This is a genomic window from Plantibacter sp. lyk4-40-MEA-4, assembly GCF_030209415.1.
In the GTDB taxonomy this organism is placed as follows: Bacteria; Actinomycetota; Actinomycetes; order Actinomycetales; family Microbacteriaceae; genus Plantibacter; species Plantibacter flavus_A.
Genome location: NZ_JARVSA010000001.1, coordinates 166,237 through 390,341, shown reverse-complemented (window position 1 = coordinate 390,341; position 224,105 = coordinate 166,237). Strand labels below are relative to the sequence as shown.

At 70.0% G+C, this 224,105-nt stretch carries 212 protein-coding genes and 3 tRNA genes (1 of these 215 running past the window's edge); 115 read left to right on the top strand and 100 right to left on the bottom strand.

Going from position 1 to position 224,105, the window contains the following annotated elements:
• The 9 genes from hemQ to QRN44_RS01860 all read left to right on the top strand — a co-directional run.
• Positions 1-474, top strand: partial view of a hydrogen peroxide-dependent heme synthase gene (hemQ, locus tag QRN44_RS01900; RefSeq protein WP_064294913.1) — the 3' portion only. Its footprint begins 249 nt before the window's first position; only the last 474 of its 723 coding nucleotides appear in the window; its start codon lies off the left edge, out of view; it ends in the stop codon at positions 472-474.
• Positions 474-1,724 carry a ferrochelatase gene (locus tag QRN44_RS01895; protein ID WP_064294912.1) on the top strand — a complete coding sequence of 417 codons (1,251 nt, stop codon included), beginning with the start codon at positions 474-476 and terminating at the stop codon, positions 1,722-1,724. Before hemQ ends, QRN44_RS01895 begins: the two co-directional genes overlap by 1 nt.
• Complete coding sequence (gene hemC / locus QRN44_RS01890) at positions 1,721-2,668, top strand: hydroxymethylbilane synthase (protein ID WP_121292111.1); 948 nt, start codon at positions 1,721-1,723, stop codon at positions 2,666-2,668. The genes QRN44_RS01895 and hemC overlap by 4 nt, the downstream gene beginning before the upstream one ends.
• Positions 2,665-3,489: a uroporphyrinogen-III synthase gene (locus tag QRN44_RS01885; RefSeq protein WP_071260454.1), complete on the top strand. Its 825-nt coding sequence runs from the start codon at positions 2,665-2,667 to the stop codon at positions 3,487-3,489. The genes hemC and QRN44_RS01885 overlap by 4 nt, the downstream gene beginning before the upstream one ends.
• A gap of 61 nt (positions 3,490-3,550) precedes the next feature.
• Positions 3,551-4,558: a porphobilinogen synthase gene (gene hemB / locus QRN44_RS01880; protein WP_285038146.1), complete on the top strand. Its 1,008-nt coding sequence runs from the start codon at positions 3,551-3,553 to the stop codon at positions 4,556-4,558.
• Positions 4,555-5,970, top strand: a complete 1,416-nt coding sequence (hemL, locus tag QRN44_RS01875) for a glutamate-1-semialdehyde 2,1-aminomutase (protein ID WP_071260452.1) — start codon at positions 4,555-4,557, stop codon at positions 5,968-5,970. The genes hemB and hemL overlap by 4 nt, the downstream gene beginning before the upstream one ends.
• A 108-nt stretch (positions 5,971-6,078) precedes the next feature.
• Complete coding sequence (locus tag QRN44_RS01870; protein WP_064294907.1) at positions 6,079-6,426, top strand: hypothetical protein; 348 nt, start codon at positions 6,079-6,081, stop codon at positions 6,424-6,426.
• A gap of 239 nt (positions 6,427-6,665) precedes the next feature.
• Positions 6,666-7,076, top strand: a complete 411-nt coding sequence (locus QRN44_RS01865; protein ID WP_121292115.1) for a DUF4190 domain-containing protein — start codon at positions 6,666-6,668, stop codon at positions 7,074-7,076.
• Positions 7,077-7,187: 111 nt separating this feature from the next.
• Complete coding sequence (locus tag QRN44_RS01860) at positions 7,188-7,478, top strand: hypothetical protein (RefSeq protein WP_064294905.1); 291 nt, start codon at positions 7,188-7,190, stop codon at positions 7,476-7,478.
• A gap of 267 nt (positions 7,479-7,745) precedes the next feature.
• Here the strand turns inward: QRN44_RS01860 and QRN44_RS01855 are convergent, their stop codons facing one another.
• The 6 genes from QRN44_RS01855 to trhO all read right to left on the bottom strand — a co-directional run bounded on the left by QRN44_RS01855 (position 7,746) and on the right by trhO (position 13,413).
• Entirely contained in the window at positions 7,746-8,762 is a 1,017-nt protein-coding gene (locus QRN44_RS01855; RefSeq protein WP_285038145.1) for an MDR family oxidoreductase, read from the bottom strand.
• 100 nt (positions 8,763-8,862) lie between these two features.
• Complete coding sequence (locus QRN44_RS01850) at positions 8,863-9,687, bottom strand: ABC transporter permease subunit (RefSeq protein ID WP_285038144.1); 825 nt, start codon at positions 9,685-9,687, stop codon at positions 8,863-8,865.
• Positions 9,684-10,589 carry an ATP-binding cassette domain-containing protein gene (locus QRN44_RS01845; RefSeq protein WP_121292121.1) on the bottom strand — a complete coding sequence of 302 codons (906 nt, stop codon included), beginning with the start codon at positions 10,587-10,589 and terminating at the stop codon, positions 9,684-9,686. The genes QRN44_RS01850 and QRN44_RS01845 overlap by 4 nt, the downstream gene beginning before the upstream one ends.
• Positions 10,590-10,803: 214 nt before the next feature.
• Complete coding sequence (locus QRN44_RS01840; RefSeq protein ID WP_064294901.1) at positions 10,804-11,757, bottom strand: L-lactate dehydrogenase; 954 nt, start codon at positions 11,755-11,757, stop codon at positions 10,804-10,806.
• Between the two features lie 186 nt (positions 11,758-11,943).
• Positions 11,944-12,417, bottom strand: coding sequence for an SRPBCC family protein (locus tag QRN44_RS01835; RefSeq protein WP_121292124.1), 474 nt, complete (start codon positions 12,415-12,417; stop codon positions 11,944-11,946).
• A gap of 12 nt (positions 12,418-12,429) precedes the next feature.
• Positions 12,430-13,413 carry an oxygen-dependent tRNA uridine(34) hydroxylase TrhO gene (trhO, locus tag QRN44_RS01830; RefSeq protein ID WP_082915982.1) on the bottom strand — a complete coding sequence of 328 codons (984 nt, stop codon included), beginning with the start codon at positions 13,411-13,413 and terminating at the stop codon, positions 12,430-12,432.
• A 150-nt stretch (positions 13,414-13,563) separates the two neighbouring features.
• On the opposite strand from trhO, the gene QRN44_RS01825 reads away from it, so the two are divergent.
• From QRN44_RS01825 to QRN44_RS01805, 5 genes are all read left to right on the top strand, one after another.
• Entirely contained in the window at positions 13,564-14,745 is a 1,182-nt protein-coding gene (locus tag QRN44_RS01825; protein ID WP_121292126.1) for a thiolase family protein, read from the top strand.
• Between the two features lie 33 nt (positions 14,746-14,778).
• Positions 14,779-15,558 carry a 3-hydroxyacyl-CoA dehydrogenase gene (locus tag QRN44_RS01820; protein WP_071260445.1) on the top strand — a complete coding sequence of 260 codons (780 nt, stop codon included), beginning with the start codon at positions 14,779-14,781 and terminating at the stop codon, positions 15,556-15,558.
• Between the two features lie 49 nt (positions 15,559-15,607).
• Positions 15,608-16,432 carry an enoyl-CoA hydratase/isomerase family protein gene (locus QRN44_RS01815; protein ID WP_285038143.1) on the top strand — a complete coding sequence of 275 codons (825 nt, stop codon included), beginning with the start codon at positions 15,608-15,610 and terminating at the stop codon, positions 16,430-16,432.
• On the top strand, positions 16,429-17,253 hold the full coding sequence (locus QRN44_RS01810) for an SDR family oxidoreductase (protein ID WP_064294896.1): 825 nt from the start codon (positions 16,429-16,431) through the stop codon (positions 17,251-17,253). The genes QRN44_RS01815 and QRN44_RS01810 overlap by 4 nt, the downstream gene beginning before the upstream one ends.
• Positions 17,254-17,433: 180 nt before the next feature.
• Complete coding sequence (locus QRN44_RS01805) at positions 17,434-17,766, top strand: helix-turn-helix domain-containing protein (protein ID WP_285038142.1); 333 nt, start codon at positions 17,434-17,436, stop codon at positions 17,764-17,766.
• Positions 17,767-17,851: 85 nt separating this feature from the next.
• Here QRN44_RS01805 and QRN44_RS01800 read toward each other — a convergent pair whose 3' ends face one another.
• Positions 17,852-18,313, bottom strand: coding sequence for a hypothetical protein (locus QRN44_RS01800; protein WP_285038141.1), 462 nt, complete (start codon positions 18,311-18,313; stop codon positions 17,852-17,854).
• 270 nt (positions 18,314-18,583) lie between these two features.
• Here QRN44_RS01800 and QRN44_RS01795 point away from each other — a divergent pair, with 270 nt between their 5' ends.
• The 8 genes from QRN44_RS01795 (at position 18,584) to QRN44_RS01760 (ending at position 28,553) form a co-directional block, all read left to right on the top strand.
• Positions 18,584-20,107, top strand: coding sequence for an MmgE/PrpD family protein (locus QRN44_RS01795; RefSeq protein WP_285038140.1), 1,524 nt, complete (start codon positions 18,584-18,586; stop codon positions 20,105-20,107).
• Between the two features lie 31 nt (positions 20,108-20,138).
• Positions 20,139-21,038, top strand: a complete 900-nt coding sequence (gene prpB / locus QRN44_RS01790) for a methylisocitrate lyase (protein ID WP_064294892.1) — start codon at positions 20,139-20,141, stop codon at positions 21,036-21,038.
• Between the two features lie 124 nt (positions 21,039-21,162).
• A complete protein-coding gene (locus QRN44_RS01785) occupies positions 21,163-22,287 on the top strand; it encodes a bifunctional 2-methylcitrate synthase/citrate synthase (protein ID WP_121292140.1) in 1,125 nt (374 codons plus the stop codon).
• A gap of 69 nt (positions 22,288-22,356) precedes the next feature.
• Positions 22,357-24,183, top strand: a complete 1,827-nt coding sequence (locus QRN44_RS01780; RefSeq protein WP_285038139.1) for a hypothetical protein — start codon at positions 22,357-22,359, stop codon at positions 24,181-24,183.
• An 84-nt stretch (positions 24,184-24,267) separates the two neighbouring features.
• Positions 24,268-24,699: a hypothetical protein gene (locus QRN44_RS01775; RefSeq protein WP_285038138.1), complete on the top strand. Its 432-nt coding sequence runs from the start codon at positions 24,268-24,270 to the stop codon at positions 24,697-24,699.
• A 126-nt stretch (positions 24,700-24,825) separates the two neighbouring features.
• Positions 24,826-25,377 (top strand): acyl-CoA thioesterase, encoded by a 552-nt coding sequence (locus tag QRN44_RS01770; protein ID WP_175118066.1) that lies wholly within the window; start codon positions 24,826-24,828, stop codon positions 25,375-25,377.
• A 139-nt stretch (positions 25,378-25,516) separates the two neighbouring features.
• On the top strand, positions 25,517-27,466 hold the full coding sequence (locus QRN44_RS01765; protein ID WP_285038137.1) for a hypothetical protein: 1,950 nt from the start codon (positions 25,517-25,519) through the stop codon (positions 27,464-27,466).
• Between the two features lie 91 nt (positions 27,467-27,557).
• The gene (locus tag QRN44_RS01760; RefSeq protein ID WP_240555582.1) at positions 27,558-28,553 is read left to right on the top strand and encodes a DNA-3-methyladenine glycosylase family protein; all 996 of its coding nucleotides are present in this window, start codon (positions 27,558-27,560) and stop codon (positions 28,551-28,553) included.
• Positions 28,554-28,582: 29 nt separating this feature from the next.
• Here QRN44_RS01760 and QRN44_RS01755 read toward each other — a convergent pair whose 3' ends face one another.
• Positions 28,583-30,367: a phytoene desaturase family protein gene (locus QRN44_RS01755; RefSeq protein ID WP_285038136.1), complete on the bottom strand. Its 1,785-nt coding sequence runs from the start codon at positions 30,365-30,367 to the stop codon at positions 28,583-28,585.
• Between the two features lie 249 nt (positions 30,368-30,616).
• On the opposite strand from QRN44_RS01755, the gene QRN44_RS01750 reads away from it, so the two are divergent.
• On the top strand, positions 30,617-34,378 hold the full coding sequence (locus QRN44_RS01750) for a proline dehydrogenase family protein (protein WP_285038135.1): 3,762 nt from the start codon (positions 30,617-30,619) through the stop codon (positions 34,376-34,378).
• An 87-nt stretch (positions 34,379-34,465) separates the two neighbouring features.
• On the opposite strand, the gene QRN44_RS01745 is transcribed toward QRN44_RS01750, so the two are convergent.
• Together QRN44_RS01745 and QRN44_RS01740 are read right to left on the bottom strand one after the other, a co-directional pair.
• Complete coding sequence (locus QRN44_RS01745) at positions 34,466-34,816, bottom strand: GntR family transcriptional regulator (RefSeq protein ID WP_079003587.1); 351 nt, start codon at positions 34,814-34,816, stop codon at positions 34,466-34,468.
• A gap of 89 nt (positions 34,817-34,905) precedes the next feature.
• On the bottom strand, positions 34,906-35,343 hold the full coding sequence (locus QRN44_RS01740; protein WP_064294884.1) for an Lrp/AsnC family transcriptional regulator: 438 nt from the start codon (positions 35,341-35,343) through the stop codon (positions 34,906-34,908).
• A 162-nt stretch (positions 35,344-35,505) separates the two neighbouring features.
• Here QRN44_RS01740 and ddaH point away from each other — a divergent pair, with 162 nt between their 5' ends.
• The 3 genes from ddaH to QRN44_RS01725 all read left to right on the top strand — a co-directional run bounded on the left by ddaH (position 35,506) and on the right by QRN44_RS01725 (position 37,625).
• Positions 35,506-36,387 (top strand): dimethylargininase, encoded by an 882-nt coding sequence (gene ddaH / locus QRN44_RS01735; protein ID WP_350310084.1) that lies wholly within the window; start codon positions 35,506-35,508, stop codon positions 36,385-36,387.
• Positions 36,388-36,518: 131 nt separating this feature from the next.
• Entirely contained in the window at positions 36,519-36,752 is a 234-nt protein-coding gene (locus tag QRN44_RS01730; RefSeq protein WP_064294883.1) for a hypothetical protein, read from the top strand.
• A gap of 114 nt (positions 36,753-36,866) precedes the next feature.
• Complete coding sequence (locus QRN44_RS01725) at positions 36,867-37,625, top strand: polyprenol monophosphomannose synthase (protein ID WP_121292152.1); 759 nt, start codon at positions 36,867-36,869, stop codon at positions 37,623-37,625.
• Between the two features lie 31 nt (positions 37,626-37,656).
• Here QRN44_RS01725 and QRN44_RS01720 read toward each other — a convergent pair whose 3' ends face one another.
• Positions 37,657-38,325, bottom strand: coding sequence for an NAD(P)-dependent oxidoreductase (locus tag QRN44_RS01720; protein ID WP_285038134.1), 669 nt, complete (start codon positions 38,323-38,325; stop codon positions 37,657-37,659).
• Between the two features lie 328 nt (positions 38,326-38,653).
• On the opposite strand from QRN44_RS01720, the gene QRN44_RS01715 reads away from it, so the two are divergent.
• The 3 genes from QRN44_RS01715 to QRN44_RS01705 all read left to right on the top strand — a co-directional run bounded on the left by QRN44_RS01715 (position 38,654) and on the right by QRN44_RS01705 (position 46,210).
• Positions 38,654-40,375: a YncE family protein gene (locus tag QRN44_RS01715; RefSeq protein WP_285038133.1), complete on the top strand. Its 1,722-nt coding sequence runs from the start codon at positions 38,654-38,656 to the stop codon at positions 40,373-40,375.
• 182 nt (positions 40,376-40,557) lie between these two features.
• Positions 40,558-40,932: a DUF3060 domain-containing protein gene (locus tag QRN44_RS01710; RefSeq protein ID WP_175118058.1), complete on the top strand. Its 375-nt coding sequence runs from the start codon at positions 40,558-40,560 to the stop codon at positions 40,930-40,932.
• Between the two features lie 67 nt (positions 40,933-40,999).
• Positions 41,000-46,210: a CLIPPER-2 domain-containing protein gene (locus QRN44_RS01705; RefSeq protein WP_285038132.1), complete on the top strand. Its 5,211-nt coding sequence runs from the start codon at positions 41,000-41,002 to the stop codon at positions 46,208-46,210.
• A gap of 234 nt (positions 46,211-46,444) precedes the next feature.
• On the opposite strand, the gene QRN44_RS01700 is transcribed toward QRN44_RS01705, so the two are convergent.
• The 6 genes from QRN44_RS01700 to QRN44_RS01675 form a co-directional block, all read right to left on the bottom strand.
• Complete coding sequence (locus QRN44_RS01700; protein ID WP_079003581.1) at positions 46,445-47,785, bottom strand: alpha-hydroxy acid oxidase; 1,341 nt, start codon at positions 47,783-47,785, stop codon at positions 46,445-46,447.
• On the bottom strand, positions 47,778-48,614 hold the full coding sequence (locus QRN44_RS01695) for a FadR/GntR family transcriptional regulator (protein ID WP_285038131.1): 837 nt from the start codon (positions 48,612-48,614) through the stop codon (positions 47,778-47,780). Before QRN44_RS01695 ends, QRN44_RS01700 begins: the two co-directional genes overlap by 8 nt.
• A 121-nt stretch (positions 48,615-48,735) precedes the next feature.
• Entirely contained in the window at positions 48,736-49,668 is a 933-nt protein-coding gene (locus QRN44_RS01690; RefSeq protein WP_121292165.1) for a 2-hydroxyacid dehydrogenase, read from the bottom strand.
• A 9-nt stretch (positions 49,669-49,677) separates the two neighbouring features.
• Positions 49,678-51,141 (bottom strand): rhamnulokinase, encoded by a 1,464-nt coding sequence (locus QRN44_RS01685; RefSeq protein ID WP_285038130.1) that lies wholly within the window; start codon positions 51,139-51,141, stop codon positions 49,678-49,680.
• A complete protein-coding gene (locus QRN44_RS01680; RefSeq protein ID WP_175118046.1) occupies positions 51,138-53,177 on the bottom strand; it encodes a bifunctional aldolase/short-chain dehydrogenase in 2,040 nt (679 codons plus the stop codon). The genes QRN44_RS01685 and QRN44_RS01680 overlap by 4 nt, the downstream gene beginning before the upstream one ends.
• A gap of 178 nt (positions 53,178-53,355) precedes the next feature.
• Complete coding sequence (locus QRN44_RS01675; protein WP_121292171.1) at positions 53,356-54,114, bottom strand: DeoR/GlpR family DNA-binding transcription regulator; 759 nt, start codon at positions 54,112-54,114, stop codon at positions 53,356-53,358.
• Between the two features lie 212 nt (positions 54,115-54,326).
• On the opposite strand from QRN44_RS01675, the gene QRN44_RS01670 reads away from it, so the two are divergent.
• Positions 54,327-55,118, top strand: a complete 792-nt coding sequence (locus QRN44_RS01670; protein ID WP_121292173.1) for an SDR family NAD(P)-dependent oxidoreductase — start codon at positions 54,327-54,329, stop codon at positions 55,116-55,118.
• Positions 55,119-55,194: 76 nt separating this feature from the next.
• Here QRN44_RS01670 and QRN44_RS01665 read toward each other — a convergent pair whose 3' ends face one another.
• Both QRN44_RS01665 and QRN44_RS01660 read right to left on the bottom strand, forming a co-directional pair.
• Positions 55,195-56,520 (bottom strand): MFS transporter, encoded by a 1,326-nt coding sequence (locus QRN44_RS01665; RefSeq protein ID WP_285038129.1) that lies wholly within the window; start codon positions 56,518-56,520, stop codon positions 55,195-55,197.
• Between the two features lie 153 nt (positions 56,521-56,673).
• Positions 56,674-57,264 carry a TetR/AcrR family transcriptional regulator gene (locus QRN44_RS01660; protein WP_285038169.1) on the bottom strand — a complete coding sequence of 197 codons (591 nt, stop codon included), beginning with the start codon at positions 57,262-57,264 and terminating at the stop codon, positions 56,674-56,676.
• Between the two features lie 148 nt (positions 57,265-57,412).
• Between QRN44_RS01660 and QRN44_RS01655 the strand changes: the two genes are divergently transcribed.
• Positions 57,413-58,246, top strand: coding sequence for an alpha/beta fold hydrolase (locus QRN44_RS01655; protein ID WP_064294873.1), 834 nt, complete (start codon positions 57,413-57,415; stop codon positions 58,244-58,246).
• A 163-nt stretch (positions 58,247-58,409) separates the two neighbouring features.
• Here QRN44_RS01655 and rhaI read toward each other — a convergent pair whose 3' ends face one another.
• On the bottom strand, positions 58,410-59,576 hold the full coding sequence (gene rhaI / locus QRN44_RS01650; protein WP_175118044.1) for an L-rhamnose isomerase: 1,167 nt from the start codon (positions 59,574-59,576) through the stop codon (positions 58,410-58,412).
• Positions 59,577-59,658: 82 nt separating this feature from the next.
• Positions 59,659-60,018, bottom strand: a complete 360-nt coding sequence (locus QRN44_RS01645; RefSeq protein ID WP_217485399.1) for an L-rhamnose mutarotase — start codon at positions 60,016-60,018, stop codon at positions 59,659-59,661.
• A gap of 217 nt (positions 60,019-60,235) precedes the next feature.
• On the opposite strand from QRN44_RS01645, the gene QRN44_RS01640 reads away from it, so the two are divergent.
• Positions 60,236-61,528 carry an MFS transporter gene (locus tag QRN44_RS01640; RefSeq protein WP_121292178.1) on the top strand — a complete coding sequence of 431 codons (1,293 nt, stop codon included), beginning with the start codon at positions 60,236-60,238 and terminating at the stop codon, positions 61,526-61,528.
• An 18-nt stretch (positions 61,529-61,546) separates the two neighbouring features.
• Here QRN44_RS01640 and QRN44_RS01635 read toward each other — a convergent pair whose 3' ends face one another.
• Complete coding sequence (locus tag QRN44_RS01635) at positions 61,547-62,416, bottom strand: NAD-dependent epimerase/dehydratase family protein (protein WP_121292180.1); 870 nt, start codon at positions 62,414-62,416, stop codon at positions 61,547-61,549.
• Positions 62,417-62,455: 39 nt separating this feature from the next.
• Between QRN44_RS01635 and QRN44_RS01630 the strand changes: the two genes are divergently transcribed.
• The gene (locus QRN44_RS01630; protein ID WP_175118036.1) at positions 62,456-63,064 is read left to right on the top strand and encodes a DNA alkylation repair protein; all 609 of its coding nucleotides are present in this window, start codon (positions 62,456-62,458) and stop codon (positions 63,062-63,064) included.
• 47 nt (positions 63,065-63,111) lie between these two features.
• On the opposite strand, the gene QRN44_RS01625 is transcribed toward QRN44_RS01630, so the two are convergent.
• The 3 genes from QRN44_RS01625 to QRN44_RS01615 form a co-directional block, all read right to left on the bottom strand.
• The gene (locus tag QRN44_RS01625) at positions 63,112-64,554 is read right to left on the bottom strand and encodes an L-fucose/L-arabinose isomerase family protein (RefSeq protein ID WP_285038128.1); all 1,443 of its coding nucleotides are present in this window, start codon (positions 64,552-64,554) and stop codon (positions 63,112-63,114) included.
• A gap of 101 nt (positions 64,555-64,655) precedes the next feature.
• Positions 64,656-65,717 (bottom strand): LacI family DNA-binding transcriptional regulator, encoded by a 1,062-nt coding sequence (locus QRN44_RS01620; protein ID WP_285038127.1) that lies wholly within the window; start codon positions 65,715-65,717, stop codon positions 64,656-64,658.
• A 130-nt stretch (positions 65,718-65,847) separates the two neighbouring features.
• Complete coding sequence (locus QRN44_RS01615) at positions 65,848-66,777, bottom strand: aldo/keto reductase (RefSeq protein ID WP_121292188.1); 930 nt, start codon at positions 66,775-66,777, stop codon at positions 65,848-65,850.
• 48 nt (positions 66,778-66,825) lie between these two features.
• On the opposite strand from QRN44_RS01615, the gene QRN44_RS01610 reads away from it, so the two are divergent.
• Positions 66,826-67,239 (top strand): PLD nuclease N-terminal domain-containing protein, encoded by a 414-nt coding sequence (locus QRN44_RS01610; RefSeq protein WP_285038126.1) that lies wholly within the window; start codon positions 66,826-66,828, stop codon positions 67,237-67,239.
• A gap of 33 nt (positions 67,240-67,272) precedes the next feature.
• Here the strand turns inward: QRN44_RS01610 and QRN44_RS01605 are convergent, their stop codons facing one another.
• The 5 genes from QRN44_RS01605 to QRN44_RS01585 form a co-directional block, all read right to left on the bottom strand.
• Positions 67,273-68,343: a hypothetical protein gene (locus QRN44_RS01605; RefSeq protein WP_285038125.1), complete on the bottom strand. Its 1,071-nt coding sequence runs from the start codon at positions 68,341-68,343 to the stop codon at positions 67,273-67,275.
• A gap of 126 nt (positions 68,344-68,469) precedes the next feature.
• Positions 68,470-69,531 (bottom strand): rhamnose ABC transporter substrate-binding protein, encoded by a 1,062-nt coding sequence (gene rhaS / locus QRN44_RS01600; RefSeq protein WP_064294864.1) that lies wholly within the window; start codon positions 69,529-69,531, stop codon positions 68,470-68,472.
• Positions 69,532-69,601: 70 nt separating this feature from the next.
• Positions 69,602-70,702, bottom strand: coding sequence for an ABC transporter permease (locus QRN44_RS01595; RefSeq protein ID WP_121292194.1), 1,101 nt, complete (start codon positions 70,700-70,702; stop codon positions 69,602-69,604).
• Positions 70,695-71,747, bottom strand: a complete 1,053-nt coding sequence (locus QRN44_RS01590) for an ABC transporter permease (protein ID WP_079003567.1) — start codon at positions 71,745-71,747, stop codon at positions 70,695-70,697. The genes QRN44_RS01595 and QRN44_RS01590 overlap by 8 nt, the downstream gene beginning before the upstream one ends.
• Complete coding sequence (locus tag QRN44_RS01585) at positions 71,744-73,297, bottom strand: sugar ABC transporter ATP-binding protein (RefSeq protein WP_285038124.1); 1,554 nt, start codon at positions 73,295-73,297, stop codon at positions 71,744-71,746. Before QRN44_RS01585 ends, QRN44_RS01590 begins: the two co-directional genes overlap by 4 nt.
• 197 nt (positions 73,298-73,494) lie before the next feature.
• On the opposite strand from QRN44_RS01585, the gene QRN44_RS01580 reads away from it, so the two are divergent.
• The 3 genes from QRN44_RS01580 (at position 73,495) to QRN44_RS01570 (ending at position 76,943) form a co-directional block, all read left to right on the top strand.
• Complete coding sequence (locus QRN44_RS01580) at positions 73,495-74,199, top strand: response regulator transcription factor (protein ID WP_285038123.1); 705 nt, start codon at positions 73,495-73,497, stop codon at positions 74,197-74,199.
• Between the two features lie 4 nt (positions 74,200-74,203).
• The gene (locus QRN44_RS01575) at positions 74,204-75,637 is read left to right on the top strand and encodes a sensor histidine kinase (protein ID WP_121292201.1); all 1,434 of its coding nucleotides are present in this window, start codon (positions 74,204-74,206) and stop codon (positions 75,635-75,637) included.
• A 274-nt stretch (positions 75,638-75,911) separates the two neighbouring features.
• On the top strand, positions 75,912-76,943 hold the full coding sequence (locus QRN44_RS01570) for a LacI family DNA-binding transcriptional regulator (protein WP_199687180.1): 1,032 nt from the start codon (positions 75,912-75,914) through the stop codon (positions 76,941-76,943).
• An 18-nt stretch (positions 76,944-76,961) separates the two neighbouring features.
• Here QRN44_RS01570 and QRN44_RS01565 read toward each other — a convergent pair whose 3' ends face one another.
• Together QRN44_RS01565 and QRN44_RS01560 are read right to left on the bottom strand one after the other, a co-directional pair.
• Positions 76,962-77,393, bottom strand: a complete 432-nt coding sequence (locus QRN44_RS01565) for a type II toxin-antitoxin system VapC family toxin (RefSeq protein ID WP_064295723.1) — start codon at positions 77,391-77,393, stop codon at positions 76,962-76,964.
• A complete protein-coding gene (locus QRN44_RS01560; RefSeq protein ID WP_285038122.1) occupies positions 77,390-77,716 on the bottom strand; it encodes a FitA-like ribbon-helix-helix domain-containing protein in 327 nt (108 codons plus the stop codon). The genes QRN44_RS01565 and QRN44_RS01560 overlap by 4 nt, the downstream gene beginning before the upstream one ends.
• A gap of 262 nt (positions 77,717-77,978) precedes the next feature.
• On the opposite strand from QRN44_RS01560, the gene QRN44_RS01555 reads away from it, so the two are divergent.
• The 4 genes from QRN44_RS01555 to QRN44_RS01540 all read left to right on the top strand — a co-directional run bounded on the left by QRN44_RS01555 (position 77,979) and on the right by QRN44_RS01540 (position 81,062).
• A complete protein-coding gene (locus QRN44_RS01555; RefSeq protein ID WP_285038121.1) occupies positions 77,979-78,908 on the top strand; it encodes a C40 family peptidase in 930 nt (309 codons plus the stop codon).
• A gap of 134 nt (positions 78,909-79,042) precedes the next feature.
• Positions 79,043-80,458 (top strand): carboxylesterase family protein, encoded by a 1,416-nt coding sequence (locus tag QRN44_RS01550; protein ID WP_285038120.1) that lies wholly within the window; start codon positions 79,043-79,045, stop codon positions 80,456-80,458.
• Between the two features lie 80 nt (positions 80,459-80,538).
• A complete protein-coding gene (locus QRN44_RS01545) occupies positions 80,539-80,802 on the top strand; it encodes a type II toxin-antitoxin system Phd/YefM family antitoxin (protein WP_285038119.1) in 264 nt (87 codons plus the stop codon).
• Positions 80,803-80,810: 8 nt separating this feature from the next.
• Entirely contained in the window at positions 80,811-81,062 is a 252-nt protein-coding gene (locus QRN44_RS01540) for a type II toxin-antitoxin system RelE family toxin (protein ID WP_175118017.1), read from the top strand.
• Here the strand turns inward: QRN44_RS01540 and QRN44_RS01535 are convergent.
• Positions 81,050-81,637, bottom strand: coding sequence for a TetR/AcrR family transcriptional regulator (locus QRN44_RS01535; protein WP_285038118.1), 588 nt, complete (start codon positions 81,635-81,637; stop codon positions 81,050-81,052). The two genes, QRN44_RS01540 and QRN44_RS01535, sit on opposite strands and share 13 nt — an antisense overlap.
• A 44-nt stretch (positions 81,638-81,681) precedes the next feature.
• Here QRN44_RS01535 and QRN44_RS01530 point away from each other — a divergent pair, with 44 nt between their 5' ends.
• Complete coding sequence (locus tag QRN44_RS01530) at positions 81,682-82,050, top strand: DUF952 domain-containing protein (RefSeq protein ID WP_121292213.1); 369 nt, start codon at positions 81,682-81,684, stop codon at positions 82,048-82,050.
• Between the two features lie 9 nt (positions 82,051-82,059).
• Complete coding sequence (locus QRN44_RS01525; protein WP_285038117.1) at positions 82,060-82,728, top strand: hypothetical protein; 669 nt, start codon at positions 82,060-82,062, stop codon at positions 82,726-82,728.
• Between the two features lie 46 nt (positions 82,729-82,774).
• Here the strand turns inward: QRN44_RS01525 and QRN44_RS01520 are convergent, their stop codons facing one another.
• Complete coding sequence (locus tag QRN44_RS01520; protein ID WP_285038116.1) at positions 82,775-83,335, bottom strand: TetR family transcriptional regulator; 561 nt, start codon at positions 83,333-83,335, stop codon at positions 82,775-82,777.
• 77 nt (positions 83,336-83,412) lie between these two features.
• Between QRN44_RS01520 and QRN44_RS01515 the strand changes: the two genes are divergently transcribed.
• Both QRN44_RS01515 and QRN44_RS01510 read left to right on the top strand, forming a co-directional pair.
• Positions 83,413-84,306, top strand: coding sequence for an SDR family oxidoreductase (locus tag QRN44_RS01515; RefSeq protein WP_285038115.1), 894 nt, complete (start codon positions 83,413-83,415; stop codon positions 84,304-84,306).
• Positions 84,303-84,539, top strand: a complete 237-nt coding sequence (locus QRN44_RS01510; RefSeq protein WP_121292220.1) for a putative antibiotic biosynthesis monooxygenase — start codon at positions 84,303-84,305, stop codon at positions 84,537-84,539. The genes QRN44_RS01515 and QRN44_RS01510 overlap by 4 nt, the downstream gene beginning before the upstream one ends.
• On the opposite strand, the gene QRN44_RS01505 is transcribed toward QRN44_RS01510, so the two are convergent.
• The 4 genes from QRN44_RS01505 to QRN44_RS01490 all read right to left on the bottom strand — a co-directional run bounded on the left by QRN44_RS01505 (position 84,533) and on the right by QRN44_RS01490 (position 88,799).
• Positions 84,533-84,793, bottom strand: a complete 261-nt coding sequence (locus tag QRN44_RS01505; protein ID WP_056010787.1) for a Txe/YoeB family addiction module toxin — start codon at positions 84,791-84,793, stop codon at positions 84,533-84,535. The genes QRN44_RS01510 and QRN44_RS01505 overlap by 7 nt on opposite strands.
• Positions 84,790-85,041 (bottom strand): type II toxin-antitoxin system Phd/YefM family antitoxin, encoded by a 252-nt coding sequence (locus QRN44_RS01500; protein WP_121292222.1) that lies wholly within the window; start codon positions 85,039-85,041, stop codon positions 84,790-84,792. The genes QRN44_RS01505 and QRN44_RS01500 overlap by 4 nt, the downstream gene beginning before the upstream one ends.
• 63 nt (positions 85,042-85,104) lie before the next feature.
• Positions 85,105-86,118, bottom strand: coding sequence for an LLM class flavin-dependent oxidoreductase (locus QRN44_RS01495; RefSeq protein ID WP_285038114.1), 1,014 nt, complete (start codon positions 86,116-86,118; stop codon positions 85,105-85,107).
• A 5-nt stretch (positions 86,119-86,123) separates the two neighbouring features.
• Positions 86,124-88,799 carry a family 78 glycoside hydrolase catalytic domain gene (locus tag QRN44_RS01490; protein WP_285038113.1) on the bottom strand — a complete coding sequence of 892 codons (2,676 nt, stop codon included), beginning with the start codon at positions 88,797-88,799 and terminating at the stop codon, positions 86,124-86,126.
• A 247-nt stretch (positions 88,800-89,046) separates the two neighbouring features.
• On the opposite strand from QRN44_RS01490, the gene QRN44_RS01485 reads away from it, so the two are divergent.
• From QRN44_RS01485 to QRN44_RS01465, 5 genes are read left to right on the top strand one after another with little or no spacing between them, the layout of a single operon-like run.
• Entirely contained in the window at positions 89,047-90,345 is a 1,299-nt protein-coding gene (locus QRN44_RS01485; protein ID WP_285038112.1) for a Tm-1-like ATP-binding domain-containing protein, read from the top strand.
• Between the two features lie 2 nt (positions 90,346-90,347).
• The gene (locus QRN44_RS01480; protein ID WP_064295733.1) at positions 90,348-91,172 is read left to right on the top strand and encodes a phosphoenolpyruvate hydrolase family protein; all 825 of its coding nucleotides are present in this window, start codon (positions 90,348-90,350) and stop codon (positions 91,170-91,172) included.
• A gap of 45 nt (positions 91,173-91,217) precedes the next feature.
• Positions 91,218-91,658, top strand: coding sequence for a cupin domain-containing protein (locus QRN44_RS01475; protein WP_064295734.1), 441 nt, complete (start codon positions 91,218-91,220; stop codon positions 91,656-91,658).
• Positions 91,658-92,053, top strand: a complete 396-nt coding sequence (locus QRN44_RS01470; protein ID WP_071260405.1) for an AraC family ligand binding domain-containing protein — start codon at positions 91,658-91,660, stop codon at positions 92,051-92,053. Before QRN44_RS01475 ends, QRN44_RS01470 begins: the two co-directional genes overlap by 1 nt.
• Positions 92,054-92,063: 10 nt before the next feature.
• Complete coding sequence (locus tag QRN44_RS01465) at positions 92,064-92,927, top strand: NAD-dependent epimerase/dehydratase family protein (protein WP_285038111.1); 864 nt, start codon at positions 92,064-92,066, stop codon at positions 92,925-92,927.
• 246 nt (positions 92,928-93,173) lie between these two features.
• Here the strand turns inward: QRN44_RS01465 and QRN44_RS01460 are convergent, their stop codons facing one another.
• Entirely contained in the window at positions 93,174-93,890 is a 717-nt protein-coding gene (locus QRN44_RS01460) for an NADPH-dependent F420 reductase (protein ID WP_121292232.1), read from the bottom strand.
• Between the two features lie 137 nt (positions 93,891-94,027).
• Between QRN44_RS01460 and QRN44_RS01455 the strand changes: the two genes are divergently transcribed.
• Positions 94,028-94,333, top strand: coding sequence for a DUF3072 domain-containing protein (locus QRN44_RS01455; RefSeq protein ID WP_064295746.1), 306 nt, complete (start codon positions 94,028-94,030; stop codon positions 94,331-94,333).
• A gap of 14 nt (positions 94,334-94,347) precedes the next feature.
• Positions 94,348-95,604, top strand: coding sequence for an NAD(P)/FAD-dependent oxidoreductase (locus QRN44_RS01450; protein WP_121292234.1), 1,257 nt, complete (start codon positions 94,348-94,350; stop codon positions 95,602-95,604).
• On the opposite strand, the gene QRN44_RS01445 is transcribed toward QRN44_RS01450, so the two are convergent.
• The 5 genes from QRN44_RS01445 to QRN44_RS01425 all read right to left on the bottom strand — a co-directional run bounded on the left by QRN44_RS01445 (position 95,582) and on the right by QRN44_RS01425 (position 103,148).
• Positions 95,582-98,641, bottom strand: coding sequence for a glycoside hydrolase family 2 TIM barrel-domain containing protein (locus tag QRN44_RS01445; protein WP_121292236.1), 3,060 nt, complete (start codon positions 98,639-98,641; stop codon positions 95,582-95,584). The genes QRN44_RS01450 and QRN44_RS01445 overlap by 23 nt on opposite strands.
• A 193-nt stretch (positions 98,642-98,834) precedes the next feature.
• Entirely contained in the window at positions 98,835-99,839 is a 1,005-nt protein-coding gene (locus tag QRN44_RS01440; protein ID WP_121292677.1) for an aldo/keto reductase, read from the bottom strand.
• 34 nt (positions 99,840-99,873) lie between these two features.
• Positions 99,874-100,818 carry a carbohydrate ABC transporter permease gene (locus QRN44_RS01435; protein WP_285038110.1) on the bottom strand — a complete coding sequence of 315 codons (945 nt, stop codon included), beginning with the start codon at positions 100,816-100,818 and terminating at the stop codon, positions 99,874-99,876.
• 4 nt (positions 100,819-100,822) lie between these two features.
• A complete protein-coding gene (locus tag QRN44_RS01430; RefSeq protein ID WP_064295739.1) occupies positions 100,823-101,704 on the bottom strand; it encodes a carbohydrate ABC transporter permease in 882 nt (293 codons plus the stop codon).
• A gap of 127 nt (positions 101,705-101,831) precedes the next feature.
• Positions 101,832-103,148: an ABC transporter substrate-binding protein gene (locus tag QRN44_RS01425; RefSeq protein WP_079003547.1), complete on the bottom strand. Its 1,317-nt coding sequence runs from the start codon at positions 103,146-103,148 to the stop codon at positions 101,832-101,834.
• 301 nt (positions 103,149-103,449) lie between these two features.
• Between QRN44_RS01425 and QRN44_RS01420 the strand changes: the two genes are divergently transcribed.
• From QRN44_RS01420 to QRN44_RS01410, 3 genes are read left to right on the top strand one after another with little or no spacing between them, the layout of a single operon-like run.
• Positions 103,450-104,199 carry an SDR family NAD(P)-dependent oxidoreductase gene (locus QRN44_RS01420; RefSeq protein WP_121292238.1) on the top strand — a complete coding sequence of 250 codons (750 nt, stop codon included), beginning with the start codon at positions 103,450-103,452 and terminating at the stop codon, positions 104,197-104,199.
• An 11-nt stretch (positions 104,200-104,210) separates the two neighbouring features.
• On the top strand, positions 104,211-104,705 hold the full coding sequence (locus tag QRN44_RS01415) for a carboxymuconolactone decarboxylase family protein (RefSeq protein WP_199687187.1): 495 nt from the start codon (positions 104,211-104,213) through the stop codon (positions 104,703-104,705).
• Positions 104,706-104,759: 54 nt separating this feature from the next.
• Complete coding sequence (locus QRN44_RS01410) at positions 104,760-105,797, top strand: LacI family DNA-binding transcriptional regulator (RefSeq protein ID WP_121292242.1); 1,038 nt, start codon at positions 104,760-104,762, stop codon at positions 105,795-105,797.
• 12 nt (positions 105,798-105,809) lie between these two features.
• Here QRN44_RS01410 and QRN44_RS01405 read toward each other — a convergent pair whose 3' ends face one another.
• From QRN44_RS01405 to QRN44_RS01395, 3 genes are all read right to left on the bottom strand, one after another.
• Complete coding sequence (locus QRN44_RS01405; protein ID WP_285038109.1) at positions 105,810-106,736, bottom strand: SMP-30/gluconolactonase/LRE family protein; 927 nt, start codon at positions 106,734-106,736, stop codon at positions 105,810-105,812.
• A gap of 29 nt (positions 106,737-106,765) precedes the next feature.
• The gene (locus QRN44_RS01400; protein WP_064295749.1) at positions 106,766-107,197 is read right to left on the bottom strand and encodes a hypothetical protein; all 432 of its coding nucleotides are present in this window, start codon (positions 107,195-107,197) and stop codon (positions 106,766-106,768) included.
• Between the two features lie 103 nt (positions 107,198-107,300).
• On the bottom strand, positions 107,301-107,741 hold the full coding sequence (locus tag QRN44_RS01395; RefSeq protein WP_121292244.1) for a GNAT family N-acetyltransferase: 441 nt from the start codon (positions 107,739-107,741) through the stop codon (positions 107,301-107,303).
• 157 nt (positions 107,742-107,898) lie between these two features.
• On the opposite strand from QRN44_RS01395, the gene QRN44_RS01390 reads away from it, so the two are divergent.
• From QRN44_RS01390 to QRN44_RS01360, 7 genes are all read left to right on the top strand, one after another.
• Positions 107,899-108,840: an aldo/keto reductase gene (locus QRN44_RS01390; protein ID WP_064295751.1), complete on the top strand. Its 942-nt coding sequence runs from the start codon at positions 107,899-107,901 to the stop codon at positions 108,838-108,840.
• A 155-nt stretch (positions 108,841-108,995) separates the two neighbouring features.
• Entirely contained in the window at positions 108,996-109,514 is a 519-nt protein-coding gene (locus tag QRN44_RS01385) for a hypothetical protein (protein WP_285038108.1), read from the top strand.
• Entirely contained in the window at positions 109,504-109,917 is a 414-nt protein-coding gene (locus QRN44_RS01380; protein ID WP_285038107.1) for a hypothetical protein, read from the top strand. The genes QRN44_RS01385 and QRN44_RS01380 overlap by 11 nt, the downstream gene beginning before the upstream one ends.
• 173 nt (positions 109,918-110,090) lie before the next feature.
• Positions 110,091-111,794 carry a circularly permuted type 2 ATP-grasp protein gene (locus QRN44_RS01375; protein WP_121292247.1) on the top strand — a complete coding sequence of 568 codons (1,704 nt, stop codon included), beginning with the start codon at positions 110,091-110,093 and terminating at the stop codon, positions 111,792-111,794.
• Positions 111,788-112,717, top strand: a complete 930-nt coding sequence (locus QRN44_RS01370; protein ID WP_064295753.1) for an alpha-E domain-containing protein — start codon at positions 111,788-111,790, stop codon at positions 112,715-112,717. The genes QRN44_RS01375 and QRN44_RS01370 overlap by 7 nt, the downstream gene beginning before the upstream one ends.
• Positions 112,714-113,559, top strand: a complete 846-nt coding sequence (locus QRN44_RS01365) for a transglutaminase family protein (protein ID WP_064295754.1) — start codon at positions 112,714-112,716, stop codon at positions 113,557-113,559. Before QRN44_RS01370 ends, QRN44_RS01365 begins: the two co-directional genes overlap by 4 nt.
• A gap of 225 nt (positions 113,560-113,784) precedes the next feature.
• On the top strand, positions 113,785-114,597 hold the full coding sequence (locus QRN44_RS01360; protein ID WP_285038106.1) for a CPBP family intramembrane glutamic endopeptidase: 813 nt from the start codon (positions 113,785-113,787) through the stop codon (positions 114,595-114,597).
• A 200-nt stretch (positions 114,598-114,797) separates the two neighbouring features.
• Here the strand turns inward: QRN44_RS01360 and QRN44_RS01355 are convergent, their stop codons facing one another.
• Positions 114,798-115,091, bottom strand: coding sequence for a DUF4287 domain-containing protein (locus QRN44_RS01355; protein WP_175117998.1), 294 nt, complete (start codon positions 115,089-115,091; stop codon positions 114,798-114,800).
• Positions 115,092-115,218: 127 nt separating this feature from the next.
• On the opposite strand from QRN44_RS01355, the gene QRN44_RS01350 reads away from it, so the two are divergent.
• Entirely contained in the window at positions 115,219-115,599 is a 381-nt protein-coding gene (locus QRN44_RS01350) for a DUF3054 domain-containing protein (RefSeq protein ID WP_064295756.1), read from the top strand.
• 34 nt (positions 115,600-115,633) lie between these two features.
• Positions 115,634-116,563 carry a methyltransferase family protein gene (locus QRN44_RS01345; protein ID WP_285038105.1) on the top strand — a complete coding sequence of 310 codons (930 nt, stop codon included), beginning with the start codon at positions 115,634-115,636 and terminating at the stop codon, positions 116,561-116,563.
• 115 nt (positions 116,564-116,678) lie between these two features.
• Here QRN44_RS01345 and QRN44_RS01340 read toward each other — a convergent pair whose 3' ends face one another.
• The 3 genes from QRN44_RS01340 to QRN44_RS01330 form a co-directional block, all read right to left on the bottom strand.
• A complete protein-coding gene (locus QRN44_RS01340; RefSeq protein ID WP_079003538.1) occupies positions 116,679-118,094 on the bottom strand; it encodes an MFS transporter in 1,416 nt (471 codons plus the stop codon).
• A 5-nt stretch (positions 118,095-118,099) separates the two neighbouring features.
• Positions 118,100-118,552: a MarR family winged helix-turn-helix transcriptional regulator gene (locus tag QRN44_RS01335; RefSeq protein WP_229939713.1), complete on the bottom strand. Its 453-nt coding sequence runs from the start codon at positions 118,550-118,552 to the stop codon at positions 118,100-118,102.
• 113 nt (positions 118,553-118,665) lie between these two features.
• Complete coding sequence (locus tag QRN44_RS01330; RefSeq protein WP_064295772.1) at positions 118,666-119,724, bottom strand: magnesium and cobalt transport protein CorA; 1,059 nt, start codon at positions 119,722-119,724, stop codon at positions 118,666-118,668.
• A 309-nt stretch (positions 119,725-120,033) separates the two neighbouring features.
• Here QRN44_RS01330 and QRN44_RS01325 point away from each other — a divergent pair, with 309 nt between their 5' ends.
• From QRN44_RS01325 to QRN44_RS01310, 4 genes are all read left to right on the top strand, one after another.
• Positions 120,034-120,918 (top strand): alpha/beta hydrolase, encoded by an 885-nt coding sequence (locus tag QRN44_RS01325; RefSeq protein WP_285038104.1) that lies wholly within the window; start codon positions 120,034-120,036, stop codon positions 120,916-120,918.
• 91 nt (positions 120,919-121,009) lie between these two features.
• The gene (locus tag QRN44_RS01320; protein ID WP_285038103.1) at positions 121,010-122,428 is read left to right on the top strand and encodes an NAD(P)/FAD-dependent oxidoreductase; all 1,419 of its coding nucleotides are present in this window, start codon (positions 121,010-121,012) and stop codon (positions 122,426-122,428) included.
• A 57-nt stretch (positions 122,429-122,485) separates the two neighbouring features.
• Positions 122,486-123,535 (top strand): lipoate-protein ligase LplAB, encoded by a 1,050-nt coding sequence (gene lplAB, locus QRN44_RS01315; protein WP_121292256.1) that lies wholly within the window; start codon positions 122,486-122,488, stop codon positions 123,533-123,535.
• 91 nt (positions 123,536-123,626) lie between these two features.
• The gene (locus tag QRN44_RS01310; RefSeq protein ID WP_079706438.1) at positions 123,627-124,172 is read left to right on the top strand and encodes a HEAT repeat domain-containing protein; all 546 of its coding nucleotides are present in this window, start codon (positions 123,627-123,629) and stop codon (positions 124,170-124,172) included.
• Between the two features lie 72 nt (positions 124,173-124,244).
• Here QRN44_RS01310 and QRN44_RS01305 read toward each other — a convergent pair whose 3' ends face one another.
• From QRN44_RS01305 to QRN44_RS01295, 3 genes are read right to left on the bottom strand one after another with little or no spacing between them, the layout of a single operon-like run.
• Positions 124,245-124,745 (bottom strand): hypothetical protein, encoded by a 501-nt coding sequence (locus QRN44_RS01305; RefSeq protein WP_079003533.1) that lies wholly within the window; start codon positions 124,743-124,745, stop codon positions 124,245-124,247.
• Between the two features lie 41 nt (positions 124,746-124,786).
• Positions 124,787-125,707, bottom strand: a complete 921-nt coding sequence (gene ppk2 / locus QRN44_RS01300) for a polyphosphate kinase 2 (protein ID WP_285038102.1) — start codon at positions 125,705-125,707, stop codon at positions 124,787-124,789.
• Positions 125,708-125,766: 59 nt separating this feature from the next.
• Entirely contained in the window at positions 125,767-126,060 is a 294-nt protein-coding gene (locus QRN44_RS01295) for a GNAT family N-acetyltransferase (RefSeq protein ID WP_071260637.1), read from the bottom strand.
• A 70-nt stretch (positions 126,061-126,130) separates the two neighbouring features.
• On the opposite strand from QRN44_RS01295, the gene QRN44_RS01290 reads away from it, so the two are divergent.
• On the top strand, positions 126,131-126,997 hold the full coding sequence (locus tag QRN44_RS01290) for a DNA-methyltransferase (protein WP_121292262.1): 867 nt from the start codon (positions 126,131-126,133) through the stop codon (positions 126,995-126,997).
• Positions 126,998-127,075: 78 nt separating this feature from the next.
• On the opposite strand, the gene QRN44_RS01285 is transcribed toward QRN44_RS01290, so the two are convergent.
• From QRN44_RS01285 to QRN44_RS01270, 4 genes are all read right to left on the bottom strand, one after another.
• Positions 127,076-128,089 (bottom strand): LacI family DNA-binding transcriptional regulator, encoded by a 1,014-nt coding sequence (locus QRN44_RS01285; RefSeq protein ID WP_502928505.1) that lies wholly within the window; start codon positions 128,087-128,089, stop codon positions 127,076-127,078.
• A gap of 137 nt (positions 128,090-128,226) precedes the next feature.
• Complete coding sequence (locus tag QRN44_RS01280) at positions 128,227-129,675, bottom strand: GH1 family beta-glucosidase (protein WP_285038100.1); 1,449 nt, start codon at positions 129,673-129,675, stop codon at positions 128,227-128,229.
• A 304-nt stretch (positions 129,676-129,979) separates the two neighbouring features.
• Entirely contained in the window at positions 129,980-131,776 is a 1,797-nt protein-coding gene (locus tag QRN44_RS01275) for an MDR family MFS transporter (RefSeq protein ID WP_071260631.1), read from the bottom strand.
• A 109-nt stretch (positions 131,777-131,885) separates the two neighbouring features.
• On the bottom strand, positions 131,886-132,980 hold the full coding sequence (locus QRN44_RS01270; protein WP_285038099.1) for an alpha/beta hydrolase: 1,095 nt from the start codon (positions 132,978-132,980) through the stop codon (positions 131,886-131,888).
• Positions 132,981-133,061: 81 nt separating this feature from the next.
• Here QRN44_RS01270 and QRN44_RS01265 point away from each other — a divergent pair, with 81 nt between their 5' ends.
• A complete protein-coding gene (locus QRN44_RS01265) occupies positions 133,062-133,919 on the top strand; it encodes a M15 family metallopeptidase (protein ID WP_285038098.1) in 858 nt (285 codons plus the stop codon).
• A 160-nt stretch (positions 133,920-134,079) separates the two neighbouring features.
• On the opposite strand, the gene pgm is transcribed toward QRN44_RS01265, so the two are convergent.
• From pgm to QRN44_RS01250, 3 genes are all read right to left on the bottom strand, one after another.
• Positions 134,080-135,699, bottom strand: a complete 1,620-nt coding sequence (gene pgm / locus QRN44_RS01260; protein WP_285038097.1) for a phosphoglucomutase (alpha-D-glucose-1,6-bisphosphate-dependent) — start codon at positions 135,697-135,699, stop codon at positions 134,080-134,082.
• Between the two features lie 28 nt (positions 135,700-135,727).
• Complete coding sequence (locus QRN44_RS01255) at positions 135,728-136,024, bottom strand: PIN domain-containing protein (protein ID WP_285038096.1); 297 nt, start codon at positions 136,022-136,024, stop codon at positions 135,728-135,730.
• Between the two features lie 201 nt (positions 136,025-136,225).
• Positions 136,226-137,794, bottom strand: a complete 1,569-nt coding sequence (locus QRN44_RS01250; RefSeq protein WP_121292274.1) for an alpha/beta hydrolase — start codon at positions 137,792-137,794, stop codon at positions 136,226-136,228.
• Between the two features lie 289 nt (positions 137,795-138,083).
• Between QRN44_RS01250 and pheA the strand changes: the two genes are divergently transcribed.
• A complete protein-coding gene (gene pheA / locus QRN44_RS01245; RefSeq protein ID WP_175117986.1) occupies positions 138,084-139,046 on the top strand; it encodes a prephenate dehydratase in 963 nt (320 codons plus the stop codon).
• 26 nt (positions 139,047-139,072) lie between these two features.
• Here pheA and QRN44_RS01240 read toward each other — a convergent pair whose 3' ends face one another.
• The gene (locus QRN44_RS01240) at positions 139,073-139,741 is read right to left on the bottom strand and encodes a GntR family transcriptional regulator (protein WP_285038095.1); all 669 of its coding nucleotides are present in this window, start codon (positions 139,739-139,741) and stop codon (positions 139,073-139,075) included.
• Between the two features lie 93 nt (positions 139,742-139,834).
• Between QRN44_RS01240 and QRN44_RS01235 the strand changes: the two genes are divergently transcribed.
• The 5 genes from QRN44_RS01235 to QRN44_RS01215 all read left to right on the top strand — a co-directional run bounded on the left by QRN44_RS01235 (position 139,835) and on the right by QRN44_RS01215 (position 146,926).
• Positions 139,835-141,124 carry an MFS transporter gene (locus QRN44_RS01235; protein ID WP_436278720.1) on the top strand — a complete coding sequence of 430 codons (1,290 nt, stop codon included), beginning with the start codon at positions 139,835-139,837 and terminating at the stop codon, positions 141,122-141,124.
• A 203-nt stretch (positions 141,125-141,327) separates the two neighbouring features.
• The gene (gdhA, locus tag QRN44_RS01230; RefSeq protein ID WP_285038167.1) at positions 141,328-142,668 is read left to right on the top strand and encodes an NADP-specific glutamate dehydrogenase; all 1,341 of its coding nucleotides are present in this window, start codon (positions 141,328-141,330) and stop codon (positions 142,666-142,668) included.
• 171 nt (positions 142,669-142,839) lie between these two features.
• Positions 142,840-144,132 carry an NAD(P)/FAD-dependent oxidoreductase gene (locus QRN44_RS01225; protein WP_285038094.1) on the top strand — a complete coding sequence of 431 codons (1,293 nt, stop codon included), beginning with the start codon at positions 142,840-142,842 and terminating at the stop codon, positions 144,130-144,132.
• The gene (locus QRN44_RS01220) at positions 144,129-145,355 is read left to right on the top strand and encodes an FAD-dependent oxidoreductase (protein WP_285038093.1); all 1,227 of its coding nucleotides are present in this window, start codon (positions 144,129-144,131) and stop codon (positions 145,353-145,355) included. Before QRN44_RS01225 ends, QRN44_RS01220 begins: the two co-directional genes overlap by 4 nt.
• Entirely contained in the window at positions 145,352-146,926 is a 1,575-nt protein-coding gene (locus tag QRN44_RS01215; protein WP_285038092.1) for an ABC transporter substrate-binding protein, read from the top strand. The genes QRN44_RS01220 and QRN44_RS01215 overlap by 4 nt, the downstream gene beginning before the upstream one ends.
• Positions 146,927-147,221: 295 nt before the next feature.
• Here the strand turns inward: QRN44_RS01215 and QRN44_RS01210 are convergent, their stop codons facing one another.
• The 6 genes from QRN44_RS01210 to QRN44_RS01185 all read right to left on the bottom strand — a co-directional run bounded on the left by QRN44_RS01210 (position 147,222) and on the right by QRN44_RS01185 (position 154,519).
• A complete protein-coding gene (locus QRN44_RS01210; protein WP_175117982.1) occupies positions 147,222-147,854 on the bottom strand; it encodes a HutD/Ves family protein in 633 nt (210 codons plus the stop codon).
• Positions 147,851-149,047: an imidazolonepropionase gene (gene hutI, locus QRN44_RS01205; protein ID WP_285038091.1), complete on the bottom strand. Its 1,197-nt coding sequence runs from the start codon at positions 149,045-149,047 to the stop codon at positions 147,851-147,853. The genes QRN44_RS01210 and hutI overlap by 4 nt, the downstream gene beginning before the upstream one ends.
• Positions 149,044-150,513 carry a formimidoylglutamate deiminase gene (locus QRN44_RS01200; RefSeq protein ID WP_285038090.1) on the bottom strand — a complete coding sequence of 490 codons (1,470 nt, stop codon included), beginning with the start codon at positions 150,511-150,513 and terminating at the stop codon, positions 149,044-149,046. The genes hutI and QRN44_RS01200 overlap by 4 nt, the downstream gene beginning before the upstream one ends.
• Positions 150,510-151,727 (bottom strand): allantoate amidohydrolase, encoded by a 1,218-nt coding sequence (locus QRN44_RS01195; RefSeq protein ID WP_285038089.1) that lies wholly within the window; start codon positions 151,725-151,727, stop codon positions 150,510-150,512. The genes QRN44_RS01200 and QRN44_RS01195 overlap by 4 nt, the downstream gene beginning before the upstream one ends.
• The gene (hutU, locus tag QRN44_RS01190; RefSeq protein ID WP_121292294.1) at positions 151,724-153,394 is read right to left on the bottom strand and encodes a urocanate hydratase; all 1,671 of its coding nucleotides are present in this window, start codon (positions 153,392-153,394) and stop codon (positions 151,724-151,726) included. Before hutU ends, QRN44_RS01195 begins: the two co-directional genes overlap by 4 nt.
• Positions 153,395-153,550: 156 nt before the next feature.
• On the bottom strand, positions 153,551-154,519 hold the full coding sequence (locus QRN44_RS01185; RefSeq protein WP_064296871.1) for a diacylglycerol/lipid kinase family protein: 969 nt from the start codon (positions 154,517-154,519) through the stop codon (positions 153,551-153,553).
• A 57-nt stretch (positions 154,520-154,576) separates the two neighbouring features.
• Here QRN44_RS01185 and serS point away from each other — a divergent pair, with 57 nt between their 5' ends.
• The 7 genes from serS to QRN44_RS01150 all read left to right on the top strand — a co-directional run bounded on the left by serS (position 154,577) and on the right by QRN44_RS01150 (position 161,287).
• Complete coding sequence (serS, locus tag QRN44_RS01180) at positions 154,577-155,842, top strand: serine--tRNA ligase (RefSeq protein ID WP_121292296.1); 1,266 nt, start codon at positions 154,577-154,579, stop codon at positions 155,840-155,842.
• Positions 155,839-156,663, top strand: a complete 825-nt coding sequence (locus QRN44_RS01175) for an HAD family hydrolase (protein WP_079003514.1) — start codon at positions 155,839-155,841, stop codon at positions 156,661-156,663. The genes serS and QRN44_RS01175 overlap by 4 nt, the downstream gene beginning before the upstream one ends.
• Before the next feature lie 147 nt (positions 156,664-156,810).
• Complete coding sequence (locus QRN44_RS01170) at positions 156,811-158,058, top strand: LCP family protein (protein WP_079003513.1); 1,248 nt, start codon at positions 156,811-156,813, stop codon at positions 158,056-158,058.
• 96 nt (positions 158,059-158,154) lie between these two features.
• Positions 158,155-158,239, top strand: a tRNA-Ser gene (locus QRN44_RS01165).
• A 140-nt stretch (positions 158,240-158,379) separates the two neighbouring features.
• A complete protein-coding gene (locus tag QRN44_RS01160; protein ID WP_285038088.1) occupies positions 158,380-159,684 on the top strand; it encodes a hypothetical protein in 1,305 nt (434 codons plus the stop codon).
• Positions 159,685-159,744: 60 nt separating this feature from the next.
• Positions 159,745-161,085, top strand: coding sequence for an LCP family protein (locus QRN44_RS01155; protein WP_285038087.1), 1,341 nt, complete (start codon positions 159,745-159,747; stop codon positions 161,083-161,085).
• A 113-nt stretch (positions 161,086-161,198) separates the two neighbouring features.
• A tRNA-Ser gene (locus QRN44_RS01150) sits at positions 161,199-161,287 on the top strand.
• A 199-nt stretch (positions 161,288-161,486) separates the two neighbouring features.
• Here QRN44_RS01150 and QRN44_RS01145 read toward each other — a convergent pair.
• Complete coding sequence (locus tag QRN44_RS01145) at positions 161,487-162,170, bottom strand: hypothetical protein (protein ID WP_121292299.1); 684 nt, start codon at positions 162,168-162,170, stop codon at positions 161,487-161,489.
• A gap of 209 nt (positions 162,171-162,379) precedes the next feature.
• On the bottom strand, positions 162,380-162,628 hold the full coding sequence (locus tag QRN44_RS01140; protein ID WP_147427149.1) for a DUF2795 domain-containing protein: 249 nt from the start codon (positions 162,626-162,628) through the stop codon (positions 162,380-162,382).
• Between the two features lie 81 nt (positions 162,629-162,709).
• Here QRN44_RS01140 and QRN44_RS01135 point away from each other — a divergent pair, with 81 nt between their 5' ends.
• The 3 genes from QRN44_RS01135 (at position 162,710) to QRN44_RS01125 (ending at position 165,493) form a co-directional block, all read left to right on the top strand.
• The gene (locus QRN44_RS01135) at positions 162,710-163,642 is read left to right on the top strand and encodes a hypothetical protein (RefSeq protein ID WP_285038086.1); all 933 of its coding nucleotides are present in this window, start codon (positions 162,710-162,712) and stop codon (positions 163,640-163,642) included.
• Positions 163,643-163,716: 74 nt separating this feature from the next.
• Entirely contained in the window at positions 163,717-164,658 is a 942-nt protein-coding gene (locus tag QRN44_RS01130) for a putative RNA methyltransferase (protein WP_285038085.1), read from the top strand.
• 91 nt (positions 164,659-164,749) lie between these two features.
• Positions 164,750-165,493, top strand: coding sequence for an RNase H family protein (locus tag QRN44_RS01125; RefSeq protein WP_064296863.1), 744 nt, complete (start codon positions 164,750-164,752; stop codon positions 165,491-165,493).
• A gap of 132 nt (positions 165,494-165,625) precedes the next feature.
• Here QRN44_RS01125 and QRN44_RS01120 read toward each other — a convergent pair whose 3' ends face one another.
• Positions 165,626-166,336: an endonuclease/exonuclease/phosphatase family protein gene (locus QRN44_RS01120; protein ID WP_064296862.1), complete on the bottom strand. Its 711-nt coding sequence runs from the start codon at positions 166,334-166,336 to the stop codon at positions 165,626-165,628.
• A 102-nt stretch (positions 166,337-166,438) separates the two neighbouring features.
• Positions 166,439-168,676 (bottom strand): HelD family protein, encoded by a 2,238-nt coding sequence (locus QRN44_RS01115; RefSeq protein ID WP_121292307.1) that lies wholly within the window; start codon positions 168,674-168,676, stop codon positions 166,439-166,441.
• Between the two features lie 180 nt (positions 168,677-168,856).
• Here QRN44_RS01115 and QRN44_RS01110 point away from each other — a divergent pair, with 180 nt between their 5' ends.
• Positions 168,857-169,369, top strand: coding sequence for a DUF4190 domain-containing protein (locus QRN44_RS01110; RefSeq protein ID WP_285038084.1), 513 nt, complete (start codon positions 168,857-168,859; stop codon positions 169,367-169,369).
• A gap of 26 nt (positions 169,370-169,395) precedes the next feature.
• Here the strand turns inward: QRN44_RS01110 and QRN44_RS01105 are convergent, their stop codons facing one another.
• A complete protein-coding gene (locus tag QRN44_RS01105) occupies positions 169,396-170,286 on the bottom strand; it encodes an alanyl-tRNA editing protein (RefSeq protein ID WP_285038083.1) in 891 nt (296 codons plus the stop codon).
• A 126-nt stretch (positions 170,287-170,412) separates the two neighbouring features.
• Between QRN44_RS01105 and QRN44_RS01100 the strand changes: the two genes are divergently transcribed.
• Positions 170,413-170,787, top strand: coding sequence for a hypothetical protein (locus QRN44_RS01100; RefSeq protein WP_175117968.1), 375 nt, complete (start codon positions 170,413-170,415; stop codon positions 170,785-170,787).
• Positions 170,788-170,885: 98 nt separating this feature from the next.
• On the opposite strand, the gene QRN44_RS01095 is transcribed toward QRN44_RS01100, so the two are convergent.
• The 7 genes from QRN44_RS01095 to QRN44_RS01065 all read right to left on the bottom strand — a co-directional run bounded on the left by QRN44_RS01095 (position 170,886) and on the right by QRN44_RS01065 (position 177,998).
• Positions 170,886-171,914, bottom strand: a complete 1,029-nt coding sequence (locus QRN44_RS01095; protein ID WP_121292315.1) for a YdcF family protein — start codon at positions 171,912-171,914, stop codon at positions 170,886-170,888.
• Between the two features lie 73 nt (positions 171,915-171,987).
• Entirely contained in the window at positions 171,988-173,568 is a 1,581-nt protein-coding gene (locus QRN44_RS01090) for a cation:proton antiporter (protein ID WP_064296856.1), read from the bottom strand.
• 145 nt (positions 173,569-173,713) lie between these two features.
• Positions 173,714-173,884, bottom strand: coding sequence for a hypothetical protein (locus QRN44_RS01085; RefSeq protein ID WP_153303529.1), 171 nt, complete (start codon positions 173,882-173,884; stop codon positions 173,714-173,716).
• 571 nt (positions 173,885-174,455) lie between these two features.
• Positions 174,456-175,295 (bottom strand): class II fructose-bisphosphate aldolase, encoded by an 840-nt coding sequence (locus QRN44_RS01080; protein WP_285038082.1) that lies wholly within the window; start codon positions 175,293-175,295, stop codon positions 174,456-174,458.
• Positions 175,292-176,242, bottom strand: a complete 951-nt coding sequence (locus QRN44_RS01075) for a 1-phosphofructokinase family hexose kinase (protein ID WP_121292319.1) — start codon at positions 176,240-176,242, stop codon at positions 175,292-175,294. Before QRN44_RS01075 ends, QRN44_RS01080 begins: the two co-directional genes overlap by 4 nt.
• The gene (locus tag QRN44_RS01070; RefSeq protein ID WP_285038081.1) at positions 176,239-177,117 is read right to left on the bottom strand and encodes an ROK family protein; all 879 of its coding nucleotides are present in this window, start codon (positions 177,115-177,117) and stop codon (positions 176,239-176,241) included. The genes QRN44_RS01075 and QRN44_RS01070 overlap by 4 nt, the downstream gene beginning before the upstream one ends.
• Entirely contained in the window at positions 177,114-177,998 is an 885-nt protein-coding gene (locus tag QRN44_RS01065; RefSeq protein WP_285038080.1) for an SIS domain-containing protein, read from the bottom strand. Before QRN44_RS01065 ends, QRN44_RS01070 begins: the two co-directional genes overlap by 4 nt.
• A gap of 175 nt (positions 177,999-178,173) precedes the next feature.
• On the opposite strand from QRN44_RS01065, the gene QRN44_RS01060 reads away from it, so the two are divergent.
• The 5 genes from QRN44_RS01060 (at position 178,174) to QRN44_RS01040 (ending at position 183,704) form a co-directional block, all read left to right on the top strand.
• Positions 178,174-178,962 carry a DeoR/GlpR family DNA-binding transcription regulator gene (locus QRN44_RS01060; protein WP_064296851.1) on the top strand — a complete coding sequence of 263 codons (789 nt, stop codon included), beginning with the start codon at positions 178,174-178,176 and terminating at the stop codon, positions 178,960-178,962.
• Between the two features lie 288 nt (positions 178,963-179,250).
• The gene (locus QRN44_RS01055) at positions 179,251-180,483 is read left to right on the top strand and encodes a Gfo/Idh/MocA family protein (protein ID WP_285038079.1); all 1,233 of its coding nucleotides are present in this window, start codon (positions 179,251-179,253) and stop codon (positions 180,481-180,483) included.
• 23 nt (positions 180,484-180,506) lie between these two features.
• A complete protein-coding gene (locus tag QRN44_RS01050) occupies positions 180,507-181,841 on the top strand; it encodes an ABC transporter substrate-binding protein (protein ID WP_254628459.1) in 1,335 nt (444 codons plus the stop codon).
• Positions 181,838-182,782, top strand: a complete 945-nt coding sequence (locus tag QRN44_RS01045; RefSeq protein ID WP_079003469.1) for a carbohydrate ABC transporter permease — start codon at positions 181,838-181,840, stop codon at positions 182,780-182,782. Before QRN44_RS01050 ends, QRN44_RS01045 begins: the two co-directional genes overlap by 4 nt.
• Complete coding sequence (locus QRN44_RS01040) at positions 182,775-183,704, top strand: carbohydrate ABC transporter permease (RefSeq protein WP_079003468.1); 930 nt, start codon at positions 182,775-182,777, stop codon at positions 183,702-183,704. The genes QRN44_RS01045 and QRN44_RS01040 overlap by 8 nt, the downstream gene beginning before the upstream one ends.
• Before the next feature lie 137 nt (positions 183,705-183,841).
• Here the strand turns inward: QRN44_RS01040 and QRN44_RS01035 are convergent, their stop codons facing one another.
• From QRN44_RS01035 to QRN44_RS01005, 7 genes are all read right to left on the bottom strand, one after another.
• A complete protein-coding gene (locus QRN44_RS01035; protein ID WP_285038078.1) occupies positions 183,842-185,041 on the bottom strand; it encodes an acyl-CoA dehydrogenase family protein in 1,200 nt (399 codons plus the stop codon).
• The gene (locus QRN44_RS01030; protein ID WP_285038077.1) at positions 185,038-186,219 is read right to left on the bottom strand and encodes an acyl-CoA dehydrogenase family protein; all 1,182 of its coding nucleotides are present in this window, start codon (positions 186,217-186,219) and stop codon (positions 185,038-185,040) included. Before QRN44_RS01030 ends, QRN44_RS01035 begins: the two co-directional genes overlap by 4 nt.
• Positions 186,216-186,881, bottom strand: coding sequence for a methionine ABC transporter permease (locus tag QRN44_RS01025; RefSeq protein ID WP_071260563.1), 666 nt, complete (start codon positions 186,879-186,881; stop codon positions 186,216-186,218). Before QRN44_RS01025 ends, QRN44_RS01030 begins: the two co-directional genes overlap by 4 nt.
• Entirely contained in the window at positions 186,874-188,058 is a 1,185-nt protein-coding gene (locus QRN44_RS01020) for a methionine ABC transporter ATP-binding protein (RefSeq protein ID WP_285038076.1), read from the bottom strand. Before QRN44_RS01020 ends, QRN44_RS01025 begins: the two co-directional genes overlap by 8 nt.
• Positions 188,059-188,158: 100 nt before the next feature.
• On the bottom strand, positions 188,159-189,139 hold the full coding sequence (locus tag QRN44_RS01015; RefSeq protein ID WP_064296846.1) for a MetQ/NlpA family ABC transporter substrate-binding protein: 981 nt from the start codon (positions 189,137-189,139) through the stop codon (positions 188,159-188,161).
• A gap of 330 nt (positions 189,140-189,469) precedes the next feature.
• Positions 189,470-189,697, bottom strand: a complete 228-nt coding sequence (locus tag QRN44_RS01010; RefSeq protein WP_285038075.1) for a hypothetical protein — start codon at positions 189,695-189,697, stop codon at positions 189,470-189,472.
• A gap of 121 nt (positions 189,698-189,818) precedes the next feature.
• On the bottom strand, positions 189,819-191,090 hold the full coding sequence (locus tag QRN44_RS01005) for a coiled-coil domain-containing protein (RefSeq protein WP_121292336.1): 1,272 nt from the start codon (positions 191,088-191,090) through the stop codon (positions 189,819-189,821).
• Positions 191,091-191,232: 142 nt separating this feature from the next.
• Here QRN44_RS01005 and QRN44_RS01000 point away from each other — a divergent pair, with 142 nt between their 5' ends.
• Positions 191,233-192,615 carry an MFS transporter gene (locus QRN44_RS01000; RefSeq protein ID WP_285038074.1) on the top strand — a complete coding sequence of 461 codons (1,383 nt, stop codon included), beginning with the start codon at positions 191,233-191,235 and terminating at the stop codon, positions 192,613-192,615.
• 27 nt (positions 192,616-192,642) lie between these two features.
• Here QRN44_RS01000 and QRN44_RS00995 read toward each other — a convergent pair whose 3' ends face one another.
• A complete protein-coding gene (locus QRN44_RS00995; protein WP_285038073.1) occupies positions 192,643-193,134 on the bottom strand; it encodes a MarR family winged helix-turn-helix transcriptional regulator in 492 nt (163 codons plus the stop codon).
• Positions 193,135-193,172: 38 nt separating this feature from the next.
• On the opposite strand from QRN44_RS00995, the gene QRN44_RS00990 reads away from it, so the two are divergent.
• Together QRN44_RS00990 and QRN44_RS00985 are read left to right on the top strand one after the other, a co-directional pair.
• Entirely contained in the window at positions 193,173-193,415 is a 243-nt protein-coding gene (locus QRN44_RS00990; protein WP_064296841.1) for a hypothetical protein, read from the top strand.
• 80 nt (positions 193,416-193,495) lie between these two features.
• Complete coding sequence (locus QRN44_RS00985) at positions 193,496-194,533, top strand: DUF418 domain-containing protein (protein WP_285038072.1); 1,038 nt, start codon at positions 193,496-193,498, stop codon at positions 194,531-194,533.
• A gap of 58 nt (positions 194,534-194,591) precedes the next feature.
• Here the strand turns inward: QRN44_RS00985 and QRN44_RS00980 are convergent, their stop codons facing one another.
• Positions 194,592-195,389 carry a Rossmann-fold NAD(P)-binding domain-containing protein gene (locus tag QRN44_RS00980; RefSeq protein WP_285038071.1) on the bottom strand — a complete coding sequence of 266 codons (798 nt, stop codon included), beginning with the start codon at positions 195,387-195,389 and terminating at the stop codon, positions 194,592-194,594.
• Between the two features lie 79 nt (positions 195,390-195,468).
• On the opposite strand from QRN44_RS00980, the gene QRN44_RS00975 reads away from it, so the two are divergent.
• From QRN44_RS00975 to QRN44_RS00960, 4 genes are all read left to right on the top strand, one after another.
• Positions 195,469-195,882 (top strand): winged helix-turn-helix transcriptional regulator, encoded by a 414-nt coding sequence (locus QRN44_RS00975; RefSeq protein WP_175117952.1) that lies wholly within the window; start codon positions 195,469-195,471, stop codon positions 195,880-195,882.
• A gap of 39 nt (positions 195,883-195,921) precedes the next feature.
• Positions 195,922-196,323 (top strand): MmcQ/YjbR family DNA-binding protein, encoded by a 402-nt coding sequence (locus tag QRN44_RS00970; protein WP_285038070.1) that lies wholly within the window; start codon positions 195,922-195,924, stop codon positions 196,321-196,323.
• Positions 196,324-196,531: 208 nt separating this feature from the next.
• On the top strand, positions 196,532-197,926 hold the full coding sequence (locus tag QRN44_RS00965) for a hypothetical protein (RefSeq protein WP_285038069.1): 1,395 nt from the start codon (positions 196,532-196,534) through the stop codon (positions 197,924-197,926).
• Between the two features lie 23 nt (positions 197,927-197,949).
• A complete protein-coding gene (locus QRN44_RS00960) occupies positions 197,950-199,332 on the top strand; it encodes an LLM class flavin-dependent oxidoreductase (RefSeq protein WP_285038068.1) in 1,383 nt (460 codons plus the stop codon).
• 270 nt (positions 199,333-199,602) lie between these two features.
• Here the strand turns inward: QRN44_RS00960 and QRN44_RS00955 are convergent, their stop codons facing one another.
• From QRN44_RS00955 to QRN44_RS00945, 3 genes are all read right to left on the bottom strand, one after another.
• Positions 199,603-200,844 carry an acyl-CoA dehydrogenase family protein gene (locus QRN44_RS00955; protein WP_285038067.1) on the bottom strand — a complete coding sequence of 414 codons (1,242 nt, stop codon included), beginning with the start codon at positions 200,842-200,844 and terminating at the stop codon, positions 199,603-199,605.
• A gap of 134 nt (positions 200,845-200,978) precedes the next feature.
• Entirely contained in the window at positions 200,979-202,241 is a 1,263-nt protein-coding gene (locus QRN44_RS00950; RefSeq protein ID WP_175117948.1) for an acyl-CoA dehydrogenase family protein, read from the bottom strand.
• Positions 202,238-203,713: an LLM class flavin-dependent oxidoreductase gene (locus QRN44_RS00945; RefSeq protein ID WP_285038066.1), complete on the bottom strand. Its 1,476-nt coding sequence runs from the start codon at positions 203,711-203,713 to the stop codon at positions 202,238-202,240. The genes QRN44_RS00950 and QRN44_RS00945 overlap by 4 nt, the downstream gene beginning before the upstream one ends.
• A 191-nt stretch (positions 203,714-203,904) precedes the next feature.
• On the opposite strand from QRN44_RS00945, the gene QRN44_RS00940 reads away from it, so the two are divergent.
• The 4 genes from QRN44_RS00940 (at position 203,905) to QRN44_RS00925 (ending at position 205,762) form a co-directional block, all read left to right on the top strand.
• Entirely contained in the window at positions 203,905-204,441 is a 537-nt protein-coding gene (locus tag QRN44_RS00940) for a TetR/AcrR family transcriptional regulator (RefSeq protein ID WP_285038065.1), read from the top strand.
• Positions 204,438-204,800 carry a DMT family transporter gene (locus tag QRN44_RS00935; RefSeq protein ID WP_175117945.1) on the top strand — a complete coding sequence of 121 codons (363 nt, stop codon included), beginning with the start codon at positions 204,438-204,440 and terminating at the stop codon, positions 204,798-204,800. Before QRN44_RS00940 ends, QRN44_RS00935 begins: the two co-directional genes overlap by 4 nt.
• Complete coding sequence (locus tag QRN44_RS00930; RefSeq protein WP_071260538.1) at positions 204,797-205,123, top strand: DMT family transporter; 327 nt, start codon at positions 204,797-204,799, stop codon at positions 205,121-205,123. The genes QRN44_RS00935 and QRN44_RS00930 overlap by 4 nt, the downstream gene beginning before the upstream one ends.
• A gap of 120 nt (positions 205,124-205,243) precedes the next feature.
• On the top strand, positions 205,244-205,762 hold the full coding sequence (locus QRN44_RS00925; protein ID WP_285038064.1) for a hypothetical protein: 519 nt from the start codon (positions 205,244-205,246) through the stop codon (positions 205,760-205,762).
• A 163-nt stretch (positions 205,763-205,925) separates the two neighbouring features.
• On the opposite strand, the gene QRN44_RS00920 is transcribed toward QRN44_RS00925, so the two are convergent.
• The gene (locus tag QRN44_RS00920) at positions 205,926-207,644 is read right to left on the bottom strand and encodes a hypothetical protein (protein WP_285038063.1); all 1,719 of its coding nucleotides are present in this window, start codon (positions 207,642-207,644) and stop codon (positions 205,926-205,928) included.
• A 339-nt stretch (positions 207,645-207,983) separates the two neighbouring features.
• Here QRN44_RS00920 and QRN44_RS00915 point away from each other — a divergent pair.
• A tRNA-Arg gene (locus QRN44_RS00915) sits at positions 207,984-208,056 on the top strand.
• Between the two features lie 143 nt (positions 208,057-208,199).
• Here the strand turns inward: QRN44_RS00915 and QRN44_RS00910 are convergent.
• On the bottom strand, positions 208,200-208,976 hold the full coding sequence (locus QRN44_RS00910; protein WP_285038062.1) for an HNH endonuclease family protein: 777 nt from the start codon (positions 208,974-208,976) through the stop codon (positions 208,200-208,202).
• A gap of 299 nt (positions 208,977-209,275) precedes the next feature.
• Between QRN44_RS00910 and fdhA the strand changes: the two genes are divergently transcribed.
• The 9 genes from fdhA to QRN44_RS00865 all read left to right on the top strand — a co-directional run bounded on the left by fdhA (position 209,276) and on the right by QRN44_RS00865 (position 216,015).
• Positions 209,276-210,496: a formaldehyde dehydrogenase, glutathione-independent gene (fdhA, locus tag QRN44_RS00905; protein ID WP_071260517.1), complete on the top strand. Its 1,221-nt coding sequence runs from the start codon at positions 209,276-209,278 to the stop codon at positions 210,494-210,496.
• A 336-nt stretch (positions 210,497-210,832) separates the two neighbouring features.
• Complete coding sequence (locus QRN44_RS00900) at positions 210,833-211,867, top strand: helix-turn-helix transcriptional regulator (RefSeq protein WP_285038061.1); 1,035 nt, start codon at positions 210,833-210,835, stop codon at positions 211,865-211,867.
• Between the two features lie 167 nt (positions 211,868-212,034).
• Positions 212,035-212,454 carry an Asp23/Gls24 family envelope stress response protein gene (locus tag QRN44_RS00895; RefSeq protein WP_064296822.1) on the top strand — a complete coding sequence of 140 codons (420 nt, stop codon included), beginning with the start codon at positions 212,035-212,037 and terminating at the stop codon, positions 212,452-212,454.
• A complete protein-coding gene (locus QRN44_RS00890; protein ID WP_064296821.1) occupies positions 212,451-212,639 on the top strand; it encodes a DUF2273 domain-containing protein in 189 nt (62 codons plus the stop codon). Before QRN44_RS00895 ends, QRN44_RS00890 begins: the two co-directional genes overlap by 4 nt.
• On the top strand, positions 212,636-212,989 hold the full coding sequence (locus tag QRN44_RS00885; RefSeq protein ID WP_064296820.1) for a hypothetical protein: 354 nt from the start codon (positions 212,636-212,638) through the stop codon (positions 212,987-212,989). The genes QRN44_RS00890 and QRN44_RS00885 overlap by 4 nt, the downstream gene beginning before the upstream one ends.
• On the top strand, positions 212,986-213,561 hold the full coding sequence (locus tag QRN44_RS00880) for a hypothetical protein (RefSeq protein ID WP_285038060.1): 576 nt from the start codon (positions 212,986-212,988) through the stop codon (positions 213,559-213,561). The genes QRN44_RS00885 and QRN44_RS00880 overlap by 4 nt, the downstream gene beginning before the upstream one ends.
• Positions 213,561-214,163, top strand: a complete 603-nt coding sequence (locus tag QRN44_RS00875) for a hypothetical protein (protein ID WP_159875968.1) — start codon at positions 213,561-213,563, stop codon at positions 214,161-214,163. The genes QRN44_RS00880 and QRN44_RS00875 overlap by 1 nt, the downstream gene beginning before the upstream one ends.
• Before the next feature lie 84 nt (positions 214,164-214,247).
• On the top strand, positions 214,248-215,600 hold the full coding sequence (locus QRN44_RS00870) for an Asp23/Gls24 family envelope stress response protein (RefSeq protein WP_285038059.1): 1,353 nt from the start codon (positions 214,248-214,250) through the stop codon (positions 215,598-215,600).
• A 1-nt stretch (position 215,601) separates the two neighbouring features.
• Positions 215,602-216,015: a hypothetical protein gene (locus QRN44_RS00865; protein ID WP_192019202.1), complete on the top strand. Its 414-nt coding sequence runs from the start codon at positions 215,602-215,604 to the stop codon at positions 216,013-216,015.
• A 71-nt stretch (positions 216,016-216,086) separates the two neighbouring features.
• Here the strand turns inward: QRN44_RS00865 and QRN44_RS00860 are convergent, their stop codons facing one another.
• The 3 genes from QRN44_RS00860 to QRN44_RS00850 all read right to left on the bottom strand — a co-directional run bounded on the left by QRN44_RS00860 (position 216,087) and on the right by QRN44_RS00850 (position 219,721).
• Positions 216,087-216,377, bottom strand: coding sequence for a DUF1905 domain-containing protein (locus tag QRN44_RS00860; protein ID WP_285038058.1), 291 nt, complete (start codon positions 216,375-216,377; stop codon positions 216,087-216,089).
• Between the two features lie 331 nt (positions 216,378-216,708).
• Entirely contained in the window at positions 216,709-218,244 is a 1,536-nt protein-coding gene (locus QRN44_RS00855) for a CoA-acylating methylmalonate-semialdehyde dehydrogenase (RefSeq protein WP_285038057.1), read from the bottom strand.
• Positions 218,245-218,362: 118 nt separating this feature from the next.
• Positions 218,363-219,721: an aspartate aminotransferase family protein gene (locus QRN44_RS00850; protein ID WP_079003416.1), complete on the bottom strand. Its 1,359-nt coding sequence runs from the start codon at positions 219,719-219,721 to the stop codon at positions 218,363-218,365.
• A gap of 26 nt (positions 219,722-219,747) precedes the next feature.
• On the opposite strand from QRN44_RS00850, the gene QRN44_RS00845 reads away from it, so the two are divergent.
• Positions 219,748-221,310: a PucR family transcriptional regulator gene (locus QRN44_RS00845; RefSeq protein ID WP_285038056.1), complete on the top strand. Its 1,563-nt coding sequence runs from the start codon at positions 219,748-219,750 to the stop codon at positions 221,308-221,310.
• A 166-nt stretch (positions 221,311-221,476) separates the two neighbouring features.
• Here QRN44_RS00845 and QRN44_RS00840 read toward each other — a convergent pair whose 3' ends face one another.
• The 3 genes from QRN44_RS00840 to QRN44_RS00830 form a co-directional block, all read right to left on the bottom strand.
• Positions 221,477-221,896 (bottom strand): helix-turn-helix domain-containing protein, encoded by a 420-nt coding sequence (locus QRN44_RS00840; protein ID WP_121292393.1) that lies wholly within the window; start codon positions 221,894-221,896, stop codon positions 221,477-221,479.
• Positions 221,897-221,944: 48 nt separating this feature from the next.
• Complete coding sequence (locus QRN44_RS00835) at positions 221,945-222,154, bottom strand: type II toxin-antitoxin system HicA family toxin (protein ID WP_285038055.1); 210 nt, start codon at positions 222,152-222,154, stop codon at positions 221,945-221,947.
• 458 nt (positions 222,155-222,612) lie between these two features.
• Positions 222,613-223,992, bottom strand: coding sequence for an NAD-dependent succinate-semialdehyde dehydrogenase (locus QRN44_RS00830; protein ID WP_285038054.1), 1,380 nt, complete (start codon positions 223,990-223,992; stop codon positions 222,613-222,615).
• Positions 223,993-224,105: the final 113 nt, after the last annotated feature.

Below are 224,105 nucleotides of genomic sequence, written 5' to 3'. Positions count from 1 at the left end.
GGCGACACCGCCGAGGGCCTGCAGGCCGGTCTCCGCGAGCTGCGCCGCACCGCCATCCTCGGTTCGCTGGCACCCACCTGGAACGCCATGGGCGTCCACCGCGACGCCGAGTTCAACCGGCAGCACGTCCCCGGGTTCCTCCGCGGCATCGAGCCGAAGGGCTGGCTCTGCCTGTACCCCTTCGTGCGCAGCTACGAGTGGTACCTCCTGCCGGAGGAGGAGCGTCGCAAGATGCTCGCCGAGCACGGCCGTCAGGGTGCGGCGTTCACGGGTGTGCTCGCCAACACCGTCGCCTCCTTCGCCCTCGGCGACTACGAGTGGCTCCTGCCGCTCGAGGCCGACGACGTCGTCGAACTCGTCGACCTCATGCGCGACCTGCGCAACACCGAAGCTCGCCGCCACGTGCGCGAAGAGGTGCCGTTCTTCACGGGCCGCCGTATCACGCCCGCCGAGGCATTGGAAGTGGTGCGCTGATGGCAGCCATGAACCTGGGGAGCACCGGAGCCGAGGCCCCCGAGCGCATCGTCCGCGGCGCGACCGACGCCGCAGCGGCCGGTCCTGAGCACGTCTCCGAGCCGACGGACTACGACGCCATCCTCCTCGCCGGCTTCGGCGGGCCCGAGGGCCAGGACGACGTCATCCCGTTCCTCCGCAACGTCACGCGCGGGCGCGGGATCCCCGAGGAGCGTCTCGAAGAGGTCGCCCACCACTACCGCCATTTCGGCGGCGTCAGCCCCATCAACGACCAGAACCGTGCGCTCAAGGCGGCCCTGGAGCTCGAACTCGCGTCCCGTGGCATCGACCTCCCGGTCCTCTGGGGCAACCGCAACTGGGATCCGTACCTGCGCGACGCGCTGACCGAGGCGCACGAGCGCGGCTTCACGAAGCTCATCGCGATCGCCACGAGCGCCTACTCCTCGTACTCGAGCTGTCGGCAGTACCGCGAGGACTTCGCGATCGCCGTCGACGAGACGAACCTCCAGGGCGAGATCCAGATCGACAAGGTGCGTCAGTTCTTCGACCACCCCGGCTTCGTGACCCCGTTCATCGACGGTGTCCGTGAGGCGATCGCCGAGTACCTGCGCGAACAGCCCGAGCTCTCCGCCGAGACGGAGATCGAGGTGCTCTTCGCGACGCACTCGATCCCCACCGGCGACGCCGCGCGCTCCGGCCCCGACTTCCGCGGCTTCGGCGACCACGGGGCGTACGAGGCCCAGCACCTCGCGGTGGCCGAGGTCGTCATGGCGAACGCCATCGACCAGCTCCGTGAGGCCGGTGTCCTCGGTGGCGCGGTCGGCAGCGGCGTCTCGGTGCCGTGGCAGCTCGTCTACCAGTCCCGGTCGGGCCCGCCCAGCATGCCGTGGCTCGAGCCCGACATCAACGACGCGATCGCCGAGCTGCCCGCCGCCGGCCGCAAGGCGATCGTCATCGTGCCGCTCGGCTTCGTGAGCGACCACATGGAGGTCATGTGGGACCTCGACAACGAGGCCATCGAGACGGCCGGCGAACACGGCCTGGCCGCCGTCCGCGTCCCGACGCCGGGCACCGCCGCCGCCTACGTCAAGGGACTCGTCGACCTCGTCCTCGAGCGCCGCGACGGCACGCCCGTCGAGGAACGACCGCACATGACCGACCTCGGCCCCTGGTACGACGTCTGCCGCCCCGGGTGCTGCGAGAACGCCCGGCTGGGCTTCAAACCGGCGTTCTCGGGGATCGCCCCATGACCCTTCGTATCGGAACCCGCGGCAGCGCCCTGGCGCTGGCGCAGACCGGTCATGTGGCCGACGCCCTCACGGCGGCCACCGGTGAGGATGTCGAGATCGTCACCGTCACGACGCAGGGCGACACGAGTCGTGAGTCGCTCTCGACCATCGGCGGGACGGGCGTGTTCGTCAACGCGCTTCGCGACGCCCTGCTCGACGGCGCGTGCGATCTCGTCGTGCACTCCTTGAAGGACCTCCCGACGGCTCCGGCCGAGGGCTTCACGATCGCCGCCATGCCGATGCGCGAGGATCCACGCGACGCCCTGTGCGCCTCGGACGACCGCTCGCTCGACGAGCTGCCGCAGGGGGCCAGGATCGGCACCGGCTCACCGCGTCGGATCGCTCAGCTGAAGCGCATCCGGCCCGACCTCGAGGTCGTCGACATCCGCGGCAACATCGACACCCGCCTGCGCCGCATCGACGACGACCTCGACGCCGTCGTCCTCGCGGCCGCCGGTCTCACCCGCCTCGGACGGCTCGACGCCGTCACCGGGCTCTTCGACCTCGACACCTGGCCGACCGCGCCGGGGCAGGGGGCGCTCGCGATCGAGTGCCTCGACGACGACGAGTCGTCCATCGCCGGTTCCATCGCGCTGCTCGACCACGCGCCGAGCCGATGGCAGGCCACGGCGGAACGGGCCGTGCTCCGTCGACTCGAGGCCGGTTGCTCGGCTCCCGTCGGCGCCGCAGCGTGGCTCGACGACGAGGACCTTGTGCTGCAGGCCGCCGTCTACTCGCTCGACGGCACCGAGATGATCCACCGGGAGAGCCGCGCGGAGGGGTTCTCCGGCGACGGACACGGGCGGGAGCTGCTGCAAGCGGCCGACGCGCTGGGAGTCTCGCTCGCTGACGAGCTCATCGAGGCCGGCGCAGCCGACCTCGCCCCGCTGGGAGGCGCTGCGTGAAGGACTGGACGAAGTCGAACACCGTTCCCACCGCCACCAAGCCGCTCGGCGGGTGGCGCGTCCTCGTGCCGCGCGGCGGTCCGTGGGGCGACTCGGTGGCCGGGACGGTCCGTGGCAAGGGTGGGTCGCCCGTCGTCGCCCCGATGATCAACTTCGCCAGCACGGACGACCCGGAGACCCTCGGGACCGCGCTCGCGGCGCTCGAGGCGGGCGAGTTCGACTGGCTCACCGTGACGAGCGCGACCACGGTCGACGTGCTGTCCTCGCAGCGGATCCGGATCCCCGAGACGACGAGGGTCGCCGCCGTCGGCGAGACCACCGCTGCCGCACTCACCGCCGTCGGCTACAGCGTCGACCTCGTGCCGGCGAAGGACAACTCCGCCAAGGGCATGGTGCAGGAGCTCACGGCGCTCGAACCGCACCCGAAGCGCATCCTCACGCTCCGCTCGGCCATCGCCAAGCCGCTCCTCACGGAGGGCCTGATCGCGGCCGGGCACGACGTCCAGTCCGTCGTCGCCTACCGCACGGTCGGTGTCCCGGTCGCCGAGAAGATCGTCGCCGACGTCGCCAGCGGCCGGGTGCGTGCCATCCTCGTCACCTCGGGCAGCGTGGCGGAGCAGGTCCGTTCGCAGTTCCCCGAGATCCCCGAGAGCACCGTCATCGCCGCGATCGGACCCCGCACGGCTCGTGACGCCCGAGGCTACGGGCTCCGGGTCGACGTCGTGGCGGAGCAGCAGACGGTCGACTCGCTGATCGAGGCGATCGTGTCCGTGGCGCTCAGCCAGAAGCGCGACGAGGACGCCGGCGACGAGAACCGCTGACCGGCTTCACGCCCTGCGCGAACCGGGAGGGCGGGTCGGTAGCGGCGCGTAGGCTGGACGGGTGAGCATTCCCGAGACCCGTCCCCGTCGTCTCCGGCAGCAGCCGGCCATCCGTCGCCTCGTCAGCGAGACGCGACTCGACCCGGCGGAGCTGGTGCTCCCCATGTTCGTTCGGGAGGGCGTCTCCGAGCCGGTCGAGATCTCCTCGATGCCGGGCGTCCGGCAGCACACCGTCGACAGCGCGAAGCGCGCCGCGGCCGAGGCGGCCGCGGCCGGCATCGGTGGGGTCATGCTCTTCGGTGTCCCGGCCGAGCGCGACGCCGTGGGTTCCGGCGCGACGGACCCCGACGGCATCCTCAACGTGGCCACCCGTGCGCTCGTCGCCGAGGTGGGCGACGCCCTGGTCGTGCAGACCGACCTCTGCCTCGACGAGTTCACCGATCACGGACACTGCGGCGTCCTCGACGATCGCGGGCGCGTCGACAACGACCGCACGCTCGACCGTTACCGCGACATGGCGCTGGCCCAGGCCGAGTCGGGTTCGGCCCTCCTCGGGCTCTCGGGCATGATGGACGGCCAGGTCGCCGCCGTCCGCGAGACGCTCGACGCCGCCGGGTTCGACGACACGATCATCCTCGCCTACTCGGCGAAGTTCGCATCCGCGCTCTACGGGCCGTTCCGCGAGGCCGTCGACTCGCAACTGCAGGGCGACCGCCGCACGTACCAGCTCGACCCCGCCAACCGTCGTGAGGGTCTGCGCGAGGCCTTCATCGACGAGGCCGAGGGCGCCGACATCGTCATGGTGAAGCCCGCGGGGAGCTTCCTCGACGTCCTGGCCGACGTGGCGGACACGGTGTCGATCCCGGTCTGGGCGTACCAGGTGTCCGGTGAGTACGCCATGATCGAGGCCGCCGCCCGGCAGGGCTGGATCGACCGTCGACGCGCGATCGAGGAGTCGGTGCTGTCCATCAAGCGCGCCGGAGCCGAGGTCGTCCTGAGCTACTGGGCCGTCGAACTCGCCGGTTGGTTGAATGAGGCGCGCGGCCTGCGTGCAGGAGGAACCCGATGAACGACGCAGCATTCGTCAGAGCCCAGCGATCGATCCCCGGCGGGGTGAACTCGCCCGTCCGCGCCTTCCGCTCCGTCGGCGGTACGCCGCGGTTCATGGTGTCCGCGACCGGCCCCTACATCACCGACTCCGAGGGCGTGCAGTACGTCGACCTCGTGAGCGCGTGGGGCCCCGCACTCCTGGGACACGCGCACCCGCAGGTCGTCGAGGCCGTGCAGGCCGCTGCGGCCCGCGGTCTCTCCTTCGGCGCGTCCACCCCGGCCGAGACCGAACTCGCGGAGCTCGTCAAGGAGCGCGTCCAGGCGTCCGGTGTCGCGCCGATCGAGAAGCTGCGCATGGTCTCCACCGGCACCGAGGCGACCATGACGGCCATCCGCCTCGCGCGCGGTGCCACGGGTCGCAGTCTCATCGTGAAGTTCGCCGGTCACTACCACGGCCACTCCGACGGCCTGCTCGCCGAAGCGGGATCGGGCGTCGCGACCCTCGCCCTGCCGGGGTCCGCCGGGGTCACCGCCGAGACGGCCGCCCAGACGATCGTCGTCCCGTACAACGACCGGTCGGCACTCCGCGAGGTCTTCGCCGAGCGGGGCCAGGACATCGCCGCGATCATCATGGAGGCGGCCTCCGCCAACATGGGCGTTGTCCCGCCGGCTCCGGGGTTCAACGCGAGCGTCGTGAAGCTCGCGCACGAGTACGGCGCGCTGGTCATCATCGACGAGGTGCTCACCGGGTTCCGCGTCTCCTCCGCCGGTTGGTGGGGACTCGACAACCGCGGACTCGCCGCCGTCGCGCCGGGCACGGAGCCCGTCCCGGGTGCCGAGGCCTGGGAGGCCGGCAACCACGCCGTCGCCAACTCGACCGGTGCCATCAGCATCCCCGTCGGTGTGTACCAGCCCGACCTCTTCACCTTCGGCAAGGTCATCGGCGGCGGCATGCCCCTCGCCGCGCTGGGTGGACGCGCCGAGCTCATGGATCTGCTCGCGCCGACCGGCCCGGTCTACCAGGCCGGGACGCTCTCGGGGAACCCGGTCGCCCTCGCCGCCGGCATCGAGACGTTGCGCCTCGCCGACCAGGACGTCTACCGTCGGGTCGACGCGGCGGCCGCGATCGTGTCCGAGGCGACCTCGAACGCACTCACGGAGGCCGGGGTCGCGCACACCGTGCAACGCGCCGGGAACCTGTTCTCCTTCGCCTTCAGCGAGACGGCACCGACCGATTACGCCGCGGTCCTGCGGCAGGACGCCTTCCGGTACCCGGCCTTCTTCCACCGCATGCTCGACGCCGGGGTGTCGCTCCCGCCGAGCGTGTACGAGGCCTGGTTCGTCTCCGCGGCGCACGACGACGAGGCGATCGGACGCATCGTCGACGCCCTGCCCGCGGCGGCCCGCGCGGCTGCGGCGGCCATCCGCTGAGTCGGACGGTCGCCCCGCCGCCGACGTCGGCCGTCGCACAGGGCATGCGTTACCGCTTTGTGAACTTCCGGCAACGCGAACGTCGGTGGGGGTTGGCAGACTAGAGGCATGGCCTCCTTGCGTCTGCACCCCGACCGACTGGAGATCGAGCTGTCCGCGTACGACAAAGCGCTCTCGCTGCGTCGGAGCAACGTCGTCGTACCACGGTCGAGCATCCGTTCCGCCACCATCACCGACGACCCGTGGATCTGGGTCCGGGGCATCCGAGCGCCCGGCACCGCGATCCCGTTGACGCTCGCCATCGGCCAGTGGAAGTTCCACGGTGGCATGGACTTCCTGGTCATCAAGGGCACCAAACCGTCGGTCGTCATCGATCTCGAAGACGCGGAGTACTCGCGGCTCATCATCACGACCCGTCGCAGCGCCGAGCTCATCGCGGCCCTCGACCTGCACTAGGACGAGCTGCCGGACGCACGGCGGTCTCGGCCGGATCCGTATACGGATCCGTGTCCGGATCCGTGTCCGGATCCGGATCCGTGCCCGAACCGGATCGTGGGCGCGGTGCCAGCGCATCCTGGCGCTGATCAGGGCCGTTCGCAACCATTTCCCTCGAACAGGGCACAAAACGACGTCTGACCGGTATTCTGGGCGCGCTCGAACCTCCGCAGATCCGCCTGTTCGAAAGGACCACAGCCATGTCGACTCCTCCTCCCGGTGAGTACCCCGGCCAGCCGCCGCAGGCTCCCCAGGCGCCGCAGCCCCCGAAGGATCAGTACGGCTCCGCTCCCGCGTACTCCGGCGGCGCAGCTCCCTCCGGCGACGCGACCGCCGGCAAGACGCTCGGCATCGTCGGGCTCGTGCTCGCCTTCGTCGCGACGCCGGTCGGTCTCGTCCTGAGCATCGTCGCGCTCGTGCAGTCCAAGAACGCCGGCGTCAAGAACACGCCCGCGAAGGTCGGCCTCATCCTCTCCATCGTCTTCATCGTGCTCGGCGTCATCGCGATCATCGCCGGCATCGCCATCGGCGCAGCGGCGTTCAACGAGGCGTGTGCGTCCCTCGGGAGCGGTGTCCACACCGACGGCACGACCACCATCACCTGCCCGTAATCCGATGACATCCGGGCGATTGGGGAGTTGTCCCCATCGCCTGTCGGGTACCTAACCCACTACTGTTGGCTCGCGCCCGTGGCGCATCTACCATCCTCGAGAGGAACCATCATGACCAACGCACCCCAGTACAACGCCCCGCAGCAGCCGGGCGGCGCCCTGCCCGCCGACTACCCGGGCAAGACGCTCGGCCTCGTCGGCCTCATCCTCGCGATCGTCGTGCCGCTCGTCGGCCTGATCATCAGCCTCGTCGCGCAGAAGCAGTCGAAGGACGCCGGCTACCCGAACCAGCTCGCCAAGATCGGTGTCATCATCGGCATCATCCTCGTCGTGCTCGGCATCATCGGCGGCATCTTCTACGCCGTCGCGCTCGGCTCGGTCATGTCGACCGCCGGCTACTGAGTCTCAGCAGTCCCGTCGGCAGCGGCCGGTCGCCTTCGGGCACCGGCCGCTGTCGCGTTCCTGCGTTCACAACTCAGGAGCGTTCCGGTGTGTCGGCCGTGGATCGTGTGACCAGCCGAGTGACACGCCGGGTCCGTCCTGAGTTGTGAACGCGGAGAAGACTCACCTCCGGCTGTTCGCAATTCAGGAGCGTGCCGGTGTGTCGGCCGTCAGCGACCCGACCTGGGGCGTGACACGCCGGGTCCGTCCTGAGTTGCGAACGCGGGATCAGGCGCGGACGTCGACGACGATCCGGCCGTGGACCGAGCCTGCGAGGACCCGCTCCGCCGCATCCGTCGCGTCGGCGAGGGGGACCGTCTCGGTCAGGGTGTCGAGGACATCGAGGTCCAGCGCGGTGGTAGCGCGCTCCCAGGCGGCCTGCCGCAGGGGGAGCGGTGCCTCGACGGAGTTCACGCCCGCGAGCGTGACTCCGCGGAGGATGAACGGCATGACCGACGTCGGGAGATCGGACCCACCGGCGAGACCACAGGCGGCGACCGTCCCGCCGTACTCGACCTGCGACAGGACCGTCGCGAGCGTCTGACCGCCGACGGAGTCGACGGCTCCCGCCCAGCGCTGGCTGCCGAGCGGGCGACCGGCCTCGGCGAACTCGGCGCGGTCGACGATCGACGTCGCACCGAGCCGCCGCAGGGCGTCACCCAGCTCGTCGACCCGCCCCGTCGAGGCGGTGACCTCGAAGCCGGCGGCGGCCAGCAGTGCGATCGCGATGCCTCCGACGCCGCCACCCGCTCCCGTGACGAGCACGGGGAGCCCGCCGACGCGGACGGCCCCGGAGGTCGCGCTGCCGTGCTCGAGCGCGAGCACGGCGAGGGCCGCGGTGTACCCGGCTGTGCCGATCGCGGCGGCCTGTGCGCTCGAGACGTGGTCGGGGACGCGGACGAGCGCATCGGAACGCACCTTCGCCCGCTCGGACAGCCCGCCGTACCGGGTCTCGCTCAGGCCGTCGCCGAACAGGGCCACGCGGTCGCCGACGCTCCAAGCGGGATCACTCGACGCCGCGACGACACCGACGAGGTCGATGCCCGCGACCATCGGGAACGACCGCACGACGCCCGGCTTCCCGGTGAGGACGAGGGCGTCCTTGTAGTTGATGCTCGAGTACTCGACGTCGACGGTGACGGCGGCGTCGGGCAGCGAGGCGTCGGGGAGGTCGCGGAGGTCGACCGTCCGGGTGGGTTTGCCACCCTCGTGCTCGACCTGCTCGACGAGGTATGCGCGGCCCATGGTGCTCCTGTCTCCGGTGCGGTGACCGGTCGGTGGCTGTCCGTCGAGCCTACGCCTCCCCGCCGAGGGGCCGCCTGGTGCGAGCCATCGCGCGCCGTGCCTAGGTGACGTCGCGGCGCCAGGTCGTGGCGTAGCCGATGAGCGCGACGACGACCCCGATACCGAGGAGGACGAGTCCGCCCTGCCACCAGGTCAGCGCGTCCTGCTGCGCCGACATCATCGTGTAGAAGCTCGGCCCGACGAGGGCGTCCGTCGCAGCACCCGGCAGGAACCGGCCGATGGACGCGGTGACCTCCGAGAACGAGGAGGCGAGGCGCAGCAGCGGCTCGACGAACTGCGTGAAGGCCAGCACGACGATGATCGCGCCCACCTGGCTCGGCAGCACCGCCCCGAGACCGACACCGATCGCACCCCACAGGGCCATCGCGAGCACCGCACGGCCGATGAGCGCCCAGGTGTCGGAGTCGGCCAGCATCGGATCGATGCCGCTGATCGCCAGGGCGCCGCCGCCGAGACCGACGGACGCAACAAGCGCGATCACGCCGTACAGTGCGCCGACCCCGGTCAGCGCCAGGACCTTGCCGACGAGGACGTGACCGCGGTTCGGGTTGGCGAGGAACGTCGGCGTCAGGCTCTGATGCCGGAACTCGCCGGTCGTGGCGAGCGCACCGAGCAGGACGGGGAAGACGTAGCCGATGCTCGTCGCGAAGCCGTAGATGAGACCGGGTTGGGTGAGCATCTCGCTCGTCGCCTGCGCTCCGGCCCCGCTGGACTCGGCCGCGCCCGGGACGTTGGCGAAGAGGAGTGCGGCCCCGGCCGCGGCGAAACCGACGTACACGAACAGGATGAGCGCGAGGCCCCACCACACGCGGGTGGTGAACACCTTGAGGAACTCGGAGCGGATGGCTGCCAGAAGTGAGGTCATGCGTGGTCCTCCCCACCGCTGACGAGCGCGAGGAACGAATCCTCGAGCCCTGATCGATGCCGCGACAACGCACTGAGTGGAATGCCGGCGGCGAGCGCGACCCGGCCGATGTCGATCGCCTCCACGTCGTGCACGATGAGCCCTGCGCGAGCCTGGTCGAAGGTGTACCCCGCGGCGGTCAGCGCCGTGGCGAGCCGCTCGTGCTCCGGCGAGTTCACGACGACGCGGAGGGTGTCGGCGGCGTCGAGGCTCGCGAGGGTGCCCACGTGCGCGAGCCGCCCCTTCGCGATGATCACGACCTCGTCGACGGACTGCTGCACCTCGCTGAGCAGGTGCGAGCTGATGAGGACGGTCCGACCCTCGGCCGCGAGCGCGGTGAGGAAGCCGCGGATCCACTTGATCCCCTCGGGGTCGAGCCCGTTGATCGGCTCGTCGAGGACGAGCACACCGGGGTCGCCGAGGAGCGCGGTCGCGAGGCCGAGCCGTTGGCGCATGCCGAGTGAGTACCCGGCGACGCGTCGGTCCGCGACGTCGAGCAGCCCGACCTGCGCGAGCACGACGTCCACTCGGTTCGCCGGCAGACGCGCTGCCGAGGCGTGCACGCGCAGGTGGTTGCGGGCGGTGCGGCCGGGGACGAAGCTCGCCGCCTCGAGAGCCGCGCCGACGGTCGCGGCAGGCACCGGCAGCTTGGCGTAGGGGACGCCGCCGAACGTCGCGCTCCCGGACGTCGGTTGCACGAGGCCGAGCAGCATACGCAAGGTCGTGGTCTTCCCGGCGCCGTTCGGGCCGAGGAAACCGGTGACCTTGCCCGGTTCCACGTGGAACGTCAGGTCGTCGACCGCCTGCACCGCCCCGAAGGATTTCGAGAGTCCGTCGAACTCGATCGTCACGCCAGCGGTCATCCGGTACCTCCCCAGGGGCGCGGCCGGATCCGCGCCTCGTCCCGCAACGCTATCGGGGCCGAGACCGGTTGCGCATCGGCCGCTCGGGGGAGATCCCGGTGCAGGCGCCTGTGGCCCCGTCTCAGGAGATGCCCGGCGTGGCGGGCTCGCATCGGGGCGACGCGCCGCACCTTTCCTGAGACAGGGACGGCGGAGCCGAGGACGAGGTCGGCTGCTACAGCCCGAGCGAGTCGAGCGACGCGCGGACGGCGGCGGCCGAGTCGGCGAACTGCTGTTCCTCGCGCGGCGACATCGCGACCTCGACCACCGACCGCACGCCCGAGCGGTCGACGATGCTCGGCACCGACAGGGCGACCCCGCTGACACCGTGGTACCCGTCGAGCACGGTGCTCACCGGCAGGATGGCGTGCTCGTCGCCGAGGATGGCCTCGACGATGCGTGCACCGGAGAGCCCGATCGCGTAGTTCGTCGCGCCCTTGCCCTCGATGACGCGATAGGCGGCCGTCCGGACGTCGACCGCGATCTCGTCGAGCTGCTGCTCCGTGAAGCGCGATCCGTCGGGCAGCTCCCAGTCGAGGATCGGGACGGGGCCGATGGTCGCCTGCGACCACAGCGGCAGTTCGCTGTCGCCGTGCTCGCCGACGATGAGTGCGTGGACCGCCGAGGTCGCGACACCCGCGTGCTCAGCGAGCAACCAGCGCAGCCGGGAGGTGTCGAGGACGGTGCCGGAGGAGAAGACGCGTTCGCGCGGCAGCCCCGTTATCTGCTGGGCGGCGACGGTGAGGACGTCGCACGGGTTCGTGACGAGCATGTAGACGGCGTCCGGCGCCTGCTCGACGAGTTTCGGGAGCAGCTGCTCGAGGATTCGGATGTTCGTTCCAGCGAGGTCGAGTCGGGTCTGGCCGGGCTCCTGCTTCGCGCCGGCCGTGATCACGACGACGTCCGCGTCGGCCACGACCGAGATGTCGTCACCGCCCGTGATGCTGCTCGACCCGGTGAACTGCGTCCCGTGGGCGAGGTCGAGGACCTCGGCCGAGGCGCGCTTGCCGTCGATGTCGTAGAGCGCCACCCGCCGGGCGCTGCCGCGGATGAGCGAGGCGTAGGCGAGGGACGAACCGACGCTCCCCGCCCCGATGATGGCCAGTTTCGACTTCGTGCGAGCACCCATGGCTCCATCTTGGCAGGGGCGGATGTGCGCGGTCAGGGCGCGGCACGACGGGTGTCGGGTTGTCTCGATGTCGAGGTATCCGCCCTTCGACAGGCTCAGGGACCGGACCGCCACACCCTCCGGTCACTGAGCCACCCTCTGCGGTCACTGAGCCGCACCTTTCGGTCACTGAGCCGCACCTTTCGGTCACTGAGCCTGTCGAAGTGCCTCCGCCAACCACCGGTTCCGCGACTCGATGAGCCGTCGCAGGTGCCGGGTGAGCGCGACGTGTTCGGCCACGAGGCCGAGCGGACCGAACGGCGCCGAGAACGTGACGTCGTCGAGCATGATGGTCCGCGCCGTCCCCATCGGTCGCTCGAGTGGTTCGAAGAGGTGGACGTGGCGGAACGTCCGGAAGGGACCGGACACCTGTTCGTCGGTGAACCGGTGGGGTTCCTCGAACGCGGTGATCCGACTCGTCATCGTCCACGACACACCGAAGTGCCTCGCCCGCCAGGTGACGGTCTCGCCGGGACCGATCAGCCCGGAGGTCACGCCGCCGACCGCCCGTTCACCGGTGTCCGCCATCGAGCCGAGGTGGGCGTCGATCGACCGCGAGAGGTCGAAGGCCTGCTGCATCGTCCCGGCGAGCTCGGTGCGGAGGCGGAAGTGGGCGGTCATGACGGTGGCGGATCAGGCGGGCTGGCCGGTGCGAGCATCGGTGGAGGCGTCGGACCCTGCGTGCACGGCGCATCGCGGGCCGCCGTCGGGCCCGTCCGCGTGCGCCTCGCACACGACCAACTGCGTCTTGCAGGAGGGGTCCGCGCAGTTCTGCAGGTGCTTGGTCGACGCGTCGCAGACGACACAGTGCCCGATGACGGCCGCGTGATCGCTGAACTCGAGCGAGCCACGCTTGTCGAACACGTACAGGGATCCCTCCCACAGGCCGTCGTCGCCGAACTGCTCGCCGTACCGGACGATGCCGCCGTCGAGCTGGTACACCTCGCCGAACCCTCGCGATCGCATGAGTCCGGAGAGCACCTCGCAGCGGATGCCGCCCGTGCAGTAGGTGACGACCGGCTTGTCCTTGAGGTGGTCGTACTTGCCGCTGTCGAGCTCGGCGACGAAGTCCCGGGTGGTCGCGACGTCGGGGACGACCGCGCCGGCGAACCGACCGATCTCGGCCTCGAACGCGTTCCGGCCGTCGAAGAACACGACGTCGTCGCCGCGCTCCGCGACGAGCTCATGCAGTTCCGTCGGCTGCAGGTGGACCCCGCCGCCGGTGACGCCGTGCTCGTCCACCACGAGCTCGCCGGGGGCGCCGAAGGACACGATCTCCTCGCGCACCTTCACGCTGAGCTTCGGGAAGTCGCTACTCCGACGCCAGGGCGCGGGCCGGTGCCTGGCCGTGCGGACGGGGTCGTCCTCGTCGAAGCCGGAGCCGTCGCTCCACTTCACATCGAGGTCGCGGAACGCTGGGTGCTCCTTCGTCTTCCGGACGTAGAGCTTGCAGGCGTCGAGTTCGCCGCCGACGGTGCCGTTGATGCCGTCCTTCGAGATGAGGATGCGACCACGGAGACCGAGCGACTCGCAAAGGTCGCGCTGCCACAGCCGGATCGCCTCCGGGTCCGCCAGGGGAGCGAACGCGTAGTAGAGGAGGATCTTCGGGTCGGCCACCGCTCAATCGTACGTGGCGCCGACCGCGGATCGTCGGGCCGGTCCAGCGGACACGGACGTTCCGGCCCCTCGCTTGTCGAAGGGCCACAACTGCCGCCTTCCGCGCAGGCGCCAGGCCTAGGGTGGACGCAGACCTCGAAGGAGATGGCCATGCGCACTGCAGTGATCGTCGACGCGATCCGGACGCCGTCCGGCCGGGGCAAACCGGGCGGTGCGCTGAACGCCGTGCACCCGACGGACCTCCTCGCCGGCACGATCCGCGCGCTCGTGGAGCGGACCGGCATCGATCCCGCGGTCGTCGAGGACGTCTACGCCGGCTGCGTCACCCAGTCCGGCGAGCAGGGGCAGAATATCGCGCGGAACGCGGCGCTCGCCGCAGGCCTCCCGCAGGAGACGCCCGGCACCACCATCGACCGGCAGTGCGGCTCCAGCCAGCAGGCCACCACCTTCGCCGCCCAGAGCGTCATGTCGGCGGGCAACGACGTCGTCATCGCCTGCGGGGTCGAATCGATGAGTCGAGCGCCGATGGGCTCCAACGTGCAGGGCGCAGACCCCTTCGGCTCCGCCCTCCGAGCCCGCTTCCCCGATGGCCTCGTCGGCCAGGGCGTCTCCGCCGAACTCATCGCCGCCCGCTGGAACCTCAGCCGCGACGAGCTCGACGCCTTCGCCGCCCGCTCCCATGAGCGCGCCGCCGCGACCTGGGCGTCCGGCGGGTTCGACGGCGAGGTCGTCGCCGTCACCCTCCCCGACGGTTCCGTCGTCACGACCGACGAGACGGTCCGTGCCGGGACGACCCCCGAGGCGCTCGCCGGACTCCCCGCCGTCTTCCGCGACGAGCGGCTCGCGGCGCGCTTCCCCGAGATCGCCTGGCGGATCACGCCGGGGAACGCCTCACCGCTCACCGACGGCGCCTCCGCCGCGCTCATCATGAGCGAGGTCCGGGCGCTCGAGCTGGGGCTGACGCCGCGTGCGCGCTTCGTCTCCTTCGCCGCGGTCGGGAGCGACCCGATCGAGATGCTCACCGGCATCCTCCCCGCGACCCGCCGCATCCTGGAGCGCAGCGGGCTCGACATCGACGACATCGACGCGTTCGAGGTCAACGAGGCGTTCGCCTCCGTCCCGCTCGCGTGGCAACGCGAGTTCGGGGTGGACGACGACCGGCTCAACCCGCGTGGCGGGGCGATCGCCCTCGGGCACCCGCTCGGCGCCTCCGGGACGAAGCTCCTCGCCACCCTCCTCGGCCAGCTCGAGGCGACCGGCGGCCGCTACGGTCTGCAGACGATGTGCGAGGGCGGCGGTATGGCCAACGCGACGATCATCGAGCGACTCTGACGGGCGCGCCCACCAGGTGAAGGGAACCACGACATGGATGTGACCGGCAGCTCGGCGATCGTCACCGGCGGCGCCTCGGGACTCGGATTCGCGACCGCGACGCGGCTGGCCGGCGCCGGCGCGCGCGTCGTGCTCGTCGACCTCCCCGGCTCACCCGGGGCAGAGCGGGCCGAGGAACTCGGCGGGTTCGCGACCTTCGTGCCCGCCGACGTCACCGACGGTGAGCAGGTGCAGGCGGCGGTCGAAGCGGCGGTGTCGCGTGGACCGCTGCGGGTCGTCGTGAACTGTGCCGGCATCGCGCCACCGGCGAAGGTGCTCGGCCGCGACGGCCCGGCGGACCTCGGGGCCTTCGAACGCGTCCTGCGCGTCAACGTCCTCGGCACCTTCAACGTCATCCGGCTCACCGCCGACGCGATGCAGCACAACGACCCGGACGGCGATCCCGTCGACGGCGCCGGAGACCGCGGCGTCATCATCAACACCGCGTCCGTCGCAGCCTTCGACGGACAGATCGGCCAGCCCGCCTACGCCGCGTCCAAGGGGGCGGTGCACTCGATGACGTTACCGATCGCCCGCGAGCTGGCGCGCTTCGGGATCCGGGTCGTGACGATCGCACCCGGCATCATGGAGACGCCCATGCTCGCCGGACTGCCCGAGGCGGCGCAGGAGTCCCTCGGGCACCAGGTGCCGTACCCGGCCCGCCTCGGCCGTCCCGACGAGTACGCCGCACTCGCGCTGCACATCGTCGAGAACGGCTACCTCAACGGTGAGACGATCCGCCTCGACGGCGCGATCCGGATGGCGCCGAAATGACCGGCTCTCCGATACCGACGAACCCATCCACCGACCAGGGAGCCACTCCGTGACCAGCGACGACACCATCCTCTTCGAGGTGGGCGACGGCCTCGCGCACCTCACGCTCAACCGGCCCGCGAGCCTCAACGCGATCGACGACCGTGCGGCCAGACGGTGGCGCGACCTCGCCCTCGAGATCGCGGAGCGCGACGACGTCCGGGCGGTCCTGTTCGACGCCAACGGACCCGCGTTCTGCGCGGGCGGCGACGTCCTCGCGATGTCGCGGATGGGTGACGGCAGCGCAGGATCGACGGGCGCCTTCGTCACCGAGCTCGCCGACATCATCCACGAGGGCCATCGGACGCTGCAATCGGTCGCGAAGCCGATCGTCGCCGCCGTCCAGGGTGCCGTCGCCGGCGGCGGACTGGGGTTCATGCTCGTCGCCGACGTGATCGTCGCGTCCGACCGGGCGAAGTTCGTCAGTAAGTACGCCGACATCGGCCTCACGCCCGACTGCGGCGTGAGTACCCTGTTGCCCGAGGCGGTCGGCATGCGTCGGGCGCTCGAGCTCACCCTCGGGCCGCGGATGCTGAGCGCGGACGAAGCACTCGACTGGGGGCTCGTGACCGAGGTGGTCCCCGCCGAGCAACTCGACGCCCGTGCCCGCGAGGTGGCCGCGTTCTGGTTGACCGGAGCCACGGCCGCGTTCGGTCAGGCGAGGCGACTGCTGCGCGAGAGCGTCGGCCGCGGCTACCAGGACGCCCTCGACGACGAAGCCCGCACGATCGGTGCGGCGATCGAGACACCCGAGTCGGTCGCGCGCGTCGCGGCGTTCGCCGCCGCGTCGGCGAAGCGCGCCGCCACCACCACCCCGAAGGAGCCCACCGCATGACCACCCTCGCCGGCAAGACCATCCTCATGTCGGGCGGCAGCCGCGGCATCGGCCTCGCGATCGCCCTGCGTGCCGCCCGCGACGGTGCGAACGTCGCGATCCTCGCCAAGACCGACACCCCCGATCCCCGTCTCGAGGGGACGATCCACACCGCAGCGGACGCGATCCGCGAGGCCGGTGGGCAGGCGCTCCCGATCCTCGGTGACGTCCGGAACGACGACGACATCACGCGGGCCGTGTTCGAAACCGCCGGTGAGTTCGGCGGCATCGACATCGTCGTCAACAACGCGAGCGTCATCAGCCTCGCTCGGACCCTCGATCTCGACGCGAAGCGGTACGACCTCATGCAGGACGTGAACGTGCGTGGCACCTTCATGCTGTCGCGGGCGGCCATCCCCATGCTGAAGGACGCGGAGAACCCGCACATCCTGTCGCTGTCACCGCCGCTCAACCTCGACCCGAAGTGGCTCGGCGCGCACACCGGCTACACACTCGCGAAGTACGGCATGTCGATGGTGACGCTCGGTCTCGCGGCCGAGTTTGGACGCGACGGCATCGCCGCGAACACGCTCTGGCCGAAGACGACGATCAAGACGGCGGCGGTGGGCAACATCCTCGGCGGTGAGGCCCTCCTGGCGAAGAGTCGCACCCCGGAGATCTACGCTGACGCGGCATACGAGGTCCTGACGGCGTCGGCGCGTGAGCTCACGGGTCGGTCGCTCATCGTGGAGGACGTCCTCGCGGAGGCCGGGGTCACCGACCTCGCGAAGTACTCACCGGGCGTCGACGAGTCGGAGCTCTACCCCGACATCTTCCTGTAGCGGTGCCCTCGGCATCGGTCCCTGAGTTTGTCGAAGGGCGGGCGTGTCGGTCCCTGAGCTTGTCGAATGGCAATGCTGTCCGCTGACGGCAGAACGCGTGCTCCCCGAGCCTGGCCGACCCGCGCCTACAGTGAGAGCACGCGGTCACGGAGCCCGCGCCCGCAGCCGGAAGGAGTCGCCATGTTGTACCGCGAAGCCCTCGGTGCGGCCCTGCGCACGCGTCGACTCGAACAGGGGCGCACCCTGCAGGACGTCGCGACCGCCGCAGCCGTCTCGACGCCCTACCTGTCGGAGATCGAACGCGGCCGGAAGGACGCCTCCTCCGAGGTGGTGGTGACCATCGCCGACGCGCTCCGCACCCGCCTCGACGCGCTCATGTTCGACATCGCCGACCGCTTCGAGACCGCGGCGGCTCCGATCGTCGTCGAGCTGCCCCTCGCCGAGGACGTGCTCGCCGACGCGACGATCACCCCGCTGCGACCCGCGGCCGACCCGCAGCTGCTCGCCGCCTGACGCCGACCGTCGGCGATCGTCCGGACACGGTGCTTCGTCCCGTCCGGTAACTGCCCGTCGCTCGCTCGGCCCACCGCTCCCTCCGTCAGCCGCGGGCGAGTGCCTCGAAGGTCTCGTTGAGGAGCGGCTCGGCCGTCTCCCACGTCGTGTCCGCATCCCAGGCACCGAGGTCGGTGACCTCGGTGTGGCGGCCGGCCTGGTGCTTCGGCTCGGGATCGCCCGGGAGCCGCAGCCGCTGGGTGAACCCTCCGGTCGTCCGGTCGAAGTCGAGCACGTGGAAGGCGACGTTCCGGTTCCAGTCCTCGGACGGCCACGAGATGAAGTTCACGCGCACCCGCTCAGCGCACAGCGGCCCCTCGGCGACGTAACTGCCGGGGTGGTCCTCGCCCGGCGACAGGATGCGGTACGCGCCGTTCGAGCAGTACAGCAGCAGGGCCGGCACGAACGGCTTCTCCGCGAACAGTTCGGTGTAGTGGAGCGCCTCGGCTCGAACCACGTCGCCGAACAGGTGCGGGGTCTGCGGTGCCCCAAGGGTGTGCATCGGCACGGTCGTCTCCTTCGGTTCGTCAGGGGTCGGTATGCGTGTCACTCTGGCCGCGGCCGCCGTATGCGCGGTGTACGCGGGCTGGGTGGATGCGCAGAACGACGCTGGTATTCCACGGTGCCAGGAGATCGGCGCGACAGCAGGACCGTTCCACGCGAAATGTCCTGTTCCCGGGCGGTTCTCCTGCTGCGGCGCGACGGACCCGCGGGCGTAGGCTGGAGGATGCGACGCCCCGCAGCACACTCGGACGGGCCGCACCCGAAAGGAACACCCGTGATCCAGCACCACCTGCGCGTCCATCGCAGCGACGAGAACCTCGCCCGTGAAGGACAGCTCGCCTGGCAGCTCGCCCGCGTCGCGACCGATCCGGTGGAGGTGACGCCCGAGGTCGTCGACATGATCATCAACCGGGTGATCGACAACGCCGCCGTCGCAGCCGCCTCGCTCACGCGCCGACCCGTCTCCTCGGCTCGCGCCCAGGCGCTCAGCCACCCCGTCAGCACGGGCGGCGACGGTGCCACGGTGTTCGGGCCCGACCTCGCCCGCCGCGTCTCCCCGGAATGGGCGGCCTGGGCCAACGGCGTCGCCGTGCGCGAGCTCGACTTCCACGACACCTTCCTCGCCGCCGAGTACTCGCACCCGGGCGACAACATCCCGCCCATCGTCGCGGTGGCCCAGCACGTCGGCTGCACGGGCGCCGACCTCGTCCGAGGGATCGCGACCGGCTACGAGATCCAGATCGACCTCGCGAAGGCGATCAGCCTGCACCGACACAAGATCGACCACGTCGCACACCTCGGCCCGAGCGCCGCCGCCGGCATCGGCACGATGCTCGGCCTCGACCAGGCCACCATCCACCAGGCGATCGGCCAGGCACTCCACACCACGACGGCCACCCGCCAGTCGCGCAAGGGCGAGATCTCCACCTGGAAGGCGCACGCTCCCGCGTTCGCCGGCAAGATGGCGGTCGAGGCCGTCGACCGGGCGATGCGCCGCGAGACCAGCCCGTCACCGATCTACGAGGGCGAGGACGGCGTGGTCGCCTGGCTGCTCGACGGCCCCGACGCCTCCTACGACGTCCCGTTGCCCGGCGCCGGTGAGCCGAAGCTCGCGATCCTCGACTCCTTCACGAAGGAGCACTCGGCGGAGTACCAGGCGCAGGCGTGGATCGACCTCGCCCGCAAGCTGCACCACGAGCACCCGGAGGTCCTCGTGCCCGGAGCCGTGGACCGCATCGTCCTCCACACCTCGCACCACACGCACTACGTCATCGGATCCGGCGCGAACGACCCGCAGAAGTACGACCCGACGGCGTCGCGCGAGACGCTCGACCACTCCATCCCCTACATCGTCGCGGTGGCGCTGCAGGACGGCGCGTGGCACCACGTCGACTCCTACCGTCCCGAACGTGCCACCCGCGCCGACACCGTCGAGCTGTGGCACCGGATCTCGACGGCGGAGGACGCTGAGTGGACGCGCCGCTACCACTCGCTCGACCCGGCCGAACAGGCGTTCGGCGGGCGCATCGAGATCACGCTCACGGACGGGTCGACCATCGTCGACGAGATAGCCGTCGCCGACGCCCACCCGCTCGGAGCCCGGCCGTTCGCACGCGCCGACTACGTCCACAAGTTCCGCACGCTCGCCGCCGACGTCCTCGATGCGGAGGAGATCGAGCGTTTCCTCGCGCTCGCCGAACGCCTCCCGGAGCTCGACGCCGACGAGGTCAAGCAGCTGAGCATCCAGGCCGCCTCCGGGGTCCTCGCCTCGGCACCCCACCCGGCCGGCCTGTTCTGATGCCGGCCGACCTCCAGAAGGGACCGTGCTGATGCTGTACAGCGAGACCACGCCGGCAGAGAAGCGCCGGCTGTTCCGGGAGCGACTCGCCACCGGTGAGCTGCTGCGCTTCCCGGGCGCGTTCAACCCGCTCTCGGCGAGGCTCATCGAGCAGAAGGGCTTCGACGGCGTCTACATCTCCGGCGCGGTGCTCTCCGCCGACCTCGGGCTGCCCGACATCGGACTGACGACCCTCACCGAGGTCGCCGGTCGCGCCAAGCAGATCGCCCGGATGACCGAGCTGCCCGCGATCGTCGACGCCGACACCGGCTTCGGGGAGCCGATGAACGTCGCGCGCACCGTCCAGGAGATCGAGGACGCCGGGCTCGCCGGGCTCCACATCGAAGACCAGGTCAACCCGAAGCGCTGCGGCCACCTCGACGGCAAGCAGGTCGTCGACACCTCCACCGCACTCGGCCGGATCCGTGCCGCCGTCGACGCCCGGCGCGATGCGAACCTGCTCATCATGGCGCGCACCGACATCGCCGCCGTCGACGGGCTCGACGCCGCGATCGACCGGGCCAAGCAGCTCGTCGACGCCGGAGCCGACGCGATCTTCCCCGAGGCGATGCGGTCGCTCGAGGAGTTCGCCGCCGTCCGCGACGCGGTCGACGTGCCGATCCTCGCCAACATGACGGAGTTCGGCAAGAGCGAGCTGTTCACGAGTCAGCAGCTCGCCGATGTGGGCGTGAACCTCGTCATCTGGCCGGTGTCGCTCCTCCGCATCGCGATGGGCGCCGCGGGTCGCGCGCTCGACACGCTGAACGACGAGGGCTCGCTCACGAGCAAGCTCGGCGAGATGCAGCACCGTGCCGACCTCTACGAACTGATCGACTACGAGGGCTACAACCGCTTCGACACCTCGGTCTTCAACTTCACCATCGACCGGTAGGCGTCCCCTCACCGGTGAACACCACCTGGGTCTCCGCTCCCCGAGCTTGTCGAGGGGCGAGCCGGGTGCCAAGCTCGACCGACGCGCGCAGGACGCGCGCAGGCAGTACGCAAAGGAGCAACGCATGACCGAAGCGACCAGCGACATCAAGAAGGGTCTCGCCGGCGTCGTCGTCGACGTGACGAGCGTCTCGAAGGTGAACCCGGAGACGAACTCGCTGCTCTACCGCGGGTATCCGGTCCAGGAGCTCGCCGAGCACTGCAGCTTCGAGCAGGTCGCGTACCTGCTCTGGAACGGTGAACTGCCCACGGGGGCCGAACTCGCGGAGTTCACGTCGTCGGAGCGGGGCCAGCGCGCTCTCGACGACAACGTCAAGGCGGCCATCGACCTCCTCCCGACGACGAGCCACCCGATGGACGCCCTCCGGACGGCGGTCAGCGTGATCGGTGCGAACGATCCGACCGCCGAGACGAACACCCCCGAAGCCAACGGGGTGAAGGCCGCTAGCCTGTACGCGAAGCTGCCCGCGATCGTCGCCTACGACCAGCGCCGCCGCCACGGCCTCGAGCTCGTCCCGCCGCGCGACGACCTCGGCTACAGCGCCAACTTCCTCTTCATGACCTTCGGCGAAGAGGCCGATCCGGTCGTCGTCGAGGCGTTCGACGTCTCGATGATCCTCTACGCGGAGCACTCCTTCAACGCTTCGACGTTCACCGCCAGGGTCATCACCTCGACCCTCAGCGACCTGTACTCGGCGGTCACCGGAGCGATCGGCGCGCTCAAGGGCGCCCTGCACGGTGGGGCGAACGAGGCCGTCATGCACGTCTTCGACGAGATCGGGACGGCTGACCAGGCCAGCGCCTGGCTTGACGCGGCGCTCGCCGAGAAGCGCAAGATCATGGGCTTCGGACACCGGGTCTACAAGAACGGCGACTCGCGCGTGCCGACGATGTTCAAGGCGCTCGAGCGGCTCGCCGAGCACTACGGCAAGCCCGAGATCCTCGAGCTGTACACGACGCTCGAAGCGGACATGGTCGCGCGGAAGAACATCAAACCGAACCTCGACTACCCCTCGGGCCCGGCGTACAACCTGATCGGGTTCGACACGGCCACGTTCACGCCGCTGTTCGTCGCCGCTCGGATCGTCGGGTGGACGGCGCACATCGCCGAGCAGCTCGCGTCGAACGCGCTCATCCGTCCGCTGTCCGAGTACGTCGGGCCCGACGAGCGGCACGTGCCGACCGACTGAGGGACGAGTTCTCCACAGATTCGGCGGCAGCCCCCACGGCGATATTCCAGGTGAGTAGCCTCGGTCCTCGTGACTGCTCTGATTCGTCCTCCGCGCTCCTTGCTCCTGCGATCCACGCTTTCGGCCCTAGCCGCTGCGACCATCCTGCTCACCGCGGTGGGAGCCCCGGTCCCGGCGTCCGCCGCTCCGCCCGTCGGTTCCATCGCCGACCCCCAGGAGCACGACGACGGACCCCGTGACGCGTTCGGCACCGGGGACGTCCCCGGTGCGCCGGACGCCGTGGCCCCTTCGGCAGGCACCTCGAGGGTGATCGGGAAGCTCGTCCTGCAGAACCGGTCCAGTGGATCCTCGGCGTACGTCGGGCTCTCCGCGCCGGAGTCGGGTCGGAACGTCCAGCGGCTGTACTCGTCCTCGGTGGGCGGAGCGGCGTCGCTCGCGGGAACGTATTCCCTCCCCGCCGTCGGTGCGGCCGGGCCGATCGCCGGCGTGGGAACCTCCTCGACGCTCTGCCTGACGCCCGCCGGCGACGGCTCCCGGGCGTTCGTCGCAGCCCGGACGTGCACCGGTTCCCCGTCGCAGGACTTCGAGTGGCGCTACGTCTCGAACACGTGGGTCGCCGGCTACGCGCTGTACCCGGTGTCGAGTCGGTACTCCCTGGGTGGGACCGACACCGACACCTTCGTCGAGCTCACGATGGACGCGCTCACCGACGTCGTCGTGGAGTCGCAGCTGGCCCCGATCGAGCCGTTCGAACTGCGTACGCCGGCGATCGGCGCCACGGTGGACACGCCGTCCCCCACGTTCAGCGGTATCGGGCAGCCCGGATCGTCCATCTCGATCCGCACCGACGCGCAGGCTCTGCTCGCGAGCACCAGTGTCCCCCTGGACTCGACGTCCTGGTCGGTTCCGTCGATCCAGCTCGAGCCCGGCCGCTACACGGGCACCGCGACCCAGAGTGGGACCGGTTCGGATGTCCAGGTGCGTTTCGACTTCACGGTCCCGTCGCCGCTCGCGCCCGGCGCCTCGATCCCCACACCGACGCTCACCCCCGGTCAGTCCGTGGAGGTGGAGGCGACGTTCAACGCCGATGCCGGTGGTCAGCGCATCGACGTCTACCAGCCGGCGAACACGCGGATCACCGCGGTCGACCATCCGGCCTTCACGCTCGACGCGTTGGGCATCGGAGGCACCCTGCCGGTCGGCACGAACACGCTGAGGTTCACCCTGCGGGCGAATGACGACGCTCCGATCGGCGAGGCCACCGGTGGCAAGGTCGCCTACGGTTCCTCCCGCATCACGATCTCCGACTTCGCAGCGAACATCGTCAGGGCACCGGACGAGCCGATCGCCCCGCTGGTGGTCCAATCGCCGAAGCGCGGCGAGACGATCACTGAGACGACCCCCGTCTTCCGAGGGACCGGTGAGCCGGGGTCGCGGATCGAGATCCGTGGTGCGTGGGGGCGTGTCCTCGGCTCAGTGGAGCGCGTGGACGCGAGCGGTGCTTGGTCGATCACGTGGAACAAGAGTCTCCTCCCGAGCCGCTATGTCGGAGGAACCGTGAAGCAGTTCGTGAGCGGTGTCGCGACGCACACCTTCGTCTACGACTTCACCCTGGTGCAGCCGCAGCTCGTCGTGACGTCGCCGACGTTCGGCGACACGATCACGGGAACCCGTCCAGTCTTCACCGGTACGGCGAACCCCGGGGCGCGGGTGCGGATCACGGGCGCGTGGAGCACCGACCTCGGCTCCGCGATCGCCGACGAGCGCACCGGTGAGTGGACCATCACCTGGCCGCGCGACTATCAGCCGGCGCGCTACTTCGGCGGCACCGTGACCGAGACGGTGGGCGGGAAGGTCATCAGCTCGACCGGATACGACTTCACCCTCGCCCGCTGACCCACCTGGCCGCCGGCCCGGTGTCGCTGCACCGGGCCGGTGGCTCCTCCCTCCCTCCACCGAGTCCCCGAAGGAAGATCCATCTTGAAGCACCTCACCCTCCTCGCCGCCGCGGGCCTCACCATCGTCGCCCTCGCCGGATGCACCGACGCGGACGCGTCGTCGATGTCGAGCGCATCACCGACGGCTGCCGCCGAACCCACCACCGATTCCGAGTACACGATCCCCGACGTCACCAGCGAGTGCGTCGACGGCATGGCGACCATCGTCGACGACAGCTCGAACGTGACCATCGACGGTGACTGCGAGAACGTCGTCGTCGAGGCCTCCAACAGCATCGTGACCGTGACGGGAGCCGTCGTGAACCTCTCGCTCAACAGCTCCATCACCCTCGTGAACGTCTCGACCGTCGACAACGTCGCGTTCGTCGAGGGAGCCAACGGCAACAAGGTCGCGACCTCGTCGGCGCCGGTCATCACCGACAGCGGGGAGGGCAACATCGTCGCCGCTGACTGACGGCCGGCGAGTCCCGGCCCAGGTGTGTCGGACGCCACACGTCGCCAGGCGTCGCAGGACCCAGGTGTTGTCGAGTCAGGACAACCGTGGTGCGAGACGTCGTGCCGGCGGGGTACGGTCGCATCCGTGCACCTCATCTTCCGCACCATCGCCGTGCTGCTGCAGTCCCGCCGTCGAGCCCGTCGTGGTGAACGTCCGGGTGTCTGGGACGTCGGTCGGATCCGGCTCCGCGTGCTCCCGACCGACCTCGACGTGCTCGGGCACATGAACAACGGCGTGTACCTGTCGATCTTCGATCTCGGCCGACTCGACCTGCTGATCCGGAACGGACTGTGGGATCGCTTCAAGCACCTGGGCTGGTACCCCGTGGTGTCGAGTGAGAGCATCACCTTCCGGAAGTCGCTGCAGCCTTGGCAGCGCTTCAGCGTCGAGACCCGCGTGACGGGCTACGACGACAAGGGGGTCTTCATCGAACACCGCGTCGTCGTCGGCGGCGAGATCTACACGCAGGCCATCGTCCGAGGGCGCTTCCTGAAACGGTCGGGCGGCGTGGTCCCGCTCGCAGAGCTCCTCGAGCTCACCGGCCCTGCCCCGACCGACCTCCCGGCGTGGCAGGCGCAGTGGGCCCGCGACGTCGCGCTCCCGCCCACGAAGGCGCCGGCCCCCAGTGACTGGTGACTCCGGGTCGGTCGACATACTGGATTAAGCAACTGGAATACTTGTAGGCTGACCGGGTTCGTCTTCGAACCCTCACCGGTGCGTCCGGGTGGCTCCTCAACCTCCCGTCCGCGCCCTTGCGAAAGGTCGCCTCGCTCCGATGAAGCTCCTCATCCCCGTCTCCCTCCTGAACCTGGTCGGCATCACGGCGACCCTGCTCGGCGGTCCAGCCGCGACCGACGCCGATCCGTCGGCAGACGCCCCGCCCAGCGCAGCTGTCGTCCAAGGCCGATTCATCGGTCAGACGTTCCCCACGGGCTCGGGCTCGTTCTTCGCGGTCGGCGCCTCGACCGATGTGCTGAATCCGGTCAGGGCGACGACGCACGCCACCCTGCAGGACGCGCTGGCCGCTTCGGAGCGCTGGACGTTCCCCTCGGCGGACGCGTCCGGACCGGTGACGACCGCGGCCGGAGGCGTCACCCGCTGCCTCCAGCCCGACCCGTCGCAGCCGTACAAGTACGTCTACCCCGCCGCCTGCAACGGATCCACCGCGCAGCAGTGGGCCTGGGAGTCCTTCGAGAACGGCCGGGTCGGCGGGTACGGTCTCGTCTCCAACGGCGGATCCGGTGGGTTCCTGCGCCAGTTCGACGGTCGTCTGGCCGTCGGAGGGTACGGGGTCGCCGCCGATGCCGACCGCGTGCTGCCCGAGGGCGTCGATCCGGTCCCGGCCGGAGAACCGGTCACACTCGAGTCGCCTGCGCCAGGTTCCGTCGTCAGGGAGCCTCGACCCGCGTTCAGCGGCCGGGGCACGCCCGAGGCCGACATCCAGGTCCTCGACTCGGCGGGGGCGCTGCTCGCCGCGGCGACCGTCGCCCCGGACGGCTCATGGACGGCCGTCCCGTCGCGCGACCTCGCACCCGGAGCCCAGTCCGGCACGCTTCATCAGCAGTCCGACCAGTCGACGGCGAACTGGTCGCTGACGTACCTCGTGGTGGCCCCCGTGGTCGTGCAGGCACCCGCGCTCGACGCCACGGTCGACGTCCCCCGTCCGCAGTTCTCCGGCCTCGGCGAGCCCGGCGGTCAGGTGACCGTCGTCGACGATCGCACCGGCGTGACACTGGTCGACGTCGAGGTGGACGACACCGGCGCGTGGAACCAGCGATCGTTGCGGACGCTCGAACAACGCGCCTACACTGCGACCGCGACACAGGTGTTCGACGGGCAGCGCACGACCGCTCCTCTCCGCTTCACCTACACCGACCCGACCCCTGAGCCCGGCCCGGTCGAGGACGTGACCCTGCGCTCGCCCGCCCTCGGTGAGGTCGTCGAAACGCCGGTGCCCGTGTTCACCGGCCGTGGCGAGCCCGGAGCGACCATCCGGGTGATCGGTGCATGGAACACGGAGATCGGTTCCGCGAGAGTGGGCGACGACCACGTCTGGACGGCGACGTTGAACAAGACGCTGAGCCCGGGTCGCTACCGCGGCGGAACGGTGCGCCAGGAGATCGGCGGGACCGAACAGTCGCGGGTGCCGTACGACTTCACCGTGAGCGCCGGCGCCACCATCGCTCCGCTCGTCGTCGAGACGCCGAGCGTCGGTGGCTTGGTCTCGTCGTCCGTACCCGTGTTCAGCGGGAAGGCTCAGCCCGGTGCGCGACTCGAGATCTGGAGCGCGTGGGGCGATCTCGTCGGGAAGACCGAAGTCGTCGCGGCGAGCGGGAACTGGTCGATCATGTGGAACAAGTCACTCCTTCCCGCTCGGTACCGGGGTGGCTGGGTCAGGCAGATCGTCGGCGACGTCGAGACGCATCGCTCGGTGTACGACTTCACGATCGCGTCGGAGCTGAAGGTGACGTCGCCGAAGATCGGCGACACGCTCACCGGCACTCGGCCGGTGTTCACCGGGACGGCGACACCGCTCGCCGAGATCGAGATCATCGGCCTGTGGGGCACGCGACTCGGGACGACGAAGGCCGACTCCTCAGGTGCGTGGACCATCCAGTGGGGCCGGGATTACCTCCCCGGTCGCTATCAGGGAGGACGGGTCGAGCAGCGAGTGAACGGCACGTTCGTCGATCAGGTGGGATATGACTTCCGCCTGGTGCGATAGCGGATCGTCGGCGGCTGGTGAGGCATCCTCACGATCCTCAGCCGCCGTCGGCGTCGCCGGATGTCGGTGGTCACCACGTAGGGTGACCACCATGTCCGCCTCTGCATCGTTCGCCGCTCCATCACTGTCCTCCGTCGAGGCCGCGCTGCAGCCGACCGGATCGGTGTCGCGCGAGGCGGAGCCGATGCGGACGGTGTACCGTCCCAGCGGTCCACTCGACGTCCATGGCACCCTGCGGCTGATCGCCCGGGGAGGCGACGGACCCTGCTACCGCCGTACGCCTGGCGGGGTCTGGCTGACAGCGCGCACACCGCACGGTGGCGCGACGCTGTACGTCTCGACGGTCCGCGACGGCAGGGTCGAGGCGACCGCCTGGGGTCCGGGAGCCGAGTGGATGATCGCCGGCGTGCCTGAGCTGCTGGGGCGCGACGACGACTGGTCGGAGCTCGACGTGAGCCGGAGCCCGCTCCTCACCGAGGTGTCCCGACGGAACCCGGGGTTGCGGTTGAGCCGCAACCGGCTCGTGTTCGAGATGCTCGTGCCGTCGATCCTCGAGCAGAAGGTGACCGCACTCGAAGCGTGGCGTGCGTGGCGCCTGCTCGTGCGGCGACACGGTGACCCGGCGCCGGGGCCGGCACCCGAGGGCATGGTCGTCGCGCCGTCCGCCGAGACCTGGCGGATGGTTCCGAGCTGGGAGTGGCACACAGCGGGTGTCGGGCCGCAACGGTCGGAGACGGTCGTGCGGTCGTCGCGACTCGCCGCCGCGATCGAGCGGACGATCGACGAGCACCCCGATGACGCGTCACGGCGCCTCCAGAGCCTGCCGGGCATCGGCGCATGGACGGCCGCCGAGGTGACGCTCCGAGCGCACGGCGACCCCGACGCCGTGAGTGTCGGCGACTACCACCTCGCAGCCTCGGTGGGTCAGGCGCTCACCGGCTCACCCGTGGACGACGACGGCATGCTCGAGCTGCTCGCACCCTGGGCTGGTCACCGGCAGCGGGTGCTGCGGCTCATCGGCCGGAGCGGCATCCACAAGCCGCGTCGCGGCCCGAAGATCACCATCCAGGACCACCGCCACCACTGAGCGCGGTAGCGCGCTCCACGGCGTGCGGGTCAGGCGTCCAGGACGGCCATCGCCGCGTTGTGCCCGCCGAGCCCGCTGACCGCGCCACCGCGTCGGGCCCCGGCGCCGCAGAGCAGGACGCGCGGGTGCGCCGTCGCGACGCCCCACCGCTCGGCCGCCGTCGACCGAGGGGCGTCGTCCTCCAGGAACGGCCACGACAACGGGCCGTGGAAGATGTTCCCGCCGGGCATCGCCAGGGAGCGCTCGAGGTCGAGCGTCGTCCGCGTCTCGATGCAGGGCCGCCCCTCGGCGTCGCGCAGCAGCAGGTCCTCGATGGGTTCCGCGATCACCGAGTCCAACGATCGCAGCACCGCGGCCTGCAGCGCGTCGCGGAAGGCGTCGTGGCCGCCGGGGACCGCGTTCGCAGCGACCGCGAGCCGATGCGGCACATGGAGGCCGAACACGGTGAGCGTCTGCGCCCCGGACGCCTGCAGCTCCGGCGACAGGATGCTGGGGTCGCTCAGGGTGTGGCAGTAGATCTCGCACGGCAGCGGGTCGGGGATCCGGCCGGCCTCCGCCTCGAGGTACGCGTGCTCCAGCTGGGCCCAGCCCTCGTTGATGTGGAAGGTGCCGCCGAACGCCGCCGCCGGATCGACGGCCGGGTCGAGGAGCTTGGGGAGCCTGCGCAGCAACAGGTTCACCTTCACCTGAGCGCCCTCGGGATGCGGGACACCGTCCCCCGGCGCTGGCGCCGTGCCGAGGATCGCGTCGGCATCACGCCACTGCACCGGCGTCCCCCGCGCTGCCGACCACGCAGCGTACGAGGTCGCGGCCGCCCGCTGCTCCGCCGCCGGGTCGAGGAGGCGCTCCAGCACCGCCGGGGCAGCGCCCGACAGGATCCACTCGCCGCGGACGACGACCCCGGGGCGAGGCCGGAACCGATCCTGCGCCGCCGGTTCGGACGCCTCGAGCTCCGCTTCCGCAGCGAGGTCCACATACGCGACGAGCCCGTGCTCCGATTGGATGGACGTCACCTCGGCGAGCGTCCGGATCTCGGCACCGGCCTCTTCGGCGGCTCGGCGCAGTGCGTCCGTGACCGCACCCATGCCGCCGACCGGGACGTCCCAGTCGCCCGTCCCGCCGCCGATCAGGTGGTAGAGGAAGCAGATGTTCTGCTGCAAGGTCGGGTCGTCGGCGCGGGCGAAGGTGCCGATGAGCGCATCCGTGAAGACGACACCTCGGACGAGGTCGGAACGCGCGGCGTCCTCGATGGCACGGCCGATCGGCTCGTCGAACACCGCCGACCAGATCGACGCGACCTCAGCGGCCGGCACCCCGAGGTCCGCGGCGGCGGCGATCGCCGCGTCACGCGCATCGGAACGGCTGCGGAGCGGCTCGAGCACCGTCGGCCAGAGCACCGAGGCCAGGTGACCGATCCGACGGTGCAGTTCGGCGATGCCCGCGGCGTCCTCCGGATGCCCGATGGATGCGAACGACGCGACGGTGGCGTCGTCGTCACGGTTGTCGATCAGGAGACCCGTGCCGGGGTTCGCGGGGTCCGGCGTGTACGAGGAGAAGCGGCGCCGGACGAGCCGGACGTCGAGCCCGAGCTCGTCGATGATCTGCTGGGGAAGCAGGCTGACGAGGTACGAGTACCGGGACAGGCGTGCGTCCACACCGGGGAACGGACGTTCCGAGACGGCTGCTCCACCCGTATGGTCGAGGCGTTCGAGGAGCAGGACGCGCTTGCCCGCGCGTGCGAGGTAGGCGGCGGCGGTGAGGCCGTTGTGTCCGCCGCCGACGATGACGGCGTCGTACTGCTCGACGGAGTGCATGACCACACCCTATTCGCAGCCGCACTTCGACAGGCTCAGTGACCGGGGTGGGGGTGCTCAGTGACCGGGGGTGGGGGTGCTCAGTGACCGGGGGGCGGGGGGCTCAGCGACCGGGGGAGGCGCACCGCGACGTCGCCCACCGGTCCCTGAGCCTGTCGAAGGGCGGTGACCGGCCGGGGTGCTCAGCCGCCAGGCGTGTACTCGCGAGCCTCAGCTGGGATCACCGGATCGGCGCATAGGCTGAGCAGCATGGCGAACGTTGCGAACGAGGGTCCCACCGAAGCGGTCGGACTCGCGGATCGTGCGATCGCCCTCGCGTCGAAATGGGTCGACGAAGGGGCGGAAGCTCCGACCGATCCCGCCGCCGAGCGGCTCGCCGGCGTGCTGCGCGATCCCAACGGTCTCGAGTTCACCGTCGGGTTCGTCGACGGCGTCATGCGCCCGGAGGACCCGCTCGTCGCCGGCAACGCCCTCGCCGCCCTCGCGGGTCGGACGCCGCGGTTCCTGCCCTGGTACGAGCAGGCCGCCGTCCGCACGGGTGGTCTGGTCGGTCCGGTCCTGCCCTGGGTCGTCGTCCCCGCCGCGCGACGCGTCCTCCGGGGCATGGTCGGCCACCTCATCGTCGACAGCCGTCCCCGTGAGCTCGGCAACGCGATCGCGAAGCTGCGCGCCGACGGTTCACGGCTCAACTTGAACCTCCTCGGGGAGGCCGTCCTCGGCGAGGGCGAGGCGGCGAGACGGCTCGCCGGCACCCGCGAGCTCCTGCAACGCCCCGACGTCGACTACGTGTCCATCAAGGTCTCGTCGATCGCCAGTCAGCTGTCCATGTGGTCGTTCGAGCAGGTCGTCGACCGCATCGTCCGTCGCCTCGTGCCGCTCTACGAGGAGGGGCTCGCGACCGGCACCTTCATCAACCTCGACATGGAGGAGTACCGCGACCTCGACCTCACCATCGCGGTCTTCACCCGACTCCTCGACCAGCCGCAGCTGCTGCACTACCAGGCCGGCATCGTCATCCAGTCCTACCTGCCCGACGCCCTCGAGGCGATGATGCAGCTCACCGCCTGGTCGAAGCAGCGCGTGGCCGCCGGTGGCGCGCCCATCAAGGTGCGGCTCGTGAAGGGCGCGAACCTCGCGATGGAGCGGGTCGACGCGGCGATCCACGGCTGGCCGCTCGCGACGACCGGATCGAAGCGCGAGACCGACACCAACTACAAGCGCGTGCTCGACTGGGCGCTCACGCCGGCGCACACGGACGTCGTGCGGGTCGGGGTCGCCGGGCACAACCTCTTCGACATCGCCTACGCGTGGCTCCTCGCGGGCGACCGCGGTGTGCGCGAGCGGGTGGACTTCGAGATGCTGCTGGGGATGGCGACCGGTCAGGTCGAGGCCATCAAGCGGGACGTCGGGGCGGTGCTGCTGTACACGCCCGTCGTGAACCCGAAGGAGTTCGACGTCGCGATCTCCTACCTGGTCCGCCGTCTGGAGGAGAACGCCAGCGAGGAGAACTTCATGTCGGCGGTGTTCGAGCTCGCCGAGAAGCCAACCCTGTTCGCACGCGAGCGACGTCGGTTCCTCGCCTCGGTCGACGCCCTCGGAGAGACCGCCGGGCAGGTGCCGACCCCCAACCGGACGCAGGACCGCGCCGCGGAGGCCCCGGAGGCACCGCTGTCCGACAACGACGGGGACGACCGCTTCCGCGATCCTGCGCAGGCGCCCGACGCCGGACTCACGCAGCAGGTCCTCGGGCTGGAACGCGGATCGAGCGGCGGCGAGGACCGCTTCCACGCCGACCCCTCCTCCGCGTACGTCGAGACGGCGGTCTTCTCCCGTTCGGAGCGTGGTGGTGTCGTCGACGGCGCCCCGGGCTTCGAGAACACCGCAGACACCGACCCGTCGCTCGCGGCGAACCGGGCGTGGGGAGCGTCGATCCTGGCGCGCGTCCCGCAGTCGACCCTCGGTGGCTCCGCGGTCGCGGCCGCAGCCATCGACGACCCACGTGTCCTCGAACGCACGATCACGATGGTCCGCACCGCCGGTGAGCGATGGGGAGCCCGCCCTGCCGCCGAACGGGCCGCCGTCCTGCACGCTGCAGCTCGGGTCCTCGCCTCCCGTCGGGCATACCTCATCGAGGTCATGGCGAGCGAGACCGGCAAGACGATCGCCGAGGCCGATCCCGAGGTGAGCGAGGCCGTCGACTTCGCGCACTACTACGCAGCCAACGCACCCCTGCTCGAGAGCGTGCACGGGGCGAGCTTCGTCCCCTCCGCGCTCACGGTCGTGACGCCGCCCTGGAACTTCCCCGTCGCCATCCCGGCCGGAGGCGTCCTCGCGGCGCTCGCCGCCGGCAGCGGTGTGATCATCAAGCCAGCTCCACAGGCGAAGCGATGCGCGGCCGTGGTCGTCGAGGCGCTCTGGGACGCCGGGGTGCCGCGCGACCTCCTCGTGCTCGCCGACGTGGCGGAGGGTGACCTCGGTCGTCGGCTCGTCTCCCACCCGGCCGTCGACCGGGTGATCCTGACCGGCTCCTTCGAGACGGCGCAGCTGTTCCGTGGGTGGCGTGCCGACCTGCCGCTGCTGGCGGAGACGAGCGGGAAGAACGCGATCATCGTCACGCCCAGTGCCGACCTCGACCTCGCCGTCGCCGACATCGTGAAGAGCGCCTTCGGGCACGCCGGGCAGAAGTGCTCGGCCGCGTCGCTCGTGATCCTCGTCGGCTCAGTGGCACGATCCGACCGCTTCCTGCGGCAGCTCGAGGACGCCGTCCGCTCGCTCCGGGTCGGCTGGCCGTCCGATGCGCGGACGCAGATGGGGCCGATCGTCGAGCCTGCGGGGGAGAAGCTCCTCGCCGGGCTGACCGAGCTGCGCCTCGGCGAGAAGTGGCTCGTCGAGCCGAAGCTGCTCGACGACTCCTCGGTCAACTTCGGCCGGCCGAGCGAGCGCCTCTGGTCGCCGGGGGTCCGCACCGGTGTCCAGCCCGGCTCGCCCTTCCACGTGACCGAGTACTTCGGACCGGTCCTCGGTGTCATGCAGGCCGCGAACCTCACCGAGGCGATCGCCCTGCAGAACGCGACCCCCTACGGACTGACCGCGGGCCTGCACACCCTCGACCCGGTCGATCTCGGGGAATGGCTCGACACCGTCGAGGCGGGCAACCTGTACGTCAACCGCGGCATCACCGGAGCGATCGTGCAGCGCCAGCCCTTCGGCGGGTGGAAGCGTTCGTCGGTCGGGACCGGCACGAAGGCCGGCGGGCCCAACTACCTGTTCGGGCTCGGCGAGTGGCGCCCTGATCCGGGATCGGCGAGCCGCAGTCTGCACCTCCGCGGGCTCGACACCCGCATCGTGAAGCTCATCGAGTCCGCCCAGCCGTCGCTCACCTACGAGGCCTTCGACGTGCTGCGACGGTCGGCGCTCAGTGATGCGATCGCGTGGGGGAACGAGTTCGGCGAGGTGAAGGACGTCTCGCAGCTCGGCGTGGAACGGAACCTGCTGCGCTACCGGCCGGTTCCGGTCGCGGTGCGGGTCGCGTCGGGGGCCGACCTGGGCGACGCGCTGCGGGTCCTCATCGCCGCGGTGCGGTCGCGGTCGCGGTTCACCGTCAGCCTCGGTGGGCGGCTGCCGCGCGAGGTGCGCGACTGGCTGTCGGAGCTCAGCATCCCGGTTTCGCTCGAGACCGACGAGCAGTGGCTGACCCGGATGGCGGCACGCGGGTCGATCGACACGGGCGAGCTGGGCCAGGAGCCACCGGTCGCGACCCGGGTGCGGATCGTCGGTCCGCGTCCCGAGACGGTTGCGGAGGCGGAACCCGGAACGGAGGCCTCCGAGCCTGAGCCGCTCGCGAAGCGACTCGCTGAGGTGCTCGGCGGCGATCCCGAGATCGCGATCTGGGGTGGACCGGTCACCCAGGCCGGACGGGTGGAGCTCCTGCCGTTCCTGCGTGAACAGGCGATCTCGATCACCGCGCATCGGTTCGGCAACCCCGATCCGTGGTCCCAGAGCGTCATCTGACCCTGACCCTGACCCTGACCCTGAGTCCGTTCCCCGGTCCCTGAGCCCGTTCCCCGGTCCCTGAGCTTGTCGAAGGGCGAGCCGCCGTCAGGCGCGGAGCGCGGCCTCCACGAGCGCCACGGCGTCCTCCGGCGAGACGCCGAGGTCCCGGATGCGGTCCGCGTACGCAGCCGCCGCCAGCTGCGCTTGCCGGTCGATCGCGTCGCCGTGCGCTGACACGAAGGTCCCCGCGCGTCCCCGGGTCTCGATGACCCCGTCGGTCTCGAGCAGCCGGTACGCCTTCGCGACGGTGTTCGGTGCGATCCCCAGCTCGTCGGCCAGACCGCGCACCGTCGGGAGCTTCGCGCCGGTCGCCAACCGCCCGTCGCGGACGGCCTCGATCACCTGCGTCCGCAGCTGCTCGAACACACTGGTCCCCGCCTGAATCGTCCACTCCATTCGCCCATCCTGCCCGCGAACGGTCACGAATGGCGACTTCGGACGAGCCGCACTGTGCGTTGGTGACCGTTCGCGGGCCGGGGGAGGGGTCAGTCGATGTGGCGGTGGATGAGGCGGGTGAGGACGATCGCACTGCGGGTGTGGTCGACGTTGGGGGCGATCCGCACCTTCTCCAAGGCATCCTCGAGGGCTGGGATGTTCCGGGCCCGCATGTGCACGATGGCGTCGGCGCTCCCGGTGACGGTGCCGGCGTCGACGACCTCCGGGACGCCCGACAGGATCCGCAGCAGCTCGTTGGGGGACACGGTGCCGCGGCAGAAGAGTTCGACGTAGGCTTCTGTCTGCATGCCGTCGACCGTGGGGTCGACCTGGATCGTGAACGATTGGATGACCCCGTCGGCGACGAGGCGGTCGACGCGTCGCTTCACCGCTGAGGCTGACAGGCCCACGACCGCGCCGATGTCGCCGTAGCCGGCGCGTGAGTTCTGTCGGAGCAGGTCGATGATGCCGCGGTCGAGGTTGTCCATGAAACTCAGTGTAAGCGCAATCATTGCGCGAAAAGCTGCCACTTCGCAGCATTCCTGCGCCAAACTCCGTGAAAACGCTGCGAATCGCGTGCCATGATGAAGATGGCGTGCCCCCGGGCCCCTGGACCTCGTCCGCCGACCCTCGCTCGTTTGGAGGCCGACGTGTCGTCGACGCTCAACCACCCCACCCCCACCACGCAGGACGCCACGACCGGTATCCGCGTCGCGAACCGTCGCCGGTACCTCATGTGCCGGCCGGACCGCTTCACGGTCAGCTACCGGATCAACCCCTGGATGAACCCGGACGACCCGACCGACACCTCGCTCGCGGTGTCGCAGTGGGAGCAGCTGCACCAGGCCTACCTCGATCTCGGCCACCGGATCGACCTCATCGACCCGCTCGACGGCCTGCCGGACATGGTGTTCGCGGCGAACGGCGGCTTCACGCTCGACGGCACCGCCTACGGGGCGAAGTTCACCTACCAGGAGCGCATCCCCGAGGGGCCGGCCTACATGGACTGGTTCGAGGCGAACGGCTTCCGCGTCGAGCGCCCCGAGTTCGTGAACGAGGGCGAGGGCGACATCATGCTCGTCGGCGACACCATCCTCGCCGGGACCGGCTTCCGCACCGATCCCCGCAGCCACGACGAGGTGCGGCGCATCTTCGACCGCGAGGTCGTGACCCTCAACCTCGTGAACCCGAGCTTCTACCACCTCGACACCGCGATCGCCGTGCTCGACCCGGTGGCTCCCGCCGACGGCTCGCCCGCGAACATCGCCTACCTGCCGACCGCGTTCGACGAGGCGAGCAACCGCATCCTCGAGCAGCGCTACCCCGACGCGATCCACGTGAGCACCGAGGATGCAGCCGTCCTAGGCCTCAACTCGATCTCGAACGGTCGTGAGGTCGTCATCGCCGCCCGGGCCGTCGGGTTCGAGCGTCAACTGCGCGAGCGCGGCTACACGCCGATCGGCGTCGACCTGTCCGAGCTGCTCCTCGGCGGCGGCGGCGTGAAGTGCTGCACGCTGGAGCTGCGCGGCTAGCCCTTCGACAAGCTGAGGGACCGGACCGGGGCTGTGCGGTCTCAGGGGCCGGGGTCGATGTCGAGGGGTTGCGGGTGCCGGTGGCGCGGCGTATACCTGCACTGACCGCTTGAACCCGAGGAAGGGCACCCATGGACGCCGGAGAACGACGTGACCACGAACGCGCCGACGCAGGACGCTCCGGCACCCTGAGTGATGCGACGGGGTTCTGGGTCGTGATCGCCTTCGCCCTGTTCGCCGGCGGCATGTGGGCGTTCGGCGAGGCGTTCCGCACGGACGTCCTGCAGGCCGTCTGGTTCATGGGTGGCATCCTCATGATCGCGCTCGCGATCTTCATCCCGGCGCATTTCGCCAGCAACAACTGATCCCTGGCCGGACGTTCGCCGACCGTTTCCTGAGCGTCCGGCCGTCCGGTCGGAGGCCGCCGATACGGTCCTGTTCAGCGCGCTACGCTGGCTGAGCAGACACGAGGACGGCACATGGATTCCACGGTGGTCATCATCCCCACCTACAACGAACGCGAGAACCTGGAGAGGATCATCGCGCGCGTCCGTGCCGCTGCACCATCCGTCGAGGTGCTCGTGGTCGACGACAACTCACCCGACGGCACCGGAGCGATCGCCGACCGTCTCGCCGCCGAGGACGACGCGGTACACGTGCTGCACCGCACCGGCAAGGAAGGGCTCGGCGCCGCCTACAAAGCCGGCTTCGCCTGGGCGCTCGGGCGCGGATTCGGCAACGTGGTCGAGATGGACGCCGACGGATCCCATGCCCCCGAGCAGTTGCCGGCGCTCCTCGCGGCCACCGCGGAGGCGGACGTCGTCCTCGGGTCGCGCTGGGTCCCGGGCGGCACCGTCGTCAACTGGCCCAAGCATCGCGAGGCCATCTCGCGGGTCGGCAGTGCCTACGCCCGGTTCGCGCTCCGGCTGCCCGCGCGGGACGTGACCGGCGGCTACCGTGTGTTCAGTGCTGACGCATTGCGGCGGCTGCAGCTCGACGAGGTCCACAGCCACGGCTACGGCTTCCAGGTCGACATGCTCTGGCACGCGAACCGCGCCGGTCTGCGGATCGTCGAAGTGCCGATCACCTTCACCGAGCGGACGCTCGGGGCGTCCAAGATGACGAGCGGCATCGTCGTCGAAGCCATGCTCCGCGTCACCTGGTGGGGCGTCTGCGAACTGACGGACCGCATCATCGGGCGTCGTCCCGCAGCGTCACGGGCGGCCGCCGGTTCCTGAGTCGCGATGGCGCCCGTCGGCGGGCGCGTCGTCAGCTGCGGCGCGGCCCTGACGAGATGACCGGGGTAGAACCGATGAGGTCCTCGTCGTCGACCGCATCCACGAGGTATGCGGCGACGTCGCAGCGAGGGATGCGGAGCGAGCTCGGCCAGCTCCCCGGTGGTGAGGACACGACCGGGCGTCGGGCGTCACTGGGGGAGAGCACGGTCGGGTGCACGATGGTCCAGTCGAGTTCCGAGCGGCGGAGGAACGCGTCCGCCTGCTCGTGATCGGCGTAGACGGTGCCGAGTCGGAGGAAGTGCGTCGCCCACCGCAAGCCTGCTGGGACGCTCCGGACCGACTCGCCGGCGCCGAGCGCGGAGAGGAGGACGACTCGCCGCAACCCACGCGAGCGCATCGCGTCCGTGGCGACTCGCACGGCGTTCGAGATGAGGTCGGGAGGGCTGACCTGGCGCGCCCACGGCCAGTCGGACGAGCCGATGTTGCTGAGGGCGATGATGACGGCCTGCGCGCCACGCATGGCCTCCTCGACGTCCTCACTCCGCAGTGGAGACCCCTGGACGACCGTCAGGCGGTCGCCGGGGACGACGGCGGCGGGGTCGCGGACGAGCGCGGTGACCGAGTGGCCGCGGCGAAGTGCCTCGCCGATGATGAGCCGCCCGGTGCGGCCGCTCCCACCGATCACGAGGAGGTGTGCCACCGTCGCCTCCCGATCGTCGAACACCGGCCCGACGGCGCAGGTGCTGCGACCGTCCGGACGGATCCATCGTCCCCGACGGAGCGACGGAGGGCATCGGGGACAACCCGGGGAGGGCGGTGTGATGGTGTGAGCGCGCGAGTCCGGCCCGAGCGACCGGCGCTGGCCGATTTCCGCGACCGGTTGTCGGTGCGGTCCCGTGACCGCTATCCTCACCAACAACTGTCGCGAAGTCGCCGCAGAACTGATCCTCGCTCAGGCGATCGGTCGGTGCGGTCCGGACTCCTCGACGATCTCGGTGGGGGGAGTGGCTCGAGCGATGGGGTGGCGTATGCCCGTGATTCGGAAGGTCGTCGCCGCGGTGATCGCGGTTGCGGCGATGACCATGTCGGTCGGCCTGCCGCAAGCGGCGTCGGCGGCCGCGCCGGAGTATCAGGCGAGCCGCGTCCTGACACTCGACGCTCGACCGTACGGGGTCGCCGTCGATCCGAACCGTGGGCTCGTCTACGTGTCGGGCCGGACGTCGAACGTCGTCTGGGTCTACGACGCCGACACGCTGGAGCGGGTGACGACGGTCGCCGTCCCGAACCTGCCATCACAGATCGCGGTCGACCCGGCGAGTGGCTACGTCTACGTGTCGCAATACACCGGCAACCTGCTGCAGGGGTCCCTCGCGGTCATCGATCCCGTGTCCGCGTCGGTCGTGGCCAGCGTGCCCGTCGGAAACGCGCCGACGGGCGTCAGCCTGAACCTCTCGACGAAGCAGATCTACGTGGTGAACTCCGCCTCGGCCTACCTCTCGGTGCTCGACGCTTCGGATCCGGCGGCTCCGGTCCCGGTCACCACCTGGTCGGCTGTGACCGGGATGCAGGAGGTCACCGTCGACGCCGCAGGAACCACCGCGTACGCCGTCGCACCGAACAACGACCAGGTGCTCGTGTTCGACACCGCGGACGGGACGCTGCGGACGAGCTGGTCGACGAACCGCGTGCCGCAGAGCCTCCTCCTCTCCTCGGACGAGACGAGCGCCTTCGTCACGGCGCAGCTCGGCCCGACGGCGACCGTCCACGACACCTCGACCGGGGCGGTGTCCGGGTCCATCGACGTCACGAACACCTACTTCACCTCCGCCGACCGTGCGCTCGAGTCGGCCTTCCTCACGTCCCCGCAGTCGAACGGCGGAACGGTCGTGGTGGTCGATGCGGCCACCGGCGCCCGTGTCCAGGACGTGCCCGCGATCGGCGCGTTCCAGATCGCGACCGACCCGACCCGCCATCGGACCTTCGTGACGAGCATCCGGAGCAACAACCTGACGGTGATCGATCCCATCGCCACGGCACCGTCCATCGTCTCCGATCCGGTCGATCAGCGCGTGGCTGCCGGCGGTGATGCGACCTTCGAGGCCCAGGCCTCGAGCGTCGAGGCGACCACCGTGGTCTGGCAGGTCAGTACCGACGGGGGCGCGACCTGGAGTGATCTCGCCGATGAGACCGCACCGTCGCTGACGATCGAGGCGGCGACGGTCGATCAGTCGGGCCAGCGATACCGTGCGGTCTTCACGAACTCGGTCGGGTCGACGCCGACTGCGGCAGCGACCCTGACGGTGGATCCACCGGCACCGACGATCGCACTGGATCCCTTGGCCGATCGGAGCGACCGGTCGGGGGATGCGGTCTCCGTCGCCGCGAACGCGACGACGTCGGACGGCTCGGCCGTCACCTACTCGGCGGTGGGATTGCCCGGCGGCATCGGTCTGGACCCGTCGACGGGCGTGCTGCAGGGGATCCCGACCACCGTCGGTGTCTTCGCCGTGACCGTCTCGGCGACCGCAGGCGAACTGGTCGCTTCCACGACGTTCACCTGGACGATCACCGCTGCGACGGTGGTCGTTCCGCCTCCGACCCCGATCGATCGGTCGTCCGAGGAAGGGTCGCTGGTCCGGACGGGGGCCGACTCCGCGCCGTTCGCACTGGCGGCGATCCTGATCCTCGCCGGGCTCGGGTCCTCCGCGATTGCGATCGCGATCGCGTGCGCGCGGAGGAGGGTGGGGTAGGGGCGGAGCCCCAGGCACCGACGCGCACGCAGCGCATCCGACGGAACGCGCGGCCCTGAGGGGTCGCGCGTTCCGTCGTTGTGTCGGCTTGCGCTCTTGGGACCGCTTGTATATCACTCATTCGTCGGCTAGTATTTCACGTGTAGAATCAGACATTCGGAAACCGACCGGAGATCTCCCCCATGAAACCAGCCGTCCTCGCCGCCGTGACCCTTGCGCTCGCCGGCACCCTCGTCGCCTGTACGTCCGCACCGATCGCCAGCGTTGCCGAACCTGCCGTCACCCAGTGCACCGGCCGTGATGTCACCATCGGCTCGGACGGCGCGAACGTGCGCCTCATCGGCGACTGCGGTGCCGTGACGGTGCGAGCCGACGCCGTCACGCTGCATGCGGACTCGGCGACCTCGCTCACGGTCGACGGCGACGACAACACGATCAGCATCGACTTCGTCGAACGTGTCGACGTCGTCGGATCCGGCAACGACCTCACCTGGCTCGACGGCGCCGAGCTCACCGAGGACGCCTTCCCCGGCAACACCCTGGCGCCGGCTCAGTGACCACCCTCCCCGACATCCCGTCCCCGTGCGGCCGCCCGGCCGCAATCGTTCTCTCGAAGGAAACAGCATGAAACCCCCTCGCTGGCGTTCGCGCCTGCAACTCATGGCCGGCACCCTGGCCATCACGACCGCGCTCGGTGGTGTGCTCTCGGCGCCGGCTGCGGCGACCACCGACCTCCAAGCCGTCGGCTCGTTCACCGAGTTCAAGCTCTCGATCACGGACGACGGCATCGTCGGCACGCTCGACCCGGCTGCCGACAACGGACTCATCGCGACCGGCTCCTCGGCGATGTTCGCCTGGTCGCTCGGAAGCGACGGACTCACCGACGGTGTCGCCTCGCAGACCCTGCCCGAGGGGTGGGTCTGGGACGAATCGTCCCTCATCAAGTTGAACAACGACTCTCCGACGTTCACCTCCCGCTACGTGCTCGAGGACGGTGGGCGCACGCTCCGTGCGACGATGTCGATCCCCTCGGGGTCACTCGTGACGGTCGACGGTCTCACCGCGACGATGAACGGATTCACGACGGCCCCCGGCACGGTGTACGACGCGACGGTCGTCTACGAGGACGGCACGGGCGCTCGAGAGGCGTCCGGCGGGACGCTCACGACCGTGGGTGAGTACCGGTCGGACCTCACGCCGGTCGGTGGCCAGTCCAACGCGCTCGGCCAGTACGACTTCGGGAACGGTCTGGAGGATGCGATTCCGCTGTCCATCGGCGTACAGCTGACCTCGTTGCTCGAAGCCGGACAGCGGCGGCCCATGGAGATCGACCTCCCGATCGACGTCACCCTGACGTACGACGGTCCCACCGCCGGTGGCGTCGAACTCGAGAGCGACCTTGCGGAAATCGTCTCCGTCGACGGCAAGGAGATCACCCTACGGATCACCTCCCTCCCGATCAGCGACGTGGCTCCCACCCGCCTGGCCATCCGGCCGACCCTCTGGTACCCGAAGGACGACGTCCCTGAGAAGGCGGCCGATGCCATCGTGATCCCCTACACCCTGACGGGTCCCGATTGGACCACCAACGGTGGCTCGACCATCGTCGGTGCGATCGGTGGTCAGTCCTCAGCGCGTCTGACGCAGAACCTGAAGGACGACGAAGAGGGCGGCTGGGTCCTCGCTCCGCCGACGGCGGGCATCTCCGCAGCACGCTACATCTCCGGAACGCCGAGCTATCCGCCGCTCAACGCGTCCCGCTGGACGAGCGTGAGCAACAGTCTGGTGTCGCCGGACGCCGAGCTCTTCTCCGAGGGGACGGTCACCCCGCCGACCCGAGCGGAGTCCGGCCAGACCCGCAGCCAGGGGCTGACGAACCTGGTCACCCACCAGTTCTGGAATCCCGAGGAGGCTCAGTTCGTCCTCGACACCCCCGCCGTGGCTTTCGGTGTCGTCCGCGACAGCACCCTCCAGCAGCAGCCGGCCGACCGGTTCCTCGTCCAGTACACGAACGGAACCGATCAGCAGGACCCCGAGAGCAACGCCTGGTTCGACACGCCGCAGGAGGCCGGAGGCCCCACGGCGATCACCGGAGTGCGCGTGCAGTACCTCGGAGAGAGTTGGCAGAAGGACGTGATCGGGCGTGTTGCCGACTTCAAGCTGTCCGTCCGTGTCCCGTTGGAGGCGCGTGCGCCGGTCGGATCCTGCATCACGATCAACCACACCTGGACGGCGGACGAGACCGGTGCCCGCGGACAGCGGACGAGCACCTGCGTCGAGCTGTTCACCACGAACCACTCGCTGGCAGCGGGTTCGGCCTCGGTCGTCGGCGGCAACTCCGTCGACCAGATCGCGCAGACCGGTCTGGTTCGACCGGCCGGCGCACGCCTCGACGCTGCGCCGATCACCTTCGACGCGGTCCGCACCGAGGTGCGACTCGACTCCGCGGTGACGGCCTTCGACGTGTCGCGCCTCGACCCGGCGTGGCGAGTCGTCGACGTGCGCGAGGCCGACCTCGGCCCCGATGGCCTCCCCGGCACCCGCGACGACCGCGCTCCCGCCTACGTCACGCTCGAGAGCACGGCCCCGGTCGTGCTCGGTGCGTCGTCCACGTCGCTCAAGCCCGTTCGCATCGGCACGACGGTGTCGGTCCAGCGGCCGGTCAAGCCGAACGGTTGGACCAGCGGGACCAACGGCACCCTGTCCACCTTGAGCACCCTCTCCGGCATCGGCGACACTACGCTCCAGGCGTCCTCGCGTGTCAACGTCGTGCAAGTGGACACCCTGTCGCTGAGCGGCGCCGCGGGGAAGCCGCAGATCGAGTCCGACGACACGTCGATCGACTTCACGACCTATTGGTACAACTTCACCCGGAGCAACTACGAGGGCAACGTCGTGTTCCTCGACGTCCTGCCGTACAACGGCGACGCCCGCGGCTCCAGCTTCTCGGGGACCGCCACGCTCCAGAGCCTTCGCCTGTTGGGCGTCGAGCCGGCGACCGTGCAGATCACGACCGCCGATCCTCGCCTCATCGGCGATGCACCCGGCGACGAGGTCGAGTGGGTCGATCTCGCCGAGGACGCCGATCTCTCGTCCGTCACCGCTGTGCGTGTCGTCTACGTCGGGTTCGACTCCACGGCCGCGGGTGGCCTCCGTCTCGACCTCTCGGTGGAGGGGCAGGAGGCGGGAGACGTCTACCAGAACAGCGCCGACGCCTTCTTCGGATCGAACTCGGTCCGTCTCCGGACGCCGAACCAGACGTCCGAGGTCGTCGGCTCCACGGTAAGCGGTGTCGTCTTCGACGACCGGAACGGCGACGGCGTGCAGCAGGCCGACGAGCCCGGCCTGGCCGACGTGAGGCTCGACCTCCGTCCGGCCGGCGGCGATGCGATCGAGCAAAGCTCGACCGCATCGGACGGGACGTTCTCGATCGACGGGCTCGTCTCCAGCCAGGAGTACGAGGTGGTCGTCGACGGCACGACGCTCCCGGCGTCACACCTGCAGACCGCCGGTTGGCAGGATCGCCGAGACGACGTCGCCGGTCCGTTCACGGTCCCGATGGGAAGTGGTCGCGACGACCTCGTGTTCGGGTACCAGACCGTCGACTCGAGCATCGTGCTCGACAAGCGCGCGACGTTGCCCGAGGGTGATCTCAAGGTCGGCTCGGTCATCGACTACACCTTCGTCGCCACGAACAGCGGGCAAGGAACCCTCAGCGACGTCCAGTTGGACGACGACCTCCGGGGCCTGAGCGACCTCACCTTCGACTGGCCCGCCGAATCCGGTGTGCTGGCTGCCGGGGCGACCGTGCAGGCGACGGCGAGCTACACCGTGACGCAGTCCGACATCGACCGTGGTCACCTGACCAACGATGCGACCGTCGCCGGGACCGACGCGCTGGGAAGCGCTGTCAGCGATGACGACAGCATCACCGTCGATCTCGTCACGGGGGCTGCGGTGAAGGTGTCGATCGTGGGCAGCGTGCGCGACGAGGTCGCGGTCGGTGCCGCGGTGGACTGGACCGTCACCGTCGAGAACGCCGGCTTGCCGACGCTGCGTGATGTCGAGGTTCGCGATGGCGAACAGTCGATCGGCAGCTGGGACACCCTCGCGCCCGCGGCGATCGAGATCACCACGTTCGAGACTTCCCTGATCCAGTCCGACATCGATGCCGGCCTGGTATCCCGATCGGTGGAGGTGGAAGGGTTCCACGCTGCGGACGGTTCGTCGGTGACCGATGAGGACAGTGCGGAGGTGCCGCTGGACGTGGCCGGTGCGGTGTCGATCGAGGTGTTGCTGAACGGAGAGGATGTCGTTTCGGCTCCTGGTCCTGAGGTGACGGTCGGCGAGTCGATCGAGTGGACGTACGTGGTCACCAACACCGGTATCCGCACGCTTGCCGACCTGTCCGTTTCGGATTCGTTCGGGTCGGAGCTGGCGGTCATCGAGACGCTCGCCCCTGGCGAGAGCACGGTCATCACGGTGTCGTCCAACGCCGTGTTCGACGAGCAGCTCGTTCGTGCCGTGGTCTCCGGCGTTGAGGCAGGCGATCGGCCGGTCGGTCCGGTGCGTGCTGAGGACGTCAGCTGGTATCAGGGTGTGATCGACTCCTCGATCACGGTCGACGAGCGGGCGATCCTGCCTGACGGCGACCTGGTCGTCGGCTCGGTGATCGAGTTCGAGCTCACCGCGACGAACACGAGCGCCGGCACGGCGCTGACGGAGGTCCAGGTCCGCGACCGGTTCGCGGGCATGGGTGAACCGGACGTGGTGTGGCCGGGCGAGCCCGGGACCTTGCAGCTCGGCGAGTCCGCGGTCGCGACGGTGGAGTACACGCTGACGCAGGCCGACATCGATCGAGGGTCCTTGACCACGGATGCGGTCGCGTCCGGTGTCGACCTCGCCGGTGAGACCGTCGAGGATCGCGACTCGGTGACGATCGATCTGGCAACGGGTGCGGCGGTGGCGGTGTCGATCGTGGGCAGCGTCCGCGACGAGGTCGCGGTCGGTGCCACGGTCGACTGGACCGTGACGGTCGAGAACGCCGGCCTGCCGACGCTGCGGAACGTCGAGGTCCACGACGACGAGCAGACGATCGGGACCTGGGAGTCCCTGGCCCCCGGCTCGATCGAAGTGACCACGTTCGAGACCACGATCACGCAGTCGGACATCGACGCGGGCTTCGTCTTGCGCGAGGTGTCGGCGTCGGGAGCACATGCTGCCGATGGATCGCGCGTCTCCGACGACGACCTGGCCGAAGTGCAGCTGCCGACCGCCGGTGAGATCAGCGTCGAGGTGCTGCTGAACGGCGAAATCGTCGAGGAGGCTCCCGGGCCGGAGATCCTGGCTGCTGACGGCATCACGTGGACGTACATCGTGACGAACACCGGTCCGCGGACACTCACGGACGTCGTCCTCGACGACGGCATGGAGCCCCGGTCAGCCTTGTCCGTCGACGGTGCGCTGGCACCAGGTGCGTCGGTCAGCGTCGATCTCGAGGAGCGCGCCGAGCTCGGCGCACACCACCGGGTCGTCGCGGCGACCGCGGAAGACGGGTCTGGATCGTTCGACGACGGCGTGCAGCCTCGCTCGCTGGTATCCGCCTCCACCGAGTCCTGGTACGTCGGAATCGTCGTACCGGAGACGCCCGAACCGAACACGCCGGCACCCGTCGTCTCGTCCGGATCGACGGACGGTCCGCTCGCGAAGACCGGAGCCGAGGGCGCCTTCCTCGGAGGCGCAGCGGCACTCGCGCTGCTCGGGATCGCCCTGGGCTTCGGCCTCATCGTGCGCCGCCGTCAGCGTGAGGAGGTCGGCTCGGACCTGACGGAATGACGAGACGGTCCTGCCCGGGGTTCGGGCAGGACTGATCGGCCCAGGCCGGCGGCGGGGTCGTCTCATGCGGAAGCGTGAGGCGGCCCCGTGCTCGCGTCGTGCGGCGTTCCGTCTGGCGAGAGCGCGGGACGGAACTGTGCGCCTGCGAGGACGTCCAAGGCCCCGGTCACCAAGCGTGTCGACAAGGATCCTTCGACGCGCGCGGTGACCGGGGCCGGTCGAGTGAGGAGGCGGTTACGCCTTCGCGGCTGCGGGCTTCCGCGCCGGAGCCTTGCGGGCGGGCGACGTCGCGGGCTTCGCTGTTGTGGAGCGTCCGGCACTCAGTGTCGACTGCTCGGGCAGCGGCTGCAGGGTCGTGAACCGCGACAGCTGCGTCACGTGGTGAGGCTGCAGCTCGTCGAGCGACGCGACACCCAGCAGCTTCATCGTGCGCACGATCTCACCCGAGAGGATCTGGATCGCACGATCGACGCCCTCGCGTCCACCGGCCATGAGCCCGTACAGGTAGGCGCGGCCGATGAAGGTGAAGCGCGCACCGAGCGCGACGGAGGCCACGATGTCGGCGCCGTTCATGATGCCGGTGTCGAGGTGCACCTCTGCGTCCTTGCCCACCTCGCGCACGACGCTCGGCAGGAGGTGGAACGGGATCGGCGCGCGGTCGAGCTGGCGGCCGCCGTGGTTGGAGAGCTGGACGGCGTCCGCACCGAGGTCGACGGCGAGCTTCGCATCGGCGACCGACTGGACGCCCTTGACGATGAGCTTGCCCTTCCACTGCTCGCGGATGTACTTGACCTCGTCCGGGCCGACGGTCGGGTCGAACATCGTGTCGATGAGCGCCGCGACGGTTCCCGACCAGCGGTCGAGGCTCGCGAAGGCCAGTGGCTCCGTGGTGAGGAAGTTGATCCACCATGCCGGGCGGGGGAGCGCGTCGACGATGGTCTTCGGGGTGAGCGACGGCGGGATCGTCATGCCGTTGCGGACGTCGCGCAGGCGGGCGCCGCCGACCGGGGTGTCGACCGTCACGACGAGGGTGTCATAGCCCGCCGCGGCCGCGCGATCGACGAGCGCCATCGACCGTTCGCGCTCGCTCCACATGTACAGCTGGAACCAGTTGCGCCCACCGGGTGCCGCCGCCTTGACGTCCTCGATCGAGGTCGTGCCCATGGTCGACAGGGTGAAGGGGATGCCCGCGGCCGCGGCGGCGGAGGCTCCCGCCCGTTCGCCCTCGGTCTGCATCATGCGGGTGAAGCCGGTCGGCGCGATGCCGAAGGGGAACGCGACACGCTCGCCGAGGACGTCCCAGCCGGTGTCGACGTTCGCGACGTTCTTCAGGACGGCCGGGTGGAACTCGATGTCCTGGAACGCCTGCCGTGCCCGAGCCAGCGAGATCTCGCCCTCGGCGGCGCCGTCGGTGTAATCGAAGGGCGCCGTCGGCGTGACCTTCTTCGCGATCGCCCGGAGGTCGCTGATGGTGGTGGCGGCCGCCAGGCGTCGCCGGCGAGCGTTGAACTCCGGCTTCTTGAACTGCATGAGCGGCAGGAGGTCATGGGGCTTGGGGATGCGGCGTTCAACCATGGTCTGTCTCTTCTTTCCGCGAACTGTCGCTTGAGGTGGGTGTCGAGGGGTGCGGACTGTCGTCTTCTGACAGTTCGCGAGCCTGGTAGTAGTTGGTGATGTGGGAGCGGACGGAATCGCGGGCCAGCGGGGCGTCGGCGTGGCGGATCGCCTCCACGATGCCCCGGTGCTCGGCGCGCAGGCGGTCGGCGGTGGCTGACCACGACGCCAGTTGCGGGACACCGGCCAGGACGTAGCGCTCGATCGAGTCGCGGAGGCCGGACATCGTGGCGACGAGGACCTGGTTGCCCTCCGCCTCGGCGAGCGACAGATGGAACTGCGCGTCGAGGGCGAGGAACTCGGCCTCCGTGAGCGTCGACTGGTCCATCGCGTCGAGCAGAGCCTCGGGGTGTGTGAGATCGGGGACGGTCGTTCCGGCGCGCGACGCGAGACTGTGGACGACCGCGGTCTCGATCACGAGCCGGGTGTCGACCACGTCCTGGACGGCGAAGCCTTGCGCGGCCACCTGGAGCCGCATGAGGGTGGCCATGCCGCCGGACGGCGTGGCGACGATGATCGCGCCGGCGGTGGGGCCGGATCCCGTGTGGGTGCGGATGAGTCCCAGGACCTCGAGGACCCGGATCGCCTCGCGGACGCTGGACCGACCGACGCCGAGGTCGATCGCGAGCTGTCGTTCGCCGGGCAGGCGGTCACCGGGGGTGAGGACACCGCTGAGGAGGTCCGACTCGATGCGGGCGAGCACGACCTCCCAGGCCCGGGGCTCCGCCGCTGGGGTGGCGGGCTGCGTCGCCGGGGCCGCGGCCGGCGCGGCCGTCGCTGGTGCGTTCATCGATCCTCCTTCGACACTGCGGTGTGGTCAGACCACAAACCCTACCTCTTGAACCGATTCAACGCGAGCCCTTCGCGCAGATTTCTCTGCGAGGGGGTTTCGGCGGATATCGACGCCCGTCTCAGGTGCGGAGGACGATGTTCTCCGGCTCCTCGTCGGCCAACAGATGTTCGATCTGCCGACGCAGGAGACGCGCCATCCGCGGCAGCATGGCGCTCGTCGCACCCCCGATGTGTGGGGAGACGAGCACGTTCGGCAGGGACCACAGCGGGTGGTCGGCGGGCAGTGGTTCGGGGTCGGTCACGTCGAGCGCCAGTCGGATGCGACCGCTCGTCGCGTGCTCCACCAGGGCGTCGGTGTCGGCGACGGGGCCGCGGGCGACGTTCACGACCAGGGCGTCGTCGGGCAGTGCCGCCAGGAAGTCGTCTCCGATCAAGCCGCGGGTGCTGTCGGTCAGCGGGACGACGACGATGACGATCTCCGCGTGCGGCAGGAGTTCGGGCAGCTCGTCGATGCCGTGGATCGGCCCCCGCTCGTCCTCCCGCGCGCTCGACGCCACCCGGGTGACCTCCACCTCGAACGGAAGCAGGCGCTCCTCGATGGCCGCGCCGACCCCGCCGTACCCGATGAGGAGCACGCGGCGGTCGGCGAGGCTCGGGCGCTGGCTCTGCAGCCATTCGCCCGTCCGCTCGGCTCGCACGAAGTCGGGGATGCCGCGCTGCGAGGCGAGGATGAGCCCGACCGTGAGCTCCGCCGTCGAGGCCTCGTGGACGGTCGCAGCGTTCGCGAGGGTGATGCCCTCCGGGAGGAGGTCCGCAAGGCCGTCGTAACCGATCGACTGCACCTGGACGAGCTTCGGCGTCACCGCGCCGACGTTCGCGAGCGGTTTGTTCGAGCCGAGGTACACGGGCACGACGAGGTCGATGTGCTCGACCGGCGGTTCGGTGCGCAGATCCCATTCGACGAACTCGACGCCCTCGGGGAGGGGTCCCTGCGACAGCACCTCCTCGCGCAGGTCGGAGGGCAGGCTGACGATGAGTGGAGAAGCGGTCATGCTGCGACGCTACCGGCTGACGGTCGTGGAGCCGGCAGGCTTGCGCGGCTCGTAGCGGGTCGGCTCGAAGGAACGGGCGACGAGGGCGCGCAGGGACTCGAGGTCGCCGTCGATGATCCCCACCGCCCTCGCCTGGACGAGGACGTTCCCCAGTGCCGTCGCCTCGACGGGGCCGGCGATGACGGGGATCCCCGCACGGTCGGCCGTCAGCTGGCAGAGGAGCGTGTTCTGGGATCCGCCGCCGACGACGTGGATCGCGCGCACCTGGACCCCGGACAGCTCGGAGGCCGTGTGGACGGCGTCCGCGAACGCCTGCGCCAGGCTCTCGATGATGCACCGGACGAACTCGGCACGGGACTGCGGGACCGCCCGCCCGTGCTCGGTGAGGAACCCGGCGATGCGCGCCGGCAGGTCACCGGGGGCGAGGAACCGGGGGTCGTTCGCATCGAACACCGAGACGGGTGCGTCGACCGCGGCGGCCTGGGCGATGAGCCCGGGGAGGTCGATCGTCTCGCCCCCGCGCTCCCAGGTGCGCACCGACTCGCTCAGGAGCCAGAGTCCCATCACGTTGTGCAGGAAGCGGGTGCGTCCGTCGACGCCGCCCTCGTTCGTGAAGTTCGCCGCTCGACTCGCCTCGGTGAGGACCGGGCGTTCGAGCTCGACCCCGACGAGTCCCCAGGTGCCGCAGGAGATGTAGGCGGCATCCGGGGTCGTCATCGGGACGGCGACGACCGCTGACGCCGTGTCGTGCGAGCCGATGGCGGTGACGGGGGTGGAGGAGGCCAGGCCGACCTCGGCGGCGACCGCTTCGAGGAGCGTCCCGATGCGATCGCCCGGCTGGACGATGGGCGGGAGGATCGTCGCCGGGATGTGGAGCCGGCCGAGGAGCTCGGTGTCCCAGGCGGTCGGTTCGCCGGCGCGGACGAGGCCGGTGGTCGACGCGTTGGTGGCCTCGGCGACACGGGCACCCGTCAGCCAGTGCGCGATGAGGTCGGGCACCAGAAGCGCGGTGTCGGCGACGTCGAGCATGCCGGCGTCGCGCTCGGTCGCGAGTTGGTAGACGGTGTTGAACGGCAGGAACTGCAGGCCGTTCACGCGGTAGAGGTCGGCGAACGGGACCGTTCCGTGGACCGCCTCGACACCTGCAGCCGTCCGTTCGTCGCGGTAGTGGAACGGTGCGCCGAGGAGGCGCCCATGCCGGAGGAGGCCGTAGTCGACCGCCCATGAGTCGATGCCGATGCTCGCCAGGTGCGGCTCCTGCTTCGCTGCGCCCGACAGCCCCGCGATGATCGAGCGGTACAGCTCGAGGATGTTCCAGTGCAGGCCGTCCGGCGTGCGGACGGGCGTGTTCGGGAACCGCGCGACCGGTACGAGGCGCAGCTCGCCGGGGCCGACGTGGCCGAGCATGACCCGCCCGCTCGTGGCCCCGAGGTCGACCGCCGCGACGGTGCCGCTCCGGCCTGCCGCGCTCATCGCAGGAAGGCTGCGGCCACGCCCGCGTCGACGGGGATGTGCAGTCCGGTCGTGTGGCTGAAGTCGCTCGTGCAGATCGCGAAGACCGCGTTCGCGACGTTCTCGGGGACGACCTCGCGCTTGAGGATGGTGCGCTGCGCGTAGAACTTGCCGAGGTCCTGCTCGTCGATGCCGTACGTCTTCGCGCGGTTCGCACCCCAGCCCGAGGCGAAGATGCCGGAGCCGCGGACGACGCCGTCGGGGTTGATGCCGTTCACCTTCACACCGTACTCGCCGAGCTCTGCGGCGAGGAGGCGGACCTGGTGAGCCTGGTCGGCCTTCGTCGCGGAGTAGGCGATGTTGTTCGGGCCGGCGAACACGGAGTTCTTCGACGAGATGTAGACGATGTCGCCGCCGAGCTTCTGGTCGATGAGCACGCGTGCGGCGGCCTTCGAGACGAGGAACGAGCCCTTCGCCATGACGTTGTGCTGGAGGTCCCAGTCCGCCTCGGTGGTTTCGAGGAGCGACTTCGACAGCGACAGACCGGCGTTGTTGACGACGAGGTCGAGCCCGCCGAAGGCCAGGACCGTCTCGTCGATCGCGGCCTGGACGGCGGCCTCGTTCGAGACGTCGGCGGCGATGCCGATCGCGACGTCCGTGGTGCCGAGCTCAGCTGCCGCGGCCTGCGCCTTCTCCAGTGAGAGGTCGGCGATCGCGACGACCGCACCCTCCGCGACGAGACGCGTCGCGATGGCCTTGCCGATGCCGGATGCGGCACCGGTGACGAGCGCGATGCGGGTCGCGAGCGGCTTCGGTTTCGGCATCCGCTGCAGCTTCGCCTCCTCGAGCGCCCAGTACTCGATCGCGAACTTCTCGGCCTCGTCGATCGGCGCGTAGGTCGAGAGTCCCTCGGCGCCGCGCATGACGTTGATGGCGTTGACGTAGAACTCGCCGGCGACGCGGGCGGTCTGCTTGTCCTTGCCGAAGCTGAACATGCCGACGCCCGGGACGAGGACGATGAGCGGGTCGGCACCGCGGATCGCCGGGCTGTCGGCCGTGGCGTGGCGGTCGTAGTAGGCCTGGTAGTCCTCGCGGTACGCCTCGTGCAGCGTGCCGAGACGCTCGATGACCTCCTCGACGGTCGCCGTGGCGGGCAGGTCGACCGTGAGTGGCTTCACCTTGGTGCGGAGGAAGTGGTCGGGGCAGCTCGTGCCCAGCGCGGTGAGGCGTGGGTGCTCAGCCGAGGCCAGGAAGTCGAGGACCTCGGGGCTGTCGGTGAAGTGGCCGACGACGGGGCGGTCGGCGGAGGCGAGCCCGCGGATGGTGGGTGCGAGGGCCGCCGCCTTCGCACGACGCTCGGCCTCGGGGAGGGCCGCGTAGCCGTCGAGCGCCGGGCCGAACGGCTCGGGGCGGGAGTTCGCCTCGATGTACGCTGCCGCGGTGTCGATGATCCACAGCGAGTTGGCTTCGGCCTCCTCGGAGGTGTCGCCCCAGGCGGTGATGCCGTGCCCGCCGAGGATGGTGCCGACCGCCTGCGGGTTGTCGGCCTTGATGGCGGCGATGTCGAGGCCGAGCTGGAAGCCGGGGCGACGCCATGGGACCCACACGACCTTGTCGCCGAAGATCTTCGCGGTGAGTTCGGGGCCATCGGCGGCGGTCGCGATGGCGATGCCGGAGTCGGGGTGCAGGTGGTCGACGTGGGCCGCGTCGACGAGGCCGTGCATGGCGGTGTCGATCGACGGGGCCGCGCCACCCTTGCCGTGCAGGGTGTAGTCGAAGGCGGCGACCATCTCGTCTTCGCGGTCGAGGCCGGGGTAGACGTCCTGCAGGGCGCGCATGCGGTCGAGGCGGAGGACCGCGAGACCCTCGGGCTTGAGCGTGCCGAGGTCGCCGCCCGATCCCTTGACCCAGAGGAGCTCGACCGGCTCGCCCGTGACGGGGTCGATCTCGGTGCCCTTGGCCGAGGTGTTGCCGCCGGCGTAGTTGGTGTTCTTCGGGTCGCTCCCGAGGCGGTTGCTGCGGGCGATGAGCTCGGCAGCGGTTGGGTTCACGGACATTCGCACTCCTTCGTCGGGGCACGTCCGTGCCCAGTGTTCGATCGTGTTAAGTGTCACACGAAGTGACAGATCTCGCAATGGCGGATGTCCCGATCTCAGGAGGGCTGTGGCGCGTTACGATCGTCGCGGAGCGACGCGCGGGGTGACTCCTGAGAACGGGACGTGTGGGGCCGGGTGCTCAGAGGAGTTCGACGGCGTCGCGGTAGGCGTCGAGTGCAGGGTCGGTGGGGTCGAGTTCCGTGACGAGGAGGTCGACGTCCGCCAGGGCGAAGCCGACCGCCATCGCGCGCTGTCCCAGCTTCGAGGACGCGGCGACGAGGATCGTCTCGTCCGAGGAGCGGGCGAAGGCCTGCTTGACCTGCGCCTCCTCGAGGGTGACCTCCGAACTGCCGACGGTCGAGTCGATCGCGGCGGCCGACAGGAAGAAGCGCCGGTAGAGCACCGACGACGCCGCCTGGCAGGCGATGGGGCCGATGAAGCTGTCGGTGCGCGGCTCGGCCTGGCCGCCGACGAGGATGGCCGTGATCTCGCGGTTCGCGCCGGCGAGGAGGAAGTTCGGGTAGGAGTTGGTCGCCACCGTGAGCGTCGACTCGCCGAGCAGTCGACTGATGCCGCCGGCCGTGCTGGAGGCGTCGATCGCGATCGCGCCGTCCGTCGGGATGAGTGACCGGAGCTTCTCGACGATGGCACCCTTCTCGCGGACGCCCGTCGCGGACCGCTCGGTGAAGGTCCTCGGGCGCAGGGTCGGTATCGCCCCGCCGCGGACGCGCCGCACCAGGCCGAGCTGCTCCAGGTCGGCGAGGTCGCGTCGCACGGTCATCGAGGACACGTCGAGCTCCGCAGCCGCGTCGTCGAGGCGGATGCTGCCGTCGCGTTCGAGGATCGCGGTGAGCCGGGTCCGCCGTTCCTCGGCGCCGAGCGTGCCGGTCGTGGCCATGCCGCCCCCTGTCCTTCGGTGTCGGACGTGTCCGTTCGTGTCCGTGTGAACAGGATGTCACAGCGGGGGAGGATGCCGAACGGTTCCTAACTCAGGAGCACTCCGGCGCGTCGCCGATATGAACCGGCGTGGCGTGCGCGGCGCGCCGCGAGCGTCCTGAGTTACGGACGAGTCAAAAATATATGAGCTTCTGGAACTTCTAGACTGGCGCCATGGAAACCACACACGAACCAGTCCTCGCCGGTCGCACGGCGATCATCACCGGAGGCGCCCGTGGGCTCGGGCTCGCGATGGCCACGGCGCTCGCCGAGGCCGGCGCCCAGGTCGCCCTGCTCGACCGTTTGGAGTCGGTGGCCGATGCCGCGTCGGTCCTCGATGCGCAGGTCTCGCCCGGGGTGATCGGGCTCCCGGTCGACGTCACCGACGAGGGGTCCGTGAACGCCGCGCTCGACCACGTCGCGGATACCCTCGGGACGCCCGACATCCTCGTCAACAGTGCCGGGATGACGCACGGCGTCCGCGCGATCGACACCGAGGTGGCCGATTGGGACCGACTCTTCCGGGTGAACGTCACCGGGACCTTCCTCGTGTCCCGGCAGTTCGCGCGACGCTTCGTCGCCGACCGTCGCGACGCGGGTCACCTCGCGAGCATCGTGAACGTGTCCTCGATGTCCGCCTTCGCCGTGAACGTGCCGCAGACGCAGGCCGCATACAACGCCTCGAAGGCCGCCGTCTCCATGCTCACGAGCAGTCTCGCGATCGAGTGGTTGCCGCTGGGGATCCGGGTCAACGCCATCGCGCCGGGCTACTTCGCGAGCGACATGACGCGCGACTTCGTCGCCGCCAATCCGGACATGGCCGAGGACTGGGTGTCGCGGATCCCGGCCGGCCGGATGGGTGAGCCGGACGAGCTCGGCGACCTCGTCGTCTACCTCGCCGGAGAGCGCTCCTCCTACGTCGTCGGGCAGAGCTTCCGGATCGACGGCGGATACACACTCGTCTGACGGGCGGTGACGGCGACGGCCCGGAGTGCATCGGAGGGATGCGCGCCGGGCCGTCGCTGTGTCGGGCCGTCCTGGCTCAGTGCTGCGACACCGTCGGGATGCTCCGCGTCGTCTCCGCCTTCGCCAGGGCGTCCTGGTCGACCCGCATCAGGAACGTCACCGCGAACCCGACGAGATAGGTGCAGGCGAGCGCGATGACGGTCGCCGTGGTGCCGAAGGACGTCCAGAGCAGGGTGACGAGCAGCGACCCGACGAACTGGGAGAGTCCGGCGGAGAGGTTGAGGAGTGCGACCGCGCCGCCGCGGTGGTTCGGCTCGAGCGCCGGCATGAGCGCCGATAGCGGGACGTAGGCCGCGACCGCGAACCCGAACATGACGACGCCGATCCCCGTGAGCCAGGGGTTCGGCCCGACGACGAGCGGGATGAAGTAGAGCAGGAGCGTGGACGCGAACATGCCGAGGCTCCCGAACCAGCGGACGGTGCGGATCCAGCCGATGCGGTCGCCGAGGATGCCCCAGAGGAGGTTCGTGAACACCGTCACGATGTAGACGAGCCCCCACAGCTGCAGCCAGGTGCCCTGCTCGAAGCCGATGTCGCGGACGAAGACGATCGGCAGCATGACGATGAATCCGTAGAGCGAGATCTGGTTGATGACGCGCTGGAGCATGCCGTAGGCGAGCTGGACGTTCCGGAACGGGAGGCCGAGTGTGGTCACGAGGGTCTCGCCCAGGCCGCGGAGTGTGCGGGGCTCGGAGGTCTCCGGTCCCTTGCCGCGCACGAGGACGGCCGCCAGCACGCCGCCCACGGCGATGAAGGCGATCGCGCCCCACATCGTCTCGACGGCTCCGAACGCCGGGATGGTGAAGCTCGGCAGATAGGACCCGAACACGCCGACGCCGATCGAGTACGAACACCAGAACCAGCCCATCGCGGACGAGAGTTTGTCCTGCGGGGCGGCGTAGGAGATCCACACGACGAATCCGAACACGAACAGCGGGTAGGCGACGGCACGGATGGCGTACATCACCAGCATCATCGCGAAGTCGTGCTGCATGATGCCGAAGTACACGAAGCCGGCGTGGAAGACGATCCACCCCGCGGCGGCGGCGATCATGACGCGCCGCGGTCCGAAGTACTCGGCCAGCACACCGGAGGCGAACGCACCGATCGCGACGATCAGGCCGTAGACGGTGAAGAGCGAGCCCACCTGGTCGGTGCTGAAGCCCTCGCTGGTGACGAGGAAGTCCGAGAGGAACGCCTGCTCGAGTCCGTCGCCGGTCATGAAGAAGGCGATCGCGACGTATCCCCAGAGCAGCGGGCCGGACAGGCCGAGAAAGGCCTTCGGTGGTCGGGTGCCGGGGGATTCGATGCTGGGTGCAGGTGTGCCGTTTGGTGAGGACATGCTCTCTCTCCATTGAGGTGGGACGCGACGATGGCGCGGGGAACCAGGGGGAAGTCTGAGCAGAAAATATATCAGAGTGTGGCCTGACCACAGCCGTTCGCCCCTTTCTGGGCAAACGAGGTTTCGTTCGCCCGGAAATGGGCAAACGAATCGCTAGGCGGCGGCGTCGATGAGCGTCTCGGCGGCGCGACGAGCGTGCAGCGCAGCCTCGGGGGAACCCGTGATGGCGGCGGTGGTCTGGGCGCCCTCGGCGAGGATCGCGAGCTGGGGTGCGAGTGATGCCGGCGCGCCGGCGTCGGCGACGAGGTCGGCGACGTAGTCCTGGAAGGACGCCTTGTGTTCGCGGGTGATGGTGGCGACCGCCGGTGAGACGCCCCCGAGCTCCCCGAAGGTGTTGATGAATCCGCAGCCGCGGAACGAGTCGTCACTGAACCAGCCGGCCAGATAGTCGTAGATCGCGAGGAGGCGGTCTCGGGGCGTTTCGGCGTCGTCCACGAGGGCGCTGACGCCGGTGGTCCAGATCTCGTGCCGGTGCTCCATGACCGCGAGGACGATGTCCTCCTTGCTCGGGAACTCCGAGTAGAGGCGCTTCAGCGATACGCCTGCCGCCGAGCGCAGCTCGTCCATGCCGACGGACTGGATGCCCTTCGCGTAGTACAGGCGGTCGGCGGCGTCGACGATGATGTCGCGCACGGAGGCCGGCGCAGCGGGTGCGACCGCCGGGCTCGGCGACGCGATGGTCATCGTCTGTTCGCTGGTCATTCCATCAGTGTACTTGCATTGAGAACGATCGTTCCCTATGCTGAGGGACACCGAAGAGAACGCTCGTTCTCAATTCGGGGCGTGGAACCGGGCGACGAGTCCGGACGCCGAAGACGAAAGGAATCGAACCATGTCGTTCATCACCGTCGGAACCGAGAACAGCACCTCCGTGGAGCTCTACGTCGAGGATCACGGCAGCGGCCAGCCCGTCGTCCTCATCCACGGCTACCCCCTCGACGGCTCGTCGTGGGAGAAGCAGACCGCGGCGCTCCTCGACGCCGGCTACCGCGTCATCACCTACGACCGCCGCGGTTTCGGCAAGTCCTCCAAGCCCACCGAGGGCTACGACTACGACACCTTCGCCGCCGATCTCAAGGCCGTCGTCGACGGGCTCGACCTCCACGACGCGGTCCTGGTCGGCTTCTCGATGGGCACCGGCGAGGTCGGCCGCTACCTCGGCACCTACGGCTCGGAGCGCGTCGCGAAGGCCGTCTTCCTCGGATCGCTCGAGCCGTACCTGCTGCAGACCGATGACAACCCGACGGGCGTCCCGCAGGACGTGTTCGACGGGCTCCTCGCCGCCGTCACCGACGACCGCTACGCGTTCTTCACGAGCTTCTTCGAGAACTTCTTCAACACGGACGAGAACCTCGGCTCGCGCCTGAGCGAGGAGGCGCTGCGGGCCAACACGCAGCTCGCCTACAATGCGTCGCCGTACGCGTCGGTCGCGGCGCAGCCGACCTGGCTGACCGACTTCCGGGCCGATGTCGCGAAGATCGACGTCCCGTCGCTCATCGTCCACGGCACCGGCGACCGCGTCCTGCCGATCGACTCCACCGGTCGCGTGTTCGCGAAGGCGCTGCCCTCTGCCGAGTACGTCGAGATCGAGGGCGCCCCGCACGGCATGCTCTGGACCCACTACCGCGAGGTCAACGAGCAGCTGCTCGCTTTCCTCGCGAAGTAGTCGGCTCGGTCGGCTCGCAATTCAGGTCCGTTCCGGCGCGTCGGCGAACTCGGCCGGCGCGCCCGTGGTGACACGCCGCGCGCGTCCTGAGTTGTGAACGTCCGGATGTGGATGAAGCCCCGCGACCGGGTCGGTCGCGGGGCTTCATCGTGCTCGGGTGTGCCTAGGCGCCCCAGCTCGCCTGCGTCCCGCCGACGCGCTCCTCCGCGATGTGCTGCTGGTAGCCCGAGGCCAGGTAGGCGCCGAACGGGTCGGCGGGCAGGCCGCGGCTCTCGCGCCAGGCGGCGAGCGGACCGCGGACGTCGGTGTAGAACGCGTCCATGAGGATGCCGTTGGCGCCGAGGACGTCGCCGGCCTCCTGTGCCGCCGTCAGTGCGTCGCGGTCGACGAGCAGTGCGCGCGCGGTCATCTCCTGCACGTTCAGCACCGAGCGGATCTGACCGGGGATCTTGTCCTCCACGTTGTGGCACTGGTCGAGCATGAACGCGACCGGCGAGTCGTCGTCGAGGCCGCCGCCGCGGACGACCTCGTAGAGGATCCGGAACAGCTGGAACGGGTCGGCTGCACCGACGATGAGGTCGTCGTCGGCGTAGAAGCGCGAGTTGAAGTCGAACGAGCCGAGCTTCCCGAGACGCAGGAGCTGGGCGACGATGAACTCGATGTTCGTGCCAGGCGCGTGGTGGCCGGTGTCGAGGCAGACGAGGGCCTGGTCGCCGAGCTGGGCCACCTGGGCGTAGGACGTTCCCCAGTCGGGGACGTCGGTGTGATAGAACGCCGGCTCGAAGAACTTGTACTCGAGCACGAGTCGCTGCTCCTCGCCGAGGCGGGCGTAGATCTGCTGGAGCGAGTCGGCCAAGCGGTCCTGCCGGCCGCGGATGTCCTGCTGGCCCGGGTAGTTGCTGCCGTCGGCGAGCCAGATCTTGAGGTCCTGCGAGCCGGTCGCGTGCATGACGTCGATGCAGGCGAAGTGGTGGTCGATCGCCTTCTGACGGATCACCGGGTTGCTGTGGGTCAGGCTGCCGAACTTGTAGTCCTCGTCCTGGAAGGTGTTCGAGTTGATCGTGCCGAGCGCGACGCCGTGGTCCTCGGCGTAGCGACGGAGCGCGCTGAAGTCGTCCACGAGGTCCCACGGGATGTGGAGTGCGACCTTCGGCGCGAGGGCGGTGAACTCGTGCACCTTGGCGGCGTCGGCGATCTTCTCCTCGGGCGTCCGCGGGGTGCCGGGCGTCGTGAACACCTTGAAGCGGGTGCCGGAGTTGCCGAACGCCCAGGAGGGGAGTTCGATCGCCTGCTTCTCGAGCAGGGGGGTGATGGTGTCGAAACTGGTCATGGTCACTTCTCTGTGCGTGTTCCGGTGGTCTTGGGCGCGTTCACGGCGCTGACTGCAGCATACGTGAATCGTTTCAATGATGCTACTCGTGCAGGGCGGCGAGCTGGTCCTCGAGGTGGAACACCTCGGTGAGTCGAAGGAAGCCCTGGTCGGGTGGCAGGTCGAGGTCGACGAAGAACTCACCCATCTCGGCCTGCCAGCGCGCGTTGACCTCGGTCTCGGCCATGCCGGCCTGGGCCGCTTCAAGGGAGGCCGTCTCGAAGTACCCGATGAGGAGGCCGTCGTCGCGGACGAAGAGCGAGTAGTTGTGCCAGCCGGTGTCGGCGAGGGCCCGCAGCATGTCCGGCCAGACGGCGGCATGGCGTTCGCGGTACTCCGCGAGGCGCTCGGGTTTGACCTGGAGCTGGAAGCACACGCGGTGCAGGGGTCGGGCACTCGTCATCGAGGCGCACCTTTCGGTTCGGTTCACGGACACTCTGAATCGATTCAGAGGATCGCAAGCAGCGTATCCGGGCGATCGGCCGCGGGTCAACGGACCGGCTGACCGGACGTCTGAAGATCTGGACAGGGTGCATCGACCGTTCGGCGTTCAGGGCGTGCCCGTCGTCCGCGACGATCACCCCTGGACACCCCGGAGCGAAGTCCCTAGCGTGGAACGCATGGCTGCCGACGACGCGCCACCCGATGCACCCACGATCGACGGTTCCGACGGTTCGGAGGAGACGACCGTCGCCTCGGAGAGCCCGCACTGGCGTCGCGACGTCGCGGTGTTCCTGTCCGGCCAGACGGTCTCGCTGTTCGGCTCGATGCTCGTGCAGTACGCGATCATGTGGCACCTCACGCTCGAGACGAAGTCCGGTGTGGTGCTCGCGTTCGCCGCCGTCGCGGGGTTCCTGCCGCAGGCGATCGTGTCGATCTTCGGCGGGGTGTGGGCCGACCGCATGAACCGCAAGCTGCTCATCATCGCAGCCGACGGCTCGATCGCCATCACGACCCTCGCGCTCGCGATCTTCCTCATCAACGGCGCCGCCGAGCTCTGGCTCATCTTCCTCACGCTCGCGATCCGCTCGGTCGGCGCGGGCATCCAGATGCCGGCGGTCTCCGCACTCATTCCGCAGATCACGCCGACCGACAAGCTCATGCGGGTCAACGGCATCAACGGCTCCATCCAGTCGGCCATGATGCTCGTCGCACCGGCTGCGGCCGGCGCGCTGTACGCGAGCGCGTCGCTCGTCGCGATCTTCTTCGTCGACGTCGTCACGGCCGCCATCGGGATCGGGTTGCTGCTGCTCGTGCCGGTGCGGACGCTCGTCCGGTCGGGCGAGCGCCCCGGCTACTTCGCCGACCTCACCGAGGGTGTGCGCTACGTCTGGCACCACGGCTTCGTGCGCTGGTTGCTCATCCTCTTCGCGATCGTGTTCCTGCTGATCGTCGCGCCGTCCTACCTCACGCCGCTCATGATCGCCCGCTCCTTCGGTGACGAGGTGTGGATGCTGACCGTGAACGAACTCGCCTTCAGCGTCGGCATGGTCGGCGGGGGAGCGATCATCGCGATCTGGGGCGGCACCAGGAACCGCGTGCTCCTCATCGTCGGCTCCTCGGTGGTGTTCGGGGCGCTGTCCATCGGCCTCGGACTCTCGACGAACCTCTGGGTCTTCTTCGGCTTCATGTTCCTGCTCGGGCTCGCGGTGCCGTTCTTCTCGACGACGTCGATGACCCTCCTGCAGGAGCGCGTCCAGCCGGAGCGGCAGGGTCGCGTGTTCGGGTTCGTCGGCATCGTCATGGCGGTGTCGATGCCGCTCGGGATGATCGTGTTCGGGCCGCTCGCCGACGTCGTGTCCGTCGAAGTGCTCCTCGTCGTCGCCGGCGTGCTCACCTTCGTGGTGCTCGCCGTCGCCGTGCTCGTGCCGTCCGGGCGACGGGCGATGGCCGAGGTGACGAAGCAGCCGTGATCCGCTCCGGTCGTCCGGTCAGGGGAGCTGCGCCGAGTAGCCCTCGCGATAGGTGGGATAGCGGTAGGTGAATCCGGTGTCGCGGAGGGCGACCGCCGTGATGCGCTTGCCGCGGTGCGGTTCTTCCGGGGTGCGTCCGGCGTCGTCGAGCGTCGGGGGAGCGACGCCGAGTCGATCGGCGAGGAAATCGGCGACCGTCGACAGCAGGACCGGCTCCTCGTCGATGCCCGCCACGACCGGCGGGAGCGATGCCGCCGGCAGGTCGAGCAGGTGCACGATCACGGCAGCGGCGTCGTCACGGTGGATGCGATTGGTCCAGCCGGACGGCCGGGTGACGCGGCCGTCGCGGACCTGGTCGACGAACATCGTGGCCGTCGGGCCGTAGAGACCGCCGAAGCGGATGGTGCTCGCCTCGGGCACGGCGGCGAGGACTGACTCCTCGGCCGCGAGCAGGGCGCGTGCGGTGCCGGTGGTCGGGACGGCCGGCGTGGTGTCGTCGATCGTCTCCCCACCGTCCTCGCCCCACACCGCGGTCGACGAGACGAACAGGATGCGGGGTGGGGTGCCGGGGAGCGCGGCTACGGCAGCGAGGAGGTGCCCGACACCGTCGCGGTAGAGGGCGTCATAGGCCTCGACCGAGCGTGCCCGGGGCGCAAGGGCCACCACGATCGCCGTCGTCTCCACAGGGAGATCGGGGGCGGAGGTCGTGAGGTCGCGGAGCTGGAGCGTGAAGCGCCCCTCGACCGAACCGGGCGCTGGGTTCGGCTCGGGGGCCGGGTTCGACTCGGGCGCCGTGCGCTTCACGCCGACGACGTCCTCCCCACGGGCCAGGAGCCTCCCGGCGACGTCCGAGCCGAGCTGTCCGAGTCCCACGATCACGACGGTCATCGCTCCACCGTACCCGGCGCCAGGGGTGAGAATGGTGGGATGAGTGCTGCGGGGGAGTTCATCGACGCGGCGCTCCAATACGAGGGCGACGGCTATCGCGCAGCGGACGTGGCCGAGCGGCTGGGCGACGGACTTCAGTCCTACGGGTCCTCGGTCGGTGCGGTCCGCGGCACCGTGCGGGACGCGCTCCGGAAGTTCCGCGGGCTGGAGCACGACGAGCTGACAGCCCTCGCCTCGGAGCTGTGGGCCGTGCCGGTCTTCGAGCGCCGGCTCGCCGCGATCGTCCTGCTGCAGTCGAGCGTCCCGGTGCTCAAGCACACCGACCTGACGCGGATCGAAGGTTTCGTCCGCGCCGGTCGGGTGCCCGAGCTCGCCGACCCGCTGGCCGCCGACGTCATCGGACCGCTCCTGGAGCGCCTCGACGGGACGCCCCGGACCAAGGCCGAGAGCGTCCTCGACCGCTGGATGCAGGACGAGCCCTGGTTGCGACGTGCGGCGCTGCTCGCCCCGATCCGCGAGCTCGGTGCGGGTGGAGGCGATGTCGATCGCGCCACCCGTCGGCTGGCCGTCGCCCTGGACGGCTTGCAGCGGCCGGCGCCGATCGCCGTGGTGGAGCCCGCGATGGAGCGTCTTCGCGCCGTGCTCTGATCCGTCCTGTCGCGAGGTCCGCGTTCGACTCAGAGACCGACGGCGCCTCACACCTGGCGGAAGTCGATCCCCAGGAGGCTGGCCGCAGCCCGGTAGTCCGCCGCCCGGTGCCCGAGCGACAGCGACCAGTGGTGCCCGATACCGGTCGCGCTCCACTCGTCCACCCAGACCCCCGGGTCGCGCCCGAAGTCGACGCGGCTCGTCGTGTTGCCGATCGCGAGCAGTGGGCCGGGGACGACCTCGCCCTCTGATGCGACGAAGGCGAGCGAGCCGTCGCGGTCCTGCCCCAACCCCAGCAGCGTGACCGGCCCGTGCCGCACGTCGAACTCGACGCTCACACCCCAGCCGCGCTTGCCGTGGTAGACCCCGAGTCCGCGCAGCAGCGGGTCGCGGGAGCTGACGGCGAGGTGCGCCGGTCCGTCGTGTCCCATCTCGACGACTCCGTCCTCGAAGTCCAGCGCCTGGATCTCGCAGAACGACCCACCGGCGCCGACGACCTGGGTCGCGAGCTGTGCGACCGTCGTCCGCAGCTCGTACTCGCCGGTCGTGGGGACACCGCGAGCGGTGAGGAGGGACGCGCCGAGGATCATGCCGGCGCCGAGTCGCTCGTGCTGTTCGCCGTCGCGACCCCGGTGGTAGTAGGCGAGGCTGTCGAGCGCGAACTCGTCGACGAGCCGGTCGAGCCCGACCGACACCTTCGCTCCCCACGCGAAGTCGTCCTCGATCACCGTGTCGTCGAGGGTGAAGATCTCCCTGGCGAGGGCCATGCGGTCGGCGACCTCGGCATCGGTCACCTCGTCGACGAGGACCCGGAGGTCGTCGAACTCCACGACCTCGACGTGCGAGCCGAAGGTGGTCGGCAGGAGGGTGAGGTCGGTGGAGACGTCGAGCATGCCGGGGTAGACGTGGCCCATGAGGCCGTGGCGGGCGTGACGGAGGGCTGCGCGGACGTGCGCCGCCTGGATCCACTGCGAGATGCGGTCCCACGCCGACTCCTGACGCAGCCACCCCGACACCGAGCGGAACGGGATGCCCGCCCGACGGAAGACGTTGCCGACCTCGGGCACGGGGCACTGCCCGCAGTAGGCGAGCCAGGCGCCGGTGTCGAAGCTCGCGTGGTCCATCCGCTCGGTCGGCTGCAGGTCGACGACGAGGACCGGGGTGTTCGCGCGCTGGGCGATCGGCAGGACCATCGAGGAGGTGAGGTAGGTGGTGAGGAACAGGACGATGAGGTCGCAGTCGCCCTGTCGGAGCTGTTCCGCCGCGGCGTCGCCCTCCTGCGCGTCCGAGATGAAGCCGACGTCGACGACCTCGGCATCCATCTGCTGGAAGCGTTCCGAGACGTACCGGGCCGATTCCTGGAGCTGGGGGAGCAGCTCCGGGAACTGCGGCCAGTAGGTACCGAGGCCGCCGGCGACGAGGCCGATGCGGGGCTTCCGCCGTGCCTTCGGAGTGAGGAGCGGGTGGACGGCTGCTGCGGTGTGGGTCATCGTCGATCCTTGGATGGGTGCGGGTACGGGATTATTTAATCGATTAAATACTGGTGACGACTGTACCCGGGCGTCACCGCCGCGTCCAGCCTCGCCGCTGCTCAGGCAGGCAGGGGAGCGGACTCGCGGACGACGAGATGCGGCTCGAGCGTCCGCGTGACGTGCTCGTGTGCCGCGCGGTCGGCGCCCAGCTCGGCCAGGAGGATCTCGACGGCCATGCGCCCGAGCTCGTCCTTCGGCTGCTCGACCGTGGTGAGTGGCACCCGCCCGTCGGCCGCGAGCGCGAGATCGCCGTAGCCGACCACCGACACCTCGTCGGGCACCGCGAGACCACCGTCGTTCAACCCCCTGATGACGCCGAGCGCGAGCTGGTCGTTCGTGCAGAACACGCCGGTCGGACGCGGTGTCTCTGCCGCGATCCGACGGCCCGCGATGCGCCCCGAGTCGACGGTCATCTCGTCGACGGTGACCTCGCGGAGGTCGTCGGGGTCGAGACCGGCCGCGACGAACGCGTTCCGGGCACCCTCGCGTCGATCGGCGCACTGCGGGATCGCCAGGTCGCCGTTCACGAGCACGATCGACCCGTCGGCGAGGGCGGGAGCATCGCGTCCGGCGGACACTCGGGCGGGATCGGCGAGCAGGTGCGCGACCGCGAGCTCCCCGCCGTGCACGTCGTCGATCGCGACCGAGCAGCCGGTGCCCTCGGGGGCGGTGCGGTCCATGAGCACGAGGCGGCTGCCGACCCGTCGCAGCTGGGCCAGCCGGGAGGCGTCGGCCGTCAACGGAGCGACGAGTGCGCCGGCAGCCCGGTGCTCGGCGAGCATCTCGAAGTGCCGGAGTTCGAGGTCCGGGTCGTCATGGCTCACACAGAGCGCGACCGTGTAGCCGTGCTCGGCCGCGGCCTCGGTGACCCCGCGGGCGATCGCCGAGTAGAACGGGTTCGCGATGTCGGGGATGACGAGGCCGATGAGCCGGTTCGTGCCCTGCCGCAGGGTGGCGGCGGCGCGGTTGGGGACGAAGTCGAGTTCCTCGATCGCGGCGAGGACGCGCTCGCGCGTTGCGGGGGCGACGATCTCGGGGCGGTTGAGCGTGTTGGAGACGGTCGCGTTCGAGACACCGGCGAGTCTGGCGACGGCGGCGAACCCGATGTCGTGCTTCGCCATGCTGCCCTCCGATTCCACTCCGAGCGTACCCGGCGCGACCCTCGTCCCGTTCTCAGGACTCCTCCGGTGTGGTGGGACGATCTCCACCCGACACGCCGTGGAAGTCCTGAGAACGGTCCGGAGGCGACCGCTACGGGAGGGTGTGGCCAGCGGCGGTGAAGAGGCGGTACCACTCCTCTCGCGACAGGGTCACGTCGGAACCTGCGGCCGCTTCCTCGACGCGCGACGGCTTGGTGGTGCCGAGCACGACCTGGATGTTCGCGGGGTGCCGGGTGATCCACGCGGTCGCGATGCCGGACGGCGTCACGCCGTGTGCGGCTGCGAGCTCGTCGAGCACGTCGTTCAGCTCCGCGTAGTGCTCGCGGTCGCCGATGAACACGCCCGTGAAGAAGCCTGCCTGGAACGGTGACCACGCCTGCAGGGTCATGCCGGTCAGGCGGCTGTAGTCGAGCATCCCGTTGTCGCGGTCGATCGACTGGTCGAGGCCCGCCATGTTCGCGGCGACGCCCGACGCGATGATCGGGGCGTGGGTGATGCTCAGCTGCACCTGGTTGACGATGAGCGGCTGCTCGACGGAGCCCTTCAGCAGCTCGACCTGAGCCGGCGTGTGGTTGGAGACGCCGAAGTTCCGGACCTTGCCCGAGGCCTGCAGGGCGTCGAACGCCGAAGCGACCTCCTCCGGCTCGACGAGGCTGTCGGGGCGGTGCAGGAGCAGGAGGTCGAGGTAGTCCGTCTTGAGGGCGGCGAGCGACTCGTCGACGGTGCGGAGGATGTGCTCCTCCGAGAAGTCGAAGAAGCCCGGGCGGATGCCGACCTTCGACTGGATGAGCACCTGCTCGCGCTCGGCGGCGGTGAGGGTGACGGCATCGCCGAAGCGGCGCTCGCAGCCGTGACGCTCGGAGCCGTAGATGTCGGCGTGGTCGAACACGGTGACGCCGGCGTCTCGTGCGGTGTGGAAGAGGGTGCGGATCGCCTCGTCGTCGAGGGGCTCGATGCGCATGAGGCCGAGGACGATGCTGGACGCGGTCAGGTCGGTCTGGGGCAGGGGGATGGTCTTCATCCGACCATCCTGGCCGAACCCACCGATGGTCTGCCTAGGATTGACGACATGTTCGTGTTGTCGCTGCTGCTCATCGTGCTCACGATCATCGCGCTCATCGACGTGGTGGGTCAGCCTGAACCGGTCGTGCGCAACCTGCCCAAGATCGTGTGGGTGCTGCTCATCGTCTTCATCCCGCTCATCGGGGTCGGACTGTGGTTCCTGCTCGGCAAGGACTGGTCGAACAGCCGCATCAGGTTCCCCGAGCGTCGGCCGCGCAGTGCGTCCCGTTCGACCGGCTCCTGGGGTCCCGCGGCATCCTCGTCACCCTCGCCGTCGCAGCCCGACCGCGCCGTCAGCAGCACCGAGGAGCAGCTCGCGGCCCTCGAGCGCGAGATCCAGGCCGCCGAGGACGCCGAGCGCATCCGCAAGCTGGAAGCCGAGCTCGCGAGGGACGACGACCGTCGCGACGAGCCCCGCTGACCGCTGCTGCGCACGACGCGGTCCGCACGACGGTCAGTCGAGGACGGCGACGAGGATCTCGGCACCGACGACGAGTCCGGCGACCACGAGGACGGGGACGAGCACCCAGTTCCGGCTCGGACGCAGTCGCGCCCCACGGGTGGTCCCCGCGTCGAAACGCGACGGACGCGGGGTGACCGGACTCATGCGGGCGATGCGTCCACCGAGCTTCGGGACGACCAGGTCGATGAACCGGAACAGCCGCAGCATCTCCGACGCGTCCCAGAGCCGGAAGCTCCCGCTCGTGGTGACGAAGAGGTTGTCGTCGACGATCTCGATGTCCCAGCGCCGGCCGTGGTCGATGAGGAGCGCCATGACGTCCGGGGTGAACACCTGCAGCGCCTCGACCTGGAAGTCGCGGGGGACGTAGAGGGCGAAGTGCCGGTCGAAGTCGCCTTCGAGGGAGACGAGCTGTTCGTGTTCGACGGTGCGTGCGATCCCGCGACGCGCGCCGCCGTTGTTGGCGACACCGTCGAGCAGCAGGTGCGGTGATCGCGTGGGCAGGGAGACGTGCACGAAACCGACCGAACCGCGGGTCTTGCCGGCACCGCCCGAGGCCGAACGCTCCGAGAGGGTCGCGTCGCCGATCGTCACGCCGACCATCGCCGGCCCGGTCCGTCCGCGGATCCGTCGCCCATCCGGACTGCGCAGCTGGTTCGCGACCGCGATGTGCAGGCCCGTGCCGAAGACGACGCCGACCGGTGGGGGAGGCGCACCGTTGGCCCGGTACTCCAGACCGTTGTCCGCGGCGAAGCGACGAACGCGGAGGAGGCGACGCTCGGTGAGCGGTTGCGTCAGGAGGAAACCGCCGAGGACGACCGCCAGCACGGCGACCACGGCGACGATGCCGGCGACGATCTCGATCCCGCTGCCGAGGCCCTCCCATCCGTCCGGGAGACGCAGCGGCAGGCTCGTGGCCGCCCACCAGAGGTACAGCCCGCTCGCGACGACCACGCCCGCGCCGACGGCGGCGTCGCGGAAGACCCAGGGCTGGTCGGCGACGACCTCCTTCCACGGGAGGTGCCGCGTCAGCTCGGTCGTGTCGGGCTCGGCGGTCGGAGGCACAGCGTTCACGATATCGCCGCCATCGGATGCACGTGCGGTTCACAATTCAGGACGCGAACGGCGCGTCGCCCCCGGATCCGAGGGTCCGGGGGCGACGCGCCGAGGCCGTCCTGAATTGCGAACGGGTCAGAAGTCGTACTTGTCGATGTTCGACGCGTCGAAGGTGGTCGGCGGGCCGACGATGACGGTGCCGTCGGCGCCGACCTCGCGCTCACCGAGGTCGCCGGCCTCGAAGGTGTCGCCCTCCTTGCCCGTGATCGTGCCCTCGGCGAGTGCCTTGCCGGCGAACGCGGCGACGTAGCCGAGCTGAGCCGGGTCCCACAGCGCGAACGCGGTGACGGTGCCGTCCTTCACGAACGGACGCATCTCGTTCGGGAGGCCGAGGCCGGTCAGCGCGACCTTGCCCTTGTACTCCGAGGTGGAGAGGTAGCGGGCGGTCGCGGCGATACCGACCGTCGTGGGCGAGATGATGCCCTTGAGGTTCGGGTGCGCCTGGAGCAGACCCTGGGCCTCCTGGAACGACTTCGTGTCGTCGTCGTCACCGTAGACCTTGGCGACGAGCTTGATGTCCTTGTAGTCCGGGTTGGAGGCGAGCTCCTCCTCCATGTACTTGATCCACTCGTTCTGGTTCGTCGCGTTGGCCGTGGCCGAGAGGATCGCGATCTCGCCCGAGCCACCGATCTGCTCCGAGATGAGCTTCGTCTGGATCAGGGCGACGTCCTTGGCGACGACCTGTGAGATGAAGACGTCGCGGCAGTCCTTGCTGGTGTCGGAGTCGAACGCGACGATCTTCGCGCCGCCGTCGCGGGCCTCCTTGAGGGCGGGGCAGACGGCGTCGGGGTCGTTCGCCGCGATGACGATGACGTTCGTGCCGGCCTGGGTCTCGGCGTTGATGAACGACACCTGGCTGGACGCGCTCGCCTCGAGCGGGCCGACGACCTCGGTGGCGCTGAAGCCGGCCGCCTTCGCGCCGTCCTTGCCGCCGCCGAGCACGACGTCCGTGTACGGGTTGTTGAGCTGCTTGGGGATGAAGGTGATGCTCTCCGCGGCACCGCCGCCACCACCTGATCCCGCGGAGTCGCCGGTGGCGCACCCCGTCGCGATCAGCGCGAGGGAGGCTGCTGCGGCGATGAGGGCCGCTGCGCGACGGGCCGGACGGCCTGCTGCGCGGTTTCGAATCGACTGCATTGTCTGTTCCTTTCTGGATACGCCTGGTGCTGTGGCGTGGGGTGCCCCGAGGGCTGCGCCGATCGGGAGATCAGTGCTGGGGCAGGCTGCGTCGGATCCGTCGGTGGTGGTTCCACTGCTTGACGGATTCGAAGATACTGGGGCCGACCACCGAGGCGATCAGCAGGGTCCCGGTCACGATGATGAGGACGACGTCGGAGACGCGGCCGAGCCGGAGCGCGTAATTGATGGTGCCGATGAGCAGCACACCCGCGACGACGCCCGGGATGGAACCCCTACCGCCGAAGATCGAGACGCCGCCGAGGAGCACTGCCGCGATGACGGCGAGTTCGAGCCCGGAGGCGTTGTCGCTGCGGGCGCTCGAGTAGCGGAGCGTCCAGAACACCCCCGCGAGGGCGGAGACGCCGCCGGTCGCGACGTAGAGCCAGAACTTCGAGCGGGCGACCTTGATGCCGACGAAGCTCGCCGCCTCCGTGCTGTACCCGAGCGCGTAGAGCCCGCGGCCGAAGGGGGTCAGGTGCAGGATGACCCCGAAGGCGAGCACGACGACGAGGACCCCGACCATGACCACGGGGATGCCGGTCGAGCCGATCTTCGACGTGAAGAACGCGGTGAGCTCGGGTGGGAAGTTCGCGACCGCGTTGTCGCCGATCACGACGAGCGCGAGACCGCGGAACAGCGCGAGCGTGCCGATCGTCACCGCGAGCGACGGGAGTCCGACCACCGCGATGAGGAAGCCGTTGAACGCGCCGGCGACGACTCCGACGAGCAGCCCGATGAGGAGGACGACCCCGATGTCCATCCCGCCGCCGGCCCACAGCACACCGATGACGGCGCTCGTGAGGCCCGCGGTGCTCGCGACGGACAGGTCGATCTCGCCGGTGATGATCACGAGCGTCATCGGCATCGCGATGAGGAGGATCGGGATGACGTCGAGGAGGAGGAAGCCGACGGTGACAGGGGAGGCGAACCGCGGGATGAGCAGGCAGGCGCCGATGACGACGACGAGCAGCGCGTAGATCATGATGGCGTCGCGGCCGAGCAGGATGCGCGAAGCGCCGGTGCGGCCCTTCGGTTCGGCCACGAGCACGCCGGTGGTGTCGGTGCCGAGCGGGCCGGAGCCCTTGGTGAACGGAGCCTTCGGGGCTGCCGGGGTCTTCAGATCAGACATCGCGTGCCTCGCTCATTCGCAGTTTCTTGGCCGTACGGAGGCTGGCGACGCGGTCGATGACGATCGCGGCCAGGATGAGGATGCCCACGATCGCCTGCTGCCAGAACTTGTCGACGCGCAGGGCGGTGAGGGCGCTCGTGATGGTGGTGAGGAGGATCGCGCCGATCGCGGCCCCGGCGACGGAGCCGCTGCCGCCGAAGATCGCGACACCACCGACGACGGCCGCTGCGACGACGTCGAGCTCCATGCCCGACCCGGTGGTCGCGCCGACCGAGTTGAAGCGGGAGGCGTAGAGCACGCCGGCGAGTCCGGCGAGCAGGCCGTTCGCCAGGAAGGCGAGGAACACGCGGCGGCCGACCGGGATGCCGAACAGCTTCGCGGCGTCGGGGTCCGACCCGATCGCGTAGAGGTCGCGGCCGGACCGTGCGCCGGCCATGTAGACGGCGACGACGACCACGACGAGGATCGCGATGAGGGTGATGACCGGGAAGCCGAGGACGGTGTCGACGGACAGATTCCCGAACGCGTCGGGTCGGTCGTCCGCGAAGTACTGCGTGCCACCGGCCCACGCGTTGTTCAAGCCTCGGTAGATGTAGAGCGTGCCCAGGGTGATGACGAGGGCGGGGACCTTCGCGATCGTGACGAGCGCACCGTTGATCGCACCGAGCACCGCGCCGAGCAGCATCGCGATGGCGAACACCGCGATGATCGGCAGCTGCGGCATCGTCGCGAACATCGTGCCGGTCGCAAAGGCGACGAGCCCCAGGATCGAGCCGACGGACAGGTCGACGTTGCGGGTGATGATGACGAGCGCCTGACCGACGGCGAGGATGATCATGATCGTCGCGTTGAGGAGGAGGTCCTTCACCCCCTGCGCCGACAGGAACAGCGGGTTCGCGAGGTAGGTCACGAGCACGAGGACGACGAGGGCGACGGTGACCGGGAGTTCCCGGAGTCGCACGATCGACGCGATCGGGTTCGTCGTGCGCTCGGTCGCGACGGTGACGGGGCCGCCGCCTCCCGGCTTGGTGGTGGTGTCGGTCATCGTGCGCCTTCCAGGGAACCGGTGGCCGCGTGCATCACGGTCTCCGGGGTCGCTTCTTCGCGGGTGAGCTCGGCGGTGATCCGGCCCTCGTGCATGACGAGGACGCGGTCGGCCATGCCGAGGACCTCGGGCAGTTCGGAGGAGATCATGAGGATCGCGATGCCGCGACCGGCGAGCTCGGAGATGAGGCGGTGGACCTCGCTCTTCGTGCCGACGTCGATGCCGCGGGTGGGCTCGTCGACGATGAGGAAGGTCGGCTCGGTGGCGAGCCACTTCGCGAGGACGACCTTCTGCTGGTTGCCGCCGGAGAGGGTGGAGACCGCGTACTCCTGGGAGCCGGTCTTCACCTGGAGGCGAGCCGACCATTCCTCGGCCGCCTCGCGTTCGCGGCGGCCGGAGATGATCCCGAACCGCGCGAGCCGGTGGCGGAGGGTGAGGGTCGCGTTGCGGGCGACCGACAGGTCCATCACGAGACCCTGCTTGCGGCGGTCCTCCGGGACGAAGCCCATGCCGGCGTCGATCGCCGCCTGCGGGTCGCCGGCCTTGACCGGCTTGCCGTCGAGCGTGACGCGTCCGGTGTCGTAGGGGTCGATGCCGAAGACGGCGCGGGCGACCTCGGTGCGCCCGGCGCCGACGAGTCCCGCGAGGGCGACGATCTCACCCGAGCGCACCGTGAACGAGATGTCGGAGAAGACACCGGCGCGCGACAGCCCGTCGACGGTGAGGACCGCGTCGCCGATCTCCGCGTCCTGCTTGGGGAAGAGGGCGGCGATGTCGCGACCGACCATCTGCCGGACGATCGCGTCGACCGTCGTCTCGCTCGTGACGTGCGTGGCGATGTAGCGGCCGTCGCGCATGACCGTGATGCGGTCGCACAGCGCGAAGACCTCCTCGAAGCGGTGGGAGATGAACAGGATGCCGGCGCCCGCGTCGCGCAGGGAGCGGGCGACCTGGAAGAGGCGGTCGACCTCGACGCCGGAGAGCGCGGCGGTCGGTTCGTCCATGATGAGCACCTTGGCGTCGAGCGAGATGGCCTTCGCGATCTCGATGATCTGCTGGTCGGCGATCGACAGGCCTTCGGCGACGCGGTCGGGGTCGATCTGGACGCCGAGGCGGTCGAACAGGGCGCGGGCGGCCTTCCGCATGGCGCCCGTGCTGATGAGGCCGAGGCCGTTCTTCGGCTGGCGGCCGATGAAGATGTTCTCGGCGACGGTGAGGTCGGGGAACAGGGTCGGCTCCTGGTAGATCACGGAGATGCCCGCGGCCTTGCTGTCGGCGACCCCGCGGAACGCGACGGGCTTCCCCGCGAGGGTGAAGTCGCCGGCATCGGGGGTGTAGAGCCCGGCGAGGATCTTCACGAGCGTGGACTTCCCGGCGCCGTTCTCACCGACGAGCGCGTGGATCTCGCCGGCCTCGATCCGGATGGTGCCGTCGGCCAGGGCGACGACGGGGCCGAAGGTCTTGGCGGCTCCGATGAGGGAGAGCGCCGGCTGGGCGCTGCGCCCGGCGGGCTCGGTGCGCGTCGGCTGCGCTGGATGGTCGATCGTCATTGAGGGTCCGTTCCTCCACGGTGAGGGGCTTGCTCCCGGCGAGATGTGAATCGATTCAGGGTCGGGAGCACCTGCACTGTATGGCCGCCGGATCGCGGGCGGCAAGGCGAAGCGGTCGTTCCTGACAGGACCTTCAGAAACGGTGCCCAGGTCGGCTCGCCTAGGCTGTGGATGCTCGATGGCGAAGGAGGACGACCGTGCGGATCCTCGTCGTCGATGACGAACGCGAGATGGCTGGCCTCCTCTCCCGCGGTCTCGGGTCGGACGGCCACGACGTGACGACCGCGTTCGACGGCCCGACCGCACTGGACCTCGCGCGGCAGGCGATCGCGCCGGCGGCCGGTGGCGACGCGGGCTTCCAGGTCGCGGTCGTCGACGTCATGCTCCCGGGGCTCTCCGGATTCGCCGTCTGCCGCGAGCTCAAAGGCCTCGACCCGACGCTCGCGGTGATCCTGCTCACGGCGCGCGACGCCGTGGACGACCGGGTCCGAGGGCTCGATGCGGGGGCCGACGACTACATGATCAAGCCGTTCGCCTTCGCCGAGCTCGCCGCCCGGATCCGCGCGGTCCGGCGGCGGGACGCGCTCACCGTGCAGCCGCGCTTGGAGGTCGGTGGGCTGACGCTCGACCTGCACCGGCACCGGGCACGCGTCGGTGACCACGACGTGCCGCTGAGCGGGACCGAGTTCGATGTCCTCCGGGTGCTCGCGACCGAGCCGGGCGTCGTCGTCTCCCGGGCGGCCATGCTGCGGGAGGTCTGGGAGACCTTCGACAACATCGACCCGAACGTCGTCGACCAGTACATCAGTCGTCTCCGTCGCAAACTCGACCTGGCGGAGGCGGGCGTCCGCATCGTGACGAGCCGCGGCGTGGGGTTCTCGCTCGTCGCCGCAGGGAGCTGACGGCGTGTCGTCGGACCGTCGCCGGTCGACGCGGCACCACGGCATCCGCACGCGGATCGCCGGGGGCAGTCTGCTCATCGCCGTCGTCGTGTCGCTCTTCGCCGGGCTCGCGATCAACGCCCAGCTGGAGCGCATCGTCCGCGACGGCACCGTGCAGGCGCTCCGCAGTGACGGCGCGCAATACGTGTTCGCGCTGCAGGCGAGACCCGACGACCCGCTCCAGGGGCCCGGCCTCGGGACCCGCATCGCCGTCATCGCCCCCGACGGCTCCATCCCGGTCTTCAGCCTGCCGACGACGCTCGCCGCGCCGCTCCCAGCGCTCGCTGCGACGCGGGAGGTCACCACGGTCGACGCCGGTGCCGCCACCTACATCCTGTTGTCACAGCCCGTGACCGTCGGTGGCGACACCTGGTACGTCATCGCCGGGCGCGACGAGGCCGAGGAGACGACCGTCCTGGTCCAGATGCGGCTCCTCCTCGTCGGGTCCTTCGCGCTCCTCGTCCTCGGTGTGGCGGCCGGCGGGTGGATCCTGACGACGGTGTCGCTCCGGCCCGTCACCCGGCTCCGGGTGAGTGCGCAGAGTCTCAGCGAGCGGTCGACGGACGAGGTGCTGCCGGTCGGCCGTGCCGACGACGAGATCGCGCAGCTCGCGATCACCCTCAACGACCTCATCGAGCGGCTGCGGGCCTCGGCCGACCGCGAACGGCAGCTCGTGTCCGACGCGAGTCACGAGCTCCGGACGCCGCTCGCGATCCTCCGCACCCAGCTCGAACTCGCGCGCCTCGAGGACTCGTCGCGCGAGCAACTGCTCGCCGACATCGAGGGGGCCGAGCGCAGTGCGACGCGGCTGTCGGCGCTCGTCACCTCGCTGCTCGAGTTGTCCCGCATCGAGGCGGCGACGCCGGAGGAGCGGACGAGCGCGGCCAGGCTGGAGGCCGACGTGCTCGAAGCGGTCGAGCGCGCACGGTTCCGGGTCGCCTCGGACGACGCGCTGGCCGGGATCGAGGTCGAGTACGTGAGTGCGATCGCCGAGAGCGGGCCGGGGGACGGCGCGGCGGTGTACGCCGTGCGCGCCGACGAGGTCGGCCGGGTCGTCGACAACCTCGCAGGGAACGCGCTGCAGGCGTTCACCGAGCACGGGGGTGCTCCGCGCCGGGTGTCGGTCATGCTCGACGACGACGGTGGTCAGCTCACCCTGCGGGTGTCGGACAACGCCGGGGGGCTCGACCCGGCCTTCGAACCGCGGGCGCTCGAGCGGTTCAGTCGCTCGGACGCGACGCGGTCCTCCGGGCACGGTTCCGGTCTCGGGCTCGCGATCGTCGCCGCCATCGCGCGCAACGCGGGTGGGGAGATCGTGCTCCGCAACCGTCCCGGCCACGGTCTCGAGGTCGTCGTCACCCTGCCCGCCGCGTCGGCCAGGCCGGGCGATCCCGCCTGATCGTCGCCCGTTCTCAGGAGTTGTCCGGTGTGTCGGGGTCGGGGGCGCCGCGCCGGGGAACTCCTGAGTCGGGGACGGATGTGGGTGGGTGGCCCGTTCTCAGGAGTTGCCCGGTGTGTCGGGGGCGGGCGGGGGCGCCGCGCCGGAGAACTCCTGAGTTGGGGACGGAGATGACCGGGGACAGCCGACCGCGCGGGCGCGAGGAGGCCCTGCGTGCAACAATGAGCCAGCCCGTCCGGCGTCACCCGGCGGGCCCGACAGGCGAAGGGGAGCCGTGAGCGCGAGCGTGAAGGACGTCGCGGCGAGAGCCGGCGTCTCGGTCGGGACCGTCTCCAACGTGCTGAACCGCCCCGAGAAGGTCTCGCCCGTCACGGTCGACCGCGTCCACGCGGCGATCGACGAGCTCGGCTTCGTCCGGAACGACGCGGCCCGCCAGCTCCGGGCTGGTCGCAGCCGCAGTGTCGGCCTCGTCGTGCTCGACGTCGGCAACCCGTTCTTCACCGACGTCGCCCGCGGCGCCGAGGATCGAGCCGATGCCGAGGGATGGTCCGTCCTCCTCGGCAACAGCGACGAGAGCGTCGACCGCGAGCGCGCCTACCTCGACCTCTTCGAGGAGCAGCGGGTCGCCGGCGTCCTGATCACCCCGCTCGGCGACGATCTCACCCGGCTCAGCCGGCTGCGCGACCGCGGGACGCCGACGGTCCTCGTCGACCGGCAGACCGATGACACGAGCTTCTCATCGGTCGCCGTCGACGACGTCGCGGGCGGGCGGCTCGCGGTCGAGCACCTCATCGGACTCGGTCGGCGTCGCATCGCGGTCGTGGGCGGTCCGTCTTCGCTCCGTCAGGTCGTCGATCGGCTCGCCGGTGCGCGCCAGGCGGTCGATGCAGCCGCGGCAGGTGGTGCCGAAGTGACCCTCGAGGTCGTGGAGACCACCGCGTTGACGGTGCTGCAGGGCCGTTCCGCGGGCGAGACCATCCGGAACCGTCCTCGCGACGAGTGGCCCGACGCGGTGTTCGCGGCCAACGACCTCCTCGCGATGGGGGTCCTGCAGGCGTTCAGCATGCTCGGTTCGGTGCGCGTGCCGGACGAGATCGCGCTGATCGGGTACGACGACATCGACTTCGCGTCGGCGGCGGTCGTCCCACTCTCGTCGATCCGTCAGCCGAGCGCGCTCATCGGCCACACCGCCGTCGAGCTCCTGCTCCGTGAGGCGGACGCTGGCGCTCGACGCGTGCCCGAGCAGATCGTCTTCCAACCGGAGCTCGTCGTCCGGCAGTCGACGGTCGGCGTCGACCCGGCCTGAGTCTGGTGCCACCCTGCGTCACGCCGGGTGGTCGGGGACCCACGGGTCGATGAGGCGGAGACCGACACCCGCGAAGTCGCGCGTGTTCCGCGTCGCGAGCGCGGCGTCGGAGGATCGCGCGATGGCCGCGATGATCGCATCCTGAGGTCCGATCGGGTTGCCGGAGCGGCGTCGCGTCGTCATGAGCTCCGCGTAGTCGAGCGCGGCTTCCGCAGAAAAGGGGAGGACGCGTCCTGCGAAGTCGGCATCGAGCACGGTCGCCACGGCCCCGACGAGCGCCGATCGGCGAGCGCCTGCAGGGAGGCGCAGGGCTCCTTCGAGGAGCTCGGCAGCGGTCATCGCCGTGAGGTGGAGGGCGGCCTCGTCTTGCCGATCGAGCCACCGGACCACCGTCGGGTCGGGCCGTGGTCTGAACAGTTCCGAGACGACGTTCGTGTCGAGGATGATCACCTCGGGGTCTGGTCATCCGCGTCGGCGCTCGCAGCGTCCTCGAACGGATTCGGTGGGACGGTCGTGGTGCGCTCGGGCAGTTCGATGACGAGTTCACCGTCGAGGTGGAGGTCGACGAAGCGCTGATGAATACGCTCCGCCAGCCCGGGTCGGTCGATGTCTGCGGCCGAGGAGGCGCGGAGGTCTTCAGGCGTCGTCGTCCTGACAGCCGCGGCGAGGATCGCCCGGATCTCCGCTTCCATGGATCGTCCGTGCAAGGCGCCGAGCTGTTGCAGACCGCGCTTCGTGTCGTCGTCGAGATTGCGGACGGTCACTGTCGGCATGTCGTCACCTCTCGTGGAAATGGAGTGCTAGCACGATGCTAGCAGGACAGTGGGTCCGGCTTCATCGGTCCTCCGCAGGCCACGCCGAGCGGAGGTTCCTCTCAGGGAGGCCCACGTAGGGTGGCCGTTTCGCCTTCCTCGGATCGGGCAACCGGTCGACCGCGGTCATCGAGGGACGGCTCTGCCGAGGCGATGCTGCACCCACCGAGCATGAACCGAGCGCGCCCCCGACGCGACCGAGACCCAGGACGGTACCCCGCACATGACCAGCACCACCCCTGCGCGCGCCCTCGAGCGCCGCGACCCGAACACTCCGGCCGTGACCCCCGCGGCCCCCGCCCGGACCGGCGGCCGCCACGTGGCCCTCAGCCCGCGGGCCGCCCGTCGCGCGGCTCGCCTCGAGGACGCCAGCTGGACCGCCTCCGCCGAGGAGGAGCGACGTCACGTCGACCTCGTGCCCACCAAGCGGCCCTCGGCCCCACGCGCCAAGAGCTCCTTCGCGAAGCGCGCCAAGCCGTTCGCCACGTTCGGCGTCATGACGCTCGCAACCGGGCTCTTCGTGTCGGTGTCACTGCCGGCGGCCGCTGCCGGCGTCGACGTCGATGCGGCCACCGGTGGCGCGATCCCGTCTGCGGCGACGATGCAGTCGGTGTCGTACTCCGTGCCGTCGACCGCAACCGATGTGCCCTTCGTGCGCGACGGCTACGGCGCGACCAGCCAGGAGGAGGTCGACGCCGCCTCGGCCGCCGCCGCAGCTGCTGCAGCCGAGGCGGCCGCGAGTGCATCCGCCGCCTCCTCATCGTCCGCGTCGGCTTCGGCGGGACGCACCTACGCGGCCCCAGCCGTCGCCCGATCCGGCGAGGCGATCCTCGCCTACGCGGCACAGTTCGTCGGCGTCGTCCCCTACGGCAACGGCAACGACCCGTCCGACAGCTTCGCCTGCGACGGCTACGTGCAGTACGTCTTCGCGGCGTTCGGTGTGTCCCTGCCTCGCGGCGCCGGTGCGCAGGCCGCATCGGGCGTGCAGATCTCGGCGTCCGAGGCCGTCGCCGGTGACCTGCTCTACTGGCCGGAAGGTCACATCGCGATCTACGACGGCGCGGGCGGCATGTACGACTCTCCCGACTGGGGTCGCTACGTCCAGCACCGTCTGACGATCTGGGGGGATCCGGTCTACATCCGCATCCCGTAGACAGGACCGTCGTCTGCAACTCCTGCTCGACCGGCCATCACTGAGCAGCTCGGCCCGGTTCGGGCTGCCGTGTCTTCGGTGTGAGCCCGTCGAGCAGGAGTCGTGCGCAGGCCGCTCGGGGATAGCGTGGACAGATGACCGAGTCGCACGCGAGCCCGACATCCGAAGCGCCTGGCAATGAGGCCTCCGCGCCTCCGATGCCGCAGGCGGACGTGCGCGGCTTCGAGACCTCCCTCGGCACGATCCTGGGGCGGGTCGACGGCGCGGTGGTGCGAGCTCGCGGCATCCCGTACGCGCGTGCTGGTCGCTTCGAGGTGCCGGAGCAGATCGGTCTTCCCGTCGGCTCCGACGGCGATCCAGTGCCGTTCCGGGCCTTCGAGCGGGCGCCTGCTTCACCGCAGCGCTCCTCGCGGGTGCTCGAGGCCGTCCTCGAAGGCGCCGGTGAGGGCATGGTCGACTCCGAGGACTGCCAGGCGCTCTCGATCACGATCCCTGCGGACGTGCGCCCGGACGAGTCGCTGCCGGTGATGGTGTGGATCCACGGTGGTGCCTACGTCACGGGCGCCGGTGACCTCGACGTCTACGATCCGATCAGCCTGGTCGTCGAGCAGCGGGTCATCGTGGTGTCGGTCACGTACCGGCTCGGGATCCTCGGCTTCCTCGGTGACGGTGAGACGCTGCCGGCGAACCTCGGCCTGCTGGACCTCGTCCTCGCGCTCCGGTGGATCCACGAGCACATCGGCGCGTTCGGTGGCGATCCGGCGTCGGTCACGCTGTTCGGGCAGTCGGCGGGCGGCGATGCGATCGCGCACCTCATGATCAGCGACGGCACCGCGGGGCTCTTCCAGCGGGCCATCATCCAGAGCGCGCCCCTCGGCATCAGCAGTGGTCGGGCGAAGATGGCGAGCGCGATGATGCGAGCGGCGGGCAGCCCGACACGGGACACGCCGGTGGTCGAGTTGCTGGCGCTCGAGGAGCGGGTGGAGCGAGCCGCTCGTCGGTTCGGACTGCGCGGAGGCATGGCGTTCGGCACCCAGTACGGTCACGCGCCGCTTCCGGCGGAGGCCGACCGCGACACCGCCTGGCGTGAGGCGGCGTCGCGCATCGACGTGCTCATCGGTTCGACGACGGAGGAGACCCGGTTGTACGTGCCGCTCATTCCGGCCTTCGCCCGCATGACCTCGGCGCCGCTCGTCGGTGGCCCCATCCGGCGGGCGCTCGTCGGCGCGACCACGCACGTGACCTACACCCGCGACGCCCGGAAGTTCGTCGAACGGCATCGCGCGTCGGGCGGTCGAGCGACGCGGTACGAGCTCAGCTGGGCGCCGCCCGGTAGTCCCTACGGAGCGTCCCATGTCACCGATCTGCCGCTTCTCCTCGGGACCGAACGATCGTGGAGCCGGACGGCGCTCATCGGCTCGGCGACCTGGGAGGAGGTCGACCGACGCGGACGTTTCCTGCGTCAGATGTGGGCCGACTTCGCGCGGGACGGCGTCCTGGCCGCCGACGCGACCGCAGGCCTGAGCGACGTGGTGACGCTCGACCGCTGAGCGTACTTCCGAACGCTGATGCCCGAATACACCATCTGTGAACAGATGTAATTGTGTACACATTTCGATACCATGGGGCGATGATCACGATCACCCACTCCCTCTCGACGCGAGATCTTCGTGAAGGCCTCGCAGACGTCTTCGGCCGGGTCGGCTATGCGCACGAGCGGATCGGTGTGACGAGGCACGGGAAACTCGCGGCTGTGGTCATCAGTGTTGAGGACCTCGAATTGCTGGAGTCCTTCGAGGCGGCACGAGACGAGGCGGAGTTCCGAGCGGCTCAGGCTGAAGACGACGGAACCCGCGTTTCACTCGACGAGCTGCGCGCCGAGCTCGACGCTTGACGAGGTACATGGTCGAGTTCACCTCCGCTGCCGCTCGTGAGGTCAGGAAGCTCGATCCCCAGTTGCGGCGACGGCTGCTCCTCGCCATCGGTGAGCTGGAGGCCGACCCCCGACCGACTGGTGTGCGCAAGCTGGTCGGGTTCGAGAACGCATGGCGGATTGGGGTCGGCGATTATCGCGTCCTCTACGAAATCCTGGACGGTGTCGTGCTGGTGACCGTGTTCCGGATCGCGCACCGTCGCGAGGTCTACGACCGCTGAGCGCGCGGTGGGTGGCTCCTCCTGGAGACCAGCGCCAGGCACGCGCGGGCGTGCGCCCGTGCTGCATCCGGTGTCGGCGCAGCGGCCAGGCCGAGCAGCCTGCGTCGATGCGGTTCGCCGAGGAGCAGGGTGTAGAGCTGCTCCGCCCGCTCGCCGACGTGGCCGGAGAGGAACGCGATCGAGCGGGCCGGGCCGGCCGCGTAGAAACCGGCGGCGACCTCGGGGAAGCGCGGAGACTCCGCGATCACGAGTCGGTGCAGCGCGACCGAGACGTCCGAGTGCAGCGCGATGACCAGTCGGGTGGCCGCGTCCTCGAGAGGCTCCGCCTCGGAGCCTGGATCGTCGGCCGCGAGGAGGTACCCGTGCTGGCGTTCGACCGCCGCCGTCAGCACGCCGGCGAGGTCACCGAACCAGGTGTAGATGGTCCGCTTCGTCACGCCCGCGTCGGCGGCGATCGCCTCGATCGTCGTCCCGCCGTACCCGTGCTCGGTGAACCGGCGGATGGCGGCGTCGAGGATCGCGCCGCGGCGGCGGTCGCGTTCGGCTGCCGTCGGGCGACCACGTCTCGATTCCATGCTCTAATGATACGGTAACGTCTCATTGAATGGAGAGGGTGGAGATGACGAAGATCCTGCATGTCGCGATCGTCGACGACTGGGAGGCCAGTCGGCCGTTCGGCGAGTACGAGGTGTCGACGCGAGCCGTGCCGTTCGTCGACGCCGGCTTCGTCCACGCGACGACCGCCGACCGGCTGCCCGAAGTGCTCGAGCGCGTCTACGGATCGCTCCAGCTGCCGCTCGTGCTCATCGTGCTCGACGTGGAGGAGCTGCAGGCGACCGGCATCGAGGTGGTTCTGGAGCCGGAACCGCGCATCCTCGCGCCGCTGCCGACCGCCGGCCCGGCGATCACCGCCGAGCTCCCGCTCGAGCGCGACGGAGCCGGCGCCTGGCAGGTTCCCTCGGCGCTCCCGGGATCGGCCGCGGACTAGCATCGGGGCATGTCGAAGTCGTGGCCCGAGATCGTCCCCGATGTCCGCATCCCGGTCCCACCGTTCCGCGACCTGGACGAATCGAAGACGTTCCATCGCGCGCTCGCCGTCCATGTCGCCGAGATCGGTCGTGCGTCCGGCGGGCCGTTCGCCGAGACCCTGGCGCTGTGCTCGGTGATCGCCTCGGCCGGCGCTCTGCAGCGTTCTGCCTCGAGTGGCGACGGGGCCACCGGAGCGCCGGATCATCCCTCGGCTGTGGTCCTCGGGGTGGCGCTGCTGACGCGACTGCCCGTCGCCTGGACCCCGGTGTCGCTCGTCGAGGCGGTCCGTGCCTCGTCGAGCGGCGGAGGCATGCTCTGGGCGGAGCCGACTGCGACGCAGGTCGGGTACTTCAGCGACCCTGAGTTCTCGGCCAGCCGCGACGCCACGGGTCGATGGACGGCTGGTTTCCGCGAGCGCGGCGTGAGCCGTGTCGACGCCGTGCTCGACGACGATTGGACGTTCGTGCGGTACCTGATGGACCATGTCGCCGACCGCTTCCCGTTCCCCTTCGGTTGGTCGACCGGCGGCGTGGAGCAGGACCCGCTCGTCCGACGGAACGCGGCGGCCGTCTCCGACTTCTTCGCGGCGCAACGCGAAACGCCCTATCTGCGTCGGTGGTCGGCTGCCGAGGCCTGAGCGACGGACGTCGCGCGAGGCGGGGCCGTTCCCCGTCGCTTCGGCGTCAGCCGAGCAGCCGGTGGAGGTCGGCGAGGACGACGTCGAGCAGTTCGGTGAACGATCTCGTCTCGTCGTCGGCGATCCAGGCGGCGAAGGCCAGATGGAAGGCTGCAGAGCCGCTCTGTGCTGCGAGTGCCGCCGGCACGGGGGCGACGCCCTTCGCGATGAGCGCGGTCGTGAGGGCGTCGGTGAGCGAGCTGCGCTTGAGGGACTCGCGTTCCATCAGTGCCGCGCTGGAGTCGACGATCCGCTGGCGCGCGCGGGACCAGGAGCGCCGTTCGTCCGCGAAGAACGCCGCGCCCCCGTGGAGTGCGGCCTCGACGAGTGTCATCGGCGCCGTGGCTTCGGATGCGAGGAGCGCGTCCAGGAACCGCGCCTGATAGTCGTCCTGGTTCGTGAACAACACCTCGCGCTTGTCGGTGAAGTAGCGGAAGAAGGTGCGCTCGGTGACGCCGACGGCTGCGGCGATGTCGCTCACGGTGACGGCCTCGAATCCGTGCGTCCCGAAGAGTTCGATGGCGGCCAGCTTGAGCCGCCCCTCGGTATCCGCTTGCCAACGAGCCATGGATCCATCCTAGCGATGACAGTGGCTGACATCAGGTGCTAGAGTGATGTCATTCACTGACATGAAAGGAGCACGCCATGCGTGTTTTCGTTACCGGAGCAAGCGGCTGGATCGGGAGTGCCGCCGTCGACGAGTTGCTCGCGGCGGGTCACGAGGTGCTCGGCCTCGCCCGCAGCAACGCCTCCGCGGCTTCCCTCGAAGCGAAGGGTGCGACCGTCCTCGGCGGTGATCTCGACGACCTCGCGTCGCTTCGTCGCGGAGCCGTGGAGTCCGAGGCGACGCTCCATCTCGCGAACAAGCACGACTGGTCGAACCCTGCGGAGTCGAACCGCGCTGAGCGTGCGGCGGTCGAGACGCTTGCCGAAGCGCTGGTCGGGTCCGGGAAGACACTCGGCCTCGCTTCAGGACTGTTCCGACCCGACGCGGACCGGCCGGTACTCGAGACCGATCCACACCCGGCCGTCGGGCCGGAGTCGATGCGCGGTGGAAGTGAGAACCTCGCGTTCGACTACCAGGATCGCGGGGTCCGGAGCATCGCTCTCCGCTTCGCACCGACCGTGCACGGCCACCACGACCACGGGTTCATCGCACAGATCGTCGCGGCCGCGCAGCGCACGGGTGTCTCCGGATACATCGGCGACGGCTCGAACTCCTGGGCTACCGTGCACCGTAGTGATGCGGCCCGACTCGTGCGACTCGCGCTCGAGCAGGCTCCTGCGGGGGCCCGAGTGCACGCCGTCGGTGAGGAAGGCGTGCAGACCCGCCGGATCGCCGAGGCGATCGGTGAGGTGCTCGGCCTCCCGACGACGTCCATCGACCCGGACGACGCGGTGGAGCATTTCGGGTTCATCGGGCGCTTCTTCGGTGCCGAGATGACGGCGTCCAACACGGCGACCCGAGCCGCCTATGGGTGGGAACCCATCGGGCCGACGCTGATCGAGGACATCGCCGCCGGGGCGTACGCCGCATGACGCCGCCGCCCCGTTGGAAGATGGCGGTCGTCACCTGGCTCGGTGTGTACCCGCTCATCACGCTGCTGCTGTTGGCGCTCGGGCCACTCATCCTCGGCCTGCCGATCCCGGTGGTGACGCTCATCCTGTCGGTGACGCTCGTCTCGCTGCTCACCTTCGTCGTGATGCCGCTCCTCGTGCGCGCCTTCGGGCCGTGGCTGCGCGCGGGCGGGACCGGCGCCGATCGTCAGTAGTGGTCGCGCGCCTGCAGGATGACGATGTGGGTGTCGGTCACCAGGTACACGAGTCGGTTCGCGTCGTCGATCCGTCGGGACCAGGCTCCAGAGAGGATGTGCTTCAAGGGCTCGGGCTTCCCGATGCCCACGAACGGATCCCGGAGGACGTCCTGGATGAGCAGATTGATCCGCTTGAGCGTCTTGCGGTCCTGGCTCTGCCAGGAGGTGTAATCCTCCCAGCCGCTGCGGTCGAAGGCCAGCTGCCGGGTCACGCGTCGAGCAGCTTGTGGCTCTCGAACTCGCCGTTCCGCGCGCGTTCGATCGAGGCGAGGAGGCGTTCGGCACCCTTGGCGTTGCGGAGCAGGTAGGCCGTCTCGACCATGGCGTCGTAATCGTCCTTCGAGACGAGGACCGCGTTCCCCCGCTTCGACACGACCTCGACGGGGACGTGGTCGTCGTTCACCTGCTGGATGAGACCGAACAGGTTCTTGCGTGCGTCGGTCGCGGTGATCGCTGACATGAAGAGCCTCCTGGAGTGGTACAGAAAAGCGTACCACTGTGGTTCGACGTTGGCCTCCTTGGGCTACCCCAGGGACGGCTTGATGTCCTTGACGATCGCCTCGAGGATGCGCGCGTTGAAGTCGACGCCGAGCTGGTTCGGGACGGTGACGAGGACGGTGTCGGCGGCCTGCACGGCGGCGTCGGCCGCGAGCTCGGCGGCGATGACGTCGGGCTCGCCGATGAAGCTGCGGCCGAAGCGCGCGAGTCCGCCGTCGAGGTGTCCGACCTGGTCCTTCGAGTCGGCCTGGGCGCGCAGTCCGAAGTAGCGGCGCGTCTCGTCGTCGATGAGCGGCAGGATGCTGCGGCTCACGGAGACCCGCGGCTGCCACTCGTGACCGGCTTCGGTCCAGGCGTCACGGAACATCTGGATCTGCTCCGCCTGCAGTTCGTCGAACGGCACCCCGGTGTCCTCGGTGAGGAGCGTCGACGACATGAGGTTCATGCCCTGCTCCGCTGTCCACACCGCGGTGGACCGCGAGCCGGCACCCCACCAGATGCGCTCGCCGAGCTCCGGCGACTGCGGCTGGATCGCGAGCAGTCCGTTCGTCCCCGTCATCTGCGGGTTCGCGCGGGCCACGCCCGCACCGGCGATGGCCGCCCGGAACACCTCGGTGTGCGAGCGGGCGATGTCCGCGTCGGTCTCGTCGTCGCCCGGTACGTAGCCGAACGACTCCGACCCGCGGAGGGCCGTATCGGGTGATCCCCGGCTCACGCCGAGCTGCAGTCGGCCGTCGCTGATGAGGTCGGTGGCCGCCGCCTCCTCGGCCATGTAGAGCGGGTTCTCGTAGCGCATGTCGATGACACCGGTGCCGAGTTCGATCGTCGAGGTCTTCGCCGCCATCGCCGCCAGCAGTGGGAACGGTGACGCGAGCTGCCGGGCGAAGTGGTGCACGCGCACGTAGGCGCCGTCCACGCCGACCTCCTCTGCTGCGACCGCGAGGTCGATGCTCTGCAGCAGTGCGTCGCGTCCGGTGCGCACGCTGGAGCCCGGAACGTCTTGCCAGTGTCCGAAGGACAGGAACCCGATCTTCTTCACGCTGACTACAGCGTCGCGCGGAGCGGTTCTATTCCTCTGAATGGATCGTCCACCGTCCCGACCGTCACCTCGAAGCGGTGCGTACCGCTCGTCACCGACACCGGCTCGGCGCCCGTCAGGTCGACGACGGCCGTCGTCCCCGTGGGCACCTCGACCTCGACGTGCAACGTGTCCGACTCGATCCGCCAAGCGATCGACGCCCGACCGTAGGGCGTCAGGTGCACGGCCGAGGCGTGGGTGAGCCCACCGCCGGGTCGGGGCCGGAACAGGATCGAGCGGTAGCCGGGTGCGGACGGAGCGATGCCGGCGACGACCCGGTGCAGCCAGTCGGCCACCGCTCCGAGCGCGTAGTGGTTGAACGAGGTCATCTGCCCCGGGTTCACGGTCCCGTCGGGCAACATGCTGTCCCAGCGCTCCCAGATCGTGGTCGCGCCCTGGCCCACCGCGTACAGCCAGGACGGGCACTCGTCCTCGAGCAGCAGGTCGTAGGCGCGGTCGAGATGGCCCGACGTCGTCAGCGCGTCGCTCACGATCGGCGTCCCGACGAAGCCCGTCGCGATGCGGTTGCCGGCGGCGGCGACGAGGGCGCTCAACCGCTCGCCGGCACGGTCCACTGCCGCCGGGTCCGGCAGGAGCTCGAACGCGATCGCGAGCGAGTACGCGGTCTGCGCGTCACTCGTCATCAGCCCGTCTTCGCCGACGTACTCCGCGAGGAACGCCCGGCGGGTCGCCTCAGCGAGCTCGGCGTAGTGCTCGGCGTCGTCGATGCGACCGAGCACGGCGGCGGTCTTCGCGAGGTGCGCTGTGGACCAGGCCGAGTAGGCGGTGGCGACGAGGTGGCGGTCGGTGAGCGACTCCGCCGGCCGATCCGGTGGTGCGGCCGGGTCGAGCCAGTCGCCGAGCTGGAACCCCTCGTTCCAGAGGTGGTCGGGGCCGGAGAGGCGGTGCACGAGGTCGACCCACCGCTTCGCGCTGTCGTACTGGGCCGCGAGGACGCCGATGTCGCCGAAGCGCTCGTAGAGCACCCACGGGGTGAGGACGGCGACGTCGCCCCACACGGCGCCGGGTCGGTTCGGCGTCCACTGGCCGTCGTCGGGGATGAACGGGACGTACCAGGGCACGGTGCCGTCCTCGTGCTGCTCGACTGCGACGTCCTGCAACCAGGAGCCGAGCATGCCCGACACGTCGTACAGGAACGAGGCGGTGCGCGCGAAGACCTGCAGGTCGCCGGTCCAGCCGACGCGCTCGTCCCGCTGCGGGCAGTCGGTGGGGAGGTCGACGAAGTTCCCACGCATGCTCCAGAGCACGTTCTCGTGCAGGCGGTCCACCCGCTCGTCGGAGCTCTCGAACCAGCCCGTCCGCTCGAGGTCGGAGTGGTAGACCCGCGCGACGACGTCGCCGTTCGCGACCGCCTCGTCGAGATCGCCCGGCCATCCGGTGATCTCCGCGTACCGGAAACCGTGGATCGTGAACCGCGGCTCCCACTCCTCCGCGGGACCGCCGTCCGCCGGAGCCGGGCGGCCGGCGAGGGTGTAGCTGTCGGTCGCCTTCGCTTCGCGGAGTGGGCGGGTGTAGATCTCGCCCTCCTGCATGACCTCCGCTGTCCGGATCACGACCGTCTCGCCCGCCGGACCGGTGACCCGGATCCGCAATCGACCGACGAGGTTCTGGCCGAGGTCGAGGATGCGCTTGCCGCTCGGGCTCGTGAGGACCGCGATCGGCGCGACCTCCTGCGTCGCGCGCACCGGGGGTCCCTGCGGTGCGACGAAGGTGGCCGGATCGCGGGTGCCGATCCGTACGCCGACCCACCCGCTGTCGTCGAAGCCGGGCTCCGACCATCCGGGGAGCTCCTCGCGGGCGTCGTAGTGCTCACCGTCGTAGTTGCCGGAGCTGACGATGGGGCCGAACGAGGCGCGCCAGTGCTCGTCGGTCGCGATGGTCTCGACGCGACCGTTCTCATAGCGGAGTTCGAGCTGGGCGATGAGCGAGAGGTCCGAGCCGAACAGGTTGCGGAAGCCACCGCGCCACCCCAGTCGACCCCGGTACCAGCCGTCGCCCATCCAGGAGCCGATCGCGTTGTCGCCGGGGTGCAGGAGCTCGGTGACATCATGCGTCGCCGTGCGCAGCCGGCTCGCGTAGCTGGTCCAACCCGGCGCGAGCGCCTCGTCCCCGACGCGACGACCGTTGATCTCCGCCTCGTAGACACCGTGCGCTGTGAGGTACAACCGCGCCGACACGAGGCCGGCACCGACGGTGAAGCCCCGCCGCAGCAGCGGTGGCCGACGCGTGTCGCTCTCCGGCTCCTCATCCCAGTCGGCTGCGACCGGCACCGCGACCCAGTCGCCCGGTGCGAGCAGGCCGGCCTCGACCGTCGCCACCGGGCTCCAGTCGGACACCTCGACCGCCTGGCCAGGGCCCCTGTCGGTGCCCCACACCCGTACGCGCACCGATGCCACCTCACGCGAGCGGAGCGGAGCGGCGGGCCAGGCGACGAGGACGGATTCACCGGTGGCGACCCGGCCCGTGGTCGTGACCCGTCCGTCGCGGGTGATCTCGATCTCGGCGGCGTGCTGCTCCCAGCCGGCGGGCGCCAGATTCGTCCAGCTCAGCCTCGGGGTGGCGTCGCCGATCCCTCGGGCCTCGCGGAGGTGCTCGAATCTGGGGGCGCTCGTGGTCACCATCGTGGCTGCTGGTCCTTTCGTCAGGCTGGGCGCGTCGCAGCTCGCTCGGCGATCAACTCTGACACGTTTCAAAACCCGATGCTACAGCGTTGGTATGCGAGAAAGCGAGGAAGATGCAACACTTCTTGACACGTTTCAAAACCTGGACCAGGATGGAGGCGCTGGCGGGGTCGAAGCGGATCCGTCAGGTGGGGCGCGCCGACACACGGCCGTCCTGCGCTCACGACGACGACGATGGAGAGCGACGATGACCGCACCCGAAGCACCAGCCAGACCGACCGTCGCCCTCGTCGGCACCCTCGATACGAAGGGCGCCGAGTACCGATGGGTCGCCGGGCGTCTCGGCGAACTGGGAGCGGACGTCGTGGTCGTCGACGCCGGAACGCGTGAGCCCCACGGGTACGACGCTGCCGTGGACCACCCGAACCACGAGGTGGCCGCCGCTGGCGGGACCGATCTCGACACGCTGCTCGCCGCGGATGACCGTGGAGCCGCCGTGAGCGCGATGGCGGAAGGTGCCGCGACGGTGATCGGACGGCTGCACGCCACCGGGCGGGTCGACGCCGTCCTCGCCCTCGGTGGCAGCGGCGGCTCGGCCATCGCCGCCCGGGTCTTCCGCGAACTGCCGATCGGGGCCCCGAAGCTCCTCGTGTCGACGATGGCGTCCGGGGACGTCGCGCCGTACGTCGGCGCGAACGACGTGACGCTCATGTACAGCGTGGTCGACATCGCCGGGATCAACCAGATCTCCCGTGCCGTCCTCGGGAACGCGGTGGCGGCCATCGCCGGCATGGCGGCGGCTGCGCAGGCGCGCGGTCCGGCCTCGTCCGCCGAGCGGACGGACCGCCCGCTCGTCGGGGCGTCGATGTTCGGGGTCACGACGCCGGCGGTCGACGTGGCCCGTGAGCGGCTCGACGAACTCGGCTACGAGGTCCTCGTCTTCCACGCCACCGGTTCGGGCGGGCGGGCCCTGGAATCGCTCGCTCGGAGCGGCATGCTCGCAGGGGTCCTCGATCTCACCACCACCGAACTCGCGGACGATCTCGTCGGCGGCGTGCTGACGGCGGGCCCGGACCGACTCACCGCGGCCGGCGCGGCAGGCGTCCCACAGCTCGTCAGCCTCGGTGCGCTCGACATGGTCAACTTCGGCCCTCGCGACACCGTGCCGGAGCGGTTCGCCGATCGCGACTTCTTCGTCCACAACGCGACGGTGACGCTCATGCGCACCACGGTCGACGAGAACCGCGAGCTGGGCGAGCGGATCGGGGCGAAGCTCAGCGGCGCCGAGGCCCCCACCGTGCTGCTGATCCCGCGCGGCGGCGTCTCGGCGCTCGACGCCGAGGGCTTGCCCTTCCGCGACGCGGAGGCGGATGCTGCACTCATAGAAGCCGTGCTCGCGGGTGTGCAGGGCAGCGCGGTCACGGTCGTCGACCGTCCGGAACATCTCAATGATCCGGTGTTCGCGAGGCTCGCCGCCGACGCCCTCCACGCTGTGATCGAGCGAGACGGCGACAGGAACCGCACCGACACCACGGAACAGGACTGACCATGGACAGGACCATCGCACTCGAACGACTTCGCGCCACCGTCGCGCGCGGACAGGCCGTCATCGGCGCCGGGGCAGGCACCGGCATCTCGGCGAAGTCCGCGGAGGCGGGCGGCGTCGACCTCATCATCATCTACAACTCCGGCAGGTATCGGATGGCCGGTCGCGGCTCGCTGTCGGGCCTGCTCGCCTACGGGGACGCCAACCAGGTCGTCGTGGAGATGAGTCGGGAGGTGCTGCCGATCGTCCGCGACACCCCGGTGCTCGCCGGCGTGAACGGGACGGACCCGTTCCGGATCATGGAGCGCTTCCTCGACGAGCTCAAAACGATGGGGTTCACCGGCGTGCAGAACTTCCCGACCGTCGGGCTCTTCGACGGCGTCTTCCGCCAGAACCTCGAGGAGACGGGCATGGGCTACGACCTCGAGGTCGACATGATACGCCTCGCCGCCGAGCGTGACCTCCTCACGGCCCCGTACGTCTTCGACGTCGAGTCGACGGTCGCGATGACCGAGGCGGGTGCTGACGTCCTCGTCCCGCACATGGGCCTCACGACGGCCGGCACGATCGGCGCGACCACGGCACTCTCGCTGGAGGAGTCGGCGCACCGGGTGCAGGAGATGCGCGACGCGGCCGTCGCGATCAACCCGGACGTCATCGTGCTGTGCCACGGCGGTCCGATCGCCGAACCGGAGGACGCCGCCTTCATCCTCGCCAACACGACGGGCGTCGCCGGTTTCTTCGGCGCGTCCTCGGCCGAACGCCTCCCGACCGAGCGGGCGATCAAACGCCAGATCGAAGACTTCAAGGCCATCCAGACCCGCTGACCGACGGCACGACCGACCACCCGACCACTCGACGAGGAGCATCTCATGACCGAACCAGCCATCACCCCTGCCACCGCCGGCCGTCGCCCCGACGAGGTCCCCACCCGGGTCTTCGACTGGGGCACCATCAAGTGGCTCGTCACCCCGCACCTCGACGAGGGCGCCGGACTCACGGTCGGCGAGGTCATCGTCTACCCCGGACAGGGCCACGCACCCCACCAGCACCCGGGCGAGGAGGAGGTCATCACGGTGATCTCCGGCGAGGGCGTGCAGACCGTCGGCGACGGTCCCGCGTTCCCGATCCGCGAGGGCGACGCCGTGTACATCCCGAAGGACACCGTGCACTCCACCTACAACACGACGTGGCGCCCGCTGCGACTGTCGGTCGTGTACACCCCTGGTGGCGCGGAGACGGGGCTCGACGGCCTGCCCGACGCGCGCATCCTCGACGCCGGAACGGCGCCGAGCTGGAAGCAGGACCGCTGATGCCGGTGATCGAACCGGGCTCCTGGGTGCATCCGGGTTCGAAGCCGGACTGGAGCGAGATCGGCACCATCGGGCGGTTCGCGGTGTCGGTCGACGGCGGACGGTTCGACCGGCACCACCACGACGACCACGAGATCTGGTTCATCACCGAGGGCAAGGGGAAGGTGCTCGTCGACGGTGGCGAGCGCTACGTGCAGTCGGGCGACATCGTGCTGACGCAGGCGGGCGACACCCACGACATCGTCGAGGTGTACGAGACGATCCGCGGCTTCTTCACGGAGACGGGACTCCCGGCCGGTGGGCGCGTCGGCCATCTGCACGCGAACGAGGAGGACGCAGCCGGGCACGTGGTGACCGCACTCCCGCTGCCCGCCGACTTCCCGGCCCGAGCCTAGGATCGTCCGTATGCGCATCGCCGTCACCGGGAGTTCGGGCAAGCTCGGCTCCGCCACCGTCGAACGACTGCTGCGGGACGGCCACGACGTGCACGGACTCGACGTCGCGGGCACGGCCGGGCCGGGGTTCACCCGTGTGGACCTGACCGACTACGGGCAGACGATCGACAGCCTGCTCGGGGTGACGGCGAGGTTCGCAGGTCTCGACGCCGTGGTGCACCTGGCCGCGATCCCGGTGAACGGGCTCGTGCCGGATGCGGCGACGTTCCACAACAACCTGACCGGGTCGTTCAACGTGCTGCACGCGGCGCTGCGGGCGGGCATCCGGACGATCGTGACGGCGTCGAGCATCACGGCCATGGGATTCCCGTTCGATGAGGCGCCCGAGTTCCTGCCGATCGACGAGACCGTCAGTCGCGCGAACAACACCTATGCGCTCGGGAAGGTCGCCGAGGAGGCGATGGCCGCACAGCTGGTGCGGTGGGCCGACGGGACGTCGATCACCGCGTTGCGGTTCACGAACGTCGTAGCGCCGGGGGAGTACGGCACGTTCGCGCGGGCGTCGGAGCCCGGGTACCGACGCGATCTCCTGTTCAGCTATGTCGACGCACGTGACGGTGCGCAGGCGGTCGCGCTGGCGCTGACCCGAGCGGAGCCCGGCTTCGAGGTCTTCGACGTGTGCGCCTCCGACAACGGGACGACCGTGCCGTCGGCGGAGCTCGCGGCGACGCACTTCCCCGGCGTCCCGCTGCGGGCGGGGCTCGGCGAGTTCGAGACGCTCATGTCCATCGACAAGGCCCGCACACGACTCGGTTTCGAGCCCGAGTACTTTTGGCGGGACGAGTTCGAGCGCGAGCAGGCAGTGCGGGGCTGATCGGCACGGAAACGAATGAGGCGCTGATCGGACGATCGACGGATGGGTGCACCCCGGTTCGCGCGAGCGCGATGCCGTTGACCGGCGACGGGGCATCCGAGGCCGGTCGGGCGTTCCTCCTCGCTGAGTACGGCTTTGACGACGCGCTCGACGAGGTGATCCGGGTCGGCACGCCCAAAGTCGGCGCTGCACCCGAGAGTGGTACGAACGGTCGAGACCGTCCGGCGCGGGAACCCGCCGCGTCGCCTAGCGGACGCCGGCCTCGGCTTCGGCCAACGCCCGCACCTCGGCGACCTCGCGGATCTCGTCGGCACCGATGTTCGCCCCGAAGAGCTCGTGCCCCGGTTCGAGGACGACGCCAGCCCGCAGCGGCCCGATCTCGACCGGGTCGAACCCGAGGGCGTCCGCCACGGCCGAGACGGCCGCCCGGTCCGCGGGGGCGTCGCCGGCGATCGCGATGCCCTTGCGGCCCGGTGCGCCGGTGGGACGTGGCTCCCCGTCGAGGTCGTGGTACCCCATGTGGTTGAACGCCTTCACGACCCGGGACTCCGGCAGGAAGGCGGCGACCAGCTCGCTCGTCGAGGTCTCCGGCGCACTGAGGTCCTCGCGGTGGCCGTCGACCTCCCACCAGTAGTTCATGGCATCGATGACGAGTTTGCCGCGCAGCTCGTCGACGGGCACCGAGCGATGTTTGCCGAGGGGCAGCGCGAGGATGACGATGTCGGCCTGGGTCGCTGTCTCGGCGGCGGTCGTGGCGACGGCACCCGGAGCGAGGACGTCGATCGTCAGGGCGATCCGGGCGGCGTCGCGCGAACCGCTGATGAGCACCCGATAGCCGGCGGCGACCGCGAGTCGTGCCAGGACCGTGCCGACCTTGCCGGCACCGAGGATGCCGATGGCGACGCCCTGCGACGGAGCGGGGTCGTCGGCGGATCGGACGGTTCCGGAAGCGGTGTCGGACATGGGTCTCCTTCGTGGACGGTGCGGCCGCACGCGGTCGCCTGGGTCAACCGGGGGTCGTCCATCGCTATTCCGAGACCGGTCCGACGTGGACGCGCAACCCCTCCTCCGCGATCGCCCGCTCGACGTACCGTTGCCGCATGACTGACGCAGAACAGACCGACGCAACGACCCCCGACGCCACGACCTCCGGCTCGCCCGAGACGATCGGCGCCACCGAGGAGACCCTCGGGGCCCGGGGCGACGACAGCTCGACGAGCGCGAGCAAGGACCCCGAGGACTGGGTCACCGGCGACGAGCCGATGACCGGCCCGCAGCGCAGCTACCTCGACACCCTGGCGCGCGAGGCCGGCGAGGAGCTCCCCGCCGACCTGACGAAGGCGCAGGCCTCCGAGCACATCGACCGGCTGCAGAACGCCACCGGCCGCGGTCAGTCCGGATCCTGAGCGCCGCCGCCACCGTGACCGACTCCAGCAGGGCTCCGCTCCATCACGAGGTGGTCGTCATCGGTGGCGGCAACGCCGGTCTGTCCGTCGCTGGCAGGCTCCGGCGATACGGGGTCGATGACGTCGCAGTCATCGAACCGCGCGAACACCACCGGTATCAGCCGATGTTCTCGCACGTCGCGGGCGGGACCGCGTCCGCGACGGCGGCCACGAGGCCCCAGCGCGCGGTGACGCCGAAGGGCGTGACCTGGATCCAGGACCGGGTCCGGTCCGTCGACCCGGTCGCGAAGACGCTGACGCTCGAATCCGGCACCGCCGTCGAGTACGCCCAGCTCATCGTCGCTCCGGGCATCCAGCAGGACTGGGACGCCGTGCCCGGTCTGACGGAGGCGATGGCCTCGCCGGTGGGGATCTCCAACTACACGTTCGAGTACGCGCAGAAGGCCTCGCGCGTGCTCCGGTCGGTCCGCTCGGGCACCGTCGTGTTCACGCAGCCCGCCGGCCCCGCGAGCTGCTCGGGCGCCGCGCAGAAGCCGATGTACCTCGCGTGCGACCACTGGCGGCAGACGGGCGTCCTCGACGACATCCGTGTGGTGCTCGTCGTGCCCACACCCACGATGTTCGGCATGCCGATGATCGACGCCGAACTCGACCGCAAGGTCGCCGAGTACGGCATCGAGGTGCGGTTCTCGCGCGAGCTCGTCGCGGTCGACCCGGAGCAGCGCGTGGTGACCATCGCGCAGACCGACCCGCAGGACGGCCCGGATCGCGGGCAGGACGGCGTGACGGGGGGACTTCGGGAGGAGATCCCCTACGACGTCCTCCACGCGGTGCCGCCGCAGTCCGCTCCGGACTGGCTCGCGGCAACGGCGCTCGCCGAGCCCGGCAACCCGGGTGGCTTCGTCGAGGTCGACTCGCTGACCCTGCGGCATCCGCGCTTCCCGGACGTCTGGGCGCTCGGCGACGCCGCCGCGGTGATGAGCTCGAAGTCCGGCGGAGCCCTCAGGCAACAGACGAAGACCCTCGCGAAGAACCTCGTCGCCGTGCGGTCCGGCCAGGAGCCGAGCACGGTCTACAACGGCTACTCGGTGTGCCCGTTCACGGTCTCCCGCGGGACGGTGGTGTTCGCCGAGTTCGACGACCGCTACCGCCCGAAGCCCTCGATCCCGTTCTGGAACGGACTCGCGAAGGAGCGCCGGTTCACGTTCATCGCCGACCGCCACGTCCTGCCCTGGGTGTACTGGAACCTCATCCTGCAGGGTCGGGCGTGAGCGTCCGCAGCCGCACACCGAAGGTCGTCTCCGCCACCGGCACCCGGTAGCGCTCGGGCAGGGCCGGCCCGCACGACGAGCTGCCGAGCCCGTGCTGCGCGTGGTCGAGGTTGAGCCACACACGGCCGGAGTCTCGGAGGTCCTGCGGGTGGCGGGCCTCCTCGAGCGCTTCGCTCGTCCATCGTCTGGCGGTGAAGTCGAAGCCGGTGTCCTGCAGCTGCTCGGCTCGCAGGGTCGGCAGGCCGTCGCCGGTGAGTTCCACCCACCGCGTTCCGACGTGGTTGCCGTTCTCCTCGGGCACCGGGTAGTCGGTCTGGAGCCCGTCGACACTGCTCGTGAAGCGACCGACGCGCGCCGCGGCGAGGCTGTCGACGTACGACTCGCCCGGGCCCCGACCGAACCACGTCGCATCCGTGTAGTTGCCCGGTAGTCCGAGTCGGAGGCCCAGGCGCGGCAGCGTCAGCATGTGATCGCCGATGGGGGTGTGCTCCCAGATCCCCTCGGGGACGACGGTGACCGACAGGTCCAGGGCGCCGCCCGCGTCGGTCCAGTCGAACGTCCAGCGCAGGCCGAGCCCGTGCGCGGCCGGGGCGCTGCGGCCGGAGACCCGCAGGCCGCCGCCCTGCCCGTCGTCGATCCGCTCGACGGCGTCGGTCCGGTGGAGGAAGCGGTCGAGTCCCGTGAGCTTCCAACTGGCTGCGGCCGTGTTCCGCGGCCCCTGGCCCCGGTCGTTCTCGGTGGGTGCGCGCATGATGTCGAGGACGGGCCCGTCGAACTCGAGATCGCCGAGCGCGCGGAGTCGGCCGGTGCGGGCGTCGAAGGAGCCTGCGCCGAGGGTGATGCGGTGGCCCGGCGTGCGGTCGGCGTGAGCGAGGGGTCTGCGCGCCGCGGACGCCACGGGAACGGTGACGCCGGTCGGATCCGCCGGTCGGTCGGCGGCGATCCGCGCCTGCCCGAACGCGACCTCGTGTCCCGCTGCCGCCCACGGCTCGTCGGCCGCCAGGACCGCGCGCACGGTGAGCCAACGCTCGACGGGTGCGCCGGAGACGGGATCGACACCGGCGGTCGGCACGGTCGCCTCGGCCGGCAGGTCGACGGTCGCCGCGCTCCGGGGGTCGACGGGCGGTGTCGTCAACGCGCCCGACGCGACGGCGAGGCCGTCGTCCTCCAGCTGCCACCGGAGCGCCAGGTGATCGAGTGACCGCATGTCGTGTTTGTTCCTGACCGTCAGCGTGCCGGTGGTGGCGTCCGCCAGGAGCTCGACCGGACTGATCGCGGCGTGCAGCTCGGCGAGGCCGGGGGAGGGCGTGCGGTCGGCGAAGACGAGTCCGTCGAGGCAGTAGCGTCCGCCGTTCGGTCGGAAGGCGACATCGCCACCGTGCATGACGAACTCGTTCCCGGCGGCGTCGGTGCTGCGGAAGCCGTGGTCGATCCACTCCCAGACGAAGCCGCCGCAGAACCGGTCGGAGGACTCGAGGATCCGCTGGTAGTCGACGAGCGACCCCGGGCCGTTTCCCATCGCGTGCGCGTACTCGCAGAGCAGGAACGGGAGTCGCCGCCGACGCACGTCGTCCGGCGACCCCGCCACGACGCCCACGGGGGTCGGTTCCTCGCGACGGCCGATGGCCTCGAGCAGCTCCTGGTCGGGGTACATGAGGCTGGAGAAGTCCGAGTTCCGATACGACGGATCGCGCTCGTACATGATCGGCCGGGACGGATCACGCTCGCGGATCCACTGCTCCAGCACGTCGAAGTTCTCGCCGACCCAGCTCTCGTTCGCCATCGACCACACGACGATCGACGGGTGGTTCTTGTCGCGCTCGACCATCCGCTGGACACGGTCGAGCATCGCGTCGCGCCAGACCGGCTCCGTCGGCGGGTTGCCGGCCCAGTCGGTGTAGATGAAGCCGTGGGTCTCGAGGTCGCACTCCTCGACCACCCACAGCCCCAGCTCGTCGCAGAGGCGGAGGAAGTCCGGGTGGGGCGGGTAGTGGCTCGTGCGCACAGCGTTGAGGTTGTGCTGCTTCATGAGCAGGATGTCCTGCCGCATGGTCTCCGTGTCGAGTGAACGGCCGCGGTCCTGGTCGTGCTCGTGCCGGTTGACCCCGCGGAACAGCACCGGGACGCCGTTCACGAGGAAGCGGCCGTCCTCGATGGAGACGGTGCGGAACCCGATGCGCAGCTCGACGGTCTCGTCGGCCACGGGCGTCTCATCGGTCGGCCGCGGCCTGAGTTGCGCCGTGTAGAGGCGCGGTACCTCGGCGCTCCAGGGCTCGACCGGCAGAGCGGTCGCGGTGCCGGTGGGGAGGTCGAGGATGCCGAGCTCGGGGACGTCGACGAGGCCGGGGACGTCGGTGTCGACGCGCAGGACGCCGATGCCGTCGCGATGGTCGTAGCTCGCGCGGACCTGGACGTCGTCGATCGCGCCGGCCGGGCGTTCCAGGAGGTCGACGTCGCGGAAGATCCCCGGCAACCACCACATGTCCTGGTCCTCCAGGTACGTGCCGCTCGACCACCGGTGCACCCGCACGGCGAGGACGTTCTCACCGGGGACGAGGTGCTCGCCGACGTCGTACTCCACCGGGAGACGGCTGCCCTTGCTGTGGCCGAGGAGCACGCCGTTCAACCACACGGTCCCGCAGGAGTCGACACCCTGGAAGCGCAGCACCGTGTCAGCGCGACGCCAGTCCTCCGGCAGGGTGAAGGTACGGCGGTAGTCGCCCGTCGGGTTCTCCTCGGGCACGCGAGGCGGGTCGATCGGGATCGGGAACGCGGTGTTCGTGTACAGCGGCTGCCCGTGGCCCTCGAGGACCCAGTGCGCGGGCACCCGGATGCGGTCCCAGGAGGAGTCGTCGAGCGACGGATCACCGAAGGTGTCGCCCGTCCCGTCGGCCGTGGGCGAGAGCGTGAACGCCCAGTCGCCGTTGAGGGACAGCCGACGTGCGTCGCTCAGTTCGTCGGCTCGGGGGCGCCGCCGACCGGTCCCCGGGATCGGGTCTTCGACCCACGACGCCGCGAGCCCTGCTGAGTCGTTCATCGTCGTGCAACCTTCATCGTGATGCGGCCTTCATCGTCGGGCGTCCCTTTCTCAGGAGGTCATCGGCGCGCCGGCCCGGCCAGCGGACGCCACGCCGGCGGACTCCTGAGAAAGGGACAGTGGAAGGGAGAGGGGAGCGGGTGGGTGAGCGGGTGGGTGGACGGGTGGATGGATGGATGGATGGAGAACGGGCTCAGTCGGTGATGGTGCTCGGCGGGGTGCCGAGGGCGTCGAGGTCCGACCAGAAGTCCTCGGGGATGGGGGTCGTTCGCAGCGTCTCGACCTGTTCCAACCGCTCGGGCCGGTTCATCCCCACGACGGTGGAGTCGACGAGTTCCGATCTCGTCGAGAACGCGAGTGCGGCAGCCGCGAGCGGGATGCCGTGGCGGGTGGCCAGCTCGTCGGCACGGTCGACCCAGGCGAGCAACTCGGGTGATCCGGCCTGGTACGCGTACGTGGCCGGCTTGCCGTCACGGCCACGACGCCCGGCGAGGAGTCCGCCCCCGAACGGAGCCGCGTTGAAGACGCCCATCCCGAGCGAGCGCGCCTCCTCCAGCAGGCCGGTCGCCGACCGGTCGACGAGCGTGAACCGGTTGTGCGACAGCAGCACGTCGAACGCGCCGGTCCGCACATACGGCAGCATGACGCTGAGCGGACCGGCCGCGATCCCGATCGCGTCGACCAAGCCCTGCTCCTTGAGTGCCAGCATGCCCTCGATCGCACCACCCGGTGCCGACGCCTCCTCGAACGACACCGAGTACGGGTCGTGCAGGTGGAACACCGGGATGCGCTCCACGCCGAGCCGCTCGAGGCTCTCCTCGAAGGACCGCAGCACCCGGTCGCGGTCGAACATCGCCGTCGCCGGATCCTGGTCGGCCTTCGTCACCACTCCGCGTCCCTCGGGCAGACCGCTCTGACGGATGGCGTCGCCGATCGCCGTCTCGCTGCGTCCGTCCGAGTAGTTGTTCGACGTGTCCACAAGCAGATTCGGACCACGGAGGGCGGCCGATGCGAACGCCGTGGAGCCCGGGCCGGGGGAGCCGTCGGCGCTCGCCGGCGTGCCGAGTCCTGAGGTGCCGACCGTGACCGGGCTCACGACGAGCCCGGTCGAGCCGAGCGGTCGGAGGTCGTCTGGTGTCGCCACTGCCGCGGTCGTCCGGCCGGTGGAGGAGGTGTGGGTCGTGTCGTCGTTGATCATGTCGTCCATCCTGCAGTCGTCGGGCACTCGGGCATCACCCCTTGAGTGCGCCGGATGCCAGCCCCTTCATGATCCGCTGGTTGAGGAACACGAACACGACGAGCAGTGAGAAGACGTTGATGCAGATGCCCGCGAACAGCGGCCCGTAGTCGACCTGGCCGAACTCCCCACTGAAGTTCAACAGGCCGGCCTGGATGGTGCGGAGGTCGGCGTTCGTCGTGAAGGTCAGCGAGATGAGCAGGTCGTTCCAGATGGAGAGGAACTGGACGAGCCCGATCGTGAAGAGCGCGTTCCGCACCATCGGCAGTCCGATGGACCAGAAGGAACGGATGATGCCGGCTCCGTCGATCGTCGACGCCTCGAACACCTCGCGCGGCACGGCCCGGAAGTAGGCGGTCATCATGAAGACCGTCAGCGGCATCCCGAGCGCCGTGTAGGTGATGATCATCGGCCAGTACGTGTTCGTGAGGCCGAGGTTGAAGTAGGCGACGAACAGCGGGACGAGGATCATCTGGCCGGGGATCATGATGCCGGAGATGAACAGCAGCAGCGTCAGGTTGCGGCGCTTCCACACCATCACCTCGAGGGCGAAGGCGGCGGCGACGCCGAAGATGAGGATGAAGACGAGTGACGGCAGGGTCACGATGACGCTGTTGAGCAGGTTCTGCGAGATGTTGCCGGTCGTCCAGGCGGTGACGTAGTTGTCGAAGCTCCACGACTCCGGGAGGGAGAAGGTGGACTCCTGCAGGAACTCGCGCTGGTTCTTGAACGAGGACAGGAACAGCCAGACGATCGGGTAGATCTCGATCACGAGCAGGAGTCCGATGAGGATGACCGAGGGCAGTTTCCGCAGGTAGTAGGCGCGCGAGCGGGGAGCGCGACGCATCTTCGGCCGGCGGACGGCGATGCCGGATCCGTCGCCGCTGCCGCTCGAGGCCGGTGTGGTGGCGCCGGGCGCCGGGGTGATGGCGGTCGTCATGGCGTCAGTCCTTCGTCAGGTCTTTGCGGGAGGTCTTGAAGATCAGGAGCGTCACGAGGAAGCACATGATCGTGAGCACGAATGCGAGCGTCGAGCCGTAGCCGTAGTTCTGGTACGTGAACGTCGTGTTGTACATGTACAGCGTCAGCGGGGTCGTGGCCGTCCCTGGCCCGCCGCCCGTCAAGGCGAGCACCGAGTCGAACACCTTGAGCGTCGCGTTGAAACTGAAGATCACCGCGGACAGCAGGACGGGGAGTGACAGCGGCACGATGATGTACCGGACGAGCTTCAGGCCGCGGGCACCGTCGATGCGGGCCGACTCGATCACCTCCTCGGGGATGTCGAGGAGCCCCGCATAGAGCAGGACGGCGTAGAAGCCCATCGACCGCCAGAGGTCCATGATGATGATCACGACGAACGCGCTGTCGGGCGAGCTGAACCAGTCCACCGAGTCGATGCCGAAGCCGTTCAGGATGGCGTTGACCGGTCCGGTCTGCGGCGCGACCTCGAACAGGCGCTTGAACAGCAGACCGACGGCGACGGTCGGCAGCACGACCGGGAAGAACACGAGCGTGCGGACGAGCGTCGACGCCTTCTTCAGGACGAAGACGTAGAAGAGGGAGAGTGCGTACCCGAGGGCGATCTGCGCGACCGTCGCGATGAGCGAGTACTTGATGCTGAAGAAGATCGCTTCCGGTGCCGTCGGGTCGGCGAACAGCTGGGCGAAGTTGTCGAGGCCGACGAACTCGAAGCCGCGCAGGTCGCCCTGGAAGAAGGTGAGGCCGAACGACCACATCACCGGGACGAGCTTCACCAGGGTGAAGATGAGCAGGGCCGGGCCCAGCAGGATGGCGATGGCCTTCCTGTCGCCGAGGACGTCTTTCATGCTGTGCTCCTGAGTCGGTCGGGGGACCGTGAGGCTGGGCGGCGAGGTGCGAGACCCGCTGCAGAGGTGGATGTCCGCGGACGGACGGATCCGGTCGCCGGGCGACTGCCGGCGACCGGATCGCCGGTTACTTCTTGAGACCCGCGTCCACGCCGGCCTGGACGAGCGCCGCGAAGTCCTCGGGGGAGATGCCGCCGGTGAGCAGCGGGGCGGCGTTGGTCTGGGCGTCGACGCCGGCCTTCTCGGGGAGGAAGGTCTCGAACCAGGTGACCGTCTCATCGGTGTCGGCCATGATGCCCTGCACCTCGGCGGTGAGCGCGGGGACGTCGGTCACCTCTTCGTTGAGCTTGAACCCGGAGATGACGCCCTGGTTCTTCAGCACGCTGGAGCCGTAGTTCTCCGCGATGCAGCTCAGCCAGCCGCCGACCTTCTCCTCGTCGTAGCCCTTCGTGGAGAACGAGGTCGCCGCACCGGTGTTGGCCGGGTACTGGTCGATCGAACCCTTGCCGCCCTCGACGGTCGGGAACGGCATGAAGCCCACGGCGTCCTCACCGATCTGGTTGAGTTCGGTGTTGTAGACGTCGGCGAGCATCCAGGTGCCGTTGTACATCATGGCCGCGTTGCCGGTGAAGAACTCGCTCGTCGCGGTCTGCATGTCCATCGTCGTGATGCCGGCACCGAAATACTTGCCGAGGTCAGCGACGGCGGTGATCGCCTCGACGTACTCGGGGTCGGTCAGCTTGGCGTCGCCCGAGGCGATGTCGTTCATCGCGTCCGGGCCGAGCAGTCGGAACAGGTAGGTGCTGATGTAGCGGGTGATCGTCCAGCCCTGGGCACCGGAGACCGTGAAGGCGGACTTGCCCGAGGCCTGAACGGTGTCGGCCGCGTCGAGCAGTTCGTCCCACGTCTGCGGGACCGCGATGCCGAGGTCCGTGAACATCGTCTTGTTGTAGAAGAAGCCCTCGACGTTGTACTGGTATGGCATCGAGACGAACCGGTCGCCGTAGATGTTCTTCACGGTGGCGACGGCCGAGGGGAGGATGTCGTCCATGACGCCCAGCTCGGTGAGGGTGTCTTCGAGGTCGAGGACGGTGTCGTCGTCGCCGAGGGTGCCGCCGGGCCGCAGCGGTGCGGTCGGTGCGGTGAAGGTGGTGGGCAGGGCGTTCTGGCTGGCGAGCAGCGTGACGCGCTGGAGCACGTCGGCCTGGGGCAGGGTCTCGACCTTGAGCGGCAGCGCCTTCTCGTTCGCGGCGCACGCGCCGTCGCCGAGAGCGGTGAGTTCGTCGCGGACGATCGAGTTCTCGACGGCCGCGAGGTAGTCGAACGACGTGGCGCTCGACGCGCCGCCGTTCCCTGCGCAGGCGGTCAGGGCGAGAGCGGTGACGCCGAGAGCGGCGATGGCGGTGGCCGACCGACGTTTCGGGGCCCGGTGCGCTGTGGACACATTTCCTCCTTGAAGATGTGGCAGTGATGTTGAGACGCGAGCGGTGATGGTCGCGAGCAAAGTTGAAGCGTTTCAATGGCCGAGGCTAACCGCGCACGGGTCGCATGTCAAGCGTCGGATCAGTTCCGCTCGGCGAGGCACTTCCGGCATGACGACGGCTGGACGGAATGCATATTGACACGTTTCAAGACGGCGACGAGAATGGGTGATCGTCGTCCCGTGATCTCGATCATGTCGGCACGACCACAGTCAACGACGATAAACGGCGATTCGACCCGCCGGACGAGGAACGGAACCGCACATGAGGTTGCAGGGCAAACGAGCCGTCATCACCGGAGCAGCAGGAGCGCTCGGCCGGGTGATCGCCCAGAAGCTCGCCGCGGAGGGGGCAGACGTCGCCGGCCTCGACCTCAACGCCGCCGGGCTCGAGGAGACGGCGGAACTCGTCCGTGCGCACGGGGTGCGGGCCGCATCGGCGACGGCCGATCTGACCGACTTCGACGCCGTCGAGGCTGCCGTCGGCGGCGTCGTCGACGAGTGGGGCGGGGTCGACATCCTGCTGAACGGTGCGGGCGGCGGCGCGGTCAGCTTCTTCCACGAGATGACGCACGAGACCTGGATGACCCAGATGGACCGCAACCTCAACTCGGTGTTCAACGTCACGCGCGCGGTCCTGCCCTCGATGCTCGAACAGCGCTCCGGTCGCATCATCAGCATCGCGTCCATCGCCGCCGTCAGTGGCGGACGCCTCGTGCGCGGGGCGACGGCCTACGCCGCGGCCAAGGCCGGCGTCGTCGGACTCACGAAGGCGCTCGCGATCGAGGTCGCCGAGCAGGGCGTCACCGTCAACGCGCTCGCCCCCGGAGCCCAGGCGACCCCCGGCCGCGACAACGACACCCCGGAACGCCGCGAGGCGCTCCTCGCGCAGATCCCCACCCGGCTCCTCGGCGAGCCGGAGCACCTCGCGGAGACGGTCGTCTTCCTCGCCTCACCCGCCGCCGTGAACCTCACCGGCCTCATCCTGCCGCTCGACGGCGGACACTCGATCTGAGGCGACGGACGATGACGACAGGACCAGAGGACATGACGAGACTCGAGCGCGGCAAGGCGAAGTTCGACGAGGTGTACGGCGAGGGGAAGTCGGAGGGGCTCGTCGCGATGCAGACCGGGCTCGCGCAGGACCTCGCGCGTTTCGGTATCGAGTTCAACTTCGGCGACATCTACTCCCGGCCGGGGCTCACGCTGGCGCAGCGGGAGCTCATCACCCTCGCGGCTCTCGTCGCGCTCGGTGGGCTGGAACCACAGCTGCGCGGCCATACCCGCGGTGCGATCAACGTCGGCTGCAGCGCGACGGAGATCCTCGAGACGGTCATCCACACCGTGCAGTACGCGGGGTTCCCTCGCGCCCTCAACGCGATCCGTGTCGTCACCGACGCCCTCATCGAGGTCGGCGTGGAGATCCCCGAGCCGCTCGGACCGGACCGGACCGGCCCGGAGCCGCGCGACCAGCAGCCCGGCAGCGCTCAGGACCGCCCGGGACCGGGCGATCTAGACTGAGCCGGGCCGCGGGCGAGCGCCCGCAGCGCCGCAGGACGACAGGAGGGGTTGAGCATGGGACGAGTCGGAATCCGCGAGGTCGCGACGCTCGCCGACGTCTCCATGGGGACGGTGTCGCACTACATCAACCACCCCGATCGGGTCTCGCCGGAGAAGCAGGAACGCATCCAGCGGGCGATCGACCAGCTGGGGTTCGTGCGGAACAACGCGGCCTGGCAGCTCCGTCTCGGTCGGAGCGGCACCATCGCGTACATCGCGCCGGACGTCAGCAACCCGTTCTTCGCGACCATCGCCGAGGGGGTGGAGCAGCGCGCGGCCGAAGACGGTCTCTCGGTGTTCATCGCCAACTCGAACCGGAGTCGTGAGCGCGAGGACGCCTATCTCGGCATGTTCGAGGCGCAGCGTGTGCAGGGCATGCTCGTCGCCTCCCACGAGTCCGTCGAGGAGCGGTTGACGAGCATCCGGCAGCGGGGCATCCCGTCGGTCCTCGTCGGGCAGCTCGCATCGTCACCGGACCAGCCGTCGGTGTCGGTCGACGACGTCCGGGGTGGGTTCCTCGCCGCGGAGCACCTGCTGCAGACCGGTCGTCGTCGGCTCGCGTTCGTCGGTGGTCCGCTCGGCATCCGCCAGGTCGCCGACCGCTTCGAGGGTGCGAGTGCCGCCGTCGCAGCGGTTCCGGGAGCCACGCTGGAGGTGATCGCGGGCACGGAGCGGACGATCGCCGAGGGGCGCGAGCTCGGACGGGCGATCGCCGCCCGTCCGGTCGACGCACGTCCCGACGCCGTCTTCGCGGTCAACGACCTGCTGGCACTCGGCATCATGCAGACGCTCGTGGTCGAGCACGGGGTCCGGGTGCCCGAGGACATCGCGATCGTCGGCTACGACGACATCGAGTTCGCGGAGTCGTCGATCATCCCGCTCACCTCGGTGCGGGCGCCGCACGAGGGCTTCGGTGTCGCGGCCGTCGAGCTGCTCCTCCAGGAGTTCGCGGTCGCCGACGGTGCCCCCGTCCCGCCCCCGTCGTCCCGCCACATCGTCTTCGCCCCCGAACTCGTCCCCCGAGCCAGCTCGCGAACTGTCACCAACGGCTAGTCCAGCGCCCCGTCACTGTGCTGGAGTGACAGTTCGCGGGCTCTGGCGGGTGGCGGTTCGGATCCGGTAGAGGGACGTGCTGGCCGTGATGTAGAGGGTGCGGCCGTCTTCGTCACCGAAGCAGACGTTCGCAGTGCGCTCGGGGACCGGGATGCGCAGGATGGTCGCGCCGGTGGGGTCGAAGACCTCGACGCCGTCGCCCGCAGACGACCAGACGTTGCCGTCGACATCGATCCTGAAGCCGTCGGATGCGGGGACCGCGGTGCTCGCGAAGGTGCGACCCGGGGTGTCACCGAAGACGACCGAGACGCCGTCCTCGGCGACGTCGTACGCGGCGATGCGGAGTGCGCCGTCACCCGTGTCCGACACGTACAGGATCGACCCGTCGGGTGAGAACGCGAGCCCGTTCGGGTGGACGAGGGCGGTGATCACCGGCTCGATCGCTCCGGTGTCCGGCTCGAACCGGAAGACGTAGCAGCCGTCGTACTCCTGCTCACCCGGGTGCCCCTCACGCCCGCTGGCGTCGATGCCGTACGGCGGGTCGGTGAACCAGATCGAGCCGTCGGAGTGCACGACGACGTCGTTCGGGGAATTGAAGCGGCCGCCGGCCCAACGGTCGACGAGCGTGATCGGGCCGTCGGGCCCCTCGATCTCGACCGCGCGACGCCCATGGCTGCACTGCACGACCCGGCCCTCGCGGTCGATCGTGCGGCCGTTCGTGTACTCGGCGCCGTCCCGGAACACGGCCGTCTCATCGGTCGCGGTGTCGAACTCGAGGATGCGGTCGTTCGGGATGTCGCTCCACCGCACGCTGCGGGTCTCGGCGATCCACGCGGGGCCCTCGCTCCAGATCGCGCCCGTGTACAGGTGCTCGAGTTCGGCTCCCTCGGCGAGCAGCGGCGAGGGTTCGTTCGTCATGGTGACGTCGTCGTCGGTCATGACACCCAGCCTATTCGGCAGGTGCGGGTCTACGCCGGATCGATGGGGGAGGAGCCGAGGTTGCGAGCGCTCGGTCGGGTGACGGGCGGTTCGACGATCGACTCCAGGAAGGCCCACGCATCCATGCGCCAGCGGTCACCGGCGACGTCGATCGCCTCGATCCGGAACGGTGGGGTGAGGATCGCGTCCCAGTCGATCGAGTCGAGGACGCGTCGCGGGATCATCTCATCGACGTACGGCGCTTCACGCTCCGGATCCGGTGCGACCTCGGGCGCCTCGTCGTCGACGAGGACCTCGAGTCGGTCGATCATCGCGTCATCGAACGTCTGCATGCGGGTCACGAGCGTCTGCAGCTCGTCGGGATCGAGTCCGGCGACGAGTTCGAGGAGATAGGCGCGCCCCGGATACGCTTCCGCGGGCACATCGACGATGTTGTATCGGCCGTCGTCGGAGATCCACATACGTCAACGCTAGCCCGTCGCGGCTGGAGGCCGGGCGAGAGTGATGAGGTGAAGTGAGGTGATCGGTCGCCCGGGCCGCGGTTCAGCGACGACGTGCCGCAACTCAGGCGGTGGGTACCTGCGTCGGGTGGACAGGCAGCTGCGCGGCTGGGCGGACGAGCGCGGTCGGGCCGGGGTCGGTGAACCCGAACTGCTCGTAGAGGCCGTGCGCGTCGCTCGTGAAGAGCGTCCACCGGAAGTGCGCGCCGGGACCGTCGTCGATCATGGCCTGCACGATCCGCTTGCCGAGCCCGTGGCCCCGGTGCGCTTCGTCCACGACGACGTCGGCGAGGTAGCCGAAGCCGAGTCCGTCGGACACCGCTCGTGCGAAACCGACCTGTGCGCCCGTCTCCTCCTCGTACACGCCGATCACGCGCCAGGCGTCGTCGATCTGCGTCTCGACGTCGGCTCGGCTGCGCCACTTCGCCCAGTAGACCTCGCGGAGCAGGGCCCACACGGCGTCCCGGTCGATGCGGTCCTTCGAGTCGTCGATGCGATAGCCCATCGAGCCACCGTAGGACGGCCGGCACCGGGCCGTGGAGAGCCAGTCCGGTTCCGGTGGCCCGCTCGTCATCGGACGACACGACGGAATAGTCGAGCCGTCCGCGGGCTTAGCGTGAGGAGAAGTACCAGTGATGCACCGAACCCAGGAGGATCATCAGATGACTCACGCCCGCACCACCCTCGGAACGTCCGACCTGTCCGTCTTCCCGCTGAACCTCGGCGGCAACGTGTTCGGCTGGACCGCCGACCGGCAGACCTCGTTCGACATCCTCGACGCCTTCGTCGCGGGCGGCGGCAACTTCATCGACACCGCCGACGGCTACTCGGCGTGGGTGCCCGGCAACACCGGCGGTGACTCCGAGCGACTCATCGGCGAGTGGCAGGAACTCCGAGGCAACCGCGACGAGCTCGTCATCGCGACCAAGGTCAGCCAGCACCCCGACTTCACAGGCCTCGCGGCCGACAACATCCTCAAGGCGGCCGACGCCTCGCTCGAGCGCCTCCGCACCGACCACATCGACCTCTACTACGCGCATTTCGACGACGAGTCCGTCCCGCTGGAGGAGACGGTGACGGCACTGTCGTCGCTCGTCGACGCCGGCAAGGTCCGCCACCTCGGCATCTCCAACTACTCCGCAGCGCGGATCGCCGAGTGGTTCGAGATCGTCGAGGCCAAGGGGCTCCACCGCCCGATCGCCCTCCAGCCGCACTACAACCTCGTCGAGCGCGAGTTCGAGGGCGAGCTGCGCACGATCGCCGAGCGCGAGCAGCTCGCGGTGCTGCCGTACTTCTCGCTCGCGAAGGGCTTCCTGACGGGCAAGTACCGCGAGGGGTCGAGCGTCGACAGCGTCCGTGCCGAGGGCGCGCAGGCCTACCTCGCCGACCACGCCGCGCTCCTGCCCGTCCTCGACGAGGTCGCCGCGGCCCACGGCGTCTCCGTCGCGACGGTGTCGCTCGCGTGGCTCCGCTCGCAGCCGACCGTCGCCGCGCCGATCGCGAGCGCCCGCACGGTCGAGCAGCTGCCCGACCTCCTCGCCTCCGCCACGCTCGAACTCTCCGCCGACGAACTGGCCGCCCTCACCGCCGCCTCGGTCGCGTAGGGCATTCGATGGTGCACGTGGCCCGCACTAGTGCCGGTGCGAGCGGGATCGGTCCGGACATCGCCGCCCTCAGCTAACGGTTGAATCAAACCCGAGTGGCTCTGATCCGCTGATTGTCGGCTATTCTCATAGCACTTATGCAGGGATGGAGCGGGATGTTCGATATGCAAACAACCTTCGGGTGGTTCGATGTCGTTGGTCTCGTATTGACTCTTGTTGGCTTACTCCTCGCGTGGCTGCAAGCGCGCCGAGCTCGGAAAGCTGCCGAGGCCGCTGAAGACGCGGTGGACGCCACGGAGCATAAGCTTAGTTTGAGTCAATTGCTCCTAGTTCTCGGCGCTGTTCAGCAAGTAATTGGCGACCTAGAAAACGCGGCGGATAACGAGAACAAGCCTGTTGCGCAGTTTCTGCTGCTGCGTTTCGGCATGCTGGCTGCTGAAGCGGCTACGCTGCTAGCAAGGCAGGAGCAGGACGTTGGAAACCTGGCCGATGATCTGCGCAAGTTTAGTGAGCAGGCGTTGGACGCAAAAGCGCTGCTCGCACGAAGCTCAAGCCCCAAGGTGGCTCGTGCCACCTCAGAAATCCGCAGTGATCTGGGGAGGGTTGGGCTTCAGATTGCCACGGCGGTGACGGAACTTCGATTTAGAACGGGAGCTAGCAGCAATGCTCAATGATGAAGAGTGGCAAACGATCGTGCGCCGATTGGTTGATCTGACCAAAGCGCAGAAGCTTCAATGGTCCGTGTTGCAGCCCGAGATCGAGGCGGACCCAACCTATTTCGCTGAGGTTGGTGCTGAAACGCAGTACCGCGTTTGGGCGGACGACGACGACGGTCGGCTGCCTTACAGGTTCACAATCAGTCGCCGGAGTGAATCGAGTGGCGCCTACCATGCCGTTGAGTCATTCCTCACGGACGAGTTCCAAGACAATGATGGGTCTACGTCCGACTGGATTAACGATCTGTATACCTTGGCGGCCAGATCCGCCAGTGGAAGCCCGCAGCTCGTCTCCACGCTTCTCGAAGAGCTCAACCTCCTAGGCGGCTCCGAGGATGGTCAGAGCATTATTCGCTTCTAGTATCTTCAGCCTGGTGGGTTGATTGATTGCCGACGCCATCGCATCTGCGACATCGGAGCTTTCCGACGACGTGGTTCTCTCGCCAGGATGCGGGCAGCCTCGGTGCTATCGAGCGGGCTGCTGATCCGCGCTCCGAAACACCCCGGCAACATGTGTCCCGGTAGAGTCGGCCCATGGGTGACCTGTTCAACGGCTATGGCGGCACGCTCGCCCCGCGCAAGACTCCGGGCGGCGTCCCCGCCTTCGACGAGATGTTCGGCGAGGCGGCGGAACACGCGGGTGGTGCGACCGCCAGGCGGGCGTATCAGGAGATCTACAGCTCCCTCGCTCGGATGACCCAGGAGGAGCTCCGAGGTCGCACCGACGCCCTCGCCAGCTCCTACCTCGCGCAGGGCGTCACCTTCGACTTCGCCGGTGAGGAGCGTCCGTTCCCGCTCGACGCGGTCCCGCGGGTGATCGAGCAGCAGGAGTGGACACAGGTCGAGGCCGGCATCAAACAGCGTGTCAAGGCGCTCGAGGCCTTCCTCGCCGACGTCTACGGCCCGCAGCTCGCCGTGCGCGACGGCGTCATCCCCGCGAAGCTCATCTCCTCGTCGTCGCATTTCCACCGGCAGGCCTACGGGATCCAGGCTGCGAACGGCGTCCGCATCCAGGTCTCCGGTATCGACCTCATCCGCGACGAGCACGGTCAGATGCGCGTCCTCGAGGACAACGTCCGGGTCCCGTCCGGCGTCAGCTACGTCATCTCCAACCGTCGCGTGATGGCGCAGACGCTCCCCGAGCTGTTCGTCTCGATGCGCGTCCGGCCCGTCGGCGACTATCCCAACAAGCTCCTGCAGGCACTGCGTGCGTCGGCCCCGCCCGGCGTCGACGACCCGAACGTCGTCGTCCTCACCCCCGGCGTGTACAACTCCGCGTACTTCGAACACACACTGCTCGCGCGGCTCATGGGCGTCGAACTCGTCGAGGGCCGTGACCTCTTCTGCTCCGGCGGCAAGGTCTTCATGCGCACGACCGCCGGACCCACTCGCGTCGACGTCATCTACCGCCGCGTCGACGACGAGTTCCTCGACCCGCTGTCGTTCCGTGCCGACTCCATGCTCGGTTCGCCCGGGCTCATGCTCGCCGCACGTCTCGGCAACGTGACCATCGCGAACGCCGTCGGGAACGGTGTCGCCGACGACAAGCTCGTCTACACGTACCTGCCCGACCTCATCAAGTACTACCTCGCCGAGGACGCGATCCTCCCGAACGTCGACACCTGGCGTCTCGAGGACCCGCTCGCCCTCGAAGAGGTCCTCGACCGCCTCGACGAGCTCGTCATCAAGCCCGTCGACGGCTCCGGCGGCAAGGGCCTCGTCGTGGGCCCGGACGCCTCGAAGGAGGAGCTCGCGACCCTCAAGACGAAGCTGCAGGAGGACCCGCGCGGCTGGATCGCGCAGCCGGTCGTCATGCTCTCCACCATCCCGACGCTCGTCGAGGACGGCATGCGTCCCCGCCACGCCGACCTGCGACCGTTCGCGGTCAACGACGGCAACGACGTCTGGGTGCTGCCGGGCGGACTCACACGCGTCGCCCTGCCGGAGGGGCAGCTGGTCGTGAACTCCAGCCAGGGTGGTGGCTCGAAGGACACCTGGGTGGTCGGCCGGGCCTTCGACCCGAACGCCGCGCCCGAGGCCTCGTCACACGACATCCAGGGCCTCGTCGCCGAGCAGGCCACGACCGAGACGACGTCGATCCCGATCATCTACGACCACGGAACGACCCCGGAGCACTCGCCCCAGGACCGTCCGGTCGGCAACCAGGACCAGCAGGAGCAACAGCAGCAGACGCTCTCCACGCCCGCTGTCACCGGGCAGGAGGACGCATCATGCTGAGCCGCATCGCCGAGAGCCTCTTCTGGATCGGCCGCTACATCGAGCGCAGCGACGGCACCGCGCGCATCCTCGACGTCCACCTGCAGCTGCTGCTCGAGGACCCGTGGATCGACGAGGACACCGCCTGCCGGTCACTGCTGTCCGTCATGGGGAGCGACGCGCCCGCCGACCAGGAGCTCACCCGCCAGGACGTCCTCGCGCAGCTCGCCGTCGACCGCACCCACCCGGCGTCGATCGCCTACTCGCTCGGCGCAGCCCGCGAGAACGCGCGTCGTGCCCGCGAGATCGTGTCGACCGAGCTCTGGGAGTGCCTCAACACGACGCGTGCCCGGATGCCGCGCCGGGTCGCGAGCGACAAGGTGCACGAGTTCTTCGGGTGGGTGCGCGAGCGCTCGGCCCTCGCCGTCGGCATCGTCGACTCCGCCACGAGTCGTGACGACGCCTGGCGCTTCTTCACCCTCGGTCGCAGCCTCGAACGCGCCGACATGACCGCCCGGCTCCTGGCGACGCGGTCGCTCACCGAGGCGAGTGGCCCGTCCTGGACGACGATCCTCCGCTCCTGCGGCGCCTACGAGGCCTACCTGCGCACGTACCGCGGCATGCCGAGCGCGAAGAACGCGGCCGAGTTCCTGCTGCTCGACCAGCTCTTCCCCAGGTCGGTCATGTTCTCCATCAGTCGGGCCGAGGAGTGCATGCGCGACCTCGAACCGCGCCGAGGCCGCGTCGGGACGGTCGATTCCGCCCAGCGCTTGCTCGGACAGATCCGGAGCGACCTCGAATACCGGCCCATCCAGGACACGCTCGTCGACCTCCCCGGTCGGATGGACGCCGTGCAGAACGTCACCAGCCAGGTGTCCGAGGCGATCCGCGAACGCTACTTCCCCACTCACGCGGTGCCCGCGTGGATCGGAGAGAACTCATGACCCGGCTCCACATCAAGCACAGCACCGGCTTCTCCTACGGCGGCAAGGTCAACGCGTCGTACAACGAGGCGCGCATGCTGCCGGTGACGACCGAGGACCAGTACGTCCTGTACTCGCACATCGACATCCAGCCGGGAGCGTCGCAGTCGACGTACACCGACTACTGGGGCATGAAGGTCTCGGCGTTCGAGGTGCTGACCCCACACGACGAGCTCTCGCTCACAGCGACGAGCCTCGTCGAGGTCCGGCCGCGCCAGCACGAACCGCACCCGACGGGCTGGGAGCAGCTCGACATCGCGACCCAGGCCGCCGTGACGCGGGTGGAGCACCTGGAACAGACGCGCCGCACGACGCCGCCGGACGACCTCGTCGAGCTCGCCCGGACCATCGCCGACCGCCACGAGAGCCCGTGCGAGGCCGCGATGGCCATCAGTCGGGAGATCGGCGAGCAGATGGACTACGTGCAGGGCGTCACGAGTGTGTACTCGACCGCTGCCGAGGCGTGGGCGAACCGCAAGGGCGTCTGTCAGGACATCACGCACATCGTCCTCGGGGCGCTGCGTTCGGTCGGGATCCCGGCCCGCTACGTGTCGGGGTATCTCCACCCGAAGCCGCACGCGGCGATCGGCGAGACCGTGACGGGTGAGTCGCACGCGTGGGTCGAGTGGTTCTGCGGTGACTGGCGTGGGTTCGACCCGACGAACATGGTCGACGTGGGTGAGCGTCACGTCCTCATCGGGCGGGGTCGTGACTACGGTGACGTCTCCCCACTCCGCGGGGTGTACGCGGGCCCCTACCGCTCGAAGCTCTTCGTGAAGGTCGAGATCACCCGAGAGGCCTGACCCGCCGGCCGACGTGGGGCACACCCTCCTCGGTGGGTGCGTCAGCGCGGTGCGCTGACGTGAGCGCGGGTCATGCGCTTGAGCGCGGGTCTCCGGAGCGTCGCGCTCACGCGCCAGCCCCGCGGTCGTGCCCGTTCGGGCGCTCTCGTGTCAGCGCATCGCGCCGACGCCCGCAACCCAGCGGTCACGTCAGCGCCCCGCGCCGGCACCCGTAGGATCGACGGCATGCAGACCGAGATGATCGTCCCGGCCCGCCGCCCGATGAAGCTGATCCCCGCGGTGCTGCTCGCCGCGTCCGCGTTCTGCCTCTTCGGCCTCACGCAGCCGCTCGCCGGCTATCCGCTCCTCGTCGCCGCGCTCGCGCTCGCGATCCTCATCGACCGTGAGCTCGCGAAGGACCTGTTCCTCATCGCGATCGGCATCGGGATCGTCTCGACCACATCCGTGGAGGCGGACGTCTCCTGGCCGAGCTTCTTCCGCATCGGCACCGTCCTGCTGCTGGCGGTCGGTGTCCCGTTCCTCATCGACCGATTCGTCTACCGGCGGAAGGCGATCACCTTCCCCTGGCGCAGCCGCGAGAAGAAGACGAAGGGCGAGATCGCCTATCTCGTCGCCGTTCCGCTGCTCGGCTGGGCGATTCTCCCGTTCTACTTCATCCGCTCCGGTGCCTACGAGAACTGGCCGGTGATCAGCGACGCCGGGGAACTCGGCCGGTTCTTCGTCGGCGTCAACGCGGTCGGCACGTGGGACGAGCTGTTCTTCATCTGCACCTGCTTCGCCCTGCTGCGACGGCACTTCCCGGTCTGGCAGGCCAACCTCCTGCAGGCCGTCATCTTCGTCTCGTTCCTGTGGGAACTCGGTTACCGCTCGTGGGGTCCGCTACTGACGTTCCCGTTCGCACTCCTGCAGGGGTACCTGTTCTCGAAGACGCGGTCGCTCGGGTACATCCTCGCGGTCCACCTGCTGTTCGACGCGATCGTCTTCCTCGCGATCGTGCACGCCCACCATCGCGACTGGATCCCGATCTTCTGGTACTGAGCGAAGACTCCGTCCGCCAGCGCACCGCTCTGACGCGAAGGTCGCTGTTCCGGGCCCAGCGCGGTGCGCTGACGCGAGCGGCGGTGTTCGGGTTCCAGCGCGGGTCTGGCGGGTGACCGCGGGTCTCCAGAGGGGCGCGCTCACGCCACAGCCCCGCGCTCGCGTCAGCGCACCGCGCTGACAGCAACCCGGACGGGGAATCAGCCCGCGGCGGGCTTCGTCGCCGCTCCGTCGAGCCAGAGCTCGGTCGACTCGTCGCGGTGCACCCCGTCGGTGCCGACGTGCTTCGCGCTGATCGTCGGACCGTTCTTGATGACGTGCACGAGCGCCATCCCATGACCCCGGCCGAGCTCGTAGTCCGTCTTCAGCCACTCGAGGATCTCGCCGGCCTTGGTCGACGCGTCGAAGCCTCGGGCGTGCGCTTCGTCGACGAGCTCGCGCGGGGTCTTGCCGGTCTTCGCCTCGGCGGCATCGAGATAGGCCTGGAACGACATGACGGCTCCTTCGTCGATCGGGTGTCAGCGCCATCGTAGCCAGCGACGGCACCGAGCGACAGGCCTCGCAGCGCGCCATGCGGCCTCCCTCCAGGGAGGGCGGCGGCGACGCCAATAGGGTGAGGGGATGGACCGCCCCAGCAGGACCCCCGCCGGATTCGCCGCGACCGTCGGCATCGACCTCCTCGCCGTCATCGTGTTCGTCCTCATCGGCCGCGCCAGCCACGGCGAAGGCATCCTCGGACTCCTCGTGACGCTGTGGCCGTTCGCCGTCGGACTCCTCGTCGGACACGTCCTCGCACTCGTCCTCGGCCAGCGTGAGACCCGCTCCGTCCGCTGGGCCGGCGTCGTCGTCTGGGTGTCGACCGTCGTCGTCGGGATGGTGCTGCGCGCGGTCTCCGGCCAAGGCGTCCAACTCAGCTTCGTCATCGTGACCGTCCTCGTCCTCGCCGCACTCCTCCTGGGGTGGCGCTTCGTCGCGTGGCTCATCGCGCGCCGACGCCGATGACGACCCCGACCCCGACCCCGACACCGACGAGCACATGAGCGCCGAGCGCTGGGGACGCTGGTACTTCGCGGTGCAGGCCATCGCCGGTGCAGCGTGGTGGGTGTCGGTGTTCCTCGTCCCGCCCGTCCGTGCGGCGACGCTCGGCAGCCTCGACCCCGTCGTCATGGCCGTGCTCGACGTCCCGCTCTTCGTCGTCGCCTCGGCGCTCGCCGCATGCGCCATCCGATGGGCGGCGATCCTCGCGACCGGATGGACGCTGCTGGTCACCGTGTCACTGGGGATCTTCGCGGCCGTGACCCAGGAGGCGGGCATCGGTGCCCTGCTGATGGTCGGTGCCGCGGTCGGCTCGGTCACTGCACTCGCGCTCGTCCTCACGGGCGGGATCCCGAGAGCGTGGATCGCCGTCGGGCCGTTCGCCTTCCGCCCGGCGGACGCGTCGGCGTCGACCGGTTCGCAACTCGTGAGGACCGCCGTCGAGATCGTCGCGTTCTGGGGCGTCTTCCTCGCGGTGATCCCCGCCGTCCTGCGGTTCTTCGAGCTGCGGTGGCAGGTCGCGATCGCCCTGACGCCGGGCGCGGAGCAGATCGCCGTCGTCGCCGGCATCGTCGTCGTGGTGCTCGGGAGCGTCGTCGGGCTCTGGTCGGCGGCCGCGATGGCGACGACCGGGGGTGGGACGCCGCTGCCCGCCGCGATGCCGAACCGACTCGTCATCGCCGGGCCGTATCGCTTCGTCCGCAATCCGATGGCCGTCGGCAGCATCGTCCAGGGCGTCGGCGTCGGACTCCTGCTGTCGTCCTGGATCGTGGTCGTCTACGCGGTCTTCGGAGCCGTCGTCTGGAACGTCCTGGTCCGGCCGGTCGAGGAGGCCGACCTCGAGGCGCGCTTCGGCGAGCCCTACCGCCGCTACCGCGATGAGCTGCGGTGCTGGGTCCCGAGTGTTCGTCCGGTGGCGGCTCGTTCGTGACTCCTGCTGCGCGTGACGACCGGCCGCGTCACCCGCCGCCCCGCCCGGCCGGGAGCCCCGGCGGTCGCAGGATGCAGGAGTTGTGGACGCCGAGCGGGTCGGAGCGGAGGACCGTCTAGCGGCGGGAGCCGGTGAGGGTCGTCGACTCGTCGACCGGCGACGACTCGGGACGCGACTCCGGACGCGGCTCGGGCGCCTTCGCGCGCGACTTCGGCTTCGGCAGCGGGATCGGCGAGGTGAGCGCGATCTGCTCCGAGAAGTCCTCCGGCGTGACCGGGGACACGACCCCGTCGTGGGTGAACTGCAGGCGCCAACGGGAGTCCGGTGCGACGCGCAGACGGAGGTGATGACGGAACACCCCGTAGGCCAGGCCGGTGGCGCAGGCCGCGAACCCGGCGAGTGCGCCCAGGCCGAGCGCCCAGCGCGGCCCGAAGGTGTTCGCCACCCACCCGACGATGGGCGCGCCGATCGGGGTGCCACCCATGAGGATCGCCATGTACAGCGCCATCACCCGGCCACGGACGGCGGCCTCGGTGCTCGTCTGCACGAGTCCGTTCGCGGTCGTCAGGAGCGTCACCGTCGAGAAGCCGACGAGGATCAGCACGGCGGCGAACGACCAGTAGCTCGGCATGAACGCGGCCGTGAGCGCAGCGACGCCGAAGAGCCCGGCCGCGCCGACGATCATCCGCATCTGGGCCTGCGCACGCCGCGCCGCGAGGAGCGCGCCGGTCAGGGAACCGATCGCGAGCACCGAGGAGAGGATGCCGTACTCGCCCGCGCCCTTGCCGAACTCGACGGCCATGGTCGAGGCGAAGATCGGGAAGTTCATGCCGAACGCGCCCATGATGAACACGATCACGAAGATCACCATGAGGTCCGGCCGTCCGCGGACGTAGCGGAAGCCCTCGACGAACTGTCCTCGAGCCCGCGGTGCGCGCGGCGCCCGACGGAGCTTGCCGGTGCGCAGGGCCAACAGGGCGCCGATGACGCCGAGGAAGGTGAAGGCGTTCACGACGAACACCCACCCGGAGCCGATCGCGACGATGAGGAGACCGGCGATGGCCGGGCCGACCATGCGCGCCGCGTTGAAGGACGCCGAGTTGAGCGCGACGGCGTTCGACATGTTGTGCTCGTCGACGAGCTCGGACACGAAGGTCTGGCGGGCCGGGCCGTCGACGGCGTTGATGATGCCGAGGGCCAGCGCGAAGAGGTACATGTGCCACAGCTCGGCGTGACCGAAGATGAGCAGGGCGCCGAGGGCTGCGGCCAGGAGCATGAGGCTCGACTGGGTGAGGATGAGGATCTTCCGCTTGTCGAAGCGGTCGGCGATGAGACCGGTGATCGGCACGAGGACGAGCTGCGGCCCGAACTGCAGGGCCATGGTGGCGCCGACGGCCACGGCGTCGTTGTCGGTGAGGTCGGTCAGCACGACCCAGTTCTGGGTGGTGGCCTGCATCCAGGCGCCGACGTTCGACACGAGGGCGCCGATGAACCAGATGCGGTAGTTGACGCTGGACAGGGAACGGAACATTGCACTCACTGGGTGGCGAGTCTCCTCATGATCTCGGCTGCGCGGGCGAGGGTGTCGCGTTCGTCCGGGGTGAGCGCGCGCAGCTGCTGGGTGATCCACGCGTCGCGTTTCCGGACGGTCTCGGTGACGGTGGTGTGGCCCGCTTCGGTGAGGGCGATGGTGACCTTCCGGCGGTCGGCCGCGTCGGTTTCTCGGGTGACGTACCCGGCCTCTTCGAGGCAGTTGACGGTGCGATTCATGGATGGCGCGGACACGCGGTCGCGTTCGGCCAGTGCCCGCAGGGTTGCGGAGCCCTCTTTGTAGAGCCCTCCGAGGACGGAGAACTGCGGGTCGCTGAGGTCGTCGACCGACTTCTCCCCGCGCAGTCGTCTCGCGAGCCGGAAGGTGCCCATCCGGAGTTCGGACGCCTGCTCGGCGATCGTCAGTGCCCTGGTCTTCGTCGCTGCTCCGCTTGCCACGATCCATTAGCCTAGCTCATTAGCCACCCTAAGTATACCCGCGAACTGTCACAAACCGACAGTGCACGGGGAGCAGGACTGGCAGTTGGTGACAGTTCGCGAGCAGGGGGGGGTCAGAGCCAGCGGCGGGCTCGGAAGATGGCGTACAGGGTGCCGGAGAGGACGAGCATCGCTCCGATCGCGACCGGGTAGCCGAACTGCCAGTGCAGCTCCGGCATGTCGTCGAAGTTCATGCCGTAGACGGTGCCGATGAGTGTCGGGGCGAAGAGGATCGCCGCCCAGGAGGAGATCCGCTTGATCTCCTCGTTCTGCGCCAGCGCCGTCTCGCTCATCCGACGCGACTCCTCGTTCTGCGCGAGGCTCGCTTCCGAGAGGCGTCGCATCTCCTCGTTCTGCTGCTGCGTCATGAGCGTCGCGTGCACCGTCAGCGCGTTCCGGAGCAGGTGGCGGAAGGAGTCGACGCGCTCCGCGATCCGGAGGGTGTGGTCGAGCACGTCGCGGAAGCCGTTGCGCAGCTCCTCGTCCAGACCGTACTTGTCGGCACCCTGCAGCAGGCCGTGGAGCATGGCCCGCAGGGGCGTGGTCGCGCGCTGGAACGCGATGACCTGGCGCAGCAGCTCGTAGATGCGACGCGAGACGTCCGCGGCGTCGCCGAAGAGCTCGTCCTCGATCTCGTCGATGTCGTTCTCGAGCCCCGCGACGACGGGACCGTAGCCGTCGACGACCTGGTCGAGCACCGCGTGCAGGACGGCGTCGGGACCGAGTGCGAGGATGTCGGGCCGGGCTTCGAGTCGCCGCCGGACCTGGCCGAGGTCGGGCTTCTCCGCGTGGCGGACCGTGACGACGAACCCGGGTCCGACGAACAGGTGCACCTCGCCGAACTCGACCCGCTCCTCCTCGTCCAGGTAGCGGGCGGGACGCAGGACGACGAAGAGCGTGTCGCCGTACCGCTCGAGCTTCGCCCGCTGATGGCCCTTCAAGGCGTCCTCGACGGCGAGCGGATGCAGGTCGAACTCCTGAGCGACGGAGCGGATCTCCGACGGTTCCGGGCGGTACAGACCGATCCAGGCCATGCCGCGCTGTTCGTTGAGGAGCTCGTACGTGGCGTCGAGCGATCGCGGGCTCGCCGAGCGCCGTCCGGTCACGTAGATGCCGTTGTCGATGAGTGCCATGAGGTCTCCGTCCATCGATCGACGGGAACGTGCGGCGGCCGCGCGGGTGCAGGCGATCTCGGTGGATCGCACCCGGGGAGGTGTGAGTGAGGGCGCCTCGGCACCGGCGGTGGCAGCGCCTACCGGGTGAGGGAGGCGGGGCGGCTCGTCGATGCGGTGGCGCGGGTACTGTCACCAGCCATGGCCGCTCACCTCGCTTCCGTCGAAACCTGCCGGCCCGCCGTTCGGGCCTCGTTCACCGTACGCCTGCCCTCCGGGAACCGCAAACGGACTCGCGACGCCGACGGTCCGAGGGCATACGCTGGCGGGATGAGCGAGCACACCCCGCCACCCGTCGACGACGCGAACCGCCCCGTCGAGCCACGACCGTATGCGACCGAGACGATCGTCGACGACGACGGCGTCACGGTCTACGTCTACCTGTGGGAGGTGCCGAACCCGCGGGCCGTCGTGCACATCGCCCACGGCGCGGGCGAGCACGCCCTCCGGTACGGGCGCCTCGCCGCACGGCTCAACGACGCGGGATACACGGTCGTGGCCGACGACCACCGCGGCCACGGTCGCACGGGCCTCGAGCACCTCGGCCTCGGCAAGCTCGGCCCGCGGACCACCCGGGGCGCGATCGACTCCGTCGCCGCCGTCGGCCGGTACCTGCGGACCCGCTTCCCCGAGTCGCGGCTCGCGTTGCTCGGTCACAGCTGGGGCTCGCTCATGGCGCAGAAGGTCGTCGCCGAACACGATCTGTACGAACTCCTCATCCTCTCCGGCACCTCGCTCGCGATGCCCGGCGTCATCAACGCCGGCGACCTCAACAAGCGCTGGCGGAAGACCGGGAAGACCGGTCTCGAGTGGCTCAACCGCGACCCGGCCGCCTGGGCCGCGTTCGCCGCCGACGAGCGCAACTTCGACATCGGCGTCACCCCGGTGTGGAACCCGATCCAGGCGTTCGCCTTCCTCGGCCGCCCGCCGAAGCGCCTGCCGCGCAAGCTGCCCGTGCTGATCCTCGGCGGCTCCGACGATGCCCTCGGCGGCGTCCGCGGCCTGACCCTGCTCCGCGACGCGTACGTCAAGCGCTCGAAGCTGACGGACGTGACGCTCGTCATCTACCCCGAGGCGCGGCACGAGATCTTCAACGAGCTGAACCGCGAGGACGTCGAGCGCGACGTCGTGGAGTGGCTCGACCAGCGCACCTGAGCGGGCGGGCCGCCGGGTATCCGGACCGGTGACAAGCTCAGGGGCCGCGGGGTACAGTCGCGACACCCACACTCGACGCAGAGGAGACCCGGTGACCTCGGACGGACCCACCTACAGCCACCGCAGACGGAACTCGGCCGAGCGCATCGCGCGGTCGCTCGCGGGAGCGAGTACGGTCCCGTACTGGCTCGACAGCCCCGACCGGCCGACGCCGGAGCCCCGACTCGTCGGCCAGGTCACGGCGGATCTGCTGGTCGTCGGCGGCGGCTACTCCGGACTCTGGACCGCGCTCATCGCCAAGGAGGCCGACCCCTCGCGTGACGTCGTGCTCATCGAGGGCAAGGAGGTCGGCTGGGCGGCCAGTGGCCGGAACGGCGGCTTCTTCGAGGAGAGCCTCACCCACGGTGTCGACAACGGCGAGCGCCACTTCGCCGAAGAACTGCCGGAGCTCGATCGCCTGGCGGACGAGAACTTCGACGAGTTCGTCGCCACGCTCGACCGCCTCGGGATCGACGCCGAGTTCGAGCACACCGGTGTGCTCACGGTCGCGACCGAGCCGCATCAGGTCGACGCGCTGCGCGAGGTGTCGGGCGACGGTGTCTTCCTCGATCGCGAGGCCGTCCAGGCGCTCGTGCACTCACCCGTCTACCTGGCTGGTCAGCGGGAGTGGAAGAGCACTGCGCTCGTGCACCCGGCGAAGCTCGCCTGGGGTTTGAAGCGCGCCTGCATCGAGCTCGGAGTGCGGGTCTTCGAGCACACCCCGGCGACCCGGCTGCGACGCTCGGGCGACGGCGTCGCGGTGACCACGAAGCAGGGCGGGGTGCAGGCTCGGCACGTCGCGCTCGCCACCAACGGCTTCCCGTCGCTCCTCAAGCGCACGGAGCTCCTGACGATCCCCGTGTACGACTACGTGCTCATGACCGAGCCGCTCTCCCCGGAGCAGCTCGAGAGCATCGGGTGGACCGATCGCTTCGGCATCGCCGACTCGAGTCGCGAGTTCCACTACTCCCGCAGGTCCGCCGACGACCGCATCCTCTACGGCGGCTTCGACGCGGTCTACCACCGGGGTGGCAGGATCCGGCCGGAGCATGATCAGCGCCGCGAGACGTTCGAGACCCTCGCCGACCACTTCTTCACGACCTACCCGCAACTCGACGTCCGGTTCACCCACGCGTGGGGCGGCATGATCGACATGTGTTCGCGGCTCTCGGCGTTCCAGGGCACGGCACTCGGCGGACGCGTCGCCTACAGCGCCGGCTTCACCGGACTCGGGGTCGGCGCCACGCGCTTCGGTGCGAAGGTCATGCTCGATCTGCTGAGTGGCGAGTCGACCGAGCTGACCCGCCTGAAGATGGTCCGGTCCAAGCCGATCCCCATCCCGCCGGAGCCCATCGCGAACCCCGCGATCCAGACCGTCCGCCGTGCGGTCGCCCGTTCCGACGCGAACGAGGGCCGCGACGGCCTGCTCCTGAAGGTCATGGACCGCTTCGGTATCGGCTTCGACTCCTGACCCGGTTCGACGCCCCTTCCGGGGAATCCGGACGCCGTCCAGGAATAGGCTGGGGGCATGCATGGTGAGTACAAGGTCCCGGGTGGCAAGCTCGTCGTCGTCGATCTCGAGGTGGTCGACGACCGCATCGCGGACTTCCGCCTCGCGGGTGACTTCTTCCTCGAACCCGACGACGCACTCGCGCTGATCGACCGCGCCGTCACGGGGCTCCCCGCCACCACCGACGCCGCAGGCCTCGCCGCAGCCATCCGCGGAGCCCTGCCCGAGGACGCCGTGCTCCTCGGCTTCACGCCCGAAGCCGTCGCGACAGCGATCCGCCGCTCGCTCGCGAAGGCGACGGGCTGGGGCGACTACGACTGGCAGCTCATCCACGAGGGCTCGGTGTCACCCCAGCTCCACCTCGCGCTCGACGAGGTCCTGACGAACGAGGTCGGCGAGGGCCGCCGTGGTCCGACGCTCCGCATCTGGGAGTGGGACCAGTCGGCGGTCGTCATCGGCAGCTTCCAGTCGCTCAAGAACGAGGTCGACCTCGACAACGCGAAGGCGAACGGCTTCGAGGTCGTCCGCCGCGTCTCCGGCGGTGGGGCGATGATGATGCAGCGCGGTGGCATCATCACCTACTCGCTCTACGTCCCGGCCGAGCTCGTCAACGGCATGACCTTCGCCGACTCCTACGCCTACCTCGACGATTGGGTGCTCGTCGCCCTCCGCTCGCTCGGCATCGAGGCGACGTACCAGCCGCTCAACGACATCACGAGCCCGTCGGGCAAGATCGGCGGTGCCGCGCAGAAGCGACTCGGGAACGGCGCCGTCCTGCACCACGTCACGATGAGCTACGACATGGACGGGGAGCTCATGACCCGGGTGCTCCGCATCGGGCGTGAGAAGCTCAGCGACAAGGGCACGACTTCTGCGGCGAAGCGCGTCGACCCGCTCCGCAGCCAGACCGGGCTCTCGCGGGCCGAGATCATCGACCGCATGAAGGACACCTTCGTCGAGATCACCGGCGCGACCCCCGGCCACGTCACCGATGCCGAGCGCGCCGCCGCCGAGCAGCTCGTCACCGACAAGTTCGCCACCGACGCCTGGCTCACCCGCGTCCCATAACCTGCCGCAGCCCGCGAACTGTCACCAGTGGCGGGTGTAGGCCTGCATCACCCACCGTTGGTGACAGCTCGCGGGCTAGGGTGGGGGGACGATGACAGCGCAGAACGAGACACCCGACCCGTCGACCCCCGCCACGCAGGCGTCCCTCGAGCAACGGCTCGCCGACGCGGTGGCCGCCGAGAGCGAGACCCGGGTCGTCGAACGCTGCGTCTCCCTGCTCGCCGGTCGCTACGAGGGTGAGGACTTCCTCCGCGTCGTCGGCGGACACCACGCCGAGGGCATCCTCGGCGGAGCGCCCGCGCTGTACTGGCCCGAGCTCTGGGGCACCCGCGCCCTGCTGCACGTGTGGGACGACTCGGCCACCGCGCCCGTCGTCGGAGCACTCGGCAACCAGGCCTGGCGCGTCCGCGAGATGGCCGCACGCGTCTGCGCCGAGCGTCGGATCGGCGACGTCGCCGCGATCGCCCCACTGCTGAGCGACGACCACGCCCGCGTGCGCGCAGCCGGAGCCCGGGCGCTCGCCGTCGTCGGTGGTGAGGACGCCAAGCCGCTCCTCGAAGCGCTCCTCCGTGACCCCGACCGCGAGGTCCGTCGCGCCGCGCAGCAGTCGGCGAAAGCGCTCGCCGCCCGCCGCTGAGCTCGCGAAGGGGCCCGAGCGGTCGGTCCCGGACGCTCGGCACCAGCCATTCGGGACCCGTCGCGGGCCGGACTAGTGGGTGCCGGCCTCGAGCAGGATGATGACGATCCCGAACAGGGCCGTCGCGACACCGCCGAGGAGACACCACCACCAGCGTGACCCGCGCACCACGAAGGCCGCGCAGCCGAGCACGAAGAGCATCAGCGTGGACACCTGCAACGCCAGGATCACGGCGTGCTCATGGCTGAGCACACCGGCGATGCCGAACACGAGCGGGATCGTCGGGAGCACGGCGGACAGGAGCATCCCGGACGACTCCTGGAACCCGTGCCTGATCGACGCTCCGAGTGTCACCAACGCCTCGTGCCGATCGTCGCCGTGGTGTGCGAGGGCGGCCGAGTAGACGTGCGCGAGCCAGAACACGATGAGGGTCAGCGCACTCGTGATGAGCACCTGTTCGACGTCGTCGTCCTCGTACACGCTCGACGCGCCGACGAGGCCGGCGTAGACGACGGTGCCGTAGATCGCGCTCGACGAGGTGAGGCGTCGCAACGGTGACGGTTTCGGCTGCATGATCCAGAGGATAGCGGGCACTGCGGCCCTGCGTCCCCGGTTCAGTCGCCGACGTTGCGCTCGCCGCGCTCGTAGACCGAGGCGGCGGGCCCGACGATGTTGGTGTCGGGCGTGCCGGCGACCTCGTGGTCCTTGTTGTCGTAGTCGAAGCGGTGCAGCACGTGCCGCATCGCCTCGACCCTGGCGCGCTTCTTGTCGTTGCTCTTGACGATCGTCCACGGGGCGTCGGCGGTGTCCGTCGCTTCGAGCATCGCCTCCTTCGCGCGGGTGTAATCGCCCCACTTGTCGAGTGACGCGAGGTCCATCGGGGAGAGCTTCCACTGCCGCACCGGGTCGACCTGCCGGATCGCGAAGCGCGTCCGCTGCTCGTCGGCGGAGACGGAGAACCAGAACTTCACGAGGTCGACGCCGTCGCCGACGAGCATCTGCTCGAACAGCGGTGCCTGGCGCATGAACTCGTCGTACTGCGCCGGGGTGCAGAACCCCATCACGCGTTCGACGCCCGCGCGGTTGTACCAGGACCGGTCGAACAGCACGATCTCGCCGGCGGCCGGCAGGTGCTGGACGTAGCGCTGGAAGTACCACTGCGTGGACTCGCGGGCGGTCGGCTTCTCGAGCGCCACGACACGGGCGCCGCGCGGGTTGAGGTGCTCGGTGAAGCGGTTGATCGTGCCGCCCTTGCCCGCGGCGTCGCGTCCCTCGAACACGACGACCAGCCGACGGTCGTTCGCCTTGATCCAGTTCTGCAGCTTCAGCAGCTCGATCTGGAGCAGCCGTTTGTCGCTCTCGTACTGCTCACGCGACATGCGCTCCGCGTACGGGTAGCCCTCGCGCCAGGTGTCGATGTGGCTGCCGGCGGCGTCGAGCAGGATGGGGTCGTCGTCGTCGACATCGACCACCTGGTAACCGTCGACCTGGTCGAGTGCGGGCGGCGGGGCGTAGTGCGCGACGAGCTGCTGCATGGTCGGGACGCTAGTCCCCGTGCGTAATCGCCAGGTGGCCGGTGGGTGACGCGCCGGTGCTAGCCGGCGGAACGGGTGAGGAGGTCCTGACGCTCGGGGTGCGCGTCGAACCACTCGCCCACGTACCAGCACATCGGGACGATCCGACGGTCGCTGTGCTGCTCGACGTCGTCGACCGCGTAGGCGACGAGTTCGCCCGCGTACCCCTTGCCGCGGAACGGCGGCGTGGTGAAGGTGCGGGGGAAGGAGATTGAGTCGCCCGAGATGCGGTAGTCGACGACGCTCACCAGCTGGCCGTCGACGTGCATGGTGTAGCGCTGGGCATCGGTCTCGTTGGCGAACTCCGTGGTCATACGCGGTACAACGCGCGGGGTCGGTCGTTCCTTCCCGGGTGTGCAGGCCGCGGGCTGCCAGAATAGGCACATGTCCCTCGCCGCAGCAGCCGATGAAGTGCCGCTGCGATGGACCCCGGACGGCCCCGACCTCGTCCTCCAGGGCGACAACCTCGACGTCGTGGCCCAATTGCCCGACGAGGCGTTCACGCTCATCTATCTCGACCCGCCGTTCAACACCGGCCGCGTGCAGCGTCGCCACTCCTCGACCTCGGTGCGCACCGCTGAGACGGGGGTGAACCGTTTCGCCGGCTTCAAAGGGCAGGCGTACGAGCGCATCCGCGGCGACCTCAGACGCTTCGACGACGCTTTCGACGACTACTGGGGCTTCCTCGAGCCGCGACTCGTCGAGGCCTGGCGCGTCCTGGCCGCCGACGGCACCCTCTACCTCCACCTCGACTACCGCGAGGCGCACTACGCGAAGGTGCTCCTCGACGCCCTCTTCGGCCGGGAGTGCTTCCTCAACGAGATCATCTGGGCCTACGACTACGGCGCGAAGGCGCAGAGCCGCTGGCCGACGAAGCACGACACGATCCTCGTCTACGTGAAGGACCCGAAGGGGTACCACTTCGACAACGCGACCGTCGACCGCGAGCCCTACATGGCGCCCGGGCTCGTCACCGCGGAGAAGGCGGCGCGCGGCAAGCTCCCCACCGACGTCTGGTGGCACACGATCGTGTCGCCGACCGGCCGTGAGAAGACCGGGTACCCGACGCAGAAGCCGGAAGGGATCCTGCGTCGCATCGTGCAGGCGTCCTCCCGCGAGGGCGACTGGGTGCTCGACTTCTTCGCCGGCAGTGGGACGACGGGGGCGGTCGCGAAGGCGCTCGGTCGTCGTTACGTCCTCGTCGACGAGAACCCGCAGGCGATCGAGATCATCCGCTCCCGCCTCTCCTAGCCCGCGAACTGTCAGTTCGGCACAGTCGCTGCGCCCGGGACTGTCGTCTGGTGACCGTTCGCGGGCTGGTGGGGAGGGTCAGACGGAGGCGCGCGGGACGAGGCGGGTCGGCATCATCGTGACGCGCTCGACCGGCTCGCCGGCGAGGCGACGGACCAGCACCCTCGCCATCTCGGCACCGAGGTCGATGGGCGACTGCGCGATCGTCGTGAGCGGCGGTGCGGCGGTCTCGCCGTAGCGGTCGTCGTCGTAGCCCACGACGGCGATGTCACCGGGGATCGTCAGGCCGGCTTCGCGGATGACGGAGTAGGCGCCGGCGGCCATCTGGTCGTTCGCGGCGAAGAGTCCGTCGATGGGCACCCCGCGCGCGAGGAGACGCCGCATCGCGGCAGCGCCGTCGGCCGGGGAGAAGTCGCCCACCTCGACGAGGTCGTGCGGAAGACCCGCGACCTCGAGCTCCGCGCGCCACCCGGCGAGTCGGTCGACCCCACCCGGCATGTCCTGACGGCCCGCGATCGTCGCGATCCGCGTCCGGCCGGCCTCGATGAGGTGACGGGCCGCGGTCCTCGCGCCCTCGACGTTGTCGACGTCGACGTAGGTGCTGTCGACGACGTCGGCACCCATCGGGCGACCGCCGAACACGATCGGGAGCTCCTGGCCGAGCCGCGTGTACGAGTGGTCGCCACTGTGGTGTGACACGACGAGCGCGCCGTCGACGTTGCCGCCGAGCAGGTATCGGCGGGTCTTCTCGGAGTTCGCCTCACTCGCGATGAGGAGGTTGAGTGTGTAGTCGGTCTCCGCCAGCTCGAGGGCCACTCCCTGCACGACCGCCGCGAAGAAGGGGTCCGAGAACACCCGGGCGGTCGACTCCGGGACGACGAGCGCGATGACCTGGGTCCGGCGGGAGGCCAGGGACCGGGCGGCGCGGTTCGGGACGTAGTCGAGCGCGGCGATCGCCTCGTTCACGACCGCGACGACCTCGGCCGTGACCTTCGGCGAGCCGTTGACGACGCGCGACACGGTCGCGCGGGAGACGCCTGCGCGTGCCGCCACCATCTCGAGTGTCGGGGCCCCTTGACCGGACTGCATCATCGTCCCCTTCCGAGCGGGTGAGCGTGCCGAGTGCAGTGTATCGCCGGGCGCCTGGACGTCCGTGGCCGGTGCCGCTCCTCAGGAGGCGACCGGGGTGTCGCGGCCCCTCGATCGCGACACGCCGGAGTGTTCCTGCGTCAGGGAAGCTCCGCCACGGCGGGCACCACACGCGAGGCGGCGATGCGGCGTGCGTACGCCAGTCCGCTGTCCTTGATCGTGCGCTCCTGCGTGTCGTAGTCGACCCGCACGATGCCGAACCGCTTGTCGTAGCCGTAGGCCCACTCGAAGTTGTCGAGCAGCGACCAGACGAAGTAGCCGCGCACGTCGGCGCCGTCGGCGATCGCGAGCTCCACCTGGTCGATGTGGTCCTGGATGAAGACGTCGCGGTCGACGTCGTGGATGCGGCCGTCCTCCGCGACGACGTCGTCGTAGGCCGCACCGTTCTCGGTCACGTACAGCGGCGGCAGCGTCGGGTACTCGCGGCCGAGCCGGACGAGCAGGGTGCGGAGGCCGGCGGGGTGCACCTCCCAGTCCATCGCGGTGCGCGGGAGTCCGCGGCTCGGGAAGGAGATGTCGGGGGAGGCGAGCCACGGCGAACCGGCCTCGCGCTCGGTCGCGCCGGAGTGGCCGCCGTCGGCGCCGGAGTCGTCGGGGTGACCCGACACGAGGTCGTCGTGGTAGTGGTTGACGCCGAGGAAGTCGATCGGGGCGGAGATGGTCTCGAGGTCGCCGTCGTGGACGAGTGTGTCGAGGCCGAGGCCCTCGAGGTCTTGGGCGACGTCGGCCGGGTACTCGCCGAGGACGATCGGTTCGAGGAAGATGCGGTTCATGATGCCGTCGACGCGGCGGGCGGCGTCGACGTCGGCCGGGTCGGTGGGGTCCGCCGGGATCGCGTTGGTGAGGTTGAGGGTGATGCCGATCTGCTCGGCACCGAGCTCGCGGAGGCGGGTGGTCGCCAGCCCGTGGGCGAGGTGCTGGTGGTGGATGGCGGCGAGCGCGGCGGCCTCGTCGCGGCGACCCGGTGCGTGCACGCCGACCGCATAGCCGAGGAGTGAGGAGCAGAACGGTTCGTTGAAGGTCGTCCAGTGCCGGACGCGGTCGCCGAGCGCGTCGTAGGTCGCCTCGGCGTAGTCGACGAAGCGCAGGGCGGTGTCGCGGTTCGTCCAGCCGCCCTGCTCCTCGAGCGCCTGCGGAAGGTCCCAGTGGTACAGGGTGAGCCAGGGGAGGATGCCGGCGTCGAGGAGCTGGTCGACCAGGCGACTGTAGAAGTCGAGGCCGGCTGGGTTGACGTCGCGGTCGCCCGGCTTGATGCGCGCCCAGCTCGTGGAGAAGCGGTAGGCGTCGAGGCCCAGCTCGGACATGATCGCGATGTCGCCGGCGGTGCGGTGGTAGTGGTCGACGGCGACCTCGAGGTCGTCACCGTTGGCGATCGCTCCGGGCACCCGGGCGAAGGCGTCCCAGATGGAGTCCTCCTTGCCGTCCTCGTGTGCCGCCCCCTCGACCTGGGCGGCCGCGGTGGCGGAACCCCAGAGGAACGGCGGCAGGATCAGGGCCGGGCGGGTGGTGGGCTGGGGGGCGTGCGTCATCGAAGCTCCTCGTGGCTGGGTGCACGCCCATGCTATCGCCTGCTGAGAGCGCTCTCATGTCGGTCTCGCGTGTGGGTGGGGTGTGGCGCCAGCGCGGTGCGCTGACGCGAGCGCGGGTCTACGGAGTGAGCGCGCCCCTCCAGAGGGGCGCGCTCACGTGCTGGGGCCGCGGTGGCGCCGATTCGACAGCGCTCACGTCAGCGCGCCGCGCTGACACCCGGATGCCCCCGCCAGCGCGGTGCGCTGGCGGCGGTCAGCCCGCGCTCACGCCAGCGCGGTGCGCTGGCAAACCGACGAACGACGGTCAGCGACGGGTGGAGGGATCGACGACGCGGTTGCTCGCGGTGTCGGGTGACAGCTGCGACCCCGCCAGCTCGGCGGCACGCTGGGCGGCGAGCGACAACTCGTCCTCGGCGTCCTCCGCAGCCTGGGCATCGGTTCGCTCCTGCAGCGCCGACTTCGCCCGCAGCGGCGGCGCCTTGAGGAACCAACTCAGCACGAACGCGACGGCGACCACCGCGAAGCTCACCCAGAACACGGTCACGGTCGCATCCGCGAACCCCGTGAGGAACGGCGCGGCCAGGTCGTGATTTGCACCGACGAGGAACGAGGTGTCGCCGTCGAGCGCGGAACCGGCCGAGCCGCTGTTCTCCTGCGCACGCTGCAGCACCTTGAGGATGCCCTCGTTCGCCGGGTCCGACAGCACGGCCGGGTCCTGCGCCGCGGCCCGGACCCGCTCGCTGAGCGTCGGGTCGGCGAACGCCGCCGCGATGGTCGTCGGGATCCGCGTGTAGAGCACGGAGAAGATGACGGCCGTGCCCAACGTTCCACCGATCTGGCGGAAGAAGGTCGACGAGCTCGTCGCCACCCCGATGTCGCGTGCCTCGACGGCGTTCTGGCTCGCGATCGTCAGCGTCTGCATCAGCTGGCCGAGTCCGAGGCCGACGAGCAGCATGCCGCCCATCATCCACCAGACGGGCTTGTCGGCCGTCGCGAAGCTGAAGTAGAAGAAGCCGCTCAGGAGCAGGAAGGTACCGACGATCGGGAACGCCTTGTACTTGCCGGTCCGGGCGATGATCTGGCCGCTCGCGATCGACGAGATCATGAGGCCGAGGATCATCGGCAGCATCAGCAGACCGGACTCGGTCGGCGTCGCGCCCTCGACGAGCTGCAGGAACAGCGGCACGGTCATCATCGCGCCGAACATGCCGAACCCGACGAGCACGCCGAGGATGGTGGCGACCCGGAAGGTGGAGTTCTTGAAGAGCTTCAACGGGATGAGTGCGTCGTCGCCCATCGCCCGTTCGACGAGGATGAACCCGACGATGCCGGCGACCCCGATGGCGTAGCAGGCGATGGACCCTGCCGAGGCCCAGCCCCAGATGCGGCCCTGCTCGGCGACGAGCAGCAGGGGCACGACGGCGAGGACGACCGTTGCGGCACCCCACCAGTCGATGCGGACGCTGTGGCGGGTGTGCGGGATGTGCAGGAAGCGGAGGACGATCGCGAGCGCGATGACGCCGATCGGCAGGTTGATGAGGAACACCCAGCGCCAACCGGTGATGAACAGCAGCTCGGGGGCACCGGCGAACAGACCGCCGATCAGCGGGCCGATGACACTCGAGACGCCGAAGACCGCGAGGAAGTACCCCTGGTACTTGGCGCGCTCGCGCGGGGCGAGCATGTCACCCATGATCGTCAGCGGCAGGGCCATGAGGCCGCCGGCGCCGAGGCCCTGGATGGCACGGAAGATCGCCAGCTCGTACATCGAACCGGACATGCCGGCGAGCAGCGAGCCGATGAGGAAGATCGAGATCGCGATGATGAACAGCGGGCGGCGGCCGAAGATGTCGGACAGCTTGCCGTAGATCGGCGTCGAGACGGTCGAGGTGATCAGGTACGCGGTGGTGACCCACGCCTGGAGGGCCATGCCGTCGAGGTCGTCGGCGATCGTGCGCATCGAGGTGCCGACGATGGTCTGGTCGAGTGCGGAGAGGAACATCCCGGCCATGAGGCCGAAGATGATGAAGAGGATCTGCCGGTGGCTGAGGACGGGGGCGGATCCCGACGGCTCGGTCGAGGCGGGGGAACTGGATGACATGCGGTCTCGTTCGACTCTGGGCGCGCCGGTCTGCAGGCGCACCGACGTTGGGGATTTTGCGTAGTGTGCAAACTTACACCCGGCGCAAGTTGCGCGGCAACCGCTTCGGTCAGGGCGCGGTGGTCGGCGCTGCGTCGAGGTCCGTGTCGAGCGCCGCGAGGTAGTCCAGGGTGGCGGTGAGTGCCACGTGGGCGTCGTCGAGGTCGAGGTGGAACTGGTACTCGTGGGGGAGCGCCGGCTCGTGGTCCGCGGCCCAGAAGAGCTTCGTGACGTCGACGCCGGCGTCCTCGAGGGCACTGCTCATCGGGACCGACTGCAGCCAGGTGAGCGCGTCGCCGTTCCCACCGGTGATGAAGGTCGGCGGGAAGTCGGCGGTGACGAAGTCGATCGTCGACATGAGCGCGCCGGTCGACGTCTCCGACCAGTCCTTCGTGCCGGCGTAGGCCCAGAGGGCGGTCTGGAGACCCCAGGCGCCGATGCCGTCGAGCTCGGCCATCGCCGGCAGGTCGTAGACCCCGCAGTTGAGGATCGTCCCGACGAGCTGGTCCGCAGCGATGCCAGGGGTCATGCCCGACAGCGTCGCGTAGTCGGGGTTGGTCGTGAGGACGGCGAGCTGGCTGGCGAGCTGCGATCCCGCTGAGTCGCCCGCGAGCACCAGGCGGTCCGGGTTCCCGTTCCACTCGGCGGCGTGCTCCGAGATGTACGCGAGGGCGTCGTTGAGCTGGTTCACGGCCGTCGGATAGACGGCCTCGGGAGCGATCGTGTAGTTGACCGCGATCGTCGTGTACCCCTCAGCCGCGAGGATGCGGAGGTAGGGTTCGACGTTGCCCTTCTCGCCGGAGATCCAGGCGCCGCCGTGGATCCAGACGATCGTGGTCAGCGGTTCGGTGCCGTCCGCCGGGGTGAAGACGTCGAGGGTGGTGTCCACCTGTGGTCGGCCGCCGTCCGGTGCCGCGTACGCGATGTCGCGGAACTCCGTGAGCTTCGTGTCGGGGACGTACGGCTCCATCTCGGCGACCGTCGCAGCACCGCCGCGTTCGAACACCGAGCGGATGAGGAGCGCGGACGGCCACGGGGTGATGGCCGCGACGACCGCGACGACGAGGCCGAGACCGATCACGACGGCGGCCGCGGTCAGGAGCCGACGGAACCGCGGGCGCTTCCGGTGCGTCGGCGCGTGGTGTGCTGGCGTCCCTGCGGTCATGGTCGGGCCCCTCGTCCGGTGTGCAAGCCTGTCGACAGTGTGGCAGAGGCGCATGCGCCGTGTCGCGGTTAGGCTCGACGTGTGACCGCAGCCCACCAGCCCTCCCACCGACGCCCGGTTTCGCGGCGCGTCCGACGCAACCGCGTGATCGCGTTGAGCGTCCTGGCCGCCGCGCTCGCGATCCTGCTGGTGGTGCTCGTCGTGAACATCGCCGGCGGCGCCACGCCCACCCCGGCCGCCGCCACGAAGACGCCGAGCGCGACCCCGTCCGTCACCCCGACGCCGACCCCCACGCCGACGCCGACACCGACGGAGACGGTGCCGGTCGCGCCCCCCGCCCCGCCGGCGTTCGACAAGGCCGCCTACTCGATCGACGACCCGCTGAGCCCGTGGGTGGTCGTCAACAAGACCCGGCCGCTGAACCCGGTCGACTACACGCCACCGGACCTCGTGTCTGTCCCCGTCGCCCACACCTGGGACCCGCTGTTGCGTGCCGAGGCCGCCGCCGCGATCGTGCAGCTGTTCGACACCGCTTCAGCCGAGGCCGGCCTGTCGCTCGCTTCGAACAGCGCCTACCGCAGCTACTCGAGCCAGGTGTCGGTGTACGACAGCGAACCCGACGACTCGACGACCGCGCGCCCCGGCTACAGCGAGCACCAGACCGGCTGGACGATGGACATCGGTGCCGAGAGCGGCAACTGCTCGCTCAACACCTGCTTCGGCGACACGGCGGAGGGCCAGTGGCTCGCCGCGAACGCCTACCGCTTCGGTTTCCTGCTGCGGTACCCGGCCGACAAGGTCGACGTCACCGGCTTCTCGTTCGAGCCGTGGCACTACCGCTACATCGGCGTGCCGCTCGCGACCGAGATGCACAACACGGGCGTGACGACGCTCGAAGAGTTCTTCGGGCTCCCCGCGGCCCCCGGATACCTGAACTAGCCCTTCGACAGGCTCAGGGACCGGGCGTCGGCTCAGGGACCGGGCGTCGGCTCAGGGACCGGGGTAGCGTCAGGGAAGACCGGTCACTGAGCCTGTCGAAGTGCGCCCTTCGACAGGCTCAGGAACCGCCCTTCGACAGGCTCAGGAACCAGGAGATGAGCTAGGCGCCGAGGGCGGCGTCGACGATCTGCTTCGCCTCCGCCTGGACGAGCTTGAGGTGCTCCGCGCCCTTGAACGACTCGGCGTAGATCTTGTAGACGTCCTCGGTGCCGGACGGACGCGCGGCGAACCACGCATGCTCGGTCACGACCTTGACGCCGCCGATGGCCGCATTGTTGCCCGGCGCATGGCTGAGCTTCGCGACGATCGGGTCCCCGGCGAGCTCGGTCGCCGTGATGGCGTCGCCGTCGAGCTTGCCGAGCCGCGCCTTCTGTTCCTTCGAGGCTGCGGCGTCGACGCGCTCGTACACGGGGTCGCCGAAGCGCTCGGTCAGTTCGCGGTAGAGCACCGAGGGGGTCTTGCCCGTCACGGCGAGGATCTCCGCGGCGAGCAGGCAGAGGAGGATGCCGTCCTTGTCGGTGGTCCACACCGAGCCGTCGAAGCGGAGGAAGCTCGCACCGGCGCTCTCCTCGCCACCGAAGCCGACCGAACCGTCGACGAGACCGGGGACGAACCATTTGAAGCCGACCGGGACCTCCCAGAGGCGGCGTCCGAGGGACTCGGCCACGCGGTCGACGACCGACGACGACACGAGGGTCTTGCCCACGGCGGCGTCGTCGCGCCAGCCCGGCCGGTTCGCGTAGAGGTAGTCGATCGCGACGGCGAGGTAGTGGTTGGGGTTCATGAGCCCGGCGTCGGGCGTGACGATGCCGTGGCGGTCGGCGTCGGCGTCGTTGCCGGTGAGGAGGTCGAACTCGTCGCGTCGTGCGACGAGCGCCGCCATGGCGGAGGGCGACGACGGGTCCATGCGGATCTTGCCGTCCCAGTCGAGCGTCATGAACGCCCAGGCCGGGTCGACGTGCGGGTTCACGACGGTGAGGTCGATCTCGTAACGGTCGGCGATCGCCTGCCAGTAGTGGACGCTCGCACCGCCGAGGGGGTCGGCGCCGATGCGGATCCCGCTGCGCTTGATGGCGTCGAGGTTGATGATGTGCTTCAGGTCGTCGACGTAGTTGCCGCGGAAGTCGTACGTCTCGACGGCGGACGGTTCCGCCATCTTGACGTCGTGCAGCCCACCGGCGATGAGCTCGTTGGCGCGGTTCGCGATCCAGGAGGTCGCGTCGGAGTCGGCAGGTCCGCCGTGCGGGGGGTTGTACTTGAAGCCGCCGTCGGCCGGCGGGTTGTGGCTGGGCGTGACGACGATGCCGTCCGCCTGGTCGCCGTTGCCCTCGGCGTTGTACTTGAGGATCGCGTGGCTGAGCGCGGGGGTCGGGACGAAGTCGTCGAACTCGTCCACCAGGACGCGCACACCGTTGGCGACCAGGACCTCGAGCGCCGTCGTCTGCGCCGGCCCACTGAGCGCGTGGGTGTCGGATCCGATGAAGAGCGGCCCGGTGATCCCCTGGCTCGTGCGGTACTCGACGATCGCCTGCGTGGTCGCGGCGATGTGGTCCTGGTTGAACGCGGTGTTCAGCGAGGAGCCGCGGTGGCCGGAGGTGCCGAACACCACCCGCTGCTCGGGGATCGAGACGTCCGGCTTCAGTGTGTAGTAGGCGTCGATGAGCGACGGGACGTCGATCAGATCTGCTTCGGTGGCGGGGGTACCTGCGCGATCGTTCATCGCACCAGTCTGGCAGGAACGACCGATGTCAGGAAGGCGCTTGACCCGTGGCGAGCGGCGATTCCCACCGGAGGTCCGGGAAGCGCACGAAGTCGCCATCGAGCGTCACGAAGGTCGCCCGGTGTTCGATCGCGAGTGCGGCGTGGGCCGCGTCCGAGACGAGGTTGCCTCGGGCCTCGACCGCTGCACACAGCGAGGTGAAGACCGTCCAGAACGACGGGCCAGGGCGGACCACCTGTACCCCGGGCTCGTCGCGGAGTCGCTGCATCTGGTCCAGCGCGACGGAGATCGGAGTGGGATCGACGAAGATCCGACGCTGGGTCACGATCCGGATCTACCCCGCGAGCACGGCTTCGCTGACGCCCAGGGGCTCTCTCGATCGGACGGCATCTTCCAACCAGGTTGCGAGCCGACGAAGGCGTATGCCGGTATGTCAACCACGCTACCTTCTCCCATCGGCGCAGGGGTGAGCCGACACGGATCTGTGGAGTGGGCGCTGCTCCAGGTACCTGTGGAGGGCCGTCGACTAGTGCGTGGCGAGGAGCGCCGCGGCCGAGGCGGAAGCGGAGGTGTTCGTGGAGGAGCTCGTCGTGGATGCGCCCGCCCCGACGCCCGCGGCATCCGGCACGGAGCCGCGCTGGTGGGACGACCCGGGCGTCGTCAGATCGTCGACCGCGGACGCCTGACCCGTGACGATGCGCTGGATCGCGTAGAGGCTCTCGGTCGCCGGCCCGAGGTACTTCCCCCGGTCGTCGGCGTTGCTCGACCCGACCGCGTTGTGCCCGTCGACGGCGCCGAGGTGGTCGCCGTCGCCGAGCGTCAGGCCGTCGGAGCCGAAGATGGTCGCGCCCCAGGAGCTCATCGCAGGATCGGCCCGACCGGACAGGAACTGGCCGAGACCGGCGAGGGTGTCGGCGCTCGCCTGGGAGGCGTACACGCGGCCGGCCGGGACGTGCAGATCCTCGATCCCGATCTCCGTCGGGATGCCGGCCGAGCCGAGCATGACGAAGTCGTCGACGTGGTAGTCGCCGGACGCCAACGCCAGCGAGGCCGTCGCCGTGCCGTAGGAGTGCGCCACGACGCTCAACTGGGAGACGATGCCGCGCGCGGAACGGACGGCGTCGTATCCGGCGAGCACTCCGGCGAGCAGGGGTGCTCCTTCGACCGCCCGGTCGTTCGACGGCACTTCGAGCGCGCTCGGGCTGTGTCCGCCGATCCAGAGGATGACCGCGCTGTCGGCTGCGGCGCTCTGGATGCGCTTCGCCCCGCGCAGGTAGTCGTCGAGTTCGAGGGCGCTGCTGTTCATCCCGGGGACGAACACCGTGACGTAGGCGGCGGTGTCCACGTCTCCCACGGCGACAGCGACCCGCGGGGGTCCGGAGCCGCCCGCCTGCAAGGTGATGAGGTACTCCGGCTGGAGGCGGGCGGCGATCGCGTCCGGCGAGTACCGGTCGACGAGCAGCTTGATCGCGTCCAGCCGCGACAGGGTCGTGGCGAGCGCCGCCGAGTCCGCCTGCCCGTCGACCTGGTCGCTGCTCACCGTCAGCGAGCGGTAGCTCGCCTCGGTGTCGGCGAGGAGGCCGGCGAGGCGGGAGACGTTGGCCGTCGCCCGGTCCGTGTAGGCGACGCCCTCGAGGTTGCCGATGACCGCCGGGTAACCGGTGATGAGCAGTGCGCGGTAGCCGGGAGCGAGCTCGGTCCACAGCTGTGCGACCTGCGATGAGGACATCGTCGTGAGGGCCGTCGCCGCCGCAGCGAGGTCGCCGGCGTAGGCGGTGGTGAAGGCGGCGGCCGTCATCGTCGGGACGGAGGAGGCCGCCGGTGCGAAGTCGGCGGCGGAGATCGCGGTCGCGCCGGCGGTCGAGGTCTGCGTCACCGTGACGACGCCGGCCAGGATCGCGGCGATCGCGACGGTCATGACGAGCGACTTGACGAGTGTCGCTCGGGCGGCCGAGATCGGCCGGTGCACCCAGGCCGGCAGCGACAACGACGGGAGGTTCCAGGAGGAGCCGAGGCTGAACACGGCCTCGCCGCCGCTCGCCAGGTTCAGCCGGGGAGTGGACCGCGGGGCGGCGTCGGTGAAGACACTCGTCACGTCACTCCTGTTCCTGTCTCAGCCCGTCGGGTGGCGCCTCGCGCGACATGGGTCACGCATCGAGATCGGGGAGACGAACGGCCGTGAACTCGCTTCCCGAGACGAGCGGCAGCGCTCAATACACCCTTGTATCCATTGTGACGGGTATTGGCGTGATTTGAATAGCTCAAAACGGGGGGTATCGGGGCCGAAACGGCCCGATCTTCCTGGAAATCACCCGAATGTGACCTGCATGGGAGTCAACGGCCGTTCCAGAGCGTGTCGCAAAGCACACGGTACGCTCGGAGGCATGCCAGCCGCACCCGCCGACGACGCCCTCCGGAGCTACAGTTTCCTCGGTCCGAGCGGGACCTTCACCGAGGTGGCGCTCGGCCAGGTCGAGGAGGCCAAGGGTCAGATCTGGAAGCCCGTGTCGAACGTCGGCGAGGCGCTCGGCGACGTCCTCGAGGGGCGCAGCACTGCCGCGGTCATCGCCATCGAGAACTCGGTCGACGGGGGCGTGTCCGTGGCGCAGGATGCACTCGCCACGATGCCCGGTCTCCGCATCGTCGGCGAAGTGCTCGTGCCGGTGAACTTCGTACTCGTCGCCCGCCCCGGAACCCGCCTCGAGGACGTCGCGGTCGTCAACGCGCACCCCGTCGCCTACGGGCAGTGCCACCTCTGGCTCGACGCCAAGCTGCCCTCGCACGGACACATCCCGGCGTCGAGCAACGTCGCCGCCGCAGCCTCCCTGCTCGACGGCACCTCGACCGCCGACGCCGCGGTCGCCCCGCCCGGCATCGTGAACCACTACGACCTCGACCTCCTCGCGGAGAACATCGGCGACAACCCGAACGCCGTGACCCGCTTCGTCGTCGTCAGTCGCTCACGGGAGATCCCGGCCAGGACGGGCGCCGACAAGACGAGCCTCATCGTCGAATTGCCGAACGACGAGTCCGGCTCGCTGCTCGGCATGCTCGAGCAGTTCTCCACGCGAGGTGTGAACCTGAGTCTCATCGAGTCCCGGCCCATCGGCGACGCGCTCGGCCGCTACCGCTTCGTGATCGACGCCCTCGGTCACATCGAGGACGAGCGGATGGCCGACGCCCTGCTCGGGCTCCGGCGGTTCAGCCCGAACGTGATCTTCCTGGGCTCGTACCCGAGCGCCGACCGCACCGCCGTCGACTACCACTCGCGCTACAACGACGAGGTGTTCATCGAGGCCCGTGACTGGTTGCGCGGGCTGCTGTCGGCGGAGCCGCTCGACGACTGAGCCGCCGTGGCGGTCGGGTGTCGCGTTCAGCTGACGATGTCGACACCGTGACCGCGGAGGCGCCGCTGGTCGGCGGTGAGCGATGCGATGAGCCGCTCGTTCGTCCCGCGGATGTGGCGCGCGACGAGGTCCGCCGCGCGCTCGGGGTCGCGCGCCGCGACCGCATCGAGGATGGCGCGGTGCTCCGTGGCGGCCTGCTCTCGGGCCTCAGGCGTCCGCACCTCGAGCCAACGGGTGCGGGCGAGCCTGACCATCGCGCCGCGCACCCCTTCGGCGAGCAGGTGGTTCGCCGACAGCGCCGCGAGCTCCTCGTGGAAGTCGCCGCCGACGCGGAGGACCGTGTGCTCGTCGTCGGGGCGGGGCTCGTCGAGGAGGGTGCGGATCGCGGCGAGCTGCGCTTCGGTCGCGCGTCCGGCGGCGAGCCGGACGCCGGCGGTCTCGAGCGCCTCGCGGACCTCGGCGATGAGCCCGATCTCCTCGAGGTCGATGGGTGCCACGATCCAGCCGCGGCCGTCCCGACGCGCCAGACCCTCGGCCTCGAGCCGGGTGAGTGCGGCGCGCACGGGCGTCCGTGACGCCGCGAACCGTTGCTCGAGCCCGCGCTCGGTGAGCGGCTGCCCGGGCGCGAGGTCGAGGGTCAGGATCGCCCCGCGGAGACGCTCGTAGAGCTGCGTGGTCTGCGTCGGACTACTCATGCGTGTTCCCGATCCGGCCGGTGACAATTGGTATACCAAAATGGTGTACCGTCATGCTAGCAGTGGGAGACACCCACCGCAGGAAGCGGCACGATGACCGGATCGACACCAGCCCCCGAGGCCCCGGCGATCGCTCGCGGGGCGCGTCCACCGATGCCGAACGCCGGTCGGGCCTGGACCGTCCTCGGGCTCGGTGTCGCCGCGCAGACCGCCGGCACGCTCTTCGTCAGCACCCCGGCGTTCCTCATCCCGCTCCTGCACGCCGAGCGGGGCATGTCGCTCGCCGAGGCCGGCGTCCTGGCCGCCGCCCCCACCCTCGGCATGGTGCTGACGCTCATCGCCTGGGGCTGGCTGGCCGACCGTGTCGGCGAGCGCATCGTCATCGCCGGCGGCCTCGCCCTCACCGCTCTGGCCGCTGCCGGGGCGATCGCCGCGGACGGCCTCATCCCGTCGCTCGGCTACGGTCCGCTCGGCGTGCTACTCCTCCTCGGTGGCGCCGCCTCAGCGAGCACGAACTCTGCGAGCGGCCGGATCGTCGTCGGCTGGTTCCCGAAGGACCGCCGCGGTCTCGCGATGGGGATCCGTCAGATGTCGCAGCCCCTCGGCGTCACGGCGGCCGCGGTGACGGTGCCATCCGTGGCGGCGGCGTCGGGCATCTCCGCCGCCCTCGTGATCTCGCTCGTCGCGACGGGTGTCCTCGCCGTGGCCTGCACGATCGGACTCCGGAATCCGCCACGGACCGTGGTGTCGAAGCCGGTCCCGACGGCGACGACGCCGAACCCTGTGGCCGCGCGACCCCGCAACCCCTACCGAGGCGACGGCTTCCTCTGGCGCATCCACGCCGTGTCGATCCTGCTCGTGGTGCCGCAGTTCACCCTCACGACCTTCGCGCTCGTCTGGCTCGTCGCCGATCAGGGCTGGAACGCGCTCGCGGCGGGCGCGCTCGTCGGTGTCGCGCAGTTCGTCGGAGCGATCGGTCGGATCGGCGTCGGGGTGTTGAGCGACCGCCTCGGCAGCCGGGTGCGGCCGCTGCGCTGGGTGGCGGTGTCGGCGGTCGTCGTCATGCTGCTCCTCGCCGGTGTCGGGCTGCTGCAGTGGCCGGTGGCGGTCGCCGTCGCGCTCGTCGTCGCCAGTGCGGTGACGGTCGCCGACAACGGGCTCGCCTTCACCTCGGTCGCGGAGATGGCAGGCCCCACCTGGGCGGGGCGGGCGCTGGGAGCGCAGAACACCGGCCAGTTCATCGCCGCGTCGGTCGTCGGCCCGGCGGTCGGCGCGCTCATCGGCCTGGTGGGCTATCCGCTCGCCTTCCTCGCGGTCGCGGTGCTCCCGGCCCTCGCGATCCCGATCATCCCGAGCGAGGCCGCGGAGCGCGACCACCTCTAGGCCGTCGTCCCACCGGTCCGGTCGGCTCGTCTAGTCGACGTTTGACGGATATCTATCGCGGCTGCCAGGCTTGCCGAGGCCCCACGACGGCCCGTGTACCTCCCCGCCGGCGAGTCGCGCTCCACTGCCTCCGACCACCGTCGAACGACAGCCGGAGACGCCTGGTCGGCCGATCAGAAAGCACCACAGTGACCGGCACCACCATGTCCACCGACCCCGTCCACGCCGTCGCGGAGGCCGCCATGCGGCGCAACGCGGGCGAACCCGAGTTCCACCAGGCACTCCTCGAAGTCCTCGAGTCCATCCGCCCGGCGCTCGAGGAACACCCGGAGTACCTCGAGGCGGGCATCCTCGAACGCCTCGTCGAACCCGAGCGGCAGGTCGTGTTCCGCGTGCCGTGGACCGACGACCGCAACCGGGTGCAGGTGAACCGCGGCTTCCGCGTCCAGTTCAACTCGGCGCTCGGCCCGTACAAGGGCGGGTTGCGCTTCCACCCGAGTGTGAACCTGTCGATCGTGAAGTTCCTCGGGTTCGAGCAGATCTTCAAGAACGCTCTCACCGCGCAGGGCATCGGCGGCGCCAAGGGCGGCAGCGACTTCGACCCGCACGGGCGATCGGACGCCGAGATCATGCGCTTCTGCCAGAGCTTCATGAACGAGCTCTACCGCCACCTCGGCGAGCACACCGACGTCCCGGCCGGCGACATCGGCGTCGGCGCGCGCGAGATCGGCTTCCTCTTCGGCCAGTACCGGAAGATCACCAACCGTCACGAGTCGGGCATGTTCACCGGCAAGGGCGTCGGCTGGGGCGGCGCCGAGGTGCGCACCGAGGCGACCGGGTACGGGACGGTCTTCTTCGTGGACGAGATGCTCGCCGTCGACGGCCGCGGGGTCGAAGGCAAGCGCGTCATCGTGTCGGGCTCCGGGAACGTCGCGACGTATGCGATCGAGAAGGTCCACCAGCTCGGTGGTACCGCCGTCACGGCGTCGGACTCCTCCGGGTACGTGGTCGACGACGCCGGCATCGACCTCGAGCTCCTCAAGCAGATCAAGGAGGTCGAGCGCGGCCGGATCTCCGAGTACGCCGCCCGCCGCCAGGGCGCCCACTTCGTCGCCGGCGGCAGCGTGTGGGACGTCCCAGGGGAGATCGCGCTGCCGAGCGCGACGCAGAACGAGCTGCACGAACGCGACGCGATCGCCCTCGTGAAACACGGCGTCATCGCGGTCGCGGAGGGCGCGAACATGCCGTCGACGCCCGAGGCCGTGCGGGTGTTCCAGCAAGCCGGCGTCCTCTTCGGCCCGGGGAAGGCGGCGAACGCCGGTGGCGTGGCGACCTCGGCGCTCGAGATGAGCCAGAACGCGGCCCGGCAGCGGTGGTCCTTCGACGACAGCGAGGTGAAACTGCGCGGCATCATGCACGGCGTGCACCGCGCCGCTTATGAGGCCGCCGAACGGTACGGCCGGCCGGGCGACTACGTCGTCGGGGCGAACACCGCCGCGTTCGTCAAGGTCGCGGACGCGATGCTCGCCCAGGGCGTCATCTAGCCCCGCCCTGTCCCCGACTCAGGGGTCCTCCGGCGCGTCGACCGCTGACGGGCCCGGCGCGCCGCACACCTCCTGAGTCGGGGACGCGGAACCCGCCGGCGAGGGACGCGGCGGGTGTCGGATTGCGACGGGGTGGTCGGCCCCTGGACGGCGAGTGACTAGCCTCGAAGGGTGACCGACCCCCGCCCCGCAACCACCGTCATCGTCGGCGCCGGCCTCTTCGGCCTGGCGACCGCCGTCCACCTCGCCCGCGCCGGTCGACGGGTGACGATCCTCGAGTCGGGCACCGCCGCCGGTGCGACCACCGCAGCCGGAGCGGGCTTCGTCGGCCTCTGGGCGGCGGGCTACGCCTGGTACTGGGACGAGTCGGAACTCGCCCTCGAGCAGGCCGGCCTCGACTTCTACCGCGGGCTCGACGCTGCCGGATACGACATCGGGCTGCGGAACACGGGCAACGTGTGGCTCGCCCTCACCGAGCAGGCCGTGCTCGACCACCTGCTGCCGTTCGCCGAGCACCCGCTCCGCCCCGAGGACGCACGCCTGCTCACCGCCGTCGAGACCGCCGAGCTCGTTCCGGGTCTCGACCCCGAAGCGATCGTCGGGGCGTTCATCCATCCCGACGGCATCCAGATCAGCGCGCCCGACGCCGGAATCGCGCTCGCGGCGCTCGCCCGGGCCGAGGGCGTCGAGATCATCGAGCAGACGCCCGTCGTCGATCTCCTCGCCGAAGGTGGCCGAGCCGTCGGCGTGCTGACCGCCACCCGCGAGCGCGTCCTCGGCGACGAGGTCGTCCTCGCCGCAGGGTCCTGGACGAACGAGCTCCTCGCCGCGACGGACCGCGTGCTGCCGTTCGCGCGGGTGATCGCGAGCCGCCTGACCACCGCCCCGTTCGGTCTCGGCGAGGTGCCGACCCTCATGATCCCGGAGCTGGACGGACTGTGGATCAGGGAACACCTCGGTGGTCTCACGTACGGCAACGGCGTCGGCTACGAGGCGCTCGCCGTGCGCGACAGCCCCGCGGATCGCCGACCGGACCGCCCCGACCTCGTCGAGGCGATGCGCGAGCACCTGTCGCCGATCGTCTCAGAGCTCATCCCGGCCGCCGCGCCCGTCGTCGACGACGCCGAAGCCGTGCAGGGGATCGTGTCGTACACCGCGGACCGCCGCTTCATCGCAGGGTCCGTCCCGGAGCTCGACGGGTTGTTCGTCGTGGCCGGCGACAACGAGTCCGGGGTCACGCACGGCCCTGGACTCGGCCGGATGCTCGCCGAACTGATCGTCACAGGTGAGAGCCCCTTCGTCGACGCGTCGCGGTACGCCCCCGGTCGGTTCCCGTCCCGTCCGTTCGCCGACGAAGCCGCCGTGGCCGCCGCGATGCCGGCCCGTCGGGCGGTCGACGCGCGCGGCACCGCAGCGAAGCGCGTGACGACGGAGTCGGGCCTGCCTGCGGAGTCGGGCCGATGACCGCGCCGGGTCCGGCAGCGGACGCGACGCCGACCGCGCTGCCGGCGCGCGCTGAGGTCGTCGTCATCGGTGCCGGGATCGTCGGTGCGGCGGCTGCGCGCTCGCTGGCCGAGCAGGGCCGCGACGTCCTGCTTCTCGAGCGGTACCCGCGCGGTTACGAGCACGGCTCCTCCCACGGAGCGACCCGCATCTTCCGTCAGGGCTACGACGCCGACGACTACGTCGCCCTGACGTCGGAGGCGCTCGCGGCCTGGCGGGCGCTCGAATCGGCGAGCGGGCGGACGCTGCTCGACCTCACCGGCGCGCTCGACCACGGCCGCCCCGAGATGCTCGCGGCCATCGAGACGGCGATGACCCGAGGTGGGGTCGCGTCGGAGCGCCTCACCCCGGATCAGGCGAGCGACCGCTGGCCCGGACTGCGGTTCGACCGCGAGGTCCTCCACCACGCGACCGGCGGGCGACTGTACTCCGCCGAAGCGATCGAGGCCCTGCTCGACCTCGCCGAGGTGGCCGGAGCGACCCTGCGCTTCGGCGTGCGGGTGTCGGGTGTCGAACCGACTGGGTCGAACGATGCGACCGCCGGTGTCGGCGGTGCCGTCGTCCGCACCGAGCTGGGCGACGTCGTCGCAGACCACGTGGTCGTCGCGGCCGGCTCCTGGACGCCAGACCTCGTCGGCGCGCTCGCTCGCAGCGTCGGTCGTCCGCTGCCCGAGATCGTCGTGACGCAGGTCCAGCCCGCACACTTCCCGAGCGGGCTGCGCGCCGACGCCTGGCCGAGTTTCGTCCACTACCCCGCCGAGGGGTCGAGCGTGTACGGGCTGCTGACGCCGGGCGAGGGGGTCAAGGTCGGGCTGCACGGCGGTGCCGTCCACGTCCACCCCGACGAACGCGACGGCCTCGCCGAACCCGAGGAACTCGCGCGGCTCACCGCCTACGTCGCCGAATGGGTGCCCGGCGTCGACGCGTCCAAACCCCATACCATCAGCTGCCTCTACGATCTGAGCCCCAGCGAGGATTTCGTGATCGACCGGATCGACAGCATCATCGTCACGACGGGATTCTCCGGTCACGGGTTCAAGTTCGGCCCGGTGCTGGGACGCCTCATCGCCGATCTCGTCGACGGAGCCGAACCGCACCCGAGGTTCGCGCTCGCCGCGCACGCGGTACCCGTCGCGCCATCAGCAACAGCACTCCCGCAGTCACCCGAAGGAACCGCTCCATGAACCGATCCGCCAGATTCGCCACGGTCGCCGTCGGCCTCGGTGTCGTCGCCGCCCTCACCGGTTGCACGGCCCAGGGCGGCACCACCACGACCACCGCGCTCGTCATCGGCACGACCGATCAGATCGTCTCGCTCGACCCGGCCGGTGCCTGGGATCGCGGATCCTTCACGCCGCAGAACCAGATCTACCAGCACCTCCTCAGCTACGACGAAGGCGACGTCGTCCCCGCGCCCGACGCGGCGGAATCGTGCGACTTCACCGACGAGACCACCTACGTCTGCACGGTCAAGGAGGGGCTGACGTTCTCCAACGGTCACGCGCTCACCGCCGAGGACGTCGTCTACTCCTTCACCCGCGTCCGTGAGATCGCCGCCGACAACGGCCCGTCGCCGCTGCTCGCGAACCTCGACAGCGTCGAGGAGGGTGACGACAACCAGGTCGTCTTCCACCTCACGGTGCCGAACGACCAGACCTGGCCCTACGTGCTCACGAGCATGGCCGGGCCGATCGTCGACGAAGAGGTCTTCCCGGCTGACAAGCTGCTGAGCGACGACGACGTGATCGGCTCCGGCCCCTACGCGGTCGACAGCTACCAGGCGGGCGGGCTGCTCTCCCTCGAGGCGAACTCGCGCTACTCCGGGACCCGCGCGAAGACGCAGCACGTCGTGCTCAAGCCGTACACGACGGCGTCGAACCTGCGGCTCGACCTGGAGAAGGGCGACGTCGACATCGCCTACCGCTCGCTGACCGCGACGGACGTCGCCGACCTCCGGAGCGACTCCGACCTGCAGGTCGTCGAGGGGCCGGGCGGTTCGGTGCGGTTCCTCACGTTCAACCTGAACACCCAACCGGGCGCGAACGACGCGCAGAAGCTCGCCATCCGGCAGGCGGTCGCGTCGCTCGTCGATCGTGAGGAGATCGCCGACCAGGTCTACAAGGGCACGTACGCGCCGGCCTACTCGGTCGTCCTCGACGGGCAGACGGGTGCGACGCCCGCGTTCCAGACCGCGTACGGTGACGCGCCGGACCCGGCGAAGGCTGCCGCGATCCTCGCGGCCGCGGGCGTCAGCACCCCCGTCGCTCTGCCGATCCAGTACACGAGCGACCACTACGGCCCCGACTCCGACCAGGAGTACGCGCTCATCAAGTCGCAGCTGGAGGAGTCCGGTCTGTTCACCGTCGACCTGCAGTCGACGGAGTGGACGAGCTACGTGAAGGAGCTGAACCCGGAGTCCGGTTACCCGGCGTACCAGCTCGGGTTCTTCCCGGACTACCCGGACCCCGACAACTTCCTGCGTTCGGCGTACTCGACGACCGGGGCGTCCGTCGCCAACGGCTACTCGGACCCGGCCGTCGACGCGCTCATCGACACCGAGGCGACGGCGACCGACCCGGCGGCGCGCATCGCGGCGATCGAGCAGATCCAGGCGCTGACCGCGACCGCGGCTCCGATCATCCCGCTCCTCCAGGGCACCGAGACGGTCCTCGCCCAGAAGAACGTGACGGGCCTCGAGGACACGCTCGACGCCACCTACACCTTCCGCTTCGCGGTCCTCGACCGAACGAAGTAGCCCGGTCTGGTTGCGCCAGCGCGGTGCGCTGACGTGGGCGCGGGTCTGTGACGTGAGCGCGCCCCTCCGGGAACCCGCGCTCACGCGCGCGGGGAGCGCTCACGCCGGGTGTGCGCCATTCACGTGGGCGCACCGCGCCGGCACCCGGAGGGGAGGTCTCAGGTCAGCGCGGTGCGCTGGCGCGAGAGCTGTCGAGTCGGCGTGAGTGCGGGTCAGCGACGTGGGCGCACCCCTCCGGAGACCCGCGCTCGCGGCTGTGGGGCGCGCTCGCGTCAGCGCACCGCGCTGGCGCCCATCACCGACGGGGGAGGATCCGGGCGAGCGCGATCGTGGCGTCGCCGGTCAGGGACAGGGTGCCGGCCTCGAGTCGGAGGGTGTCGTGCCGCTGGAGCGCACGAGGGTCCAGACCTGGCCCCTCCGCCGACAGCAGCCCATCGAGGAACACGACGAACGTGGTGGCACCCGGGGGCGTGGTGACGAGCCTCGAGCCGTCGACGACGCCGACCTCGAGCGATCCACGGAACCGGTCCCGCGACACCATCAGGTTGAGATCGAGCGTCGGCCCGACCACGCCCCGCGACGACACCGCTGAGGCCCCGTCGAAGGCGGCGACCCGCCACCGGTCCAACTCGACCGGCTCACCGTCGATCACGAGTCCGAGTCCGCCCGCCGACAACGCCATCAGCTGACGGTCGACGCCCGGGAACGACGAGAAGGCGACGTCCGACTCGACCGTAGCGATGCTCAGCGTCCACCCCGGAGCGGCCGGTGCGTCACCGACACCGTCGTCGAGCCCACCATCGGTCCGGAGCCCGACGGCCTCGACGGCGATCTCCGTCGCGGTCCCCAGCCCGTTCCGCCAGCGGTAGCTCCGATGCCGGTCGGCCGGCAGCAGCACGAGTGCGCGGCCCTCCGTCGTGTCGCTCACCGCTGCGTCGTCCCAGCCGTGACACGCTCGCCGCGGTGCCGGACGCCGACCGTCAACGGCACGCCGGGCCGGTAGGCGAGGTGCGACACCGAGGGCGCGTCGAGCACCTGCAGGTCCGCAAGACCACCCACGCGAAGCGATCCGACGGCCTCGGTACCGTGCTCGAGACCGATCGCCACTGCGGCCCCCCGCGTCGCCGCCCACACCGCCTCGGCGATCGTCAGTCGCATCTGCAGCACGGCTGTCGCCACGCAGTACGCCATCGACGTCGTGTACGAGGTGCCCGGGTTGCAGTTGGTCGCGAGCGCGATCGAAGCACCGGCGTCGATGAGCGCGCGCGCCGGCGGGAACGGCTCGCGCGTCGACAGGTCGCAGGCCGGGAGCAGGGTCGCGACCGTCGACGAACCGGCCAGGAGGTCGACGTCGACGTCCGACAGGTGGTTGCAGTGGTCGACGCTCGCAGCCTCCAGCTCGACCGCGAGGCGCACCCCGCCGCTCTCGCCGAGCTGGTTCCCGTGCACCCGGACGCCCAGGCCCGCAGCGCGACCGGCGAGCAGCACCTCACGCGACTCCTCGACGTCGAAGGCCCCGACCTCGCAGAACGCGTCGATGTACGACGCGAACGGGGCCACCGCCGCGAGCATCGGTCCGGTCACGAGGTCGAGGTAGTCGCGGCGGTCGACGCCGGCCGGCACGAGATGGGCCCCGAGGAAGGTGACGACGTCGGCGACCTCGGCCGCCGCCCGAGCGGATCGCGCCTCGCCCTCCACGTCGAGCGCGTAGCCCGTCTTCGCCTCGAGGAAGGTCGTCCCCTGCGCGAGCGCCTCCGCTCGCAACCGCTGCGCACCCGCGACGAGCTGCTCCTCCGATGCGGCCCGAGTGGCGGCCACGGTCGTCGCGATCCCGCCCGCCGCGTACCGGCCGCCGGCCATGCGCGCCTCGAACTCCGCCGAGCGGTCGCCCGCGAACACGAGATGCGTGTGCGTGTCGACCCAACCCGGGAGCACGGCGCGTCCGCCCACGTCGGTCCGCGTGTCGGCGTCGGGTGCGTCGGCCGCTGCGCCGAGCCAAGCGATCCGGCCGTCTTCGATGACGACCGCCGCAGCGGTGATCCGGTTGCCGTCGACGTCGCCCGGCCCGGAGCCCGCGTTGGTCGTGAGCTCGGCGATGCCGGTGATGAGTTCGCTGGTCATGGCTGCCTCTCCTGCGAGGGGTGATCGGGTGTCGGGTGCGAGGCGGCCGCCCGGGGCGTCTCCGTCGATGCTGCCAGCTCTGTCAGCGCCACCGCGAGGAGCTGTTCCGGCGTCGACTCCCGTGATGTCGCAAGCAGCCGACCTCGCTCCGCCACGAGCCGCCCGCCGACGACGACACGCTCGACGTCGGACGCGGTCGCGACGAGGGCGAGTTGCGCCGGGTCCATGCCGGTGGTGCGGAGGCTCGACGTCGACACCTCGACGAGGTCGAGCGGATCACCCGGATCCAGCGCGTGCCGCCCGAGTCCGAGCGAACGGTAGCCGTGGTCGGTGCCCGCCTGGAGGAGCTCGGCGGGCGAGAACCGGCCGCGTCTGCCGGAGGCGAGCCGTTCCCCGGCTTCGAGACCACGCAGTTCGAGCAGCGGGTCGACCACCGCGTTCTGGTCGGAGCCGACGGCGATCCGGGCCCCCGCGTCCGCGAGGCGGCGGGCCGGTCCGATGCCGTCGCCGAGGTCGGCTTCGGTCGTCGGGCACATGACGACGGTCGCGCCGGACCGTCCGATCGCCGTGACGTCAGCGTCGGTCAGGTGCGTCGCGTGGACGAGGCTGATGCGCGGGGCGAGCGCTCCGAGCGCGGCGAGCACGCCCGTCGGCGTCCTGCCCGTCTTCGCGAGCGTGTCGACGTTCTCCTGCGGTTGCTCCGACAGGTGGACGTGCAGCGGGACGTCGTCGGTCAGGCCGGCGAGTATCGTGCGCATGGCGTCGACGGGCACGGCACGCACCGAGTGCAGCGCGGCACCGAGCGTGACGAGTCCGGCGGTACCGACGGAGCCGGACAGTGCGTCGCGTAGTCGATGCCAGCGGGCGAGCCAGTCGGCCGCGTCGCCGTCGCCGAACGCGAGCTGTTCGGTGAGCAGCGGTGCGGCAGGGCCCCCGGCGGGCCCGAGGCCGCTTGCGAGGTAGGCCGTGTCGAGGAGGGTGAGCCGGATGCCGACGTCGGCGGCGGCTTCGGCGACCGCCAGTTCCATCGCGTGGGCGGTCGGGTACGGGGTGCCGTCGGCCTGGTGATGCACGTAGTGGAACTCGCCGACGGCCGTCCAGCCGCAGACGAGCATCTCGCCGAACACGGCACGTGCGACCCGGCCGTAGTGGTCCGGGTCGAGGCTCGCGGCCGCCGCGTACATCGCCTCGCGCCACTGCCAGAAGTCACCGCCGTCGGCGTGGGTGCGTCCGCGGAGCAGACGGTGGAACGCGTGGGAGTGGGCGTTCCCCATGCCCGGGACGACCGTTCCGAGGCGGCGGTCGCCCGCCTCCGGCTCGACGCCGCGCTCGACGGTCGCGATCCGTCCGGAGTCGTCGGACGTGAAGCGCACGCGGCCGGTCGGGCGACCGTCGATGATCGCCGTCGCGGCCCAGATGGGAGCCCGCACGTCCGCCGCGCCGGGGTCGACGCTCGCGACCGTCACAGGACGCTCCGGAGCAGGGCTTCGAGCGCTTCGACGCCGGCGACGCAGTCGGCCGTCTCGGCGAACTCCTCCGGCGAGTGCGAGACACCGGTCGGGTTCCGGACGAAGACCATTGCGGTCGGCACCGCGCCGCTCAGGACGCCGGCGTCGTGGCCTGCGCCCGTCGGCAGCAGCGGGACCCCGCCGAGGGTGCCGGCGAGCCGTGCGGCGAGTTCTGGGTCGAACTCGACGACGCCCGACCAGGACTCCTCGATCAGCTCCACCACGCAGCCGGAGTCGACGACGGCCTCCTGCACCCGGCCCTCGATGTCCGCGACGAGGGCGCGCGTGCCGGCGTCGGTGGCCGCGCGGGCGTCCACCCAGGCGTCGACCTCGGAGGCGATGACGTTGGTGCCGCCCGGCACGATGCGCAGGCGACCGACGGTGGCGCGGGCGTCGTCGGTCGCGAGGGCGGCCTGCTCGATCGCGAGGACGGCGCGTGCTGCGGCGACCACGGGATCACGGCGCTCGCGCATGCCGGTCGCGCCGGCGTGGTTCCCCTGACCGCTCACCCGGAGGCGCCAGCGGCCGTGGGCGAGGATCGACGAGGCGACGGCGGTGGGCGAGCCGAGGTCGATGAGGCCGCGACCCTGTTCCACGTGCAACTCGATGAAGAGTCCGATGCGGCCGAGCGCCTCGTCGTCACGGCCGAGGTGCTCGGGAGCGAGCCCGGCAGCGGCTGCGGCCTCCGCGACGGTGACTCCGTCGGCGTCCGTCAGCGCTCGGGCGGCGTCCGCGGTGATCGCCCCGGACAGGAGCCGGGATCCGAGGCAGGCGACGCCGAACCGGGACCCCTCCTCCTCGGCGAACACCACGACGGCGACGGGACGCGACGGCTGGAACCCGGTGGCCTGCAGACGCGCGACGGCGTCCAGCGCTGAGACGACGCCGAGCGGCCCGTCGAACGCGCCGCCGCCCGGGACGGAGTCGAGGTGGCTGCCGGTGACGACCGCGTCGGGCCCAGGCGCGCCCCACCACGCCCACAGGTTGCCGTTCCGGTCCGTCTCGACGTCGAGACCGAGTCGGGCGGCGCGAGCGGTGAACCACTCGCGCAGCTCGAACGCTGCCGGCGTCCAGACATGCCGGGAGTACCCGCCGCGTGCCGGATCGACCCCGACGCCGGTGATCTCGTCGAGCCCGGCGAGCCGGCCGTGGGCGATCAGGCCGTCGGTCACTCGCCCTCCCACATCGGCACCCGCAGGCCGCGTTCGCGGGCGACCTCGGCCGCCCGCTCGTAGCCGGCGTCGACGTGACGCATGACGCCGGTGCCCGGGTCGTTGACGAGCACGCGCGCGATCTTCTCGGCGGCGAGCGGCGTCCCGTCGGCGACGATCACCTGACCGGCGTGGATGGACCGGCCGATGCCGACCCCGCCGCCGTGGTGGATCGACACCCAGGTCGCGCCGGACGCCGTGTTGAGCAGGGCGTTGAGCAGCGGCCAGTCGGCGATCGCGTCGGAGCCGTCGGCCATGGCCTCCGTCTCGCGGTACGGCGAGGCGACGGAACCGGAGTCGAGGTGGTCGCGGCCGATGACCACGGGTGCGCTCAGCTCACCCGAGGCGACCATCTCGTTGAACTTCAGGCCGGCCAGGTGGCGCTCCTGGTAGCCGAGCCAGCAGATGCGGGCTGGCAGCCCCTCGAAGGCGATCTTCTCGCCGGCCGAGGTGATCCAACGGCGCAGCTTCTCGTCCTCGGGGAACAGTTCGAGGATGGCGCGGTCGGTCGCGGCGATGTCCGCCGGGTCGCCGGAGAGGGCCGCCCACCGGAACGGGCCCTTGCCCTCGGCGAAGAGCGGCCGGATGTAGGCGGGCACGAAGCCGGGGAAGTCGAAGGCGCGCTCGCAACCGCCGAGTTTCGCCTCGGCGCGGATGGAGTTGCCGTAGTCGAAGACCTCGGCGCCGGCGTCCTGGAAGTCGACCATCGCCTGCACCTGCTTCGCCATGGCGAGTCGCGAGCGGCGCGTGAAGTCGACCGGGTCGGCCGCCGCCTCGGTCTGCCAGTCGGCGAGCGCCGTGTCCTCGGGCAGGTAGGCGAGCGGGTCGTGAGCGCTCGTCTGGTCGGTGACGATGTCGATGGCGACACCGCGCCGCAGCAGTTCGGGGAAGACGGTCGCGGCGTTGCCGACGAGACCGACCGACAGCGGGCGCCGTTCGGCCTTGGCGGCGAGCACGCGTGCGACGGCGTCGTCGAGGTCGTCCGTCATCTCGTCGAGGTAGCGGTGTTCGACGCGACGCTCCAGGCGGCTCGGGTCGACGTCGACGATGAGCACGACGCCTTCGTTGAGCGTCACGGCGAGCGGCTGTGCCCCGCCCATGCCGCCCGCGCCGCCGGTGAGGGTCAGCGTCCCGGCGAGGGTGCCGCCGAACCGCTTGTCGGCGATGGCGGCGAAGGTCTCGTAGGTGCCCTGGAGGATGCCCTGCGTGCCGATGTAAATCCACGAGCCGGCGGTCATCTGCCCGTACATGGTGAGACCTTCGGCCTCGAGCTTGCGGAACTCGGGCCACGTCGCCCAGTCGCCGACGAGGTTGGAGTTCGCGATGAGCACGCGGGGCGCCCACTCGTGCGTGCGGAAGACGCCGACGGGCTTGCCGGACTGCACGAGCAGGGTCTCGTCGGCCTCCAGCCCTTCGAGCGTGCGGACGATCGCGTCGTACGCCTCCCAGTTCCGCGCGGCCTTCCCGGTGCCGCCGTAGACGACGAGGTCCTCGGGGTGCTCGGCGACCTCGGGGTCGAGGTTGTTCATGAGCATCCGGAGCGGGCCCTCGGTCTGCCAGCTCTTGGCGGTGAGGGTGGTGCCGCGGGCGGCACGGATGGTCCGGGTGGTGGTCGGCATGTCGGTCATGCGATCAGTCCACTCCTCCGGGGGCCACACGGCGAGAGTGACCGGGCTGTGGCTGTCTGGCCCGCCAGACATCCAGGTGTTCCGGTCACCGTTGGACCGCCAGCGCACCGCGCTGACACCCCGCCCGAAGCGAGTCGGGACGGAGACACGTGGTGACTACGGGAGCTTGACGAGCAGCCCGCCGCGGTGCGCGTCGAACGCGACCATCGTCGCCATACCGAACGCGTCGCCGTCGAGCTCGAGGTCCTGCGCCTCGTCGACCCGCACGGTCAACGCCTCAGCACGCAGGTTCGTCACGGTGTTCCCACCTCGGCCCTCGGTGAACCGGATCATCCGCCGCCCGACGGCCGTCCGCCGCAGGACCCGGTTCTCCCACGTCACCTTCCGCCACACGAGCAGCCAGCCGAAGGCACCCTTCGGCTGCAGCACCGCGACGTCGAGGAAGCCGTCGTCGAGCTCGGCGTCCGGCATGAGCTGCACGCCGCCCTGCAACGTGCCGCAGTTCCCGACGAGCACCGAACTCACGGTCGCCGCATGCTGACGGTGCCCGCGCAACTGGTAGTGGATGCGGAACGGCGCGGCCGTGGCGATCGAGCGGAGACCGGACTCGACATAGGCGAGCCAGCCGAGCGACTTCTTGAGGTCGGGGTTCGCGGTGGCGATCATCATCGCGTCGATGCCCATGCCGGCCATCACCACGAACGCGTGCTCCTCCTCCGACCCGTCGGCACGGGTGATCATGGCGACGCCGATGTCGATCGCGCGCGTGTCGCCGGTGAACGCCGTCCCGATCGCGGCCACCTGGTCGCCGAGCGGCAGCTTCAGGTTCCTCGCGAGCAGGTTGCCGGTCCCCGAGGGGATGAGGGTCAGCGGCACACCGCTCCCGCGCAGCCCCTCGGCGACGGCCCGCACGGTCCCGTCGCCGCCGGCCACGAGCACCACCCGGGCGCCGTCGAGGACCGCGCGCCGCGCCTGACCGACACCGGGGTCGTCGACACTCGTCTCATACAGGTGCGGAGCCGCCCATCCCGCCTCCTGCGACCGCGCCTCCAACGCGCTCCGCAGCCTGGTGGCGTCGACCTTCACCGGGTTGTACACGAGCGCGGCGTGCGCGGGAGTCGGCATGGCCCAACGGTACTGTCCCGGGGCCTCGTCACCGACCTCGATCGCTAGACTTGCCGGGTGATCGATCCCGTACTCCTCCGCGAACAGCCAGAAGTCCTCCGAGCGTCGCAGCAGAAGCGAGGGTCCTCCGTCGACCTCGTCGACCAGGCGATCGACGCCGACACCGCACGCCGCGCCGCGATCACCGGGTTCGAGGAACTCCGTGCCGAGCAGAACGCGTTCGGCAAGCAGGTCGCCAAGGCCCCCAAGGAGGAGAAGGCCGCCCTCGTCGCCCAGGCGCAGCAGCTCGCCGCCCGCGTCAAGGAGGCCCAGCAGGTCGCGACGGAGGCCGAGGCCTACTTCGCCGACGTCGCCGGCCGCATCCAGAACCCTGTCCTCGAGGGCGTACCCGCCGGCGGCGAGGCCGACTTCATCACGCTCCGCGAGGTCGGCGAACGCCCGTCTTTCGATTTCGCCCCCCGCGACCACCTCGAGCTCGGCGAACTCCTCGGCGCCATCGACATGCAGCGCGGCACCAAGGTCAGCGGCTCGCGCTTCTACTTCCTCCGCGGCATCGGCGCCCGCCTCGAGATCGCCCTCATGAACCTCGCGCTCGACCGCGCGATCGAGGCCGGCTTCGTCCCGCTCATCACCCCGACGCTCGTGCGCCCCGAGATCATGAAGGGCACCGGCTTCCTCGGAGAACACGCCGACGAGGTCTACCAGATCGCCGGCGAAGACCTCTTCCTCACCGGCACGAGCGAGGTGGCGCTCGCCGGGTACCACTCCGACGAGATCCTCGACCTCGAGCAGGGCGCGCTCCGCTACGCCGGCTGGTCGACCTGCTACCGCAAGGAGGCCGGATCCTACGGGCGCGACACCCGCGGCATCATCCGGGTGCACCAGTTCAACAAGCTCGAGATGTTCGTCTACACCAAGCCGGAGGACGCCGCCGCCGAGCACGAGCGCCTGCTGTCGTACCAGGAGGCGATGCTGCAGTCGCTCGGCCTCAGCTACCGGGTCATCGACACGGCCGCCGGCGACCTCGGGTCGAGCGCGGCACGCAAGTTCGACGTCGAGGCCTGGGTGCCGACGCAGGACGCGTACCGCGAACTCACCAGCACCTCGAACTGCACCACCTACCAGGCGCGTCGCCTCGACACCCGGTACCGCACGGAGTCGGGCAAGACCACGCCGGTCGCGACGCTCAACGGAACGCTCGCGACCACTCGCTGGATCGTCGCGATCCTCGAGACGCACCAGCAGGAGGACGGCAGCGTCGTCATCCCCGAGGTGCTGCGTCCGTACCTGGGCGGCATCGAGGTCGCGAGGCCGATCCGATGACGGACGAGGTGACCACCACCGCCACCCCGCTGCTCATCGCCCTCGACATCGACGGCACCGTGCTGCACGAGGACGGTTCGCTCAGCCTGTCGGTCGCCGACGAGGTGCGTCGCGTGGTCTCCCTCGGCCACATCGTGACGCTCGCCACCGGTCGCAGCTGGGAGAGCACGCGCCCGGTGCTCGAGGAGCTCGAGCTGACGCCGCAGTACGTCGTCTGCGCGAACGGTGCGCTCATCATGAAGCGCGACGAGTCGAAGCCCGACTCCTACGAGCGCTTCTTCACGGAGACCTTCGACCCGACCGAGGTCCTCGGGCTCATCCAGCCGCACCTCTCCGAGGGCAGCTACATGGTCGAGTACCCCGACGGCTTCCGCAAGTACACGGTCGGTATGGAGGACTGGAACCTCGAGAACGCGATCGAGGTGCCGTTCGAGGAACTCGTGACGAGCCCGGTGACGCGCGTCGTCGTCGTGTCCCCGAGCCACGACGAGGAGGAGTTCCTCCGCATCGTCGACGAGATCGGGCTCAGCCAGGTGAGCTACGCGATCGGGTGGACGGCGTGGCTCGACATCGCGCCGAAGGGCGTCAACAAGGCGACCGCGCTGGAGCGTGTCCGGGAGTGGCTGGGGCTCGAGCGCTCGCAGATGGTCGCCGTCGGCGACGGCCGCAACGACGTCGACATGCTCGGCTGGGCGGCAGCGGGAGGACGTGGTGTCGCCATGGGCCAGGCACCCGAGGAGGTCCTCGCGGTCGCGTCGGAGGTCACCGGGACGGTCACCGACGACGGTCTCTCTCAGCTCCTGAGGAGCATTTCGGGTTAGCATCGTCCAAAGCTCCGTGTCGTCACGCCGTTTCCGGTGGGCACGGGGCGTCGGTGCGAGCCTGCTGCAGGTGTCCGCCGGACGACTCGCCGCAGCCCGGTCTCCAGGGTTCCGGCAACCCCTGTTCCTGAGACGAGAGCGAGATCCATGACCCGCAACGCCGACGCGTCCAAACCGCGCGCCGCCGTCCGTCACGGCAGACTCCGCAAGTCGAACCCGTTCGTCACCGTCGCGAAGATCGTCGCCGCGACGGCCGCCGTCGTCGGCGTGAGTGGTATCGCGGTCGCCGGTGTGGCCGCACTCGACCTCGCCAACAGCGTGAAGCCCGTCGCCCACCTCGACAACGAGACGCCGGGTGCACCGCCGCCCAACATCGGCGCGATCGAGGGCGGCGTCAACCTGCTCCTCGTCGGCAGCGACTCGGGCGACGGCAATGCGGCGTACGGCGATCGCGAGGAGAACCTCAACGACGTCACGATCCTCATGCACATCTCGGCAGACCACTCGAGCGCGACCGTGGTCAGCTTCCCGCGTGACATGTACGTGCAGATCGGCGACTGCGCCGACGGCGGCAACGGTCGCGACAAGATGAACACCGCCCTCATGTACGGCGGGGCCGACGGCGGGCTCGCCTGCGCGGTCTCCACGGTCGAAGGCATCACCGGGCTCTCCATCCCGTTCGCCGCGCAGATCGGCTTCGACGGTGTCATCTCGATGTCCAACGCGGTCGGCGGCGTTCCCGTTTGCATCACCGAGCCGCTGAACGACGCCTGGAGCGGCATCAACCTCGACGTCGGTACCCACGACCTCTCGGGTGCGTCCGCGCTCGCCTTCCTCCGCTCGCGTCACGGCGTCGGCGACGGCAGCGACCTCTCGCGCATCTCGAACCAGCAGGTGTTCCTCTCCTCGCTCGTCCGCACGCTGAAGAGCAGCGACACGCTCTCCGACCCGATCAAGCTCTACTCGATCGCCCGTGCGGCGCTGAAGAACGTGACCCTGTCGAGCAGCCTGAACAACATCGACACGATGGTGTCGATCGCCGCAGCGCTCAAGGACATCCCGCTCGACCGCGTCGCGTTCGTCCAGACGCCGACGGCCACGGTCGAGGGCGGGGTCGCGGCGACGTCCGATGCCGACGTCCTGTGGACGGCGCTGCAGAGTGATCAGGCCGTCGCGCTGTCCGCCACCGGCAAGTACGTCGTGACCGACCCGAACGCACCGGTCACGCCAGACCCGGCGACGACCGACGCGGCGGCGGATCCCGCTGCCACGGCGGACCCGGCTGCGCCCGCGGACCCGTCCGCCGCCGGCCCCGTCGCCCTGCCCGACACGATCACCGGCCAGAACGCCGCGCAGAACACCTGCACGGCCGGTCGTCCGGAGGAAGACCAGTAGCCACCGCGTGATCGGATGGGGCCGCTTCGCCGCTGGCCCCATCCGATACACTCGATCCTGGTCGTCAGCTGCGTCATGGCGGGCGATCGACCATCAGGAGGGCTGTCCGAGCGGCCGATGGAGCCAGTCTTGAAAACTGGTGGGCAGAAATGTCTCGTGGGTTCGAATCCCACGCCCTCCGCACGTATTCGGAATGGCTGGGTGGGCCTGCGCTGCACCGTTCATCGGTATGATATTCATCGACTGATATGCAGACATGGAGCGGCTCGAGTGCGTACTCGTCGACTCGTGTCGGCAGACGATTCGAAAGCAGAACCAGCGATGACCGAGCCCTCCGACCAGCCTGAGAACTCCCAGGAGACGAGCGGGCAGGTGCCGCCGCCTCAGGGCCCCGTCCCACAGCACCCGTCGACCGACGGATCCACGCCGCGTGCCGATGCACCGCAGAACGGTGCGGGGACTCAGCAGTATCCGTACGGTGCGTCCCAGTATCCCGTCAGTGTCCCGCAGGGCCCGTACGGCGCGTCCCAGAGCCCGGCGGGCGCTCCGCAGAATCCGTACGGTGCGTCCCAGAACCCCTACGCCGGTGCACCGTCCCCCTACGCCCCCGGAGTCGCCGGTCCCGCCAAGCGGCGCAAGTTGTCCCGCGGCGGACTCATCGGCATCATCGCGGGGGCGGTCGTCCTCGTGATCATCGTGGTCACGGCCGCCGGTATCGGCATCAGCTCCGCGATCCGCGGGGCGCAGGGTGACCCGAAGAGCATCGTCACCGACTACTTCACCGCCCTGCAGGACGGCGACGCCAAGCAGGCACTGAGCTACCTCGACGAGTCGATCAGCGACAAGACGCTGCTCACCGACGACGTCCTGAAAGCGTCCGCGAAGCTCGGCAAGATCAGCAAGGTCAAGCTGACCTCCGCGAAGGAATCCAGTTCCACCACCACGGTCACGGCGACGTTCTCGGTCGGTTCCACCCCCGTGACCCAGGAGTTCTCCGTCTACAAGGCGTACAAAGGTGGCTACTCCATCCTCTCGGGGGGAACGGTCAGCCTGTACCCGTCGATGCTCGACGGCGTCACCGTAACGGTCAACGGACAGGAGGCGAAGGGCGACTCCTGGACGGTGTTCCCCGGCGCCTACCAACTCGCGCTCCCCAAGACACTCGAGGAATCGTTCTCGATCTCCGGAGCAGACGACCTCGTCGCCGCCGGTGACTCCTACGACCTCCTCTCGGACGTGAAGGTCGAGCTCAACGAGGCAGGCGTCAAGCAGTTCCGCGACGCCGTGACGGAAGCGGTGAACGCCTGCATCGCCTCGACCAGCCTCACCGCAGGGTGCGGTCTCGACATCCCGGCCACACTGTCGGACGGCACGGCGGTCGCGGACGGCACCATCACGCGCACGCTGAGTGCGGACGCGCAGGCCAACCTCGCCAACCTCGAACCCCGCGAGACGTTCGTCAACCCGCTCCAGGTCTATGGCGACTACATCGGGAGCGTCAAGGCGTCCTCGACGAGCTGCACGCAGAACGGAGCGACCGGCGGTTGCGACATCCTGTTCGGTCCCTCGCTCGGCTCGCCGCAGGTGGACTTCACCTCGGGAACCCCGGTGGTGCGCTGGGACTGATGCGTCGCGGAAACCCGGTCGCGCACCCTCGTTCACAGCCGGACCTGCTTTACTGTTCCGATGCCCCCGATCACGTCTGACGCCGTCGAGCCCGCGCGGAACCGCACGGGCCGTGGCGCAACCGGTCGTGAGGGACGTTCCCGCAAGCTCAGCACCATCGCCCGTCACGGGCGGTTGCAGCGACCGAGCGCCGTGCGGACCGGCCTGAAGATCATCGCTTCGACCCTGGCCGTCGCGCTGGTCAGCGGTGGCATCGTCGCGGGGATCGCCCTCTGGGACGTCGCCGCCTCGGTGAAGCCCGGTGTCGCGCTCGTCGACTCGCAGGGTGAGGCGGTCACCGACCTGCCGGCGATCGGAGCGTATCCGGGCGGCGTCAATCTCCTCATCGTCGGCAGCGACTCCCGCGCCGGCCAGGACCCCGTCTTCGGCGACGCCGAGGAGGAGACCGGCAACCTCAACGACGTCACGATGCTCGTGCACATCTCGGAGGACCACAGCAACGCGACGGTCGTCAGCTTCCCGCGCGACATGTTCGTCCCCATCCCGTCCTGCCCCGACCCGGCCGGCGGCTCGTTCGACTCGATGAGCCGGCAGAAGATCAACACCTCCTTGAGCTACGGCGGGCTCGCGTGCACGGCGCTGACGGTGTCGCAGCTCACCGGTCTCGAGATCCCGTTCGCCGCAGAGGTGCAGTTCAGCGGCGTCATGGCGATGTCGACCGCACTCGGCGGGGTGACGGTGTGCGTCGCCGACCCGATCGAGGACGAGTACACGAACACCTTCCTGTCGGCCGGCGAACACACGCTCGAGGGCTACGAGGCGCTGCAGTTCCTCCGCACCAGGCACGGTGTCGGGGACGGCAGCGACCTCAGTCGCATCAGCAACCAGCAGGTGTTCCTGTCGGCGATGATGCAGCAGGTCAAGAGTGCCGAGACGCTGACCAACCCTGGGACCCTCTATTCCCTGGCCAAGGCGGCGGCGCAGAACATGCAGCTGTCCGACAGCCTGACGAGCCTGGACACGATGATCGCGATCGCCATGACGCTGCGCGACGTCGACCTGTCGAACATCGCGTTCGTGCAGTACCCGAACGCGGCCGTCGAGGGCGGGGTCGAACCGATCGACGACGCGGCCGCCGCGCTCTTCGAGGCCCTCGGTAACGACCAGCCCATCCAGCTGTCGGGCGCGACCGGCGCCGGTGCGGTGACGAATCCGACCGACCCGACCGCGGTCGATCCCGCCGAAGGTGCGGATGCAGGTGGCGATCCTGCCGCGACGGCTCCGCCTGCCGATGCGTCCGACACGTCCGCCGGGGGTGCGGTGGTCCTTCCGTCGACGGTGACGGGCCAGACCGCCGACCAGCGCACCTGCTCCCGCGGCCGCACCCTCGACGACCAGTAGGCGTCCTGGCCTCGTTCCCTGAGCGTGTCGAAGGGCGTCTCTAACCCGGGGATTCGTCACCACGCCCATCTCCGGTTATGCTGGTCGTCGTGCGTCCGCTTGCGAGCGCACATGGAGACGTCGCATAGTTCGGCCTAGTGCACCACCCTGCTAAGGTGGAGTCCCCTCACGGGGACCGCGGGTTCAAATCCCGCCGTCTCCGCACTGGATTTCAGCTCGAAACCCTCGCCTCGGCGGGGGTTTCTGCGTTGCACGATGTCTGTCGGAATCGCCAGCGCGGTGCGCTGACGTCACCGCGCCCCGTAGGCGTGAGTGCGCCCCTCCGGAGACCCGCGCCCGGGTCTGTGACCCGCGCTCATGTCAGCGCACCGCGCTGGGGAATCCACCAGGTGGCGGTGAGCTCAGTCGCCGAAGTTCGTGTACGGTGCGCCGATGCTCTCGATGGGGCTGTCGGTATCCTGTGCAGAAATGAAGACGGAGTACGTGTGCTCGTTGCCCTGGTCGTCAGTACCGACCGGTGTCTCCGCCACCGAGATGCTGAAGTGACGTCCGCCGTTCGCATCGACCTGGTCGGGGTGCTCCGGATAGCGCTCACGGACGATACTGACCGAGGCCCCGACCATCGTCCCGTCGATGGACCGGAAATCGACCTCGCCGAGAGCCGACGCCGTCACGGTGATCGACCAGTCAGGACTGAACTCGCCGCCGTCGCCCTGTCGGTCGAAGATGCCGATACCTGTCCACTGGTAGCTGGTGTTCGGGATCTTGCCCGGCGAGTTGTCCTCGACGACGGGTTCCTGTCCGAACAGGTTCGTGAGCCTGGCGCGCGCCTCCACCGACGGGTCGTCATAGGCGAAGCTCTCCAGTGGCGTCCCGGTCGTGTCGACGAGTTCGAGTGCCAGCGGGCCGACGACGATGGCGACGACGTCCTCAGCAGGAGTGGCGGCCGGTTCCGGTGCGGCCGACTTGGTCGGGGAACCGACCGGCGTACCGGTGGGTGCTGGGGCACTCGGCGCGCAGGCGGTGAGTGCGACTCCGAGCGCGATGACGATTCCGACAGCTGCAGACCATGTGCGATTCCCCATCGAGCCAGTTTAGGAGCCCGAACGTGAGCAGCCGGGACATCGCACACCGAAAGTCGACCATGCCCGGCCGGATCGCCAGCGCGGTGCGCTGACGTCACCGCGACCAGCACGCGTGAGCGCGCCCCTCCGGAGACCCGCGCCCGGGTCTGTGACCCGCGCTCACGTCAGCGCACCGCGCTGGGGAGTCCACCAGGTGTCGGACGGGGCGGTCAGGCGGAGCGACGGAGCTCGCCGTGGTGGCGGAGTTCGCGGAGGACGCCGAACGAGCCGGCGTAGTGCTCTTCGGTGAGCGTGTTGAGCGCGGCGAGGGTCCCGCGGTCGAGTCCGGAACGGACGGCGATCGACTGCAGTTCGCGGCGTGAGATCGGGAAGTCCACGGTCCTGAGGAGTGACTTCAAATCGGCGCAGGCCGCTGTTTCAGGCGGCTCCGCCGTGTCGGGGTAAGGTCTGGCATCCATGTCCACATTGTCGGTATCGACCCCCGAAAAGGCGACAGTCGGACGCCGTTCTGGCGCAAGAGGGCGCTAGCCTGACGTGAAATGATGCGAGGGAGCGGCACCGTGCCCGACGACCGCGACACCGGGACGCCGGCCCCGACGGGCCTGGCGTCTGCCGCCGTCGAGCTACTGCGCGTCCCGCTCAGCGGCTTCGTGATGGAGCGCAGACGCCTGGCCGTCGCAGCGCGCGACGACGGGGACGACGAGCTGGCGACCGCGATCCTCGCCCTCCGCAAACCGTCGGTCGCCGCCTGGGCGCTCAACGTGTTGACGGCGCATCGCCCGGACCTGCTCAGCGAACTGGAACAACTCGGCTCCGCGCTCGGCGACGCCCAACGCTCCGGCGACGCCACAGCGCTCCGCACGCTCGGCACCGAACGTCGCTCGCTGATCGCGACGCTCGTCACCGCCACCGTCGAAGCCGCAGCAGCGGAGGGGGCGTCCCTCTCCGGAGCGGTGATCGAGACCGTCCGCCAGAGTCTGCAAGCGGCGAGTGCCGACGCCGACCTCGCCGCGCAGGTGTCGTCCGGTCGACTGACCGACGCCCCGACGTCGAGTGGAGCGGGGTGGGGCGGTGTGGTCGGCGGGGCCGGAGCCTCAGACGAGGACGCGTCCACCGCACGGTCGGACGGCGGCCCGAGCGGCGACGACACCGCCGGAACGGGCGCATCCGCCGACGCCGATGACCGTCGTCGCCGACTGCGCACGCGGCTCGAGGCGGCCGAGCGTGCCGAGGAGTCCGCGGATCGCGAGAGCGAGCAGGCCACCGCGCTGCTCGACGAGTCCGCGGTGCGTCGCTCGGAGCTCCTCCGTGAGCGAGAGGACCTGGCCCGTCGATTGGACGAGCTGGACGCGGAGCTTGCGGACGCCACCCGGGAGCTGGCCCGCCGACAGCGCGAGGCGGACCGGACACAGCGCGCGGGCGAGGCCACCCGCGACGAGGCGGAGCGGTTGCGTTCCGCGCTGGACGACTGAGGGACGCGGCGTCGCACGGGGGTGCCCGGCGCGCCTAGACTCACCGTGTGGGTGACGTGCGACAACCGGAAACGATGCGACGACAGCGATCGCCGCAGCTGGAATCGGAGCGGTTCGTCGACGTGCCGGCGCTCGCGGAGGTCCCGCAGCACGACCGGCTCACGCTCGTCGCCCCGGATCTCGCCTGCACCATCTGCTCGGCGGCGCTGACCCTCGGAGATCGCGTGCTCCGCTGCCCGGCCGGCCACAGCTTCGACATCGCCCGCCAGGGGTATGCGTCGCTCGTCGTCGGTGGCCGGACCCCGAAGACGGGCGACACCCAGGAGATGGTCGCGGCCCGGGCGGCCTTCCTCGAAGCCGAGCACTACGAACCGATCGCCGACCACGTCGCCGAGACGCTGCCGCAGGCGCGCCTGCACCCGGACGGCACGGTCGACGACAGCGGGTCGCCCCTCGTCGTCGACATCGCCGGGGGGACCGGCTATTACCTGGGCCGGATCCTCGACGCCCGGCCCGCCTGGCGCGGCTTCGGGTTCGACCTGTCGCCGCTCGCAGCACGTCGCGCCGCGCGCGCACACGGCCGGGCTGCAGCGGCGACCGCTGACGCCTGGGCGCCGTTCCCGCTGCAGGCGGCGTCGGTCGACCATCTGTTGAGCATCTTCGGCCCGCGGAACGGTCCCGAGATGCGTCGGGTGTTGCGCCCGGACGGACTGCTCACCGTCGTGACACCGCAACCCGGTCACCTGGCCGAGCTGCGCGACCGACTCGGCATGATCGGGATCGCCGAGCGCAAGGACGCCCGCCTCGACGCGCAGCTCGACGGCTTCACGCTCCGTTCCCGCGACACGCTCGACTACGCCGTCGAACTCATGCCGGAGGAGGTGCGCGACGAGGTCCGCATGGGGCCGAGCGCCCACCACCTCGACGACGACGTGTTCGAGCAGGCGATCGCCGACCTACCCGGCTACACGACGGTCACGGTCGCCGTCACGCTCAGCGTCTTCGCGCCCGCCTGACGCCGGCCGGCGCGACTCCGGCACCGCGAGGCCGGCGTCGGGGCGTCGGTGGTGCGTCGATACGATGGAGGGCACTCATCGAAAGGCGCTCATGACGATCACCGCTGCCGCAGACGGCTCCGCCCTCGGCAACCCCGGACCCGCCGGCTGGGCCTGGTATGTCGACGACGATTGCTGGGCAGCCGGGGGATGGCCGCACGGCACGAACAACATGGGCGAGCTTCGCGCCGTCCTCGAACTGTTCCGCGCCACGGAGCACCTCGACGAGGACCTCCACATCCTCTGCGACAGCAAGTACGTCATCGACTCCATCACGAAGTGGATGCCGGGCTGGAAGAAGAAGGGCTGGAAGAAGGGCGACGGCAAGCCCGTCATGAACCTCGAACTCATGCAGGAGATCGACGCCGCCATCGCCGGGAGGCGCTACCGGTTCGAGTGGGTGAAGGGGCACGTCGGTCACCGACTCAACGAGGCCGCCGACATCCGTGCCCGCACGGCCGCCGAGGCGTTCCAGCGCAAGACGCCGGTCCCGGAGGGACCAGGCTGGACCGGCGCCGGAGCTGCGGAGACCCTGTCCACCCCCGAGGCTGATGCCGACGCTGAAGACGCTCCCGAGACGACCGAGCCGGAGCTCTTCGCCGAGCTCGAGGTCCAGGAGGAACGCACCGCCCCCGTGTTCGACGCGGAGGACGACGGCGCGCTGTTCTCACTCGACGTCGAGCCGACGTGGCACCAGCTCACCCTCGACCTCACGACTGACGAGCACGAGCGCCTGGTCCGCCGCGCCCGCGAGGCCGGGACGAGTGTCCAGGAGTTCCTCCGCGGCCTCATCTGACGTCGCTTCCGAGTTCACAACTCAGGACGAGCGCGGCGTGTCCCGCGCGGCACGCCGCGGCGGACAGGCGCCGCGCCGAGCGCATCCTGAATTGCGAACCGGACCGGGCGCGCGCAGAGGCAGGCGACCGGGTCAGCGGGCGGCGGACTCCGGAGCGTCGTCGTCGACCGGCACGGCCGCACCGTAGGTGGCGTCCACGAGGATCGGCAGGTGGTCCGAGATACCGCGGCGGAGCGTCTGCACCCGGTCGATCTTCAGGCCCACGGACGTCGCGAAGTCGAAGTGTCCACGGAACATCTTGTAGCGCGTGTAGGTGCTGCGGTCGCTGAGGCTCAGATCGTAGCCGCTCTCCTGCATCTTGGTGCCGAGGCCCTTCTGGAAGAGCGGGTAGTTGTAGTCACCGACCATGAGGGTCGGGACGTCGCCCATCGCGTGCAGCTGCTCGTGCGCGGCCTTGATCTGGTGCCGACGCAGTGAGTTGAGCGCGGTGAGCGGGGCCGCGTGGAACGAGGCGACGATGAGTTCGCGCCCGGCCTCGACGTCGGTGAGGCGGGTGCCGATGAGCCGCTCGTGCGCCGGCGCGAGCACCATGTCGTGCAGCGACTTCTTCAGCGCGAACGTCTGCGTCGACTCGGCGGTGAACCGGTCGCGGCGGTAGTAGATCGCGAGGCCGAGCCGGTTGCGGTGGGTGCTGTCGGCGAGGTGCAGGCCGCCGAGTTCGGCGGGCAGCTGCAGGGTGTCGGCCTCCTGCAACGCGAGGACGTCCGGGCCGAACTCTTCGGTGAGTGCGACGAGCTCGCCGCTGGCCTTGTTCTTGCGGAGGTTGTAGCTGATGACCTTCATCCCAGCCTCACATTCTGTTGGCAGAGCCCAAGCCTACGGTCCTTCCCGTCGCCTGGTGCTCTGGAGGGGTCCGGACGACGGTGCGTCGCCGGTTGCCGACGGTCAGCTCGACGAGTCGATGACCGTGAGCCGTTGGGTTGCGCGGGTGAGTGCGACGTACCGGAGTGACAGGGCCGCGTGGCCCGTCCCGCCCAGCGCGTCGGGCTGCACGAGGACGACGCTGTCGAACTCGAGGCCCTTGCTCTCGCGCGCGGTGCCGGTCCACACCCGGGCGCGATCGGCTCCGGTCTCGGCGAGGAGGGCGTCGATCTCCGCCAGGAGCGAGCGGGGAGCGATGACGCCCGCGATGCCGGCGTGTGCGGTGATCGCGTCGACGGCGGCGCGGACCGCCGTCGGGGCCAGCGCGGCGGGTTCGACCGTGAGCTGCACGGGCTCCTCCTCGCCGCGTCGGATCGAGACGGGCGCCGGGGAGTCCGGGTCGAGTTCGAGCCGGACGGGATCGGCGAGCGCCATGATCTGCTCGGGCGTCCGGTAGTTGACGGTGAGCAGCTCCTCCGTCCAGCGCGGGAGTTGCGGGCCGAGCAGCTGCTGCCAGCTGGATCGGGTGGCGGAGGTGCTCTGCTGGTTGATGTCGCCGACGAGCGTCATCGAGCGGTTGGGACCGCGTCGCAGGACGGCGCGCAGCAGCATGGGGGTGAGTTCCTGCGCCTCGTCGATGATGACGTGCCCGTAGACCCAGGTGCGGTCGCTCGCGGCGCGTTCGGCGGGGCTGCGGTCGTCCTCCACGGTCTGGCGGTCGGCGAGGTCCTGGGCGGAACGGAGGTAGTCGTCGTCCTGGGCCTCGTCGTCGATGCTGATGTCACCGATCATCTCGAGCACACTGCGCGCGTACTCGACGTCGTGACGGCGTTCGTAGGCGGCGCGGCGCTGCCGTTCCAGCTCGGGGCGCTGATCCTCGCCGATGAGCTCGGCGGCCTCGTCGACGAGGGCGATGTCGCCGGGCGTGAGCCGCGCGGCCCAGTCGACCTCACCCGCGCCGTCCGTTCCGGCGGCGGGTTGACGGAGCAGCAGGCGACGCTCCTCCTCGGTGTGGTCGGGAGCGACGCGAGCCAGCAGCTCGGGATCGGTGAAGAGGCGGTCGATGATCTCGGCCGGCTCGAGGATCGGCCACATCGTGTCGAGCAGTTCTTCGACCTCGGGCTCCTCGCTCAGCTCCTGTCGCCGCTCGTCGGCGTCCTCACCCGTGCGGGGTTCGAAGCCGTCGCGCTTCGCTTCGAGCCCGATGAGGTGCGTCAGCACGGCGCGGTCGAACCGCAGCTTGGCCTCGTTGTGCGGGGTGCCCGATCGCTCGATCCCGGCCTTGATTCGGCGGAGGACGCCCGGCGTGACGCGGAGCGGGCCGTCGCCGGCGATGCGGATGGTGACCGGCTGGTCGAGCGGCACCTGACGCTCGCGGACGGCCCGGGCGACGACGTCGGCCATACGCAGCCGGCCCTTGAGCTCGGCGGCCTCGAGCGAGTCCTCGGCGTGCGCGTCGAGGCCCGGCACGAGGGTCGCCGGAGTGACGAGGACGACGGCGGTCTCGCCGAGTGACGGCAGCACACGGCTGATGTAGTCGAGGAACGTCGAGTTCGGCCCGACGATGAGCACGACGCTGCGCATGAGTCGCTCGCGGTGCTCGTAGAGCAGATAGGCGGCACGGTGGAGGGCGACGGCGGTCTTGCCGGTGCCCGGACCGCCCTGGACGAGGAGCGTGCCGGGGAGGGGCGCCCGGATGATCGCATCCTGTTCGGCCTGGATGGTGTCGACGATGTCCGCCATGTGCTTGGTACGAGCGCGACCGAGGGCCGCCAGCAGCGCACCGGACTCGCCGATGCCGCTCGGCTCGTCGTCGCTGAGCATGGTCGTGTCGAGCACCTCGTCGTGCACCTCGGTGACGCGGCGACCGGCCGTGCCGATGCGGCGGCGCAGGCGGAGGCCTTCGGGGCGGAGTGGCGTCGCCGTGTAGAACGGGCGCGAGGCCGGTGCGCGCCAGTCCAACAGGAGCTGGTCGCCGCTCTCCGGGTCGCGGAGCCCGATGCGGCCGATGTGGTGCCGTTCGTCGGTCTCGCGTTCGAGGAGGCCGAAGAGGAGTCCGTAGCTGGACGAACGCAGCTCGACCATCCGCTGGCGGTGGTGGGCGACCAGGGCGTCGCGTTCCGAGAAGCTCGAGTCGTCGTCGCCGTCGAAGGCGCGGAGGGCGAGCTCGGAGCGCCGTTCCTCGAGGTCCGACTGCGACCGGATGACGTCGTGCAGCCGATCGAGATGGTCCTGTTCCTCGGCGATCGCGTCGTTCTGCACGGTGCTCCTTCTGGGTGTGGCGCGGTCCGTGTTCCGGGTTCCCTGCAAGGACCGCACGAATACGGTAGTCGCTTTCCGGGCCCTTCACCGCCCTTGAGCGTGAGCTCCCAGAGAGCTGGAGGCTGCCGTCGGGGCGCGGATTCGGGCACCGAGTGGCTGCTCGTCGATAGGCTGACGGGCATGAGCACACCGGACGGATCCAAGCCGCAGCCCCTTGCGCCGCAGCAGGCACACTCGCAGCAGTCGGTTCCGCCGCAGCAGTACCCGCAACAGCAGCTCCAGCCGCAGCAGTACCCGCAAGATCAGCTCCAGCCGCAGCAGTACGGGGTGCAGCCGTACGCCCAGCAGGCGCCCTACCCGCCGCAGTACGGCATGCAGCCGTACGCGCCCGTGTACCCTGCGCCCTACCCGTACCCGGCGTCGCCGCCGAAGGGCCTCAGCATCTCCAGCATGGTCATCGGCCTGGTGTCGCTGTTCTTCGGGTTCACCTTCGTGCTCCCGGTCGTCGGATTCGTCCTCGGCCTCATGGGGCTCCGCCGTGAGCCCGCCGGTCGGGCGATGGCCATCACGGGCGTCGTGCTCAACGGGCTGTTCCTGCTCGTCTGGGCGGCACTCGTGCTGCTCTGGGTGTTCGTCATCGGTGGCCTGCTCGCCGGCGTCGGCGGTGCGGCCTCCACGGGCATCGCCGCCTAGCCGCCGGTCAGCCGTCGAGCCGCCGGTCAGCCGGCCGGGACGACCGTGCTGATCATCGACAGCACCACGGCGCCGTCGACCTCTTCGCGTTCCAGCCACACCGCGATGCTCGAGAATTCGCTCAACGACGCCACGTGTGTGCCGCCGCAGGCGATGACCGCAGGGCCGCCCGGCAGCTCGCAGTGCCAGCTGCGCCGATCGGTGAGCAGCTCGCCCTCGCGATCGATCCGGACGGCGGCGCCGCTGTCCAGCCAGCCGTCGAGGGTGTTCCGGATGCGTGACCCGAGTGCGTCGAGGTCGTCGAGGGCGGCCGGGTCGAACCCCTTCCGTCGGAGCGACTTCCCGATGCGGTAACGGTCGGTCGACGCGTTGGGGGCGATCCGCGACGACTCGCAGGCGAGCGCGTCGAAATCCGGGGCTCCGAGGGCATCGGGGACGACCTCCTTGCGCCAGGCGTCGGCGAGCGCGGCGTTCAAGGCGAGTGATGCGAGGTGGCACCCGGTGTGCCCGGCGGAGAGCGCGTGTCGGGTGGACGCGTCCACCTCGATGCGGGCCGTCGCGCCCTCGACGGCGCTCCGGGCCGTTTCGATGGAGACCAGGTGGGCGACGAGGAAGGCCCACCCCTCGGTGCCCTTCTTCACAGGGATGTCGGCGCCGAGGTACAGCCGGGTCCCGTCGCTCGCGGCGACGACGCAGTCGGTCACGGCGACCTCCACGGCGCTGGTGCCCTCACCGAAGGTGATGGTCGCCGAGTCGGCGGGCTGGTCGGGCCACGCGGCGTCGACCGGGTGGCAGGCCGTCTCATCGAGCACGACGGCGAGGTGATCGCCGACGGGTTCGACGTGCAGCACCGTGCCCGTCGAGACGAGGGCTCCGGTGGGATAGGTGACGCGCGTGTCCGTGACGGGGAGGCTCATGTCCCCACGCTATCGCGACCGGCCCGGACGCCCGTCGGCGGCTGTCAACCCCGGGAGACCGTGGAGGATCACGTCGTAGAGTCCGAGGACACGGAGCGCGACGCGTTCCGCGGAGAGGAGTGCATCATGACGGATCAGCAGGACCAGCATTCAGGCGACGACCTCGCGACCGGTGCGGCCGGAGCGGACCAGGAAGCCTGGGAGGGTGCCGACATCGACACCGCAGAGCTCGTGAGCTCCGACCAGACGACCGCAGGACCGGGCTCGGACGGGTCGAGTCAGACCGTCGACGGCACCGGCTCGGAGGACGCGGCTCCCGACGAGGAGCAGGCGACCGAGGAGGCCGTCGAGACCCCGGAGCCCTCGACCGAACTCGACGCACCGCTGGCCGAGGGCGAGGGTGGCGACGCCGACGGTTCGGCCGACCACCAGCCCGACTCCGGGCCGGCCTCCGAGGCCACCGACGACGCCCGCGAGGTCTACGACACCGCACCCGACTGAGTCGGACACCACACGACCGACGGGCCGTCATCCGATCCATTCGGACGACGGCCCGTCGCGCGTTGCGGGCGTCGTCGGCCTCGGGCTGGGAGGGCGGCTCAGATCGGTAGGAGCGACCAGACCACCGCGAGCGCGATCAGGGCCGCGACGCCGGCGATCGCCAGCGCATTGAGCAGGCGGTGCTCGACCATGATGGCGACGTACTCGCGGAGGAACGCGCTCGGCACGTAGTAGGCGGCCGTCGGGGAGCCGATCACCTGGGCCTCGCTCCCGATCGAACGTGCAAGGAGGGCCGCGCGGAGGACGTGGTAGTTGTTCGTCACCACGATCGTCTCGCCGTCCCGTCCGACCGACTGCTGCAGGTCGCGGGAGAGCACCAGGTTCTCGCGCGTGTTCGTGGACGCGGTCTCCGGCAGCACGTCGGACGGGTCCGCGCCGTTCGCGACGAGGTACTCGGCCATGGCGGTGCCCTCCGGGCGGGGTTCGTCGTCGCCCTGTCCGCCGGACGGGATCAGGAGCGGCCGCGTCGCCCCCGGTGACGTGGCCCGGTAGATGCGGAGCGCCAGGTCCAGGCGACTGCGCAGCAACGGCGGGACCTCACCGTGGATGAGGCCGGACCCGAGGACGACGAGGGCGTCGGGCGTCCGCGTGTGCCGATAGCGGCTGTAGACGAGTGAGTACACGCCGAAGGCAGCGAACGTCGCCGCCGCGTAGAAGCAGGCGAACCCGAGCAGGAGGCCCAGCGCGACGAGGACGATCGTCAGCCACGAGGGCAGGGACTGCGGGTGCGCTCCGAGGACCAGCAGCACGGCCAGCACGGGCAGGACGAGGATCGCGACCCCGGCGAACAGCGAGAGCAGGTTGCCCAGGCTGCGTCCTTCGAGCCGGAGCATCGTGATGCCGTTGCCGATGAGGAGGACCCCGAGCACACCCACCAGTAGGACTGTGCCGAACGCGGCGAGGAGCACGGTGAACGGCGTCGTGCGGGACGCCTCCGAGAGGAGCGCCACCAGCCCGCAGGCGATCGCGGAGACCAGGAAGACCCCGTTGCGCAGGCGGCGGGCGTCGCTGCGTCGACTCACGACGTAGAGCACCGCGAAGACGGCGGCCGGGAACAACATGATCATGCGCTCATCCTGCCCGACCGATCGTCGTGCGCGGGCCTGGTGGACGGGGCGTGCGAGCGGACCGGTCGGGGTGCTATGACCGCGGCGGCTTCGGCGTCATCGCCTTGAGCGTCGCCTCCTCGGCGTCGATCGCGGCCAGAACAGCCGCGACCGCCGGTTCCTGGTAGCGACCCTCGGCGCGCGCCGAGAGGAGTGCCTCGCGTTCCGCCGCGATCATCTGGCGGCGCAGTCGGGCGAACGCGACCGTCCGGAGCTCCGAGCCGTCACCGGTGTACTGCTCGAGGGCGTTGGCCACGAAGCTCGCATTGGTCCGCAGACGGTTGAGCACCTGCTCCTCGTCCGCCTCGGTCGTCAGCTCGTCGAGGCGGTCCAGGCCGGCCGTCTGGACCTCCGCCATGAGCATCAGCTGCTCGACGCGCTCCTGGCTGTGGTTCGGCGGCGGGAGGTGCAGCGCGCGGATGATCCGGGGGAGCGCGAGCCCCGAGAGGAGTGTGCCGACCACGACGACGAACGCCAGGAACTGCAGGAACTCGCGCGACGGGGTGTCCTCGGGCAGCAGGAACACCGCCGCCAGGGTCACCACGCCACGGACGCCGGCTGCGGAGACGGCGATCCCGTTGCCCCAGGACCAGCTCCGCTCACGGAGCCGTCTGGGTCCGAGCCGGTAGATCGCCGTGACCGTCATCTCCCACACGAATCGCGAGACGATGAGCGCCGCGAGGACCCCGATGCTGATGAACACGGTCGGCCAGAGCCCCGGACCGGTCTGGATCGCCCCCTCGAGGATGCCGGCCAGGTTGAGCCCGATGAACAGGAAGACGGCGTTCTCGAGCAGGAACTGGATGGTGCGCCAGTTGAGGGACTCGGCGATGCGCGCCTCGGCCGACTGCACGATGGGCGCCCGGTAGCCGAGCAGCAGCCCGGCGGTGACGACCGCGAGCACACCCGAACCGTGGATCGCCTGCGCCAGGAGGAACGCGAGGAACGGGGTGATGAGGGAGAGACAGGTGTCGAGGACCGGGGCGCGCAGGCGTCGGCGGACCTCGGACAGCACCCAACCGACCGCGAGACCGACACCGACGCCGGCGACGACCTCGATGACGAACTCGCCGGCGATCATGACCGGGTTGACGACGCTCGTGATGGCGAGGATCGAGGCGTTGAGTGCCACGAGAGCGGTGGCGTCGTTGAGCAGGCTCTCACCCTCGAGGATCGTCAGCACACGGCGGGGGAGCCCGAGTCGTCCGGCGATCGCGCTCACGGCGACGGCGTCGGTCGGCGCGATGACCGCTGCGAACGCGAACGCCGCTGCGAGGGTGATCGACGGGATGAGGAGCCAGCTGGCGAATCCGACGGACACGACGGTGAACGCGACGGCACCCACCGAGAGCAGGATGATGCCGTCGTTACGGGCACGGATGTCGATGAGGGAGATCCGGATCGCCGACGCGAACAACAGCGGCGGCAACAGGCCGTAGAGGATCAGGTCGGGTTCGATCTCGACGGTCGGGACGGCGGGGATGAACGACGCGACGCCGCCGACGAGCACCAGGGCCACCGGGGCGGAGACGCCCGCTCGGCCGGACAGGCCCGACACGATGACGGTGACGACGACGAACACGACGATCCACGAGATGAGCGCGACGGGATCCATGTGGGGATTCTCCCACCTGGGAGGCCGTGGTCGTCCGTACGATCGTCCGAACTCCGGACCCGCCGTGAGCGGCGCCGGTTCCGAACGCACGACGCCCCCGCACGGTCAAGCCGTGCGGGGGCGTCGGTTGGAACGGTGAGGCGGCTCAGCCGCGGCGGTTGGCCGCGCTGCTGGAGCCGCGCTGCTCCGCGCCGGTCTCGCGGGTGCGGAGACCGAAGCGGTAGGTGAGCTTCTCGGTGGAGTGACCGCGGCCGTGGACGGCGGTGCCCGCGGAACGGTTGGAGGACGCTGGGGTCCGAGTCTGGGTGATGGACATGGTGGTTCTCGATTCTGGTGTTGCGGATGATGGATGGGCCGGTTCCAGAAGGGGAATGCGATGACGATCGGTGCAGGTCGCATGGATGGAGCGACGAGACCGTCCGGAGTGCAGCTGCGCCGAGATTCGGCTGCGCTGGTCGGCTGGGGCCGTCCGGTGGATCGTTCTTCGCCGTTCTGGAGGGCGGCTGGTGGTGACGTGTCGGGAGCATCGGCGTATCCGTGGAGGTGTGGACTCTGCACACGGAAGCCGGTTGTGACATCGGCACTCAAGAAATGAACGTACGCGACCAAGCTGAGAACGACCTGGGAAGAACGGGCTTCACTGCTTGCGCGGGTCGATGCCCGAGGTCAGACCCGAGCATCGACCGGCGGTGTCGCAGAGCTTCGGGCCACCGCACCTAGGGGAGGGGTGGCCGTATCTCCCGCGCACCCGAAGGGATATCGGGCTCGGGAGGCCGGAGGGTGATCGCGGGGGACGATCGGTTACCGGTGGAGACGCTGGAAGAACTCCAACGCAATATATATTAACAGCTCAGCGTTGCGTGTTGCTGTGGGATTCCTGGGAGTGCTCAGTCGGTGGCGAGGAGGCGCAGGATCCGCGCCGTCTCGGTCGCGACCGCGCTGCGACCGGCCCGGACATAGGTGCGGGGGTCGACGAGCTTCGGTTGCTCGTCGAGGACGTCGCGCACCGCCCGGGTGAACAACCCGTTGAGGTGCGTCGAGAGGTTGATCTTCGTCATCCCGGAACGCACTGCCGCGCGGAGTTCGTCGTCGGGGAGTCCGGAGGAGCCGTGCAGCACGAGCGGAACGGGCACCTCGCGGCGGAGCTGCGCGATCAGCGCGTGGTCGACGGCTGCCTCGCGGCTCGTCATCGCGTGCGAGGTGCCGACGGCGACGGCCAGGGCGTCGACGCCGGTCGCTGCGACGAACGCGACGGCCTCTGCAGGCACCGTGCGCGCGCCCGGAGCGTGGACGCCGTCCTTCCCGCCGACCTCGCCGAGCTCCGCTTCGACGGCCACGCCGCGAGCGTGGCAGAAGTCCACGATCTCCTTCGTCGCGCGGACGTTCTCGTCGTACGGCAGGGTCGAGGCGTCGAACATCACGCTGTCGACGCCGAGATCGACGCCCTCGTGCACGAGCTCGGCCGACTCCACGTGGTCGAGGTGGACGAGGACCGGGACCGTCGCTGCACGGGCGATGGCCAGCGAGGCGAGCGTGATGGGCGCGAGCGACCCGTGGTACCGCACGCAGTTCTCACTGATCTGCAGGATGACCGGCAGCCCGGCCTCCTCGGCGCCGGCGACGATCGCCTCCGCGTGCTCGAGGAGGACGACGTTGCACGCCGCGATGCCGGCGTTCGAGTCCGAGGCGTTGGCGAGGAGCGCGGTGAAGTCGAGGGCGGTGGTCATTCGGTTGCTCCAATGGGGTCTGATGCGGCGGGTGCGTCGATGAATCGGTGGAAGGCGGCGAGGTCGATCGCGCCGGCGATCGGTTCGAGCACGGCCGCCGCACCTGCAGCCGCCGCTGTGCGGAGTGCCTCGGGAAGTGTGGCTCCCGCGCGGAGTGCTGCGACCAGGCCGGCCGTTGCGGCATCGCCGGCGCCGGTCGGGTTGCCGCTGACGCCGGGGACGGCCGGGACCTCGTGGGCGCCATCGGTGTCGCCGGCGGTGAGGCCGTCGGCGCCGCGGGAGATGACGACCGCGCGGGCGCCGAGTGCGAGGAGTGACGCGCGAGCCGATGCGAGGTCGGCCGCGCCCGTCGCCTCGAGGGCCTCGTCGAGGTTGGGTTTGAGGATCGTCGCACCGGCGCGTGCCGCGGCGAGGAGCGCCGTGCCGCTGACGTCGACGATCACGGGGACGCCGGCGTCGTGCCCGGTTCGGACGAGGGCTTCGACGACGCTGTCGGGCGTGGCCGGCGGGAGCGAGCCCGAGATGACGAGTGCGCTCGCGTCCTGCAATGAGCGCCTGAGCTCGGTCGTCAGGGCGGCCCACTCCTCGGGCGTCACCGCCGGTCCGGCCTCGGCGTAGAGGGTCGGATGCTGGATGCCGTCGACGACCGCGACCGTCGAGCGTGTCTCGGCGCGGAGCTCCACGACCTGGGCGGGGAGGTCGTCGGCCGCGAGGGCGTCCCCGAGCCAGGTGCCGGAGGCGCCGCCGAGCGGGAGTACCTGCAGGGTCGGGACGTCAAGTGACTCCAGGACGCGAGCGACGTTCACGCCCTTCCCGCCGGCACGCCGCACGACGGACTGGACGCGTTGTGTGACCCCGAGCTGCTGCTCGGCGACCGTGTAGGTGATGTCGACGGCCGGGTTCGGCGTCACGACCACGATGCGACGCGGTGCGGGGGTGGTCGTCATCGCGCCGTCACCAGTCGGCGGGCGAGGATCCCCGCACCGACCGTTGCCGCCTCGTCGCCGTGACGAGCGGGCAGGAGCTGCGGGACGCGGACGACGTCGAGCCGCTCGCGGAGTCCGTGCTCGAGTGGCTCGAAGAGGGCGGCTCCGGCGAGGGCGAGCCCGCCGCCGATCACGATGGCGGTGGGTGCTGCGACGACGGTGATGCCGGCGAGGGCCTCGGCGAGTGCATCGACGGCGTCGTTCCAGATGGCGCTGGCGGCGGCGTCACCGCCGGCGACCGCGTCGGCGACGGTCTTCGCGTCGCGGGCACCCGCACGACGTGCGATGCCGCCCGCTGAGGCGAGCTCCTCGACCCGGAGTCCGTGGTGCGGGCCGTCCTGGATCACGCGCTGGCCGATCTCGCCGGCCCAGCCGCCGCCGGCGAAGGGGACCCCGTCGATGACGAGTGCCGAGGCCAGGCCGGTTCCGACCGGTACGAACGCGATCGTGCCCGTGACGTCGGCTGCAGCGCCCGAGACCGCTTCCGCCAGCGCCCCGGCCCGGACGTCCTGCCCAAAGGCGAGCGGGACGTCGAGTGCGGGACGGAGCAGCTCGGGGAAGGCGAGGTCGCGCCAACCGAGGTTGACCGCGTGGATGCAGACGCCGTGCTCCTCGTCGACGACGCCGGGCACGACCACCCCGACGGCCGCCGGGGCCGCGACGCGGCTCGCGGCGGTGACGAGTCCGAGGACGATGTCGCGGGTCAGGACGCCTGAGGTGTCGCCCGAGGGCGTCGCTTCGCGCCAGCGCCCGAGGACCGTGCCGTCGGCATCCGTCAGTGCGGCTTTGATCCCGGTCCCGCCGACGTCGATGCCGAGGACCGCCCGCTCGGTCACGGCGTCAGGATGACGGAGCGCGTGAGCGAACGGGGGTGGTCGGCGTCGAGGCCGCGGGCCTCGGCCAACGCGACCGCGAAGCGCTGCGCGACGACGAGCCCGGCGATGGGGTCGAGGTCGTGCTGCACGAAGGTCGCTCCGGTGGCCGCGACGTCCTCCGGCAGGCCGGCGGGCGTCGGTCCGAGGGACCACACGAGTCGGCCGGGCTGCGCGATCGCTATGGGGCCGTGGCGGTAGTCCATGGCGGGGTAGGACTCCGCCCAGAACTGTGCCGCCTCCCGGGTCTTGAGCGCGGCCTCGAAGGTGAGGCCCACAGCGTGCCCGAGTCCGATGAAGGACACCTGGTCAGCGCCGAGGTACTCGTCGATCGGGATCTGCAGCGCCCGCTCGGCTTCCGCGGCGAGTGCCTCGACGTCGTGTCCGAGCGAGCCGCGGAGGAGCGCGAGCGTCGTCGTGGCGAAGCGGGTCTGGACCACCGAACGCTCGTCGGCGAAGGGGAGGGCGATCACGTGTGCCGCCGGAACGGTCGCGGGGGAGTCGTCGACCGCGGTGATGAGGACGGTGGCGACCGAGTCGCCCACCGCTTCCAGCAGGTGCACGATCTCCGTGGTCGTGCCGGAGCGTGAGATGGCGACGATGCGGTCGTAGTCGCGGACGCCGGGGAATTCCGAGCCGGCGAACGCGTCCGTGACACCGAGCCCCGCCTGCTCGCGCAACACGGCGTAGCTCATCGCGATGAACCAGCTGGTGCCGCACCCGACCACCGCGACCCGCTCTCCCGGCTGCGGCAGCACGGCGACGGCCTCCGGCACGAGGGCGGCGGCGGTGCGCCAGGATTCGGGCTGCGACGCCAGTTCGGCGGCGACGAAGGTCTCGGGCATGACGTGCCTTTCACGTGAGGGGACGCGATCGCAGCGTGGCGATGCGTTGCCGCAACCATACCGGATCGAATCTGATCGATACCAGTGCAAATCGTCAGAATCAATCAGACTGGCGCTGGCTGAGCGCCCATATGATGGTCACAGTACGCCCGACCCGACCGGAAAAGCAGGACAGATGACGCAGCAACAGCGACTCAACGCCCTGCTCGAGCTCGTGAGCGAACGCGGCAATGTGACGATCGCGGAGATCGGTGAAGCGCTCGGCATCTCCGCGGCCACCGCCCGTCGCGACCTGACGGCGCTCGCCGAGCAGCGACTCGTCACGCGGACCCACGGCGGTGCCGCCGCCCTCGGCACCGGCTACGAGCTGCCGCTGCAGTACAAGATCGCCCGCCAGGCGGACGCCAAGATGGCCATCGCGAAGGCCACGGCCGCCCTGATCAACGTCGGCGACGCCGTCGGACTGAACGGCGGCACCACCACGAGCGAGGTCGCGCGGGTGATCGGGCGGAGCGAGCACCTCGTCCGTTCGGACGGCGACGCCTCGGTCACGATCGTGACGAACGCGCTCAACATCGCCTTCGAACTGTCCGTGCGCTCGCACGTGAAGATCGTCGTGACGGGAGGCGTCGCACGACGCCAGTCCTACGAACTCGTGGGCTCGCTCGTCGCGGGGGCGCTCGCCGAGATCGCCCTCGACGTCGCGATCCTGGGCGTCGACGGCTTGAGCGCGCAGTTCGGCGCCACCACCCTCCACGAGGGTGAGGCCTCGGTGAGCCAGGAGTTCGTCAAGGTCGCGAAGCGGGTCATCGTGGTCGCCGACAGCACCAAGATGACGAAGGCGACCTTCGCCCGCATCTGCCCACTCGACCGCATCGACGTGCTCGTCACCGACCAGCCGGTGGATCCGGCGTTCGCCGACGCCCTGGCCGCGGCCGGCGTCGAGCTCATCATCGCCGCCTGAGTCCTCCGCTCCCGGTCACTGCGTCGCCCCCTCCTGGCCACTGAGCCATCCACCTCCCGGTCGCTGAGCTGCCCCTCCCCACCACTGAGCCACCCTGCTCCTGACCACTGAGCCGCCCCCTCCCGGTCACTGAGCCTGTCGAAGTGCGCTCCCCATGTTTCGGCGCGGTAAAACCTCTCCACATCAGCCACCCCGCGCTTGCGTCAGCGCTGTGATCGCCTATTGTCATTTCATGATCGTTTTGGCATCATATGAATCAACTTCACGCAAGGAAGCGGATGTGATCGAGTGAGCACTGCACCAGCCACCACCCCCGAAGGCCTCCGGGTCGCCGTCATCGGCACCGGCCAGCGGGCCTACATCGCCGAACACGTCGCCACGAGCCCCACGTCCGCCTCGGTCGTCGCGGCGGTCGACACCACCGAGATCGGTCGCGGTCGGGCTCGGAAGCTGTTCGGTGACGACATCGAGGTCCTCGACTCCCACGAGGCGCTCATCGAGCGTGGCGGCGTGGACGCGGCGATCGTGACGACGCCCGACTGGACCCACAAGGAGATCGCGGTCGACCTGCTGCGCGCCGGCATCGCGGTCTATCTTGAGAAGCCGCTCGCGATCACGCTCGACGACGCAGACGCGGTCCTCCAGGCCGCCTACGAGTCGCGGACGCCGCTCTATGTCGGGCACAACTTCCGACATGCCGCCGTCGTCCGGCTCATGCACGAGGTCATCGAGCGCGGCGAGATCGGCGCGGTCAAGTCCGTCTGGGTCCGCCACTTCGTCGGCAACGGCGGCGACTACTACTTCAAGGACTGGCACGCCGACCGCTCGCGCGTGAACACCCTGCTCCTGCAGAAGGCGAGCCACGACATCGACGTCGTCCACTTCCTCGCCGGCGCGTACACGCGGCGCGTCGTCGCGATGGGCGACCTCGCGGTCTACGGCGACATCGACGACCACGAGGACCGCAGCGGCCAGACCATGGCCGACTGGTTCTCCTACGACAACTGGCCGCCCGAGGCGCAGCGCGGTCTGAACCCCGTGGTCGACGTCGAGGACGTCTCGATGATGCTCATGACCCTCGAGCACGGGATCACCGCCAGCTACGAGCAGTGCCACTTCACCCCCGACTACTGGCGGAACTACACCGTCATCGGGACGCACGGCAGGCTCGAGAACATCGGCGACACCGCCGGTGGCACCGTCAAGGTCTGGAACCGTCGTCGTACCTGGAGCACCGAGGGCGACGTGGAGTACCCGATCGCGGGCGTCGAGGAGGGCCATGCCGACGCCGACCTCGACACGATGAACGAGTTCCTCGCCTTCGTCGCCGAGGGCACCCCCACCACGCTGTCGCCGGTCGCCGCGCGACAGGCCGTCGCAGCCGGAGCCCTCGCCGCACACTCCCTCCGCAACGGTTCGATCCCACTCGACGTCCCGCCGCTCGACCCCGCACTCGTCGAGTACTTCTCCTCCCTCACCGCCCGCACCGCACCGCACTCCCTCGACGCCGCCACCCGGTAGCGCACCTCGAAAGGACTCCAGTCATGCCTTCGCCGTTCATGAACCGCAACACCGCATCCGGCGGTCGCGCCCGCCGCCGCGCCGTCCTCAGCGGCATCGGCCTCCTCGCCGCCGCCGCGCTCACCGCCGGCTGCAGCACCGGTGGCGGGGGCGCCACCGGTGGCGAGTACGCCGCCGCCCCGAAGGACCTCAAGGCCGAGATCACCTACGGCGTCTGGGACCAGGCCCAGGTCGAGGCGATCGACGCCAACATCGAGGCCTTCAACAAGGTCTACCCCGACATCACGGTCAACGTGAACGTCACGCCCTGGGCCTCGTACTGGTCGAAGCTCCAGACGCAGGCCTCGAGCGACACCCTGCCCGACCTCTTCTGGTTGAACGGGCCGAACTTCCAGGTCTACGCGGCGAACGGTAAGATCGAGCCCATCACCGGGGCCGTGAAGGCCGGCGACATCGACCCGAAGAACTACCCGGAGGCCCTGAACGAGCTGTACTCGCTGGACGACACCCAGTACGGCGTGCCGAAGGACTTCGACACGATCGGTGTCTGGGTCAACACGGCGCTCTTCGAGCAGGCCGGCGTCGCGCTGCCCGCCGACGGCTGGACCTGGGACGACTTCGACACCGCCGCGCAGGAGATCTCGACGAAGCTGAAGGACCAGGGCGTCTATGGTGCCGCCGGCGGTATGGACGGCCAGACCACCTACTACAACACGATCCTGCAGGCCGGTGGCGAGGTCATCAACGCCGACCAGACCGAGTCCGAGTACGACAGCCCCGAGGCCCAGGAAGGGCTTCAGTTCTGGACGGACCTCATCGCGGACGGCTCTTCGCCCAGCATCCAGCAGCTGACGGACACGCCGGCCGACCAGTGGTTCACCTCCGGCAAGCTCGCCATGTACTGGGGCGGCAGCTGGCTGCGTCCACTCGTCGGTGAGTCCGACGTCGCCGCCACCGCCCAGGCCTTCCCGCTGCCGACCGGCAAGGAGCAGGCGACGGTCATCCACGGCGTCTCCAACGTCGTCGCGTCGGCGAGCAAGAACAAGCAGGCTGCACAGGCCCTGCAGGTCTTCCTGGCGAGCGAGGAGGCCCAGCAGCAGCAGGGCGACCTCGGCGCCGTCATCCCCGCCTACACCGGTACGCAGCAGTCGTTCGTCGACTCCTACCCGACGATGAACCTGCAGGTCTTCCTCGACGCGCTCGACTACGCCAAGCCGCTGCCGGTGTCGGAGAACACCGCCGCCTGGAACGCCCTCGAGGTCGAGCTCCTGCCCGACGCGTTCAGCGGTGACAAGCCGGTCGCCGACGTGGCGAAGGATCTCGCCGAGCAGATGAACGCCGCGCTGGCCAAGAAGTGACCGGTCAGACCGTGCTGCGCACCCCGTCGGCGCCACGCTCCTCGCGGAGCGTGGCCCGGCGGGGTGCCGCCCGCGGCGACGGCGCCTGGCCGTGGGTCTTCGTCCTCCCGCTCCTCACCGGCATCGGCGTCTTCTTCATCTGGCCGATGATCCAGACCGCCTACTACTCGTTCACCGAGTGGGGCGTCTTCGGCGGAACGACGTTCACGGGCGTCGAGAACTACGTCCGGTTGTTCGCCGACCCGCGGCTCTACGCCTCCCTCGGCAACACGCTGATCTACACGGCGGTGGTGCTCCTCGGCATCCCGATCGCCGTCTACCTCGCGAGCCTGTTGAACCTCCCCGGCCTGCGGTTCGCGAGCTTCTACCGGGTGCTCTTCTTCCTGCCGTACGTCGCGATGCCGACCGCCGTGGCCATCGTCTGGCGCATCATCTTCAACGGTGATTTCGGCATCCTCAACTACACGCTGTCGCTCGTCGGTGTCGACGGCCCCTACTGGATCAGCACGCCGGGCACCGCGATGTTCGCCGTGGCGATCGTCGGCCTCTGGTCGTCGCTCGGCTTCTCGATGATCATCCTCGCGTCCGGACTCAAGAACATCGCGCCGGAGCTCTACGAGGCGGCCGAGCTCGACGGCGCCACCCGGTGGCGGCAGTTCCGTTCGATCACGGTGCCGTTGCTCACCCCGAGCATCTTCTTCGTCACGATCATCACGGTGATCTCGAGCTTCCAGCTCTTCGACCTGCTGTACGCGATCCTCGGCAGCACCAACCCGGTGCTCCCGAAGAGCATGTCGCTCGTCTACTTCTTCTACGACCAGGGCTTCGTCCAGAACGACAAGGGCTACGCGGCGGCGATCGCGATCGTGATCTTCCTGATCATCGGACTCGTCACGCTCCTGCAGTTCCGGCTCCAGAAACGATGGGTGAACAATGACTGAGCAACTCACCGCCACAGCACCGCTCACCACCCGTGCCGTCACCGTTCCGGGATCGGGTCGTCCGTCCGCCGCGTCCGCGCGACGCCGCGAGGTCGGTCGGCCCGGCCAGCGGCGCGGGTCGCACGTCGTCGCCCATATCGTGCTCGGCGTCGGTGGCCTCATCATGGCGTTCCCGTTCATCTGGCAGATCATCATGTCGCTGTCGACGAACGCGGAGGTGCAGAGCGTGGTCCCCACGTTCTGGCCGGCCGAACTGCAGTGGCAGAACTACGCCGCGGTGTTCGAGCGTCTTCCGTTCCTCGATCAGCTGCGCACGTCGATCGTCATCACGGTGATCAGGACGCTCGCGCAGATCGTCCTCTGCACGATGGCGGGTTACGCGTTCGCACGGATGCGGTTCCGCGGACGCGCGGTGCTGCTCGCCGTGACGCTGTCGATCCTCATGGTGCCGTCGCAGGCGTACCTCATCTCGCAGTACCAGATCGTGCAGGGCTTCGGATGGCTGAACACCACGCTCGGCATCGTCGCACCCGGCCTGTTCAGCGCGTTCGGAACATTCCTCATGCGGACGGCGTTCCTGAACCTGCCGACGGAGCTCGAGGAGGCGGCGCGGATCGACGGCGCCGGACCCTTCCAGATCTTCTGGAAGATCATGCTGCCGCTCGCCAAGCCCAGCATCAGCGTCCTCGCCATCACGACCGTGCTGTGGTCGTGGAACGAACTGCTCTGGCCGCTCGTGGTGTCCACGTACGCCAACTCCATGCCGCTCGCCGCCGGTCTCGCGACGCTCTCGAGCGACAAGACGACGGACTACCCGGTGATGATGGCGGCGTCGATCCTCGCGATGGCGCCCGTGCTCATCCTGTTCATCGTCCTCCAGCGCCGGGTGATCGACGGGCTGGCGTTCTCCGGGCTGAAGTAGGTGCTGCCCCGTTTCCCCGAGCGTCCCCTCCGGTCCCTGAGCGTCCCTTCCGGTCCCTGAGCTTGTCGAAGGGCTCTCAGGTCTCCGCCCTCCGACAGGCTCAGGGACCGGGGTTCGGCTCAGTGACCGGTGGGGCGTCAGGCCTCGCCGGTGCTCCACCAGGAGGCGATCGGCGTCCCGTTCACGACGTGGTCGCCGATCGCCCTCGCCTTGAAGCGGGACGGATTGTGCGAGGCGATCGTGCGGGCGTTCCGCCAGTGCCGGTCGAGCGCCCGGTGCGTCTCGACGGCACTCGCACCGCCGACGTCGAACAGGGCGGTCGCAGCGTCGAGCACGGCGGGCAGGATCACCAGCTGCGCGCGCGCCGTCGCGAGTTCGACGTCGGCGATCCGTTCCTGGACGAGATCCGGGTCGGCTCCGAGGATCGCCGCGCTCGAACGACCGAGTGCAGTCGTCGCGGCGGCCAGTGCGGCATCGGCGGCGAACGACTTCGCCGACAGCTCGCCGACGACCTCCTGCACGATCGGGTCGGCTTGGGCGGTCGCGGCCGCGCCGTGACTGTAGGTCCTGGTCCGAGTCCGGACGAACGCGCCGGCGTCGTCGACGATCGCGCGGCCGATGCCCGTCGCCGCCGCGAGCAGGACCAGCTGTACGAACGCGCCGCCATGCGAGGGGCGCTCCGGCTCGCGCCGGGTCACCGTCGACGGTTCGACGGGGACCTCGGTGAAGACGGTGGTGCCGCTGCCCGTCAGTCGCTGGCCGAACCCGGTCCAGTCGTCGATCCGATCGACACCCGCGGCGTCCGTCTCCACGAGCACCGAGACGAACTCGCCGTCCTGCTCAGCGGCGACCCCGACGAGGTCGGCGAACAGCGTCCCCGTGCTGTAGAACTTGGTCCCGTTCAGTCGGAGACCGCCCGGCGTCTCGGTGAGCCGGGTGGCGAGCGAGCCCACCTTCGCGGCCGACCGCTCGTGGCTCGCGTTGCCGACGATGGCTCCGTCGGCCAGCCGGGCCAGACGCGCTTCACGGTCCGCCGACGACGGCGTGTGCAGGGTGCGGTCGATGTAGGAGAAGTGGGAGCGGAACAGCTGCGCGAGGTTCGGGTCGCGCCTGGCCAGCTCGGCGAGGAGCTCGAACAGCTCCCCGTGCGTGGCGTCCTCGCCGCCGTACCGTCGCGGCAGCGTCACGCGGGTGAAGCCCGCCGCACGCAGCGCCTCCACCTCGGCATACGGCAGACGGCGCTCTCGCTCCCGTGCGACGGCGTCCCGCCCGAGCTCGTCGAAGAGCGGCGCGAAGCGCTGCGCCAGGTCGCGGTCGACCGTCGCCGTGTCGCTCATGCCTGCTCTCCATCCGCCGGAACGGGCTCGGTCTCGGGCCGTGCGCCCGGAGCCTGCCATTCGGGCAGGGTGCCGTTGAGCTCGAACTGCCCGAGTGCCGCCGAACGCTGGACGGCGGGATTGTGGGAGGCGATCGTCCGGACGTTCCGCCAGTGCCGGTCCAGCGCGGTCGACCGGCCGACAGCGGAGGCACCCCCGACCTCGAACAGGCGGCTGAGCGCGTCGAGGACGAGCGGAAGGACGACCTGCTGGACGCGGAAGACCTCCAGCAGCGCGGACCGGGCGGCGTCGGGATCGGTGGCCGGCCCGTCCAAGGTCCGAGCAGACGTGAGGACGAGCGCGCGGGCCGTGTGCACGACGCTGCTGAGCTGGCCCACGATCGACTGCACGAGCGGATCCTCGCGCGGCAGGTGCTCACCCGCGTGGCCGACGGTCCGTCGCCTGGCGCGCACGTAGTCGACGGTGTCCTCGAGGGCGCGTTGCGCGATGCCGGCGACGACACCGAGCAGGATGAGCTGTTGGAGTGCGCCCGTCCGGTGCCACGCGGCCGCGTCGCCGCTGTGGACGACGAGGTCGCGCTGGTCCACCGGCACGCGGTCGAAGGTGGTCGTCCCGCTCCCGGTCAACGGCTGCCCGAAGCCGTCCCAGTCGTCCACCGAGCGGGTTCCCGGATCGTGCGCGGACACGGTCACCGCGACGCGGTCGGTCCCGTCGAGCGCGGACAGGTAGATCCAATCGGCGTAGATGCTGCCGGTGGTGTAGTACTTCGTGCCGGTCACCGTGAGCGACTCGCCGTCGCGGTCGAGGACGGTCTCGAGGTGGGCGGTCGCGTGCCGCTCCGACTGCGCGTTCCCGACCAGGTCGCCGGCGTTCAGTCGGGCGAACCAGTGCTCCCGATAGGTGTCGTCGGGGGAGGCGAGCAGTGCCTCGACGAACAGGATGTGCCCTCGCCAGACGTGCCCGAGGCTCGAGTCGGCCGCCGAGAGGTCGATGAGCCGCTCGAAGAGCTGCTCGAGGGTGAGTCCGCCACCCCCGGATGTGATGGGGACCCTGGCTGCTGCGAAACCCAGGTGCTTCAGTTCGGCGACCTCGTCGAACAGGAGGCGCCGGTCGGTCTCGCGCGCTATGGCGCCGCCGCGGATGGCGGAGAGGAAGGAGTCGAAGTCGTCGGCGCTCATCGGTGCAGCACCCGCTTCGCCAGCACGTTGCCGAGCAACTGGGCGAGCTGCACGAGCAGGACGAGCGTGACGACCACGAGTCCGACGACGATCCAGTCGAACCGTTGGTAGCCGTAGGTCATGGCGAGGTCACCGAGGCCGCCGCCGCCGAGCACCCCGGCCACGGCCGTCGCATCGACGAGGGCGACGAGGATGTACGTCAGCCCGAGGATGAGCGGGCCGAGCGCTTCGGGCACGACGATCGTGAACAGCACCCGCACGGGGCTCGCACCCATGGCCGCGCCGGCTTCGATGGCGCCCGGTGAGACGGCGACGAGGTTCGACTCGGAGACGCGCCCGATGGCGACGCTCGCGACGAGGATGAGCGGGATCGTCGCCGGAAGCGGTCCGAGGCCGGTGCCGAACACGAGCCGTGTGAGCGGGATGAGCGCGATCGCGACGATGAGGAACGGTACCGGTCGGATGACGTTGATGATGAAGTTCAGGACGCCGAACACGACGCGGTTCTGCAGGAGGTTGCCGGGCCGGCTCGCGTAGAGCAGGAGGCCCAGCAGGATCCCGATGACCGTCGCGACGGCGAAGGAGACGGACACCATGAGGCCGGTCTCCCCGATGGCCTTGAGGAGACGCGGGAAGAACGCGTCGGGATCGAAGTCACGCATGGGTGTGCTCCTTCAGGGTGTCGGGGTCCTCGGCGAGCGGTTCATACCCTTCGACAGGCTCAGGGACCGGTGTGGGCTCAGGGACCGGTGCAGGTTCAGGGACCGGCGTGGAGTCAGGGACCGGTGCAGGCTCAGGGGCCGGCGCGGTCGGGGCAGGGTCGATCGCGGTGACCGTCGCCGTGGCGCGGAGCCCCGCGATGGCGGCGTCCACGCGGTCGTCAGGTCCGAGCAGCTCGACCGTGAGACTGCCGAACAGTCGCCCCTGCAGTTCGTCGACGCCGCCGAACACGACGTTGAAGTCGATGTCGTTGTCGCGGGCGACCCGCGAGAGGAACGGGTGGTTGGTGTCGCGGTCCTCGACGTGCAGCTGGACGAGGCGCCCGTGGTGCACGGCTCGGATCTTCGCGAGCACCTCCTCGGAGGGGATGTGGTGGAGCACCGACGAGACGAAGCGTCGCGCGGTCGCGGTGCGTGGCGCCGAGAACACCTCGTACACGCTGCCCTGCTCCACCACCTCGCCGTCCTCCATGACGGCGACCCGATCGGCGAGTTCGCGGATGACGTCGATCTCGTGGGTGACGAGCAGGATCGTGACGCCGTACTCCTCGTTCACCCGCCGAAGGAGTTCGAGGACCTCGCCGGTCGTCTGCGGGTCGAGGGCGCTGGTGGCCTCGTCGGAGATGAGGATCTCCGGGCGGGTGGCGAGGGCGCGGGCGATGCCGACCCGCTGCTTCTGCCCACCGGAGAGCTGCGACGGGTAGGCGAGCGCCTTGTCGCTCAGCCCGACGAACGCGAGCAGTTCTTCGACGCGGTCGAGGATCTCGGCGTCCGGCACCTTCGCGAGTTTGAGCGGGTAGGCGATGTTCTTGTAGACGGTCCGAGACTCCAGGAGGTTGAACTGCTGGAAGATCATGCCGATCCGTTGACGCGCGGCGTACAGCGCCTGCCCGGCGAGCGCGGAGATCTCGAGGCCCTCGACGACCACCCGCCCGCTCGTCGGCCGCTCGAGGGCGTTGACGGTGCGCAGGAGCGTCGACTTCCCGGCGCCGGAGTACCCGACGATGCCGAAGATCTCGCCCCGCTCGACCGTCAGGTCGACGTTCCGCAGCGCCTCGAAGGCGCGGCCCTTCACCTCGAACGTCTTGCTGACGTCCTCGAAGACGATTGCTGTGTTCATCACCTGCTCCTCTCGCGGGAGGGCCGTCCGGGAGACCCCGGACGGCCACTGCGTGGTGGCGGCCGGTCATCGCGGGAGGCGATGATCGGCCGCCGTCGTCCTACTCGGCTTCGGCTTGGAGCTCGGCGAGCTTGTCGCGGAGGTCCTTCACCGGAACCTTCACGAGGATCGAGTTCCCGGCGAACTCGTCGTCTAGCGCCTCGGCGACGCGCGGGTCGGCGTAGGTGTCCTCGAGGATCTTCCAGGCCGGGTTGTCCTTGTCCTCTTCGCGGGTGGCGATGACGTTGACGTAGGGCAGGTTCTTCTCGGAGAGCGAGTCGTCGAGGAAGAGCGCGTCGTCCTTCGTGATGCCCTGGCTCGGGTCGAAGTAGGAGGTCCCGACGACGACGGCCGCGAGCGACGGGTCGTCGAACTGCTGCGGGATGCTCGTCGCCGGCAGCGGCACGAACTGGAGGTTCTTGTCGTTCGCGGTGACGTCCTCGACCGTCGGGAAGTTCCCCGCGTCCGCTGCGATCTCGATGAGTCCGGCCGCAGCCAGGATGTTCAGGGCACGACCGCCGTTGGACGGGTCGTCCGGGATCGCGATGCGCGCGCCGTCGGCGAGGTCCTCGACGTCGGTGAGCGTCTTCGAGAAGATCCCCCACTGCGTGATGACGGTCGAGAACACCGGCGTCAGGTCGGCGTCGTTCTCCGCGTTGAAGGCCGAGAGGTAGAGGATGTGCTGGAAGGCGTTCGCGTCGACGGTGCCGGCGACGAGTTCGGTGTTGGGCAGGACCCAGTCCTTCACGTTCACCCACTCGACGTCGAGGCCCTTCTCGGCGGCGACCTCCTTGACGGCGTCCTGGAACTGCGTGTCCTCGGACACCGCGATCTTCACGCTGAGGCGCTCGGCGGGTGCGCCGGAACCGGTCGCCGCGTCGGCGGTACCGTTCTGGCCACCGACGACGACCGAGACGACGACGGCGATCGCGGCGACGGCGACGACCGCGACACCGCCGATCAGCAGGTTCCGGCGCTTCCGCTTGCCGGAGGCGATCGACGCCCGCAATTCGCTCGGTTCTGGTCCCGTGTGCTCACTCATGATGGTCCTCGGCTCTGTCTGTGGGTGCACTGGTGCGTGCACGGAGCCAGTCTCCACAGGCATGCGGAGTGACGCCCGTTGCGTTACCGCTGACCGTCACCGTTCGAGATGAAACGTAAACGCGCAGCACGGACGGGCGATCATCCCTAGACTGCGGCGCTCCGCACCTCCGGTCCCTGCACGCGCCGCTTCCGGTCCCTGCACGCGCCTCTTCCGGTTCCTGCACGCGCCTCTTCCGGTCCCTGGACGCACCTCTTCCGGTCCCTGGACGCGCCTCCTCCGGTCCCTGGACGCGCCTCCTCCGGTCCCTGAGCTTGTCGAAGGGTGGGGTCAGGCGGGGTGGATGAAGTTGCTGCGGCGGCGGGCGAGGCGTCGCCCGGCGAGCTGATCGAAGATCGGGCAGTCGGGTGAGGGGATCGGCGAGCCGTGCTGGGTCGTCGCTCCGGCCAGGCGGGTCTGTTCCGGAGGAGTGGGCACCGCCCGTGCGTCGAACCCGTGGGTGAGCGTCGTGAAGATCGGGGACGGGGAGAGCGGCTGGCGCGCGGACGAGCTGGGCACGGGATCCTCTCAGGGGTCGATTGGAGACTGCGCGATCCGGTGGGCCCGCCTCACGACAGCGATACTCATATTCTAGAACATGAATGAGGTGTGAACGGCCAGGCTCGGCACGTCGCGAGGGTCACCCGACGTCGTATCGCGCCAGCGCGTCCGCGTCCTGGGCGATCCGAGAGGCCCGACGGGCGGCGTCGAGCGCCTCGACCGGATCGTCGACCGCTGCCGCCTCCGCGAGTGCGAGCTGCCGCTGTGCCTCGGCGAGGCGGGTCCTCGCGTCGGCACCGACCCTGCCTCGGTGCGCGGAGATCACGTCGACGGCGACGCGGATGTTGCTGTCCGCGGTGAACAACGCCCCGCGCATCGCCTCGCGTGCGTTGTCGAGACGTTGCTGCGTGCTGCGGGCGGTCGCGAGAGCTGCGTCGAGGTCGATGTCGGCTGCGCGAACCACCTCGAGACGTCGCATCGGATCGGGCAGGACGCGGTCGCCGTCCGGGGATGTGGTCGACTCCGCCTCCAGAAGTGCGCGGTTCGCCCGCTCGACGGCGGTCGCGATGACGGCGGCCGTCTCCGCGCGTTCCACCGTCGCACCCAACGCCTCCGCTTCGGCGATCACCGTGCGGAGCTCACGCCCCGCTGCGGCGAGTTCGGTCTCCGCCGCGGCGATGCCCGCGAGCGAACGCTCGACGGCGTCCAACCGGTCCTCCGCCTGCTGCAGCTCGCGCCCCAGGGCGTGCAGTGCCGCGGCGGCCGGTCGGCCGGTGTCGATCCGATCCTTCGTCGTCGTCGCATCGTCGGTCGCCTGGTCGACCGTGTCCTGCGCGGTCCGGCGAAGTACCCGGGCGTCCTCGACGGCGCTCGCCGCATAGCGCTCGGCCGCGGAGGCGATCGCGAGGCCGGTGGTGGTGAGTCGTTCGCGCGCGCGGTCGATACGTCGCTCGAGCTGGTCGAGGAGGTCGGGGGCCGAACGCTCCGCTCCACGGCGCTCGTCGAAGCCGCGCAGTCGGGCGCTCAGGGTGCGTTCGACGTCTTCGCAGACGCTGATGATCCGCTCGTTCCAGGCCCGACGCTGCGCCTCCGTGTCGGCGATCTCGTCCTCGAGCGACTGGCGGAGCCGGAACGCCTCCCCGAGCGCCGAGCGCGCCGAGGCGACGTCGGCGGCATACCCGCGGGCGGCTTCACGTCCGAACTCCGCTTCGGCGAATCCGACCTCGTCCTCGGCCTCGCGGACGGCGTCGTCGGTGCGGACGAGGGCGATGCCCGCGCGGCGGTGGAGGTCGTCGATGGAGGCGACGGGGGTCTTCGGATTGCGCCGACGCAGCAGGGTGACGAGCAACCAGACGATGATGCCGACGCCGCCGAACACGATGAGCGAGGGGAGCCACCACAGGTCGTCCATGGGCTCCAGTCTATGAACGCGGAACGGGCGTCGGCTGGGAAGGACGTGGCGTCGGGCGTCGGTCGTCGACGGTGTTCCGACGCCTGTCGAGCTTCCTCGGGATCGCGCTCGACACGTCGGTCCGCGGGGCTACCCTGAACCCATGACCCGCCAGCAGCGCCTCGTGCTCACGATCGCGATCCTCTCCTCGTTCGTGGCGTTCCTCGACGGCTCGGTCGTGAACGTCGCGCTCCCTGCGATGACCGAGGAACTCGGCGGTGGGCTCATCGTGCAGCAGTGGGTGGTCGACGCCTACCTCATCACCCTCGGGTCGCTCATCCTGCTCGCGGGCTCGCTCTCCGACGCGTTCGGGCGCATCCGCATCCTCCGCATCGGGCTCATCGGCTTCGGTGTCACCTCGATCCTGTGCGCGGTCGCACCGACCGCCGAGGTGCTCATCATCGCGCGGCTGCTGCAGGGTGGTGCCGCCGCGTTGCTCGTCCCGAGCTCGCTCGCCATCATCATCTCGACCTTCAGCGGCGTCGCGCAGGGCAAGGCGATCGGCACCTGGACGGCGTGGACGGGAGCCGCGGGCATCACCGGCCCGCTGCTCGGCGGCGTGCTCGTCGACACGCTGTCCTGGCGCCTCATCTTCGCCATCAACATCGTTCCGATCCTCGTGACCCTGTGGCTTATGATGCGCACCGATCGCGTACCCGAGCCGGAGCACCGTCCCCGCATCGACGTGGTCGGCGCGGTGCTCGGCGCCATCGGGCTCGGCGGCCCTGTCTTCGCGCTCATCGAGCAGGAGCGCTACAGCTGGTCGAGCCCGATGCTGCTCGTGCCGCTCATCGGCGGGATCGTGTCGTTCGTCGCATTCCTCTGGTGGGAGCGCCGCCACCCCGACCCGATGCTGCCGCTGTCGCTCTTCCGCGTGCGGAACTTCGGCTACGGCAACATCGCGACCGTCTTCATCTACGGTGCCCTCTCGCTCGGCTTCTTCGCCATCGCGGTCTTCATCCAGCAGACGGCGGGCTTCAGCGCCACGCTGGCGGGCATCGCGACGCTGCCGCCGACACTCGTCATGCTCGCGTTGTCATCGTGGTTCGGCAAGCTGGCCGGCAAGCACGGACCGCGGCTGTTCATGACGGTCGGACCGATCATCGCCGGCGTCGGCTTCCTCCTGATGATGGGTGCGCAGCAGGATCTGAACTACTGGGTGCAGCTGTTCCCGGGCATCCTGCTCGTCGGTCTCGGCCTCGCGATCACGGTCGCGCCGCTCACCGCGGGCATCCTCGGATCGATCGACCCGGCCCATGCGGGCATCGGATCGGCGGTCAACAACGCGGTGTCGCGCGTGGCGGGCCTCGTGTCGATCGCCCTGGTCGGCATCATCGCCGGTGGCGCGCTCGGCGTCGACGGGTTCCCGCGGGTGGTCCTGGCGACCGCCGTGTTCATGTTCGTCGGTGGCGTGGTGTCGTTCGTCGGCATCCGGAACCCGCGGACCGCGACCGCACCGGAGACGACGACCTCGTCGCAGGCCTGACGACCTCGCCGGGCGCCGGGATCTCGATCAGAGCGGGTCGGCACCCGTGACGGCGGGCGCGGTGGTGGCCGCCCCGATCACCGCGTGGAGCATCTCGCGGAGCTGGGTGAGGTGCTCGGCGTCCATGCGGAGCTCGTCCATGACCCGGTGCGGGATGGCCTCCGCCTGGGTGCGGAGCTCACGGCCGGCGGTGGTGAGCGAGACGTCGAGGACGCGCTCGTCGAGTCGGCTGCGGTCGCGTCGGACGAGCCCGGCGGTCTCGAGGCGCTTGACGAGCGGGGACAACGTCGCCGGCTCGAGCTGCAGTGCTCCGCCGAGGTCCTTGACCGAGCGCGGGCTGTGCTGCCAGAGCGCGAGCATCACGAGGTACTGCGGATGGGTGAGACCGAGCGGTTCGAGGATCGGTCGGTAGAGCGAGATGACGCTGCGCGACGCGACGGCGAGCGCGAAGCAGACCTGGTTCTCGAGCTGGAGCAGATCGTCGGCCGTTGCGACGGTGGTGGATTCGTTGGCGGTCACGGTCCCATCGTACCCAAATGATTAGTACACTCATCAATATGAGCGAGAAACGATCCTTCCGGGAGTCCGTGCGCGAGGCCGGTGGTCTGTACGGCTGGGTGAACGGCCGCATGTGGAAGGTGCTCGGACCGCCGCCCCTCGGTCCCTACAACGAGGAGCCGTTGCCGCCGGCCGCACAGTCGGGGTGCCCGATCTGCGGCCATGCCATGTCGGAGCACATCGTGGACCGCACGACCGGCCCGCGCACGCAGCTGCACTGCCCGAAGGCCCCGGCCGCCTGAGGCGATCTCCATCCCGGGTGGCAGGACGTCATCCCGTGGGTGCATGCGGTGCCCCACCACAGCTGCTGAACTGGTGATATATGTCTCAGGTCAACATTTGCTCCGCGCCGCCGATCCCGTCCACCGCCGACGCCTCATCGCGTCGGTGGAACCTCATCGACGCCCTCCGTGGGTTCGCGCTCGCCGGGATCCTCTTCGTCAACGTCCCTGACATCACACGGCTCGGCAGCGACATCCCGTTCGACCGACGACAGTCGACGCTCATGGACACCGTGCTCGAGTTCGCGGTGCAGACGCGGTTCGTCCCCATCTTCGCCTTCCTCTTCGGGCTGAGTGCAATGCTGGTGATCCAGTCCGCCCGCCGCCGCGGCACCGGCGCGCTCGTCCCGATGCTGCTGCGTCTCGGAACACTCCTCCTCATCGGGATCGCGCACGGGTTCCTCTACCCGGGGGAGATCCTCCGCGAGTACGCGATCTGCGGGATCCTCATGCTCCCCCTCATGCTGTGGTTGCCGCGCTGGGCGTTGCTTTGGTCCGGCGTCGTGCTCACCGTCGCCGCGTATGCGGTCACCGGTGGTGGCCTCACCACCCTGCCCGGACTGTTCCTCGCCGGTGCGGGGGCGGCGGCGTACGGCTTGCCGAAGGTGCTCGACGCCGGCGGACGGCCCGTGTGGCTCACCTTCCTCGTGGCGACGGCCCTCGCCGTCCCGGCCATCGTGTGGCAGACCACCGAGCCCGGCGACCCACGGTTCACGAACGCCGGTGGGATCGCGGGCGGGATCCTGGCCGTCGTGTACCTCACCGGATTCGCGTTGCTCTGGCAGACACCGGTGCGTCGAGTCCTCGCAGCCGTCTTCGAACCCCTCGGACGCATGGCGCTCACCAACTACCTCGCCGCGAGCGTCGTGTTCGTCGGCGTCGGGCTGCTCGTCCCCTTCCGGGAGATCGACGACCTGGCCGCGGTGAGCGTCGGAGCACTCGTGCTCATCGCGGTGCAGTCGGTGCTCAGTCGTCTCTGGCTGCGGCACTACCGCTACGGGCCGGTCGAGTGGGTCTGGCGGATGGCCACCTGGCGTCGCGCCGTCCCGCTGCGGGGTGCTGCGCTGCCAGCCGCCTGAGCGCTGAGTCGCCCGGAACTGCGCGGTTTCGGCTCGGATTCGTGCAGTTCCGGGCGACTCAGCGGGGTGGAAGGGAGGCGGCGGCGACCGCGACCGTGTCCGCCGGTTCGCGTCCGAGCAGGGTTCGGAGGTCGTCGCCCGCGCCGTCGAGGAATCCGAGCCGGACACCGGTGAAGATCGACATCAGCATGGCGGGCTGGAACGGCTCGAGTGCGGCCTCAGCCAGCGCCATACGCTGCTCGGCGAGGGAGACGGTGCGGTGCGGGACGGCCAGCCGATCGGCCACCTGCGCGGCCGTGATCGGTTCGCCCACGAGGTCGTAACCGCGACCGACGTGGTCCGACGGGGACATCGCGACGACGGCCGCGGCTTCAGCGAGGTCGGCTCGTGCGACGGCGGCGAGCGCCCCGTCGCCGAACGCCGAGCCGAGCGAGTCGCCCGACCAGGACAGGAGCGACCCGAACAGTTCGGCGTACAGGCCGTTCCGCAGGATCGTCCAGGACAGGCTGCTGCGCTGCAGCCGACGCTCGGTCCACCGGTGCGCGAGCGCGAACGCGAGGTGGTCTCCGGCCGAGGTGAGGCTCGTGTACACGACGTGCTGCACCCTGTCCCGCTCGGCCGCGGTGATCGCCGTCTCGTGTCGGGCGATCACGACGTCGTCCTCGGTTTCGCCCGCCGATACGAGGACGAGCGTGTCGACCCCGACGAAGGAGACGGTGTCGGGGTCGTCGAAGTCGATCCGTCGTGCGCCGCCCTGTCCGCTGCGGTTGCTCGCGAGCGGTGCGGCCCCACGGGTGGTGAGCGCATCGGCGATCGCGCCGCCGAGTTGGCCGGTGGTTCCGGTGACGAGGATCATTTCAGGGCCTTTCGGTGTTCGGATTGATGACTCGGACGAGTCTGTGTCCCCTGTTCCGGCCCCACAAGAAGGCACTTCCATGTCACTCACGCACACCGCGGTAACCGCCGACCTCGAACCCTGCGGCAAGGAGGACCACCCGGACTGCGGCATCCGGGACGTCCTCGACCGCATCGGAGACACCTGGTCGGTCCTCGTCGTCGTCGAGCTCGCGTCGGGTGACCGCCGGTTCCGCGAGCTCCAGCGGGCGATCGACGGGATCTCCCAGCGCATGCTGACGCTGACCCTCCGCCGCCTCGAACGCGACGGCCTCGTCGACCGGACCGTGTACCCGACGGTGCCCGCGCAGGTGTCCTACGCCCTCACCCCGTCCGGTGCGGGGCTCTCCCACCTGATCAAGACGCTCGCCGACTGGTCGCTCGAGCAGCGGCCGGTGATCGCGGCGTCGCGCTCGGCCTACGACGCCGCTCACCCGGGGCACCGCATCCGGTGAGCACTGTCCCGTGACGCCCGCGCGGAGTAGCGTCGGCGCATGGAGCATCCGATCGTGCACGAACCCGACGATCCGTTCGTCGAACGCGTCAGGCGGATCTGCCTCGCCTATCCCGAGGCCGTCGAGACGTTCGGCCACGGACGCCCGCGCTTCAAGGCGGGCAAGCGCGTGTTCGTGACCGTCGGGTCGGAGATGCGCATCCCGCACAGCATCACGTTCACGCCGGCCGAGGAGGAGCGCGGCGCCTGGCTCGAGGACGAGCGGTTCTGGTCGCCGAAGTACGACGGCCCGTCGGGCAAGCTCGCGTTCGACGCCGGTCTCGACGGCGACGACAGCCGCACGTTCGACGACGTCGACTGGGCGCTGATCGCCGAACTCATCGACACCTCGTACCGGCAGGTCGCCCTCCAGCGACAGCTCCGGGCGCTCGATGCACGCTGACGGCGAAGACGACCTCGATCCGCCGGGTGTCAGCGTGCCAGACTGACGACCGGGGGAGCCGTGCGCTGCGGTTCGAGGACGGGGAGCTGTGAGCGACGACGGATCCGGCATGCAGACCGCCGATGCCGAGCCTGACGCGGCGGCGTTCGGGAGGCCGACGCCGGCCGGGCGAGCAAGAGTCGAACGCCTCGCAGTGGGGCTCTCGCGCATGAGCGCTTACCTGCGGCGGAGCGCCGTGCTCGCCGCATCGACGACCGTGGTGGTCTCGGTCGTCGTCGGTGTGATCGCCGCGTGGGGGATCCTCGCGCGGCAGATGAAGTACCGCGACGGTGACGGGTACCGGATCACGGGAGGCGGCAACCCGGCGACGTGGTCCGACGCAGTCTCCTTCTCAACGGCGGGCGAGTGGTACAGCGTCCTCGGCGCCATCGGCACCTACCTGTGGTTCGCCCTCGCGGTCGTGCTCCTCCTCGTGCAACCGGCGACCGAGCTCGGCGGACGATGGGCCAGGTCTCGCGGATTCGGTGCGCTCTTCGGACTCGTCCCGGTGGCCGTCGTCGGCCTCGTGATCTGCGTCGTTGCAGCGCTCCGGATTGACGGGAGCAATTCGCCCGGTTGGCTCGTGAGTTGGACCTCCTTCGGGACCGTCGTCTGGTTGGCGGTGGTCTACGGGCTGCCGATCCTGATCGTCGTCGCGGCGACCGTCGGCCTCGCGGCGCTCGCCGACCGCGAGGGACATCGTCGGTTCCTGCTCGTCCTCGCCGCCGTCCTCGCGGTCGCGGTCGTCGCCGGATCGATCGGATTGTTCCGCCCGCCCGCGCTCGAACCGGTCGCCGGACCGCCCATCGGTGGGGAGGCCGCGGCGTTCACGCAGGCCCTTGAACCGCTCGACGGCGTGGCGTCCGTCGAGGTCCTCGGTGCGGGCGCAACGATCCTGATGGCCGCCGACGCCGGCGCCGACGAGGTGCTCGCCGCCGCCCTGGTCGCGCGTCAGGTCGCCCAGGAGCAAGCCGCCGCAGCGCAGGATGCCGGGCTCCAGCCCTCCCTCGTCATGGTCGTCCTCGCCCGCGAGTCGAGCAACACCGATCGCGCCGCCGACGACCCGCAGGCGGCGCCCTGGCGGTTGCAGCTCGTCCCCTCCGAGTTCCCGGCGGAGACCCTGGCCACCCAGGTGGATCGACTGCTGCGCGCGGAGGCGCTCGGCGTCCAGATGGTCATCACGGGCGATCGGCCTGCGATCACTGTCCCGTCGATCGCAGCGTTGCCGGGCGTCGTCGCCGCCTTGGCCGAGATCGCCCCCGACGGGGCCTACGTCTCGGTCCCAGAACGGTTCTCGATGGTCTTCGACCCGCTCGAGCTGGGCCCGGCGATGGTCGACGCGATCGTCGGTGTCGTCGTCGCGAACCCGAACGCGGAGTTCGAGCTCACAGCACAGCCGAAGCTCTACGTGAACCACGTGACCCCTGAGGCCGCAGCCGCGATCGACGCGATCCTCCGGGACCCGGCGCTTGCCGGGACGAGCCCGTCGGGCTACCCCGCCGAGTACCAGATCCACACGATCGGCCCCGACGGCGACGTGTACGTCGAGGGCACCTTCGGCTGAGCCGCTGCCGGTAGCGTGAGGGGATGACCGCCGCTCAGTCCTCCCGCCTCCAGTTCGGTGCCTTCGTGATGAACACGGGCTCCCACATGCAGCACGGCCTCTGGCGCCACCCGGACGCGAAGCAGCACACCTTCGACGACGTGAACCTCTGGGTCGACCTCGCGAAGACGCTCGAGCGCGGCCGATTCGACACGATCTTCTTCGCCGACGTCGTCGGGGTCTACGGCGGTGCCGGGGCGTCCTTCGACGTGAACGCACGCGAGGGCATGCAGCTGCCGAGCAACGATCCGTCCATGCTGCTGTCGGCGCTCGCGATCAGCACCGAGCACCTCGGGCTCGCGTTCACCTCGTCGATCCTGCAGGAGCACCCGTTCACCTTCGCCCGGAAGATCTCGACGATCGACCACGCGTCCGGCGGGCGGGTCGGCTGGAACATCGTAACGAGCTTCCTCGAGAACGCCGCGCGCAACTACGGGCTCGACCGTCTCGTCGAGCACGACAAGCGGTACGCGTGGGCCGAGGAGTACGTGGCGGTCGTCGGCAAGCTCTGGGAGGGGTCGTGGGACGACGGTGCACTCCTCGCCGACAAGGCCAGCGGTGTCTTCGCCGACCCCGCCAAGGTGCACCGGATCGACCACGTCGGCGAACGGTACCGTGTGGAAGGCCCGCACCTGTCGTCGCCGTCGCCGCAGCGCTCGCCGCTCCTGTTCCAGGCCGGGTCGTCCGGTGCGGGGAAGGCGTTCGCCGCGAACTACGCCGAGGTGCAGTTCATGATGGCGCCCAGCATCGAGGCGGCGCGGGCGTCCGCGGAGTCGACGCGCGCGCTCGTCGCCGAGACCGGCCGCGACCCGCGCGACGTCAAGTTCTGGCAGGCGATGTCGTTCATCGTCGGCAGCACCGAGGAGGAGGCGAAGCGTATCGAGGCCGAGTACGACGAACTCCTGTCGGCCGACGCCTTCCTCGCGCACTCGAACCTCGGCACCGACCAGGCGACCGGGAAGCCGATCGACCCGGACACTCCGCTGAAGGACGTCGAGACCCAGGGCGGGCACAGCATGCTCGAGGCACTGAAGGCCCTCTCGCCGGACCGCGAGCCGACCGTCCGCGACCTCGCGAAGCTCACCGCGAAGCTGCGTGGCCGCGTGGTCGGCACGCCGGAGCAGATCGCCGACCACCTGGCCGAGTGGCGCGCGGCCGGGATCGACGGGATCAACGTCGCCAACTGGATGATCCCGCACTCCTATGAGGTCTTCGTCGACGAGGTCATGCCGGTGCTGCAGGAGCGCGGGCTCGCCCAGCGTGAGTACGCGCCGGGAACGCTCCGCGAGAAACTCTTCGGTGCGGAGCCCACCCTCCCGGAGACGCACCCGCTGCGCGCCTACCGCGGCGCGTTCGCCGACCGCTGAGCGGTCCGTCGGCGGATGCGCAGCGGCACACGCCCCGGTCCCTGAGCGCCAACACACCCCGGCCCCTGAGCGCCAACACGCCCCGGTCCCTGAGTATCAAGACGCCCCGGTCCCTGAGTATCAAGACGCCCCGGTCCCTGAGCGTCAACACGCCCCGGTCCCTGAGCTTGTCGAAGGGCTCACGGGGAACGTCGCCCTTCGACAAGCTGGGGACCGGAGGGGTGGCCCGGCACCGACCGCTGGCACCGCCCGCGCTCGTGCGGCGGCGCGCTACTCCGGCTTGGCCGTGCCGACGGCCCAGACGAAGGGCGGCGGGGTGCCGTTGATGGACCAGTCGCCGACGATGCGCGTCTTGTAGATCACGGGGTTGTGCGACGCGACCGTGCGGGCGTTGCGCCAGTGGCGGTCGAGGGCGCTCGCGCGGCTGACGGCCGAGGCCCCGAGCGTGTTGAAGAGCAGTGTCGCGGCGCGTGGCACAAGCTCCGAGAGCACCACCTGCGCCTGGGCTGAGCGGATCTCGGCCTCGATGTTCGCCTGCAGGTCGTCCGCGGAATCCCGGTCGGCGGCCGTCTCCGACGCTCGCTCGATCGCCGCGGCGACCCCGAGGACGGTCTGCTTCGCGACGAACGCGATCGACGAGATCTCGCCGACGACCGCCTGGATCTGCCCGTCGTCCTTCACGAGCGGCGCGAGACCATGCGTGTAGACGCGGGTGCGCGCACGGATCTGCTCCCCGGCGTCGCGCTCGACCGCCGCCGCGATCCCCGCATGCACGGCGATGAGCACGTGCTGATAGAGCGCCGTCTGGTAGCGGAACCGGTCGGTGAAGGGGTGCAGCTGGTCGGCGTCGACTACGGCGTCCTCGAACACGATCGTCCCCGTGCCGGTGAGCTGCTGCCCGAAGCCGTCCCAGTCGTCGGCGATCGTCACACCCAGCTGGTTCGTGCGCACGAGCACGGTGACTTCGGTGTCGGGCTGCCCGTCGACGACCAGGCGCGCGGTGGCGTCCGTCCAGTCGGCGTAGATGCTGCCCGTCGTGTAGAACTTGCGGCCGTTGACGACGTAGCGGCCGTCGCGCTCGGTGACGATCGTTCCGGAGACGCCGAGCGCGCCCGAGCCGACCTCGCTCCAGGCGTTGCCGACAATCTCACCGGCGACGAACCGCTCGAGCCAGGCGGTGCGGCGGTCGCTCGGGGCCGCGACCAGCTGGTCCTCGACGAGGGCGATGTGGCCGCGGAAGATCTGCGGGAGGTTCGAGTCCGCCGCTGCGAGCTCGATCAGGAGCTCCGTGAACTCCGGGAAGGTGAGTCCCGAACCGCCGAACTCGGCGGGGACCCGGAGCGCGCCGAAGCCGGCGGCGGCGAGCTTCCGCACCTCGTCCCGCGGGAGCCGGTGCTCGAGTTCGCGCTCCACGGCGCCTGCCTGGATCTCGGCGAACAGCGGCAGGAGCAGCTCCCGCGCGGCCGCGAAGCCGATCGGGCGGGCGGTGGTGGAGGTGGTGGCGGAGGTCATGTGGTTCCGTTCCGGAGGCGGCGGTGGGCTGGTCGTGCGGGGCCCTTCGACAAGCTCAGGGACCGGTGGAGGTGCTCAGGGACCGGTGGAGGTGCTCAGGGACCGGTGGAGGTGCTCAGGGACCAGACGAGCCCCTAGGTGTAAAGCGAGATCGGCTGCAGCTCGCCGTTCAGGTGGTTCGCACCGACCTCGAGCTTCTTGTAGTCGACCGGATCGTGGAGGGAGTGCGTGCGCACGTTCCGCCAGAACAGGTCGAGTCCAACGGAGGCCTTCGCCGAGCTGGACCCGGTGACCTCGAAGATGCGGTTCGCGACCTCGATGCCGAGCTCGGTGGAGACGACCTTGAGCTTGGCGATCTCGATGGCGATGGCGCCACGGTCTTCCGCGGTCACCGCCGCTCCCCGCTCGATGATGCGGTCGAAGCGGGCGTTCGTGCGGTCGGCGAGCGCCTCGACGGCGGCGATCGACGACACGAACTCGCCGATGACGCGCTGAACGAACGGGTCGTCGCGGTACGTCTCGGCGTGGCTGAGGAACCAGGCGTTCTTCCGCGCCCGGACGAGTTCCGTGCCCTGCGCGAGCGCACCCTCCGCGATGCCGAGGTAGAGGTTGCCGAACGCGAGCTGGATGCCGGGCGTCACGAGTGAGGAGAACGGTTCGTCGCCGACGGTGCCGAGGATATCCGCCTGCTCGACGAGCACGTCCTCGAACCGCACGGACCCCGAGGCGGAGAGCCGCTGGCCGAGCGCGTCCCAGTCGCCGAGGTAGGCGATGCCGGCGCGGTCGTGGTCGAGGACGAACTGGAAGATCGTGCCGTCGTGGTCGCCACCGCGGACGACCGCGTTGACGAGGATGACGTCGCCGGCCGAGGCGCCCGTCGAGAATCGCTTGAGCCCGTTGAGGCGGAACGCGTCGCCGTCTTGCGTGAGCGAGAGGTCGGGGTCCGTCGGGTTCACGGAGTCTCCCCAGATCCACCGGCCTTCCACGGTCTTGCGGTGCCACTCGGCCTGCGTGGACGGGTCGGCGGTGAAGCCGATGTTGCCCGCGTTGATGTAGTGGTAGGCGAGCAGCTGGCCGATGGAGGCGTCGACGCGCGACAGGATGCGGACGACCCTGAAGGCGCTCTCCCAGTGGCCGCCACCGCCGCCGAACTCGGCGGGGTCGAGCAGGTTGACGAGGCCCGACTCGCGGAGGAGGTCGAGCTCGGTGGTGGGGTCGAGGTTCGCGCGGTCGCGTTCGAGGACGTCGACGGCGAGCTTGGTGGCGACCTCGGTGGCGACGGCGTCCCAGTGCGCGAGCTCGGCGTCGTCGGCGGTACCGGACCAGTGGGTGCGTCTCTCAAGGACCGGCTGCCCGGTCACTGAGCCGGTCGAAGTGCTGATCGTGTCGGTGCTCATGCGGAGGCTCCTTCGGTGGCGTAGACGTTGTCGTCTGCCGCGTCGGCGTTGTCGGTGTCGAAGAGGGACGGTGCGGTGTCGTCGGCGGCGGACGGCTGCCCGACGTAGGCGCCGCGGTACCGGTGGGCCGGGTGCCACTCGGGCACGACGGGGGAGCCGGTGCCGTTCAGGCGGCCGCGGAGGGTCCCCTCCGGGTACTCGTCCCAGACCCGACCACGGCGACGCAGCTCGGGCACGAGCAGGTCGACGACGGCCTCGAAGGTGCCGGGCGTGATGACGTAGGCGAGGTTGAAGCCGTCGGTGCCGGCGACGTCGATCCAGCGCTCGATCTCGTCGGCGACCGTCGCGGCACTGCCGACGAACACGGGACCGATGCCGCCGATGCCGATGTAGTGGGCGATGTCGCGCGGCGTCCACTCGCGCTCCGGGTCGGCGAGCGTGAAGATCGCGAGCGCCGAGCGGGCCGCATCGGTGTCGACGTACTTGAGCGGCTTGTCGGGGTCGAACGACGAGAGGTCGAGGCCTGACCAGCCGCCGTAGAGGGTGAGGGCGCCGTCGAGCGAGATGTACTGCTGGTACTCCTCGTACTTGGCCTGCGCCTCCTCGTCGGTCTCGGCGACGATCGCCGTGGCGAGGGTGAGAATCTTCACGCTGTCGCGCGGGCGTCCGAGGGCCTCGGCGCGGTCGCGGATGTCGTCGGTCGTCTTGCGCGTCAGCTCCGGGACGAGCCCGTTGATGAACACCGCCTCACCGTGCGTGGCCGCGAACTGGCGACCGCGGGCCGAGGCGCCGGCCTGGAAGATGACCGGAGTGCGCTGCGGCGACGGCTCCGAGAGGTGGATGCCGGGCACCTGGAAGTGCTCGCCCCGGTGGTTGATGGGGTGCACCTTGGTGGGGTCGGTGTAGACGCCGTTCTCCCGGTCGATGACGACGGCGTCGTCCTCCCAGGAGCCCTCCCACAGTTTGTAGGTGACGTCGAGGAACTCCTCGCCGATGCCGTACCGGTCGTCGTGCTTGATCTGGGTGGTGAGGCCGAGGTTGCGGGCGGCGGAGTCGAGGTAGGAGGTGACGACGTTCCAGCCGACGCGACCCTTCGTGAAGTGGTCGAGCGTCGAGAAGCGGCGGGCGAGGGCGTACGGCAGCTCGTAGGTGGAGGCGACGGTGACGCCGAAGCCGAGGTGCTCGGTCGCCTTCGCCATGGCCGACACCTGGATGATCGGATCGCCGACGGGCAGCTGCGCCGAGTCGATGAGCGCGGGCGCGGAGGAGTGACGGTAGACGTCGTAGATGCCGACGACGTCCGCGATGAACAGGGCGTCGAAGGTGCCGCGCTCGAGGAGCTTGGCGAGGTCGATCCAGTAGTCGATGTCGTTGTAGCGGTGCGCCTGATTGTCGGGATGCTTCCACAGGCCGGGCGCCTGATGGGTCACGCAGCTCATGTCGAACGCGTTGAGGATGATGCGCTTGCTCACAGGGATACCACCGGGTCGTCTCGTCGAGGCTGGGTCCGACGGCGATCACGGCGCCGTCCAGCACGACGGTACTCGGGGGCTCGGGTGCTCGCGAGGGGCCCGAAACAGAGCGTCACATGGGCCGCCGGGCCTCCGTTCCTCACGGTTCGTTCCCAGAGTTACTTTACCTTACGTAAGGTAAAGTAACTCCCATGAGACCCAGTGCACGGAACGAGATCCTCGATGCGGCCGTCCGCGTCGTCGACGCCTCCGGAGAGGCCGACATCACCTACGAGGCGGTGGCGCAGGAGGTCGGTCTGACGAAGGCCGGGCTGCGCTACCACTTCCCCTCACGGGACGCGATGATGATCGCGGTGATCGAGCACGTCGTCGCCCGCTGGCAGCGCGAGCTCGTGGAGGAGCTGGGGGCGCCACTCGAGACGTCGACGCTCGAGGAACGGGTGCGGGCCTTCGTCGCCTTCGCCGGGGAGGGCGGTGCGAGCCAGGGCGAGTTCGTCGTCTTCGCCGAGGCGGTCAGGCGTCCCGAACTCGCCGCTCCCTGGCTCGAGTACCTTCGCACCTGGTTTGGTTTCGGTGAGGACACCGATTCGACCTCGCTCCTCCTCGTCTGGTTGGCGGCGAACGGTCTCTGGATCGCCGAGGCGACCGGCATGCTCGACGTCGGCTGCGACCAGCGCGCCGACCTCGTCTCGCGACTCCTGGCCCTCGCTGGAGGTGAACCCCGATGAAGAAGTGGCTGATCCTCTCCGCCGCCATCCTGCTGGAGGTCACGGCGACCCTCTCGCTCCGTGGCGCCATCGAGAACCCCTGGTGGTCGATCCTCGCGGTGGCCGGATACGCGGGCGCGTTCGTCGCCCTGTCGCTCCTGCTCCGGATGGGGGTGCCGATCGGGGTGGTCTACGGCATCTGGGCCGCGGCCGGCGTCGCGCTCACCGCGGTGCTCGCGTCGCTCGTGTTCGGCGAGCAGTTCACCTTCATGATCGGGCTCGGCATCGCGATCGTGATCGCCGGCGTCGTGCTCGTGGAGACGGGCCACGCGCCGGAGTCGCCGAAGCCCGCCGCGACGAACGAGGAGGTCGGCGCATGACCTGGTTGCTCCTGGCCGGTGCCATCGTCACCGAGGTCGCGGCGACGCTCTCCCTGCGCGCCTCGGAAGGCTTGCGCAAGAAGCGGTGGATCGCTCCCGTCGCCGTGTTCTACGTGACCGCCTTCGGGTTGCTGACCATCGCACTCGCGAACGGGATGCCCGTCGGGATCGCCTACGGGATCTGGGCCGCCTGCGGGGTCGCCCTCACGGCCATCGGTGCGCGCGTGCTCTTCAAGGAGAAGCTGACGCCGAAGATGATCGTCGGCATCGGCCTGATCGCGGTCGGTGTGCTCGTCATCGAGCTCGGTTCGCAGGCGCACTGACCCACGCGGATCGCTCCCGCTCGCGAGGGTGGGGAGCGGTACCCATTGAGCGTGGGGCGGGACTGAGGCATCCTCGTCCTGGGCGAACCGCCCGCAATCGACAGCCTTGGGGGGGCTCCTGTGGACAGCAACGTGCTCGCGATCATCGCCATTCTCGTCCTGCTCGCCATCGTCGGGCTGGGGGTGTTGAAGGGACTCGGCCGCCGGAAGCTGCGTGAGACGGCGACGAACCGTCGTGCCACCAAGGTGCCGGAGATGCTGCAGGAGTTCGGGCGCTCGGTCGTCCTCGGCACGGACCCCGCCGGTGCGACCGCGCTCATCGAGGGGCTGCCGAAGCGCAAGGCCAAGTCGTTGCGGCCCGGCGTGTGGGGCATCGACTACGTCGCCAAAGACGACGTCACGATCGAGGTCCAGTCGACGGGCGCAGGTTCCGAGGTGGTGGTGACGTCGCTCACCGAGTACCTCGGCTTCCCGCAGGGCCTCGACGGCTGGCAGCGCTTCGCCACGCAGCTGGAGGAGGCCGCGAAGGCGCAGGGTGTCCCGGTGCAGCGTGGTGCTCGGGCGTTCCAGTACCTGCCGGCACCCGCGAACACCCTCGACAAGGCGCGCTGGGTGCTCGCCAAGGTCGTCGCTCGCTAGGACTCCTCGTTCCTTGAGCTCGCCACGGGCGGTCGGACCTCGTCCGGTCCCTGAGCTTGTCGAGAGGCTGTGTGTCTTCTTCCGGTCCCTGAGCTTGTCGAGGGGCTGGGAGCCCTCTTCCGGTCCCTGAGCTTGTCGAAGGGCCCGCCAGCCGCCCTCTCGCCTACAGGTTCCCGAGATAGGTCAGGCGCTCGCCGCCGAGCTCGATCGCCATCGCTCGCTGCCGCTTCACCCGTCGCCATCGCACGATGAAGAGCACCGTCCCGACGGCCGTGAGGACGAGGCTGACGCCGAGCATGACCGGTCCGGTCGCGCCCAGCTCCTCCGGGTCGACCGACAGGAAAGCACCCGCGAGGACCCCGACGCCACCGACGCAGGTGCCGAAGTACGCTCCGGCCGCGAACAGGCGCGACGCGGGGATCGGGCCGAGGAAGTGCTGCAGGAGCACGGGCGGGAGTCCGCGGCGGCGTTGCTCCGGCCCGCGCCGCTCGAGCCAGTCGAGGGAGAACCGCTGGGCGAGGTGGATCTCCCTCGCCCGCGCGACGCCGCCGACGATCCACGCGACGAACGCGAGCAGTGCCGAGCCGACCACGGCGACGGCGACGAGCGCGTTCGCGTCGGACGGCAGGAGGCTGTCGATGACCCCTTCGGCGATGGCCGCCCCGAAGATCGTAAGCAGGCCGATCCCGGCGAGGCCGATGAGGATCCGGTCGCAGATCTTCCGGAGGGTGCGTGCGCCCACCGTCTCCGGGATCGGTTGCAGGTGGACGACCTCGTCGTCGTCCGCGAGCCAGGAGCGGACCCTCGCCCGATCCTGCGGCGGAATCCACGACGGCAACTCGCGTCCATCGTCCGGGCCGACGCGCTCAGCATCCCGATCGCCGCGCTCCGCATTCCGGTCACCGCGCTCCGCATCCCGATTGCCGAGCGCCCCATTCCGGTCACCGAGCTTGTCGAGGTGCACCCGGTCGACGATCTGCTCGGCGGCCAGCCGGGCCGGGTCGTCCGGTCGACGGAACCGGTCGTCGTCCGTGTCGTCGACCGCCGTCCCCGTGTCCTGGTCAGCGACGACCGACCCGTACTGCGGCGCAGGCGGCACCAGGGGAGTCGGGTTCGGGGCATCAGGCGCCGCCGGAGCGATGTCCTGATGCGCACGCATGACGTCCTCCACTGCGCCCTGTGCGGCCCGCATCGCTTCGTCCCGGATGCTCCGGCCGAGCGGCCCTGCGGCCTGGACCACCGCTTCGAGCAGTTTCACGTCGCCGGTGGACTCCGCAGCGGCGATGCAGTCGGCGATGAACCCGCGTCGACCGATCATCACGTCCGAGCCCTTCCCGGCGAGTGAGCGGGAGATGCGTTCCCGGCCGACATCGAGTGGATCCTGGCCGGTGTCGTCGGGGATGCCGCTGCCGGCGATGAGTGCGACGAGCGGCACGAGATCGGAGGTGGGGAGGCTGCGGAGCCACCCGCCGTTCACGATGATGCGCGCGCGTGCGCCGGTGTCGGTCGTGAGTCGCAGGCTGAGGGCGGGTGTGGTGGCGGCGGGATTGCGGGTGAGGAGTTCGCCGCTCACGATCGAGCGCAACGGGATCGTCTCGCCCCGGAGGAGCGCGGTGCCGCGGACGGCGTCGACGCCGACCGGGCGGAAGGCGGTACGGAGGTAGGACAGGCAGATGCCGGCGGTGATGATGAAGAAGACCGGGATGACGATGAGTGCTGTGCGCGCGATGTCGAAGATGCCGTCGATGACGCTGCCGGTGATCCAGCCGAGGACGCCGCCGAGGATGCCCGACAGGATCACGATGAGGACGAGGTTCGCCCGCACGGGCGGTCGGCCGATCATCGTGAAGCCGTCGTTCGTCGGTCCTTGTGCTGCGCTCACGTCGTCCTCTCGGCAGGTGGTCGCATCGACTGTTCCACGTCGGCGCCCGTCGTGTCGATGGGGAGCCCCTCCGTGGTCTCCGAGCCGTACTCGCCCCTGAGTCACCTCCTCCCGTACCTGATCCACCTCTGCCGGTCCCTGAGCCTGTCGAAGGGCGGCACCTTCCCCGGTCCCTGGGCTTGTCGAAGGGCGGCGCCTTTCCCGGTCCCTGAGCTTGTCGAAGGGCGTCTCCCTGCCCGGTCCCTGAGCTTGTCGAAGGGCGATTCGCGTCTTCGGCTTCCGTGTTGTAGGCTCTACTTCGGCCTGCCGAGCCGAAGTTCTCTTCTCTCAGCAAGCAATGCGCCCGTAGCTCAACGGATAGAGCATCTGACTACGGATCAGAAGGTTGGGGGTTCGAATCCCTTCGGGCGCACATTCTGGAAAGCGGTCCACTTCGGTGGGCCGCTTTTTTCGTGCCGCCTGCCAGCAGGATATCGGCGCGAGAAGCGGATGGAATCGCGTGAAACGTCCGGTTCTCGGGCGTTCGTCCTGTTCTCGTGCGGCGCCCACACGCCGCTACGCCCGGCAGCTGCCCAACGTGCCCGTGAGTGCCCGGCGGTCGGCGTCGTCGACCGTGAGGTCGTACGCCATCAGCACGAGGACGAAGCGCGCCGCGTACTCGCAGTGGGAGGTGGCCGCCGGCGGCATCCAGTCGCCGGGGCCGGAGTCCGACTTCGACGAGTTCGTCGCGCCGTCGACGGCCTGCAGGTTGATCGGGTCGTTCGCGAACTGCTCCCGCTGCTGCTCCGTCCACGTGTTCCCGCCGTGACGCCAACCCCACGCGAGCGGCACGACGTGGTCGATCTGCACGAGCTGACTCGACCGTTCACCGCGTTGGAAGTCGATCGTCGACCCCGTGTAGAGGTCGTGCAGAACGCCGGTGAGGACGACGCAGTCGCGGGTCCCCGGCTTGTAGGTGACGTCGACGAGGTCGCGTGCCAGCACGTCGTTGCGGGTGTCGCAGCCGTTGCGGTCGATGTCGGCCCAGCGCTGACCGAACCGGTCCCGGTCGTAGCCGGTGGCCACCTGGGTGGCGGTGTCGACGTCGGCCAGCGCGTCTTCGACCGCGGCGGCCGAGACGACCAACTGCCCGGACGCGTCCACGACGGCGAAACCGGCGGCCTCGAGCGATGCCCGCGCGCTCGGGCTGACCGCCGCGGGCGTGGGTGCGAGCGACGTCGGCGCTGGTGACCCCGGCTCGCCGAACACGATCCCGCCATCGAACTGCGTCGCGACAAGCACCACGACGGCTGCAAGGAGCGCGACGAGCAACGCCAAGGGAGTCTTCTTCATGCTGGGTGCTCTCCTCGAGGTCTGCTCCACCAGCGTAGAGCCGGGCGCCGACACGAAGGTTGCACGAGCCCTTCGACAAGCTCAGGGACCGGCACTCCCTGCCCTTCGACAGGCTCAGGGACCGGTGGAGGTGCGCTCAGGGACCGGGGGAGGTGCGCTCAGGGACCGGGGGAGGTGCGCTCAGGGACTGGCGGAGGTGCGCTCAGGGACCGGGGGACTGCCGCTCGCGGCAGGCGCGGGATAGGGTCGAGCAGACACAGGGTGCCCCACAACGGGCGCCCGCGATCAAGGAGGATCACGTGTCAGGTAACAGAGCTGTCGCCTACAAAGCAGCGGGTGTCGTCGAGGTCATCGACATCGACTACCCCACCTTCGAACTCAAGGACGGACCGGGGGTGAACCCGGCCAACGTCGGCCGGAAAGTCCCGCACGGCGCCATCCTCAAGACCGTCGCGACCAACATCTGCGGCTCCGACCAGCACATGGTCCGCGGCCGCACCACGGCACCGCCGAACCTCGTCCTCGGACACGAGATCACCGGCGAGGTGGTCGAGGTCGGACCGGACGTCGAGTTCATCAAGGTCGGCGACATCGTCTCGGTGCCCTTCAACATCGCTTGCGGCCGGTGTCGCAATTGCAAGGAGCGGAAGACCGGCATCTGTCTCAACGTGAACCCCGACCGCCCGGGTAGCGCCTACGGCTACGTCGACATGGGCGGCTGGGTCGGCGGCCAGGCCGAGTACGTCCTCGTGCCCTACGCCGACTGGAACCTCCTGAAGTTCCCGGACCGCGACCAGGCGCTCGAGAAGATCATGGATCTCACGATGCTCTCCGACATCTTCCCGACCGGCTTCCACGGTGCGGTGACGGCGGGCGTCGGCGTCGGATCGACGGTCTATGTGGCAGGTGCGGGACCCGTCGGCCTCGCCGCAGCGACCGGCGCCATGCTCCTCGGCGCCGCTGCGGTCATCGTCGGCGACATGAACGCCGACCGGTTGGCGCAGGCTCGGAGCTTCGGTTGCGAGACCGTCGACCTCACCAAGGGTGAGCCGGGGGAGCAGATCGAACAGATCCTCGGTGTCCCGGAGGTCGACTGCGCGGTCGACGCCGTCGGGTTCGAGGCTCGTGGTCACGGTGGTGACGCGGGTCATGAAGCACCGGCGACCGTGCTCAACTCGCTGATGGACATCACGGCGGCCGGCGGTGCGCTCGGCATCCCTGGACTCTACGTGACGGGCGACCCCGGTGGCATCGACGAGGCCGCGAAGAAGGGTGCGCTCTCGCTGAGTCTCGGCACCGGCTGGGCGAAGTCGCTGTCGTTCACCACCGGTCAGTGCCCGGTGATGAAGTACAACCACGGCCTCATGATGGCGATCCTGCACGACAAGGTCCACATCGCGAAGAACGTCAACGCGACCGCGATCACCCTCGACGACGCCCCGCGCGGGTACGCCGAGTTCGACGCGGGGGCTGCACAGAAGTTCGTCCTCAACCCGAACGGGTATCTGGACGCCGCGTAGGCGGCACGGGGACATCACCGAGAGCGCCCGTTGCGTCGTCTGGAGGGCTTCAGGACGACGGAACGGGCGCTTTCGGCTGCCCTTCGACAAGCTCAGGGACCGGGGAGGAGTGGCGCAGGGACCGGGGAGGAATGGTGCAGGGACCGGGAGGTTCCGACTACTGAGTTTTCGCCCGAACGCCTGCCGCAGGGCATCCGGGACGGCGTTGTCTGACGAACTGCTGAGTGAACCGTGAGATTCCCTCCTCTCGGTCCGTCTCTCCAATGACGCGGGAAACCGACGGGGCCCTGGGGCCCGTCCCGCGACGAAGAGACCCCCACTCGCACAAGGACGGCCATGCAACACTCCTTCCTCGCATCCGAATCAGATCCGGAGAGCGACTCGGACACCAGCCCGCTGCTCGGCGCCGCGAGCAGTACGGCGTCGACGGTTCCGGTCCGCAAGGTCACGGTCAGCGGCGACGACCCGGCCACCGCCCGGCACAACTACGAGCGCGCCTACGACGGCAGCCGCTTCACCGTCACCCGTGGAACCGAGCCGTTCTCGTTCCAGTGGGTGTCGATCGGCGACGACCGTGTCTCGCTCCGCACCGCGACGATGACCGGACACGTCACCGGCGAGACCCCGGGCCTCACGGATTACGTGGTCTCGTGGGTCACGACCGGCGGCGGCTGGATCGTGCGCCGCGACGGCCAACGGATGGAGATCCCGCGACACCCGTTCGTCCTCCCGTTCCACCGGCCGTACACGGTGCACCTCACCCCGCACCGGCAGAACTCCGTGCTCTTCTCCGCCCCGTACCTCGAAGACATCGCGACCGAGATCCACGCCGGTCCGAGTCAGCAGGTGTCCTTCGATCTCGAGGCGACGCCGACACCCGAGGCGATCGAGCGCTGGCGCGTGGCGCTGAACGCCTCCACCCCGGTGCTCACCGACGAGACGGCGCCTCCGCTGCTCCGTATGAACGCCCAACGACCGCTCGCCCTCGCGCTGCTCCAGCTCGCACCGTGGGCGGTGGTCGACCTGCCGGAGCCGCTCCGCGAGCCCTCGATGGCGCGCACACGCCTCGCGGTCGAGTACCTGCACCATCACGCGGCGGAGCCCATCACGCCCGCGGACGCTGCGAAGGCGGCCGGGCTGCACACGAGGACGCTGCAGCTCCACTGCCGTCGCGAACTCGGCATGTCGCCCAGCGCCTACCTGCGCGACATCCGCCTCGACCGCACCCGGCGCGAGCTCGCCGAGAGCTCGCCGCAGGAGACGACCGTCGGTGAGGTCGCGAAGCGGTGGGGCTTCGTCCACCTCGGACGCTTCGCCTCCGCCTACCGGAACCGCTTCGGCGAGGGCCCGAGCCAGACCCTGCGGGGCTGACGTCCGTCGCCGGATATCCAAAAAATGAGTGCTTCCGGAAAAGTTCGAGACTGACCGTGAGATTCGGGCGTGACGCGCAGTCTCATAGACGTCGCCCGGGACACGGGCACCGCCGCCGGACACCCGGAGCGTGAACCAGCACCACCAGACACCGAAGGAGCAACACCATGTCGAACACCACCGACACCGCGAACCACGCCGCAACGACCTCCACGGGCAAGAACGTCATCGCCGATGGCGTCGTCCAGAAGGTCGCCGGCATCGCAGCCCGTGAGGTCCCCGGCGTGCACGACCTCGGTGGCGGAGCGGCTCGCGCCATCGGCGCCATCCGCAACGCCATCAACGCTCAGGACCGCGGTCAGGGCGTCTCGGTCGAGGTCGGCGAGAAGCAGGTCGCCGCTGACATCGTGATCGTCGCCGAGTACCCCGTCGACCTCCAGCGCGTCGCGGACGACGTCCGTCGCAGCGTCACCGACGCGATCTCGAACGTCGTCGGCATGGACGTCACCGAGGTCAACGTGACCGTCGCCGACGTCCACATCCCGTCGGACGACGACAACGACGCTGACGAGAGCCGCGTCCAGTGACCACGACCGATCGCGGCATCCTCGTCGGTGCCGTCCTGGCGCTGGCGGCCGTCGCCTTCGGGTTCTGGAGCATGATCCTCGTCGCACTGTTCATGCTGATCGGATTCGGCATCGGACGCGTGCTCGAGGGCAAGCTCGACCTGCGCGGTGTCGCCGACGCGCTCCGCGGGCGGCGGTCGTCGTGACCGCGGCGGTGACGGCCGAACAGGCCGTGCATGGTCGCAACACGATCAGCTCCCGCGCCGTGCGTCGCGTCGTGTCTGCCGTCACCGCGGAGGAACTCGGTGTGCGGGCGTCGGAGGTCTCGGTCGAGCTCTCCGACGCCCAGGGGGCCCTCACGGTCACCGCGAGCACGCCCATCCACGTGTCGCCGCTCGGCGCCGGATCCCGGACCTCGGGAACCGTCCTCGAACGCCTGGCACGCGCACAGACCAGCATCCGAGAGCGGTGCCTGGACCTGACCGGGTCGACGATCGGACGCGTCGACCTCCACATCACGGGCGCGAAGCTCGAAGAACGAAGGAGGGTGTTGTGAGCACCCCAGCCCTGTACCGCCGTGCGGTGCGTCGCGAGACCCACTCGCCGCGGTCGACGCTCGCGATCGCGATCGCGATCATCCTCGCGCTCGTGCTCGCCTGGCTCGGCACCGAATCGGTCCTGGCCGCGATCGGGCAGCCGGCGCTCCTCGTCGCACCGAAGGACATCATCACCGCGGTGCTGACTGCGGCGACCGCTCCGGCCCCACTCCTCGTCGCCATCGGCGTGGTCGCGGCGATCGTCGGCCTCGTGCTGATCGTCCTGTCGCTGGCTCCCGCGCGCCAAGGGCGTCGCGGGTCGATCGCCGAGCGCACGGCGGCGGTCGTGGACGACCGGGTGATCGCGCAGTCGCTCGCCCGCGTCGCCTCGTACGCCGGGGACATCGACCCCTCGCAGGTGAGCGTCAGCGTCGGGGCCAGGAGCGCCCGCGTCGACGTCACGCCGACGAGCGGTCGACGCGTCGACCAGCGCGAGATCCAGCAGGCCGTGGACGCGGAGGTCGCGTCCTACGACTACCGGCCGGCGCTCCGCGCCAAGGTCCGCGTGAGCAGCAAGGGAACGGTGGCCTGATGAACTCCACGAATCGCTTCCTCAACCGGTTCTTCATCTTCGTGGTCGGACTCGTCGTCCTCGCGGCCGGCGCGGCCCTGTCCGTGGGTGCGCTCCTGCCTGACGTGCAGCGGACGATCAGCGAGAACGCCGAGCGGGCCGTCGGACCGACGAACGACACCATCGACGCCCAGCCGTGGATCCTGTGGGTCGCGGCGGTCGTCGCCCTGCTGCTCATCCTCGTCATCCTCTGGTTCGTGTTCCGGCAGGGCCGCGGGCACACCGGAACGCTGCTGCAGGTCGACGAGCAGCGGACGAAGGACACGCCGACCGGTGGTCGCGTCGTGCTCGACGTGAAGGTCGCCGAGCAGGTCCTCGAAGAGGCGATCGGGCGCAACCCCGACGTGGTCTCCGTCGACGTCACCGGCTTCCGGATCCGCAAGCAGTCCACGCTGCGCCTCACCGCACACGCTCGTCGCGGCGCCTCGCCCGTCCAGTTGCGGCGCGACATCGAGGCGGCCATCCACGAGTGGGACGGCGTCCTCGGGACCTCCACCCCGGTGGTCATCCAGATCGTCAGCGGGCTGCGCACGCGGCTCGCCAGCACGAACCGGGTCGTCTGACCCGACACCCCGCGGTGCCGCCGCGGCACCCGAACCGACAGCAGTAGGACCGATGCACCGCCGACGCGGTGCGAGGAGGATCGCATGAGCGACGACACGAAGCACCCGGACCAGCACCACATCCCCACCCCGGCCGAGGTCCGGGCGGAGCACCCGACGGTGCTCGTGCCCGCGCATCCCGATGACGAAGTCCGCCGTATCGAGTCGCACGACGGCGAGCACGCGGGTGGGACCGTGCCCGCTCCTGTGGTCGCGCCGGCGAACGGGGCTGTCGCTGGTCCGGAGGCCGCTGAACCGGCCGTGGCCGACGCGGTCTCCGCCGAGACGCCGACGGTGTCGGTGTCGGAGTCGGCGGCTCCGCCGGAAGCGACGGACGCACCGGTGGTCGAGCTCGACTCCGGCCGGCGACGTGAGCAGGAGGCCGACGAACTCGCCCAGGTCATCGCCACGACGGCCGAGACGGTCCCCGGCGTGCACGCCCTCGGGTCCCCGACAGCCCGCGCCATCGACAGCGCCCGCACCCGCCTGCTCGGTCGCACCGCCGTCCCCGGCGTCAACGTCCTGGCCGACGAGGACGTGCTGAACGTCGAGGTCTCACTGGTGGCCGAGTACCCGGCCAGCATCGACGAGGTCGCGGACACCGTCCGGGCCGACGTCGCGGCCGCGCTGGAGGCCCGCCACCCGGGACCGGTCGACATCGACATCACGGTGACGGACATCCACGGGCCCTTCGACCCGATCGAGCCCGATCCGGGCGAAGCGATCGACGAGGCGAAGGCCGCCATCGGCAATGCGACGTCCGCGGCGGGTGCCGCGATCGGCGATGCAGCAGAGGCCGCCGGGGATGCCCTCGGCACGGCGAAGGCTGCTGCATCGGACGCGGTGGACTCGGCGCGAGCCGGAGCGGCCGACCTGGCCGACGCCGCTGGTGACGCGGTCGAGCAGCGGACCGGCCGGTCCGAGGGCGACGGCGGCCGGTCGCTGGGAGACGGGCAGCCGGGCGCGGCCGCCGGTGCCGACGGCGAGCTCGTGACTGACGGCGACGTCGGCGGCGAACCGACCGATGCGGTGGTGTCGGATTCCTCCGACGATGTGTCGGCGGAACTCGCCGAGGCCGCCCATCAGCTGGCCACCGCGGCCGACTCGCTCGCGACCGTCGCCGAGGAGGTGACGCACGGCGCCGACCCGAACCTCGCCGATGCTGAGCCCGCCGGGGCGGCTGACGCGATCCAGGACACTCCGGCGGAAGAGCCCGCCGCGACGGGCCCGGATGCCGACCCGGTTTCGGTCCCCGAGCTGGACGGCGACACCGTTGGGTCCGCTGGCGGCGACGCGCCCGAGCAGTCTGCCCCGAAGGTCGCCGACGTCGACGAGGTGACGGACGCTCCCGCCGAGGTCACGGCCACCCAAGCCGCGGCGCCGGCGAAGGAGCAGTGACATGCCGCTCTTCAGCCGGACCACGTCGTACGGCGCCCGCCCGCGTCCGCGTGCCGTGTGGGCCGCTGCGATCACGGGTGTCGTCCTGCTCGTCCTCATCGTCGTCGGCGTGCTGATCCCGATCCTCGGGCTCATCGGCGCCGCCGATGGCGCGACGGTCGGTGCGCTCAGGGTCCCGGTCGGCGGCATCGTGGTCGCGCTCCTCATCGGGTACGTCCTCGCGCTGCTGTTCCTGCTCGGGTGCGTCCGCAGTCGCAACGGCGCACTCTCCTGGGTGCTCGCCGTCGCCGCGGTGATCTCGGCGCTCCTCGTGTCGCTGTGGCCGCTGCTGGCGGTCGCCTTCGCGGGCGTCGACCAGGCGTCGGACGTCGTTCCGTTCATCCAGGACCTCATCCGCCGGGTCACGGGCGGCTGAGCACAGGAGATCCGCGCGGCAGCAGGAGGTTCTCCCTCAGGATCTCCTGCTGTCGCGCGAATCTCCTGTGCTCAGCTCAGGCGGCGGGTGAGGTGGACGTCGACGGTGTCGCCGACGTCCTTGCCGAGGCGCTTCCGGAGCTTCGCACTGATGGACAGCATGTGACCACCGGAGCCGGTCGGCATGAGGCCGACGTTCGGGAGCTCGACACCGTCGACGATCGCGTCGACGCGGACGGATTTGCCGGTGCCGAAGAACTCGGCTGAGCCGGGAATCTCGACGCAGGACCAGACGTCGCCCTTCACATCGACGCCGATCGGTGCGGTGAAGCGGTGGTCGAGCTCGGTCGGTTCGATGGCCATCGTGACGCCCCTCATCGGTCGTGGTCGGCGTGGCCATTGTCGCGGCTGCGGCCGACCGGAGGCAAGGGCGGGACCGTGGGGCTGCCCGGTCCCTGAGCCTGTCGAAGGGCCAGCTGAGGAGGCGAGACCCTTCGACAGGCTCAGGGACCGATGGCACGCGCAGAGACCGCCCTTCGACAGGCTCAGGGACCGCCCGTCGACAGGCTCGGGGACCAACGCCACCCGCAGAGACCGATGGCGTGCGCAGGGACCGCCCGTCGACAGGCTCAGGCACCAACGCCACGCGCCGGTCCCAGAGCCTGTCGAAGGGCCAGCCTCCGCGCGGGCGACCTCAGTTCTGGGGGAAGCCGAGGTTGATGCCGCCGTGGGAGGGGTCGAGCCAGCGGGAGGTGATGGCCTTCTGCTGGGTGAAGAACCGGACGCCCTCTGCGCCGTGGGCCTTGGTGTCGCCGAACAGGGAGTCCTTCCACCCGCCGAAGGAGAACGTCGCGACCGGCACGGGGATGGGCACGTTGATGCCGATCATGCCGACCTGGATCTCGTTCTGGAACCGCCGGGCGGCGCCGCCGTCGTTGGTGAAGATCGCGGTCCCGTTGCCGAACGCCCCGCCGTTGATGAGCGCGACGCCCTCTTCGTAGGACTGCACGCGGACGACCGCGAGGACGGGTCCGAAGATCTCCTCCGTGTACACCTTCGAGGTGGTCGGGACGTTGTCGATGAGGGTCGGGCCGAGCCAGAACCCGTTCGGGTCGCCGTCGATGGGCGTGTTGCGGCCGTCGACGACGATCGTGGCGCCGTCCTGTTCGGCGATGTCGAGGTAGGACGCGACCTTGTCGCGGTGCACCTTCGTCACCAGTGGTCCCATGTCGCAGTTCCGGCGTCCCTCACCGATCCGCAGGGTCGCTGCGCGTTCGGCGATCTTGGCGATGAGCTCGTCCGCGACGGGCTCGACCGCGACGACCACCGAGATCGCCATGCAGCGTTCGCCCGCGGAGCCGAAGCCGGCGTTGATGGCGGAGTCGGCGACGAGGTCGAGGTCGGCGTCGGGCAGGACCAGCATGTGGTTCTTCGCCCCGCCGAGCGCCTGGACGCGCTTGCCGTGTGCGGTGCCGGTCTCGTACACGTACTTCGCGATCGGCGTGGAACCCACGAAGGAGATCGCGCGGACGTCGGGGTGGGTCAGGAGCCCGTCGACGGCCTCCTTGTCACCGTTCAACACCGTGAACACGCCGTCGGGGAGGCCGGCTTCCTTCCACAACTTCGCGAGCCAGATCGCCGCGGACGGGTCCTTCTCGCTCGGCTTCAGCACGACCGTGTTCCCGGCCGCGATCGCGATCGGGAAGAACCACATCGGCACCATCGCGGGGAAGTTGAACGGCGAGATGATGCCCACCACCCCGAGCGGCTGCTTCGTGGAGTACACGTCGACGCCGGTGGAGACCTGCTCGGAGAACTCGCCCTTGAGGTGGTGCGCGAGACCGGTCGCGAATTCCACGACCTCCTGCCCACGGGTGATCTCGCCCAGCGCGTCGGAGACGACCTTGCCGTGCTCCGCGGTGATGATCTCCGCAAGCTCGCCCTTCTTCGCGTCGAGCAGCTCACGGAACTTGAAGACGATCTGCTGACGCTTCGCGAGCGGCAGGTCGCGCCAGGCGGGGAAGGCGGCTGCGGCGGATGCGACGGCTGCTGCGATCTCGTCCTGGTTCGCGAGCGCGACATGCTTCGTCGCGACACCGAGTGCCGGGTCGTAGACCGGGGCGGTGCGACCGGAGGTGGACGGGACCTCGGCTCCGTCGATCCAGTGCGGGACGACCGGCAGCGTGCCGGCGTCGGTGGTGGTGCTGGTGCTCGTGGCGGTGGTGGTCATGCGGAGGGCTCCTGGGCGTCGTGGGGTGCAGGGGTGCTGGGTGTTGGTCGTGCCGCGGCGGACGGGGCCGGGGTCGGGAGTCCCGACACCGAGTCCCAGAACGGGTCCGGCTCGCCGCTCATGCGCGCAGCTCCCCGAGGGCGGCGTCGATGATGGCGACACCCGAGGCGACCTCGTCGGCGGTCACGACGGCGGGCGGGACGACGTGGATGCGGTTCTCACTGATGAACGGCAGGAGGCCGGCCTCGAGCAGGGACGTCTTGAACCGACCCATCGCCGCCGCATCGAGTGGTGCGCGGGTGTCGCGGTCCTCGACGAGCTCGACCGCCCAGAACACGCCGCTGCCGCGGACCTCGCCGATGAGCTCGTGGCGCTCGGCGAGGGAGCGGAGCGCGGGCCCGATGTGGTCGGCGCCGATCGCCTTGGCATGTTCGACGACGCCTTCCTCGGCCATGGCGGTGAGCGTCGCGACGACACTCGCGGCGGCGAGCGGGTGGCCGGAGTACGTGAGTCCGCCGGGGAACACCTGCTCGTCGAAGACGCGGGCGATGTGCTCGGAGACGATGACGCCACCGAGTGGCACGTAGCCGGAGTTGACGCCCTTCGCGAAGGTGATGAGGTCGGGTCGCACGTCGAACGCGTCGAACGCGAACCACTCACCGGTGCGTGCGAAGCCGGCCATGACCTCGTCGAGGATGAGCATGATGCCGTAGCGGTCGGCGATCGCGCGGACCCCCGCGAGGTAGCCGGGTGGCGGCGTCAGGATGCCGGCGGTGCCGGGGACGGTCTCGAGGAGGATCGCGGCGATCGAGCCGGGACCCTCGGCCTGGACGGTGCGCTCGAGGTGGCGGAGGGCGCGCTCCGACTCCTCCTCCGGCGTCGTGGCCCAGAACTCGGTGCGGTAGAGGTAGGGGCCGAACACGTGCACGTGACCGCGCGCGTATTCGTTGGGGATGCGGCGCCAGTCGCCCGTCGCGACGATGGCCGCGCCCGTGTTGCCGTGGTACGACCGGTAGGTCGAGATGACCTTGTCGCGGCCGGTGGCGATGCGTGCCATGCGGATCGCGTTCTCGTTCGCGTCGGCGCCGCCGTTGGTGAAGAAGACCTTCTCGAAGCCCTCGGGCGCACGCTCGAGGATGAGACGAGCAGCCTCGGCTCGGGTCGCGTTCGCCGCGGCGGGCGCGATCGTGGTGAGCTGCGCCGCCTGCTCCTGGATCGCCGCGACGACCTTCGGGTGCTGGTACCCGAGGTTCACGTTGACGAGCTGGCTGGAGAAGTCGAGGTAGTGGCGTCCGTCGTGGTCCCACACGGTGCTGCCGAGGCCGCCCGCGATGGGGAGCGGCTTGAGCGTGCTCTGGGCGGACCAGGAGTGCAGGACGCGCTGGGTGTCGGCGTCGCGGACGCCGGCGTTGTCGAGGCCGGAGAGGAAGTCATTGATCACCCCTGCAGCCTGGCAATCGACGCGGCCGATGTACATGGCGGGATCAGTGGTAACTTCTGCTCATGTCCACCACTTCAGTGATCGCTGGCGAGGTCGGCCGTGCGTCGTCGAACGTGTCCCTGCGCACGCTCATGGCCGAGCCGGTCTTCAAGCTCGGCCTCGTCGTCGAGGGTGACGCCGACGTCCTCGACCGCGACATCGCCTGGGTGCACAGCTCGGACCTCGGCGACCCGACACCCTGGCTGGAGCCCGGACAGTTGCTCCTCACCGACGGCATGCAGTTCACCGGCGAGATGAGCGACGAGCTCGCCGACCGCCGCGCCGACGAGTACGTCCGTCGCCTCTCCGCCCGGGGCGTGCTCGCGCTCGGGTTCGCCACCGGGATCATCCACACCGACATCCCGCAGCGACTCGTCGACGCCTGCGACCGTCACGGGTTCACCCTGCTCGAGGTGGGGGAGCGAACCCCGTTCATCGGCATCATCCGGTTCGTCGCCGACGCGGTCGCAGCCGCCCGCGTGGCATCGCTGGAGTGGTCGCTCGCCGCCCAGCGTGCGGTCGCGAGGGCGGCGCTCCGACCCGACGGCCTGACGGCGATCCTCGCGGAGCTGGGGCAGCAGCTCGGCTGCTGGGTCGCGCTGTACGACGCGCTCGGCAACCGGGTGACCACGAGGACGCGCGAGCCGGTGCCGGAGGGCGTGGAGGCCGCCGTCGCCGAGGTGCTGCGGCGAGGGTCGCGGGCCGGACTGCACCTCGCGGACGGAGCGGAGGGCGCGACGCTGCTGACGCTCGGCCGCCGGGGCGAGCTGCGTGGCATCCTCGCGGTCGGGTCCAGCGTGCCGCTCGACCACGCCGAGCACGACCTCGTCTCCAGCGTCATCGGCCTCGCGAGCATCGCCCTCGAGCAGCACAGCGCCCTCGACCTCGCACGCCGGCAGCTGCGCTCCGGGCTCCTCGAGCTGCTGCTCTCCGGGGACCGCGCCGTCGCCGAGCGCACCGCCCAGCGACTCTGGGGGCCGCTGCCGCCCGACCCGATCCGCGTCGCCGTGGTCGACATCCCCGAGGGTGAGCTGGGCTTCCTCTCGGAACTCGACGTGCAGGCCGCGGCGCACGGCGGCACGTTGTTCTTCGCCGAGCAGGACGAACGGATCGTCATCGTGTCGAGCGACGCGGACACCGGGCTCTGGGACGCCGTCGTCGGCCGCCACGGGCTGTCGGGCGGGGTGTCGGCGAGGACGAGCTGGGAGGGGCTGCGGAACGGGCTGGCCGAGGCCGAGCGGGCGCGCGCATCGGCGGGGGAGACGCCGCGACTCGTGCGGTACGAGGCGCTCGCCGAGCAGGGGTTGCTCGGGTTGCTGAGTGCGTCGGGTGGAGAGGTGCTGGCGAACCGGCTGCTGGAGCCGCTGGGCGGGCTCGGAGCCGAGGCTCGTGCGGTCCACATGACCACGGCTCGGGTGTGGTTGGAGGCGAACTGCGTGACCGATCAGGCGGCCGGCCGCCTCGGGATCCACCGGCAGACCCTCCGAGCGCGCATCGGCACGCTCGAGTCGCTGCTCGACCTCGATCTCTCGCGCTTCGGCGACCGAGCCGAGCTGTGGAGCGCCCTCCAGCTCGCCGACGGCTGACGGATTCGCGCGTCGTGCACCCTCGTTCCCAGATTCACCCCTTCGGTCCCTGAGCTTGTCGAAGGGCGGTGGTCATCGGGGCGGGACTGCACTTCGACAGGCTCAATGGCCGGATGGGGCTCAGCGACCGGGGAGGTTCTCGGTGGGGACTGCCGATCGACGAGCGTCAGTGCACGAGCTGGCTCACACGTTGCACCGAGACCCCGAAGACGGCCGCGGCGTCGCTCTGGCTGGCTCCCTTGGCGATGAGGCTCAGGACGGCCTCGCGGCGCTTGCGCGCTGCCTCGCGCACCTGCTGGCGTGCCTGCTCTTCAAGGGTGTTGGATTCGCCCCAGAGGCCGACCGCCTCATCCCGGACCGTCACAACGACGTCCCCGTCGTAGTCATCGAGATCGAGCCACAGGGCCGCGACGTCGCGGGCAGCCGCAGCGATGTCCTTGAACCGCTTCGCTGAGCCCATGGCGACGATCCGGTGTCCCGCGCCTCGGGGGGAGTCGGTGGTGAGCGCGGGGATCTCGAACGTCCACCACTTGCCGTCGAGGTAGGTCACGACGTCGAGCGTCTGGGTCACGGTTGCTGCGGTCATTCGCGGGCCTCCTGATTGTCTGTCGGGGCGGTCGAGCGGTGCGGTGCGCTACTTCCACCCGCTCGGCGCATCCGGGAACATCTGGATGAGCTGCTTCACGATTCCGGCCGACACCTCGTGATGTGGAATCGTCAGATACTCGCGCCCGTTCTCCGGATTGCCCCATTTCTCGTGGGAACCCTTCTGCTGCCGGAGCAGCACCCAGCCTTTCGAGCTGAGGAACCTCACCACATCGCGGTACTTCTGTGGCCTCGGCATGATTCTACTCAAGCCCACCATTGATTGCAAGATGAAGAGGGGGCTAGAGATTTGAAGCCGCTGACGCAACTCGACCGTGCCCCAGACTGACGAGCCTCGCCCTCCTCGAAAGGCTAGCTCGCGACGTCATCGCACCTGGTCGGGTGCGCGCGCCCTGTGGACAACGGGAGTGATGCACGCCCTGTGGGGGACGTTCGGCCACCGAGCGCAGCTCGGCCACCGAGTTTGTCGAGGTGCGTACGAGGCACTTCGACAAGCTCAGTGGCCGGAAAGCGTTCCGCGGGTGAGGAGCGCAGTGAGCGGGTGCACCGTGTCCCGGTCCTCGCGCGCACCCCATCCCGGTCCCTGAGCTTGTCGAAGGGCGGTCGACATGGGGCGGGACCGCACTTCGACAAGCTCAGTGACCGGGTGGGGCGTCAGTGACCGAACGGGGGCGTCGGTGGCCGGGGCCGAAGCGCCTACGCGATGCGGATGAGCTTCTTGTTGACGAACTCGTCCATCGCGGGCTTGCCCATCTCGCGGCCGGTGCCGGAGCGCTTCACGCCGCCGAAGGGCAGCTCCGCCGCGTCGCCGAGGACGAGGTTGATCCACACCATGCCGGCGTCGATCCCGTCCGCGACCCGCAGCGCCTGCTCCTGGTCGGTCGTGTACACGTAGGAGCCGAGGCCGAACGGGGTGTCGTTCGCGAGGCGCACGGCCTCCTCCTCGGACGCGACCCGGTAGAGCGCCGCGACGGGGCCGAAGAACTCCTCGTGGAACGCGTCCATCTCGGGCGTGACGTCGGTGAGCACGGCCGGCGGGAAGAAGTTCCCATCCGGTTCGCCCGAAGCGAGGATCGTCGCACCCTGTGCCTTCGCACGTCCCAGCTGTTCGCTGAGTCGCTCGGTCGCGGCGGCCGACGACAGCGGGCCGAGCTGGGTGCTCTCCGCCATCGGGTCGGCCGGCGCGTTCGCCGTGAAGACCTCGGTGAACTTCGCGGCGAAGTCGTCGAACAGCTCGTCGATGATGATGAACCGCTTGGCGGCGTTGCAGGACTGCCCGTTGTTGTCGATGCGGGCGTTGACGGCGTCCTGGACGGCGGCGTCGAGGTCGTCGGTCGACAGCAGGATGAACGGGTCGGACCCGCCGAGCTCGAGCACGACCTTCTTGAGGTGCTTGCCCGCCAGCTCGGCGACGGCGGAACCGGCGCGCTCCGAACCGGTGACCGAGACGCCCTGCACGCGCGGGTCGGCGATGACCGTCGCGATCTGGTCGTTCGTCGCGAAGATGTTCACGTACACGGAATCGTGGGCGCCCAGCTCGGCTTCGGCGTCGTCGAAGATCTGCGCGATCGCCAGCGCCGACTCGGGGCACTGCGGGGCGTGCTTGAGGAGGATGGTGTTGCCGTTGACCACGTTCGGGCCGGCGAACCGCGCCACCTGGTAGTACGGGAAGTTCCACGGCATGATGCCGAGCAGCACCCCGAGCGAGGCACGACGGATGAACGCCGAGCCGGTGCCGTCTGACAGCTCGATCGGCTCGTCGGCGGAGAAGGCCTCACCGTTGTCGGCGTAGTACTGGTAGATCGCGGCGGCGAAGTCGACCTCGCCGAGCGCCTGCTCGTACGTCTTGCCCATCTCGCGGACGGCGATCTCGGCCAGCTGCTCACGGCGCTCCGTGTGGAGGGCGGCGACGCGGGCGATGAGTGCGGCGCGGTCGGCGACGGGAGCGCGACGCGACCACTCCTCGTGAGCGGCGGACGCGGCGGTGATCGCCTGCTGCAGCTCCTCGTCCGTGATCGTCGGGTAGTCGCGGAGAGTCTCTCCGGTCGCGGGGTTGACGACGGCGTAGTCGCTCACTGGTGTGCTCCTTTGTCTGAGGTGCTGCTGGTGCGGTGCGGTGTCCGTTGCCGGCCGATGCGAGCTGTGCGGGTTCGACGTGAGCGGGACCACCACCTGCACCGTATCGAACC

What these genes read in the sequence shown, in the direction of transcription:
- QRN44_RS01895 (WP_064294912.1), top strand. Translation starts at nt 474, where the DNA reads ATGGCAGCCATGAACCTGGGGAGCACCGGAGCCGAGGCCCCCGAGCGC.
- hemC (WP_121292111.1), top strand. Translation starts at nt 1,721, where the DNA reads ATGACCCTTCGTATCGGAACCCGCGGCAGCGCCCTGGCGCTGGCGCAG.
- hemL (WP_071260452.1), top strand. Translation starts at nt 4,555, where the DNA reads ATGAACGACGCAGCATTCGTCAGAGCCCAGCGATCGATCCCCGGCGGG.
- QRN44_RS01870 (WP_064294907.1), top strand. Translation starts at nt 6,079, where the DNA reads ATGGCCTCCTTGCGTCTGCACCCCGACCGACTGGAGATCGAGCTGTCC.
- QRN44_RS01865 (WP_121292115.1), top strand. Translation starts at nt 6,666, where the DNA reads ATGTCGACTCCTCCTCCCGGTGAGTACCCCGGCCAGCCGCCGCAGGCT.
- QRN44_RS01860 (WP_064294905.1), top strand. Translation starts at nt 7,188, where the DNA reads ATGACCAACGCACCCCAGTACAACGCCCCGCAGCAGCCGGGCGGCGCC.
- QRN44_RS01855 (WP_285038145.1), bottom strand. Translation starts at nt 8,762, where the DNA reads ATGGGCCGCGCATACCTCGTCGAGCAGGTCGAGCACGAGGGTGGCAAA.
- QRN44_RS01850 (WP_285038144.1), bottom strand. Translation starts at nt 9,687, where the DNA reads ATGACCTCACTTCTGGCAGCCATCCGCTCCGAGTTCCTCAAGGTGTTC.
- QRN44_RS01845 (WP_121292121.1), bottom strand. Translation starts at nt 10,589, where the DNA reads ATGACCGCTGGCGTGACGATCGAGTTCGACGGACTCTCGAAATCCTTC.
- QRN44_RS01840 (WP_064294901.1), bottom strand. Translation starts at nt 11,757, where the DNA reads ATGGGTGCTCGCACGAAGTCGAAACTGGCCATCATCGGGGCGGGGAGC.
- QRN44_RS01835 (WP_121292124.1), bottom strand. Translation starts at nt 12,417, where the DNA reads ATGACCGCCCACTTCCGCCTCCGCACCGAGCTCGCCGGGACGATGCAG.
- QRN44_RS01825 (WP_121292126.1), top strand. Translation starts at nt 13,564, where the DNA reads ATGCGCACTGCAGTGATCGTCGACGCGATCCGGACGCCGTCCGGCCGG.
- QRN44_RS01820 (WP_071260445.1), top strand. Translation starts at nt 14,779, where the DNA reads ATGGATGTGACCGGCAGCTCGGCGATCGTCACCGGCGGCGCCTCGGGA.
- QRN44_RS01810 (WP_064294896.1), top strand. Translation starts at nt 16,429, where the DNA reads ATGACCACCCTCGCCGGCAAGACCATCCTCATGTCGGGCGGCAGCCGC.
- QRN44_RS01805 (WP_285038142.1), top strand. Translation starts at nt 17,434, where the DNA reads ATGTTGTACCGCGAAGCCCTCGGTGCGGCCCTGCGCACGCGTCGACTC.
- prpB (WP_064294892.1), top strand. Translation starts at nt 20,139, where the DNA reads ATGCTGTACAGCGAGACCACGCCGGCAGAGAAGCGCCGGCTGTTCCGG.
- QRN44_RS01785 (WP_121292140.1), top strand. Translation starts at nt 21,163, where the DNA reads ATGACCGAAGCGACCAGCGACATCAAGAAGGGTCTCGCCGGCGTCGTC.
- QRN44_RS01765 (WP_285038137.1), top strand. Translation starts at nt 25,517, where the DNA reads ATGAAGCTCCTCATCCCCGTCTCCCTCCTGAACCTGGTCGGCATCACG.
- QRN44_RS01760 (WP_240555582.1), top strand. Translation starts at nt 27,558, where the DNA reads ATGTCCGCCTCTGCATCGTTCGCCGCTCCATCACTGTCCTCCGTCGAG.
- QRN44_RS01755 (WP_285038136.1), bottom strand. Translation starts at nt 30,367, where the DNA reads ATGCACTCCGTCGAGCAGTACGACGCCGTCATCGTCGGCGGCGGACAC.
- QRN44_RS01750 (WP_285038135.1), top strand. Translation starts at nt 30,617, where the DNA reads ATGGCGAACGTTGCGAACGAGGGTCCCACCGAAGCGGTCGGACTCGCG.
- QRN44_RS01745 (WP_079003587.1), bottom strand. Translation starts at nt 34,816, where the DNA reads ATGGAGTGGACGATTCAGGCGGGGACCAGTGTGTTCGAGCAGCTGCGG.
- QRN44_RS01740 (WP_064294884.1), bottom strand. Translation starts at nt 35,343, where the DNA reads ATGGACAACCTCGACCGCGGCATCATCGACCTGCTCCGACAGAACTCA.
- QRN44_RS01730 (WP_064294883.1), top strand. Translation starts at nt 36,519, where the DNA reads ATGGACGCCGGAGAACGACGTGACCACGAACGCGCCGACGCAGGACGC.
- QRN44_RS01725 (WP_121292152.1), top strand. Translation starts at nt 36,867, where the DNA reads ATGGATTCCACGGTGGTCATCATCCCCACCTACAACGAACGCGAGAAC.
- QRN44_RS01715 (WP_285038133.1), top strand. Translation starts at nt 38,654, where the DNA reads ATGCCCGTGATTCGGAAGGTCGTCGCCGCGGTGATCGCGGTTGCGGCG.
- QRN44_RS01710 (WP_175118058.1), top strand. Translation starts at nt 40,558, where the DNA reads ATGAAACCAGCCGTCCTCGCCGCCGTGACCCTTGCGCTCGCCGGCACC.
- QRN44_RS01705 (WP_285038132.1), top strand. Translation starts at nt 41,000, where the DNA reads ATGAAACCCCCTCGCTGGCGTTCGCGCCTGCAACTCATGGCCGGCACC.
- QRN44_RS01700 (WP_079003581.1), bottom strand. Translation starts at nt 47,785, where the DNA reads ATGGTTGAACGCCGCATCCCCAAGCCCCATGACCTCCTGCCGCTCATG.
- QRN44_RS01695 (WP_285038131.1), bottom strand. Translation starts at nt 48,614, where the DNA reads ATGAACGCACCAGCGACGGCCGCGCCGGCCGCGGCCCCGGCGACGCAG.
- QRN44_RS01690 (WP_121292165.1), bottom strand. Translation starts at nt 49,668, where the DNA reads ATGACCGCTTCTCCACTCATCGTCAGCCTGCCCTCCGACCTGCGCGAG.
- QRN44_RS01685 (WP_285038130.1), bottom strand. Translation starts at nt 51,141, where the DNA reads ATGAGCGCGGCAGGCCGGAGCGGCACCGTCGCGGCGGTCGACCTCGGG.
- QRN44_RS01680 (WP_175118046.1), bottom strand. Translation starts at nt 53,177, where the DNA reads ATGTCCGTGAACCCAACCGCTGCCGAGCTCATCGCCCGCAGCAACCGC.
- QRN44_RS01675 (WP_121292171.1), bottom strand. Translation starts at nt 54,114, where the DNA reads ATGGCCACGACCGGCACGCTCGGCGCCGAGGAACGGCGGACCCGGCTC.
- QRN44_RS01670 (WP_121292173.1), top strand. Translation starts at nt 54,327, where the DNA reads ATGGAAACCACACACGAACCAGTCCTCGCCGGTCGCACGGCGATCATC.
- QRN44_RS01665 (WP_285038129.1), bottom strand. Translation starts at nt 56,520, where the DNA reads ATGTCCTCACCAAACGGCACACCTGCACCCAGCATCGAATCCCCCGGC.
- QRN44_RS01660 (WP_285038169.1), bottom strand. Translation starts at nt 57,264, where the DNA reads ATGACCATCGCGTCGCCGAGCCCGGCGGTCGCACCCGCTGCGCCGGCC.
- QRN44_RS01655 (WP_064294873.1), top strand. Translation starts at nt 57,413, where the DNA reads ATGTCGTTCATCACCGTCGGAACCGAGAACAGCACCTCCGTGGAGCTC.
- rhaI (WP_175118044.1), bottom strand. Translation starts at nt 59,576, where the DNA reads ATGACCAGTTTCGACACCATCACCCCCCTGCTCGAGAAGCAGGCGATC.
- QRN44_RS01645 (WP_217485399.1), bottom strand. Translation starts at nt 60,018, where the DNA reads ATGACGAGTGCCCGACCCCTGCACCGCGTGTGCTTCCAGCTCCAGGTC.
- QRN44_RS01640 (WP_121292178.1), top strand. Translation starts at nt 60,236, where the DNA reads ATGGCTGCCGACGACGCGCCACCCGATGCACCCACGATCGACGGTTCC.
- QRN44_RS01635 (WP_121292180.1), bottom strand. Translation starts at nt 62,416, where the DNA reads ATGACCGTCGTGATCGTGGGACTCGGACAGCTCGGCTCGGACGTCGCC.
- QRN44_RS01630 (WP_175118036.1), top strand. Translation starts at nt 62,456, where the DNA reads ATGAGTGCTGCGGGGGAGTTCATCGACGCGGCGCTCCAATACGAGGGC.
- QRN44_RS01625 (WP_285038128.1), bottom strand. Translation starts at nt 64,554, where the DNA reads ATGACCCACACCGCAGCAGCCGTCCACCCGCTCCTCACTCCGAAGGCA.
- QRN44_RS01620 (WP_285038127.1), bottom strand. Translation starts at nt 65,717, where the DNA reads ATGGCGAAGCACGACATCGGGTTCGCCGCCGTCGCCAGACTCGCCGGT.
- QRN44_RS01615 (WP_121292188.1), bottom strand. Translation starts at nt 66,777, where the DNA reads ATGAAGACCATCCCCCTGCCCCAGACCGACCTGACCGCGTCCAGCATC.
- QRN44_RS01610 (WP_285038126.1), top strand. Translation starts at nt 66,826, where the DNA reads ATGTTCGTGTTGTCGCTGCTGCTCATCGTGCTCACGATCATCGCGCTC.
- rhaS (WP_064294864.1), bottom strand. Translation starts at nt 69,531, where the DNA reads ATGCAGTCGATTCGAAACCGCGCAGCAGGCCGTCCGGCCCGTCGCGCA.
- QRN44_RS01595 (WP_121292194.1), bottom strand. Translation starts at nt 70,702, where the DNA reads ATGTCTGATCTGAAGACCCCGGCAGCCCCGAAGGCTCCGTTCACCAAG.
- QRN44_RS01590 (WP_079003567.1), bottom strand. Translation starts at nt 71,747, where the DNA reads ATGACCGACACCACCACCAAGCCGGGAGGCGGCGGCCCCGTCACCGTC.
- QRN44_RS01585 (WP_285038124.1), bottom strand. Translation starts at nt 73,297, where the DNA reads ATGACGATCGACCATCCAGCGCAGCCGACGCGCACCGAGCCCGCCGGG.
- QRN44_RS01560 (WP_285038122.1), bottom strand. Translation starts at nt 77,716, where the DNA reads ATGCCGACAGTGACCGTCCGCAATCTCGACGACGACACGAAGCGCGGT.
- QRN44_RS01555 (WP_285038121.1), top strand. Translation starts at nt 77,979, where the DNA reads ATGACCAGCACCACCCCTGCGCGCGCCCTCGAGCGCCGCGACCCGAAC.
- QRN44_RS01550 (WP_285038120.1), top strand. Translation starts at nt 79,043, where the DNA reads ATGACCGAGTCGCACGCGAGCCCGACATCCGAAGCGCCTGGCAATGAG.
- QRN44_RS01545 (WP_285038119.1), top strand. Translation starts at nt 80,539, where the DNA reads ATGATCACGATCACCCACTCCCTCTCGACGCGAGATCTTCGTGAAGGC.
- QRN44_RS01540 (WP_175118017.1), top strand. Translation starts at nt 80,811, where the DNA reads ATGGTCGAGTTCACCTCCGCTGCCGCTCGTGAGGTCAGGAAGCTCGAT.
- QRN44_RS01535 (WP_285038118.1), bottom strand. Translation starts at nt 81,637, where the DNA reads ATGGAATCGAGACGTGGTCGCCCGACGGCAGCCGAACGCGACCGCCGC.
- QRN44_RS01530 (WP_121292213.1), top strand. Translation starts at nt 81,682, where the DNA reads ATGACGAAGATCCTGCATGTCGCGATCGTCGACGACTGGGAGGCCAGT.
- QRN44_RS01525 (WP_285038117.1), top strand. Translation starts at nt 82,060, where the DNA reads ATGTCGAAGTCGTGGCCCGAGATCGTCCCCGATGTCCGCATCCCGGTC.
- QRN44_RS01520 (WP_285038116.1), bottom strand. Translation starts at nt 83,335, where the DNA reads ATGGCTCGTTGGCAAGCGGATACCGAGGGGCGGCTCAAGCTGGCCGCC.
- QRN44_RS01515 (WP_285038115.1), top strand. Translation starts at nt 83,413, where the DNA reads ATGCGTGTTTTCGTTACCGGAGCAAGCGGCTGGATCGGGAGTGCCGCC.
- QRN44_RS01510 (WP_121292220.1), top strand. Translation starts at nt 84,303, where the DNA reads ATGACGCCGCCGCCCCGTTGGAAGATGGCGGTCGTCACCTGGCTCGGT.
- QRN44_RS01500 (WP_121292222.1), bottom strand. Translation starts at nt 85,041, where the DNA reads ATGTCAGCGATCACCGCGACCGACGCACGCAAGAACCTGTTCGGTCTC.
- QRN44_RS01490 (WP_285038113.1), bottom strand. Translation starts at nt 88,799, where the DNA reads ATGGTGACCACGAGCGCCCCCAGATTCGAGCACCTCCGCGAGGCCCGA.
- QRN44_RS01485 (WP_285038112.1), top strand. Translation starts at nt 89,047, where the DNA reads ATGACCGCACCCGAAGCACCAGCCAGACCGACCGTCGCCCTCGTCGGC.
- QRN44_RS01480 (WP_064295733.1), top strand. Translation starts at nt 90,348, where the DNA reads ATGGACAGGACCATCGCACTCGAACGACTTCGCGCCACCGTCGCGCGC.
- QRN44_RS01475 (WP_064295734.1), top strand. Translation starts at nt 91,218, where the DNA reads ATGACCGAACCAGCCATCACCCCTGCCACCGCCGGCCGTCGCCCCGAC.
- QRN44_RS01470 (WP_071260405.1), top strand. Translation starts at nt 91,658, where the DNA reads ATGCCGGTGATCGAACCGGGCTCCTGGGTGCATCCGGGTTCGAAGCCG.
- QRN44_RS01465 (WP_285038111.1), top strand. Translation starts at nt 92,064, where the DNA reads ATGCGCATCGCCGTCACCGGGAGTTCGGGCAAGCTCGGCTCCGCCACC.
- QRN44_RS01460 (WP_121292232.1), bottom strand. Translation starts at nt 93,890, where the DNA reads ATGTCCGACACCGCTTCCGGAACCGTCCGATCCGCCGACGACCCCGCT.
- QRN44_RS01455 (WP_064295746.1), top strand. Translation starts at nt 94,028, where the DNA reads ATGACTGACGCAGAACAGACCGACGCAACGACCCCCGACGCCACGACC.
- QRN44_RS01445 (WP_121292236.1), bottom strand. Translation starts at nt 98,641, where the DNA reads ATGAACGACTCAGCAGGGCTCGCGGCGTCGTGGGTCGAAGACCCGATC.
- QRN44_RS01440 (WP_121292677.1), bottom strand. Translation starts at nt 99,839, where the DNA reads ATGATCAACGACGACACGACCCACACCTCCTCCACCGGCCGGACGACC.
- QRN44_RS01435 (WP_285038110.1), bottom strand. Translation starts at nt 100,818, where the DNA reads ATGACGACCGCCATCACCCCGGCGCCCGGCGCCACCACACCGGCCTCG.
- QRN44_RS01430 (WP_064295739.1), bottom strand. Translation starts at nt 101,704, where the DNA reads ATGAAAGACGTCCTCGGCGACAGGAAGGCCATCGCCATCCTGCTGGGC.
- QRN44_RS01420 (WP_121292238.1), top strand. Translation starts at nt 103,450, where the DNA reads ATGAGGTTGCAGGGCAAACGAGCCGTCATCACCGGAGCAGCAGGAGCG.
- QRN44_RS01415 (WP_199687187.1), top strand. Translation starts at nt 104,211, where the DNA reads ATGACGACAGGACCAGAGGACATGACGAGACTCGAGCGCGGCAAGGCG.
- QRN44_RS01410 (WP_121292242.1), top strand. Translation starts at nt 104,760, where the DNA reads ATGGGACGAGTCGGAATCCGCGAGGTCGCGACGCTCGCCGACGTCTCC.
- QRN44_RS01405 (WP_285038109.1), bottom strand. Translation starts at nt 106,736, where the DNA reads ATGACCGACGACGACGTCACCATGACGAACGAACCCTCGCCGCTGCTC.
- QRN44_RS01400 (WP_064295749.1), bottom strand. Translation starts at nt 107,197, where the DNA reads ATGTGGATCTCCGACGACGGCCGATACAACATCGTCGATGTGCCCGCG.
- QRN44_RS01395 (WP_121292244.1), bottom strand. Translation starts at nt 107,741, where the DNA reads ATGGGCTATCGCATCGACGACTCGAAGGACCGCATCGACCGGGACGCC.
- QRN44_RS01390 (WP_064295751.1), top strand. Translation starts at nt 107,899, where the DNA reads ATGACTCACGCCCGCACCACCCTCGGAACGTCCGACCTGTCCGTCTTC.
- QRN44_RS01385 (WP_285038108.1), top strand. Translation starts at nt 108,996, where the DNA reads ATGTTCGATATGCAAACAACCTTCGGGTGGTTCGATGTCGTTGGTCTC.
- QRN44_RS01380 (WP_285038107.1), top strand. Translation starts at nt 109,504, where the DNA reads ATGCTCAATGATGAAGAGTGGCAAACGATCGTGCGCCGATTGGTTGAT.
- QRN44_RS01375 (WP_121292247.1), top strand. Translation starts at nt 110,091, where the DNA reads ATGGGTGACCTGTTCAACGGCTATGGCGGCACGCTCGCCCCGCGCAAG.
- QRN44_RS01370 (WP_064295753.1), top strand. Translation starts at nt 111,788, where the DNA reads ATGCTGAGCCGCATCGCCGAGAGCCTCTTCTGGATCGGCCGCTACATC.
- QRN44_RS01365 (WP_064295754.1), top strand. Translation starts at nt 112,714, where the DNA reads ATGACCCGGCTCCACATCAAGCACAGCACCGGCTTCTCCTACGGCGGC.
- QRN44_RS01360 (WP_285038106.1), top strand. Translation starts at nt 113,785, where the DNA reads ATGCAGACCGAGATGATCGTCCCGGCCCGCCGCCCGATGAAGCTGATC.
- QRN44_RS01355 (WP_175117998.1), bottom strand. Translation starts at nt 115,091, where the DNA reads ATGTCGTTCCAGGCCTATCTCGATGCCGCCGAGGCGAAGACCGGCAAG.
- QRN44_RS01350 (WP_064295756.1), top strand. Translation starts at nt 115,219, where the DNA reads ATGGACCGCCCCAGCAGGACCCCCGCCGGATTCGCCGCGACCGTCGGC.
- QRN44_RS01345 (WP_285038105.1), top strand. Translation starts at nt 115,634, where the DNA reads ATGAGCGCCGAGCGCTGGGGACGCTGGTACTTCGCGGTGCAGGCCATC.
- QRN44_RS01340 (WP_079003538.1), bottom strand. Translation starts at nt 118,094, where the DNA reads ATGTTCCGTTCCCTGTCCAGCGTCAACTACCGCATCTGGTTCATCGGC.
- QRN44_RS01330 (WP_064295772.1), bottom strand. Translation starts at nt 119,724, where the DNA reads ATGGCACTCATCGACAACGGCATCTACGTGACCGGACGGCGCTCGGCG.
- QRN44_RS01325 (WP_285038104.1), top strand. Translation starts at nt 120,034, where the DNA reads ATGAGCGAGCACACCCCGCCACCCGTCGACGACGCGAACCGCCCCGTC.
- lplAB (WP_121292256.1), top strand. Translation starts at nt 122,486, where the DNA reads ATGCATGGTGAGTACAAGGTCCCGGGTGGCAAGCTCGTCGTCGTCGAT.
- QRN44_RS01310 (WP_079706438.1), top strand. Translation starts at nt 123,627, where the DNA reads ATGACAGCGCAGAACGAGACACCCGACCCGTCGACCCCCGCCACGCAG.
- QRN44_RS01305 (WP_079003533.1), bottom strand. Translation starts at nt 124,745, where the DNA reads ATGCAGCCGAAACCGTCACCGTTGCGACGCCTCACCTCGTCGAGCGCG.
- ppk2 (WP_285038102.1), bottom strand. Translation starts at nt 125,707, where the DNA reads ATGCAGCAGCTCGTCGCGCACTACGCCCCGCCGCCCGCACTCGACCAG.
- QRN44_RS01295 (WP_071260637.1), bottom strand. Translation starts at nt 126,060, where the DNA reads ATGACCACGGAGTTCGCCAACGAGACCGATGCCCAGCGCTACACCATG.
- QRN44_RS01290 (WP_121292262.1), top strand. Translation starts at nt 126,131, where the DNA reads ATGTCCCTCGCCGCAGCAGCCGATGAAGTGCCGCTGCGATGGACCCCG.
- QRN44_RS01285 (WP_502928505.1), bottom strand. Translation starts at nt 128,089, where the DNA reads ATGATGCAGTCCGGTCAAGGGGCCCCGACACTCGAGATGGTGGCGGCA.
- QRN44_RS01280 (WP_285038100.1), bottom strand. Translation starts at nt 129,675, where the DNA reads ATGACGCACGCCCCCCAGCCCACCACCCGCCCGGCCCTGATCCTGCCG.
- QRN44_RS01275 (WP_071260631.1), bottom strand. Translation starts at nt 131,776, where the DNA reads ATGTCATCCAGTTCCCCCGCCTCGACCGAGCCGTCGGGATCCGCCCCC.
- QRN44_RS01270 (WP_285038099.1), bottom strand. Translation starts at nt 132,980, where the DNA reads ATGACCGCAGGGACGCCAGCACACCACGCGCCGACGCACCGGAAGCGC.
- pgm (WP_285038097.1), bottom strand. Translation starts at nt 135,699, where the DNA reads ATGAACGATCGCGCAGGTACCCCCGCCACCGAAGCAGATCTGATCGAC.
- pheA (WP_175117986.1), top strand. Translation starts at nt 138,084, where the DNA reads ATGCCAGCCGCACCCGCCGACGACGCCCTCCGGAGCTACAGTTTCCTC.
- QRN44_RS01240 (WP_285038095.1), bottom strand. Translation starts at nt 139,741, where the DNA reads ATGAGTAGTCCGACGCAGACCACGCAGCTCTACGAGCGTCTCCGCGGG.
- QRN44_RS01235 (WP_436278720.1), top strand. Translation starts at nt 139,835, where the DNA reads ATGACCGGATCGACACCAGCCCCCGAGGCCCCGGCGATCGCTCGCGGG.
- gdhA (WP_285038167.1), top strand. Translation starts at nt 141,328, where the DNA reads ATGTCCACCGACCCCGTCCACGCCGTCGCGGAGGCCGCCATGCGGCGC.
- QRN44_RS01220 (WP_285038093.1), top strand. Translation starts at nt 144,129, where the DNA reads ATGACCGCGCCGGGTCCGGCAGCGGACGCGACGCCGACCGCGCTGCCG.
- QRN44_RS01215 (WP_285038092.1), top strand. Translation starts at nt 145,352, where the DNA reads ATGAACCGATCCGCCAGATTCGCCACGGTCGCCGTCGGCCTCGGTGTC.
- hutI (WP_285038091.1), bottom strand. Translation starts at nt 149,047, where the DNA reads ATGACCAGCGAACTCATCACCGGCATCGCCGAGCTCACGACCAACGCG.
- hutU (WP_121292294.1), bottom strand. Translation starts at nt 153,394, where the DNA reads ATGACCGACATGCCGACCACCACCCGGACCATCCGTGCCGCCCGCGGC.
- QRN44_RS01185 (WP_064296871.1), bottom strand. Translation starts at nt 154,519, where the DNA reads ATGCCGACTCCCGCGCACGCCGCGCTCGTGTACAACCCGGTGAAGGTC.
- QRN44_RS01175 (WP_079003514.1), top strand. Translation starts at nt 155,839, where the DNA reads ATGACGGACGAGGTGACCACCACCGCCACCCCGCTGCTCATCGCCCTC.
- QRN44_RS01170 (WP_079003513.1), top strand. Translation starts at nt 156,811, where the DNA reads ATGACCCGCAACGCCGACGCGTCCAAACCGCGCGCCGCCGTCCGTCAC.
- QRN44_RS01160 (WP_285038088.1), top strand. Translation starts at nt 158,380, where the DNA reads ATGACCGAGCCCTCCGACCAGCCTGAGAACTCCCAGGAGACGAGCGGG.
- QRN44_RS01155 (WP_285038087.1), top strand. Translation starts at nt 159,745, where the DNA reads ATGCCCCCGATCACGTCTGACGCCGTCGAGCCCGCGCGGAACCGCACG.
- QRN44_RS01145 (WP_121292299.1), bottom strand. Translation starts at nt 162,170, where the DNA reads ATGGGGAATCGCACATGGTCTGCAGCTGTCGGAATCGTCATCGCGCTC.
- QRN44_RS01140 (WP_147427149.1), bottom strand. Translation starts at nt 162,628, where the DNA reads ATGGATGCCAGACCTTACCCCGACACGGCGGAGCCGCCTGAAACAGCG.
- QRN44_RS01135 (WP_285038086.1), top strand. Translation starts at nt 162,710, where the DNA reads ATGATGCGAGGGAGCGGCACCGTGCCCGACGACCGCGACACCGGGACG.
- QRN44_RS01130 (WP_285038085.1), top strand. Translation starts at nt 163,717, where the DNA reads ATGCGACGACAGCGATCGCCGCAGCTGGAATCGGAGCGGTTCGTCGAC.
- QRN44_RS01125 (WP_064296863.1), top strand. Translation starts at nt 164,750, where the DNA reads ATGACGATCACCGCTGCCGCAGACGGCTCCGCCCTCGGCAACCCCGGA.
- QRN44_RS01120 (WP_064296862.1), bottom strand. Translation starts at nt 166,336, where the DNA reads ATGAAGGTCATCAGCTACAACCTCCGCAAGAACAAGGCCAGCGGCGAG.
- QRN44_RS01110 (WP_285038084.1), top strand. Translation starts at nt 168,857, where the DNA reads ATGAGCACACCGGACGGATCCAAGCCGCAGCCCCTTGCGCCGCAGCAG.
- QRN44_RS01105 (WP_285038083.1), bottom strand. Translation starts at nt 170,286, where the DNA reads ATGAGCCTCCCCGTCACGGACACGCGCGTCACCTATCCCACCGGAGCC.
- QRN44_RS01100 (WP_175117968.1), top strand. Translation starts at nt 170,413, where the DNA reads ATGACGGATCAGCAGGACCAGCATTCAGGCGACGACCTCGCGACCGGT.
- QRN44_RS01095 (WP_121292315.1), bottom strand. Translation starts at nt 171,914, where the DNA reads ATGATCATGTTGTTCCCGGCCGCCGTCTTCGCGGTGCTCTACGTCGTG.
- QRN44_RS01090 (WP_064296856.1), bottom strand. Translation starts at nt 173,568, where the DNA reads ATGGATCCCGTCGCGCTCATCTCGTGGATCGTCGTGTTCGTCGTCGTC.
- QRN44_RS01085 (WP_153303529.1), bottom strand. Translation starts at nt 173,884, where the DNA reads ATGTCCATCACCCAGACTCGGACCCCAGCGTCCTCCAACCGTTCCGCG.
- QRN44_RS01080 (WP_285038082.1), bottom strand. Translation starts at nt 175,295, where the DNA reads ATGACCACCGCCCTCGACTTCACCGCGCTCCTCGCCAACGCCTCGGAC.
- QRN44_RS01075 (WP_121292319.1), bottom strand. Translation starts at nt 176,242, where the DNA reads ATGACGACCACCCCCGCACCGCGTCGCATCGTGGTCGTGACGCCGAAC.
- QRN44_RS01065 (WP_285038080.1), bottom strand. Translation starts at nt 177,998, where the DNA reads ATGCCCGAGACCTTCGTCGCCGCCGAACTGGCGTCGCAGCCCGAATCC.
- QRN44_RS01060 (WP_064296851.1), top strand. Translation starts at nt 178,174, where the DNA reads ATGACGCAGCAACAGCGACTCAACGCCCTGCTCGAGCTCGTGAGCGAA.
- QRN44_RS01050 (WP_254628459.1), top strand. Translation starts at nt 180,507, where the DNA reads ATGCCTTCGCCGTTCATGAACCGCAACACCGCATCCGGCGGTCGCGCC.
- QRN44_RS01040 (WP_079003468.1), top strand. Translation starts at nt 182,775, where the DNA reads ATGACTGAGCAACTCACCGCCACAGCACCGCTCACCACCCGTGCCGTC.
- QRN44_RS01035 (WP_285038078.1), bottom strand. Translation starts at nt 185,041, where the DNA reads ATGAGCGACACGGCGACGGTCGACCGCGACCTGGCGCAGCGCTTCGCG.
- QRN44_RS01030 (WP_285038077.1), bottom strand. Translation starts at nt 186,219, where the DNA reads ATGAGCGCCGACGACTTCGACTCCTTCCTCTCCGCCATCCGCGGCGGC.
- QRN44_RS01025 (WP_071260563.1), bottom strand. Translation starts at nt 186,881, where the DNA reads ATGCGTGACTTCGATCCCGACGCGTTCTTCCCGCGTCTCCTCAAGGCC.
- QRN44_RS01020 (WP_285038076.1), bottom strand. Translation starts at nt 188,058, where the DNA reads ATGAACACAGCAATCGTCTTCGAGGACGTCAGCAAGACGTTCGAGGTG.
- QRN44_RS01015 (WP_064296846.1), bottom strand. Translation starts at nt 189,139, where the DNA reads ATGAGTGAGCACACGGGACCAGAACCGAGCGAATTGCGGGCGTCGATC.
- QRN44_RS01005 (WP_121292336.1), bottom strand. Translation starts at nt 191,090, where the DNA reads ATGGACGACCTGTGGTGGCTCCCCTCGCTCATCGTGTTCGGCGGCGTC.
- QRN44_RS01000 (WP_285038074.1), top strand. Translation starts at nt 191,233, where the DNA reads ATGACCCGCCAGCAGCGCCTCGTGCTCACGATCGCGATCCTCTCCTCG.
- QRN44_RS00990 (WP_064296841.1), top strand. Translation starts at nt 193,173, where the DNA reads ATGAGCGAGAAACGATCCTTCCGGGAGTCCGTGCGCGAGGCCGGTGGT.
- QRN44_RS00985 (WP_285038072.1), top strand. Translation starts at nt 193,496, where the DNA reads ATGTCTCAGGTCAACATTTGCTCCGCGCCGCCGATCCCGTCCACCGCC.
- QRN44_RS00980 (WP_285038071.1), bottom strand. Translation starts at nt 195,389, where the DNA reads ATGATCCTCGTCACCGGAACCACCGGCCAACTCGGCGGCGCGATCGCC.
- QRN44_RS00975 (WP_175117952.1), top strand. Translation starts at nt 195,469, where the DNA reads ATGTCACTCACGCACACCGCGGTAACCGCCGACCTCGAACCCTGCGGC.
- QRN44_RS00970 (WP_285038070.1), top strand. Translation starts at nt 195,922, where the DNA reads ATGGAGCATCCGATCGTGCACGAACCCGACGATCCGTTCGTCGAACGC.
- QRN44_RS00965 (WP_285038069.1), top strand. Translation starts at nt 196,532, where the DNA reads ATGAGCGCTTACCTGCGGCGGAGCGCCGTGCTCGCCGCATCGACGACC.
- QRN44_RS00960 (WP_285038068.1), top strand. Translation starts at nt 197,950, where the DNA reads ATGACCGCCGCTCAGTCCTCCCGCCTCCAGTTCGGTGCCTTCGTGATG.
- QRN44_RS00955 (WP_285038067.1), bottom strand. Translation starts at nt 200,844, where the DNA reads ATGACCTCCGCCACCACCTCCACCACCGCCCGCCCGATCGGCTTCGCG.
- QRN44_RS00950 (WP_175117948.1), bottom strand. Translation starts at nt 202,241, where the DNA reads ATGAGCACCGACACGATCAGCACTTCGACCGGCTCAGTGACCGGGCAG.
- QRN44_RS00940 (WP_285038065.1), top strand. Translation starts at nt 203,905, where the DNA reads ATGAGACCCAGTGCACGGAACGAGATCCTCGATGCGGCCGTCCGCGTC.
- QRN44_RS00935 (WP_175117945.1), top strand. Translation starts at nt 204,438, where the DNA reads ATGAAGAAGTGGCTGATCCTCTCCGCCGCCATCCTGCTGGAGGTCACG.
- QRN44_RS00930 (WP_071260538.1), top strand. Translation starts at nt 204,797, where the DNA reads ATGACCTGGTTGCTCCTGGCCGGTGCCATCGTCACCGAGGTCGCGGCG.
- QRN44_RS00910 (WP_285038062.1), bottom strand. Translation starts at nt 208,976, where the DNA reads ATGAAGAAGACTCCCTTGGCGTTGCTCGTCGCGCTCCTTGCAGCCGTC.
- QRN44_RS00900 (WP_285038061.1), top strand. Translation starts at nt 210,833, where the DNA reads ATGCAACACTCCTTCCTCGCATCCGAATCAGATCCGGAGAGCGACTCG.
- QRN44_RS00895 (WP_064296822.1), top strand. Translation starts at nt 212,035, where the DNA reads ATGTCGAACACCACCGACACCGCGAACCACGCCGCAACGACCTCCACG.
- QRN44_RS00875 (WP_159875968.1), top strand. Translation starts at nt 213,561, where the DNA reads ATGAACTCCACGAATCGCTTCCTCAACCGGTTCTTCATCTTCGTGGTC.
- QRN44_RS00870 (WP_285038059.1), top strand. Translation starts at nt 214,248, where the DNA reads ATGAGCGACGACACGAAGCACCCGGACCAGCACCACATCCCCACCCCG.
- QRN44_RS00865 (WP_192019202.1), top strand. Translation starts at nt 215,602, where the DNA reads ATGCCGCTCTTCAGCCGGACCACGTCGTACGGCGCCCGCCCGCGTCCG.
- QRN44_RS00860 (WP_285038058.1), bottom strand. Translation starts at nt 216,377, where the DNA reads ATGGCCATCGAACCGACCGAGCTCGACCACCGCTTCACCGCACCGATC.
- QRN44_RS00855 (WP_285038057.1), bottom strand. Translation starts at nt 218,244, where the DNA reads ATGACCACCACCGCCACGAGCACCAGCACCACCACCGACGCCGGCACG.
- QRN44_RS00850 (WP_079003416.1), bottom strand. Translation starts at nt 219,721, where the DNA reads ATGTACATCGGCCGCGTCGATTGCCAGGCTGCAGGGGTGATCAATGAC.
- QRN44_RS00845 (WP_285038056.1), top strand. Translation starts at nt 219,748, where the DNA reads ATGTCCACCACTTCAGTGATCGCTGGCGAGGTCGGCCGTGCGTCGTCG.
- QRN44_RS00840 (WP_121292393.1), bottom strand. Translation starts at nt 221,896, where the DNA reads ATGACCGCAGCAACCGTGACCCAGACGCTCGACGTCGTGACCTACCTC.
- QRN44_RS00835 (WP_285038055.1), bottom strand. Translation starts at nt 222,154, where the DNA reads ATGCCGAGGCCACAGAAGTACCGCGATGTGGTGAGGTTCCTCAGCTCG.